Source organism: Paenibacillus sp. USDA918EY (assembly GCF_009870825.1).
GTDB lineage: Bacteria > Bacillota > Bacilli > Paenibacillales > Paenibacillaceae > Paenibacillus_AQ > Paenibacillus_AQ albilobatus.
Genome location: NZ_WTWY01000002.1, coordinates 460,397 through 691,082 on the forward strand (window position 1 = coordinate 460,397; position 230,686 = coordinate 691,082).

The window sequence follows — 230,686 nt, forward strand, 5'->3', positions numbered from 1 at the left end:
TTCAGGTCGACATTGCTTGCACCGTCGGAAAGCAGGACGACCATCGTCCCGCGGCCCGCATTGCCTTGATCTTCGATATGCTCCATCGCATCGGACAACGCCAGGCCGATATCCGTGCCGCCGTCCGTCGCTTCCAGCGCGTCGATTTCGCCGGTGACTTGGTCTTTGGCAGCCTGGTTCTTCAATTTCGTAAAAGGCTGCAGCAGCGTCGTCTGGTCGTTAAACACCAGTACCGCTACCCTGTTGCTGCCGTCCATCCGGTCGATCATGTTTTTGGCGGCCGTATAACGATCATTATCCGGGTCCGTCTGCGTCATGCTGCCCGAGTTGTCGATGACCAGCGCGATATCCTTCACCGGCTTCATTCCGCCGCCATTGATCTCGTAGACGAACTCAAGCGCCAGCGCCAGAACGAATATCATCACAAGCGTAGCCGGCACCAGCAGCTTCCACGACGTCCCCGCATAACGCTGTCTCCAAGAGGGGCCGTTCAGCCGCGGCGACATGACCTCGGCGATCAGGCAGCCAAGCCCGATAAATAAGGCAAGCAATCCGAAATAGAGACCGATCACCACGATCCGCGGCCAGTTTGCTCCCCACGTATTCAGCATGATCTCCGCGATAATGTAGCCGACGGCGCCGCCAAGCAGGCTGAAAAGCAGCAGGAGCAGATTCAATTTTCGCTGCATATCCATCTTCCTTTCCTATAAAGCCAAACGAAAAGTTCGGCGACCGATTGAAAACGGGGCTATTTGAGCTCCGGCAGCCGCTCGGCTTCGATTCCGTGGAATTCGTAGCCGTTTTGAACGTAGGTTTCGTAATACATTTTGCCGTTGCGGTAATACATCAGATCCTCCAGATGAAAACCGCCCATCAGGTTCAATTTTTCCACGCCGCTGCTGCGTTTCTCGTGCACGACGCCAAGCTTGTAGATGCGGGAGGTTTCGTCGGCCCCGGCCGCATAGCGGATAAACTCGCTTTCCGCATCCCCGAAAAAATACTTCTCCTCGTAGCGGTGCTCCTGCGTGTATTCCAGGAGACGCAAGTTGATGACCGCATGCTCTTCCAGCGTCCGGTACAGCTTTTTGAACAGTTCTTCCTTCGACAGCACCTGGCGATTGCCGTATTCCGTCGTGACATTCGCCCGGTTCAAAAGCTCCTCTTCGAAGGTCTGGTCGAACGCTTCCGATTCCAGCAGCTCTTGCCTGCACACTTCGATCAGCCGCAGAAGCAGCCGCTCCCTGCCTTCATCCAAAAGCTCCGCCAAACTTCCCATGTACCGTTCCCCGAAAAAGACGCCATCGCCGCGCCGCGCTTCCAGCTCGCGCATCAGTTCTTCCGTAACCACGCCGTAATACTCCATGATGTTCTGGCCGATGTAGTCGTCGGCCTCCCGGATGCTTGCGCGGGCCGCATGCAGCAGCATTTCCTGAAGCCCGGAAAGCTCCAGCGCCTTTTGCTTATATTCCGCGTGAATTTGCGCCAATTCCGCCTCGTAACGCCGATACAGCTTCAGTTCGGTTTCAAGTAATAGCAGCTCCAGCTTTCGCCGGTACACCGTTTCGAAGAAAAAACGGATGAAGCTGCGCACGTTATGCTTCTCCATCAGCGGCCGTTTCGGGAACGGCTGGTTTTCGACGCGCTCATCATAATAACTTGCAAGCTCCGCTTTTTCGGCTTCCAGATGCCCCGCCAAATCGCGGATCCGGCTCCGTACCGCCTCCAGCACGCTGCCACCGTTTTTCTCGTCGGTCCATAACGCGATCCCGAACATCCCCACGGCGGACTGCTCGCGCAAACGGCGGCGGATGCGTTCCCGCAGCCCTTCGCCGGTCTGCTGCTCTTTCAGGCGCTGCTCGGTTTCCTGCACGTAATTGCTTTGAAAATACGCCTCGCAGCCGCCGCCGAACAATGCCTCCTCCGCGTCGCGCAGCGTCATGCGCTTTAACGAGCCGTAGCTGACCGGATGCGTCATCATGCCGGTCATCTCGGCGATTTTGTCGCCGTCCGGAACCATTCGTTCCGCTTGCCCGGATATGGCCGCCGGATCGAGGCCGAAAAAGGACATTTTTTCTTTGAGTCCCCACTCCGGCACGTTTTTCATCCGACTGAGCAAACCGCCGTAAAAATGGTACAACACCGCAAGGGCGATCGACTCGTTCGGCCGCTTGACGCGGGAAAAACCTGCCGAAACGTATCCTTGCCGGCCGGATTCGGTCATGACGTTATTTTTGAAGGAGGTGTTGTTATATCCTCCGGCATTCAGGTCGTAATGTCCTTCCTTCTGCTTCCGGTTTTTGAGCAGGCTGACATGGCAAATGATTTCGTAATTATCCTGCATGCCGTGGGCGGCCGTAATGCCGCGCTCGTTTTTGTCGGAAAGCACGTACACAAGATCAAACAGCGGGGCAGGCTGGTGCGTGACCGGGATGGACAACCCGTCCTCCGTGACATGCAATTTGGCCGAAAAACGGTAGTCCGAACCCTGCATCACTTCCAGCTCCCGGAGAAAAGCGACGCCCGCCGAGCTGCCGTATCCGAACGACTCCATCTGGTCCCGCTCGCTGATCAGGGCGTACAAATCCATCTGCACCGATTTGAAGGACTGGGCGAAGATCGACTGCGCCAGCAGCGAAATTTCCGGTATGAACACATTAAGCGGGTCGTCGACCCGCGTAATGACAGAAAGATGAATGCGGTCGAATGACGAATAGAGCCGTCCGTAGTCCGCTATGTTGTAACTGAGCTGCCGCAATGCCCGGTTCAGGCCGTACAGCTGCTCTTCGTTCCGGTAAAAAGAATGGTACAGCGCTTTGCGGAACGTCTTGGGATCATTCCCTGCCGGTCCGGCGTCGATCGTAAATCGGCTGACCCGCAGCAACGCGCTGCCGGAAGCTTCGTCCGCCCCCGGTTCCCGGATCCCCCCCTGCGCGGAAACCGGCTTCCCGGCTTGCCGATTGGCCGGCCCGGGGGTCGTTCCCCCGGGCGCGCTCCCGGTTCCGACATGAAAATACATGACGCCGGCGCTGTTATCCCATTTTTTATGGTTGATTCGCATCATCGGCTCGATCGCCTCGGCCGACTTATCTCCAATGAATAGAAACACGGCCGGGTAGTGGATGCTACTCTGGTCATCCCCTTTGCCCGACAGCTTATCCTGATCGGCGGCATAACCTGCGGCGAACCGCTCCAATACCCGCTCCATCATGATTTCAACCTTCTGCGGATATCGTTTAATTTGGAGGACACCTGCTTGTAGAACTGGTGGCGTTCTTCCCCGTCGGCCAACTCCACCTTTTCGTATTCCAGCGTCTCCCGCGCGTCGAGGAACGCCCCGGCCAGCTCATCCAGCTTGGCAAGCAGCGCCGAAATATCCTCGGATGCCGTCAGCTCTTGATCGCGGCGGGATGATTTGCGCATCAGCGTGCTCCGGCTTCGCTCGTCCAGACCGCGGAAATGCTTGTAGACCTCGTACTCCACATAACGGACGCTTTTCATCAGGTTCGCGAACGGTTCCCACGCCTCTTCCTCCGGATCGCGGTCGTAGACGTACAACGCGCCTTTTTTGCAGATCGTGCCCGTGTACATCGCTTCGATAAACTGGTCGATCCACTTTTCTTCGTCCTGGTTCCGGCTGATGACCTCCTCCAGCTCCTTCAGCTTGGAGTCGATCGCCCGGTATTTCGCCAGCTCGGCGCGCATGGACGCAATTTGCTCCGGCGAGCGGATCAGGTTTTCTTTGGCCATCTCTTCATTGATGCTGCCGAAAATGTCCTTGCTGCCCGTTCGTTCCAGACCGCCTTCAAGCAGGCGCTTCAATTCGGTGACGGCCCGTTTCACTTCGCCGAGATTCGGCTTGGCTGCCTCAAGCTGCATATCGTAAGCGCGGAGCCAATCATTCAGGTCGAACGGCTTCGTATACATCACCGCGTAACGGTTGCTCGTATTCTGATCGATGTCTTTTTCCACGATGACCTTGTACGCCAAGGCCTGGTCGAATTCGGCCCGAACGCGGGCGTTGTAGCTTTGAACCCGCGGGTTGACGTAGGTTTCACCCCATGATTTTTCCGGAATCGGCGACGGCAGGTACGTCCAGTTGGCGCGGTCGGTCTGCACCAAATGGCGTCCGATGCCCTCTTTGTCGAGAATGGTGCGTTCGTAACTTTCCTCGTACACCTTCAGCGGCGTATACACAAACAGCGGCACGCCGTTTTTGGTGTTCAGCCAGAAAATCCGGTTTTTCACTTCGCTTTCCTTAACCGTAAAGTTCGATTTGCCGATCGAATTGTTCTGGTAGTTCCGTATCCCTTTCAGGATGCTCGGCGCCTGCACCGGCACGGACACGAAACCCCAGGAAGGGAAATAGAGATTGCCCGCGCTGTTGCTCAAATGGAAGACCGGCACGGCTTCCTCGTCCAGCTTGCTGGCGATTTTCCGTTCGACGAATTTCTCGATCGACTCCTCCTGCCCGAACTTCATCACGAGGAAATCCTCCATCGATTTCGTGATCAGGTCGCCGAATTTCTCGGTCAGGAAGTCCGAAATGGAGCTGACGATGTCGATCTCCTGTTCCTTGATCCATTGGTCGGAATGGAGCAGGAGCTCTTGAGTAAAGTCGCGAATGAGATCCTCCACGTCCTTCTGCTCCATCATCCGGTTGATGACCTTGGAAATGTCCGGCACGCTGACGATGTTCCAGTAGTACGTTTTGTTGCCTTTATGGTCCTGCTGCTCCTCGCCGTTCAGGAGGATGTCCCCGTTTTTGGCGAAGATGGCGTTCAAAGCGTTCAAAATTTCGGTATATACGTTATAAATGCGGTTGTTTTCCTGATTCAAAAGATCGTACAGATCTTCGTAAAACTCGATCATCTGCTCCGTGCGCTCCACGTCCGCCATCAGCCAATATTCGTTGATTTTCGCTTCGATGTAGACGTTTTTCTTTTTCTCCTTCGAGACAAAAGCGCTTTTCGCGTCGCCCAGACGCTCGTTCGCCTGCTCCCTTGCCGCTTCGATGTCGCGCGGAATGCGGGTCAAATTCTCCCGCAGCGTCTCGATGTAGGACAGCAGCATTTTCAGGAGGCAGAAGCCCTTTTCCGTGTACAGCAGACGGGATACGTAAAACGGACCCTGCTGCGGATGCAGGAAGATGCGGCGCACCTGGTCGCTGAACTGCTCCACGATTTCGCCGGGCAGCTGCTTTTTCGCCTTGATGTATTCTTCACGGGCACGCGCCAGAAACGTCTGCTCCAGCTCCGTGTCCATGTTCACGACCTGGTTTTTCACGACGTTCGTATAGCTCAGGCGTTCGCTGTTCTGGTAACCCGGCAGCGGCTCGGGCACGCGGGATTCGAACGTTTTGACCATCGTGTCGAGGTCGATGCCGAGCTTGCGCGCGAATTTCTCCACGTCCTCCTGGCTTGGCGCCTTTTCGAACATCGTTTCCATTTTGCCGAACAGACGGTACGCCAGGAAGGTCGTCATCTCTTCAATCGGGAGCACCGCGGACGATGCGCCGATGATGTTGTAATCGTAGTTGGCCGGATACATCTTGTTCATCTGCGCGATGTTCGTGCGGATGTTGCTGATGTAGTCATGTATGGCGAATTCTTCGCCGGATTGCTTATCCTCGCTGGCCATAAAGTTCGTAATATTCTCGGCCGTGACGTTCATGCAATAGTCGTACGCGCTTTCCAGCAGTTTGCCTTCCGTATTCGTCGCGGAAATAAGATGGCACAGGTTAAACGGCGGCAGCGGCGAATTGACCGTCAAAATGTTGCCGTACTGCTGCTTGAAACGCTCGCCGCGGGCGTCGACGTTCATCCAGTAGTCGAGCTCCTTCAGGGCGGCATAGCCGTTTTTCTTGATGTATTCGCGCGTATGTTCGCTCAGGCTTTTGTTCGACAAATTCACGTCCGGCGTAAACAGGTAGCCGAGCGTGTTGACGCGGTCGATTCCCGCGGAGCCGTAATCGCGTTCGATGATGCCGCGCACGATATAGGCGATGTCCAGGAAGCAGCCGCTGCCCGTGCCGCCGGAGAGGCCCGTCAGCAGAAACACCATCAGCTTTTTGTTGGTGCCGACGGAGAGCGTTTTGATCTTTTTGTCGATGGCTTGAACGACCTGATTGATTTTCGTGAACAACAGCAGGCGTCCCGCTTGGCGCACCCCGGCCGCGCCGTTCATGCCGTCGGTGATGCTGAGCTCGGGAGACAGCCAATCCGTGATGTAAGGCTCCAAAATGCTGCGGTTCTGCAGCAGCCCGCCGATTTCGGCGTTGGAGAGCAGGACGAATTCGTTGATCGAATCCAGCCCCACGCCCTTATAGCGTTTATTCCGGTCCTGTTCGTTGGTTTCAAACGCCAAAAACTCCACGTTGGCCGGTTTCTCCATTTTTTTCTTGGACAGCGGATCCTCCGGCAGCTTGAAACGGCGGTTGATTTGGTATTTCAGGCGCAAAAGCGCGTCAATCCCCGTGCCTCCAAGGCCGATGATGAGAATCGGATTGTCGATCGTATCGACCCGGATTTTCTCGCTGACGATCCCTCCGCCAAGCGATACGTCAAGCTGCTGGATGTGTTCTCTTACTACCGGTTTCATCGTTTCCCCTCCTGAGTGCTTCTCAAGGTTCGTATATTTACCACGTTTGAATCTTTCAACATCACACCAAATATTCGATCAAAATCGTCTTATCCACCTGCGGCAGCGAGATGCTGAGGCGGTCGCCGCTTTTCAGCTCGGCCCCCTGGGCGGCGTTCACCGCGCGCCCCGATTTCTCGACGGTGCAAGCGGAGTTGTTTTTCAGCACAAGCCGGTCGTTTTTGCCCGGCATAAACATGACTTTATCCGTTTCCTTCAGCTCCGGCGCAAGCTGGAGCAGCTGATGCAGATTGAATTTGCCCTTGAAGGCGGTCAGCTTTTTATATTGCGGATACGTTTTTTCGCCGGTGTTCTCGTCGCGGATTTCCACGACGATCTGCCCGACAAATCCTTTATTCGCTTTGCGGACCGCACCCATGACAAAGTAGGCGGCAGCCGCCAGAGCGGCCAGGACGACAATGCTTATCACTACGGGCCACACATGAAATGGTTTCTTGTCTTCCTTGTCCGCCGCCGGGGCCCCTCCGCTTCCTGCGCCGGCAGCTTTGGCGCTGATCGTCACCGGCTTCGATTCCCGGTAAAAACTTTTGTCTTCGGCCCGAACCTTCAGTTCGTATTGATGTTTCTCCTCGACCTTGTAAGAGCCTTCGAAATGGTCTCCTTTATTGGCAAGCTCCACTTCCTTCGGTTCCCCGGTGTCGAGATCCTTGACGAGAAGTTTGGCGCTCATGTCATTGTAAAGGCCGTTGTTCTGGAGCTTCTGGCCGTTACTGACGAGATAAGCGTTGATGTCGACCGTGTCGCCTTTTTTGACGGCGGTCGATTTTAGCGGCTCCATGGCCAGCTCGAGATCATAGTTGAAAATGAGATTGATATCGATTTTATCTTTGGAAACACCTTTGACCTGCAGCTTCCAATCGCCCTGCTCCGGCTTCAGGAGCTTGATCAGGGAATAGGTTTTCGACGTGGAGCGCTGCACGTTGGCCGACGGAACCGGCACGTTTTTGCCCGACGGATCGGTCAGCTTCACGTCCACCGGCTTGCCGGACATCAGCGAAATGTTGGCTTCCAGCACGTTTGCGTTCGGCACGTTGACGGTGACTTCCTGATAGCTTCCGTTTGCGGTAATCGAGCTGATCGGTACGATTTTCAGCTTCTGGTGGCTGGCGAAAATTTCGCTCAAAATTTGCGGCAGCTCATCCGCCGAACTGGTCGAAAAAGATTTGCCCCCGGTCTGGTCCGAAAGCTTGGAAAGCGCGTCCTTGTTCAGCTTGCCGTCCGCATTGAGCCCGATCGTATAAATCGGAATGCCCCCGGCTTTTGCTTCCTGTACCGATTGGCTGAGCTCCTGATTGGATTCGGCAGCGGTCCGGCCCGATTTTGGATCGAGCTCATTGTTGCCGTCCGCCAGCACGACGATCATCGGCTCATGGCCCGGTTCCGCGCCCTGTTTCAGCACCTTGACCGCTTCCTTCAAGCCGACGGAAATGTCCGTGTAAGCCCCGCGGTCGATTTGGTCGATGAATTGCTTCAGATCGTTTTTGTCCGAGTTCGACTGGATCGTCAGCAGCGCCTTTTCCCGCTGGATTTTGTCGGTATAGGAGACGATCCCTACCTTGTCCCCTCGCGCCTGAAGCATGTCGATGAACATTTTCATCGCTTCGCTGCTGATTCTTTTCGGGTCGCTTGCTTTCATGGAGTTGCTTGCATCGAGAACGAGCACGGCGTCGATATGGGAGGAAGGCTGCGCAGCCGCAGCCGAAACCCCGGGACTTATAACCGGCAAGATCAGCAAACATACCAGCAGGAGACAAAGTGCTATTTTATTTTTATGAAGCATAGACTTTCGATACTCCTTCTCTAGTGAATTGTCAGATTTCCTAAGCCTTCATTCTACTTTAGGAAAAAAGTCTTAAAAAATGCTTAAGAAACGATAAAATTGCGTAAATAACCAATTTGAAAGATTTGCAAATCTAGCAACAGGACCGCCGTAAGACGACTAAAAACTCCCAATACTTTTATATTATGATATAATTAAAGCCGGTAAAGTTCAATGTGAGCGGCCGTCGCGCTGTACATAGGGCATAAGTCCCACCAACGAAAACTCATCGTTTTGAACCCCGAAAGGAGTGCGGATTATGATTGCATACGGATGCCTCGGCATTTTGTTTCTTTTTATCGCCATAAAAATCGCCGTGTACTTCCATCGACAAAAGAAGGCGCCTTCGCCCGAGGATCTCGATGAAACGCTCCTTGAAATCGCCAACCCGCGGGGGGATCGTGCATGATGACCAAGAAAAAGCCGCTGATCCTACGCCCTTATCATAAGACGAGTTATGCCTACGAAAAGTTAAGAATTTGCAAACATTGCCGATTTTTTACGGTGCTGTGGGAAGACAAATGCGCGAATTGCGGCAGACAGGCTTTGATTCCGGTCATGCAGCAGGCCCGTATTCAAGCCAAACATTCCATGCAAAACGAGCGGCTGATCGCCCTGCTCATGACCCTTGCGGCCGTGCTGTTCAGCCAAACTTTCCTGCAGATCATCCTCAGTCTTGCGGGCGGGTTCCTGTTGACGGGGCTGCTCTGGTGGGTTCAACGAAAAACGGTCGAGCCCGAAACCCGAAGGCAGCTGGATAAGCTGCTGCGCAGCAGCGAAAGGCGCATTATCGAAGGCATTTATATGAACCTGACCACCGCTTCGGCCGCCATCAAAGACGATGAGCAGCTCGGCTACGAAATTTTGCGGGAAATGGCGACGATTGTACGTAATGACCGGATCCGCTTGCAGCAGATCATGCTTCTGCAGTCGTTTGCGCTCCGCAAAGACATGGATCTGACGCTCGAGCCGCTGATGATCGAGGATTTTGAGCCGGCCTTGGCCGAATACATCGGCGAGCTGGCCAAAATCAAACGCGAGCTGATCAAACATCAAGCCATCCGTTACGTCCTGCGGTATGAACGGGAAATTCTCGAAATGAAAAACGGCTCCCGGATCCTGGCGCTTGTGGCCGGCGCGGCCGTCCGGATGAAAACGTACGTGGATGCATATCCGGATTTCATTCTCCGCTACGTCCGCCAGATGCCCAAAGACCGCTTCCTTCGTTTGTACCGGCTGGTGCGCCGCCATCCCGACCAACCATGGAACGGACTGCGCAACGAAGTATCGGCTCTCTACAACGAAAAATACCGCTGGGACCCCGAATTTCAAAACTGGGAATAAGGCATGTGTCCAAATTCTATTAGAGGGGCCGTTAATATATGACGATAAAACCGCCCCGAACCCTGCGCAAATTTCGGATTTGTCCGCAAAACGCCGTAAAAAATAAAGAAACGGAAAGCATATGCGGCTTCGCCGGCCTGGACTGGCGGAGATTCCACCTTCGCGAAAATAAAGCCGGGCGATATGCGTGAAACATATAACCCGGCATAAATTTTGAAAAGGCCTGCTCACAAATGGAGCAGGCCTTTTCTAGTTCGATGCTTCTGTCAGGATTTTGCAAAATCCTTATGTATATAAAATATTTACGGGATGAACCAAGCAGTTTGGGGAGTCGGGACTATTCCAGATTTACGATCGGAATCTGCTGCTTTTGCAAATATTCTATCAGTTGCGGGAGCAGACTGACCGTTTTTTCGGATTCATGCAGAAGGATGACCGATCCCCCCGCCTGGGCATGCTCGATGTAATTGAGCACGTGCTGCGGGCTGTTTTTGCTTTTCCAATCTTCCGGATCGCGGTTCCACAACACGATTTTCATGTCGGCGCCTTCCGCCGCTTTTCGGGTATGTCCGTTCATGGAGCCGTAGGGAGGCCTGAACAGCACGACAGGCTTGGAGGTAATGTCCTTTATGAGCTTGTTTGTCTGCAAAATTTCGGCCTGCTGCCGCTCCGCAGTCAGCTTCTGCAAATTGGAATGCGTCATGGAATGGTTGCCGATCGCCAATCCTTGGTCGGAGACGTATTTCACCGCCTCGGGAAACCTTTTGACCTGGGTTCCGACGAAAAAAAACGTCCCCCCGACATGGTAATGCTGCAAAATATCGACGATCTCTTTGGTGTATTTGGAAGGCCCGTCATCAAAGGTGATCGCGACGGACTCCTTCGAAATGCCGAAATTGACCGGCTTATCCAAGCTGACCGCTGCCGGCGCCCGAAATTCCGGCTTGAGGGGGACGGGCGGCCCGGACGCCGCAGGAACGGCGGCGGCAGCCGTTTTTACCCAGGATTCCCTTTCGGTTTGAGCGGTCAAACGTTCCCCCTGCGCGGATTTGCCCTCCGCGGCAACGCCTTCCGCCAGGGCCGCCCCGTCTGTATTGGCCAGCGCCTTTTCATCCATGAGTGAAGATTTGGAAAAAGAGAAATAAAATAAAAGAATAAGGACCAGCAAAGCGGCGCCCACACTTGCCATTTTTTTGGCATTCGCTGCAGCCTTGGCAGGTTTCGGATCGGGCTTGGGCTCGGGTTCGGGTTCGATTCCGCCGCTATGGCTCCCGTCAAGACGTGGAGCGATGAAAGACGCTCCCTCCAATTCGCCGGCATCGCCGATCCGCTTCAGCACGGCAAGCTGTTCCGCAAACGTCTCTGAACAAGCGAATTTGACTTTCCGCACGGCGTTTCTGCCGTACCTGGTAATTTGGCCGTACCGTTGTTGATCCAGAGAACTGCGCTCGCTCGCAAAAGACAGCCTGAATTTTATGTCGGAGTCCTCGGTTTCCGTCAGCGCCCGGCGAATTTGCTGTCCCGTAAACGAGTCCACTTTCCAGACCATCGCGGTCGTTTGACCGCAAACGAAATCCACCTGCATGAAAAAATCCCCGGACTCCAGCTCTTCAATGGACCGGATCTCAAGCCACTTCGTCAAATAGGGTTGCTGCATGGTAAACCTCCCGTTGCCGTTATTCCGTTGGAGGGGTCAGCGAGAAATTCATGCGTGCGGTAAAATCGGAAATGGTCTGCAGCAGATGGTTTTTCTCTTCCAGCACCTTTTGGTATTGGCTTTCCACCTTTTGGTTTTCGCTTTCCAGATCCCGGATTTTTTCGTCAAGCTCTTTCGTTTTTCTCACGCTATCATGCTGATATTGGCTGAACTCCTCGTTGAGTTTGGCGTATTTGTTCCGTTCCTTTTCCAGCTGGTACTTCAAATTTTCCATGCCGGAGCTTGCGGAATTCTGATATTCTTTATAGTCTTCAAGCAGCTGGTCGTAGCTCATTTGCTTTTGCGTCAGCTTGTCCTCGAGACTCCGGAATTCTTTTTCCTTTTCGAGGATCGCGTGTTCCTTTTTGCCCAGCTCGTTTTTCAGACGATTGATGGTATCGTAAGCGTTCTGCAGCTGCTCTTCGTGGTCTTTTAATCTGAACGCGGTCAGCTGGCGGTCATTCAGCATGTTTTCGACGGCAACGATGAGGTCCAAAGCCGCTTTGTCCTGATCCAGCAGCGAAAGTTCCACGTCGGACGAAGCCGGGACGGCAGGTTCAGCCTCGTTTTCGGTTATTGCCTGAATTTCGGCCGCCGCAGTCTCGGATGCGGTTTCAGAGCGGGCGGTCAAAAGATTTTTCAGCCAGCCTCTAGTTTTCATATTCGGGTTCGGTTTGCCGTTCATGATACATATCTCCTCGATATCAAATTAACCTGTCGAAATGCTTGCCATTTGACGTACATTCGAAAAATGCTACATTCTATTTATATCGGAATATGTTTCGGATAATTTTAGAGGGAGCTTGGAGGACCGTCCATATGATGAAAATAAAACAAGTGCTGACCTTGCGGCATGCGCTCATTTTGTTTTGTTTAACCATGCTGGTTCTGATCGCGTTCAAAGGAATGGACATGAAACGCAAAATGGCATGGGTCGACGAGGCGGAGCGGTACTACCGGCAAAACAACCTCATTCAGGCGGAGGAATGGTACCAAAAAGCGGCCAAAAACCAATCCATTCGTTATAAGGAATCGCTGATCCAAAAGCGCCTGAACGAACTTTCGCCGATCACGGAAATGAAAACGGCGTTGTCCCGCCTTGATGAACGCGTGGAGACGGCCGGTTCGCGCCAGGATTTTAACGGCTTCCTTCAGGCCTACGGCGAATTCCAGGACGCGCGGAACAAGTTCATGCATGCGGAAGCGCGGTTTGCGGCCGTTTATCCGAAAATTTCGGCGGGCTACGGCATATCGGACGATATTACGCGTTATTTCCAGCAGTTCAAAAGCTTGTTTTACGGCCAGCTGGAGCAGCAGCTGAATCAAGGGAACGGGGACGAAGCCGGGGCAAAGTGGAATTTGCAGGCGATTCCGGATGCCTTTTACGGCGGAGCGGACGAGAAAACCAAGCAGCTCGGCGCGAAGTTCAAGGACTTTGACGAAAGGCTGATGTCCCGGCTCGCCGGCGCGGGCAAATTCGCCCAGCTGCTGGATATCTCGCAATCGCTGATGGACCAGTACGAAGGCCGGAAACTCAAAGCGCCATGGGTCAAAAGCAAAACGGAGGAACTGGCGCGAACCATTCTAAAAAAGGATATCGAAGGGGATCAACCGGCCAATTACGCGCTCCATGCCAAAACCTACGAGTCCTATGCCAAAAGCGCCGGGATCAAGTCCGGTCTCCTGAAAGACATTGACCGGCAAATCCGGAAATGGCTTGCATCCGCCCAGCGGAAAATCAAAAGCAACGATTACGAAGGAGCCATCGCTCTCTACGAAGCGCTGTCCGCCTACCAGGACACGTCCGAGGAAGTGAAAAAGGCGAAATTGGCCTGGACCGCCCATGACCCGGTCCGGCTGCTGCAGCTTATCGGGCAAACGGCCAACTACAGCCATGTCAGCGGCGGCGGCAGCCGGTTTGGCGGCAGCGCTTATGCGATCGGCTCGGATGAGGCCAACGCGATCTACTTTGCGGTCATGAATGCCGACGAGTCGGTACAGGCGGCCAGCACGACCGAATTTCCCGGGGACGTCGCCATCCGCAGCGTGTCTATCGAGGAATCGCTCAGCACGAAGTCGGCGCCGGTCATTCTCGTCGAAGGGGAATCCGCCTCGCGCAAAGCGCTCTATGCCGCTTATGAGGTGCATGACCGCCGGATGACTCCGCTGTTCTTCTTCGAAGCCGACGGTTACACGGTGCAGCCGGACCGGTCGCTGCTGGTGACGAACCCGGCCGGAGCAAGCGAAGACGGAGGCGGGGCCGCAACCCCAAACGCCATCTACGTCCGGCAGGGGGACGGCTACCAATTCTCCGGCTTCCAAAAGGATTACGCCGATATCGATGGGGCCGATCTGCTTGCCCATCCGAACGAAAAGGTGCGTTTCGCCTGCTACATCGTATACGGCGGTGAAGGCGACGCGCTGGCGCAGGTAGGGACGACTTACATGAAGCTGCATGGCGATTACATGTTTAACGAGGGGGCGAGCATAACCGTTGTCGGAAAGTTCAGTCGATTCGAAGACGTCGTTCCCGGCGGAGATCCGCTCGCGCAGCCGATCAACGTACCGGTGTTGGATGTGGAACGGGTAGAATAAAAGAACGGGCGGCGCAAGATGATTTCTTGCGCCGCCCGTTCTTTTATTGCCGTTTATTTAACGTTTACGACCACCTTCGTCGACTTGCCGCCAAACGAAACGGTAATCGTCGCCTTGCCCTTGCCCGTCGCCTTCACCACGCCGTCCTTGACCGTTGCGGTCAGGATGCGGGAGGATTTCCACAGCGCCGGCTTCGACACGTCTGTCTCGCTTCCGTCGTTGTACGTGGCCGTCGCGATCAGATTGAAGGTTTGGCCGACGCTCATGTTCAGGTTGACTTCGTTCGTTTGCAAATATTTCAGGACGTCCACTTCCACCGGAATGCGGACGGTTTTGTTGGCGTATTTGGCCGTAATCGTCGTTTTGCCGCTGTCCATCGCCGTGATTTTGCCGTTTACGACGGAAGCCACCTTGTAATTGGAGCTTTTCCATTCGGCTTTATCGCTCACGTCTTTCGTAGAGCCGTCGCTGAACGTTACCGTAACGGTCGCGTTTGCGGTTTTGTCCTTCGCGCTGCCGGCCGTTTTCAATAACACGAAATCTACGTTGGCGTCGATCTTCGAAATGACGTCGACTTCGACCTGCACGGTGACTTTTTTGCCGCCGTATTCGGCGGTAATCGTCGTTTTGCCGCTCTTCATGCCCGTTACGACGCCTTCGCCGTCAACGCTGGCTACCGAAGGATTGCCCGATTTCCAGGTTGCCCTTTTGTTCAGACCGTCCGGCGATTCCGGATCGTCCACCGCCGTCAGGTCGATTTTCTTCTTGTCGCCGGTCGACATAATGATCAGGCTTTGCGGAGAGGTCAATTCGCTGACGAGTCCTACCTCAACGGTCAGCGTATACGTTTTTCCTTCGTATTTGGCGGTAATCGTCGCCGTGCCCGTGCCAACGCCCGTCACGACGCCGTTTTCGTCCACCTTGGCGATGTCTTCCTTGCTGGAGCTCCATTCGGCTTTATCCGTTACCTGTTCCGCCGGTTGGCCTGCGCCGTAATCCAGCACGATGCTTGCCTGGTACGTTCCGTTTACCTTCAAGGAAACCTTTTTCGAGGAAAGCTCGGTTTTCAAAGGCATGTCCACCGCAACATGGGTTTTCACGCTCACGCCGCCATAAGTCGCCGTGATGTCCGCTTCGCCTTTTTTATAGGCCGTCAAATACCCGTTCGAGACATAAACGACATCTTCCTTGCTGGATTTCCACTGCGCTTTGTCATGCACCGGTTTGGTCTCGCCGTTGGCGTATGTTGCATTCAGCTCAATCTGATACGTTTTTTTCCCGTTCAAACTCAAAGCAACGTCCTCCACCATGTCGAGATGGCGTGGAACGTCGACGTCGACGTTGATCGTCACGCTTTTATCGCCGTATTTGGCCGTAATGACCGCCGTACCCGGCGAATTGGCCGTCACCGCGCCCTGTTTCACGAATACCACTTGCTCGTTGCTGGAAGTCCACGTTGCATCTTTTGTCACGTCTACCGCGCCTTTGTCCGGATACACGGCCTCCAGCTTAATCGGATTCGGAAGCGAGTCCTTGGCGTGCAGGAAGATGTTCTGCTCGCTGGCCTGCAAACGGATCGCCTTGTCAACGTCCACTTGGATGGTCGCGGTCTGCGTGCCGTATTTTGCCGTAATGGTCGCCGTACCCGGGCCGTAAGCGGTGATTTCGCCTTTAATGACGTCCGCTACTTCCGCGTTGCTGGTGGACCACTCGGCTTGCGCCGACACGTCGTTCTTCACGTTGCCATCGGGATATGTAGCTTTCAGCTTGATTTGAACCGGTTTGTTTTCGCTCAGCAGCATCGATACCTGCGTTGTGCTTGGGTCCAAGCGTTTGACCACTTCGACGCTGACCGGAATGGTCGCCGATTGTCTGCCGTAAGTGGCCGTAATGGTCGCCGTGCCCGGACCGATCGGCGTCACCTTGCCGTTCACGACCGAAACCACGCTGCCGTCGTCCACGGTCCAGTCCGCTTTGTTCGAAGCGTCCTTGTCCTCAGAGTTGTCCGTATAAGTTGCGGTCAGATGGATCGTCGGGCTGTCGCCCATTTTCAGATCAAGCTTCTGCACGTCTTTCGTGAGCGCCTTGACCTTTTTCGTCACGTTGACCTGCACCGATTCGGTTTCATTGCCGTAAACGACCGAAATCGTCGAGGTGCCTTCCCCTACCGCGGTAATCGTGCCGTTATAAACGGTGGCCACCGCGTTGTTTTTACTGCTCCAATTTGCTTTTATCGTCACATTTTCGGTTGAATTGTCCTTATAAACGCCCGTCGCCGTCACAGAAGCCGAATCGCCGATCTCCAGCGTAACCTGGGATTTCGATAGAACCAGCTTGGTCAAATCGGCCACCGTGTTCGCAGCCATGCTGACCCCTGAATATGCCATGCACAATACGAGCACAAGCAGCATGGCAAGCATCTTTTGAAGCTTCTTCTGCAATGTTAATTCCCTCCAATTCCGTTTTGATATAAGCACATCATACCTCACATATCGGCCGCGCGGGCGTCGAATGTTAGGTTTTTTGAATGTTTTTCGGTTTTTTTCAGAATATGGGAGGAATTTGTCGGATTTTCACCTTTTGTGTTTGCAAGATTTTCAAGCGTCAAATGTCCATTTTGCTGGCAACTATCCGGCAAAATCAGCGTCTATATTCATATGGAGGTGCCAACCGATGATCACAACCGACCATCCAATCGCGAGTCTGGCCGAGGAGCTGGTCCGAAAACATTTCGGCCGAAAATCCCCGTTAACCGTCACGATCGGCATTCTGGAACATGGAAACCAATATTGCTTTGGGCAAGGGGGGCCCCATGGCTTCGATTATGCTTCCGCCATATACGAGGCCGCATCCATTACCAAGGCTTTTACGAACACGCTGCTGTTTATTCTCGAACGGCAAGGCAAGCTAAAATTAACGGACACCGTCGGAAAATACATACCTGAATGCGAGCCGAACCCCGAGGTCTGCCGGATTACCCTTGAACAGCTGGGAACACACACTTCCGGGCTCCCCCGGCTGCCCGCGGGCTTAAAGTACGTAAAGACGGACAAACTGAACCCTTACCAGCATTACGACGAAGAGCATCTGCTAAAGGATTTGCTGACCTGCAAACCGCAGGCGCCGGGGCATTTCGAATATTCCAATCTGGGCGCCGGGCTTCTCGGGTACATTTTGGCCCGCTGTACGGGCCGGAGCCTGGAGGAGCTTGTACGCGAGGAAATCTGCGGCCCTCTGTTTATGGAGGATACCGCGTTCCGTCTGCGTCCCGACCAGCAGCAGAGATTCCTGCCCGTTTATACGGCCAACGGCAAGCCCGTCCCCCATTGGGACCACGGCGTGCTGGAGGGAGCCGGCGGGCTGCGGACCACGGCCCGGGATTTGCTGCAGTTCGCCAAGGCCAACGTCGGCATGGGGGCCGCACCCGTCACCGCCGCCATGAAGGAAACCCATCGGCCCAGACATCGTCTCCGCCGCAGCGACGAAGCGGGCATGGGATGGATGATCCGGACCGGCGTCTATCACGACAAGGTGCACTGGCACAACGGCGGGACCTTCGGATCGAGCGGCTTTATCGGTTTTCACAAGGAGAAAAATATGGCGGTGATCGTTCTGGCGAACAACGGCAGCTTTGCGCTCAGGCCTTTTTCCATTCTCCGCCCCCAAAAAAGCCATGTCGAAGACATCGGCTTCGAGCTGCTCAAGGTGATGACCAAGACGATTGATTAAAAGTCTGTTTTGTCGTTTGCATACAAAAAAGGAAGCCCTTCCTGCCGCTTCGCGATGAAGCGCCAGGAAGGAAGCTTCCTTTTTGCCGTTCAAGTCGGTATTACTTTTTGTCCGCCGGCAGCGCGCAGGAACCGTCCTTGCACGCCAGATCGTCCGAACCGCCTACCATTTTCAGCGGGTGGTCTTCTTTCCAAATTTCGTTCAGCGCGTTCGTGAACACTTCCTCCGGCTGGGCGCCGGAAATGCCGTATTTTTGGTTCACGACGAAAAACGGCACGCCGGAGATGCCAAGCTTCGACGCCTGGCCTTCATCCTCGCGGACATCGGCTTGATAGGCGTCGCTTTCGAGCACGTCGGCCGCGGCCTTCGCATCGAGCCCGATTTCCCCGGCCAGGCGCGCCAGAACCGCACGGTCGCCCAAAAGTTCCGAATCCGTGAAATAGGCTTTAAACAGGCGCTCCGTCATCTCGTAACGTTTGCCGAATTCGCCTGCCCAATGCGTCAAGCGGTGCGCGTCCAGCATATTCGTCGGCTTCATCGTATCGAAGCGGTACGTCAGCCCTACCGTTTTCGCCTGCTCGGTCATATTGTCGTTCATCTCTTTGGCGCGTTCATAACTCATGCCGTACTTCGACGCCAAAATCGCGTGCATGTCTTTATCGTTAACACGCGGCGCGTTAGGGTCAAGCTCGAAGCTGCGGAACACCACTTCCACTTCGTCTTTATGCTCAAAACCTTCCAATGCCGCTTCGAAACGCCGTTTCCCGATATAGCAGAACGGGCACGCAAAATCGGACCATACTTCAACTTTCATGTCGTCATCCTCCTCGAAATGGTAAACTTAGATTTGACTATATAGATTGAATTAAAGTAAGTCACATCTTTGAAACGGATATTCCCTGTGGATCAAGAAATGACAAGTAAAAACTTTAATTCATTCTATATAACTGATACTTTTTTATGCACAGTACAACCCAAAAAGAAAGGCGGATTTCCCCGCCGACTAACTGTAACTATTGTATTTACATTATATAATGGCCGACCGGTTTATGCAACTTGGGAACTGCCCACCAGACAGCGCCTTCTTTTCTTATATCGCAATTTATGACGCCACTTATATCGCGGCCTGTTAACCGGTTGTCGCCGCCGCTTCAGGCACCGGTTCCGGCTCCGTAGGCGCAACAAGCGCATGCCGCTCCCAAGCCCGGCTTTTCCAGCGGAAATACATGATGACGGCGCGCGTCCATTCATCCGCCGCGATCGCCAGCCATACGCCGGCCAAACCGAGATGAAGGCGGAACACCAGGAAATACCCGAGCGGCAGCGACATGCAGACCATGGAAATAAGCCCCATGTACACCGGGAAACGGGCATCGCCGGAGGCGCGTAGCGAGTTGATGATGACGATGTTCACCGTCCGCCCCGTTTCCAGCAAGATGCTGAGCAGAATGACCTGCGCTCCCATGCGAATAATCGCCAGGTTGTCGGTAAACAGGCCCATGAGCGGAGTACGGAACGCAATGACGATCAGGTCGATGACGACGGTCGCGGCCAGAGCCCATTTCACGCTTTGAAACACCCGTGTATAGGCGTCCTGGTTGCGGCGCGAGCCGACGTAATGGCCGACGATGATCGCCGTCCCCATGCCGATCGCCATGCTGAACAAATAAATATACATCGAAATATTGTTGGCGTACTGGCGCGTGGCCATCGCTTCGGCGCCCAGATAAGTCGCATACATCGTAAACACGAGCTGGCAGCTCTGATAAACAATGCTTTCAAACGCAGACGGAATGCCGATGCCGAGAATTTTGCGGACGTAGTCCTTGGATAAACGAACGTAAAATCTCCACTCGACCCGCACCTCCATAATCCGGTACAGCAGCCACAAAAACATGCCGAAACAAATGAACCGGCTGAAAACCGTCGATATGGCGGCACCTTCCACGCCCAACGCGGGAAAACCGAAATGTCCGAAAATCAGCACGTAGTTTCCTCCGACATGGATAAGGTTCATCAAAAACGAAACGACCATCGTTTCTTTCGTAAAACCGTGCGTACGAATCGTAGCGGCGAGCGCGTTGATGAGCGCCTGCAGGAATATCCCGCCCCCGACGATTTTCATATACGAGTGCGCATATTCAAAAATATCCCCTTGAACGTGGAGCAGCTTCAGCATGACCCCCCCGAACGCAATAAACACGACGCTCAGGATAAGCCCGACAGCGAGGTTCAACGTCAGCGCGTTACCGGTAACCTGGGCGGCTTCAAGCTTTTTCCTCGACCCCAAATATTGGGCGACGACGATGGAGGCCCCGGTTCCGATGACTTCGAGGACGAGAATGGCGATCGACATGATTTGGTTGGCGGCCCCTACCCCGGATACGGCGTCGTCCGACACCGAACTGAGCATAAACGTATCCACGGTGCCCATCAGCATAAACAGAAACAATTCCAAAAAGATGGGCCAGGTTAAACGCACAAGGCTGAGACGTTTGGATTCTGACGCTTCTGATAATTCCTTCGAATGCGCGGTCATGAGTCAGAAATCACCTTGCTTCCTAATAGTAAAATAAATTAAAACAATGGTATGTTAGCACACTTTTCATAAGATTACATTCCTTTCATGTAAATTTCATTTTAACAATTTTTAAGAAAACGGTTGCCTGGAAAAATCATGAAAACCCGCGCCGCATCGGCCTTTTCCGCATGGTCGGGCAAGGCTTGGCCGCAGACGCCAACGGCAGCGCTTACAAAGGCGGCAAAAAAAGTGTTGATAATTGGAAAATCATCCTCTATGATTATGTCATCAGGCCGGACTCAAAAATTAAAGCACTTTAACTTTTGGATGTCATAACCCTCTAAAAACAAACATAATATAGTGAATTTTATCCCGAAAGTTAAAGCGTTATAATTTTAAGAATAAAAGAAAGGTTGGTGTTTCCGTGACTCACCGCGAAAGCCGGCGGCAGACCTTGTACATGTACCTTTTCATCTCTCCATGGCTGATCGGATTTCTGGTATTCGCCTTGTATCCGATTTTGTCATCGCTTTATTACAGCTTCACGGACTATGACATCATTCACCCGCCGAAATTTGTCGGACTCGCCAATTACGCCGAGATGCTGCATAACGACCTGTTTTGGAAGTCGGTTGTGGTGACGGTGCGGTATACGTTCATCAGCGTGCCGATCCAGCTGCTTTTGGCGCTCGGCTTTGCGCTCCTGCTCAACCAGAAAATACCGTTCCGCGGCTTTTTCCGCACCGCCATGTATTTTCCGAGCATGGTTTCCGGCGTGGCGATGTCGCTCCTGTGGTACTGGATTTTCAATCCTTCGATCGGGCTGTTCAACTACGTGCTGTCCTGGTTCGGCATCAAGGGCCCGGCGTGGCTCATGAGTCCGGACTACGCGCTGTACGCGCTGATGATCATGTCCTTCTGGACGGCGGGCTCCGGCATGATTTTGTTCCTCGCAGGACTGCAGGGCGTGCCCGCAAGCCTGGTCGAAGCCGCCAAGCTTGACGGCGCGGGACGCTTCCGGATTTTCCTGAACGTGACGCTTCCGATGATTTCGCCGGTGCTTCTGTTCCAGCTCATCATGGGGATCATCGACTCCTTCCAGGTGTTTACCCAAGCGTATGTCATGACCCAAGGGGGACCGAACTATTCGACCTGGTTCTATGTGTATAACCTGTACACCAGCGCCTTCAAGGAATACCGGGCCGGATACTCTTCCGCGCTGGCATGGGTGCTGCTGGTCGTCGTCATGGTGTTTACGGCCCTGATCATGAAATTTTCGAACCGATATGTCCACTATGAAGGAGGCGGACGCTAGAATGAGTACGATCCCGGCTGCAGGCCCGCAAAGGGCGTCATCCCGGACCCGAACCCGGCGCAAAATCGACGGGGTCCGCATCGCCAGCTTTATCGCCCTGCTCGTCACCACCTTTCTGATGTTGTTGCCGCTGTTCTTTATGGTCTCCACCTCGCTCAAATCGAAAAAGGAGCTGCTGAAGTTTCCTCCGTCCTTTTTGCCGGAGTCGTGGCAGTGGAGCAACTATAAGGAAATTTTCGAAACGCTGAACTTCGGCCAGATGTACATGAACAGCTTGATCATCGGCGTTTTGACCGTCTTCGGCACGCTGCTTTCGTCGGCTCTGGCGGCGTACGGTTTTTCGAGATACCGGGGCAAAGGCAAAAACCTGTGGTTCATGCTGATGCTCAGCACGATGATGCTCCCTTATCCGGCGATCATGATCCCGCAATTCATTCTCTTTTCCAAGCTGAACTGGCTGGATACGTTTTTGCCGCTCGTCGTGCCCGCGTTTTTCGGATCGGCGTACAACATCTTTTTGCTGAGGCAGTTTTTTTCGACGCTGCCGGAGGAGCTGTTCGACGCGGGGCGCATCGACGGCTGCGGCGAGCTGCGCATGTGGCGGCAAATCGCCCTTCCGCTTTCGGGACCGGCGCTTGCGACCGTCGCCATTTTTGCCTTCATTTACAGCTGGAACGACCTTTTGACGCCCGTGCTCTACTTAAGCTCATCGGATAAATTCACGCTTCCGGTCGGCATGTCTTCCTTTACCTCGTCCCGTTTCCGCATTCCGCCTTGGCATCTGCTGATGGTCGCCTCCGTGCTGGCCATGCTGCCGATCGTCACCCTGTTTGCGGTAGCCCAAAAGCGGTTCGTCGAAGGAATCGTGCTCACAGGCATCAAGTAAAGGCCCCGCCGCCAGGAGGCGGCAACGACTCTTGAATAAGATGGGGGATACCGTTCATGAAAAGGAAAAGGATTAAAAAGACGTTTACGCTGCTGCTGGCGAGCACCACGCTTCTCGCACTCATGTTGTCCGGATGCGGCGGCGGCAAATCGGCGGTCGACGTCGCTCCCGCGGGCGATGGGGATACCGGCAAAAACGCTTCTTCCGGCGAGCAGGTGACCATTACGCATTACACCATCGATTCGGAAGACCGTACATTTATCGAAAAGCTCATTCCGGACTTTGAAGCCAAACATCCGAACATCAAGGTCAGAGTGGAAAAGGCCCCTTACGAGCAGTTCGACAGCAAGCTGCAGACGATGATCGCCGGCGGCAAATCGCCCGACGTGACGAGCCATTACGGCTACGGCGGCTTCGCGGAATATTACAACAAAGACATGCTGCTCGACCTGAACGACATCATCAAAGAAGACGGGTTCAAAGCATCGGACTACAGCATTCCGGAAGACCTCATGAAAATTTATACCATTAAGGACCACGTGTACGGCATTCCGGTCAACATGTACGTCACGCTGATGCTGTACAACAAGGATATGTTCGATGCAGCCAATCTGCCTTATCCGCCAAGCGATTACGAAGACAAAAGCTGGACGTTCGACAAAATGGTCGAAGACGCGAAAAAATTGACCCACGTCTCCGACGATATCGCCAAAACGCAATACGGCGTCGACTTCACCTGGTCCGAACGCGACATGCGCCCGCTGTATTTCGGCGTGGAGCCTTACTCCCAGGATACCTGGACCAACGGCGGCGTGCCGTCCGAAACCCGCTTTGACTCTCCGGATGTCATCGCGGCTTACAAAAAGCTGTACGATTTGATTTTCAAAGACAAGGTTTCCCCGACAACCGAATGGAGCAAAAGCGTAGCCGGCCAAAACGGCGATGCGTTCGTCACCGGCAAGCTTGGAATGAGCATCGGCGGTTCGTGGAACCTGGCAGGCGCAAACGACTTCCCGTTCAAGGTCGGCGTAGCGGCCGTGCCGGCGGGCGGCAACGACAAAGTGCGCAGCGTCCTGTTCGTCGATCCGTTGTTTATTCTGAAAGGGTCCAAACATCCGAAGGAAGCTTTTGAATGGATCAAATATTTGGTCAGCGACGAAGTCCAGGAAAAATCCATCGACCTCAGCGGAGGCAACCCGCCGGTCAATACGAAAGCGGCCGAAACGTATTACAAGCATTTTGACGGCGTCGACCCGGCAGACGTGAAAAAGGTGTACGAAGGCGCGGTGAAATACGGCTTTGAATCCTACAACCATCTGATCACCAACTATTCGCAAATCAACGACATGTTCATCAACGAGATGCAGCCGCTCGACACCGGGCACAAAACCGTGGAAGAAGTCATGCCGACGGTACAGAAAAAAGTGACGGAAATCATCAAACGCAAATAAATAAGGCGTGCCGTCCCGAAACCGGGACGGTGCATCTGTTAATTTCGCTTCGCGGCGGCCTTTCGTCCATGTATACTAATGTTAAGCTGATATAAAATGTACGGAAAATCTGCCGCAAGGAGAATAAAAACGATGAAGGTTAGTATATTTGATGTTGCCAAAAAATCAGGATTGTCGGTTGTGACGGTATCCAGGGTATTAAACGGCGCCGAATCGGTGCGCGAGAAAAACAGGCAAAAGGTGCTTGACGCGATCAAGGAGCTTGACTATCGCCCGAACGCCGCAGCGCGCAGCCTTGCCCGCGGCAAAACGGGCATCGTCGGCCTGATCGTCACCACGCTCCAGGACTCCTTCTTCGACGCCGTCGTCAAGGAGCTGAACGAGGTGCTTGCGCTGCACGGTTATTTCCTTGCGGTGTCGGTCTCAACGGGAATCGACTCCGACGAACATCATTATCTGATTCAGGAGGACCGCGTCGACGGCCTGATCCTGCTGTCGCCGATGGAAGAGGACAACTACATCGTGGAGCTGAAGCGCCGCAACATTCCTTACGTGCTGATCGACAACCAAAAGCCCGAAAACGATGCGTTTTCCGTAACGATCGACAACTATAAAGGCGGATACGACGCTGCCAAACATCTGATCGATCTCGGGCATACCCGGATCGCCCATCTTAGCGGACAAGAGATGTTCCGCAGTACGAAAGAACGCCGGAGCGGTTTCCTGCAGGCGCTTGAAGAGAAAGGGCTCGCCCCGTTCGAGATGGTAACGGGCGAATTCGAAATCGCTTTTGGTTACGAGACGTGCCGCAGATGGATCCGCGAAGGAACGCTTCCTTCCGCCGTTTTTGCCGGCGACGACAATATTGCGCTGGGCGTCGTCAACGCCTTGATGGAGGAAGGCATCCGCGTGCCCGACCAGGTGGCCGTCGTCGGTTATGACGACCAGCAAATCTCCTCGCAGCTTCATCCGCATTTAACGACCGTCCGCCAGCCTGCCGACCGGATCGGCCTGGCCGCCGCGGATATGCTGCTCAAGCGGATGGACGGCACGATGAAACGCGGGTCGAGCGTCAAAATCAATCCCGAACTCATTATCAGGGAATCAACCGCCGCAACGACAAATCAATAGGAGTGACGACCATTGGCTTACTACTTGGGAATCGATGGGGGAGGCACCAAAACATACGCCCTGCTGACCGATGACCGCGGCAACGTGCTGGGCAAAGGCGTCGGCGGCAACGGCAATCATCAGATTGACCGCGGCCTTGCCGCGCAGAGCATCCGCGAAGCCGCCGAAAGCGCGCTCGGCGAAGCCGGCCTGGAGGTGCGGCAGCTGGCTCACGCCTACTTCGGGCTTGCAGGGGCGGACCGCGAACCGGATTACCGGATTTTGCACCCGCTGGTTCAGGAAATCGGCTTTACCCGGAACTATTCCATTAATTGCGATACGATGATCGGCCTCCGGGCCGGCACCAACCGCCCTTACGGCGTTGCGCTGATCTGCGGCACCGGAACCAATGCCGCGGGGCGAAACCCGGCGGGCGAGCATGTCCAAGTCGGAGGCTTCGACTATATGTACGGCGATTTCGGCGGCGGCGGCTCGCTGAACATCGAAGTGTTCCGTTCGGTGATCCGTGCTTGGGACGGCCGCGAGCAGCCGACGAAATTGACCCCGCTGCTGCTGGGCTTCCTGGGATATGACAGCGTCGGCGATATGTTCGATGATTTTCAGGATCACGGGAAACACGTGCCGGTCCATGCAGCCAAGCTGCTGTTCGAAGCCGCGGCGGACAACGACGCCGTGGCCTTGGAGATTTTGTCCCGTCAAGGGATTGAGCTCGGCAAATCCGCCGCGGCGGTGATCCGCAGACTGGGAATGGAAAACGACGTGTTTGACGTCGTTCTGGCCGGAAGTCTGCTAACAAGGGGTGACCGCGGCTGGATAAGAGGCAAAATCGAGCAGGCCGTAGCCGCCGCCGCTCCGAACGCGACGGTCGTCACGTTGTCCACGGAGCCTGTCGTCGGAGCGGTATGGTCGGCCATGGAGGCGGACGGACTGGCGGTTAACCGGGAAGCTTATGAACAAATGCGGACCTTTCGCGATTTTGAGCATATCCCGTTAACGACAAGATCGTCGGATAACCAGACCCGGGCAAAACTATAGATTTGGCGTTCATTTTGTGCCGAACTGCGAATTCAAATCGGCATTTATTTCATTCATAAAAAGGAGCGTGCAGATATGGCCACTGAACAAGGACTGAAAATTGCCGTCATCGGCGGCGGATCTTCTTATACCCCGGAGCTTGTCGAAGGTTTCATCCAGCACTACGACGAGCTTCCCGTACGCGAATTATGGCTCGTGGATATCGAGCCGGGACAGCGGAAGCTGAACATCGTCGGCAACCTGGCGAAACGCATGGTCGAGAAATCCGGCCTTCCGATCGAAGTGCACTTGACGTTGGACCGCCGCGAGGCGATTTCCGGAGCGGACTTCGTCAGCACCCAAATGCGCGTGGGCATGCTCGAGGCGCGCGGCCGCGACGAGTCCATCCCGCTCAAATACGGAGTGATCGGCCAGGAAACGACCGGTCCCGGAGGCATGATGAAGGCGCTGCGGACGATTCCGGTCCTGCTCGACATATGCCGCGACATCGAGGAGCTGGCTCCGAATGCCTGGCTGCTGAACTTTACGAACCCGGCCGGCATGGTGACGGAAGCCATCCTGAAATACACGAACGTGCGCAGCGTCGGTTTGTGCAATGCGCCGATCGGGCTGATCAAGCGGACCGCAGCCAAATACGGCGTCGCAACGGATCGGGTTTATGCCGAATTCGTCGGTCTGAATCATCTTCACTGGGTTTCGCGCGTCGACGTGAACGGCGAAGACAAGCTCGATGAGCTGCTGGCCGATACGGCCGGCTACAGCGCCAATAACGTTCCCGCGAGGGAATGGAATCCCGAATTCCTGCAATCTTTGCGCGCCCTGCCTTCCTATTACTTGAAATATTTCTACATGACCGACGCCATGCTTGAAGAGCAGCTGGAATCCCTTCAAAAAGGCGAAAATCGTGCCGAGGTCGTAAAACGCGTCGAAGAAGAGCTGTTCGAGCTTTACAACGATCCGGAGCTGAAAGAGAAGCCGAAGCAGCTGGAACAGCGCGGCGGGGCGTTTTATTCCGAAGCGGCCGTCAACCTGATGTGCTCGTTATACAACGGCAAAAACGACATCCAAACGCTGAACGTCGCCAATCAAGGCATCATCGGCTTCCTGCCGGACGATGCCAGCATCGAAGTAAACTGCGTCGTTACCAAAAACGGCCCGCTGCCGCTGCCGTTGACCAAAATCCCGCCGATGGCCGTCGGTTTGATCCATGCGGTCAAAACGTACGAACGCCTGGCCATCGACGCGGCCGTAACGGGCGACCGCGGCTTGGCCATCCAGGCGCTGGCCCATCATCCGCTGGTGCCTTCGGTGGAAGTCGCCATCAAGATGCTGGACGAAATGCTGGAAGCGAACAAGGAATATTTGCCGCAGTTTTTCAAAGCCTCGGAGGCTCCTGTTTAAACATCTAAATATCTGATTGCATGAGCACCTCCGGAGTTAAAAGATCGGTCCATTCTTCCATCCGGAGCAACAAAAAGAGACTGCCGCGGCAGTCTCTTTTTGATTACATCCCCTTGTTATGCATGTTCGAAACCTCTGCTGCTTTCGTCCGCTGAATCGAGCCGCGGACAAGCAGCAGGTAACACAAGACGGAACACACATCCGCCCCGGCGATGACGAAGCCCATCGGCAGAGCCGACGCGCTGCCGCCCAGACCGACCAAGGGGCTGACGACCCCTCCGAAAATGTACGACAGAAGCCCTAACAGCGCCGAGGCGCTGCCCGCCGCGTGGCCGTAATCCTGCAAAGCCAGCGACGATCCGGCCGTGCCCACAATGCCGACGCATGAAACGACGATAAATAGCGGCGGCAAAACCGCGGCGATCGGGGCTTTGACGGCCAGCATCATCAACAGGGTCATCCCTCCGATGGTGGCCAGGGTAATCCCGGTCACCAGCAGCTTTTTCTCGCTGATCTTTCCGGCCAATCTTCCCGTAATTTGCCCGGCGATAATGATGCCGACGCCGTTCATGGCAAAAATGAGGCTGAAAACCTGCGGGCTGACCCCGTAAATATTTTGAAGCACAAACGGCGATCCGGAGATATAGGCAAACATGGCGGCCGAAATAAAACCGGAGCTTAATGCAAGCCCCATAAATTTGCGGTCCTTCAGCAGCACGCCAAAGGTTTTAAGCGTATTGACGGTGCCGCCTTTGGACCGTCTGCTAGCGGCAAGCGTCTCCGGCAGCCCGAATAATACCGCGAGCAGCATGACGATGCCGATCGCCGCCAGCACGATAAATACGCCGCGCCAGGAAGTAACCTGAAGCAGCTGGCCTCCCACGATCGGGGACAAAATCGGCGCCGCGCCGTTCACCAGCATCAGCATGGAGAAAAACTTCGTTAATTCGGAGCCGGAATACATGTCCCTCACGATCGCCCGCGAAATGACGATTCCCGCCGACCCGGCGATCCCCTGAATAAAACGCAGTGCAATCAGCATCTCGATGGACGTGCTGAACGCGCATAACAAGGAGGACAAGCCGTACACGACCATCCCGATCAACAGCGGCAGCCGCCGCCCGCGCACGTCGCTCAGCGGCCCGGCGAACAGCTGCCCGACCGACAGCCCGATCAGGCACGACGTCAAGCTGAGCTGCGTCAGCGATGTCGTGGTATGCATCGTATCGGCCAAAAGCGGCAGCGAAGGCAAATACATGTCCAGCGAAAACGGTCCAAAAGCGGATAACGCCCCCAGAACGATTATCATCCAAAGCCTGCTTGCGCCCGGACGGGCAGGCTGCGATTCTCCATGACCGTCTTGGCCCGGGATCGTTGATAATGATTTACTCATAAGATGTTACGGTTTCCCCCTTTACCCCTGATACAGCATAGGACGGTGGCCGGCGCTTTCTCCGTAATGCGGAAGACGAAGCGCCCTCACTCCCATGTTAACGTCATTCTATTGTAGCTCATCCGCCTCCCAAAAAAGAACCCAAAAATTAAATACGGCCGCGGAACTACGTTAACCATCCCGACCGAGCAGACAGCATAACAGACAATTTACTAGGGATGGTCTATGTCGTCTCATCAAAAAATAAAGACGCCGGATCCGATGGATCCGGCGTCTTTATGCCTGCTTAAGGCTTGAGCTGTTTTTTCCCTTGCGTCGCAGCTTTTGAATCGGTTTTCGCGGTCGTGACCGGAATCGGGTCAGACAACACATTCTTCTTTTCTCCTATGCTAAGAATGTAGATATTGTAGGAAGTTTTGTCGCTGATTTTGTTTCCCGCAATATCGTTGTCTTCCGCCTTAAAGGTGACTGCGTAAGCCTCGTCGAGGTTTACGATCTTAACGTTCGAATCGGAGCCGCTCTTGTTTGCAGCGGTTTTCAGGTCAAAACCTTTTGACGCTGCCGGCACAAGCATGACGGCGTATTTTTGAACCTGACTGTCATCGGCCGGCTTCTTAAAAGTCACGTCAATCGAGCCATTGTTCCAGACGGCCGTAATATTCGCCGGAACGGACGTTGTATCCCTCAGCACGACCGCCGCAGGTTCCGACAAGACGCTGTTCCCTGATTTGGCCACGGACAGGACGTATACCTTGTAAGGAGTTTCTTCGGCCAAAGCATTATTGTCCGTATCTTTCGTCGAGCCGCTCATCGCCTTGTTAAAATCACTTCCCACCTGAGCTCTTGTAAATTGATCCGACGCCAACGCGCTTTCAAGGTTGAGGTCTTTCGACCCGGGTACGATGAAAATCCGGTACTCTTTGATATTCGCTTCGTTATCGGCACGGGTAAACGAGATTTTCATATCTTTTCCGTTATGCTCGTCTCCGGCGTCGTTCGCTCTCAGGTCTTTTACCGGTGAAGCCGGAAGCTGCGTATCGAGCGTGACCGCTTCGGAAGCGGTCGACAGCGCGTAGCTGTTGTGATTTCCGACGGAAAGGACATAAATTCTGTAGGAGATTCCGTTACGGATCAAATCGCCGTCGGAATCCCTGGCATTGTCGTCCAAGGCGACCTCGTAACTTCCTTTATTGCTGTTTTCGACAGCTTTGAAATAGCTCAGATTTGCTGCGATTTTTTCGTTAAAGCTGCCCGTCTGCGTGAATTTCACGGCAATGATCCGGTACTGGGCCACGTCATTGTCGTTATCCGGCCGGGTAAAGGTCACCTGCAAATCGCGGCCGTTGCCCGCGTCCCCGATATCTTTTGCGGCCACGTTTTTGGCCGGTCCCACGGTAAAGGTTTGCGACAAGCTGATCGCCTGGGAAGGAGCGGACAATGCATGATTGGCATCCGCCGACCCTACGGACAGGACAAACACTTTGTACTTGGTGCCGCTCTGAATCAACCGGCCGTTGACGTCTTTCGAGTCCGCGGCGAGCGTTCGGGTGATATTGCCGCCGGTTTTGTTGACGGACGTATAATTTGGACCGGATACGGCCAAGGCATCCGTCAGGTTGAAGTAGGCGGCATCCGATTCTTTTACGACCAGGATCCGGTATTCCCTGATGTTTTGTTCTTCATTCGCCCGCGTAAATGAAACCTGCAGATCGCGGCCATCGCCGTAATCGGCCACGTCGCTGACCGTTACGTTGGTCGCCGGCGTTACGCTCGCGTTCCCCGTCAAGGTGATGGCCGGGGAATAAGCGGACAGCGCATTCGTTCCGTAGGCCCCTACCGAGAGCACAAACACGCGGTAGCTGACGCCGGTGCGGATCGTATGTCCGTCCACGTCCCTGGCCCCCGCAGGAAGCGTTTGGGTAATGTTATATCCGGTTCTGTTGACGGACGTGTAATTCGAGCCGGAAACGGAGTTCGCTTTGGACAAATTGAAATTATTGGCGTCCGAAGACTTCACAACCAGGATCCGGTAACCGTTCAAGTTGCCTTCGTCCGCAGCCCGCGTAAACGAAACCTGCAGATCGCGGCCGTCGCCGTAGTCGGCCACGTCGTTGACGGATACATTCGTCGCCGGAGACACGCTCGAATTCCCCGCCAGTGTAATGGCCGGAGAATACGAAGATAATGCATTCGTTCCGTAAGCCCCTACCGAGAGCACGAATACGCGGTAATTGACGCCGTTGCGGATCAACTGCCCATCCACGTCTCTGGCATTTGAATCGAGGGTCTTCGTAATGTTGTAGCCCGTTTTGTTTACGGACGTGTAGTTGGAGCTGGAGACTTTATTCGCGTCCGACAACCCGAAATAATAAGCATCGGCAGCTTTGACGACCATGATCCGGTAGCCGTAAATGCTGCTTTCATCCGAAGCCCGCGTAAACGATACGCGCAAATCGCGGCCGTCGCCGTAATCGGAAACGTCGCTGACGCTGACGTTCGATGGCGCGTAGACGTCGGAACCGCCGCCGTTATTGCCGTACAGCACGACGGCATACGAAGGCGACGAAAGCGCGTAGTTGCCGTAATAGCTGCCGGTTCCCACCGCCATCACAAACACGCGGTAGGCAACGCCGGAGGTGATCAACGATCCGTCTACATCTCTTGCACCATAGGACAAGGTCTTGCTGATGTTATAACCTGTTTTGCCGACTTCCGTATAATAGGAGCTCGACAGATTTTTTGCGTCGGACAGCGAGAAGTTTCCGGCTTTGCTGTCTTTTACGACAAAAATCCGATAACTGCCGACCCGCGCTTCATCGGAAGAACGGTTGAACCGAACCATCAAATCGCGGCCGTCACCGTAATTGCTGACGTCTTCCACGCTGGTGATGACCGGCGCCGAGATCGGGCTTGCGGCCAACGTGAACGACGCGGAACCTGCGGACAGCTGGTTCGTTGCATTGCTGCCGTTTGCTACGGAAAGCACGAAAACGGTATAGGAAACGCCATTTTTAATGTACTCGCCGGAAGTATCCCTGGAGCCCGAACTTAAAGTCGTCGTAATCGTGGCGGCACTTGTTTTGCTGACCGTCGTGTAATTTGCGCTTGCCACGTTATTCGCGGCATTCAGGCTGAAGCTGCTTGCATCCTTGGTCTTTACGACCATGATTCGGTAATTCTGAATGTTGCCGGTATTTGACGGTTGGCTAAAGCTCACCGAGATATCCCGTCCGTCGCCGTAATCGCTGACATCCGACGCTTTGACGCCGGAAACCGCATTTACGGGCGAAGCCGTCGACAAGGTTACGGAAGGGGATACGCCGGACAAGGCGCTGGCGCCTTTTTTGGCTACCGTGAGCACATAGGCGGTGTAAGGCTGGTTGGCCCGCAGCAGCTCGCCGTTGACGTCGCGCGATTGCGCGGACAACGTGATCGCCTGATCGCTTCCGTTCGGCCGCACCGACGAGTAATACCCGTTGGAAAGCGCCTGGGAGAGCGTAAACCCGTATGCGTTGGAGGATTTGACGATGAAGACGCGGTATTCGCTGACGTTCGTCTCGCGCTGCACTTTCGGGAAGCTCACTTCCAAGTCGCGTCCGTCCCCGTTTTTGCCGACCGTGCGCGCAGTCACGTAGGAAACGGGGTTCACCGCCGTTTCGGATGTGATGATGTTGACGGTTTGCGTCTGCTGATTCCAGAGCACCTCCGCGCCAAGCGTCTCGCTGACGAAACGGACCGGCACCATGGTCGTTCCCTTCAAGTTTTGCGCAGGTACGTCCAGTGCCACGGTTTGCTGATTCACCGTAGCTGTTTTCGCGCCGATTTTCAGCACAATCGTGATGTCGTCACGTAAAGCCGTGACCGTGCTTGTTTTTTGATTCCATAAAATTTTGGCGTCAAACGCCTCGAAAATGGCCCGCATCGGCAGCATCGTTCGGCCCTTGATCATCATGGGCGGCTGCAGCGGATTCAATTTCACCCCGTCGACGTATACGCTGATCGGTTTGGCCGCCGCCTGCACCTGTGCAGTCGGCAGGGACAGAGAAACGACCATCAGCACAGCGACGAGCATAACCCAAAGCTTTTTCACGGTTCTCCTCCTCTTGGTTTTGTGTAAAAAACGGCTACACTTATTTGACGGAAAAACGGGTTGAAATGTTTTCCATCGCCGAAAAAAATTTCGGTGTGGCTGTCCGATCCTCTTGCCCGGAAGAAAACAGTAACATAACCCCACAAAGTGGGGCCTCGGCTTCGAAGCTGGTACAGGTACTCTGCGGGGAGCCCCGATATTGATAATAAAGTAGAAAAGCCCTGCGCCAGGGCAGGGCTTTTTGCTTTTACGACTTGTTTTTACGCAGCTTGACCAGCTCGTTGAAAGTCAAAAGGATCGACCAGATGACCAGAATCAATCCGACAAATTGCAGCAGGTAAATGAGATAGGGCTCGATTTTGGTCACAGACCCGAAAATGGATTTGAAAAGGGACAAGGGCTCCTCCGATGACAGCTGCATAAGCATAAATCCGATGATAAAGCTGATCAGAACCGTGACTTTTTTCTCCAAAGCATATGGCCTCCCGTCATGCGCAGAACATAATATATGTTTCAATATAACCCACATGGTATATATTGTCTATTGGTTCATTAACATGAAATCTTCGCCAGTTTTCTGGAAAATGCGCCTCGGAAACGCAAAAAAACCGGCTTTCCCTTATCGGGAACCGCGCCGGCTCTACGATTCTGTCGGATCGGTTATTTTAGTTTTGAAAGCGGTACTTCCGCCAAGGGGAACGAAGTGTTTTTCAGGAATGAAAAACGGCTCCCTCGCCACGATATCGGACGGATTGTAGCCCAAGCAGTCCATTTCGGGCGCGGACAATCCGGTGCTCCACTTGTCCCGGAATTTTTCGGCATTCGCCAAAGAAAAGCGCTTATAATCGAGCCGGTTCGAGGCGAACGTTCCCTGCCCTTCGTGATGGATAAATACATCCTGCGCAACCCACAGCCTTTTCCCGCTTATCCGGGTCCGGATTGAAAAATCGTCGTCTTCGTAATTGCCCGGAAAAAAACGTTCGTCAAAACCGCCGATCCGGTCCAGCAAACTGCGGTGGAAAAGCATGCAAAATCCGATCAGTTTATGCGCGTAAAAACCGGATCCTGCCCATTCCTTTTGCCGTTTCGCTGCATAAGCTTCAAGGTTCTCCGGGGCCGGCCACTCCTCGAAGGGAACCCTCTGGATCGGAGCCACATGATTGGAGACAGGTCCTACGATGCCGATGTTCGGATCACGAAAAAGCGCGGCGTACAAGCTGGAAAGCCAATGCGGCGTAACGACGGTATCGTTGTTCAACAGCAGGATGTAGTCCCCCGAAGCTTCCATCATGCCTTGGTTGGTTCCGGCGGCAAAGCCCCGGTTGTCCTCGTTCGCAATCAGCTTAACGTTATCCATTGAATGCCAGAATTCCAGCGTGCCGTCATCGGAGCCGTTATCCACGGCAATCCATTCGAGCGGTCCTTCGGTATGGCATTTTAGGCTGTCGACGCACCTGCGCGTCAGGTTCAGGCCGTTGCGGGTCAGCATGACGATCGAAGTAAGCGGCATAGGCACCCCCTGTTTTTTTAAAAATAATCAATGCTTACAACCCCGATGTATTCAAAATGAACGGGATCGTGCGGCCAAACGGCGAATCGGTGGGCAGGAGGATGCCGAGGCCGTTGTTCGACCTGAGGGAATGCCAGGACAAATCAAACGTCGTTTCCTTCAAGAAATCCTCGACGGCCGTCAACACCCCGTTTCGCTCGCCATGCTCAAGGACGGCGTTGTGGACCATATGATTAAAGCCTCCCGGCACGAGCAGGGGATTGCCCGGCTCCAAACCTTGCATTGCGTGAGGCTGGCGGTATTCCTGCGGTATGCTTTCGGGAAAATAGTACATGTCCCGCCGCCCGTACGGCCAATCGATGTCATGCAGCATCACGACGGGAAAGGCCCCTGCCGACAGGGCCATGCGTTCCACCTGCTTTAATTCATGGTACACCGTGTACCAGTTGTGATCCCCGTCGATTAAAATCATGTCGTACGGCTCAAGGTCCGGCATCGACTTCAAACTGAGCTCATGAATCATCCGGAAGGCTTCCCCGTAATATGCCGATAGCAGCTCCACGTCGAACTGCGGAGCGGGGTCTATGACCGTGCATCTGCTCCCCATATGATGGCAATAGTCCAAAATTTTGAACGTATTCAGCCCCGTTAGCGACCCGATTTCGACGATATGCGCGGGCCGCGCCGCGATCATGACCGGTTTGATGACCTTTTCCCAGAAACGGTGCATATCTACTCTCCTGACTTATAAATTGTAACCCCCCTCGTTCAAATGTATTAAATTCCAACCCACTTCATGCTTTGCATAACGCCGTTTTTTGACTTCAGCCATCGGTAGTTGATGGTATGACTTGAACGCCGCCGGCAAAAAATCCCCCTTTTGATTGCGGGTCGATCCCATGACCTCAAGCGCAAGCATGCCTATGAGCGGTCTGCTTTCCGACGTTCCGTCATACATATGACTGAACCGGTTTGAAGGTTTTTTCCGCAGCCCCGGAACTGAAATATATTCGATAGTTTTGTGCCATTTGCCAAGTCTCGCGTTGTCCTGCCCTACTGGCGAAATGTGCAGCATCCTGAAAACTTCGCATACAAAGGAGTGGAAACATGATCGGCATCAGCTTGTGTATGATCGTCAAAAACGAGGAGAAAACGCTGGAACGCTGCCTTTCTTCCGTTCAAAAGGCGGTTGACCAGATGATCATCGTCGACACCGGTTCGACCGACCGTACCAAACAAATCGCCCGCAAATTCACCCGCTGCGTTTTCGATTTCGAATGGGTCGACGATTTTGCCGCAGCCCGCAACTTTGCGTTCAGCAAAGCGGAGATGGATTATATTCTATGGCTGGACGCGGACGACGTTTTTAAGGAAGAAGACCTTGAAAAACTGCTTGAGCTGAAAAAAACGTTAAGTTCCGACATCGATTCCGTCACCATGAAATACAACCTCGCATTCGACGAACACGGGAATGTGACATCCAGCCTGCGGCGCAACCGGCTTGTCAAAAGAAGCAGCAACTTCCGCTGGGTCGGATCCGTTCATGAATATCTCGAAGTAGCCGGGCGGATTATCGACAGCGACATTGCCGTCACGCATTGCGGCGACGACCGGGACCGCGACCGAAACCTGAATATTTATATGAAAAGGCAAGCAAACGGCGAGGCGTTTTCGCCGCGGGACGTCTATTATTTCGCCAACGAGCTTAAAGACCACCGGCTTTTCGAACTGGCCGCCGTCTATTACCGAAAATTCCTCGAGGAAGGCAAAGGCTGGGTCGAGGACAATATCGCGGCCTGCGGCAAGCTGGCGGATTGTTATCTCGAGCTGGGCGATACGGGCAAGGCTTTGGCTTATACGCTGAAATCCTTCGAATACGGAGCGCCCCGTCCGGAATTTTGCTGCCGCATGGGTTACCATTTCCTGCAGACGGGAGATTATTCGGCGGCGGTGTATTGGTATAAGCAGGCCATCGAGAATCCGGCTCCCGCCAACAGCTGGGGCATGCAAAACCTAAACTGTTCCACCTGGCTTCCCCATTTGCAGCTCTGCGTTTGCTACGACCGGCTTGGCATGCACCAAATCGCCTATCATCACAACGAAGCTGCCAGGCATTATCGGCCCGACCATCCTTCCGTCATTCAGAACAAGGTGTATCTGGAAAACAAATTGGGGATAAAAGCAGTAGCCGAACCCGCAAAAGAAACGGCCAACCCATGACATCCCTTTTTATATGCGGAAGAAAAACCGTTCCTTTCCGGCCCGTGCCGCACCTGAACGGTTTCTTTCTTTTGCTTTTGCCGGCTCCAAACAAAAAAAGGCCGCCCCAAAGCCGCGCGGCTTTGGGGACAACCCTTGTATTCACTTACGACATACGGGACAAAAACGGCGTCAAATCAACGTTCAGCGCGGCCGCGAGGCGTTTGCCCAGCTCTTCGTCGGCGCGGTAGAAGTTGCAGATGGCAAGCAGCTTGGTCTGTTCCGCTACAGGCGCAAGGTCGGCCGCCAAATTGCCGATCAGCTGTTCCTGAACTTCCGGGGAATATTTGCGGAACACTTGGCCCGCCTGGCCGAAATCGTTCGGCTTGTCGATTTTTTGGCGGGATACGGTACCCTGCAAAGGCTGCGGCGCGTCTTGGTAAGCCGGATCTTCCTTCGGCGTATGCTGGTAGCGGTTCGGCTCGTAATTAATGCGGTCCGATTGCTGTTTGAACGGCATCGCCCCGTCGCGCTGATTGTTGCTTACCTTCGCAAACGGGCAGTTGATCGGAAGCTGGAGATAGTTCGGGCCGATCCGGTAGCGCTGGGTATCCGAATAAGAGAACAGCCGCCCCTGCAGCATCTTATCCTCCGAAGGTTCGATGCCCGGCACGAGCACGCCAGGGTTAAAGCCGACCGACTCCGTTTCCGCAAACACGTTTTCCGGGTTCCGGTTCAGCGTCATCGTCCCTACCAGCTGGTATGGAACGTCCTCCTCGAACCAGTCCTTCGTGGAATCCAAAGGGTTAAAATCAAAGCTGTCCAAATCCGCCGGATCGAGCACCTGCACGTACAAATCCCATTCCGGATAGTCGCCGCGCTCGATCGCTTCATACAAATCGCGGGTGGCATGGTTGAAATCTTTGCCCTGAATTTGCGCCGCTTCCTCGCGGCTCAGGTTTTTCACGCCCTGCTTCGGAACCCAGCGCAGCTTCACGTAAACCGTGTTGCCGTATTCGTTGATCCACTTGAAGGCATGCACGCTCGAGCCGCGCATCTGGCGGTAATTGGCCGGAATCCCCTCGTCCGTGAACAGATGGACCAGCATATTCGTCGACTCGGGCGTCAGCGACATAAAGTCCCAATAACGATCCTCTTCTTGAATGTTCGTGCGAGGGTCGGGTTTCAACGCATGCACCATGTCCGGGAACTTCATCGCATCGCGGATAAAGAAGATCGGCAGGTTGTTGCCGACAAAATCATAATTGCCTTCCTCCGTGTAAAATTTGACCGCGAACCCGCGCGGGTCGCGCAGCGTTTCCGGGGAATGCAAACCGTGGATCACGGTGGAAAAACGGGCGAACACCGGCGTTTCCTGTCCTTCTTTTTGCAAGAACGCGGCTTTCGTGTACCGCTTCATGCTGTTGACGACCTTAAAGACTCCGTGCGCTCCCGCCCCGCGGGCATGAACGACGCGTTCCGGAATGCGCTCCCGGTCGAAATGCGCCAGCTTCTCCAGAAGCTGATAATCCTCCAGCAGTGTAGGTCCATTTTGCCCCGCCGTTCTGGAGTTTTGATTATCACCGATAGGTACACCCTGATTTGTCGTAAGTTTGGCCATGTTGGCATAACCTCCTTGATTTATTTTAAATTAGAATAATTCTAAATAAGCAACTCGACGTCATTTATTGTACCTTCAATGATAATGAAAATCAATATTAAATTAAAATTATTCTAAATTAATATTATGCAGGTCCGCTCCTCGATATGCCGCGATCGTATTCCGGCGTCTATAGTGAAGCCCCGGCAGCGTGTATAATATTGAGGAAGATACTTTCCAATCGCGGGCCGCGAACGGATGAAGGAGCTGTCTCTATGTATAAAATACTGATCGTTGAGGACGACCCGAAAATTGCGGATCTGCTGAAGTCCCATATTGAAAAATACGGGGATACGGCCATCGTTATTCATGAATTCGACCGGGTCCTGGAACAATTTCAACTGCATGCCCCGCACATCGTGCTGCTGGATATAAACCTCCCGAGCTTTGACGGGTATTATTGGTGCCGCCAGATCCGGCAAGTGTCGACTTGCCCGATCATTTTCATATCGGCGCGCGACGGCAAAATGGACCAGGTGATGGCGCTCGAAAACGGCGCCGACGACTTTATTACCAAACCCTTTTATTACGAAATCGTCATGGCCAAAATCCGCAGCCAGCTCCGCCGGGTGTACGGCGACTATGCCGTCAAAGGCGAGGAGCGCACGGTCGAACAAGGCGGCCTCGTTTTATATCCGGAGCGCATGGAGCTGCATTTCGGCAAACGAAGCGTAGCGCTCAGCAAAAAAGAAACGATTTTGATGGAAACGCTGATGGAGCGCAGCCCCCGGGTGGTCAGCCGCGAGGTCATTTTGGAAAAGCTGTGGGACGACGCCTTTGTGGACGACAACACGCTCAGCGTCAATATAACCCGCGTGCGGAAAAGGCTGGCCGAGCTTGGTTTGGAGGAAACGCTCGAAACGGTGCGGGGACTCGGATACAGGCTGAACATGAACGAAAAGGGGCCAAGCTAAATGAAGCTGTTTATCAGGGAGCACCTCCCTTTGCTTTTTTTCACCCTCGTGCAGCTGCTGGCCGTGCTCGCGGTATTTTGGTTCGACGGCTACGATCATCCGCTTACCGCCATGTACGCCTTGTTTTTGGGACTGTTTGTTTTTGCGGGTTACCTCGGGCTTCGTTACGCGACGCATCGCGGCTTTTACGCACGGCTCTCCCGCCCTGTCGCTTCCCTCGCGGAGTCCGTTCACAGGCATGAACCCGCTCCGCTTCCCGCCGCCTTGAGCGAGCTCTTGGAAAACCAATATCGGCAGTACCAAAACATGCTGCAAAGCTGGGAACGGAAAAACGAGCAGTACATAACCTTCCTGAATCAATGGATCCACCAAATGAAAACCCCGCTGTCCGTGATCGAAATGATCACGCAGGATGCAGGGGATGAGCGGATGAGCAGCATTTCGGAGGAGGCCGACCGCTTGAGGAGAGGGCTCGAAATGGCGCTGTACGCGGCGAGGCTGGGCACCTTCGAGCAGGACTTCAGCGTGGATGACGCCGACCTGAAACGGCTTGTCAGCGAAGCGGTGCATGAATACAGACGTTATTTCATCCGCAGCCATGTGTATCCGGAAGTTCGGATCGACGAGGGTATTTCCGTGCGGACGGACGCCAAGTGGATGCGGTTTATTCTGGAGCAGCTGCTGAACAACGCCATCAAATATTCCGCGGGCAGCGGGCAAAAGGTGACCATTACCGCCAAAAAAGAGCAGCGGGACGTCGTTTTGGAAATCAAGGACCGCGGCGTCGGCATTCCGAAGGCGGATCTTCCCCGGGTGTTCCGTCCCTTTTATACCGGCGAAAACGGCCGGCGTTTCAAGGAATCCACGGGTATGGGGCTGTACATCGTCAAGGAAGTGATCGATAAGCTGCAGCACGGCATCGAGCTGGAATCGGCCGAGGGACAGGGCACCTTGGTGCGCATCCGTTTCCGCTGAGTCACGCCACGCGAATCGCCTCCTTGACGGACGCCGTTTCTTACAGCGTTGTAAGCTGCGTGAAAGCTGCGTCGATAGGAGAACTCCCGGCCTAGGCGTATACTGGGGGTACGAAAACCGAAGGACGCGGCAAGAAGTCCGGATAAAGAAAGGAGCAGTTACGGCCATGGAAATTTTATCCGTCCGAAACCTCGGCAAAATATACAAAGGCATGGTTTCGTATGAAGCGCTCTCCAACATCGACCTATCGATCAACCAAGGGGAATTCGTCGGCATTATGGGACCTTCCGGCAGCGGCAAAACGACGCTGCTCAACATGATCTCTACGATCGACAAGCCGACTTCAGGCGAAATTAGGATCGGCGGCGAAGATCCTTACGGTTTGTCGCAAGACAAGCTGGCCATGTTTCGAAGACGGGAGCTCGGGTTTGTGTTCCAGTCTTTTAACCTGCTGAATACGCTCACCATCAAAGAAAATATCCTGCTGCCACTGACGCTGGATGGAGCCCCCTTGGGGGAGATGAACGAAAAGGTGGCAGCCCTGGCGGAGAAACTCGGCATTACGGACATCCTGGACAAACGGACGTATGAAATCTCCGGGGGGCAAGCGCAGCGCACAGCCATTGCCCGGGCTCTGATCCATGATCCCAAGCTGCTGCTTGCCGATGAGCCGACAGGCAACCTGGATTCCAAATCGGCGCGCGAAGTGATGGAGATTTTGGAGAAGCGAAACCGCGAGGATCAGGTAACGATGCTGCTCGTTACGCATGACGCGGTGGCTGCAAGCTACTGCAGCCGGGTCATTTTCATCAAGGATGGACAGCTCTATAACGAAATCTATTGCGGCGAAAGCCGGACGGCCTTCTACCAAAAGATCATCAACGTGTTGTCGCTGCTGGGAGGGAACGGACATGAATTTCCGCCAGTTCGCATTTAACAACGTCTTCCGGAACAAGCGGACCTATGTCGCCCATTTCCTCAGCAGCTCGTTTTCGGTCATGATATTTTTCACGTACGCCATGCTGGCGTTTCATCCCGATCTCAAAGGTCAAATCATGGCCGACAGCACCACGCTAAGTACGCTCGGAACGATGGGGATGCATATTTCGCAAATCGTCGTTTTCGTGTTTTCATTCTTGTTCCTGCTTTATTCCGTCAGCTCATTTGTCAAACTCCGCAAAAAGGAATTCGGCATCCTGCTTCTGCTCGGCATGTCGCGCAAGCAGCTGAACCGGATGCTTTTTATTGAAAATATCGCGATCGGTGTTGCAGCTATTATCACAGGCATTGTCGTCGGCGTCGTGTTTTCCAAGCTGATCCTGCTGATCTGCGCTTCCATGCTGGCGGTTGAGCGCGGGCTCCCGTTTTATTTGCCGGCAAAAGCGGTTGCGCTGACCGCAGGCGGCTATTTGGCGCTGTTTATCATTGTGGCGGCGTTCACCTCGCTCATGACCAAAAAAGGTACGCTGGCGGAGCTCATCAAGTCCGAAGACAAACCGAAACCCGAACCTAAAGCATCCGTGCCGCTGTCCATACTGGCCGTGCTGCTGATCGGTCTGGGCTATGCCTGTGTATTTTTGTTCGCGCTGCGCCGGATCTATTCGTTCAGCCTGTTGTTTGGCGGCGTGGTTTTGGTCGTGATCGGCACCTATTTTCTCTTCACCCAGCTCAGCGTGTACGTCATCCGGGCCTTAAAAAACAGACCCCGTTTCGTGTTCAAGCGAACGAATCTGCTGACGGTTTCCGAGCTGGTTTACCGGATGAAAGATAATGCGGTCATGTTTTTTATGGTGGCGGTCATTTCGGCAACGGCCTTTACCGGCATCGGGACGGCTCTTGCCATCGGCGATCCGGGTCTGGCGGCGATGAAAAACCCGTACGCTTTTACGCACATCTCCTTTCCGGAACCTGGTGATGACCTTTCATTTGAGCAGAAGCATATCCATTTGATCGAGCAAGCGCTGAAAAAAGGAGGTTTTGCCTACCGCAAGGCCTCGTACATTCCAGCATTCTCGGATGACGGGAAAACATTGATCCGGCTAAGCGACTATAACGGGCTTGCCGCAGTTCTCGGCTATCCCCGGGAAACGCTCCGCAGCGGGGAAACGCTGGCGTCTCCGTCGTCGGTTACGCAAAATGACAAGAACAGGCTCGAAGGCCTTCAAACGGATCGGCTTACGATCACAAAAGGCGAACATACCATGACACTGCCCATCGTCAAGGCGCTGCCCCATATTGTCATTCCGGATTACGGCAGTGTTTGGATTATTACAGATTCGGATTACGAGCGGTTGGCGAAGGGCGATGAATATAAGACCCGAGTTGTCGTGTTCGTCGTCCCGGAGTGGCATCATACGCGTGCGGTTGCCGAAGAAATAAGGAAAGCCCTAGATGCGGATTTAACAAACGAGCAACAATACGCCTATAACTTTTCTGCGCTTGTACTGGATTGGATGCATTCGAAGCAGTTAAACGGCTTGCTGCTCATCGTCAGCGGGCTGGTTGGAATCGTCTTTTTCACGTTTGCCGCAAGCTTCGTCTATTTCAGGCTTTATGCCGATTTATCGAGAGACGAGGAGCAGTACCGGATGATTTCAAAAGTGGGGCTGAGCCGCAAAGAGCTGGCAAAAACCGTCACGCGCCAGCTTGTCCTCATGTTTTTCCTGCCGCTTCTGGTCGCTTTCGTTCACAGCGGCGTCGCATTCGTCGCGCTTCAAGGGCTCGTCGAGTTTTCCGTCGTCTCCCATACGCTGGCCGTCTACGCAACGTTCTTTGGGATTCAGGTCGTCTACTTCTTTATTACTCGCTGGCGTTATTTAAGCCATTTAAACCAAAAAATCATGTAAACCTTGCTAGCAAAAAAGACATCTGCCCGTCTTCCGAACGTCGGCTGCAGATGCCTTTTTTTCATTCTACAAATAAATTCTTCATAGATTTTGAAGCTCGCGCCGGATGTCCCTGCGCCGGTTTTCAATGTATGCATGGATGACGTCGGGTTCGTACAGGAACATGCCGAGAGGCCATTTGTATTTCGGATCCCGGTAGACGTCTTCTTCGATCTGATGGAACATTTTCCGGACCACCGGCATCAATCGCTGAGCGGTAAACGAGCCCGCGAGAATCTCCTCGAGAATCCTTTTGTATTGCTGTCGATTCGCGCTGTAGGCCAGCACCTTCCCCGTCAGCTTGTTATGGCCTTTAATGCTCACCAAATTCGAGGCCACTTCCTTCCCGTAACAGTTGCGCCCCCACGTGCCCTCGTAGTCCCATGGCAGAAAACCGTACGCTTTGCGTTTTTGGTATTCGAAAATCGTATAGTTGTGCCGAAACCCGTCGTAATTGCCTGTAAGTACCGCGCCGCTCAGCCATCTCAAATAATTGTCCATATGCAGACGGCCGTTCAAATATTTTTCCAGCGCTTTGCCCCGTTTGGCATGGATGCTTCGAATAAAGCGCGTCAGCCGCAATCGGTCCCCTCCCGTTCCTTTGATTAACCGGTATCCGGAGAACAGGGAAGTTTTCGGCGTATTCGTGCTCACGTTGTTCAAATCGAAGGTGGCATTGTCGTTAACGGCGTAAATGATGCTCCGGACCGGGATTTTGCGCATTCGAAAGAAGGTCCGGTTTACCGCTTCGATCCTCAAATACACGCCTTGGTTCGCTCCGTTCAACTGCAGGACGCAATGCAGCGTGGTCGGACTGGGAACGCCGATCATATTAAAAAAATGAAAGGAAAGCGCATTACGGATCAAGGAGGGGTCGTCATATTCCGCATTAAAATGGTATGTTGCGCGCGACGTGCGGATTTCATAGGATTTTTTGGGATATTCGCGCGTGTGGCCCCCGCGGTACCGAATTTGGATGGGTTGCGACGATCCGTTTCCGCTCGACAACGTCGCCGGAAAAAAACGGTCGGACCATATGTTATTCTCCATCTGCTTCAGATCCTTATCCTTGATTACGATCCGGTATACGGGCAGACCCATACTGCAACCGCCTTTCCAACACGAAGGATAGCCTATTTTAAGGGCTTTTCACCATTCTATGCCGGATCGGCGAATGCCGTCAGGGCGAATGTCTCGGTCGTTTAGGATTATTGCGCTTTCGAGCCGCCCGGTTTCTAGCAAACGGGAAGAGGGATATTCACTCAATTTTGCGAATCTAGTTTATTCGGCTAGTCCCTTCCAACACGAGGACACATATAAATAGAGCATAGATAGACTTGAAGGACGAATCGACGCTCTTCTCGTCTACCTAAACATCTAAGGAAGGGGAATGTGAAATGTCTTTATCCGGTCTCGAATTCATGGGCTTGGTCGGCCAGACCGTAAAAGTCAATCGCGGCGGGCCCGATTCGGTGGAAGGTGTGCTGCTCAGCGCGCAAAACAGCTACCTTGCCGTATGGTCCAAAGACAAAAAGATTGTGTATATCAGCACGCAGCACATCAAAAGCATCACTGCATCGCAGGGCTCCCAAGGCTCCCGGTCCGGAGGTGCCCAATCCGGCTCGAAAGGCTCGCGCTCGGGAGGTGCATCGTATATGGGCCGCCCGATCCATGCCTACAGCTTCGCCGGTCTTCTTCAATCCCTGCAATACCGTCACGTGCAAATCAACCGCGGCGGCCCGGAAAAGCTTGAAGGTGTCATTATCAACACCAATCAAAACTATCTGATGCTGGCCGTTAAGGGAGAAGAGGTCGTGCGCATTCCAATCTTCCACATCAAATCGGTAACGGTGGTCGGCAGCTCCAGCAATAATAACGGCTCCAAAGGCAATAGTTCCAATGGAAGTAAAGGAAACAACCAATCGGGAGGAAACAAATCAGGAGGCAAACAGTCGGGAGGCAACCGTTCAGGAGAAAACCGCACTGGCGGCAATCGCAGCGGCGGCAGCTATGACTGGGGAAGCCAATCCTGGGGCAACCGCAGCAAAAATCGGAGCAAACGCAACAGCAGCGGCCGGCGGAGCGGCGGTCGGCGCACCGCCGGATACCGCAGCGGCGGACGTAACGGCGGTCGCAGCGGTGGTCGCAGCGGCGGCCGCCGGTAATCGGATCAACCACACTTGTCCCCGCGTAACCTAATCCGCATCGCCGGACCGCAAAAAAATATAGACGCTCCCTGCGGAACCTTGAATCGGATGCAAGGCAAAAGAAACGCCGATTCGTGAGCCGCAGGGACCGTCCCTTATTTTTATCGCCCTGCCGCAATGCTTGTCGCTTAAAGGAGTATATGCAGGCTGTATCGATTCTGATCCTGGCGATAAGCCGGGATACAGCTTGTCCGTTTGCTTTATTGCCCCTTGATTGCGCTTGAAAGGAGGTAGACTATGGAGTCTATCCGTTCTCTCCTCGGCAAAAATGTCGAACTCAAACTATCCGGATGCAAAGTTCCCATTACGGGCGAACTCATCGATCTTGGCAGCGATATCATCGTCGTTTTTTCGGACACCCGATATGTATACGCACCGGTCCACCATTTGCAGCATATGAAGCTGTCCGACGACGGTGAGGATTTCACGCCCGCAGACCGGGAACCGCTCGTTGACCATCAGCATATTTCCTATCGGAAAATGCTGATGAATTCCAGAGGCATCTTTACGGAAATCGGCTTGGGAGGCTCCCATCCCGTATACGGTTATGTGACCAGCATCATGAACGATTACTTTATCTTTTATTCTCCCCTCTACCATTCGATCTATATTTCGCTTCAGCATGTAAAATATATCTGCCCGCTGCCGCCAAGCATGACCCCATTCTATCTCAACCAGCATCCTTTCCAGCTCCAACAGCCGGCCATGCCTCTCTCCCGTACATTAGACCAGCAGTTGGAGAAATTTCAAAACGAGCTCGTCATCTTTGATTTGGGAGAATCCCCGTTAAAGGCGGGACTGCTGAAAAAGGTGGACAACCGGATCGTCGAACTGATCGAAGCCGGCGGGAAAACCGTCTTCCTTCATTGCGACCATATCAAATCCATCCATCTGCCTTAAAACGACAAAAACGGCCGCTGTAGATCACCTACATCGGCCGTTTTTTTTTGGAAACCGCGCTGCACGGAGAGCGTCAAGGGAAAGTCAAAAGTAGTTTCCAGCTAAGACGGGGACTTCCCGGGCTCGGGCGCAGACTTTTGACCCGCAGTACGGGCCGCTGCCAAAGGAAGGCTCACGGTCATGCACGTCCCTTCGCCCAGCGCGCTTCTTACCGACACGCTGCCGCCGTGCATCTGCACGATTTTTTGGATGATGGACAAGCCGAGCCCGCTGCCGCCGCCGGAGCGGGTTCTGGATTTGTCCGCTTTGAAGAACCTTTCGAAAACATGCGCCTGGTCCTCCTCGGAAATGCCGATGCCGGTGTCCTCGATGGACACGGTCGCCCCGCGTTCATCCGCTTCAAGCGATACCTGAATCGAACCGTCTTCCGGCGTAAATTTGATCGCGTTGTGGAGCAGGTTTACCCATACCTGACTCAGCAGATCCTCATCCGCTTCGATGGTAACCGGCTTCAGATCCACCGACATCTCCAGGTTTTTCCCCTGCCACTGCGGTTCGCAGGCGAGAATGAGCGTCTGGAGCTGTTTGTCCAGCCTTAGGGGAGCCGCATGGAACGGATGTTTATCCGAATCAAGCGACGCAAGCTTAAGCATGTTTTCGGACAAACGCGACAATCGCTCGCTCTCCTGTTCGATGATGTTTAAATAATGGTCCCGCTGGTTCGAGCTTAAATTCTCTTCGCGGAGGACTCTCGCAAAGCCGCCGATCGACGTGAGCGGGGACTGAATTTCATGGGACACGTTCGAAATGAATTCCTGACGCATATGCTCCATTTTGTCCAGATCGGAGGCCATGTTGTTAATGCTCTGGACGACTTCTCTCCAGGGGTCGTCATCCCTGCCATGCACAGGCAGGCTGACTTTAAAATCCCCTTTCGATATCCGTTTCAGCGCATCGATGATCATCCGCCAATACTCCTTCTGCCTCCCCTTTCCGAACCTGGAAACAATCGAAATGATCATGCCGAAAATAACAAATCCGAGCACCGAGTTCACGAGCTGCCCGACGAGCGGCTTCATGTTCCATCTTAAGGAATGGGAAATATAGTATGCTGCAATCCAGCATATGACAAGTGAACACAAAATGAGCAGCATAAAAAATACGATTCTGACGCGAAGCCAAAAGCTGAAAGCAGGGTCGTCCTTTTTACCGTCCATCTGCCACCACCGCTCCTGGCGCGCTTTCCGTTTCTTTTCCGCCTTTTCGAGCCGTGCCGCCGCGATTTCCTGCCGCTTCATCCGCCGCCAAGCCTTGTTCTGCTCGCGATCCCGCTCCAGCAGCTCACGCCGCCCCTGCCTCCGATCCCGGCTGCTCATGAAGGCACCTCCAGCCGATACCCGAGCCCCCGGATCGTGCGGATGTAAAATTGGTCCTGCTGTTCCGCAAACCGTTCCCGCAGCCGTTTGATATGCACGTCGACGGTACGTTCGTCGCCTTCGTAATCATACCCCCAAATATGCTCGATAATTTGGTCGCGGGAAAACGTTTTGCCCGGGTAGCTGCCGAGCAGGAACAACAGCTCAAATTCCTTCAATGGCAAGGTGAGGGCAACCGGTCCAAGATAACATTCATACGTTTTCCGGTTCAGCCGTAAATCGCCGAACTGAATTTCCTGGGAAGCCGATATCCGGTACCGCTTCAGCAGCGCTTTGACCCGGACGATGAGCTCCAGCGGATCAAACGGTTTGACGAGATAGTCGTCCGTCCCAAGCTCAAAACCTTTCACCTTCTGCGATGTTTCTCCTTTGGCGGTAAGCATGAGGAGCGGAATGTCGTAATCCTTGTCCAGCTCCCGGCACAGCTCCCAGCCGTCCATGCCGGGCATCATGATGTCGAGGATGACCAGATCGGCCCTAAACGACTCCATCGCGCTGAGCGCCTCAAGCCCGTTCGCAGCTTCCGTCACCGTAAAGCCTTCTTTTTTGAGCAGATGACTCACCAGCTCCCGGATATGGGGATCGTCATCGACAACGAGAATATGGGCCATTGCAGCCTCCACTCCTTTCTATATATCAGAACGTTCACTTGCTGCATTTCATCTACCTGCATTTTAACGATTCCGCTCGGATTTCGTAAACATCAAAGTCCCGACAATGCAAATACGAGGAATGCGAAATCGGAATCATGGCGCCGGACAGGAACATTTGCGGCATCACGAGCAGCATGGAGCCGATATCCGCCGTCTTACTGTCATGGACAAACCCGATGAAGAAAATACCCAGCAACCCGCCGACAAGGCAGAACAGCGGTGTAATCAGGAACAAGCGTACGATCGGCCTTGCGACGGTATTAAGAATAACCCCGTTTCATGAACTCAATATGAACTGAGCTTGAACTTAATACGAACCGGGAATTTTGGCGTCCTTTCATTAAGGAAACGGGGGTGCGGGAAAGATTTCATTTTAATCAAACTTTATCTTGAATCGCTTCCAAATTATTGTATGATGGATATTATTTGCGCCTGGTCGTTAGCCGCTTCAGGCATCGATAAGCTCAAATACATACGGTTTCTTCTTTTGGAATTGGGGGTTTTTCATATGTTGCAATCTAAACAGCAATCCATGGCATGGCTGCTCCGGTATCTGCGCCCGGTTTCAGGGCGGCTTGGGATCCTGCTCCTGCTCTTGCTCGCTTCGACCGGCGTGCAGCTGGTCAATCCGCAGATCGTGCAGCGCTTCATCGATACGGCGGCGGGGAGCGGCGTCGTTTCAAGCCTGCTGACGCTGGCCGGCACGTACCTCATCCTGGCCGCCCTGAATCAGCTCTTGACGGTGGCCGTGAGCTATTTGGGCAATGACGTATCCTGGCGTTCGACCAACCTGCTGCGCGGCGATTTGCTGAAGCATTGCCTTCGGCTCGACATGCGTTTTCACAACGTGAAAACGCCGGGAGAGATGATCGAGCGCATCGACGGAGACGTCACTCACATGTCGAACTTTTTTTCCATGTTTATCATCAAGGTCATCGGCAGCTTCGTGCTGCTTGCCGGCATTCTCGGCTTTATGTTTACGATCAATTGGCCGATCGCGGCGGTCATGACGCTCTTCACGTTCGCTTCCATCGGCGCCATGGTGTTCATCCGCGACATGGGCGTCAAATCGTCCAAGGACGAACGCGGAGCGAGCGCGGCGCTGTTCGGTTTTATCGAGGAAAGAATCGCGGGGATCGAAGACGTGCAGGCGAACGGCAACGTGCCGTACGTTATGAACCGGTTTTACCGCGCGATGCGAAACGTCTTTCTGAAAGGGCGAAAAGCGTGGATGCTGCGCGTCGTTCCCTGGAACACGACGGTGGTTCTGTTTGCCGTCGCCGTGACCGCCGTCCTGCTGCTTGGCGTCCATTATTATTTGAACGAAAAAATATCGCTCGGCACGCTTTTTCTTATTTACCAGTACACCCAGATGCTGAACGATCCGATCGAGCAGCTTGGCGATCAGGTGCAGGAATTCCAGAAGGCCAAATCCGGCATCATGCGCTCCCAGGAGCTGCTGGGAAGCCGCAGCGAAATCGCGGAAGGAACCCGAACGGCGCTGCCTGAAGGCCCGCTTGGATTGGAATTCGAGCATGTCCATTTCAGTTACACCCCGGATAAGCCGGTCCTGCACGACATTACGTTTACGGTCCGTCCCGGCGAACGCCTCGGCATCATCGGCCGCACAGGCAGCGGCAAGTCAAGCCTCAGCCGCGTGCTTCTTCGCCTGTACAACATCGGCAGCGGCGCCATCCGGGTCGGGGGCGTGGATATCCGTGAACTGAGCCTTTCGGCGCTGTACCGCCGCGTAGGAATGGTAACGCAGGACGTCCAGCTGTTTGACGGCTCGCTCCGCGACAACCTGACGCTGTTTGACGGCAGCATTTCGGACAGCTACATCCTGGAGACGACGGAACGCCTCGGGCTCAAGCAGTGGATCGATTCGCAGCCGGAAGGGCTCGACACGCATCTGAAAGCCGGCGGTTCATCCTTGTCGGCCGGAGAAGCGCAGCTGCTCGCGCTGACGCGGGTATTCCTGACCCAGCCGAGCCTCGTCATTCTGGATGAGCCGTCCTCGCGCCTCGACGCGGCGACCGAGGCGATGCTGCAAACCGCGGTGGACCAGCTCATGACGCACTGCACGGGCATCGTCATCGCGCATCGGCTCTCCACGCTGGAGCAGGTAGATCATATTATGGTGCTGGGGGATGGGCGCATTCTTGAATTCGGCGAAAGGGAGAAGCTCGCCAAAGACCCCGCCTCCCATTACGCTCAGCTCCTGATTACGGGCCGAGAGGAGGATTTGGCATGACCGTAACCCGTTTTATCCAACGTTTGTTTACCTATAACATCTCGCTTTTTATCGTCAACGGGCTGCTTTGGGGATTGTTCCACTCCATCCCGATATTGATCGGCCTCGGCATGCAGTGGTTTTTCGACCGGGCGACCAGCCAGTCGCATAATTATTTGTGGCTCGCCGTCCCGCTCGTTTTTATCGCGCTCGTCAGGTTTTCGCGGGTAGGCGTCTTTTTCTGGGCGTTCTGGAAATGGGTGACCTACATTTACGACATCCAGGCGATTTTGCGCACCAACATGCTCAAAGGCATTATGCGCTGGCCCGGCCGCAACCTTCCGGCATCCCCGGGGGAAGCGGTCAGCCGGTTCCGGGAGGACGTCGATGAGGTCGTCGAATACGTCGAATCGTGGGTCGACTTCTGGGGAAGGCTGGCTTTCGCGGTCATATCCCTCGTCATTATGGCCCGGATCAACTGGCAGATTACGCTCGTCGCCCTGCTGCCTCTGCTCGCGGTTACGCTGCTGAACAATCTTTCGGGCAACCGGGCGAGACGTTACGGCCAATTGAACCGGGAAGCGACCGGACGCATTACGAGCTTCATCGCCGAATCCTTCGGAGCGGTGCAAGCGCTGAAGCTGGGGCAGGCGGAAGAACATGTGCACCGGCGCTTCGTCCAGCTGAACGAATCCCGCCGGCAAGCGGCGCTGAAAGATAATTTGTTCAAGGAATGGATGCGTTCGCTGAATCAGCATGTGCTTAGCATCAGCACGGGCATCATTCTGCTGATGTGCGCATCGGCTATGAAAGCGGGAAGATTTACCGTAGGGGATTTTGCGCTGTTTACGTCGTACCTGTCGAACATCGCCTTCAGCATCTCGTTGTTCGGGTATATGGTGTTTCAGCATAAGCGGCTGAAAGTGTCTTTGGACCGCATGAGCGTCCTTTTCCGCCCCGGGGAACAAGAGCGCCTTATGGAGTTCAGCAAAACCTATCTGTACGAAGACCCGCCTGAGCTGCCCGCCATCCGCAAAGATCCGAACGAACGGCTGCAGCATCTGGAAGTCAAAGGCTTATCGTACACGTATCCGGGTTCGGAAAACGGCATCCGCGACATCAGCTTCGCAGTGGAACGCGGAAAATTCGTGGTCATTACCGGCCGCATCGGTTCGGGCAAATCCACGCTGGTGCGCGCTTTGCTCGGCCTGCTTCCCAAGTCCGAAGGATCCGTGCTTTGGAACGGCAAGGAAGTCGACCCGCCGAAGTTTCTCATTCCGCCAAGGGCGGCTTATACGCCGCAAGTACCGCGACTGTTCAGCGATTCGCTTCGCGAAAACATCATCCAGGGCAGTCCCGGGGGCGAGGATCGCCTCGCGCAATCGGTTCGGCTGGCAGTCATGGAAAAGGATATCGGCGACCTGGAAAAAGGCCTCGATACCTTCGTCGGCCCGCGCGGCGTCATGCTTTCCGGCGGCCAAATCCAGCGCGCCGCCACCGCGCGGATGATGATGACGGATTCCGACCTGCTCATCTTCGACGACTTGTCCAGCGCGCTTGACGTCGAGACGGAAAAACAGCTGTGGGAACGGCTTTTCAAGGAAGAGGACGCGACCTGCATCGCCGTTTCCCACCGCAAAGCGGCGCTTGCGGAAGCCGACCATATCATCGTCATGAAGGACGGCCGCATCGAGGCGGAGGGCACCTTGTCCGAGCTGCTGGCCACCTGCTCCGAAATGCAGCTGCTGTGGCAGGGCGAAGCTTCCGAAGCTGCTGAAGCGGATGGGAGCCTAGTGGAGGCGACATAGAAAGATAGCGGATCGCTGTGCTGTGCAGAAGGTCCAATGTGCTTCAAAAATAAAGTGCCGGGAAAGCCGATAAAACTTTCCCGGCACTTTTTATTTATTTTCAAACCCCGGGTTTACTTTTTCCGTGCCAGATCGGGATATTTTGTTTTAACGCGCGTCGTTTACATTCGTTGAACAAAAATGAAGAGGACAACAATGCACGTTAACCCATAAAGGGTAATGACTTTTGTTCGAAACCTTTGCGACCCTTTTATACACGCTTTTGCAACGAAGTGAAGCGATACGCCGGAAATAACCAGGAATAAAAAGAACAACATGTAATCGAATAGTGTAGGAAACATCTTTTCCTCCATTCCGATTGAAGACTGCCCGATTCGATGCCGAAGGCTTGATCACGGCCTCCCTATTTTGCTTTCGTGAGGGCTTGAGCCTTCCTTGCGATGTTCATGGTTTGGCCAAACAACATGATGGCAAGGACGGGGTGCAGGGCGGATAAATATCCAACTCCGGACGGTAATTTAGCACAAACCGCTATCAAAACGACAAGAGCAATCAAACCAGCACTATGCAGACAAAGAGAACGCGGCAGCTTGGCGATTAAAGAAACCGCGAAGATCAGGACCGGCAAAATGATCAGCACCCTGGAAAAGCCGATATGACTGGCCCATTGAGCCGAATTCCAAAACAACGCAAGACCGGCAAGAAATATTTGAATCATAATCCCAATCGCAAATAACCATACCATTGCCTTATAGGCCAGACGCATTCCGATTGCGAGCGGGGAGAGATTGGATATTTCCGCCTTGGGATCCCCGCCTTTAGGTTTGTCGCTGTTTAAGGATAAGTTACTCATCTTTGAATCCTCGCTTTCGATAAAATAAGATGGTGTTTCTTGTTTTTTAAATGTTCTTCTCATTCTCCGGGGCTGCTCTCTTTCCACAGCCAGTGTACAAAACAATTATTGAGAACTTGTGCAGATCTTCCTCTTTTTGCATGGACTTCTTCAAGATCCCGTTCAATCGCGGTATAATTTCGGCAAGCGTTATATTTTCGTTGATGGAAGCCAACTAAAACGGAAAGATGTGATGGGATGGAACCGAAGTTGCTGCTTGTGGAAGACGAGACGGGCTTGCTGGAGGAGATGCAAACCTATCTGCAGAATGAGGGGTTTCGGGTATTGACCGCCCGCACCGGCAAGGAAGCGCTCGCGATGGCCCGAGCCGAACGGCCTGCCCTTGTCGTGCTGGATTGGATGCTCCCCGAAAAAAGCGGCATTGACGTATGCCGCGAATTAAGGCTAACGTCGGATTGCGGCATCATTATGGTCACGGCCCGATCGGATGAATCGGATAAAATCGTCGGCCTGGAAATCGGCGCGGACGATTATTTGACGAAGCCGTTCAGCTTGCGGGAGCTTGCTTCGCGCATCCGCGCGTTGCTTCGCCGCATGCGTGGACCCGAAGAAAGGCCAACGTTTATGGAAAGGGACAACCTGACCATATCCGAGGCCAAATGTCAGGTATTCAAAGACGGTCAAGAAATCCAATTGACACCGACCGAATTCAAAATTTTGTACACGCTTGCCGCGCGTCCCGGTATCGTTTTTAGCCGCCTGCAATTGTTAAGGGCCGCACTGGAGGACGAATATGCGGGATATGAACGGACGATGGATTCACATATCCGAAACCTCCGCCGAAAGCTGGAAGACGACGCGGCCAACCCCCGGTATATTCAGACCGTGTACGGTTTTGGATACCGCTTCGGCGAACGATCATGAAGCTGACAAATCATCTGGGGATAGATGGAGAATTGCAAAAGAGCCTTCACCGCAAAGCGGCAAAGGCTCTTAGAAGCGTTATGGACCTGAAATATCAGAGGCGCTATCTAGCTGATGAGGCAAATAACCTCGCTCCTTAAATCACCGAGCTCAGCTTTGCATAGGATAGCGTCTTTTTAATATAACTCGAATCGCTGTAATACTTCGCGCCCGACTCGAAGTTGATGTACAAATTGCCCTTGATGATGGCCAAATCCTCGGACATGTTCGGGATTTTCATCGTTTTCTTCAGCTTGGGCGAGGACGCCTTCGTGTAAATGCGAAGGTATCCCGGGTTGTTCCGGCCGTACGATGTCGAGAAAATCAAATGGCTGCCCGTCACGGCAACGCCCTGCACCTTGGCCGGCGTTTTGTAGGTTACAATCGGGCTCGACGACGGATTCTCCGAACCGTTCAGATCGTACCTGTACAGGGAGGAGTTGTTTTTCTCGTCGAATTTGCCGACGTACAAGTCTCCGTCCGCTACGGTCGCGTAGGAGGATGCCTTCAGCTTGAAGCCTTTGTTCAGCTTCAGATGGCCGTTGTTTTTGGCGGCTGCAAGATCGCTCAGTTTGTAGCGCAGCATGTTGTATTTCGAATCTTTGGCATCCGTGGAGGAAGCGACCCAAAGATACGTTTTGGATACGCCCATGCCGCCCACATGGCCGCTGTGGTATATGCTACCGGATTTTTTCTCGTCGGTCAGGTATACGTTTTTGACGAATTTCCCGGTGCTTGCGTCGACGACGGCGATCAGGCTGTCCTTCACGGCGCTGCTGTTTTTCTTATGGTAATAATACGAAATGAGGATCCAGTTTTTGGCCGGATAATAGGTCATGCCCTGCGGCACGTAATACGTATCGAGATTCGGGATTTTCGGTCCCTTCTTGAACACCTTGTGATAGTCCGGAAACGGATCCGAAGCGGCGGATGCTTGGCCGGGCTGCGCACCAAGCAGCGACGCGCCGGCAATGATGACCGCAGTCATGACGGCAACAAGTTTTCGAAGCAGCGACATAAGCTGCACCTCCTGCTTTTCATAATGGCTAAATGATATTTATTCCGTCCGCCCCGACATAATGCTGCTGCGGATGGCGGCAGGGCAGAACACCCCTTCTTATCATAAGCCGTTATTTCGGCCTGCAGAAGTGAAGCGGTCCCTATTTTTCGGGCAAGCGAAAGTCCCATTTCATCCGTTCCCCCTTAGGAAAAGGGTTATGTCCTGCCCCCTCCAGCGGAAACGCCCGGGACTTTAGCCTCGGACCGGACCGTGGCATACTCGAACAAGCGCAGCCGTTCCTTCCAAACGCCTCTCTTTCAGCGCAGGTTCAAACGCATTACCGGGCGTTTTTCCCCGTCTCCTTCCATCGTGCCAGCAGCTCGGACCGGGCCATTGCTGCGACGTCAAACCGGTAACTGGTCAGCAGTTCTTCGGCTTTGACGCCGGCCAGCAGCGTGTTGGGCTTGATGGCCGGGATCACCGGGAGGGAGTACGCCGCATTCATGTATGCCGTTTGCGCGCTTTTGGAAAGCACGAAATCGGCGAGTTTTTTCGCCGCGGCTTTGTTGTCCCCGCTTTTGAGGATCGATACCGCCCCGATCTCCCACCCCGCCTGCGGCGGAATCGCGGAATGGATTGCATACCCGGAGCTGACGAAACGCAGCTGGTCGCCCAAAAAGCTGACGCCGGCCGCGACGTCTCCGACAGCCAAACGCTGCGCCGAAGAAATGCCCGAAAAGGTGGTCGAGGAGCTCTGCGACTTCAGCGCATGCATCAGCGCAACCGCCTCATCCGTCCCCCGCTGCTGCGCGAGCGAAGCGAGAAGCGTGTAGCCGGTACCGGACGTCTCCGGATCCGGGATTTCGATTTTCCCCTTCAGCTCCGGACGAAGCAAATCTTCGTAACGCTCGGGAAAAGGCAGCGGCGCTAGCCCGGGGTCTTCCTTCCATACCCGTTCATTGACGCCGATGGCGAGCGCCCCCATGTACATGCCGGTCCAATAACCTTCCTTGTCTTTGTAGGCGTCCGGGATCTTGTCGCTCATGCGCGGCGCATACCGCAGCAGCTTGCCGCTGCTTTTCAGCTGCTCGTGCAAATCGGCCGGTCCGCCAAGCACCACGTCGATCCCGGTTTTGTTCATCGTCAGCAGATGATAGCTGGCTTCGCCGCTGGACATCCGGATCACTTCGTAGGCTTGGCCCGTTTCCTTTTTGAATTTTTCGAGCAGCATGCGCCCTTCGTCCTCCTGGAAAATGACGTACACCTTCAGGGGCGGTTTGGCCGTTTTTCCCGGGTACCCCTTATACATCCATCCCGCGGCCAATACGATGATGGCGGCCAGAACCAAAAACATGCTCCCTTTTTTCATCCCTCGACTCTCCCCTCTTGCCTTACGCCTAAAACAACTTGAAACGTGAAATAGCCCCACAAAGTGGTGCTTTGGCTTCGAAGCCGATTCAGGTACTTTGCGGGGACCCCGGAAATTAAAAATTCGATGCTAAAAAGGAAAACGACATTGTTTTCCTTTTCCTTTTTTATCCATGGCAAGATCGAAACGGATCGAATCTGCATGGGGTGCAGGCTAAGCTTGATCCCCATCGTCAGGAATGATATGAATTTTGTCGGCCGCCGCCCCAAAAGCAACTTCGCCGTCGTAGGTCGTTTGCCCAACGTCGTAGGCGTCGACGATCCACTCTTTGCCTTCGTCATCCAAAATGAAATACCGTTCCTTCTCGCCCAGGAACATGGAGGATTTCACCTTGCCTTTCATCTGAAACGGATACCCTTCGGGCGGATTCAGCCGCAAAGACTCCGGCCGGATGCTGAGAACCGCCTTTTGGTTCGCAGTCCACGATTCGTCCGTCTTCAATAGCGCCCGGCGCCCTTTGCCGTAAACGACGGCGGCTTGATCCCCTTCCTGACGTTCGATCGTCGCTTCGATGAAATTGGTGGTGCCGATAAAATCCGCGACGTACCGGGTACGCGGCTTGTAGTATATTTCATGCGGCGTGCCGTATTGATCGATTTTTCCTTTGTTAAACACGACGATGTAATCGGACATCGACAACGCCTCAAGCTGGTCATGCGTCACGTAAATGACGGTCAAGCCAAGCTCCTGCTGAATATTGCGCAGCTCGACGCGAACCTCCTCGCGCAGCTTGGCATCGAGGTTGCTCAGCGGCTCGTCGAGCAGGATGATCGGCGAATTCATGACGAGCGCCCGCGCCATCGCCACGCGCTGCTGCTGGCCGCCCGACATTTCATGCGGATAACGCTGCTCCAGACCCGTCAGCTTCACCTGGGCCAAAGCCGCCTGCACCCGCTGCTGCACCTCCGCCTCCGGGCGTTTTTGCATGTCCAGCCCATACGCGACGTTGTCGAAAACGGTCATATGCGGGAACAGGGCGTATTCCTGAAACACCATCGGCGTTCCCCTTTTGTATGGGGGCAAGTCGTTCACCATGTTGCCGTCGATCCATACTTCCCCCTGGTCAACGGTGTAAAATCCGGCGATCGAACGCAAAAGCGTCGTTTTGCCGCAGCCGCTCGGGCCGAGAAAGGTAATGAATTTGCCGCGTTCGATTTGCAGATTGATATGCTTAAGGACGTGATTTTGCCCGAATACCTTGTTGACGTCTTTCAAATCAAGCAGTACCTGTGGTTCCACTTTTGTCCACTCCCTGTTTTTCCAGTTTTGCCGCGGGGCTCATGCAGCTTAGAAATCGAATATTTTCACCTTCAAGCGGAAAATCAGCTTGATGATGCCCAGCGTGCCAAGTGTCGCGCCCATAAGTCCGACCGCAACGGCCGCCGCCCAGTAGTAGGTTCCCGTCTCCGCATAGTTGAAGATCGACACGGCCGCAACCACCCATTTGGGGGTAATCAGGAAAATGATCGTGCTGAGCGTATTCATGTTTTTCATGAACGCGTACACGAAGTTGGCCACGATCGTTTTTTGCAGCATCGGGAAAATGATCGTTGTCAGCGTCTTGCGGCTGTTCGCCCCGAGATTGGTCGCCGCCTCCTCGATCGATTTGTCCACCTGCTTGAAGGAAGCGGTCAATCCGCGGTAGCCGACGGGCATTTGCTTCAGCAGCATCGCCATGACGATCAGGACGGCAGAACCCTGCAGTACGATCGGGCCTTTGCTGAAGGTGACGATGAGGGCCAGGCCGACGAACGTGCCCGGAAGCGCGATCGGCAGCACCGCGCTGAAATCGAGCAGCTTTTTGCCCGGAAAGGGCTTGCGGACGACGATATAAGCGAGAACAAGCGCAAACGCTACCGCCAAAATCGCGCTCACGAGCGAAAGCACCAAGCTGTTCATGACCGCCGGACTGGAGGAGCTGAACACGACCTTCATCAAATGGTCCAGCGTAAACGTATTGTCGCGCCCGAAGTTTTTCGTGAAAGCAAACAACACCGTAATGGCGAACATCGAAATGATGAAAACCGAAATCAAAGCGTTAAAAATAAACAGCAGCACGTCGGTGCTCCGGGAGGTCGTGATCCGCTTCAGCCCGGAAACCGGCTTGCCGGTCACGGTCGAATAGGAACCCTTGGACAGCACTTTGTTTTGCAGCCAAAACACGAGCAGCGCCGGAACGACGAGAATGATCCCCATCACCGAAGCCAGGCCCGGCTCATTGTTGATGATCTCCCCGTAAATCTCGACCGCAAGCAGCGAATAGTTGCCGCCGATCAGCTTCGGGTTCCCGAAGTCGGCGAAGCAGTTGATCGCCACCAGCAAAAAAGCGTTGATGACGCCCGGCAGCGCCAGCTTGAACGTAATGGTCCGGAACAGCCGGAAACCTCTCGCGCCCAGGTTTTGGGCGGCAATTTCGAGATTCGGCGAGATGGAGCGCAGCACGCCCGTAATCGTCATGTATGCCAGCGGGAAATAGGAAATCGTCTGCACGATCCACAGCCCCGGCAGGCCGTATAAATCAAGCTCCACATGGAATACGGAGTTCATCCATTGCGATATCATGCCCCCGCGGCCGAACAGCAGCAGAAACGCCAGACCGCTCATGACCGACGGCGCCAACAGCGGAATAAACGCGATGATGCGGAAAAACTTTTTGCCCGCGATGTTGCTGTAATGAATGGCATACGCGTAAATAAAGCCGATCACCGTCGCCGTCACCGCGGACAGCGTAGAACTGACGACGGTATTCAGCAGCGCCCGGCCGTAGCGGGGTTTGCTGAAAAACGCGCCCCAGTTGTCGAAACCCGAGGTGAACACGACGACGATCAGCGGATAAATGACGAACAGAATCAATACGATAAAACTGGTCAACACCAAAACCAGGGAGGACGGATCCCTCAGCAGCCGGCTGAGCGACTCCCGGGTGCCTTTTTTCTCTTTCATGGGGTAGGGCTCCCACCTTTCTTCTGTCTATCCATGAAGGGGCAGCAATCACCCATGAAGGTGGTGCATGCCCCCGGCGGCTGTTCGATTATCTCAAGCTTTTTAAGGCGTTTTGCAGATCTTTGCGCTGCTCGGCCGCTTTCCAAAGATCGTATGCCGTATTGTACTTGGTCGTTTTGATGTCGATGCCGCCCTGAGGAATAGGCACGGAAGGTTTCACGGAGACGGCGTACGCGGACTGGGTGTACAACTCGCCCGGCTCGTTCGTGAGCATGAAGTCCATCAGCTTTTTCGCGGCTTTCGTATTCGGTCCGCCTTTCACGATCGACAGGCCGCCTACCTCGTATCCGGCGGCTTCCGGAACGATGCTGTGGATCGGGTTGCCCTGGTTTTTGATTTTGAGCTGGTCGCCCAGGAAAGTAACGCCGATCGTGTACTCTCCTTTGGCTGCCTTCTGGATCGGCTCGATGCCGGATTTCGGTCTTTCCTTCAGATTCGGCAGAAGATCTCGCATGTAGTTCAGCATTTCGTCTTCTCCCCACACCTGCGCAAGCGATGCGACCGCCGTATACGCCGTGCCGGAGGTGGCCGGGTCGGACATGCCGATTTCGCCTTTGAATTTCGGATCGAGCAGATCCTTGAACGTTTCCGGATACGGGTCGCTGCCGTATTTCTCTTTCCAGCGTTCCTCGTTGATGCCGATCGCGACGGGATTCAGATAGAACCCGGTCCAGTAGCCGTCCTTGTCTTTCATGTTGTCCGGCACGTCGGAGGCGTTCGGCGAAACGTAAGCCTCCAGCGCTCCGGCCTTTCGCAGCACCTCATGCGAGTCGGCAGGTCCGCCCATCAGAAAATCCGCCTGCGGGTTCAGCATTTCGTTCTGCACGCGGGAAACCGCTTCGCCGCTTGGAAGTCGCAAAATGTCGTAATCGATGCCCGTTTCTTCCTTGAACTTATCCAAAATCTTTCGCGCTTCTTCCTCCTGGAAGATGGAGTAGACGGTAATTTTCTCTTTGCTTTTGCCGCCGAACACCCCTGCTTTGTATAAGAAAAATCCCCCGACCAAAATGACGATCGCCGCCATCACGATAATAAGCGAGCTATTGCTTTTCCTTCTGGACGCCATACTTCAAACCATCCCTTCACTATGTTCCTGAGGCAACGTTAAGTTTGAAATAGGCTCTTTGGTTCGTCTCATCCAGCAAATCGTATACCACCATGTAAGCGCTGTTAAAGCGGTCGATGTGAAGCCAATGCTTTTTCCCCTGCCCGGAAGCCTGCAGCGAGATGACGAAATGCCTGTCCGGCTGCCTCGTCAGTTCCTCGAAACGGCTGAAGTCGATGACGCGGGCGGCGGTGCGGATCTGCACCGTCAGCGCCGTGCGGTCCGCTTCGGACAGCCGCAGCATGTCGCCGTTTTTCAGGGCGTAGACTTCATTGGCCGGATTTTCGACCGCCATGCCGATCGTGGACGGCGTAAATACCTTGTCGATCAGCATGCTTTGCAGCTTGCGGATGTTTGCGCTTACATTCAGCGAATTGACGGATACGTCCCCGAACCGGAACGCGCTCGTCTGCACCTGAAACGGAACATCCTCCTGATCCAGGTAAACGATGCTGCCGCTAAGCAGCAGGCGCGCATCCTTGACGGTGCGTTCCTCGCGGCCGGCGGTCAACAAAGCCGAAAACGCGGACTTCAGAGACAGCAGTTCCTTCGGATCGTCCAAAACGACCTTGCCGAGGCCCGGATAGTTCAAGTCGATCCGCATCGGGATGCCCGCAAAACGCTCCGATTGTTCCTGCTGGGGCGAAAGCGTGCGGACCTCGTCCAGCGGAATCCGGAAGGTATAGGAGCAAATGCCGATCAGGATGCAGCCGATGACGGCTTGCACCAGAATGAGGCGGAACCATGAAAGCCCTTTCTTTTCCTCTGGCATTCACTTTAACCTCCTTTTTTCTCAGAAAAATTGAAACTTTGTATCAGTTTTGTAACAGCGTCATACCGGGCATCCGTTTGCTGAATGCGAGCTGCACCTCCGTTCCTTTGCCCAGGCGGCTCTTCAGCGCCATTTCCCCGCCCTGAAGCTCCATCAGCTGCTTGCACAGCGGCAAACCAAGCCCATGCGAGTCCCTGGAAACCACGCGGTCCCGTTTTTCCTCCGGAGGAAGAAAAAGCGCCTCCTGATCCTGCTCGGATATCCCTTTGCCGTTGTCGATGATGCTGACGAATCCGCGGTCTCCCTGCTCTTTCAGCTCGATATGCAGATGTTTGCATTCGCTGTGCCGGATGGCGTTGTCGATAATGTTGAACAGCACCTGCTGCGTCCGTTTCGGGTCCAGGAACACCTCGAAATGCGAACCCTTCACCGTCGTCGAAATCATCGATTTTTCCAGCGTCGGCTTCAAAATACGGAGGCTATCCGCGATCAGGGCGCCGAGGTCCGCTTTTTCCGGCCGGATGCGCCATGCTTCGTCGCCCTTCAGCGACGTTTGCAACAGCTCCTCCACCATGTTCAGCAGCTTGGTGCTTTCCTTGCGGATGTACTGGTTGCATTCCTGAATGTCCTCCATCCGCCGCATTTTGGAGATCAGTTCGGAGAATCCGATCACCGAGGTGAGCGGCGTTTTGAATTCATGCGTAATGTTGTCGTAAAAAGCCTTCTGCTTCCCCTGCTCGTAATGCAGCAGCTCGATATGATGCTGAAGCGCATGCGACATTTCGTTAAAGCTTGCAGCCAGCTCGCCGACCTCGTCGCGGGTGTTCGCCTCGATTTTGCTGCTGAAATCCCCGACCGAAACGCGTCTTAAGGCCCGTTGCAGCGCATGCAAAGGTTTCATGAGGAACGAAGCGAAGGAATAGCTTGCAAGCAGCGAGAGCACGAGGCAGCCGGCCGCTGCTCCGATAAACCAGATGCGCATCTGCCGCAGCGTCTCGACGTTTTGGCTTAAATCGAGCAAATAACGGAAGCCGCCCACGATTTTGCCTTCATACCAAAATGGAGCGGAATACACAAGCGTCTGCATCCCTTCCTTTTCCGTAATGACCGTCGCGCTTTGACCCTGCAGCGCTGCCGCGATATCGCCCCGCTTAAGCAGGTTGTCCTTGTCGCTGCTGCTCCCGACGATCGTCTCGTCCGGCGCAAACAGCTGCACCTGAAAATTGCTGTTGGCGGCGAGATGCGAAGCGATAAAAGGCGCATAGGTGCCGGAAAACAGCTGGTCCATGCTTATTTTTTTGTCGCTGACGATTTTGAGCGCCTCGATCCGGTGCAGGGCGAAATATTGGCTCAAGGTTTGCGTATCGCGCTCAATCATGCTTTTGTTCAGCGTGTAATTGACGACAAAATACATCGCCGCCAGCAGCATCACGATCGTGACGGCATGTTGAAGAAACATTTTGTTCCGCAGCCCCATCCCTATACCTCCAGCTTGTAGCCCGTGCCGTGGACGGTTGCCACCAGATGGTCATGCGGTTTCATTTTTTCCCTGAGGCGATTGACCATCATGTCGACGGAACGGGTATGGCCGTAATATTCGTAGCCCCACACGCGATCGAGCAGTTCCTCCCGCGTAAATACCTTTTTCGGATTCGTGCACAGCAGCCAGAGGAAATCGAACTCCTTGCTTGTCGTTTTCAACGGCTTGCCCGCGACCCGGCAGGAGCGCTCCCTCCGGTCGATTTCGATGCAGCCGATCGCGACCGTCTCGGACGGGGGCTGCGACGCCCGCATGCGGCGCATGACGGCTTTGATCCGCTCCACCAGCTCGCGCGTTTCGAACGGCTTCGTCAAATAATCGTCGGCGCCCAGCTGGAACCCGAGGATTTTATCGTTCATTTCGTTTTTGGCCGTCAGCACGATGACGGGAATGCTGCGGTACTGCTGCTGAAGCAGCTGGAGCAATTCAAATCCCGACCGGTCCGGCAGCATCAAATCGAGCAAAACGAGATCCGTCCGCCCCTGCGCAAGAACATCCAAGCCTTCGGCGACGCTGCCGGCAATGGCCGGCCGATACCCCTCCACCTCCAGACTCAGCTTCAGCAGCATCTGGATGCTGGCATCGTCTTCGATGATTAAAATATTCACCGCTATGACCCTCCTCCCGCATACATATGGAGATTTTGCATATTTCGACACCAGATGACTTATTTACAGTTCAACTTAGCTTAAATTGAGCGAGATGTAAATCGGGGTTTTTCGGGGCGTATCGGCATTTGATCTTAAATTACATTGTCACACATAGTAATATGTGATACATTGCAAATATGAGGTGAACGTAAATGGGAGAAAGCAGCATCAGCAGCGATCTGATTCGCGGCAACATCGATACGATCATTCTTCGGGTCTTATGCGAAGGCGACAATTACGGTTACGAAATCATCAAGTCCATATCTAAATACAGCCAAGGGCAATATGAACTTAAAGAACCGTCGCTCTACACCAGCCTGAAGCGGCTGGAGTCCCAAGGGAATATCGCTTCTTATTGGGGCGATGAAAGCCAGGGTGGGCGCCGGAAATACTACACGGTGACGCCGCAGGGGCGAAAGACGTATCACCACAACGTAAACGCATGGAAAATGGGCAAAAAGTTGATCGATCAACTGATCGGATCCGGGGAGGGAGACGAATGAATCCTTTACGCGAGCATGTAGAGAAGTTATTTGCAGGGTATAAGCAGACTCGCCAGGTGCGCGAATTAAAGGAAGAAATTTTGGGCAATTTGGAAGCCAAGGTCGCCGATTTGACGGCGGAAGGAATGGAATACGGCGAGGCCGTAAAAGCAGCCAAAGCAGGCATGGCCAGCGTCGACGGATTGATCGAAGGACAAATGCATTACGATGCGGCAAAATATCGGGAAGAACTGATGCAGACGGCGCTGCTGTACTGCCTGATCGCATGGATCGTCACCATCCCGATGCGCCTCGTCGGCGTCGCCGGTCAGCTCAGTTTGCTGCTGCCGCTGATCGCGCTCCTATTGGGCATCATCTACTTGATCGTCCGCGGATCCGCTACGGGAGAAAACCGCCGGAACGAGACATGGGATCAAGCAGCGGCAGAGCGCAGCCGGAAGCTGGCTTGGATCGTATGGGGCATTTTTGTTCTGGCTATGACGGCGTCCACGACCGCGCTTCATATGGGAAGCAATATTTGGTTCGGCAGACCGCTGCATATTTCGGGCCCGTACCAGTTTGGCGTTCTTGCGGCAAATTACGTCTGGCCTTTGGTCACGGTGATCGTTCCGCTGCTCTTTAACGCTTCGGTCCGGCTTAAATATAAACACGGGGCAGGTGCCGGATATGTGGACTAAAAACAAAACGATCCTTCTGCTAGCTGCAGCAGGCATCCTGCTGTTCGGCACGGTTCAAGGCGTCATCCTGCCGAAATGGGAGCGGGATCGGCAGGCTTACGAAGCCGCTCAGCAAAACCCGCAGACCCATGATCTGCAAAGCATCGCAAAATATGAAAACAAATATATGGGAAACGCCAGCAACCTGTCCAATTTGATGCACTCGCTTCCCTTAAACGAAGTTCGAAGCACGTTTGAGCTGCACCCGGATACGCTGACGGCGGATATCGTCTATCATGCGAAAACGGCTGAAATCAATCAGGAACGCCTTGATCGTTCCCTGATTTACAACGCTACCGCAGCCTTTGCCTTGATCGGCAATCTGAGCGAAATCCGCTTCAAATTCGACGACCGGACGTATACGGCCAAACGGAGCGACCTTGAACATTGGTACGGCAAAAAACTGTCCTCCCTCACCGACTCACCGAAGATTTGGCAGCCTGTGGTCCAACAGCCGCTTGACCATCCCGATTACGTTAAAAAAGGAATCGCCAGCTTGTTTACTATCCTATAGGGATAGGCATGATTCAGCAAGCTGCAGAAGACAATGGAGGAATTGAGCAGCAAGTGAGGCCGAGAAACAGATCGTAGCAGCCAAAGGAACAAAACACCGAAGCCCCTAGAGCTATTACTCGCAACAGTTAGATAGCTCTGGGGGCGTTTTGGCTTAGGAGTCCATTTTCGACACGTTGGACGGGTTGCGATTGACTTTGGCGAAAATGCCGGCCACGCGAACAATAATCATTGCACCAGCCATAAGAATGAAAATGGGTCCAAGCACTTCTAGGTCAAAGTGGTGCTGCATCGAGAAACGGTAGGCCTCTTTCCCATGATGCGTAACGAATTCAATTAAAACGATGCGAAAGATAAATACAAAGGCCAATATTGCAATACTTGCAGGGTTAGTGTAAACATAGGTTTTTCCATTTGTTTGATCATATTCGGCACGGGACAGAAGGACCAGAACTAACCCGATCAGGGCGCCGAGTATGATCGAAGCCGCGAGCAGCAAGCCGTTGTTGCCGCCTGTTGGCACATCTTTCAAATAAGTGGCAGCAAAGTAGCCGAGAATTGCAACGGGCAGCAGCGCGCGGATCCAGTTGAACGGTTTCCGTCCGAACGAGCTGATCACAAGCACGCCGAACATAGCGATTGTGGAAATCCAAAGACTTGTTGTCATAGGTTGCCTCCTGGTTTATTAGGTATGTTTTAATCATACCGCTTGCAGGAAGACTCCCGCGTCCATAAAGGGATTGATTCAAATTACGCCGTTTATCCATCTACAGATGGATAAACGGCGCTTAATAAAGGTACAGCGAAAAAACGGAGAGAAACGGGTCTGATATGAGGGGGCCGACCGGTTCGCAAGGGATTTTTCAAGAATTCCCTAATAAAAGGAATGTTTGTCTTCATGCCCGAATTATTTATATGATAGGGGCACCATATTTTTCAAATAAGGAGTTTGTCCAATGTACGGAATTATGGCTGTTTCCGGCCTGTCCTTTCTGCTGGTGGCGGCGCTGATGCCGCTGTTGATCTGGGCGCTGCGCAGACTGCGGCTGACGCAGCCGATCCGCGCCGAGCTTCCCGCCGACCATCAGGCCAAACGCGGCACGCCGCTGATGGCCGGGCTTATCCTGCTCATCGGGGTAGCGACTTCGCTGCAGTTCCACCCGGTGCCGCTGATGCTGCTGCTGTGCGTGACGTTTTTGCTGTTCAGCTCGGTCGGTTTTCTGGATGATTTCAAAAAGGCCTTCTGGCAGGACCCTTCCGGCATTTCCGGCCGGACGAAGCTGGTGCTTCAATTCCTTTTTACGGGAGTCGTTTTGTATGTGCTGCTCCATTCGTTCGGCTTGACGAGCGACATCGCGTTATTTCAAGGGTACGAGCTTCACCTGCCGGTATACGTGTATGTGGCGGTCATACTGCTGTTTGTGGTCGGTTCCGCGAATGCCATCAATTTTACGGACGGGCTGGATGGGCTGCTGATCAACGTGTCCGTTCCGACGTATTTTTTCTTTTTCATGATTTCGGACAAACCTGAAGTACAGACCTTTTCGCTCGTCATGATCGGCTGTCTGCTCGGACTTTTTCTTTACAACATTTATCCTGCAAGGGCGTTTATGGGCGATACGGGGTCGATGGCGATCGGCGGTTCCCTCTCCGTACTGGCCGTCATCGAGAAGGTCGAAATTTTGATCCCGATTTTGTTTTCCGTCTATTTGGCGGAACAGCTGTCGGTCATTTTGCAGGTGTGGTACTATAAACGGACGAAGCTGCGGCTGTTCCGGATGACCCCGATCCACTTCCATTTCAGCCTGAAATACGGATGGAGCGAAAACAAAATCGTCATGATCTTCGGTTTCATTTCGTGGATATCGGTGCTGGTCTGCTGGCTGATCTGGAAATACCTCATGCATTAAGGCAAAATCTGCGTGCACGGGAAAAGATGGCTTTGAAATAAACACGAGTCTCCACGCGAAGAAAGGCCCGATGAGCTTCAACAGCTGATCGGGCCTTTAAACTATCGTTTCCTCTTCGATAGATTCTTAATACGTCCACCAGTTGCCGGACATCACGATCATCGAAAACAGCTTGATGCTATCTTCGTAGTAGCCTTCGTTCGAACTTCCGGCCGTTTTGGACCATACGGAGTTCAGCCAGCTTTGGTTGGCCGAGGACGTCATGGCGCCGACGCCGAAAGGAGCGTAAAACGCGCCGCTGTTGTAGGAGCCGACGACGCTGCCGTTCAGCTTATAACCGTCTTTGATGCTGCTTGGATTGCTGCTCACTTTGCCTTTGATCCAGGTGTTCATTTGGTTCAGCTGATTCAGCGCGCGGTTATCCCCCGACATCAGGTAGTCGGTCGTAATCCGCCATGGCGTGCGGCAGGAGTTGTATTCATAGTTCCCGTCATTGGCGCCTTCCAGGAAGTCGGCCGGGGCCGGCTTGTACGCTCCTCCGGACAACACCACGAAATCCGGGAGCAGGCCCGTCGACGAGCTGTAGTTGTTGTAAATCGAATTGATGATCGTGTAGGTTTTATCGATGACGTTGCTCCATCTCGAATCCCCGGTTGCGGCCTGGAAAGCCTTCATATGGTTCAGCATGAAATCCGAAGGGCGCGTCGCGTCTTTATATTTGCTGTCCGTCGCCCAATCGCCGAGACGCAAGGTCCATTGGGTTTGGTTGACGTCGCTTTGCATGATGGCGTTGATGATGTCTTTGGCTGCCTGGAGATAGTTGATGCTGCCGCTGCTTCCCCACTGCTTGTCCGCCAGCAGCAGCGAATAAGCGATATCCATGTCGCCGTCGGTGGCCGAATCTGCGCCTTCGATGTTCTGGAAGCTGCTGTTTTGTTTCCAAGCCATCAGATACGGATTGTTGTCGCTCGGATGTTCCTTGTAATATTTATACAGTCCGTCAAAATAGGTCTGCGCATTGCTGTCGTAGCCGGCCATCAACACGGTTGCCAGCATGCCGTAGCCATGGGCTTCGGACACCGTATCCCCGTTCGATTCGTATTTCACGTAATATTTTCCGGTTCCGGCCGGCTTCAAATAAGCGGCTTTCCAGCTGTCCCACTTCGATTTGACGGCGCTGTCCATCGCGCTTTGTGTGACGTTGCTCGGTTTGATCGTACCGGATGTATATGTCGTATGCTGCGGAAACGGCTTGTTAGGAGATGCGAAAGCGAAACTTGCGGGGATCAAGAGAAAAGCGAGACAACTCATCATAACAGCTTTGCCGCGAAGCGAAAACTTTCCGTTTTTTCTCATTTTCCTTACTCTCCTTTAAAGTCGATTTTGGGATCCGTGACATAACCTTTATGCCGGACATCAGGCAGCATCTTGTTGGAAAGTAATAACGGTTAAAACAAAAAAGCCTGTGCAAACACCTCCTTTAAATTAAAGCGCTTTAATTTTAGCGCCTGTTTCCATTTTAGATTCCATGCTAATATTTGTAAATAGTTCCAAATAGATTGAATCGAAAGTCCTGATTCGACATGTTTCTCTTTTCTTTTCCCAAAGATAGAAGCTCCTAAGCGATGATCTCGAACCGCCAAAACGTATAACTTAAAACTAAGAAAATCATCTATCGACATGCTTTCGCGGAAGACAGACCGCGTTTAGCGGAGGTTATTCTTGGGATCATAAATTACGATCATAAAATTGGTCAACTTCGCTGAAAACTTATAAATTCTATGATCTCCCATAAAAAAACCCGGGGCTAACGCCCCGGTCCTCTGCCCTCATGCGAAAAAACGCTTCTTCATCCACCGTCGCTGCTCACGCCCCCTGCGGGTTCTGCCCGCTGGAAAAAAGCCTTGATGCTTTGTTACTCCACCAGCACCTGTTGAATGCCAAGCCGCAGCGGTTCATGCCCGGCGATGATGCCCGAGGTTCCCCATGTAAACGGCTTGCCGTCCACGTCCGACACGCTTCCGCCAGCCTCCTCGATCAGCAAGGCACCGGCCATCCAGTCGTAAATTTCACGCCCGAATTCCCAATAAGCATCCATCCGGCCGCAGGCGACATATGCCATTTGGAGCGCGACGGACCCCAGCATGCGCACGGCCGTCGATTCGGGAAGCAGCTTGCCGAGGCTCCAGGAGGTGAAGCGGACGTTTTCCGGTTCGATGTCGACTTTGTTCGGCGGAGCCGTCAGCAGCAGCGCATCCGACAGGTTCGTTTTCCGCGCCACCCCGATCCGCTCTCCGTTCAGGAAAGCCCCTTGGCCCCGCAGCGCATGAAAAAACTCGTCCTGGTTCGCATCATATACAGCGGCAAAGACGGGAGCGCCGTCTTCGATCAGACATAAAGAGGTCGACCAGAACGCAAATCCTTGGTGCAGATGCACCGCGCCGTCGATCGGATCGAGCACCCAATAGGCCCCGCCGAATTCGGGATCGGCCTGTTTGCCGGCATCCAGCTCGGCTTCCGACCAGCGCACGCCGGGATAACGGGACTCCAAAGCCTTTCGAATCTCCCGTTCGGCCCAGCCGTTCGCTTCCACGAAACGTGCGATCAGAAGCTCCCGGGTTTGCGGCGGCTGCTCGCGGTTGTATTTTTGCAAAAGAAGCTGCCCGGTGCGGGTTAAAACGTCACGAATTTCCTCGACATTCACTTGGATCATCAAAATGCATCTCCTTCATTTTTAATGGTATTTGTAAATACTACTATAAAATCCGCAAAAAAGGCGGAGCCGACCCTAGGTGAGCAGCTCCCGGTAAGAGGCAATGATCTTTTCGTAATCCTTGCCGTAGTTTTCCTTCAATGCAGCGCCAAAGTCCCGTTCGATCCGTTCGCCGATCAAATCATGGTAAAATCCGTTTTTCAAAAGCTCGATGATCGCCGGATGGTCCGTCTCCAGCGCGGACAATTTGACGGTTTTGCCGAAGCTGCCGATCAGCGCTGCCTTGCCGTCGGCTAAAATGGAAAATTTTCTCGATATATGCTCTTCCCAATCCGCACTCCGCAGATGAGTGATGACTTCCTTCAGAGGGGTTTGAACCTCGCCGATCGTAATGACGATCACGCGAACGCCCCGCCCTTCGGCATCCAGCAGCGCTTCTTCCATCGCTTGAAAATCTTCGGACCACACATCCACGATCATGCTGCGCTCGCTGTTGGCGATCATCCTCTCCATAGCCTGCCGCAGCGCTTGCTCTCCCTTCCAGGAATAAAAGGACGCCGCTTTTTTCGGAGGCGCATCCAGCTCCTGCAGCAGCAGCCTGGAGGTTTGGTCGAAACGCGTCTTCATCGTGCGGATCAGCTGGGCGATCGGAACGGCATCGTACAAAACGGGCTCGGCCTCAATCGTGCGGCATACCCCCTTGTCCGTAAGCGCGCGCAAAGCGGCATAAACGTTGGTACGGGATACGGATACCCGTTTAGCGACTTCATATCCGGAAATCTCCGGCTCTTCCAGCAAGGCCAAATAAATTCTCGCCTCCAAATCGGACAAGCCGATGCTTCGCAGTTCCTCGATCATGGACTGATCTCCTTTCTTGGATTTCATAGTATTATTTATAAATACTACTCACGAAGACACAGCCTGTCAACTCGAAAAAAAAAGAAGCAACCCGGACCGGAAAGCCGGCAGCGGGCTGTTCTTCTTATATCAAGGATTTGGCCGCCGGCGTTAACTTCAGTTGACGCGGCTGCATCAAATACGCGCCTTCGATTCGCTCGGCATGCAGCCCGATCCGGTATTCGCCCGCTTCCGGAAAATGAAGGGTTCCAACCTCGTATTCGCGGAAATCATACGGATCTCCGGTCGGCCTGACCTCTTGGCGGAGCGTTTGACCGGAAGGGGAAACCTCTAGCCGGAAAGAACCCCCTCCATCCCCGCCGCATCCGTAAACGAGACTTGCCGTAAACGCGCAGGGACCGGAAGTGCGTATGCTCCAGAACGCAAAATCCGCCGGGTCGGACCAATCCAGCAAGTTATCGCGGTTTTTTTTGCCTGTGTCGTAACGGAGCTTGGCGCCGGATATTTCGCTTTCAAAAACCCCCAGCTCATACAACCGCGGCGCTCCGGCGCCATCCGCCAGCAATCGGATGGGGTTCCCCTGAACCTCCTCCGCGCATAGGGCGGCCAGCACGGTCGGCTTTCCGTCCGCAATCTGCGGCTTATCGTCCAGAAATACGACAATATCCTGTGCGCCCTGGCGCCGGAAAGCCAAATCCGCCCCTCCTGCGAGGGGATAGATCCGTTCAACTTGGCTGAGCAGCCCGGGCACCACCAGCTGCCCGTCCGCCGGCCAATCGTATATGTGCAGGTACAACGTTTGGCCTTTTAAGGTGCATCTTCCCCAAGACGGTTTGGCGGTCGGAGACGCGCCCGCACCGTAAATGCCATCCCCGTTCACCCGCAGCCACTGTCCCACCTCCAGCAGGATGGACTCGGAGACCGGGTCCCACTCGCCCGTGGCCGTTGGTCCGACGTTGATGACGAGGTTGCCGTTTTTGCTGACCACATCGACAATCTGGCGAATGATAACATCCGGCCGCTTCCAATTGGAGTCGGATTTTTTATATCCCCAGGAATCGTTCAGCGTGATGATGTTTTCCCAGTCGCGGCGGATCGTCCGCGTTTCGAGCTGATTGTCGGAGGTGTTGGCGTAATCCCCGAGCGGGCTTTTCCAGACGCGGCTGTTCACCAGGCAGTCCTGCTGCAGGGCGTGAACGGTGGTTAGGAACAATTCCCCCTGCTCCCGAGTCAGTTTGCCGCCGCAGTCGAACCACATCAGCCCGACCTTGCCGTATTCGGTCAGCAGCTCGCGCACCTGCGGCAGCGATTTGCGGTGAAGATATTGGTCGAACCGGGAACGTTTGTCTTCATCGTGAATCCAGCTCTCCACCTCGTCGTAGGCGCCGATGTTGCCGGGATAATCCCAGGTGTTCCCCTGCGAGTCCGGGTCATGCCAATCCATGGCATGCGAATAATAAATGCCGAGAACCAGCCCTTCCTCGCGGCACGCTTCGGCCAATTCCCCCAGCGGGTCCCGCCCGAACGGGGTATGCCTCACGATGGAGTAGTCGGAGATTTTCGAGTCGTACATCGCAAATCCGTCATGATGTTTGGCGGTAAAAATGATATATTTAAGCCCGGCCTGCTTGGCGGTTCGCACCCATCTTCCCGCATCGAAAGCGGTCGGATTAAATTGCTCCGCCATTTCCTCGTAGGCCCGCACCGGAATGCGGGCGCGCAGCATAATATGCTCGCTGTAAGAAGCCTGGACTTCTTCTCCGTTCCACTCCCCGGCAGGCAGCGCATAAGGCCCCCAATGAATGAACAGGCCGAGCCTGGCTTCGCGCCACCAAGCGATTCTTCGCTCATGGGCCTCGTCCCCGGTGTCCGCGCCGTCGTTCACGGCCTGCAGAGGATCATCCAGAAGATTTTCCTCGCGGACGGCCGATGGATCCTCGTGTCCCGTTTTGTTGATGTCCGTCTGATTCCCCATGGTTCTCCAGATCCCCTTTCCATGTCCCGTGTATTCAATAGCCGATTCGGACAACCGTTACCAAAAACCGAGCTTGGAACCGCGCAGCCTGGATACGGCCTCCACGAAGAAATAATCCCCGTAAATAAGCGGCGTATCGATATGCACCCCGCCCGGCAGGTTGGAGGTGCCCGACAAAATCAAACCTTCCTCGTCCTCACGATCCCAAGCGCCGTAATGCTCATCCAAAGCACGGACAAGCCGTCCGGCGGCGTCCAAATACGTCTGGCCTTCCCCGGCGGGGACATGCGCCGCGAGCTCGATCAGCCCGCAGGCGGCGCAGGCGCCGGCCGAGGTGTCACGCGGGGTGTCGTCGTTTCGGGGCGCCCGGAAGTCCCAATGCGGGACGTAATCCTCCGGCAATTGGGCCAAAAAGAAATGCGCGGCCCGCTTGGCGCCGGTCAGAAACGCCTCGTTGCCGGTGTACTTATAAGAAAGCGCCATCCCGTATACCGTCCAGGCGCTGCCTCTCGCCCAGGCCGAGTCCGCGGCATATCCCTGCCCGGCATCCGCGCCCAGCAGCTCCCCGGTTTCGGCGTCGAAGCGCAAAATGTGATAGCTCGATCCGTCCGGGCGCATGAAATGCTCGAGGACCGTTTCCGCATGCGCGGCGGCGATATGGCGAAAGCGCGGATCGCCCGTCGTTTCCGACGCCCAGTACAATAGCGGCAGGTTCATCATCGTGTCGATGATCGACCAGCCTGCGCGGTTGACGTTTTCCGCGTCATGCCAAGCCCGGATATACCGGCCCTTCAGGTTAAAGCGGCTCGCCAGCTGCGATGCCGCCATCAGCCCGCGCTGCCGGGAGCGTTCGTTCCCCGTGATGCGGTAATCGGCCACGGCGGACAGCAGCCAGATAAACCCTGAATCATGGTGCACCGCCAGCGCGTGCAGCGGTTCGTCCAGACGTTCCTCGCACCGCTCCGCGATGTCTCTGAATTCCGGTTGTCCGCCGTCCGCGGACAGCTGCCATAAAATGCCCGGCCAGAAGCCGGCCGTCCACCAGGATACGCGCATATCGTCGTATACGCCGTTTACGGAGGCATGCGGGCAGCTGACGCCGATGCGGCGGCTGGTCCGACCTATTTTTTCCCGAATCCGTTCCCACACGCCGTCCGCCCAGGCGTGGACGGAAGCGGGAATTTCCGCAGGTTGATGCGAATTTGCAGCGTTCTTCTGTAAAGTCTGTTCACTCATCGTGTACTCCTCCTCAAATTGAAGGCTCGGTTGATTCCGGCGGCAGGCAGGTCTGCCCGAACCGCCAGCCCGTTATACGGTAACGGCATCCCTGCCCTCCCGATTCCACGGTACCGGAAAAGCTCCCGTCCGCGGCTTTGGCCACCGTCACCTTCCGCCAGCATCCGCCGGTCCGTTCGTAATCAAAGGTTTCTCCGTCATCGTCGTACAGCAGGCTTTCGCCCGGTGCGGATCCAAAATGGATCAGCTCTACCGGAATGTCCCCTTCAGGCACATGGTCCAGGGCAGGCATCATCGGAATGACCGCACCCTCGCGCACAAAAAGCGGCAGGCGTTCCAGCGGGCACTCCACGCGAATGACGCGCCCGCCTTCGCGGCGCACGCCGGTTTCGGCTTCATACCAAACGCCCTCCGGCAGCAGCACATCCCTTCCGGTTTCGCCCGCAAACATCGGCGCGACAAGCAGATCGCGCCCGATGCAAAACTGGTCATCCCATTCGCGCCCAAGCCGGGTTCCGTAGGCTCCCTCCGAAGTGTCGAGCACACCGAAAGCCCGGCTTGATCCTTTCGGGGAGCCGTCGTTTGCGGCTGCAACGTCCGTCCTTTTTCCGGCGGCGGATGCCGCGCCCTTCTTCGTTCGCTTTTCTTCGTCCAATACGAGCGGCATGGCCGGAAACGGCGGGATTCCCTTCGCCTCGTATTCGGCAAACACGGTGTATAGATAGGGCAGCAGGCGCATCCGCAAACGGATATAATGGCGGATCGTCGCCTCCGCCTCGGGATCGCTCCACGGCTTCACGCCGTCTCCCCAGGCGTTCAGCATCGCCAAAGGCGAGAAACAAACCGTCTGCATCCGCCGCACCCAATCTTCGGTGCTTTCGGTTCGGCGCACCTCCGGACTCCATAGCAGCCCGCAAAACGATGCATTGCACAGCGCTCTGACGAACTGCCTGTGATCGTACAAATCCGAATACAGCACGTACGGAAGCGGGGACGCGCCCGCGTTGGAGGCCCGCGCCAGCCCGTAGGTGCGCCGGTTATTTCTGCGGAAAATGCCGCTTGTCATGTCCTGCAGCAGCAACCCGTACAGCTGCCGCATCTGCTCCCCGTCATGTCCGGACGGAAAGGCGGCATGCGCCGGAAACATCCATGAATTGCGGGTCAGTTCGCTGCCGTCGCATTCGTCCAGCTTGTAGCCGGATATGCCGAGGCTGACATGCTCCCGTTCATGCTGGGCGGCGTACAGCTCCCGCGCCTTTTCCAGCGTATAGTCTGGGGCGAGGCCGCCCCAGACGGAATAATCGCCGGACAGCGCCTTCAGCCAGCCGTACAATCCCGATCGCGGCGATACGTAGGGATGCTCCCACAGATTGAGCCGGAACCCGGCCTGCCGCATGCGGGAAACGAATCCGGCCGGGTCGGGAAAACGGCCCGCATCCCATTCATACGTGACCGGGTAGCTTGCCGAATGCCAGCCCGGCTCCAGCCCGATGACGTCGCAAGGAATGTCCCTTGCGCGAAATTCCATCGCCTCCCGCTCGACCTCTTCATCCCGGTACAACGTCGGGACGCGGTGCCAGAAGCCCAGCCCCCAGCGCGGGGGCAGCACGCCGCCGCCGCAGAACAGGTTGTAGCGCCGCACCGCATCCATCATGCCGGGACCGGCAAACAGATATACCGCCGCCCCTTCCGGCGGGAGCCGGATTTCCAGCCGGTCCGATACCGGCGTCGCTTTCCAGCCGCGATCCGTATTGCGGTCGCGGGCTTCGGACGCGGCGCTTTCGCGCTGCCGCAGCGTCGACCCGCAATACAAGGTGACGGCGCGCGCGGTGTCCACCAGCACGCCGTACCCCCGCCCGCTCACCAGGAAAGGAACGGGCGCATGCGTCTCCCCCGTATCCTGCCGGGGATCGCTGTTCACCCGCAGGTACCGGGTACGGCCGCGCTGATTCATCCGCATGAACTGCAGGCCGGCGCCGTACAGCTCCTCGTTCCGGTCGAGCGGAAACGACAGCAGGCTCCCGCCTGCTTTCAGCCCGGTGAATGCGATTTCCTCCCAATCTAGCGGAAGCGGAACATCCGGCATCTCGGTCATCGCTTCCGTTTTCGGCTTCCGGTTCATGCAGGTGAGCGGCGTCAGTCCCTCCGGACTGCCGATGGTCGTCTTCCATACGCCCGGCGCCGCCTGAATCCATTCCGTATGCTGCATCAGCTGTCCCTCCTACAGACCGCCCGGCGGATCTGCCGCAAGCGGTATCACCATATTCCATGTCTGCCGCGCATGACGGAAACCTCCCGGCCCGTCGGCGGTCGCCGCAAACAAATGCGTCGGCCTGCCGTCCTGAAAGAGCAGGAACGGCCGCTCGAAGCTGCCCATCACCCGCTTCCGTCCGTCATCCCATAAGATTTCCCGCGAATAAGCTTTAGGAGCATCGGCTAGCCGCCAATCCGTCCCGTTGTCCGACACGGCCAAAATGCCGCCGTGCTTTTCGCCGCAAAGATGGCCCTCCATGTCTTTGGCGATCATGGCATACCCGCTTTCGGTCCGCCACGCGAACGGGTCTTCCACATGCACTTCAGGCGGAAACAACGGCTCCTCGCGGATGACGCGGTAAGGTCCCTCCGGCCCATCCGCCACCGCCGCGCCAAGCGTCATATTGCCGTACGTATGCCCTTCGTATTTCCGCGCTTTATAAATCAGGAGCACCGATCCGTCCTCTCTGATGCAAGGAGCCGGATTCGAAGTCAGGTAGCTGTCGAACTTGCCGGGGCGCACAGGCAAAATCGGAGCGTCGAGCCGTTTCCAAGGTCCGAACACGCTGTCCGATACGGCCAGGCCCACCCGTTTGTTCGCTCTCGCCGCGATCGCGCGGCAGTCGTCCAGTCCAACCGGTTCTTCGGGCGTCACTTCCGCAAACGGATGCGTGGACCCCATGTAGTAGAGGAAATACTTGCCGCCATGCCGGATGATATGAGGATTATGCGTGCTGCGCCCGTCCCAATACTCCGCGCCCCTGGCGGGAAGCACCGTTTCGGCATAAAGATAAGGTCCCTCCGGCGTATCCGATACGGCTCTGACGACCTCCGAGCGGAGCAGCCAGCCCGGATGCATCGGCAGCCAGCCGGGCCATCGGGAAGCAAACATATGATAGCGCCCGTCCTCGCCGCGTACGACCGATCCGCACCATACCCACCAGCCGTCCATCCGAAAGCCGCCGTTAAGCGGCGCGGGAAGCATCCGATCCATCAGCGAAAAATCCATCATGCTCCCTCCCGCCCCTTCAGTCCGTAACGCCTGGCCGCGCTCCCATACAACCATTCCGCCGCGCAGTAAAGCGCAAATTCGCGGTCCATCCATCCCTTGGCTACCTGTTCATCCAAAAATCCCGCCAGCAGCCGCTTCACGGCATGAATCTTTCCGTACGTCCATTCGATGCAGCGGGCATCGGATACGATCAGCGAGCTTTTGGCGGGAGCCAGCGCTTCGAGCCGATACTGCATGCTTTGCGTATAAGTGCTTGCCCGAAAGTTGTACCACCACATCCCGCCGACGTGAACATTCGGGAAATTCCATGCCGCCTGCACGACGTCCAGGTTGCTCAGCTCCGCGGCGGTGACCAGTTCAAACGGTATGGAGTATTTTTCAAAAAATCCGTACAACCGGACGACGCGGAGCGGATCATTGACCGGAGCCGCGGAAGTGCTGCCCCATCTGCGCTCCACGCCGAGAAACAGCTGCAAAAACATGCCGCGGCGCTCAAGCTCTGCGCACATTTCGTGCAAAAGCATAAACAGCACCTCGTCGGACCGGCTGTCTTCGCTGATTCGGTACGATTCATGCGCCGCCGCCTCAAATTCCGGGAGCGTGGTCATGATGCCGGGACAGCCCATCTCCTGATATTCGCCCAACTGTTTGCGAACCTGTTCCTTCGCCAGCTCAAACGCTTCTTCCCGCCGATCCGACTGCAATATTTGTCCGACCCGCTTTGGCAGCCAGCCGTCGATCCGCGGAAACAGCAGCGCATCCTGCTCCATTCCTTCAAAGGAGGCATGCTGCGGATGATTGACGGCAAAACGGCGCACATGCAGCCGATCCGCCACGTTTTGCGCCCAGCCGGGACCTTTACGGTTTGCCTTGATCCGCGCATCCGCTTCCCGGACCGATGCCTCGCCCGTCAGCTCCACCTCGTACAAGTCCTTCAAAATCGTGGTGAACGCGATGTTCATCAGCGTGTTGCGCGAAGCATGGTAGGCCTTCAGGAAAGCCTCAATCCGCTTTCCCTCCGGCAAAGCTCCCGCCCCGGGCGGATAACCTGCGGTCTGAAGCTCGCGGTTCAGCCAGAAATAGTCGGCGATTTCCCAAAAATCCTCCGCGCATAAACGGTCTCCCACCAGATGGGTATGCGTATCGATGACGCCCATCGCCATGATGTCGTCCAGCAAAGATGCCTCTTTCATCCGGAACCCTCCTTTGGTTGCCTGCTTGCTTTATCTTTTCGTCCTTAACGTCCTTCCACGATGGATTGCGGCAGCCGCGGCCGCTACCGGTGGCGCACTCCGTCCGGCACCCGCGACGCCCTTGCCTTAGACCGGCAAATGAATGCAATTCGGCCCGTTTCAACCGACAGGCGTCCTAAATGCGGCTGTAAGGATTACCGCCTTGCCGGCTTTAAGCAGCGACCGAACCTCCGGTTTCTGCTTCGGGCCCGAAGGAGCCTCCATTTTCACCGATTCCTGCCGTATCGTATCGTCCTCCGCTGCCTCACTTCCCTCGGGCAAATCTATCGTCACGTGTTGATCGTCCTTTGCCGATAGCAGCTTTACCACCAGCATCTTTCGCTCCAGGTCCCAATCGATATCGACCTCAATTCCTCCGCAGGCCAGCAGCCCCTGCACGCGTCCCTTTCGCCATTTTGAAGGCAGCGCCGGAAGAACCTTCAGCCGCCCGGGCTCGGAATACAGCAGCATTTCCTGCACCGCCGCCGTCCAGCCCATATTGGCGTCCAGCTGCACCGGAGCCCAATCCATGGAGAGCCCGATCCCCATATGCCGCCAGTCGTTATGAAGCGTGAAAAAGTTGTTGATCACCGACGAGCGGCTCAGCAAATTCAGGCATTCCAGCGCCAAATCCCCCTCGCCCAAACGGGCGTACAAATTCGCCATATGGGCAAGCGACCAGCCGGTCTGCTCTTTGATCCCGACGACCAGCCTTTTCCGGACAGCCGTCCAAAACGCCTCAAACAAAGCGGGGGCGTTCTCCTTCGTAACCTCCTTGCCCGGAAACACCGGGTAAAGATGCGACTGATGGCGGTGATGGTATTCGTCGTCGTATGCAGGATGCATCCATTCCCGGATCGCGCCGTCTTCATTCACCTGGTAATCCGGAATCCGCCGCAGCAGTTCTTTCCACGCCGCAATTTCCCCCGGGTACAGCCCTTCGCTTTCGGCCCCGGCCACCAAACGGCCCAGCACCTCTTTGGCGATGGCAAAATCCATCGTTGCGTTCACCGTCGTCCCTTTCGGACCGCCGGCCCCGTTGCCGGGTTTGTTCTCCGGCGAATTGGACGGGCAGCTTAGCAGCCTGCCGTCCTCCCCGACCACAAAAAAGTCTTCATAAAACAAAGCGACTTCCCTTAAAAACGGCAGCGCCCGATTTCTAAGAAACTCCCGATCCCCCGTATAAAGATAATAATCGTAATAATGCTGGGCGACCCAGCCCGCCGCACCCGTCCAATGAACGATATGCGGCGCGAGCGTTTTGATGAGCCCCGAATCCGGGGCCGTCGGCGCCGGGATAAAAATCCCCCTGCAGCCAAAGAGACGTTGAGCGTTCAAACGGAAGTCGTCCAGCAGCCGCTCCATGTAATCGAACACCGGCAGCAGCAGCTCCGGCATCCGGCCGCTCAGCGCCTGCCAATACATCATCTGCAAATTTTCATTGGCCATGTTGAACGCCCAAAAGCCCCGGTACTCGCCGCACCACAAGCCGTAGAGATGGCAAGGGCTGCCGCCTTCGCGGGAGCTCGAAATGAGCAGGTACCTGCCGTAAGCCCACATTTTTTCCAGCAAAGCCAAAGGCGCTTCGCCTTGATAGGCTTCAAGCAGCAGTTCTTCATTGGAACGATCTCGGCCTGCCGCATGCAAATCAAGCGTCATCCGGCCGAACAGCTCGCGATGTTCGCGGACATGCGCGGCCAGCAGCTCCCGGTAGCCTCTTTGCTCCGCCGCTAGCTCAGCTTTCAGCCTTGCCCATTCCGCCTCCCGGCTGCCGGAAACGAACATGCGCAGCAAAACAAGCACCTTCCCGGCGCCATCGACCACCGCTTCCGCCCGGCCGGCAGCCAAGCCGCCGGCCGCCGGAACGATGCGGGCCACGGCCCCGAAATCGCTGCCGTCATCGCTGCGGGCCGCGTACCATACATAAGCGCCGTCCGCCCCCGACTCCGCGTCCGCCGGCAGCGGCGCTTCGGGCCGGCCCGGCGGACGTTTAACATCGGCTGGATCATGCAGTCCGAGCGATAAGCCGACCTTTACGGCCGAAGGCTCTTCCGCCCGCAGCTCCATCACGACCATGTCATCGGAGCGGGATACGAACAGGGCCCGCTCGAAAGCGGCCCCCCTGTCCTGCCAGCGAACGGTGATTTCGCCGGTCTGCATATCCAGCTCGCGGGAATAATGTTTGAACCCTTCGCCGACTTCATAACGGACCGTCAGATCCCCCAGCGGAAGCGGAACGGCCATCACCGGATCGTATCCCAGGTCTTGAAGCTCCTCAATCAGCATCGGCTCGGCCTCCGCCTCCCGGCCCGCCAGCATCAGCCGGCGCATTTCCGCAAGCCTGCCGCTGACGTCGGGCAGCTCCGGCGTGCGGCTCTGCCACCATAAGTCGCCATGCGTCAGCATGATGGTCTCTTGATGAACGCCTCCGTATACCGCCGCGCCGAGACGGCCGTTTCCGGCCGGAAGCGCTTCTCGCCATTTCGCCCCCCACCAGGAAGACGGGGTAAGGAGCTTCAACCTCCATGCTTCCGCGGAACCCCTATCCATGCTGCACACCTCTTTCCCCGCTTGCCGCGTTTGTTATTGGTTGCGGCTGGCTTGATTCAAAATGCCGTCATTGTTTTTGAAGCGTTCGGTCGCTTCCTTAATGATTTCATTGCCGCCTTTTTGCTTATATTCCTCGATGACCTTCGGCCAATCGGAGATCGGCTCCTTGCCGTAAATCATTTTCACCATGTGGTCGATGATCAGCTTCGGCGCCTGGTCGGGGCGTTTGGACGCCAAATCCGGATATTGGCTGAAGGTTTCCAGGTCCGGAACGAAGCCGATGCCGCCGATGCCTTCGTGGGCCAGCGTTTCGTCCAGCGCCTTCAGCACGTCCGTTCCGCCCGGAAGCAGCTCGGTGCGCTCGCGGTTAATCGTTCCGTCGCCTACCCATCTGAGCATGGAACGGAAGCCTTGTTCGTCATTGCCTTGTTTATCCGTCGGCATCTTATAATCGATCTTGCCGTCTTTTTCGGTGTAGTTTTCCCCCTCGATGCCGAAGCTGAAAAATTTCACGGCCTCCGGCGTCTGCATCCAGTCGAACAGCTTGATGATGCGGATCGCTTTTTCCTTGCTGACCTTGCTGTTGATATACAGGGAGGTGTTGACCGAGCTGTACAGGCCGTAGCCTTTCAAGCCGTTGTCTCCTTCAGGAGACGGGATGATATCGACCTTCGCGTCCGGAACAACCTCCTGGATTTTGGTTCTGAAATCGAGCAATCCGGCCGCATTCGCCGTCCAAATGCCCGCATTTCCCGCCTGGATGTTCTCGGTGTACTGCGGCGGCTGAATCGTGGCAAAATCTTTCTGGATCAAGCCTTCGTCATACATCGTTTTATAAAAGTTGAGCGCTTTTTCCATGTTCTCGGCATTAAAGAACTTCGGAACGACCTCGCCGTCCTTCTCCATGAACTGGTAACCAAGCGCGTCGTAAGCTCCGAAGCCGATATCCGCGTATTTAAAGTTCTCGCGGGCTTGATACGGCGCAGGCACGCCCAGTTTTTTGAATGCGCGCAGAACGTTCAAAAGATCATCCATCGTTTTGGGAACCGGAAGCCCCGTCTTTTCGAGCAGGTCGGTCCGAATAAACGTCGCGCGGCGGGAAGGGTTGCTCAGCCACGTCGGTACCCCGTAGATTTTTCCTTTATAGCTGACCTCGTCCCAAGCTTCCTTCGGAACCGCTTTCATAATATTCGGCGCGTATTCCTTCAGCAGATCGTCGAGAGGCATAAACACCCCGGCTTCAATGGAACCGGACATCGATTTGTCCGTCGCGCCGCCGACGTTTTGCACCACGTCAGGGATATCTCCGCCCGCAAACATGATCGACATCTTCGAGTCGAAATCCTTGAGCGGGATCATCTGGATGTCTACGTCGATGTTGGCCCTCTTTTCAAATTCCTTAACCCATTTGTCGTTGTTGATATCCTTTGAGCTTTCTGCATAACTGTTTCCACTTGTTGTCAGGGAGATCGAAAATTTGAGCGGCTTGGACTCGTCGGAAGCGTCTGCGGCGTTCGAGCCGCTATTTTTGCCGCAACCTGCGACGCCAACCGTCAGAAGCGCCGATGCCAAAACCAGGCTGATCCATTTCTTCATTAGACTTTTCCCCTTTCCGTTACTGTAGAGACATGCATTCTTTTCCTTGCTTATCCCATGATAAAACGAAAGCAGGGGCGCACCCATGGGGCGGATTATGCTGGTGGTGTGTTTTTTTAGGGTGAGTGTGACCGGCGAAGCATTGAACATTTCCATGCAAAAAAACAGCCGGTCTCCCGGCTGTCCATTTCTTTCGTTCATTCCATCATCCCACCCGCCATGCGTTCCCATCAGACCGGTTTGGAGGCAGCAAAGCTTCCTCTCCGGCAGCAGCGTCCCTTTCCTGGGCGGCCGCCGCCGTACGCGGCATGCGCATGATCATCTTCGTGCCGCGCCCCAGGCTGCTTTCCACGCTCAACCCGTATTCCTCGCCGAATACAAGCTGGATGCGCCGGTGCACGTTGGCAACGCCGATGTTGCCGTGGATTTGCCCTTCCCCGCCGCCGTCGGCCAGCCGGTTTTCGCGCAGCTTGGCGCGCAGCTCCTCAAGACGTTCCGGCGCCATGCCGCAGCCGTTGTCCTCGACGCTGACCCAAAAGCAGTCCTCCTCCTCGCCCGCATCGATCGCAATCGTATGATGGTCTTCGATCCCGCCGCGGAACGCATGCTGAAACACGTTTTCGACCAGCGGCTGCAGCGTTAAACGGACCATTTTCCTCAGCAAAAGATCGGGCGCGACCCGCAAGTCGATTTCGAACGCCCGCCCGATGCGGTGGTTGATGATCACCATAAAAAACATAACGTGCTTCAGCTCGTTGGCGACCGTAATTTCCTCCAGATGGGTCCTTACCGAATAATGCAGCATATAGGAAAGCGCCCCGACGATTTCGGAAATTTCCTCCGAGTCCTGAATGACGGCGTAACAGACGACCGTTTCCAGCGTGTTGTACAAAAAATGCGGATTGATCTGCAGCTGCAGCGACTGGAATTCCGCCTTTTGCCGTTCGGCCTGCATCTCCTTGTTTTTCAGCTCGGACTGATACACGATGTCCACCAGCTCCGACAGCCGGTTGACCATCAGATTGTACCGGATGATCAGCTCCGTAATTTCGTCATGCCTTTTCGGAAGGGGAATGAATTCCCAATTCCCTTTTTCGGTTTGGCTCATCCCTTTCATCAGCCGGCGGATCGGATTCGTGATCGACGCTCCAAAGCGATTCGCCAAAAACAGCGCGCACAGGAACGTGATTCCCGCCACGATGAAGATGAGCGTACGCGTCGTTTCGAGCGGTTTTACCAGTTGACTGTCGGGGATGGACACGACCAGATTCCAGTCGGAATAATCGGCCTTGCGGCTGATATAAGCCCGCTTCTCGCCTTCCGCCGAGCTGTGGAACATCGCAACCCCCGCTTGGGAGATTTGGTCCTGCAAACCTGCGGGAAGCGCCTTTCCGGTTTTCTTCGGATCGGCATGGTATTGAATCCGGCCCCCGTTATCGACGATAAAAAAATAACTGTCCGTCCCGAGGTCGATCCCTTTCCAAAGCGTCGACAGCTCTTCGGACTTGACCTCGATGCCGACGAACCCTTTCATCTCGGGGGAGCGGAGCCCGCGGATGCGGCGGACCAACGTCAGCATCGGCGCCCCCTCGCCCTGAATGCTGTGATTGAGGATCGTCAGCCGCCCGGAAGGGTCCGTATGCTTTTTGAAAAAATCGATTTGCTTTGCCGTTTCTTCGGGCCCGAGGGACGGTTCCGTGCCGCCGTTGAAATAATACAGCGCATTGCCGTTGTACCCGATGATATACAGCGCGCTGATTTCCGGGTTGCGGATCCAGACCGGATCCACGATGGAATCGCGGATGTCGGTCAGGTAGCGGTAATTTTCGTATTCCTCGCGGTCCGAGGGCAAATCGATATATTTTTTGACGCTCACGTTGGAAAGCAGGGCTACCATCGAGCGCTGGTAGGAAGACAAATACAGGTTGGTATGATGGACGGCGTTGTTGACGATTTGCGTCATCTGATTTTCCGCGCTTTGGGACAGCTGCCTCGCCGATATCGTATAGAAGGCAATGCCAACGGTCGAAAGCGACAGCAAAATGACGACCAAAAAACCGATCAGCAGCCTGACTCGCAAGCGAATTTTCATCATGCGCATCACTCAATGCCAAAAGACGACCGGTATTCCGAAGGCGACATGCCGACGAAATTTTTGAACGTCTTCGTAAAATGGGGATAATCCTCGTAACCGACCTGAACCGCGATGTCCGTGATGGTCAGCGTCGGGACGGCTAGCAGCTTGCGCGCTTCCTCGATCCGTTTCTTGATGCGGTAATGCACGAAGGTTTCGCCGGTCATTTTTTTAAAAAGCGCGCTGAAATAGGTCCGGGTCAATCCAACCCGCTTGGCGACTTCCTCCAGCGTCACCTCCTCCGACAGATGCAGGTCGATAAACGCCTTCGCCTCCTCGATCGGATCTTTGAACTTTCCTTTGCGCGTCAGTTGCAGCTGGGTATACATTTGGTCAAGCGCCGCTCCGAAAGCTTCGAACGCTTCCTTTTTGCTGATGTCCGTGCCTTTTATGTCCAAGCCGATTTGCGGCTTCCAGCCCCGCTGGGACAGCTTTGCCGCGATCATGCGCAGGCAGTCTTCCAGCACCGATTTCATGCCGAGCGCATGCAGTCCGGCAAACAAACCTTCCTGCCCGCTTTCCGCGAGCAGCCGGTCCATGTCGCCTTTTTGCAGCATCCAAATGCTTTGCTCCAGCTTTTCCGACCACTCCACGTACTTTTGCAGCGGAACGATGTTTTCGTTCATGCCGGCGATGATTTCGCGCAGCGCGTTGTGCACGTCCTGCTGGGTCACCGGCTTGAGCAGATACCGTTTGACGCCGTATTCGATCGCCCGCTGGGCGTACCCGAAATCGTTGTAGCCGGAAATGACCGCGACCTGCACATGCGCATATTCCCGGTGAATCCGCTCGCACAGCTCCAGGCCGTCCATCCGCTTCATCCTCAGATCGGTCAGCACCAGATGGGGCTCCACGCTTTGGATCATTTCCAGGGCGGACGCCCCGTCGTCTGCCGTATAAATCGCCGAAAACGACGCGGGATACCGCTGCACCATTTTAACAAGCCCTTTCTGAATGACAGGTTCATCTTCCACAATCAGCACACGCATGGATCCAAAACCCCTTTTCTTTGCCGGATTTGAAAAGTAAGCTGCGGCGCTATGCGCCTGTCCGTTAAAACGACCTTTAGCGGGTGGGCAGCACCAAGACGCCCTCATGCGCTTTATAGCGCTGCGTCGCCTCGCGGATAATCGCGTCCCCGCCGCGATCCCTGTACTCCCGAATCACCTTGGGCCAATCGGATATCGGCTCTTTGCCGTAAATCATCCGCACCATATGGTCGACGATCAGCGGCGGCGGCTGGTTCGGATTGTTCGGCGCCAGCTCGGGATAGACGCTGAACGCTTCCAGGTCGGGCACAAAAACGATATTGCCAAGCCCTTCGTCCGTAAGCGTACGATCGATCGCTTGAAGCACGTCGCCGCCCCCGGGAAGCAGCTTGGTCCGCTGGCGGTTGATCGTCAAATCATGGGTCAGCCACAGCAGTTCGCGGAAGCCTTGCTCATCCTGCTCATCCCGGTTTTGCGGAAACCGGTATTTGATGCTGCCGTTTTCGATGGTGTACGTGTCGCCGGGAATGCCGAAGGAAAAAAAGCGCTCGGCCTCGTCGCTCAGCATCCAGTCGAAAAACCGCACGATGCCGATGGCCTTTTCCTTCGATACATTTTTATTGATGTAATAGGAGTTGATGACCGAGCTGTAAAGCCCGTAGCCTTTTGAGCCGCCGGGACCCTCGGGAGAAGGAATGATGTCCACTTCGGCCTCTGGCACCGATTCCTTTACTTTCGTCCGGAACTCGAGCAGTCCTGCGGCATTCGCCGTCCAGACCCCCGCTTGGCCGCTATGGATGTTGCGGCTGTATTCGCTGATGCTGACGGTAGCGAAATTTTTCGCAATCAGGCCTTCGTCAAGCATCGTCTTATAAACGGAGAGCGCCTGCATCATGCGTTTTTCGTCGAAAAACTTCGGCACGACCTCGCCGTTTTTAAGCTCGAACTGGTATCCCAGCACGTCATACGCGCCGAAAATGACATCCGCGTACTTGAAGTTCTCCCGCATTTGGTACGGATTGTCCACGCCCAGCTTTTTGAAGGCGCGCAGCACGTTCAGAAACTCGTCCACCGTTTTCGGCGCCGGAAGCCCCGTTTTTTTCAGCAAGTCGGTACGGATGTACGTGCCTCGCCTCGACGGATTGTCGAGCCAGGCCGGAATGCCGTAGATTTTTCCCTGGTAGCTCGTTTCCTGCCACGCTTCCTTCGGAATCCGGGCGAGCAGGCGTGGCGCGTACTCACGGAGCAAATCGTCCAAAGGCATAAACAAGCCGGCCTCGACGGTTCCGGCCATGGCCGCGGAGCTTGCTCCTCCGACGGTCTGGACGACATCCGGAAAATCGTCGCCGGTCAGCAGCACCGGCAGGCGTTTGTCGACGTCCTTCAACGGAATCATGGTCATGCGGAGATCGGTGTTTGTCAGCGCTTCCAATTGTTTGACCCATTTATCCTGCTGAATGTCGGGCGATTGGGCCGCATAAGGATTAGACCCGGTGGAAAGAACGATGGAAAACGATAAAGCCCCCGGAGACGCGCCGCTGCCGGCCGCCTGCCCAGGGGAGGATCCGGAGGTGCCCGGAGAATGGGTCATTCCCGGAAAAGAACAGCCTGCAAGCGTCACGATCATGGTCAGGATCAAATACAACCATTTTTTCATGGCCTCCCCCTCTTTCTCATCCGGAGTATCGCTACAGGACGTGATGTCGATTTTCGCGTTGGTGTAGAGCACCTCTATATTATCATATTTCGTATATATGAAATCGCATTCATTCACAAGAAAAGTAGGGAGACTTGCGCGGCTGACAAGGATTCCTCGCCCCGCTTTATAAGCATAGGCCTCCAATGACGGTCCTCAAGGTAAATCACGCCGCATTCGGCCTTGAAATCCTAGGTTTTGATCGACCCGATCAGCATCCCTTTAATGAAGTACTTTTGCAGGAACGGGTAGACGATGACGATCGGCAGCACCGAAACGATGATGACCGCCATTTGCACGCCCGCGGGCGACACCTCGTTGAAGCCTTCCAGCAGGCTGCCGGCCTGGCCGAGGTCGTTGCTCAGCACGATTTCGCGCAGCCGCATCTGCAGCGGATACAAGGCGCGGTTGTTGATGTAATACAGGGCCGTGGAATACGAGTTCCAGTGCGATACGGCGTAAAACAATCCCATCGTCGCCATCACCGGCTTGGACAGGGGCAAAATGACGCTCCACATCGTCCGCAGCTCGCCGGCTCCGTCGATTCTGGCGCTGTCGATCAGCTCGGGCGGGAGCCCCACGAAAAAGGATCTCATAATAAACAGGTTGTACGCGCTGATCGCCGAAGGAATAATAAGCGCCCATAACGTGTTCAGCAAATGCAAATTTTTGATGATCAAATAGTTCGGGATCAGCGGGGCCTGGAAAATCATCGTGATCAGGATGAAGATCAGCACCACTTTTCGCATCGTGTACTCCGGACGGGAAAGCGGGTAAGCCAGCGATGCCGTCAGGATCAGGTTGATGGCCGTGCCCCCTACCGTAATGATGACGCTGACCAGAAACGCCCTCCAGATCGAGCTGTCGGACAAGATGACCTGATAGTTGACCAAAGTCCAATCCACCGGAAACAGCTTTACGAGGCCGGCGTTGATCGCTTTGCTGCTGCTGAACGACTTGGCAAGCACATGAAGCAGCGGAAAAACCATGAGGCAGCCGACGAGCGCCAAAAATATCGAGTTGAACCAGTCGAACCAGCGTCCTTTGATGTTCATTGTCGCCATGCTCCTTTCCCTAGTAAAGTCCTTCTCCGCTTGCTTTCCTGCTGAGGGCGTTGCCGATCATGATCAGCATCAGGCCGACCACGGACTTGAACAGGCCGATCGCCGTCGTGTAGCTGTACTGCTGGTCGATCAGGCCGACCCGGTAAATGTACGTATCGAGAATGTCGCCCTTTTGCTCGTTCAGCGAATTGACGAAAACGAAAACCCGTTCGAAGCCGAAATCCAGGAAGTTGCCGATATGCAGCAGGAACATGATCGTCACCGTCGGCAAAATCGCCGGGATGGTGATGGACAACGTCTGCCTCCAGCGGTTCGCCCCGTCCATCCGCGCCGCCTCGTACAGCTCGGGGTTCACGCTGGCAAGCGCAGCCAAATATACGATCGTTCCCCAGCCGCTGTCCTTCCAAATCCCCGTGCCGACCAGAATGCTGCGGATATAGGAATCCTCCCCGAGAAAATAAACCGACTGAAAGCCGAAAAAGTTCAGCACCTGATTTACGATCCCCGTCGTCGGCGACAAAATCCCGATCATAATCCCGCCGATGATGACCCAGGACAGGAAATGGGGCAAATAAACGACCGTCTGCAAAATGCGCTTGTACAGCACCTTTCGCAGCTCGTTAAGCAGCAGCGCAAGAATGATCGGCACCGGAAACGCAAATATGATGTCGTACAAGCCGATCAGCACCGTATTTTCCAAAATGCGCAGAAATTCCGTGTAGGTGAACATCCGCTTGAACTGATCCAGCCCGACCCACGGGCTGCCGGTAAACCCTTTGAATATGTTGTAATTTTGAAAAGCCATGACCGAGCCCATCAGCGGCAAATATTTAAACACGATAAAATAAAGAATGCCCGGAATCGTTATCAAATAGAGCGCTTTGTATTTGCGGAAATTGCTCATTTGCCTGGCGAACCGGCTGCGTGTTTTGATGCCCGCCCGGCTGGCTGTTGGCGCCTGTCCTGACATGTCCATCGCTCCTTTTTCGCTTTTGAACCGGTTAGGAAAGCCGGGTTGCCCGCTTAAGTGTGGCCGGTTCACGGATTTGTTCTGGAAAAGAAAGCGTTATCCAAACCGATCGGCCGAAACTTGCCTGCTCTCCCGTTCGATCGGTTCGGTCGGGCCGGCCCATATTGAGAACGGCCCCTTGCCTTCGTGATTATCTTAACGTTCGCGGTCCTTGCGCCGGAATGGGGATTTGTCGGCTGGCTTGTGTTTTATTATTTTCTTTCGGCCGCTGCATGAATTTACCGCCGGTTCTGCTTGGAGACGAGGATGACGCTTTTTCCTTCGGCAGCCGCAAGGAGATAGCGGTATCCCGGCGTTTCTCCATCGCCGCTCTCTTCGCGCCATTCGGTATGCGGGTCCTGCACATGGAGCGGCACGGAGGACCAGACCCGGCAGGTTCCGCCGCGCTGCGGATGGAGGATGGCCTCCACGAGCGCTCCATCCCTCCAGTTCAGGTCGACGCTCCAGCCGCCTCTGGCACGCAATCCGCGCACATGTCCCGCGGGCCACTGCGGCGGCAGCGCCGGCAGCAGCCGCAGCTCCCCGGTATGGGATTGCAGCAGCATTTCGGCCACCCCGGCAGCGCCGCCGAAATTGCCGTCAATTTGAAACGGCGGATGGCAGTCCAGCATGTTGGGGTACGTGGAATGCGACAGCAGCTTCTCCAAATGGCCGTGCGCTTCGCCGCCCATCATCAGCCGCGCATAAAAGTTGACGATCCAGGCGCGGCTCCAGCCCGTATGCCCGCCTCCGGACGCCAGCCTGCGGGCCAGCGTCGCCCGGGCCGCTTCCGCCAGCTCCGGTGTTTCCAATGCATCGATCAGCTTGCCCGGATGAAGCGCAAACAGCTGCGAGATATGGCGGTGCCCGGGATCGGCCTCTTCGTAATCGGTCCGCCACTCCATAATCTGCCCGTAACGCCCGACTGACGGTTTCGGCATTCGCTTGATGGCCCGCTCCAGTTCCGCGAGGAAATCGGCTTCCCCTTCCGTCTTGCCGCTGACCCGCATCCCTGCATCGGAAGACGGCTGATCGGTCTGGCCGATGATGTCCGCCGCCTCCCGGCAAGCTTCAAACAAGGTCAGCGCGATTTGCGAATCCATGGACGGCCCCATGCACAGGCTGCCGCTTTGACCGTTCGGAAGCAAGAAGCGGTTCTCCGGCGATACCGACGGGCCGGTCACGAGCATGCCCTCCTCGTCTTCCGTCATGTAATCGAGCAAGAAAAGAGCCGCCTCCTTCATGATGGGAAAGGCGCGCTTTTTCAGGAACGATACGTCCATCCCGTAGCGGTAATGCTCCCACAGATGGAGGCTGAGCCAAGCGGCGCCCATCGGCCAAACGGTGCAGGACATGAGAATGCCCTCGGGCCGGGTTTCCGCCCACAGGTTGGTGTTGTGATGGGCGACGAACCCGCGGCACCCGTACATGTCGCGGGCCGTGGCTTTCCCGTTGGGCAGCATCCGCTCAAGCAGGTCGAACAGCGGCTCATGGCATTCCTCAAGGTTTAAGCTTTCGGCGGGCCAATAATTCATCTGTGTATTGATGTTGATCGTATATTTCGACTCCCAGGGCGGAGTAAAGCTGTCGTTCCAAATGCCCTGCAAGTTTGCGGCCAAAGAACCCGGGCGCGAGCAGGATAACAGCAGGTAACGGCCGTACTGCACGTAGAGGGCCATGAGGCCGGGATCGGCGGATGCTTTCGCTTGTTCCGGCGGCTCGCTGCCGGAGGCCTTCTCCGCCTCTTTCAGCCGAAGCAGCCGCTGATCGGTCGGGAGCCGTTCCATAGGATCGCCGCCCGGCGTCAGCGACAGCTCCAACCGGTCGAACCTTTGCCGGTATTCCGTTACATGGCGCTGGAACAGCTCGTCGAAAGGACGTTCCGACGCCCGCTGAAGCTGCTCAAGGCAGACTGCCTCCGGATCGTCCACGCGGAAGGACGTCTGCGCGGCCAGCAGCAGCGTCACCGAGGACGCGCCTTCCACGGATAAAAAATCTCCGATGTTCCGCACCGTCCCCCCTTCATGGACAGCGCGAAATGCGGCGCTGAAACGAACGCCGTCCGCCCCGCATTCCCCGCTCATGACGACCGTGCCGTCTGGGAGCGCCCGGCAGCCGCCGTCGAAGGGGCGGCGCATCAAATTCACGGCAAAGGTCAGCGCGCCGGGACGGTCGGCGGTCAGACGGATGACCAGTACCCCGTCCGGTTCGCTGACGAAATACTGCCGGCGGTAATTGACGCCGTCCGCATGATAGGTTACGTTGACGACGGCACGCTCCAGATCCAGTTCCCGCTCATAGTCTTCAACCTGAGCGGCGCCATTCAAGGGCTTCAGCATCAGATCGCCAAGCGGCTGATAAGGCTGCTCGTATTTGGGAGAGGCGGTCATCGCCATGCGGGCGAGATGCTCCGCCTCCGCCTGCCTGCCGTCCCGCAGCAGGCCGCGGATTTCGTTCAGATACGGCCGGGCATCCGGGTTAACCGCCCGCCCGGGCCCGCCGTACCACAGCGAATCCTCATTTAAGCGGATCGTGTCCAGACCCGTCGAGCCGTACACCATCGCGCCGAGCCGTCCGTTGCCGATCGGCAGCGCTTCTTCCCATCGGGCCGCCGGCGCGGCATACCACAGCCGGAGCGGGCGGCCGTGCCGCCCGGCTCCGCCTTTTGCTCCGCTGCCTCCGGCAAGCTCCGCCCGGCCTTCCTCCCTTGCCGCCGCTTGCCGCCCCTTCCAATCCCGTTCGTTTGTCCAGCTCACCTCTTGAATCCCCCTTCTTCTGCTTAAGCACCGACGCGGCTTCAATGATCAGGCTTTGCCGACTTCGAACACGATCGCCCGGATCGGCTCGCTGCCGTCATTGAGCAGGCCGTGCTTCCACCAAGGCTTGTTGACGACGATATCCCCCGGACCTACCCGGGTTTCGACGCCGTTAATCGTCATGAGACCGGCGCCTTCCAACAGGATATAAATCTCCTCATCCTCGCGATGGCCATGATACCCGATCGATGTGCCCGGAGGCAGCACCGAATAATACAAAAATTTGAGCGGCGTCTCGAAGTCCCCTTGACCGAACAGCCTTACGCCTTCCACCATCCCGATGCCTCCATGGCTTTGGGACGGCTTCCGCTCGGCCCGCAAAAAATTGCGGATGTCCGCCGGACCGTATCCCCAGCTTGCCGACGTATCCACCTGCCGCCCCTGCTGAAGAGACAAGCGGGTGTAGTGGGCAAGCGCCTGGTTTTTCAAATATTCCTTCGCATCGGTTTCGCCGCGCCGGTTTTCCGCCAGCGCCGCCAGAAATTCCTGCAGGGCGGTCGGGGCCGGGACATCGCCGAATTCGGTCCAGCGCTGCATGCCCTCCGGCGTCGTCAGTTCAATCTCGCCGTCCTTAAAGGTCAGGCTGCCTTTCGCCCCTTCGATCCGCCAATCGCCCGGCCACTGCGTTTCGCGTCCCGCGCTGTGCAGCGAACAACGGAAGGATGCCTGAATGCCTGCCTGCAAATCCATCACGATATGAAACACATGGCGTTTGACCGCAAACAGCTTGCCGACCTCCCGCCCCGACAAATGGCGCAGCAGATCAAAATGGTGGATGATCACTTCCTCCAGCTCGTCGTTCGGCTCGAGCGCCACCTTTTGGCGCTTCCGGAAAAACTCGCATTCCAGCGATTGCAGCTCCCCGACCGCGCCTGCCTCGATGAGCTGCTTCAGCTTGCGCAAGGGCGCGAAGGTGCGGTAATTTTCCGCGATCATGAACGGAATCCGTTCCTCCTCCGCTCTTTTTACGATTTCGAGGGCTTTTTCGTAGTTTTCGGCAATCGGCTTTTCGCACAGCACCGGCAGCTTATAATCGAAAGCCAAATGGTTGATGGCCGTATGCACACGGCGCGGCGTCACGTTGATGACAAAATCAGGTTTCTCCCGTTCGATCGCTTCCTTGGCATCCGTATAAAAAGGAACCCCGTCCGCCAGCAGCCGCTCCCGCCTGCTTTCGTCCGGGTCCGAAACGGCCAGCTCCAGTTCGCTGTGCATGCTCCGAACTCTGCGATACCAGCCGCTTCCGGCTTCGCCCATCCCCACTAAGAGCGCTTTCAAAATACATCCTCCCCTTTCCCGCGATCCGTCTTTCCTCCATGCTACTACCGGCAGCACCTCTCCTCCATGGCGAGGGTTGCGTACGGCTTGTGTTTTTTTATGAAACGCAAATTAGCCCGGCACCTTGCCGGGCTATTCGAATATGTATTCAAGCCAAGCGATATAAGCCCCCCGCTTAACCTTGCATTATGTTATTCAAGCTTACCGTTTTGAATGCTTTCATACTCAACTGCTTCTTGTTTGATCGGATCATACTTTATAAGCACAGGACAAAAACGGGGCGAGACGATAAATGAATAGTTTTCTCCGAGCTTGTTCTCATAGGTAACAAAATAATCTCCGAATTGCGGCACATACTCTATTTTCTTAAAGAATAATTTGTCATGCCCATAGGTGAAATAAACATAAACCCGAGAAACGTTTGCAGCCGTAAAACGCTGCACGCCCGGCATCGGTAATGATGGTTTCGAAGTCCCCTGCTTTTTCGCCAAATAAAAAAGCCCCTTGAAATCAAGGGGCAAAACATGTGGGCACGATCGACCGGCCTCGCGAATGGTCGGCCGTTCCTTATTTAAACTCCGGCAGCCAGCTGCCGTGAGCTTCGATCAAATCGTCGCACAACGCCACGATATCGTCCAGCGACAGCTCGGCGGAGGTATGCGGATCAAGCATCGCGGCATGGTAGATATGCTCTTTTTTTCCGGTTTTGGCCGCTTCGATCGTGAGCAGCTGCGTATTGATGTTGGTACGGTTCAGCGCGGCCAGCTGCGGCGGCAAATCGCCGACGTACGTCGGAGTGATGCCGGAACGGTCGACAAGGCACGGCACCTCGACGCAGGCTTCCTTCGGCAGGTTCGTGATGAGCCCGGTGTTCATGACGTTGCCGCCGATTTTGAACGGCACGTCGGTTTCGATCGCTTCCATGATGTAGGATGCGTACTCCCCTGAACGTTTGTGCTCGATGTTTTCGCTGGCGAAAATTTTCTCGCGCATCTCTTTCCAGCCGTTGATCTGGTTGACGCAGCGGCGCGGGTATTCGTCGAGCGGAATGTTGTATTTTTCGATCAACTCAGGGTATGTCTTCTTGATGAAATACGGATGGTATTCGGCGTTATGCTCGGAGGATTCCGTCACGTAATAGCCGAAACGGTTCATGAGTTCGAAGCGCACCATGTCGTGGTGTTTTTCCTTTTGCTTCTCGGCGGCGCGGCGTTTGATTTCAGGATACAGATCAACCCCGTCCTTGGACACTTCGAGCAGCCAAGCCATATGGTTGATGCCGGCGATTTTCGCTTTCACCCCGGCCGGGTCCATGCCAAGCGATTCGAACAAATGAGGCACGCACACCTGCACGCTGTGGCAGAGGCCGACGGTTTGGATGCCGCCGATCGTGTTCATGACGTTGGTGAGCACCGCCATCGGGTTCGTATAGTTCAGGAACAGCGCGTCCGGGCACACTTCCTGCATGTCCTTCGCAAAATCGAGCATGACCGGAATCGTGCGCAGGTTACGGAAAATGCCGCCGATCCCGACCGTGTCGGCAATCGTTTGGCGCAAACCGTATTTTTTCGGAATTTCAAAATCCGTGATCGTGCAAGGGTCATACCCGCCGACTTGGATGGCGTTGATGACGTATTTGGCGCCCTTAAGCGCTTCTTTGCGGTCGGAGTAGGCTTTAATGACGCAGGTGCTGCCAAGCGTGGTTTTGATGCTGTTCAACAGACGCTCGGAGTCCTGCAGACGTTCCGGATCGATGTCGAACAAGGCGAGCTCGAACCCCTGCAGCGCAGGCGTCGTCATGACGTCGCCGAGCACGTTTTTGACGAAAACGGTGCTTCCCGCACCGATGAACGTAATTTTGGACATGAATGATTCCTCCCTTTTGCATTCGCTTCTGCTTGGTTCTAACTATACCCTTCCGCCTGCGGAAGGAACATGGAGCAAACGAAGCAAAACATGTCATGATCCCATTTCTGTATCCGTTTACAACAGAAAAATACGATGATTAACCTGTTATAATGTAAAGTAAACCAATGCCTTATGAAAAAGGAGTTGCCGCGTCATGGCCCGTATTAACGACAACTGTACCGTCCCCGCGATCCAAGGGCAGATGGACTTGAACATGCAATTTTTCGGCTTGGAGGAATGTTTGCCTGGGCATACATGGGGTCCGGGGCTCCGCGATTCGTATATTTTGCATTACGTCCACTGCGGCTGCGGCGTCTTCCGCACGGCCGAGAAGACATACGAGCTGCAGTCTGGACAGGGGTTCGTCATTTTCCCGGAAACGCTTGTCCATTACAGCGCGGACGAAACGGATCCGTGGACCTACTCCTGGATCGGCTTCACGGGAATGAACGCAAAATCGCTCCTGCAGAGAGCCCAAATTCACGCCGGGAATCCGGTATTTACCGAGCTTTCCGAAAATGGCCTCGGCAGCTTCTATCGCGACTTGAAGGCGGCGGAAGGCCAGCGGGACAGCGACATCATCAGCCACAGCATCCTGTACCGGGTGTTCGCCGATCTGATCCGCTGCTCTCCCGAACCGGCCGACGGGCAGAAGCCGCGGCATTCCCGCGAAGGCTACATCCGCAAAGCGATCGAATATATCGAAAGCGGCTACAGCCAAAAAATATCCGTGCTGGACATCGCCCGTTCGGTCGGCCTCGACCGCACGTACCTGTCCGGCCTGTTCAAGGAGCAGTACGGCATGTCGCTGCAGTCCTTCCTGCTGGAATACCGGATGAACCGGGCAGCCGACCTGCTGCGCAATCCCGAATTGTCCGTCAGCGACGTGTCGCGTTCCGTCGGGTATATCGATCCGTTTTTGTTTTCCAAAATGTTCAAGAAGGTCACCGGGTCCTCCCCGCGGCAGTACCGGGAAACGCGATTGTAGTCCGGCTGTCGCCATACTTTTTGCCAAAATCACGATTTTGCAAAATTCGGTTCCTGCCTTTCCCGTGTACAATACATAGACGGACTGAACCGTTACGCTCTATCTATTGCTGATTGAAAGTCGCTTTTTGGGTTTTTGCAAAATCTTCAAATAAAAAGAGCCTTACCGGCCCGAATTCGATTTCGCTAATTTCCCCATAAACGCGGAGCGTTTAATGGATTGCGGCAGCGCGTAGCTCTGGTTTGCCGCCGTGTATGCGGAAAGCTTCACTTTCTTGTCCTGCATCTTGCTTTTTTCCTGGATGCCTTTGATTTCCGGTTTATTTTGCTCGAGCTTGCTGACGTAACGAAGACGGCCTTTTTCAAGGATCTGTTCTGCCTGCTTCGTATAAAGCGACACTTCCAGCCTTGTTCTGGCATCTCTAATTTTTTGCTTCAGCCTGTTGTATTCGTTGATTTCGTCGTTCGTTAACGTGATCTTACCAAGGGTCATGTAAGCTTCTCTCCTTTACGGTCTGGGATAGCAAGTTCAAACGTCACCTCATCGGGACTATCCGTATCAGGAGCACTGGACGCAATGATCGTCGGCAGCTTATCCTGAGAGGATATTTTTTCTTCCGCCGTCAATTTGGCTTGTTTGGCGATAAAGCTGCCGCCGCCGAAGCCTGCGATCATCGCCACGTAAATATATTTCGGGAACTCAAGTCCAAGCGGTAGTGCGGAAATCAGGCCTGCGCCAGCCCCCAAAATGATATCCGAAAGAAAGCCGATGTGATAATTTTTCCTTCTGGATCCGTCGCTAAGTTCCAGTTCAATAATTTTGGGCAGTATAAGGGATCCGTCGTGGATATACAAACTAGACAAAAGACCGCCGAATGAACCTGACGCTATGATCACTGCGAAATCAGTCCAATGCATGATTGGATTCCCCCATATACCTTTCTAATATGTAATGAGAAGCCGATTTGTGATAACGACAAGTGAAAGTTGGGTGACATATCAGAAGGCGTCCTTAGTTCTGCTATTTTATGCACGCTTTTGCTTCAACTTGCAAGTTTTTTAGGTTTGTACCCATTTTTTTGGATTGTTTTACTAAAATGTTTAGAGCTTTCTCTACACCTAATAAGGTAAAGGTCCTACTTATCATGCATAAAAATGCAAAATAACCCCGTCAAAAACGGGGTCTTGGCTTCGAGACCGGATCAGGTGCTTTACGGGGGACTCCCGGCGATTTCATGCTTATAAATAAAAAAAGGCGGCTGCCATCCGCAGCCACCCTTGTCCTGGCGTATTCGTTTTTACCAGCCGAAGTCGAGCGTGTTTCCGGTTTCCGCCACCGTCTTGATGTTGCTCAGAATCATCCACCAATGGCCTTCGGCGTTTTGATAGGATGGATGGTTGTCCGACCACTGGTCGTTCACCAGCGTCAGCTTGGTGCATTGGCCTACCGTATCCAGCGTAAACGTCACCCGGGAGGTCAATTCCTCATGATTAGCATGATAAGACGGCCCCGGATGCTCGATATAACTCAGCGTTTTGTTCGGTTCATAAGCCAAAATATTTCCATACACATGCACCGTTTCAGGCCCGTCATTGCCCGGCCCGACGTAAGCGAACGGTTCTCCGGCTATGAAGCTCGACTGAAGCACGCAGTTGAAAAAGGTTTTTTTCGTGCCTTCCGGCGCCACGAGCAGACTCCATACTTTTTCCGGCTCGGCCCCGATGTAGAATTCATATTTCAGGCTGTTCATATGTTCACGCTCCCTTTGGATTCCTATGGTTTGGTCGGTTGCCGCAAAATTCCCCTATCGGAAATTGTATGCTAAACTCATGATACCTTTTGATGGATTGCGATGTATTGTAAAAACGCGACAGGAACGCCTGTTCCGTTAAAAAATTTTTAGATGGATGAGGAGCTGATCGAAATGTCCGCCGGTGCAACCAAACCAAGCATGGGGATTCTGAACCTGAAGGGCGGCGAAAAAAGGTTCGCGCTTTCCCGCCACGACGCTTCGGAAGCGCTGAGCTTCTTCGTTAAGCATTACTGGATCATACGCTGGGATTGCCGGGAGGAAGAGCCGTATATGCAGCACGTCGTCCCGAATCCTTGCGTCAATCTGGTCGTCGAGCCTGGAAAAACGCTGGTTTATGCACCTTCTCCCGGGAAGTTCTCCTATCCGATTTACGGAAAAGGTATGGTTTTCGGCGTCAAATTCAAACCCGGCGGTTTTTATCCGTTTCTGCGGCGGCCTGTGTCCAGCCTGCTGGATCATCCGCTTGAGGTAAGCGGCCTTCTGGATGTGGACGGGTCCGAACTCGAAAAAACGATCCTTACCCTGAACGTCGAACAAGACATGGTCCAAGCCATGGAAAAGCTGCTGCTGTCCAAGCTTCCCCCACAGGACGAAGAGGTGCTGCGAGTCAACCGCATCATTGACTTTATCGCAGGCAAACGGGAAGTCTCCAAGGTCGATCAGGTGTGCGAGCATTTCCAGATGCATATCCGCAAGCTGCAGCGGCTGTTCGACCAATACGTCGGCATCAGCCCGAAGTGGGTCATCCGCCTCTATCGCCTGCAAAACGCCGCCGAGACGATGGACCGCCGCCTTCCCGTCGATTTATCCCGGCTCGCCGCCGAGCTCGGATACCACGACCAGCCTCATTTTATTAAGGATTTTAAAGCCGTCGTCGGCTATACGCCCGATGAATACCGAAGATGGTTAGAAGAAAAGTAACCCTTGTTGGTCCTGAGCTGCGCCTGCCGCAGCCTATTCTGCAAATCGGTCATGCCACTCCACCTGCGCATCTTGTTCTGCATTATGGAGCAAACGGAATCCAGCCCGTCATAAAGCCGATGAAAATCGCCAGCTTGTAAAGAAACGGAGTAAACGATAATACAAGCGCCAGCCAAAGCAGGGCCTTCTTTTCCGACCGCCGAAACAATCCGGCTGCAGATAAGATAAACCCGGCCAAAGAGGAGATCCCTAGAATGAGGCCACCGTAAAAGGTTCCGCGAAAAACATGCATCCATTCGCCGAACACGCTGCTGAAACAGATGACTCCGAGCGCTAAAGCGATCCAACTGACGAGGCTGTAGCGCCGGACTTGTACTTCACGTATCAATGCCCGCACATCCTTTTATCGTTTTTAGTAGGCCGATGCCATATCTTCCATTCTAACCCGTTTTTGAAGATCCGAGTTCCTTTTCTCATCATTGGAAAAAGACTGTCCTCCCAGGCGGTATACGCCGCCAGAACAGCCTTCCGTTTTTTTGCGCTGCCTGCCACCCGCCGATTTATGGGTTAGACGCCGGCAAATAAATATCCACGGTCGTCCCTCTTCCCGGTTCGCTGGCGATTTCCAACCGGCCGTGATGGGCGTCGATAATTTTTTTGACGATCATCATGCCAAGGCCGTTTCCTTCCGGTTTGGTCGTATGGAAAGGCTCGCCGATCCGCTGCAGCACCTGTTCGTTCATGCCGACGCCGTCATCTGCAATGCGAATGAGCTGGAAAGTCCCCCGGGCTTCGAGCAGAATACGGATATTTCCGGCATGGGGCAAAGCTTCGATCGCGTTTTTGACGATATTCATAAACACTTGTTTAATCTGGTTCCGGTCGCATCGGACGGGAAGATCCGCATCGACGTCGCAATTGATGTTGATGAAGTTCAACGCCGCCTGAATTTCAAACAGGTTCAGCACTTCCTGAAGAATCGGGAAACAGCGTTCCTCCCGGAACTGCACCGCCTGCGGTTTGCCCAGAATCAAAAACTCGCCCACGATCATGTTCATCCGCTCCAGCTCCGACATGATCAGGTTATAATGGCGCAGGCAGTTGTCTTTGCCGAGAAGCTGAAGCATGCCTTTGACCGTGGTCAACGGATTGCGGATTTCATGGGCGATGCCGACCGCGAGCTGCCCGGCGAACACAAGCTTCTCGGTGTTGCGGAGGATTTCCTCCGTCTTTTTCATTTCGGTAATGTCCCGGATGGTGCCGACCACGCGCACGATCGAGCGGTCGTTATCGTAAACCGGAAGCACGTCCAGCATATAACAGTGCTCCTCGTCCTTCACGGCCAGATTGAGCTCCACGCCGATGCTTTCCTCATGCCGTTTGATGGCCCGTTTAAAATACGAGCCGATCAAGTCGATGTTGAAGACCGACGTCCCCGCATAATCGGTTTGACCGTCCAAATGCAGCATCGAGCGGCAGCGTTCGTTCATTTCAAGGATATTGCCCAAGCCGTTCGTGATGACAACCCCGTAAAAATTCGTGTCCAGCAAAAATTGGTTCAACATTTGAAGCTGGGTGTTTTGCCTTCGCAGCAGCAGCTCGCGCTCCACGGAGTCGGCCATCGTGCAGAGAAGCGCAAGCAAATGCGGGTGGGCAAAATCCAGTTCCGTCATGAGTGAGATCGTGCCCATGACGCGGCCGTCTTCGCTGCGGAAGCAGGTCGAATAACATGCCAGCCGGTGCAAAATGGTGTGGTAATGTTCCGTTCCTATAAGCTGAAACGGCCGGCCGTAGGTCAGGCACAGGTCGATGGAGTTGGTGCCCGCATCCTTGTTGAACCGAACGCCTTCTTCGATCCCTAATTGTTTCACCGTCTTGATGATCGTCGGATCGCCGGCAAACTCCAGCATATACCCCTGGTCGTCGGTTACCGTAATCGTGATGGGACTGCCTGAAATGGAGGACAAAAATTTGCCGATGAAAAAATGAATGACTTCGATATACTCCCCGTACTTCACCAGCTTGGCCGCAAGTTCCGCAGGGCAATATTTCTGATTAAACCTCGGAGGCTCATCCGGATCAATCCCCGTTTGTCTGCAATACTGTTTGGACACCTCGATGGCGTGTGCATCATTCAATTTATACAAGGGTTCGCCCATGCAGCACACCTCATTTTTGTTATATACTTTACCTAACGTTTCATGCGCTTGGAAGCGCAGCATTTTATATAGTAAGAATTGTCTGGGTCTCCCCTTATCATACCATTCAAATAGGATTCCTTCACTATCCGTTTTTGGCATTTGGAAGCAAATAATAAAATTAATAAAACGGGAACAAAACGCGCCGGCCAGGCCGGCCGAAAGGAGAAACGATGCAGCCATTTACCCGAGCCGTGATCGAACAAATCAAATCCATACCTCCCGGAAAAGTCATGACATACGGCGGAGTCGCCGCCGCAGCCGGTAGCCCGCGCGCCGCGCGGCAGGTCGTCCGCATCCTGCATTCCATGAGCGCCAAATACGAGCTTCCTTGGCACAGGGTCGTCAACGCCAAAGGCGAAATCGCCCTTCACGATGACGAATCCCGTTTCCTGCAGCAGTCCCTGCTGGAGGATGAAGGGGTTGAAATCGGTATCGGCGGCCGGATCGACCTGGCCGTGTATGGAATATAGAATCAGCGGCAGTTTCCATCCGGCAATGAAATATAAAAAACCCCCGCGAAGCGGACGTTTTGCTACGCCCACTTGAGACGCCTCACGGGGGAATCTTCAATAAGTTCTTTTTTATATAGAATGAACTAAAGAAACGAAGGTTATAGGGCCGCATCGGGCCCTTTTAACAGGAAGTTCGATGCAAACTTTAGTTCAATCTATATCGCTTGCAAAAATGTCAGGTTTGCCGCATGGATGCGACCCTACTCGACAGGAATGCCTTTGAGGCCATTCGAAAGGGCCGCGAGCAGGCTTCCCGACTCATCCTGGCTGTATTCCCAGAACATCACTCCCGCCAGCCCGTGATCAAGAACGTATTTCGCTTTGGCCGCTACCGATCGGGGATCGTCATAGGAAATAAAGGTGCTGCCGTTAAACAAGTAGGGCGCTTGAGCCGGATCATCCCAATAACGGACATATCCGTTTTCCTCCGTGTCATTCGCCAAAATATCCGTATAGGTCGGCGTATCGGAAGAACCCTTCGCCTTTTGCCCCAGGCCGCCGTTGTCGGCGTTTTCCACGTCCGTCCACAAATGGCCGTAAAATGCGGCCGCGATCACCAGCTTCTCTGCGGGCACGCCGCTGTTCAAGTACAGCCGGATGGACGCGTCTACGCTGAAGTTTCCGCCGTACAGGTTCGTATGATGCTCCGTCGTACCGCTCCAGCCTCCGGCGAAGTCGAACGTCATCACGTTAATGTTGTCGACGTATTTGACGACTTCCCCGATTTCGACGCCGTTTAAGTAGGACTGGAACGCCCCTGCGGCAATCGTCAGTTCATAATATTTTCCGGTTTCGGCACCCAGCCGGTCCAGCTTTTCCCGCAGCAGCTTGAGCATCAGCGTGAAGTTTTGTTTATCCTCAGGCCTGGCTTTCATCACGCCGTCCGCGCTTTGGGTCGGATATTCCCAGTCAAGGTCGATGCCGTCCAGGTCGTACCGCTTCATATAGTCGATGATGCTGGAAGCGAAGGTCTCGCGGCTTTCTTCCGTCAATACGGCATCCGAAAAGCCGTCCGCCCCCCAGCCGCCGACCGAGTTCAAAATTTTCAGATTCGGGTTTTGAGCTTTCAAGCTTTGCAGGTAAGCGTAATTCGCGTCATCGCCTTGACCTTCCATCGGAACGATTTTATTGTCCTGGATATGTGTGAAAGCGTAATTGATATGCGTAAGCTTGCCCGCATCGATTGGCTTGGCCCCGGACCAGGCTACCCAGCCCGGCACGTAAGCGATCACCTTCGGTCCGGCAGGCGGCATCTCTTTGTTCTTGACGGTAAAATGAACCGTCGTCTTCGCCGTTTTTAAGCTTTTGCCATGGGCTGCGATGACCGTCAGCGTGTAGCTTCCCGCCCCCGTAATCGGGGTGCCTTGTTCATAGACGTTCCCGTTCAGGAACGCCGCGCTGGCCGTTTCGGGCTCATCGGTCCAACTCGGCGCGATTCCCGGATCGTATTCGCCGCCTTCCGCTACCTGGCCGATAACCGGCGCATTTGGAACGGAGGACGTATCCTTTTCAAAAGGTTTGCCTTTCAGTCCGTCCGCCAGCGCCGCAAGCAGAACGCCGGTCGTATCCTGGCTGTATTCCCAGAACATCGCTCCCCTAAGCCCGCGGTCCAGCACATATTTCGCTTTTTCCGCGAGGGATTCCGGATCGTCGTAGGACAGGAACGTGCTGCCGTCGAACAGGTACGGCGCTTTGGCGTCCTCGTCCCAGTAACGGGTAAAGCCGGTTTCTTCGTTGTAGGTTGCGATCGTCGCGCTGTAGGACGGCGTGTCGCCGCTGCCTTTGGCGCTGCGTCCCACGATCGGTCCTTCGCCGGTCACATCCGTCCATTTATGGCTGTAGAAGCCTGCGCCAAGGACGATTTTATGGGCGGGAACGCCGTTTTTCAGCAGGACGTCGACGCTTAAATCCCCGCTGATGTTTTTGCCGTACAGATGCGTATGATGAGCTGTATTCGGGACCCAGCCTCCGGCGAAATCATACGTCATGATGTTGATGTTATCCAGAAGCGGAGTGATCTTATCGATTTCCACGCCGTTCAAATATCCCCCGCCGGCTCCGGCCGCAATGGTCAGCTCATAATATTTGTTTTTCTCCAGCCCAAGGGCGTTTAGCTTCTCGCGAATGAGCTTCAGCACCAAGGTGAAGTTTTCTTTGTCTTCCGGTCTTGCTTTCACGATTCCGCCGGCATCCTGGGTCGGGTATTCCCAATCGAGGTCGATGCCGTCCAGATCGTACTTTTTCACGTAATCGATAATGCTGTCCGCAAAAGCTTTCCGCGAAGCTTCGGTCAGCGCCGCATCCGAAAATCCGTCCGCGGCCCAGCCGCCGACCGAATTCAAAATTTTCAGGTTCGGGTTTTGGGCTTTCAGGCTTTGCAGGTAAGCATAATTCGCGTCATCGTTCTGATTTTTGATCGGAACGATTTTATTGTCCTGGATATGCGTGAAGGCATAATTGATATGGGTCAGCTTGGCCGCATCCACCGGGCGCTCGGCGGACCAGTCCTTCCAGCCTGCCACATAGCCGATCAGCTTGGTCTCCGGCTTCATGGCGAAATGGACCGTCGTGCTTGCCGTTTTGCCGCTTTTTTTATGGACGGCGGTGACGACAAGCGTATATTGGCCGGCCTCGATAATGCCGCTGCCTTTCACGTAAGCGGCCCCGTTCAACGTGGCGCTGCTGGTCGTGTCGGCGGCATCGCTCCAGTTCGGAAGCACGCCGGAAGCATACACCGCGCCTTCGGCGACCCCCGTTACGGTCGGCGCCTGCGGAACGGTCGAATCGCCGTCCCCGCCTCCGCTGCCGCCGGAGCCCGAACCTCCGCCGGAACCTCCGGAACCTCCTCCGGAGCTGCTGCCTGAGCCGGTGCTGCCGCTGCCGGATGCCCCTGCCGAAACCGATCCGGCTTGCGGTCCGTCGACGCTAAGCGGAGCGGTTTGGAACGAGGAGCCTTTTGCTCCGTCATTGATGGTGGCCTTTTGGATTTTTCCGGTGCCAACGACCTTCGTCGCCGCATTCAGCACCAAATGGGAGATGCCGGCATCGCTGCCGAGCTGCAGCGTATTGCCCTGTCCGTCAATGACGACGGAACCAAGCTGGCTTCCTTGGATCATAAGCTCCGCGCCCGAAGCGCGAACGATCAGTTTCCCTTCCACTTTCACGTTTTTCAACGTCACGCTGCCGGAACGGATCGCCTTTTCGACGATCAGATCTCCGCGGATGGTCACGTTCTGCAGGATCACGCCGGAAGCCGTTATAGCAGCGTCCCCGCTAACGGTTTCGGTTCCCGCCGCAGGTCCGTAGGTTCCGGCTTTGTCATAAACCTGGAGCGTCCCGGGCGACGCGTTGACGGGAAGGCGGCTGATCATAACCGTTCCCTCGGCCCGGGTCAGCTTGGATTTGGGGCGAAGGGTGCCATCCTGATATCCGCCCAGTTTGCCTTCGTGAACCAGAAACGCAAGCGCCTGCCGGCTCCAGGAAGATACGTCCGCATAGTCCTTGAACGCCTTGAGCACGCCCGGGTCGTTGTCCGTTCCCGCTTTCAGGACCTTGGCCAGCATCACGGCGGCTTCTTCGCGGGTTACGGGCTGATCCGGATGGATGGAGCCGTCGGCGTAACCTGTAACGTAACCCGCCTGCATCGCTTTGGCGGCTTCCGCATATTGCCACTGCCCGATTTTCAGATCGGGGAAGGCGGCCGCCTTTTCGTCGGTAAATTGAAAATACCTGTTGATCATGGCCATCAGCTCGATCCGGGTCAGCGCCCGGTCCGGTTTCATGGAACCGTCGGGGTATCCTTTAAGCAGGCCTTGATTTTCCCAACCGGCGAGAAGCTCCTCCGCCCAATGCCCTTGAAGATCGGAGGAGCCTGCCAAAGCCCGTCCCGCAAAAGCGTATGATGATACGACGATGGCTGCGCAAACGAAGCAAATAAACCACTTCCATCCCTTCCTTTTGTGAAGCGCTTTCATATTACACCTCTATCCGGAGATTTTTTGGCCATGCGCCCATCATCCTTCGGCAGCGGCGATTTCACCTCCCTTTGCCCCGGATGCGGCCTATGCGCATGGTTGTTATTAAACCCGGCCGTAAAAAGCCGGACTTAATAGCTCATGATTCGGTCAATCGGACGAATGAAAAAGATGGATGTCTGCGACATGCAGTCAGGATGAAGAAGCTTAATCATGAGGTATCTTGCATTCGGATCCATGCCATGTCGGGAAAATGATCCGTTTCGGAGAAAGGGTTCTCGGGTCAAGCCGTTGAAGGGCGATAATCCGATCGTTAACGTTAAGCTGTTCCATGAGGCGCCGGCGGGCAACGCCGGCTGCAGCTTCCATCATATCACCCCTTTTTCCGCGCGGAAATCGGTTTTAAGATAAGTATCTTATTTCGTTGATTTGTATCTTTTTCCCGTAAAACAGCCCCCGGCGCACAAAGCCGGAGGCTGAGAACGGATGATTTTATGGCAATGTGGCCAGAAAAGGCTTCACCGTGCCCGCAAAGTTGTAGTTGCTCGTTTTATCCCAGTTGATGGACCAAGTCATGGCGCCGCGGATATCGGGATATTTCGCGACAGGCTTGTAGCTTCCGCAGCCGGTGCCGTTGGCAAGACAGCTTAAAGCGTTGTTTACGACGCTCGGCGATACGTACCCGCCTCCTGCGGCTGCCGGAACGGCAGGCACGCCGATGCCCAGCTGCGACGGCGACACCCACTGCAGGGACAGATCGGACAATGCCGTCAGGAAATCGACGGTGCCTTGCGAATAGCATTTGCCGTCGCGGCCCAGCATGCAGCCCGAGTTGTAATATTGAACGTTAATGACGGTCGTGATGTCTTTCAGGTTGTTGTACAGCTGCATGTAGGTCGTGCTTGCGCTCTGCATATCGATCGTTTGCGGGGCCATCGTCAAAATGAAACCGGAGCCGACCCGCTGCTGCAGCTGCTTGACGGCTGTAGTCAGGTTCGCCACGTTCATGCCGTTCTCGAGGTCGATATCGATGCCGTCAAGGCCATACGTCGTCATAATGTTGTACATGCTGTCGACAAAGTTGGCGACGTTCGGCGACGCGCTGCCAAGGTTCACGTTCCCCTTTTCCCCGCCGATCGAGAGGATGACTTTTTTGCCTTTCGCATGTTTGGCTTGAATGTCGCTGATCAGGTTCGCGTTGGTATATCCCCCGAGGGCGTTCGACAGCGAGGAATCGACGTTAAACGTCACGCCGCCGGGCTTCGAAGGATCCATATCGGCAAAAGCCAGCGCGATGATATCGTATTGGTCCGGCACATCGCTCAGCTTCAAATTGGCGGAGCCGTTGATGAAGTTATGCCAATAGCCCGTCAGCACATGCTTCGGAAGCTGGCCGCCGCCACCGCCTCCTCCGCCGCCGCTGCTTTGCGTTGTGGCCGTTACGGCCGCGCTTTGCGGAGATACGTTCCCGGCGGCGTCTTTCGCCGCGACCTTGAACGTGTAGGCCGTGCTTGCGGACAATCCGGCAACCGTCGCCGTCGTTCCCGTCACCGTCATGGCCAGCGTCGTTCCCTGATAGACGTTGTAACCCGTCACGCCGACATTGTCGGTCGAAGCCGTCCAAGATAAGGACACGCTTGAGGACGTCACGCCGGTGACGGTGAGATTCGTCGGCATCGTCGGCGCCTGCGTATCGGTGCCGCCGCCGCCTCCAGTGACAAGCTGCCACAGCGCCGGCACGTTCGGCGGCTCCCATCCGACCTGGGAAGTATGCGGTTGAATCGCTTTGTACGTGCTTCCGCCGTACGTTACCGTATCATTGACGGCATATGCGACATTCGGAGCCCATGCTCCGCGGTCTGCCGCAGCGGCCATCGAGGGCACCAATCCCACCATAAGCACAACGATGATGAATAGCGGCAGAAATTTCCGAATCAGCTTGCTTTTTGGAGAAAAAGCTTTTCCCATCGATATCTCCTCCTTCATTTTTTTCATTGCCCATGCTTCTGTTTGACCGGCTTGATCCCGCCGCGCCACCTCCCTTTACTTAAATTTTGAAATTTTATGTGGAATTGCTGTAAGTAGCTGTATTGGGCATGACAAACAGACTGGAAAGTGAAATGAAACGAAACGAGCGTGGCCCAAAGCGGGTAACCCAGCGGAATATTGCGGATGTCGAACGCGATGACTCGAAAGCCCGGGAAGAGATAGAGATAGCTTGTCTCACGCTACTGATAGCGCTTTCAACAAACCGGGGAACATCATCGCTGCGGGTGCCGTACAGATAACGAAAGTGGGTGTGGATATTTTGCAAGCAGACATGCCGGATCAGGAGCAAAAACAGTATCGTCGAGCCGATCGGCTCTGGAGGGAATTTACAATTTATGGATAAAAAAGTTACATATTCATCATAACACTCCGACTCGCATCTGAAAATCGGTATCCGAGATATGTATCATATTTCGTTGAATTGTATCACCTTCAGTTGGGCGATCGCATACACTACGCTAATTACGAAAGACGGAGGTTATGTTCATGAGCCTTTCCCCGTATTCATCCGGCATGCCGGCGCAGCCCGTGCTCTATCAGGCCGAACCTCATGTTGCGCAAACGGTCAAATCCATCCGCGACCGGGTGAGTCAAATATGCAGGCATTACCGGAACCAGGCGGTCCGGGTCCAAACGCTGGACGGCCAGGTCTATGAAGGCGTTCTGACGCATTGCGAGAAAGGAATGCTGTACATCAGCATCCCTTATCCTTCCGGGCAACAGGGCCAGGCTAGGGGCCTCTACTACAACAACGTCATTTTGCCGCTTGTCCTTTATGAATTGCTGGCGATAACGCTGCTCTATACTTAAGGCCAACCAAAAGGGTCCTTTCGCCAACCGCGATCAGGACCTCTTTTTTTGCAAGCGCGGCATGTCTACAAAGACTGCACAAACCGCCAAACAAACATGCCCCCGAAATATATCAACGCCAGACCCGCGCATACCGAAATCCGCTTCATCCACCTTCCGTTCATTAGCTTTCTCATGTACGTCACCAGCAGCATCAAGACGATATCATGAATCAAAATGCCGCAAATGACGCCGGCAGCCATAACGAGAAAGCGGTTCTTTTCCGGGCCTTCCAGCTTGTCCGCCAGCAGCGTGCCGAAAACGCTCAGCCAAAACACGATATTCCCCGGCGACACGGCGACCATAAAACCGTTTGCGTAGGATGAAAGCCACGTTTCAGGGACCGCTCCTTCCTCGACAGCGTGATTGGCCGACGCTTCCTTGATGCTGACGATTCCTACATAAAATAAAAAGGCCGCTCCGACGATCCACATCGCTTGCTGAACGACCGGGGTCATCATAAACGCCGAAGCGCCGAAATAAAGTAGGGCCATCAGAAGCACGTCGACCGTCATCCCTCCGAGACCCACGCTCCAGCCATGCAAAAAACCTCTTTTTAAACCTTGACGTATCATTTCAACCGTGATGGGCCCTACCGGAATCGCTACCGACAGCCCCAAAATGATGCTACTTAACCACAACAGTTCCATACACCCCTCGCTTATGTTTTCATGTATACCCATACCCTATCGGAAATTTGTCATTTTCAGAAGGTATAGTTTATACTTTTCAAAAATGACAGATGGGGTGTCATCCTTCATGCGAGAACTGCTGTTTCATATTGATCCCGAAAGTCCGGTACCCCGATATGTGCAAGTGTACCGGCATCTGAAAAACGAAATCATGCAGGGCAGGCTTCTTCCCGACGCCAAGCTGCCGTCCATCCGGAATTTGGCCGCATCGCTCGATCTGAGCCGGAACACGGCGCAGCTCGCCTACGAGCAATTGCTGGCCGAAGGTTTTATCCGCAGCGTAAACAAAAAGGGCTACTACGTAGAGCCGCTGCCGCTAAACCAAACCCTGCCGCCCAACCTTCATCAAGTTCGTGCCCAGGCGGAGGAGGAAGCTCCGGCCGACTTGATCGATTTTCGTCTGGGGGCCGTCGACCCGGAGCATTTTCCGATCGAAAAATGGCGTCTTTTGTCCAACCGCGCGCTCAAAGATCCTTCGATTTATACCTACGGGGATCGCCAGGGGGATCCGCTGTTGAGACAATCCATCGCAGACTATTTGTTCCAATCCCGGGGCGTTCAGGCGACGTCGGCGCAAATGATCGTGGGCAGCAGCACGCAGCAGCTGATGTATTTGCTCGGGGCGATTTTGGGCGGGGAATTTGATTCGGTCGGCTTTGAAGAACCGGGGTACGCGGGGGCCAAGGACGTTTTCCGCGAGCTTTCCTACCACATCGAGCCGGTTCCCGTCGACCCGAACGGTATGCATCTCCCCAGCCTCCGGCAGATCAAGAGCAGGCTTTTGTACGTCACGCCTTCCCACCAGTTTCCGCTCGGAATGATCATGCCCATTCAACATCGGTTGGCCCTTCTGAATTGGGCGGAAGAACATGACGGTTATATTATCGAGGACGATTACGACAGCGAGTTCCGCTATAAACAAAAGCCGGTTCCGGCCATGTTCAGCTTGAACAACAACGAACGGGTCATTTACGTGGGGACGTTCTCCAAAGCGCTTTTGCCGTCGGTACGCATCGGATATCTGATTTTGCCGCACGCCCTGCTGCCCCGCTACGAGAACAAAAAGCCGCTGTTCGAGCCCTGCGCCTCGGGGATTCATCAGCGGACGCTGCATTATTTTATGGAAGAAGGATATTTCGGAGCCCATATCAAAAAGATGCGCAGCATTTATAAAAACAAAATGGCGGCAATCAAGGAGACGGTGCGCAAGTACGCTCCCCCTTTCGTTCAAGTCAACGACATGACCATGGGGCTGCATGTCATTCTGACGATCCAAACCGACCAAACGGAAGACGAACTCATCAAAAAAGCGGCCCTTCGCCGCTTGAAAGTGTACAAAGCTTCCATGTTCTATGAAACGCCTAAAAACGATGGCTGCGTTCAGCTTCTGCTCGGTTTTGCCGGCTTGGCGGAAGAAGACATCGTGCGGGGATTAAAGATGTTGCTGCAGGAAGTGCTGTAAAAAGCGGCTACCAGCGAATGCTTCGGACGCATGCCATGATGCGTTCCCGTTCCTCCTCCGGCAATGGCCAGCGGTTTATTTCCTCCAGCACGCCCGACCGGTTGGCATATCCCTTGGCCAGGCCGTTCAGCCTTGCCGCCAGCGTGGAGCGGTCCATCTCGGCGATGGAGGGATACAGCGTCAGCAATCGTTCCACGGCATGCGAATGCCGTTTCAAATAATATTTCTGGTGCCTCTCTTCCGCTGCATAAAAAACGGCAAACCGATGGATTTCCGTCGCCGGCTCCCCTTTGCCTGCAGCGCCCCGCTTTTGGAGCACACGGCCGATCATTTCCTTTTGTTCCAGGCTCCGGTACAGCAGCATCGACTGGTATTGCCTTCCTTTATAGCCGTTGATATTTTCCGGGCGGTGATGATCCCAAAATACGTTTAATAGGTCTTCGTACGACAAAACCGCCGGGTCGAAATCAACCTCGACGGTCTCGGTATGGTCGCCCATTCGGCGATAGGTAGGCTCGCTTGACGTTCCCCCGGCATAACCCGTCCTTGTCCGGACGACGCCCGGCAAGGAGCCGAAAAGCGCTTCCGGTCCCCAGAAGCAGCCCATGGCAAGCGTGGCGGTTTCGGTGTGAATTTCGTTCATTGCAGATACCTCCCGGGCTCTTTTAGCCTTTCATTAGGTATCACTATATACCACTCGTGCCGAATCTCCAAACCCGGTCAACCCTTGATCGAACCCGCTACCATGCCTTTCATGATCCGCTCCTGCATCATTAAATAGATCACGATGGTCGGAATGACCGCGATCGCCATCGCGCCCATCGTCAGGCCGTAATCCGTGCCGAAGCCGTCGGAGAACAGGGACAGGCTGAGCGGCAGCGTTTTGAGCGACTGCGAATTGATAAATACGAGCGCGAAGGAAAAATCGTTCCAAAACCTTAAAAAGGCGAGGATGGAGATCGTGGCGACGATCGGCGTGCACAGCGGGAAAATGATCCGCCCGAAAATCCGCCACCAGCCGCTTCCGTCGATCATGGCGGCTTCCTCAATCTCGCGAGGTATGGATGCCATGAACCCGATCGCCAAAAACACCGTAATCGGCAGCTCGAACGCCGTATACGGCAGAATCAAGGCGCCGTAGGTATCCAGCAGGCCGATGTTTTTCATCATGAGAAAAAGCGGGACGAGCGTGCTGTGAATCGGGATAAGCATCCCGATCAGGAATAACCCCATCACCGGCTTCTTGAGCCGGAATTCGAACCGGGACAGCACATACCCCGCCAGTATGCCGAGCAAAAGGGTCAAGATGACGGCACTGACGGTCACGAGCCCCGAATTCATCATCGCCCGTCCCATCTTCCCCAGCTCCCACGCCCGGACCATGTTCTCCTTCATCCACACGTGAGGCAAAGCGTAAGGATGCCTGAAAAAATCCTCGTTTGTCTTGAATGCGCTAATAAACAACCAATACAAAGGGTACAGGGTGAGCGCCGCGTATGCGGTCAAAATCAGCCTGCCGAACCCTGACAAGCCTTTCCTCGCCCATCCGCGTCCCCCTGTTTTCCGGCGCTCTCCGGCTGCCATCTCCATGTCCCCCACTCCTTTCCCTATCCATTTCTGCGTCTTGTCACGCCATAATTGACGGCAATGAGTATGGCGCTGACCAGCATAATGACCGTGGATACGGCCGAACCGTACCCGTACCTGTAGACGTGAAAGGTATTGTTGTACATGTACGTCGCGAGCAGCTCCGTCGAATGCGCAGGCCCGCCGTTGGTCATGACGATGACATGGTCGAAGGCTTTCAGGCTGCCGGAAATGCACAAGACGAGCGTAACGACGACCGTGCTCCAGATCATGGGCAAGGTCACCGAAATGAGCTTGCGCCAGCCTTGGGCCCCGTCGATGGCGGCCGCGTCGCCGATTTCGGAAGGGATATTTTGCAGCGCGGCGATATAGATGACCATATACGGCCCGATGTTGCTCCAGTTGATCGGCACCGTGATCGCCAGCATGTTGATATGCGGCTCGGACAGCCAGGCCCGGGTCCAGGACTCGAGCCCGACCGCCTTCAGGACAAAGTTGGCCAGGCCGAACTGCGGGTGATAGATATAACCCCAAATGAGGCCGACAACGACGGTGGAGAGCACCATCGGCATAAACACCGCGGAACGGATAAACTTCGAAAATAATGTGTTGCGGCGCAGCACGAGCGCCAGCAGCAGCGCAACCGGAATTTGCCCGACGATCGCCGACGCGACCAGCAGCAGGTTGTTCAGCAGCGCGTTCCAGAAAATCCGGTCGTGAATGATTTCGTTGTAATTGCCAAACCCGATGAATTTGGCCGATCCGAGCCCTTTCCATTCGAAAAATCCGTAATAAGCCGACCAGAAAATCGGAACGATGACGAAGATCAAAAACAAGATCAGGGCAGGCAGCAGGGCAAGGGCGATAAAACCTTTGCTTCGAAGCGCGGTTGACATGGCGTTCTCCCTCCTTGTGCTTCGGTCCGTCCTCCCTTTACGGGGTCACCGATCTGGCCTGCGCCTCCTGCAGCTTTTTGGCGATGTTTTCCGGCGAAGCGCCCGTCATGATTTCCTGCAGCCCGTTGTTGATGACCTCGGCGGCATCCGCCGATAAATACGCGTCATATACCGGCGTGATCGCCGTTTTTTTCACCAGGTTAAACGCTTTGTAATACAGGGAGCTGACCTTGGACTGGTCGATATCCGTGTCGTACATGACCATGGAGTTGCTCTCCGCGATGGCTTTTTGGGCTTCCGGACCGCTGATGGCGTAAATGAGCTTGAGTGCCGCCTCTTTGGCCGCCCCTTCCGTCCGTTTGCTTAACGCCATGCCGCCGCCCGCACCGCCAGAGATGGTCTTCGCTTCGCCTTTTCCGCCCGGAATCGCCGGCATGACGGTCACGTCAATGGCCTTCAGCTGCTCTTCGCTGGCGGAGGCCGCAAGATTGGTGAGCGTCCAGGCACCGCTGATCATCATCGCTGCATTGCCCTGGACGAAATATTGCTCCGCTTGCGTATTGTCAATGCTGTTCGCTCCATCCTGGAAAGCTTTGCTGTCGACCAGCTGCTTGAAGTAGCCGAGGGCCTTCACGAACTCCGGATCGGTAAACTTGGCGCCTTTTTGGGCGGCCGCGTTTTTGAACCATTCCGTGCCGGTCACATGGTCCGCCAAAGTGCCCAAAATCGTCGACTGCGCGACCCATGGGGCTTTATTGCCCAGCGCGATCGGGGTGATCTTGTTTTCGTTGAACACTTTCACCGCCGTCATCAGCTCGTCCCAGGTTTCCGGCACCTTCACGTTGTATTTTTGAAAGAGAGTGGTGTTATAGTACAAAATCGAAGTCGCGGACATGCCGATCGGGGCGCTGTAAATCTGGTTCGGCTCGAATTGGTAGGGTTCAAAAGCGCCGGGCAGAAACTTTTCCTTCCAGTCCTTATGCTGGTCCGCGATTTCTGTAATCGGTTGCAAAAGTCCGGCTCTGAACAGCTCCGCCGATTGGCTTCCGGCATAAACGAAAAAGATGTCCGGCAGCTCGTTGCCGGCGGCCACGGTGCTCAGACGCTGGCGGTAGCCGTCCGGCGGGATGGCCTGGGCATCCAGCTCCACGTTCGGGTTGTCCTTGGCAAACTGGTCGATGATGCCTCGGACCGTTTTGGCGCGAAGGTCGTCGCCGGAAAAATTATGCCAGATGCTGAGCTTGACCTTCTCGCCCGAGCCTTTGCCGCCTTCGGACGGGCTTGCCTTCTGGCCGCCGCTTTCTCCGCATGCCGCCAACATCAATGTCATCAGCAGCAAAACAATGCTTAATTTCCGTACTGGTTTCATCGGTCGATCCTCCTTTGGTTTGCGGCATAAGGCGGACTAGACGGAGCCCCGAACCTTTGCCGCAGCGTCGATTACCATCAGTATAAGAGGAAGGCATGACCGGACACAGGGGACAGAATTCAGCCGATACGGGGAATATTTTCAGCTGTTGTCCCGATATTCCGAAGGCGTCTGGCCCGTAAACCGCTTAAACAAACGGTTGAAATATTTAATGTCCTCGTACCCGATCCGCTTGGCCACCTCGCTGATTTTGGCAGGGGTTTCCCGAAGGAGCTCCATCGCCTTTTGCAGCCTTGCCTCCGTCACGAATTCGATGTAATTTCGCCCCGTTTCCCGTTTGAACACTTCGCTGAAATAATTCGGATTCATATGCACATGCCTGGCGACCTGCGCCAAAGAGAGGTTTTCTTCCAAATGCTCCCGGATATACGTCGCCGCACGTTCTGCGGGAGTCGTATCCGAAACAAGCAGCCTGTACTCATCCATGATCGATTTCAAGCGGCGGAACAGCTCCGGCTGCGGATCGGCGGCAAGCGTCATTCGGCTGCTGCCTTCCATGTCGGTCAACTGGCCGGCGTACCCGATCGAAGCCGCGGCCCGCTCCAGCCAGCGATGCCCCGCAAGAAGCAGGGATTGCAGATACGCCGCCGCCGTGGCGGGCGTGGCCTCCCCGTTGCGCCGAAGCTCCTCCATCCGCTGCATGATCCAGTCGTTTAAGGCAGACTCGTCCCCGGATTTCAGCAACGATGCAAGCTCCGCTTCCTCCCCTTGGGTGCAAATGCCGCGGCAGCCTTTGCGGGCATGAATGTCCTCATGCCGGATGATCCGCCGGTCTTGAAGCAGCCAGGCATAGGATCGGGCCGTTTCCGCCGTTTCCAGCGCTTCCCGCAGAAAATGCGCGCCGCCTACCGCCTGTCCGCAGGCGGCAAACAACGTGCAGCCGAGTTCGGTTTCCGCATTTCGCAGCAGCGCCTCCATCGGCCTTTTGCCTGGAGAATCAACCCGAATAAGAACGAGCAGCAGCAAAGAGCTGTTCCAAGGCAGCCATTCGCAAGGCAGCTTTTGCATGAGCCAATCGCCCAGCGCAGCGTACAGCGCATCCCGGGGATGGGGATTCCCGGAACCGGGGACGCCGTCCGCAGCCGAAACCAGCCATATTTGCAGCCGTTGAACGTCGGCAGGCCGCAGCCGCGGGTATCGTTCGTACAGCTCGCGGACCTCCCCTTCATCCGGCCCGGAGGATGCCGCAAGCACCCGCCCCAGAAAGCTCCGGTTCAAAAGGCGGTCCGTTTCCCTGCCAAGCTCTTCCCTTTTCCTCCGTTCCGCAAGCCTCTCCTTCGCCCGCAGCGCTGCCCGTACGATTTCGTCCGGCCGGCTCGTTTTCAGCAAATATTCGCTGACCCCTTCCCGGATCGCCTGCTGGGCGTAGGAAAACTCATCATAACCGGAAATGACGATCCATTCGGTATCCGGGCAATCGGTTTTGGTTTCGCGGATCAGATCCAGACCGCTTTTGCCGGTCATGCGGATATCCGTGAAGACAATCTCCGGGCGCTCCGCCGGGATTCGCCGCATCGCTTCCTCGGCCGATGACGCCGGTTCCAAAATGGTAAAGCCGTTTTGCTCCCAATCGATCACCCTGCAAAGACCCGTGCGGATAATAACTTCATCGTCTACGATGAGCACTTTCATGCGCTTCTCCCCTTTCCGTCATGTGAATCTGGCTTCACCGTAAAACTTGCAGGCTCCAAGCAAATTGAATCTTCCACGTACGGAATGGCGAACGTTATCGTCGTGCCGGCGCCTTCGAGGCTTTCAATATGCAGCCCCGCCTCCTTCCCGTAATGCAGCACCAGCCGGTGTTGAACGTTGCGAAGCCCGTAGCCTCCTTTGCGGACAGGCTGCGGGTTCTCCCCGGGCGCTTCCATTAGCTGACGGCGCAGCTGCTCCAGCCTTTCGGGCGGAATGCCCAGCCCGTTATCCGATACGGAAAAATGCATGCCCTGCGGCCCGTTTACGATGCGAACGGATATTTCCCCCGGGCCTTCCCGCTTCAAAATGCCGTGCAGCATTGCGTTTTCGACGAGCGGCTGCAGCAGGAGCTTCAGGATCAGCTTTTCCTGGACCTGTCCGTCCACATGGGCATAAAAAACGAATTTCTCCGGGTAACGGATGGACTGGATGTTGGCGTAATGGCGGACATGCATCATTTCCTGCCCGACCTGACAGTATTCCTGGCCGTTGTTCAGGCTGAACCGGAGAAAATCGCTGAGCGAACCGACCATGTCGGCGATTTTGGCGTCCCCGTTCATCAAGGCGAGCCAGTGGATGGAAGAAAGCGTATTGTAGAGGAAATGCGGATTGATCTGCAGCTGCAGCGCCTGCATATCCGCTTCCTTTTTCAGCGATTCATTGCGTTTGACCTCATCGGTCAGCTTTACGATCCGGGAGCTGAGCCTGTTGTAGCTGACGATCAGCTGCCCCACCTCATCGATTGATTTCACGGGGATGGCAGGCAGGGGCTCCTCCGGGCTGGCACTTTTCAAAAAGGCGGTCAGCGCGGACAGCGGCTTCGTAATCTTTTGGATCAAAAACACGACAAAAAAGATGACAAACAACATCGCGACGCTGACGGCAACGGCCGTTAAAATCAGGAAGTAATGGTTCTGCGACCGGTAGGCCTCCGTCGGGATGATGCCGACCAGTTTCCAGTTTACGCTGGACAAGGTGTTATAAAGCACCGTCTTCTTCCCGGCGCCCGACCCGTAATCCAAAAAGCCGCTTTCTCCTTGGAAAGCGCCCATATTCGGGTAGTAGACGGACAGCGGTACATTCGTCTCCATCTCATCCGGGCCAGCGATAATCCGGTTCTTGTCATCCAGCAGCAGGACGAACCCGCCCTCTTCCAGCGCCGCCTGCCTGATCTGCCGGGTTATGACCCCCTGATCCAAATTGATCTGGACCTTGCCGATCAGCTTGTATTTATCCGTGCTGCGAATCGGCCTTGCGAGCGTGATCACTTTGCGCGCCCCTTCAAACGTCCACTGCCGGTGGACGCCGGACCACCACTTCGGATGCTGCTCGTAATAATCGGGGATCGTCGCCGTAATGTCCGTAAAGTCCGAACCTGCGATCGATTTGTGGGAAATCGGGGGTTTGGTTCCCAGCGGCTCGATGATGATATTCGCAACGTAATCTTTGGAGAAAGCCAAATTCGTAAGAAAATTGATAATCGTGGTTTGCTGCAGCAAATCGCTTTCCGGCGTTTTTAAGTAGTTTTGCACTCCGTTATGGCCGATCAGGAACAACGACATGTTTTCCACGTCCTTCACCATCGTGCTGAGGTATACTTCCACCTGCCGGAGCGTGTTCATCCCCGAGCTCTTGGCTTTTTCCTCGGTTAACCCTTCCGCCGTCTTGTACGAAAACAAACCGAGAAACAGCAGCGGAACGAGCGTCGTCATGATGATCAGCAGCGAAAGCTTATGTTTCAGCGATTTCCCCAGCCATTGTTTCACAGGATCACCCCGCTTTAAGCGTTTTAATTTTCATCGAAAAAGAGGATGGAATATTTCGACATTTGTTTGATATATTACTTGACATTCGACAACATGTAAACGCTATCAAGAAATGGCACCTTGGAAAATGCAAAGAAACCCGCGTCCAAAGGACGGGGTTTCCGCTATTTTACTTCCGTTCGGTGAAGCCAAATGTCTTCCATTGCATCCAGGTTGTGCTGCTTCAGAAAATCAAGTGTGCCCGTTTCGATCCGGTCAAGCGTTGTCAGCCAGGATGGATCGGAAAGACGAAAGGATGCTCCCTTGGAGGGAGCCGCGGAAAGCCATACCGCATTCAGCGCTTGCAGCTGCTCGATAATCGGTTTATTTTCTGAACCCAGCGGAGTGTCTTCAAGATCCCAATCATAAAACAGATGCGCAATTTGAATGGCGGTTAATGAGCTTTTGTCATTCGTGTAGTCTTCATGCCTAAATTTAAAACGGACCGCGAGTTCCCGGCAATCCCGGATAATCTGGTTTATTTTTTCATGATTTGCCAAAAGAGCGCGGACCTGGTCTCTCGTCATCGTTCCATTTTTTAAAAACTCCCGGTACAATGCGTCATCGCCTTGAATCGTCGTCGCAAGCAACTGCGTATCCGACTGTAACTCGGCGGAAATATGTTGTTCATACATGGACTTGGCCTTGTACTGCGTGATGGCGAAAATGGACAGGATGACAATCACCGTCAACATAACGATGTGCGGAGCATAACGCCGGAGCGTCCTGTATGTGAGTTTCATTCCATTCACCTCCAGACGATTGGAGCGCTATATACCCGTTAGGTGAGCAACCCCGGCCATCAATGGCCAAGGCAGCACAAAGTTGAAAGTCTGTTATTTCATCGCTTCTTCCATCAGCTCTCCCAACAACCGGAAGGCTTCCTCGATTTTTTCCTTCGGCACGTTCGCATACCGATCCCCGATGCTGATCTCAAAGAAACACGCTCCTTCTTCCGTTTCACGCAGCCAGGCGGATAACCCGACACCCGTAGTCTCGGCAACATGTGCGAGAATCGAGGCAGCCTTTTCCTCCGGCAGCTTGAAATGCACATGGAACATATTCGACACCGGCACTTCCGGCCGGGTAGACACGCCCCCACAAGCATTGTACAGGGCGGCAAGCTCCTTCGCTTCCTCGTAATACCGCTTCATGCTGCCGATCCGCCGGTCGAAATAATATTCCGAGCTGACGATATACGGATACAAGCTGATCAGATCGCCGCCGTGGCGTCTTTTCCAAATTTTCGATTGCTCCGTAAACGAGGCGTCACCCGCCAAAACCGCTCCCGCGATGCCGCCGATCCCTTTATAAAAGGAAACGTACACGCTGTCGAACAACCCACAAATTTCCGCGGCCGATTTGTTGTAATACGGCGTAATCTCGAACAGTCTTGCACCGTCCAAATGCAGTCTGATCCCCTTTTCCCGGCAATAGGCCGAGATCGCCTCCAGTTCCTCGTACGGCGGCAGTTGGCCGCCGATTTCGCGCTGCGGCAGCTCCAGAAGCAGGCAGGAAATTTCACCTTCCAGCTGCCGCACGTCGTCCAGCGTAATCAACCGTTCTTTGTCCGCGAGCAGAACCGCTTCAATATGATGAAGCTCCTTCATCCCGTCCTGTTCATGGATTTCCAAATGGCATAGCGGATGGTAGGCCACGCGCTTCAGCCCTTTCCCGTCGCACCATATGCGGAGCGCGATTTGCTGGGCCATCGTCCCGCTCGGAAAAAATACCGCAGCCTCCTTGCCCAGATAGGACGCCATCTTGCTCTGAAAATCCTCAATCGCTTTCCCCTTGCCATACATATCGCTGCTCATGGAGCCCGGAACTTCTTCAAAAGCTTGCCGGAGCACCTCAACATCGCGCGGTCCGTGGCCACCCAGCGGGTAGGCCGCCTTCTCGAATGCTTCAGTCAGTGTTTTGCTGCCGCTCATTTATTTTTCCTCCTTGGATCAACCTCGTTCTTTTAGCATACTCGATCCGCATCGTTATGAAAAACCAAATTTATGACAGCCGGATAAAAGCGCAAAAACCCCTGCTGCGCCGTGAAGGCCCAGCCAGGGGTTTTTTTGCGATCTCCTTGATTATGTTACAACATGTATTATCTATTATTTCACAGAGTCTTACTTCGCCGCCGCTTCCTGCTCCGCGATCGCCTGCTTGAACTGCTTCAGCAGGTCGGCAAGCGCTGCCCGGATGGCGTCGGCATCTTTGGATTCCTCGGCTTTGGCCAAAGCGTCCCAGGCTTTCGGGAAAGCGGGGGCGGCTTCTTTGGCCTCCGCGGCTACCATCGTAACGGCCAGGGTGCCGAACTCCGCATTTTCCTTTGAAACTGCCTTCGGATCTACTGACGATTCGTTCAGCTTGACGGTAGGAATGACCGCCCCAAAAGCGACATTTCCACCTTCAACCTCTTTGATGGCGATGGTGAGCTTTTCCATTGGAACCGCCGCTTGAAGCGAAGCCGGCTTTTCTCCCGCGCCTTCCTTTTTGAATACTTCAATCGCTTTTATCACCGGCTTGCCCGGTTCGAATTCCCCTGCCGTTTCCCCGGATTCATCCGCTGCGGACAGCTTTTCGATTTTGATTGCTTGGATGTCTGCCGGAACAAGGGCTTGTTGGAGCTGCTCCAGCGTCTTTTTCCAGTCTTCCACCGTTTCGGGCGCATATTGCTTGGCAAGCTCTAACGGATCGGTCATTTTGGAAATGGCGATTTTTTGCGATTGGACACCGCCGTCTAACGTAACCGCTGCGGCTTGAACTTTTATGGCGGGCGTTTCCGTTTTCGGCGCGCTGTCCGCATGGGTGATCGCCGGTGCGGCAACCGCGGACAACATAACGGCGGACATGGTCGTTTTCTTAAGTATGTTTTGCATTTTCATCGTTCATTCTCTCCCTCATATTGGTTTGCAAGGTCCCGGGCAGTTGCGGAATATCCGGCAAGCCGAATCTTTTGAGACGAAACGCGATCACGGGCTACTCACCAAGCCGCTTCCATATCACGTCATAGGCCAGCATCGCGGCTTCCGAGCAGGCGAAAAACACGCACCAGCACAGCAGCATCAGACCGGTCATCCGGCATGTCTTTTTGAGAGCCGCACCTATTTTCCGATCCGGATTCCATGCATCTTTTGCCACCGTGTTTCCTCCTTCGCTTGAGACCGATCTTCCGCTTGTCTTTCATGCCCACGGATGCTTGCAGATCCCAGTGTAAAAGGCGCGTGTGTCAAGCCGTTGGTGGATTTGTGGAAAAACGATGGCATTTTCCATCGGAGGTCTGCGCGTTGGTATACTGGATGAAGAGAAACGGGAGGATCTGAACATGAATAACCAATATACCATCGCCGTCGTGGATGACGATACGAATATACGCCTTTTGGTGGAGGCTTTTTTGCAAAAGGAAAACTACCGCACCGTCGGGCTGGGCAGCGCCGAAGAGGCATGGGAGCTGTGGCAGAGCAGTCCGCCCGATCTGTGGGTGCTCGATATCATGCTGCCGGGCATGGACGGATATGAGTTTTGCAGACGCATCCGCAGTGAAGCGGAAGTGCCGATCATCATGATTTCCGCAAGGGACAATGAAGTCGATAAAATTCTGGGCCTCGAGCTCGGCAGCGACGACTATATGGTCAAGCCGTTCAGCCCGCGCGAACTGGTCGCCCGCATCAAAAGACAGCTGCAGCGCTGGTACAAGCTGAACGGTCCGGAAGGGCAGCCGTCATCTTCTCCCGTCCGGATCGAGCTGGGAAACTTGCAGCTGCTGCCGGAGGAGCGACGCGCTTTTTGGGCTGGCGAAGAAGTGGATCTGACCAGCAAAGAGTTTGCCATGCTGCAGGTTTTCGCCGAAAACCCGAACCGCGCCTTTACGAGAGACGATTTGCTCAACTTTGTATGGGGCGAGGATTATTTCGGCAGCGACCGCGCCGTAGACCATTTGATCAAGCGGGTGCGCAAAAAAATCGGCCGACTTCCCATCGAAGCGGTGTGGGGCCACGGCTACCGAATGAGATATGAAGGAGGCGATCCATCCCAATGAAACTCGTTCACCAAATCAATCTTGCTTTCGGCATCGCGCTGGCGCTGGTGCTTACCGTTGCCGGATTCGTCCTTCATTATGTGCTGCTGGACCATCTGATCGGCGCGCAAAAGGATGATTTGCAGGCGATGAGCGTGGAAATGACCGATACTTTGAGGCAGGAAGCGATCCCTATGACCAAAAACATATCCGCCGCCTTGCCGATTTCGGCTTCAACAGCAGGCATCAGCGCCATCCTTACAGACGATACGGGCAGCATCATCGCGATGTCTCCTTCCTCCGATGACATCAAAAACATGAAACCGCTGGCGGCGGCGGTGACGAACGCGGAAGCTGTCAGCGTGCAGAAAATCAGCGACGGCAGCGACAAAAACTACATTACGGTGGATCAACTGACGCCCCAAGGCAAACTGACGCTGTATACGCCGATGAGCAAAATCCGCACGATCGAACAGGCGCTGCTCAAGCGGCTGCTGATCATTTTTGGCGCGGCGGGGCTCGCCATGCTTATCTTCAGCCTCTTTATTACGAAAAAGTTCATCAAGCCGCTGATCCGGCTTCGCGATGAGCTGGCCAAGGTCAAGGAACGCCGCTTCGCGGACGTGACCTTCATCAAGGCCGGAGGGGAGATCGGCTCGGTCGCCAAATCGGTCTGCGACATGGCCAAGGAGCTGAACCGTTTTAACCAAGTGCAGAAGCAGTTTTTCCAAAACGCTTCCCATGAATTAAAAACGCCGCTGATGTCTATTTCCGGTTATGCCGAGGGTATCCGCGACGGCGTGTTTGAAGGGGAAAACGTGCGCAAAGGGCTGGATATTATTTTGAATGAAAGCGCCCGACTCAAAAAGCTCGTGACCGAAATGACGCTGCTGGCCAAGCTGGACAGCGAAGAGGATGTGTTCAAAGAAGAGGAAATTTGCGTACGGGAGCTGCTGACGGAGACGGTGGAGCGGATGAACCCGCTGCTTGTCAAAAAGGGCGTCACCCTGCATATGGAGTATGGGGAGCTGAAAATCACAGCATTACGGGCAGACCGCGACAAGCTGCTGCAGGCCATGCTGAACGTCGTCTCCAATGCGGCGCGTTATGCGCGGCAGAATATTAATATTCATGCCGAGACACGCGAGGGACAAATCGTGATCCGCGTCAGCGATGACGGGCCGGGCATCCCGGAAGACCTGCTGCCCTATCTGTTTCATCGTTTCGTGAAAGGCAAAGACGGCGAATCCGGCCTGGGCCTTGCCATCTCCCGCGCGATCGTCGAGCGGTGCGGCGGCCTGATCCGGGCGGACAACGCCCGCAGGGGCGGCGCGGTGATTTCGCTGCGGTTTCCGGGCGCTTTGTAGCTGGAAGGAGGATGCGCCGGCATCCTCCTTTGTTTTTGCACCCAAAGAAACCCGCCTCAGCGGCGGGCTGTCATTTCGCCTTATATCGTGCATCGTGCCATGACCCAATCGGCCAAAATCCCGAATAACAACCACGACACAAAATGGATTCCATATAGGACAAACCAGTATCGCCCGCCCGCTTCATCGCAGCAGCCTTACAAGCTTCAACCCGGAACGGAGGCGCGGGCGTTTCAAATGCTCCTGAACGTACCGGTAATCGGTTAACTCGACATCGGCATCGCGCAGGGCATAAGCAAAGTCGTCGTCGAAAGGCAGGCGGTATTCCCACACTCTTTTTTCGTAATTCGGAATATGTTCCTGCATCCAGGGATCGGGAACGCCGGGGTGAATGTACGTTTCGCACACGCCTTCCGGCAGCCGGTACAGCTTGGCGATCATCGATTGCTTAAAGCTGTCGTACGTTTCACCGTCCTCGACTCCGAAAGGATGCGACAGCAAGTAGTCGGGAATCGGCACGCCAAAAGTGTCGGCCAAGGCGACGACCTGAGCTACCGGCCGTTCGATGTCTTTCAGGGAACCGAGCAGCGGGTCTTCCTTGTCGATATGGCGAAAAAAACGCATCGGCAGCTTCCAGCGCGATACCTTCCACAATGTCTGCGGGAGCAGGCTGCGGCCGGTCTCCATGCCGTACAGGCTCCCCATGTGATTGTCGGCATGGCTGACCACAATGCCGGCCTTCCGCGCCAGCTCGTACTGCGCGTCGATTTCTTTCATGACCGCCCTCGTGGCCGCGCCCTGCTCGAACTCCTTCACGGTGCGGTATTGGTATCCGCTGTCGTCATGCAGCGACGGGTCGCCCGTCAGGCTGCGCCAGCGCAGCGCCTCGAATTCGCTTGTCATCGTCAGGTGCAGCCCCACGTTGGACTGACGCCGCTTGGCGGTCCAGGCAGCCGCTTCTTCAAAGCCGGGAGCGACCGTCATGATCGTCGCGGAAGACACCTTCTTCTCTTCGAGCAAGGCCATAATCGCCCGGTTCAGGGCAGGGCTTTGCCCGAAATCGTCACAGTTGAGGATGAGTTTTTTCCCCATGCGTTACATCCCCTCTCCGATGCGTCGTAAATTCAAACCGGGTCAGCAGCGATATCAAAATCGAGATCAGCAGCAGGCAAAACGGCACCGCGCTGATCAGCACGCGGAACGTCATTTCCGGATTCGGCCCCGGTTTATCGCCGCTTTCATAGCCGAAAAACAGTCCCACGACCAAAAATGCCAGCGCCGAGATCAATCCGCTGGACCGGGTAATAAACCCGGCAACGGCGGTGTAAATCCCTTCCCTGCGCAGCCCCGTTTTTGCCGCGTCTTCGTCGATGATCCGCCCGGTAACCATGGCAGGCGTGACCAAAAAGCCCGCCAGACCGAAACCGACGGCAATGCCCGCTAACACCCCGCTGATCAGGTTGAACCCGAACCAAAGCGGCAGTACGGAAACGGCATATACGGCCAGCGATAACCTCCACACCTTCACCCCGTCCAGTTTGCGGCAAATCCAGTACCATACGAATACGAGCGGAACGACGGATACGAACACGGCAGCCATCAGGAGCGTCACTTGTTCGTCGCCGATTTTCAGGACATATTTTGCGTAAAACGGAATGATCGAGCTGATCAAGCCGTTGACCGTCTGGGCAAACGAGTTCGAGATGTTAAAAAGCCAAAACTTTTTGTTGCCGAGCGTCTCACGAAACGCCGCCACCAGCTTTAGCGGTTCGCCGGCGCTGTAATCCTCGCGCTCTTTAATTCCCAGCATGCAAATCAGCATGGCGATGCCGAACACAAAGGCGTAGATGATCGACATATTGGAAAAATTGAGCGCGTTAAAGATGGTTGGCGTCAGCGCCGAGCCGATCAGCAGCGCAACGACCTGATAGCTTTGCTGGATGGCGGAAGCTTTGGCGCGCAAACGGTCGCCGTGATACAGCTCGGGGAACAGCGCCCCGTAATTGACCCACAGCACCGTCGAAACCGCTTCAAACAGGACCAGGGCCGTCAAAAACCAGGTAAACAAGCCGTTCTGCGACAGCCCTCCCGGCGGAGAAAACACCATAATAAACGTCAGCATGAACAGCGGCATGGCGCCGAAGATCCATGGACGCCGCCTGCCGAGCCGGGTATGGGTGCGGTCCGACCAATGCCCGAACAGCGGGTTGTTGACGGCATCCCAAACGAGAAAAATGGTGCGGGCCAGCGTTGCCAGTCCGATGCCGAGACCAAGCTTCTCCACATAAAAAAAGCTGTAATACGAGCTGAACGCCTGGCTAGGCACCATCATGGCGAACATGCCGAGGGCAAAGGTGTACGGCGAATTGACCCATTTGCGCTGCATGCGCGACTCCCCCCATACCGTAAAATAACTTGTTTTATCTTATTCAACGGCTGGGGGATTTTACCTCCCTTGCTTAAAACTCTTTATGTGCCACAAGGCTTGGTGTCATGCATTCCGGAGCAAAACGGAATCTCCTTATCAAATTTTCATAAAAACGAAAAAAATGGGCGAATGTCATCAACTGTATATTGCTGGTTAAATCAACCGCGTTATATCATAAAAGTGGATTTATCATCCAGTTTTTTCATCATGAAAAATCATTCCCTGCAAGTTTTGCTGTGTATGGCTTTTCCATCAAACAAAACCATTATGGAGGGACAAATGAAGAAAACCAAAATGAAAGCCCTTTCAACGCTGCTGGCCGCCGCCGTCCTGCTGGTGCCTGCCGTTCAACCGGCAGCCGCGCTCGCGAAGCCCGAAGCTCAGAACATGATGATGATTTCCGCTATGGGGTCAAAGGACCTCCCGTCCCAAGCCGGGGAAGAAAATGGCCAAAAGCCTCCAAGCGTCACCGATGCCGTGTATGGCCAGGATTCAGGAGCGCCCCCAAACGGACCACTGGATGATGAAGCCGGCCTCAACGCGGCATCCGCATTCAGCGGAACCAATTTGGCGCTTCACAAACCCGTTTTCGCTTCCGGCAACGAAGTCGATTATCTGAATCCGGAGCTGGCCGTGGACGGAAAAGGAAACACCAGATGGTCATCCGCCTTACAGGATGATCAATGGTTTTACGTCGATCTCGGCGAACCCCAGGAAATCGACCGCGTCGTGATCCGTTGGCAAACCCCTGCCGACTCTTATAAAATCCTCGTATCGGTCGACGGCGAAAGCTGGGAGAACGTCAAGGAAAATGACGGTATCATCACATGCAAAGGCGGTGTCGAAACGATCGACTTCTCTGTACGCCAAGCCAGGTACGTGAAGTTCCAAGGGGTCAAGCGGGCTCCCGTCGAAGGCACGCTGTACGGATATTCCTTTTATGAGTTCGAGGTTTACCAATTACATGATTTGCAAACGATTATCGACAATGTCTCTGCGGCATTAACGGTCCAGCCCGGACAAACGAAGCTCGACTGGTCGGCGGCGGGTGTGCCCAAGGGTTATCAAGTCAGTCTGTATGGAAGCGACCGCCAACCTGTCATCGACCTGGACGGCCAAATCCGCACGCCGCTGGTGGATGCCAAAGTCAATCTCATCGTACAGGTGGAAGATGAGAAAGATCCGAACCGGAGCCTGCTGTCGGGGAGCATTCCGGTTGTTGTGCCGGGACTGCATAAGCAGACTCCGGACCGGAACGCCGAACCGGACGTCATTCCGTCCCTGCAGGAATGGTACGGGGACACCGGACGGTTTACGCTAAAGAAGTCTTCGCGTATCGTCGTGAATCCGCAGGATGAATCCGCTTTGCGGAATGCCGCCGAGCTGACCCGCGAGGATTTGCTCGATGTGACCGGATACGATCTCAAAGTCGTGACCGGCAAACCGAAGGCCGGCGATTTGTATTTGTCCATCGATCCATCCCTGACGCGGCTCGGCGAAGAAGGCAATCGGTTTAAGGTCGGAGATTACGTCTCGATCGCTTCCATGTCCGCCAAAGGAACGTTTTACGGCACAAGAACCGCGCTGCAAATTATCAAGCAGCATCCTGACCGGACGATTCCGAAAGGCGAAGCCATGGATTATCCGAAGTACGCGCAGCGCGGACTGATGATCGACGTCGCGCGCAAGTTTTATACGATCGATTTTCTCCGCAGTTACGTAAAATTGTTGTCCTGGTACAAAATGAACACGTTCCAAATCCATCTGAACGATGATGTCGGCACGCCGTTCGCGGACGGCACGACGGCCGCTTTCCGGCTCGAAAGCACTACTTATCCGGGGCTGGCGAGTCCAAACGGCCATTATACGAAGCAGGAATTCAAGGATCTGCAGCTGCTGGGCATGGAATACGGCGTCAACGTCATTCCGGAGATCGATACGCCGGGACATTCCCGAGCATTCACTTCCTATAATCCGGCGCTTGGAAATGACCGGGGACTCGATATTACCAAACCGGAAACCGTTCAGTTCGTTAAATCTTTATGGGATGAATATTTGGACGGGAATGACCGGACGTTTATCGGTCCGGACGTCAACATCGGCACGGACGAATACGGCGGGAATACCGAAGTGTTCCGCGGATATATGGATACGCTGATCAAGCATATCAACAGCAAAGGCAAACATCCGCAATTATGGGGGGAACTTACGCAACATAACGGCACGACGCCGATCAGCACCGACGCCACCATGACTATATGGCATGAACCGTACGGTTCTCCGCAGCAGGCGGTGGATCTCGGCTACGACGTTATCAACGCCCAAAACGTATACATGTATATCGTCCCTACCCTATACGGCGACTATTTGAATTCCCAGTTCATCTACAATGAGTGGGAGCCGATCAAGTGGGAAACGACGACGCTTCCTTACGGCCATCCGCGCGTCAAAGGCGGCATGTTCTGCTTATGGAACGACGTGTCCGAGGCCAACGGCCTGTCGATGGACGATTCGCATGAACGTTTGCTTCCGGGCATTCAAGCGGTCTCGGAAAAAATGTGGACCGGAACGCGGGACGACCGCTCCTTCCAAAAATTCGAGCAGCGGGCGAAGGCGATAGCCGATGCGCCAAACGCCGACATGTCCCATAAAATCACCGTAAGCAACGATGAGAACAAAGTCATTTCGTATCTTTTCGAAAACAAATTCAAGGACGAATCCGGCAACCGCTTTGACGGCAAAGGCGTCAACGTCGATATGACCGACGGAAAATACGGCAAAGGCGTGCGGCTGAACGGCGGGAAAAGCTACATCCAAACGCCGATTGAGTCCTTAGGTTTCGGCTGGACGGTTTCAATGTGGATCAAACCCGACAAAGACAACCCCGATAACGCTGTATTGATGGAGTCTCCGGCCGGAACGCTGAAATTGAAGCAGGGCAGCAGCGGCAAGCTTGGATTCACGAAAGAGCATTACGACAGCACGTTTAACTACGCGGTTCCGGAAGGCAAGTGGACGCATATCACGCTGAAGGGCGACAAAAAAGGCGTGACATTATTCGTGAATTTGGACGAATACGTGGAAAGGCTGGAGGAACAAGCGCCGAAACTAAACACCCTCGTCCTGCCGACGCTCCGGATCGGAAGCGAAACAAATGCGTTTAAGGGCGTACTGGATAACGTCATGATCTACAACACGCCGATCGAGCTGATGAGCGGCGAAAATTTGGCGCTTCATCAAGCCACGGAGTCGTCCGAAACCGAATTTCCATATTACTCTTCCGACAAAGCGGTTGACGGGGATACGTCTCCACTCTCCAGATGGTCCAGCGCATATGTTGATGACGCTTGGTTTTTGGTCGATCTTGGAGACACCAAAGATATCAGCAAAGTGATCATCAAATGGCAAGGCGCCTATGCGGAGAAATACCAGCTGCTCGTATCCACGGACAAAACGAACTGGACCCATGTGTCCGGCGGTGACGGAACGATCACTTCCAAGGGCACGCTGGATACGATTACCTTCGGTCCCCGGCAGGCAAAGTACGTGAAATTCCAGGGCATCAAGCGCGCCACCGTATTCGGCAACTCCTTCTTTGAATTCGAGGTGTACGGCCCCGATCGTATTCAGGAGTATAAACAGCTGATTGCGCAGATGGAAGAACTTTTGCCGAAAACGGACAACAACGGAAAGCTGCATAAACTGCTGCTGCAGGTGCTGAATCGTTATCCGTACGATGCGACGCGCGATTTGGGGCCGATGCGGGATTTGATTGCTCAGGCGAAATAACAAGAAGGGGCTGTCCCGAAATCATCCAACAGATGTGAACTGCACCACGTCAAGTAGACAATTTAAAAGCTGTGAAACGGCCTTTGTCCTGATTTTCATTGGACTAAGGCCTTTTAATTTTCCCTGCAGCCTTTCGTAATTGTAAAAGTGAATGTAGTCATCAATAGCCCTTAGCTTGTAATTAATTTCAATGCTTGCTGTAAATCTATATCTTCTTCAATATGTTTAGGCGTCCATTTTATATATATATGGGGCTGAATTCCTTTTCCGTGTATCGGGTCTATTTCCGTTTTCTGTTCAAGTCTTGACATTGGATAACATAGAGAAAATCGGTTGTCCCAATTGAGACAAACGATGTCGCTATAATCATTTATTCCCATGGTGGCACGTCCTACTATTGTTACTTTGGATGATTCCTTGCTCATCTCCACAAATTCCTCTCCGGCACTTGCACAATAACAGTCAGATAATATAATTACATTCTCCGGGTTGTTTTCTCCCTCAAAATTGTTTTCTAATTCTGAAATAAATTCCGAAAAGTCAAAAGCCACAAACCCTTGATTTCGATAGTTTTTAAATTGATGTTCAGCAAACTCCACCATTTTAAGCGTTTCTTCATGATCTGTTGAACTTCGAACTTTCTCAGCCTGTTCTAAAAATAGTTCCACATTACGGTCGGAACAATTAAATTCTCGTACTTTAGGTTCAGAACTTGGTTTTTCTCCTTTTTTAAAGATATATCTCATTAATGAAGAAAAAGCATGAGAGTTCCCTCCGTTATTACGCCGGACATCAACAATTACATTTTTACTTTCAAGCAGGTCATCCTTATGTTTTTCAATTAAATTCACTATGCTATTGGTATCTCCAAAATCAGAAAAGGTTAATAATAAAGTGTTTTCATTGATAAAATCAATAGCATAAGTTGACTTTTTAGGAGTTCGTCTGTATAACCTCAAGTCCAGTTTTACCAAATCCTCATTCTCGTTCATAAGCTCAAAAGACGTAGCTTTGCTTAGGATTTCATCCCATTCTTCTCTCTCAGGATGAGATTCTCTAAGCATTTCACGGTGCAGTGTTCTTATCGAAGAAATGGATTGTCCGTCGATGGAAACAATTTTTGCCCCTTTTCCAAATCTGTTCTCTTCAGAAACCTCTGTTACGTATAAGGTGTCTTCGTAATTCCTTACGGAAAAACCACAAGTTTTAGCTTCTACCTTTTCTGAATGATGTAAGTGAAAATACAAATGGCGATCTTGGAAACTAATAAGATATTCATTCACAATTTCAGTAAACAGTTGCGGCGTCATTAATTCATTGGTTTCAAGGTACTCTATTTTTTGGGTAAAATAATCAGGATGATCCCAGCCTTTTTTCTCCTCATATCCTGCATAATCCTGATGCATAATAGAAACTATCTCAGCAAATATATTTACGTATTCCAAAATATATTTTCCCTCCGAATCTTTATTAGCTTTAACTGAACAGTTTAGTTGCGCCCGAAGTATTTTTCCTGAAAATGACCAAAGGGACCTGATCTTACCCAGCGAACAAACATGTGAAAGTCCCAATGATCTGTGGGGATTATTATTTTGTGGAGGCACTTGTCAAAGTACGCGGTCATATAGGATTGTTCTAAGCGCCGGGATATGAAAAATCCTCTTCGTTCAACGAGGTTAAGCCGATTTTAACGGTGTCTTAGTTCTCTTGTTTACTAAAAGAGGATGATTCCAGGGTTCCGTCCTTATTGAATCTTAGAGGTCTTTCATGAATTGAATGATCTTATCATTCAGCCCCGGCAGCCCCTCATGTCCAAAGTCCGGAAAAATCTCCAGTTGAACGGGCCCGGTTATTTTGTTGATGGCGGCAAACTGCGTGGAAGGCGGGCAAATGGTATCCATCAGCCCAACACCGACGAGGCAATCGGCCTTGATGCGCGGAGCCAGGTTTTGGATATCGATATATCCCAGCTTCGTAAAAATTTCGTCCTCGCGCTGATGCTGCGGATCGAACATGCGGAAATATTTCCCCAGCTCTTCATAAGCGTGTTTGCACAAGTCCATTTCCCAGGTTCTGCGGTAGTCGCTCAGGAACGGATAAACCGGCGCCGCTTTTTTGATCCGCGGTTCAAGCGCCGCGCAAGCGATTGTAAGCGCCCCGCCCTGGGACCAGCCCGTAGCGCCCACGCGATCCGCATCGACCTCCGGCATGTTCATGACGATCGAAGCCAGCTGCGCCGTATCCAGGAAGACGTCCCGGAACAGCAACCGATGCGGGTCCTCGTTGTCCAGCCCGCGGATAATGTGGCCGTGATGCGTGTTTCCGGACACACCGCCGGTATCCTCGGAGAGGCCTCCTTGCCCGCGAACATCCAGCGACGCGATCGAGAACCCGAGCGCAGGATAGACCATTTTGTCCATCCAATCGCCGCTATGTCCGGTGTACCCGTGAAAATGCAGCACGGCCGGATGAGGTTCGGCAGTTCCTTTGGGTCTTACATATTTCGCGTGCACTCTGGCACCGCTTACACCCGTGAAATACAAATGGAAGCATTCCGCGAACGGAAGCTGGAATTCAGCCGGGACCAGCTCGACCTGCGGGTCTACGGAGCGCATCTCCTCGAGCGCTTTTTCCCAATAAGCATCGAAGTCATGCGGTTTGGGATTGATTCCTTGATACTTTTTCAGCTCCGATAGGGGCATATCCACTAGCGGCATTCGTCATCACCCTTTTTTACTTGATTTAAGCAGATTCCGGCTCTCGTTGACAACCCTTTTTTTCCAGCGCCGACGATTGCGTCGGTATTCATCGACCCCTATTTTTTATGGAAGGCGTTTCTTCCGCAAGCAAAAGCATAATAGATGTGTCATTTCTCGCCCGAATGAATAGGCTATATCATCAAATTAGATCTGGAGGTTCTGTTACATGACGACTAGCAGCTATCCCTTCGGGCCCGGCTTCCAGCATATATATCCGGTTCCTTTCCCCTATTATCCGATGGCCTATACATTCCGCGGCCCCTATGCGCCTTCGCCTTATTTCTGGCCGCTGCCGGAACGGGTAGTTCCTTATACGGGTGGATTCCCCGGGTATCCGGGGTATCCGGGGTATTCGGAGTATCCAGCCTATCCGGCTTACGCGCCGTTCCCGGCAGCTCCATACCCCGGCATCGCTTATGACGCGCCTTATTCGGCGATGGACCCCACCCGGGTCGAACCGACGCCCAAAGGCTTTCAAATTAAGCTCCAGCCGACGCAGGAAAAGAAATTCGATCACGTCCATGCCGAGAGCGTCAATGTCGAAAACATCAAGGTTGAAAACGTCAAAGCCGAGAACGTCAAAGCCGAGAACGTCAAAGCCGAAAAAAGCCAGCCGGGCGTGAAAATGAACACCGCCATCGAGGTTGGAGGCAAACACGGCGCCGGTTTTCAGGCAGAGACACAGGTAGACAAACACGGAGTAAGCAACCAGGTTGCCAGCCATGTCGGCGCGGAGCAATACGGCTTGAACGTGCAGGGCGGCGCTAGCCTCGACGGCAAAACAAAAGGGTTCCAGTTTGAAACCGAAAGCAAGCTCGGCGGCAAATACGGCATCCAGGTGCATGCCGAAGGCCATGCGGGGCTGCAGCAAGGCATTGGGCTGAACACCGAAGCTCAAGTTTTGGGCGATCACGGCATCGGCGCCCATGTGAAAGGCCAGCTCGGCGGCGGCCAAGGCGCCGCCTTCAGCACGGGAGCGCAAATCGGCGGCGATCATGGCCTTGGCGCTCATGCCGGCGCCCAAGTAGGCGGCGGTCAAGGCGTCAGCTTCAATGTCGGCGGCAACGTCGGCAGCCATGACGGCCAGGTCGGATTCCAGCTCGGAGGCAAAGAGAAGAAAAAGGCCGAGGAGTAAAAGCCGAATCCGCTGCTTCCCTCCCGCCTAACACGGTTTGCCGCCCCGATGCTCAATTAAGGAAGCAAAAAAGGTCACCGGCGTCATCCCTGAAGATGACCCGATGACCTTTTTTCGGCATAACCCGCGTCAGGCGTGCTGCAGCTCCTCTACTGTGACCTTGGGAAGCGCGGCGATGCCTGCCGTATTCAAAAAGTTCCAAGGCTTGTTGAAATGAGGCTGGAAGAAGAAATCGACAAAGGCCAGCTCGTCGATCGTCATCCCGTTCTGAATGCATACCGACAAGGTGTTCATCGCTTGGGTGAGATCGACCTTGGACATAATTTGCGCACCCAGCAAGCGGCGGGTTTCTTTGTCAAATACGACCTTCAGCATGACCGTTTCGGCCGTAGGCATGAACTCCGGACGATAAGCGTCGGTGACCGCAACCGCCTCTGCATTCATTTTCTCGTCGGCAGCCGCTCCCTCGGTTAGTCCCGTCGAAGCCAGGTTGAGGTCATAGATTTTGAGGCCCGACGTTCCCTGCGTGCCCATATATTTCGTCGTTTGGCGCATCAGGTTGCGCGCGACCAGCAACCCCATCCGCACCGCATTGGTAGCAAGCGGAATGTAAGCCGCCTTGCCGGTCGGATTGTAGCGAACCGCGCAGCTGTCGCCGGCCGCAAACACGTCCTTTTTGCTTGTTTGCATATATTGATCCACGATGATCGCGCCATTCGGCAGCATATCCACCTGGCCTTTAAGCAGTCCGGTGTTCGGGCGGAATCCGATGCAAAGAATAACCAGGTCGGTTTCGATTTCGCCCTTGTCGGTGATGACGCGGGTGACGGCTCCCTCCTTGCCTTCAAAAGCCTTCACCGTCTGTCCGAGCGCCAGTTCGATGCCTTTGCCGCGGAACGCCGCCTCGATCTGTCCGCTGAACTCGGCATCCAAATACCGGTTCAAAATCCGGTCCGCGCTGTCAATGAGCGTCACGCGTTTCCCGCTTTGCTCAAACGCCTCTACAAGCTCTACGCCGATGTAGCCCGCGCCGACGACCGTGATATGGTTCGCCTGTTTGGCTTTTTCGATAATCGTGTTCGAATGCTCATAGTTTTTGCATAGCAGAATGTTGCCCAGCTCCATGCCCGGAAGCTTCGGAACGACCGGCCAAGAACCTGTCGTAACAATCAATTTATCATAGCAATCCTTGAATTCCTCTCCGGTCAGCAGGTTGCGCACCTGCATCGTTTTCGCGTCGGTATCGACCGACAGAACCTCATGGCGCATGCGGGTCACGACGCCCAAATCGGCCAGCTGCTGCGGCGACGAATAAAAGAGGCCTTCCGGTTCCTTCACGACGCCGCCTACATACAACGCGATGCCGCAAGATAAAAACGAGATGTTGTCGTTGCGTTCATAAACGGTAATTCTGGCATCGGGGTAAAGCTTGGCGGCGTTAACCACCGCGGCCGTTCCGGCATGGGTACATCCAATCACTGCAATTCTCATCGTATATTCCTCCTTGGAATGTATTCGGGAAAAACCAAATGGTTTAAAGATTTAAAGAAGTTGTTCACGTTAAGGGATACTTTCATTTCAACCTTTGGATGATCATCCTTGTTTTTTTGTGATTTATTTCACATTTACAGTATACTGTGATTTTTTTTCACAAATCAATAGGTAAGGGCATGAAGTTCATAATTTGTTCATTTTTTCACAATAGTGTTGCGACGACATATTCAACTTCTCCAAAAGCAAGAACGCCTTTTGACAGCAAAACATCGGATATTGAGGGGGCGCTACAAAACTAACCTTGACCCTAACCTATAGTAGAGGGTTTAGAATGGCACCAAGGAGGGAATTTCGTATGAGATCATTAAAAAAATCAAATACCGGCATAAGATCAAAAACATGGATGGCGGCAGTCATCCTGGGATGGCTGGCCCTGACAGTCGGCTTATATGCGGCAACGGCGGCTGGCCGCCTGCTTGAGGCAGCAGGCACTCATGAAACCGTCGTCCAATTATGTAAAGGGGGAATCATAAGCTCCATTAGTCTTGCAGCCGTCTACTGCATTCAAACAAAGCTGCTTCGAGGAACTTGGAGGGATATCTTTGCCAATTCCCTGCGAAAAGGAATCATCCATTTTTTAACCGGAGCGGGTCTTGCCATCGGTCTTGCGAGCTTCGGATTTATCATTGCGTGTTGGCAAGGCTGGATCAGCATAACGCAATGGCATGTCTCTCCCCAATTCACAGGAAACCTTGCGGCCAATATCATTTTTGCATTTTTTTACGAGGCGCTGCCGGAGGAAACCGTGTTAAGAGGATTTGTGTACGGTACGCTAAAATCAAAACTCCACGCCGCCTTGGCTTTCCTGTGCCAACTGGGAATGTTCCTGCTCGTTCCAATTTCGGTAGCGTGCCTGCAGCTGCTTAGCGGCTTAGAAACGGGCAACCTGATAAACGCCGAATATGTCATACTCCTGTTATGTTTCGGAACAACGCTGCAGCTTCTAAGAAACGTTACGCGCAGCCTTTGGGCCCCCATCGGATTCCATCTTGCTTATCTTGAAATTTCGAGGTTCGCCGTGCTGCAGAGGGAACAAAGATTATTTACGTATCATGAACCAATTCCCGGCACAGGTGAATTGTTCGTACTATTTTTTATGACGATCGTTGTTGCTGCCATAATCCTTGCATGCCTGCTTACCGTACGCCGATTTCGTGCGAACAAGCGCAGCCGGCTGCGCCTTCTTTGACAAGCGGAGTTTCAACGATAAAATATAAACCAAACGATCGGCGTGAAACTCCTATAAGGCAACATGAATGACATCTTGCAGCATCCTGATTTTAAGGAGTGAACGAAACTTGTATACAGTCGGGCAACTGTCCAAAAAAACCGGGATTTCCATTCGGACGCTCCATTATTATGAGAAGCTGAATCTTTTGAAGCCGCAACGTTCCCCGGACAATCAGTATCGGCTTTACGGACCGGGGGACGTCCTACGTTTGCAGCAAATTACGCTTCTTAAGCGAATGCGGTTTCGACTTCGCGAGATCAAGGATTTTTTTGATCAATATTTGGAGCGGCTTGCGAAAGACGATTACGAAATATGGGTCCGCGTGATAGAGCGCCAGATTGCGGAACTTCAAAGAGAAAAGGAGGACATGCAAAAAGTCGAGAAACTGCTCCAATCATCGCTTTATGCCATGAGGGCGACAAAGGAAGTCCGGATTGAAGAGATGCTCGGTTTTATCCGCGAAATCGAAAGCCAGCCGGACAGAAAGCGGCAATTTCGCAGGCTCGTCTTTACGGAAGAGGAGATAGACAGGCTGCCGTCCGATGACCCTGCCAATCCGTTGATCATGGAATGGGCCGATATACTTAACGAGGTACAGGCACAACGAAACGATTCTCCCGCTTCCGAGCGCTCCCAACGGTTAGCCGCCCGTATAGCGGCATACGCCGAACAATTATTTAAAGACGATGATGATTTGCTTCTAAAATATTGGGATTTCATCAAACCGGAACCTGGTGGATCCGCGAAAATCTACGGCATGAACAGAGAGGCCATGGACTACATTGAACAGATCCTGGAGCAATACTACACAGGAAAAAGCACAAGCTGAGGCATTACATCCTGCGCGAATGATGGACCAACTCTCCTTACGCTCAAGGATCTTCTCGCTTGTCATATCTTTGGTCGGACACCAGATGGAGAGAAACCTATGACGAACGTAACCTTTTATAGAAACGAACATTTGCCCTTCCTGGAGGCCAAACGATGCGCGCGAAGCGATCTGGCCTATCAGAAGCATTTTCATGAAGAGTATTCGATCGGCTTGATCGACGAAGGCGAAACGGAAGCCTGGTGCGACGGACACGCGTATCGGGTAGAGACAGGCAGAGCGATCAGTTTTCCGCCAGGCATGCTGCATGCCTGCCGCCCCGCCTCCCTCGAGTCATGGAAATATAAAATGTTGTTCATTAAGCCGGAATGGCTGGACCAACTGGAGCCGGCCATGGCGGAACCGCTACGCATCCCGTTTTTATTGGAAGGACGCAAAAATCAATACTGCCGGCGCTTGATCAACCGAGTGGTCGACGCTCTCGCCGGGACGGACGAACCGTTGGCCGCCGAATCCGCTGCCGTTGAACTGATTTATGCGCTCTCCAGCCGAAATACGTTCGATCTGGAGCATCCATCAGGATCCGGGTACGAACAGCCGCACATCCGCCGAATTCAGGAATACCTTCATGCCCATTATCATGAGCGGATTACGCTCCAAAGGCTGGAGGAAGCGGTGGGGGTCAGCAAATTCCATCTCATACGCCTTTTCAAGAAAGGCACGCACATGCCGCCTCACGCCTACCAAAACCTGCTGAGGATCAACCATGCGAAGGCCGAACTTTTGAAAAGGCGGCCGATCGCGGATATTGCTGCTGAGACCGGGTATTACGACCAGAGCCATTTTTCGAAGGCTTTTTTCAAAATCGTCGGCGTGACGCCCCAGCGGTACGTCTCCACCCGGATGCCATAGAGCAATAATTTACAATACGAGCCTCCCGAGCCTTTGTATACTTTAAAGGCATAAAGAAAAGGAGGCTTGCGATATGAACCATGAACCCGACTGGGAGCGGCGTCTGGCGGACGCCTTAAAATCGGTGGCAAGACGCTCGGACGTGAAATCATTTGTGGAGCAAACGCCTTGGCTCTATCAGCTTCTGCGGCGCGCAGCGAGGCAGTACGTCGCCGGCGAGGAACGCCGGGACGGCCTGGATGCCGCCGGCAAACTTGCGGACATGGGGTACAGGACTTCCCTGGAATACATCGGCGAAAATACGATGGATCGGGCGGTATGCCAGGCGGCTGCCGAAGAGTTGAAAACGATCATCCGGGAGTTGAACGGAGCGGGCGATCGGGTTTGCTTCGACCTGTCCCATATCGGTCTGTCGGTGGATACGGATCTGGCTTATCGTCTGTTGACCGAATTGGCCGAAGAAGCCATGAGGGTCGAGGCGGAGCTGTTGATCAGCATGGAGGAGTCTGCCAAAACGGATCGCATTTTGGACGTCTACCGGCAGGCCGCCTCCCGCTACCCGAACATCGGCATCACGCTGCAAGCGCATTTGCACCGCACCCGGCAGGACTTGGCGGACCTAAGCCATTCGCCTCGCCGCATACGGATCGTCAAGGGGGCCTTCCGGGAGCCGGAAGGACAAGCTCTGCCCCGCTCGGCTGCACTGAACGATCGTTATCTGGAGCTGGTTCACGACGCGATCCGACAAGGCCATCACGTATCCATTGCGACGCATGACGAGCAAATCATCAACGAGGCGATCCGCCGTGGATGGCTCGACGCCGGAAACGCCGAATTCGATATGCTTTACGGCTTCCGCCCGGGTCTGGCCGCGAAGCTGAGGGCGGCCGGCTTCCCCGTGCGCATCTACATCACCTATGGACAAGAGTGGTTTTTGTACCTCTGTCACCGGATCGCCGAATATCCGCCGCATTTATACCGGGCCGTCGCGGACATGGCCGGCGGGGAAGCGGCCGACCCTTGCCTTGCTTACGAGCTTCAAACCCAATGACGGATACAGGAACTTGCGCGGCTTAACCCTAAATCCCGATGCGGTAAATCCGGCCGCCAAAAACGTTACCGCGAGTTGAAGGCTGCGCAACAAACGCGAAAAGCACCGCTTAAGCCCCAATAATCGGCTTAAAGCGGTGCGTTCTTTTCCAAAACCTGAATCAGGCTGCGATTTTTTAATCGGAAGTTCCCATGCTGCGCATTAAGAAATGACCGCGCGGTTGCCGATATGCTCCTTCACCTTTTCATTCATCCACTCGCGCTTGGACAAAATCCATTCGGCGTCCTTCGGATAGCTGCTGAAGGTCATCGGTTCCTCCAGGCCCTCTTCCAGCGCGGCAAGAACGGCATCGCGGCCCAGCCATTCCTCCAGCTGGCGCAGCAGGCGCAGGTCCTGCAGCGCTTCCTGCATGACCTCCATGCGGATGGACTCGATCGGCCCTTGCTCACCCGGATATACGAGGAAAGCATCGCCCGAAGGGAAGCCGCCGCCGGCATCGGTTACGCGGAACGGGTCGATGACTTTTTTGGAATATTGCGTGTACCAGAAATTATATCCCCACTGCAAAAATCCGGCGTTGTCAAATTTGTACAATTGGTAGCCAAGGATCCGGTTGCGCGCCGAAGGCATGCAGAAAAACCGGTTGGCCACGTTTTTGTACTGCGAACAACAATAGTATGTCCATAGCGGGGTAACGTTATTTTCAAGGAAAGGTTCGATATGGTTGCTGGCCGGGATCGGCGTCTGCACCAAACCTTTTTCGTAAAAATCATAGTCCGACAGCGCATCGATCACCGGGAAACCCGACAGCAGCTCGTTGACCATCTGTTTGGCGCTGGCATAATATTCGATATGCTCCAAGCTCGGCTCGTCGGAAATATGGAAATAGCTGCGGTTTTCAATGCCGTTTTCGTGGATCCAGTCTTTCAGCTGCGGCAGCAGCTGCTTCAGGAACGTATGGTACTCTTCGCCGGAAGCATCGGTTTCCCAGCCGAAAATGCGTTTCAACTCACCGTTCACGACAGCCATGATTTTCGGGGCATGTTTGGCCCCCCATTGCGTGAACAGATGCGAAAATTCGAAGTATTCGATGCCGCATTTTTGGCACAGATCCACCCAGCGTTTCAGCCGGTCAAAACCGAAGCGGTATTGGCCTTCGCCCGTCACCTCGACGTCCACCAGCTGCACCGTCGGGCGCTCCCCTCCCACCTCGGTATCGAGCGGCGGGGTAAAAATCGGGGTCAGCAGCATGTTGATGCCGTGATCGGCCGCGGTTTGTATGTACTGCTCCAGCAGTTCCCAATGCCTTTCGCTGAATACTTCCACGCCATATTGGGTCGCCAAGCAATCGGCATGGAACCACTGCGTATGCAAAAGCTGTTGCTTCGGCAGCTCGGCCCCGATAATCTCCAGCTCGAAGCGTTCTTCCCCCAGCGTCTCTCCCGTTTCCGTTGCAAAACGAACCGTGATCGGATATACGCCCGGTTTGGCCATGCCTTTCGGATCGACCGTAACCCACACGGAACGCCATTGCCCGGGATAAGCTCTCAGCTCGCCGTCTGTAAGCGGTAACAAAGGATCGGGATATAAGCCCGGCGTCGAGCGCAGCACATCGTCATCGTGGTCGGAGTAGATAGGCAGCTCGGATGGCACCAAGCCGACGCTCCGGAGGGTTACCAGATCTCCAAGCTCCGATTCGGCCTTGACCTTCACGGCAGGGATCAGATGTTGCGAGCGATAGGCTACCTGATACGAAAACACTTCGTTCAGGAGCGCAGCGCCTTTGGCTTTGCCGGGTGCAGCCTGCAGCTCCTCGTCGGGAAATACTTTTTCTAAAGAATGGAGAATCCGGGTTTCAAACTTTTGCGTCATACAATCCTTCCTCCCTTAAATTTCTAGGATTTTGCAGATCAGGTTGTTGGAGTCTCTTAGGGGAACCATGCAAAATCCGCGCTCTAATGACTTTCAGTTTACCCGATGGCAGAGGACATTCAAGCCCTAATTTGAAAAAGACTGTCTGTACGTGGTTATTGTCCTGCTCCCCCTTCTTTTTCCAGATAAAAGAACCATGGTCTCGCTTAATCCAAAGGCTATAAGGAACGCTATTCTACCTCAAAAAGAAACCCGATCTGACTTTCGTATTTTGTGCTGTAGGCACTCGGAAGAAATACCTTGCACCTGCTGCTTGATGATCGACTTCAATGACTTTCATCTATGGGCGTCTGAACAACAAGGGGGGGACAACCCCCTCACACTTGATCGGATCGGACAGATTGAATTTGCATAATATCTAAAGTAGCTGATTTTTTGTACTTCCAAGCTAAACCTCGACGGTTTCCTAAAAAACAAACTTTTTCCCTTTTTAGTTGTTATACATTTTGATGTAATAATAATCCAAAATAGGGAGGAATAAAATTAGAAAAGAGTCCGTTCATTTCTTATCGCGTTACTTCTTTGCTTTACTGGTTCCGCAGTGGCAGTCGCTGAAGATGGGAAAAACCACACAGTGAGTAATCAAGATCTCTTGAAAAAGTTGGATTACTCAAGAAATCCTATTCAAGGTGTAGGTCCTTGGAATTTTGAACGTGTTACATCCAGTTCTCTTTGGAGTGCAAACGATAAAACAGGCGGAATCGGTTTTGAGCTTCAGCTTAGAGAAGATACTGGAATGGTAAACTCCACCGGCAAGCAATACAAAGAAGAAAATCATAGAGGTTCGGTATTATATAGAGCTATAAGAAATAATAGCACATTTACTTACGGTGATTTATCAGGACACTACATTCACACTGAAACAAAATATTCTGGTTCTCTTGGTGTAGATGCAAAGGGAACAGGAAGTTTTTCAATCACTGCAAACGTCAAACAAGACCCAGCAATACAGACCGGAATTTCTTGGCAATATTGACACCAGGGAGATGAATGATTATTGCTAATTCTAATCATATTTTTATTGATCATTGCCATAATACTGCTTATTAATATTAACAATAAGATCCCCCCGCGCCCACCACGTGATTACGTAGCTGAGGCAATGGAGCGGGATAAAAAGAATAAAGAGCACAAAGAGAATCAAGAGAAGAAGAGCTGACCTTACACGTTTGCTCTGATTGAATTTTAAAATGGGCTATCCTATAAAAACATGGGGGTGTTCCAAGTCTCTTTAGACTTTTGGGACACCCCCTATTTCTGCTCTCACCTAAGTCAAGCGTAGCAACCATGGAATCGGCTTAAAAGCCTTAGCTCCCATTTCTTGTGCACTAATTATGCCGTTGAGCCAAAAGGTCATCGCATCTACACCACCGACTCCACGGGAATTCCCGTTTTCGGCTTTGCCATATTGCGCTGCGCGGTGATCAGATTATAATAAATTCCTTTCCGCTCCATAAGCTCGGTATGGGTGCCGATTTCGGCGATTTTGCCTTTGTCGAGCACGATGAGCCTGTCGGCGTGGCGCAAGGTCGACAGCCGGTGCGCAATCGCCAACGTGGTCCGGTTGCGGGTTACGCGCTGCAAGGCTTCCTGGATCGCCGTCTCCGTATCGATGTCGAGCGAAGCGGTCGCTTCGTCCAAAATGAGAATCCGCGGATCGTTCAGCACCGCCCGGGCGATGGCCAGACGCTGCCGTTCGCCGCCGGAGAGGTTGCTGCCGTTCTCCTCCAGCCGCGTATCGTATCCATCCGGCAAACGAAGGATAAAATCATGCGCATTGGCGATTTTCGCCGCCTCCAGCACCTCTTCGTACGTGGCGTCCGGCTTGGAATAACGGATATTATCCAGAATCGTGCCGCCGAACAGGAACGTCTCCTGCAAAACGACGCCGATTTGCGAACGCAGGTGGACTTGCTCGATCCGGCGGATGTTCACGCCGTCGATCAGAATTTCCCCTTCGTTCACGTCGTAAAAACGGGAGACCAGGTTGATCAGCGTCGATTTGCCCGAACCCGAATGCCCGACAAGGCCGATCATTTCCCCGGGTTTCACCTCGAAGTTCACGTCCTTCAATACCGGCTCATACGATTTGTACCCGAAATAAACGCCGCGGAACGTAATCGTCCCCCGGATCGAATGTTTGACGGAGCTCTCCGAATCGATCACCTCCGGCTGTTCGTCGATGACCGAAAAAATCCGGTCAATGGAAATGATGGCGTTCGATACCCATCTCGGCATAAACATGAGCCACGAGATCGGGCCGTATATCATGGCGGCATAACCGCTGAACTGCACAAGCTCGCCCAGCGTCATGTCTTTGTTCAAAATCATGCCGCAGCCGATGAGGAGCACGAGATACTGCCCCATCTGGATCAAGTAGTTCGAGATCGGCGCCAGAATGCTGAACACCTTCTCGCTCTGGACCGTCGCCGCGGCAAACTCGCCGTTGTACTCCCTGAACCGTTTGACCTCCCGCTCTTCCTTGCCGAAAGCCTTCACGACGCGGATGCCGCTCAGCACATCATGCAGGAAGGAGTTGGCCTTATCGTACACCCGCCACTGCTTGCGGAACAGCTTCCACAGCACGCCCTTCCATATGTACCGCTGCAAATAAGCGACAAGCGGTGCCGGCAGCAGCACCACAAAAGCAAGCCGCCAATCGGCGGAAAACAGCAGCACGCTGGCGGAGACGAGGATGATCAGCTGAAATATCGCCGTCGTCGCCAGCTCCTGAACGAGATTGCGGATCCGTTCCGTATCCGACGTAATCCGGTTCATAATATCCCCGGCCCGCTGCGACGTCAAAAACCCGAGCGACAAGCTTTGAATCCGCTCGTACACCAGCTTGCGCAGATCCGCAGCGATTTCCGAGCTGACCCGCGCCATGATCCGGCCTTTGATGATGCCGAGCCCTTCGCCGCCGACCAGCACGAGCAAAAGTCCCGCGATGCCCAGAAGGAACATCGGAACGCTGGGCGACTGACCCGCCGGCGGCTGCAGCGCAGAATTGACCAGCAGCTTTTGAAAATAAGGCCCGGCCATCGATATCGCCGAAGCCGCGACAATGACCGCCAGCCCGATCGCGAACGTTTTGGAATGGGCCAGCGAAACCGACAGCAGCCGTTTGAGGGCGGCGGTTTTGTTCATGCATTTCGGGCACACCCTCGTCCCGGGAACAAGCGACCCGCCGCAGGTGGCGCAGACCGGCTCTTCCTCGTCGTTGTATATCCGGACTTTGCGTTTGCGGGACATGTCATTCAAAATTTGCGCGATATATCCGTATCTGGCCGCATGTTTCATCGACAGCCGGGTCAGGATAAACTTGGTTCCCGCCTCGTCCCCTTCCAAAACGGCGCTGCCGATCAGCGGAACCACCTTATACTCTTCGGCGTCGGATATCGCCCGGCTTTCGACGACAACCCCGTTTTCCAGCAGCGCCCACCGGTGTTCGCCAATGACAAAGTAATTTTCCGTCCGCCTTCCGCCAAACGTCAGATCGGCGGGGACGCAATAAAGGATGGACTCCCCGACGGCCTGCTTTGCGGCAAACAGCTCCTGCTCGGGCAGCGTAAAATTAAGATTCATGGATACCTCCGTCCTCTTGTCGGTTGTGCCGGGCCTTCCAGGCCTACATGCACACTTCGATCATCCGGTATTCCTTATCGCTCAAACGGTCCAGCTCGGGGACGATAAACCGGTTGCCGTCCACGTCGACGACCAGCAGCCGGTTTGGCGTCATCAGCTTGATGTTTCCCCCGCCTCCCCGGACCGTAAACCGGCATAGTCCCGACGTGGTTTCCGTCTCCCAATAGGAATAGCCGAATTCCTCCTTCACCGACAGCACCTTCGTGATTTCCGGGGCGAAATACCGCAGCTGAATCTGTTCCTCCAGCAGTTTTTGCGTTTCGTCCGGAAATTCGTCCAGCGAGCGGATCATGCCGATCTCTTCATTTTCTGCGGTCCGGACCGATAAGTAGATCCGTTTGTTCGTATGGGGAAAAGAGCATTGAATGTATACCCCGCTGTGCACCTGGCCCCCTATGTTGACGTTCAGCATATGGCCTTCCGTCCGGGTAAACGCTGCGTCTGCCGGGGACAGGTAGCGGATTTGGGCCGCATCGGCCAGTCCGGCGCCGCTTTTTTCCCGATTCAGCACCGCTCCCGTATCATTTCGGGTCATGCCGTAATCACCTCTTTCATTTTCAGCGCTTCGTCATGTTTTTGCACCAGTCCGTAATACGCCCCTTCTTTCTGCATCAGCTGCTCATGGGTTCCTTCCTCCACGATGCTCCCCTGCTCAAGCACGACCAAATAATCGGCGTTTCGCAGCGTCGACAGGCGGTGCGCGATCGCAATCGTCGTCCGGCCCTGAATGAGGGTGTCCAGCGCCTCCTGGATTTGCAGCTCCGTTTTCGTATCCAGGGAAGCGGTCGCTTCATCCAGGATCAAAATTTTCGGATTATGCAAAATCGCCCGCGCAATGCTGAGCCGCTGCTTTTCGCCGCCCGACAGGTTGTGCCCGCCCGTGCCGACGATCGTGTCGTAGCCTTCCGGAAGCTTTTCGATGAAATCATGCGCTCCGGCGATTTTGGCGGCATGGATCAAGTCCTCCAGCGTACAGTCCGGATCGGCGTAAGCGATGTTTTCGGCGATGCTTCCCGACATGACGTACACATCCTGGGATACGATTCCGATATGCTTGCGCAGCGAAGACATCGACAGATCCTTGATGCGGATGCCGTCGATCCGGATTTCGCCTTCATTCACGTCGTAAAGCCTTGGAATCAGGTTGACGAGCGTCGATTTGCCCGCCCCCGAATGCCCGACGACACCGATCATTTGGCCTGGACGCGCATGCAGGGACACTCCCTTCAAAATCGCCTTGTTCGGCTCATAACCGAAGGTGACGTTTTTGATCTCGATTTCGCCCCTCATCTCCGCAAGCTGGATGGCATCCGGCTTTTCGGCGACATCGGGAACCGCGTCGTGGATTTCAAATATCCGCTGCGCGGCCGACATGCAATACGACCACCAGTTGACGATGTTGTTCATAAACTGGATCGGACCGTATAAAAGCAGCATGTAGTTGATAAAGGTCATCACTTTGCCGAACGTAAACTCGCCCTGCATCACCTTCCAGCCGCCAAAGGCCCAAATCATGATGCCGCCGACCTGGGTTAATATGTTTAATACCGGAAACAACGTGACGCCCATTTTGTTGAACGACTGTTCCGCTTCGGAAAAAGCGCCGCTCGCCCGCCCGAAACGGGCATTCTCCATCTGTTCCTTTCCGAATGCCTTGACGACGCGCGTTCCGCGGACCGTATCGCTGATGATGGCGTTCATCGCAGCGACCCGCTTATGTCTTCGTATGGAGAGGCGCCACAGCTTGGGAAACGCTTTCCGAACAAGCCAAAACACAAGCGGAAGCGGAAGCAGGCACAGCACCGTCAGCTTCCAATCCATGACGAGCAGCACCGTCACGATGCCCACGATGTTCATCGCATTCACGACGAAATAGGATATGCCGTCCACGAAAAAATATTGCAGTTCGGTCGCGTCATTGTTGACCCGCGTCATGAGCTGCCCGGTCTGTTTTTTCTCGAAAAAGCTCAAGGAAAGCCGTTGCATCGCTTGAAACACGCTCGATTTCAGGTCAAAGGCGATGTTCGCGGCCATCTTCGCGTTAATGACCCCGTAAAGCACCCCGAACAGCAGCGACAACGTCCGAAAAACGACGATCAGTAAAATGACGAGCCCGATTTTGCCTGCAAAAGGCCCTTCTCCGCCGAGCGCCTGGTCAAACAGCAGCGTCCCCTGCAAATAAGGAATGACGAGCCCCGTGCCGGAACCGAGCAGCATAAAAAACACGATCCAGAACATGGAGGCCTTGTATCTGCCCGCAAAAGACAGCAGCCTTCCGAATACCGCATGCTTTTTCATGCATTTGGGGCATACCTTGCGCCCTTCCTCGGGGTAAATCATGCCGCATTTCGGGCAAGCGGCGCGCTCGTCGCCGTCGTCCGGCTCCTGCTCTTCCGGTTCCTCGTGGTTCTTCAGCTTGGCGAACATCCCCGCGAGCCGGGCGGCCCCTTTCATGTGGCCGTTCGTAAAAGCGGCGATTGCCCGCTCTTCCGGCGACTTTATGACCACCATCCCGGATGCGACCAGATTGACGACCGTTAACGACTCCGCCTCCCCGATCGGCACTTGTTCGAACCCCCACCTTCGCTCCCGCGAGGCTGGAGGCCGTTTCGCTCGCGTACCCGCGGCATAACCGCCGTACGTCTTTTCCTGTAAAGGTTCTTCCAAGCTGGTCAGCACCAATACATGCTCACGGGTAAGCAGCACATACGTATCCGAAAATCCTCCGTCAAGCGTTCGGTCGCACAGCATCCAGCACAGCACGCTGTCCGGATCGACATCATGCCGCTGCAGAACCTTTCCGATTTCATCTGGAAGCTTTTCCATTTGTCCTCCGTTTTTTTGGATTAATGTGGATTTCATTTGTTTTAGGTACGAAATATGATACACTCTTTGCCGATTCCAAGAAAGGGAAAATTTGCTTTAAACGAAAATTATTTAGGCAGCCGGCCAAAAGCCCAAAAAAAAAGCCTCCCTCAAGCCGATGCCATTCGACTCGAGGGAAGCCTTTTATTTTAGGATTCGCGAAATCCTTACTTATAATATAGCCAGCTTATTTCGTTGCGTTTTTCCAGTCGGCGGCAAACTTCTCGATGCCTTGGTCCGTCAGAGGGTGCTTCGCAAGCTGTGCGATTACGCTGAATGGAACGGTCGCGATATGCGCACCGGCCATCGCTACGCGGGTTACATGGTCCGGATGGCGAACCGATGCGGCGATGATTTGAGAATCCAGGTTGTGAATGCGGAACAGCTCGGCGATTTTCGTTACGAGCAGCACGCCGTCTTCGGAGATGTCGTCGAGGCGGCCCAAGAACGGCGAAACGTAAGTCGCGCCTGCACGTGCAGCAAGAAGGGCTTGGTTCACGGTGAAGATCAGCGTAACGTTCGTTTTCACGCCCTTTTTGGTCAGGTAACGGCAAGCTTCAAGACCGGCCAGCGTCATTGGAAGCTTGATCGTGATATTTTTGTCTCCGCCGTTGATCTTGATCAGCTCTTCGGCTTGGGCGATCATGTCTTCCGCAGTTTCCGCATCCGGCGTTACTTCCGCCGATACGGATTCCACTTCAGGAACGGCCTTCAAAATTTCTTCGATGCGGTCTTCGAACTTCACGCCTTCTTTGGCTACCAGGGAAGGGTTGGTCGTTACACCGGAAAGAACGCCGATTTTGTAAGCTTTTTTGATGTCCTCAAGATTGGCAGTATCGATAAAAAATTTCATGATGCATAACCTCCATATATTGTTGTTTTTTGCCCAAATTGGATTAGTTCTTCACAACAGCATGGCCGCCGAATTCGTTACGCAGGGCAGCAACGACTTTACCCGTAAACGTGTCGTTCTCCAGGGAACGGTAACGCATCAGCAAGGACATCGCGATGACCGGAGTAGCAGCCTGCAGATCCAGAGCTGTTTCCACCGTCCATTTACCTTCGCCGGAAGATTGCATAATTCCTTTAATTTCATCCAATTTTGCGTCTTTAGCGAATGCTTTTTCCGTCAATTCCATCAGCCAGGAACGGATAACGGAACCGTTGTTCCATACGCGGGCTACTTTTTCGTAGTCAAAATCGAAATCGCTCTTCTCAAGCACTTCGAAACCTTCCCCGATGGCAGCCATAAAGCCGTATTCCACGCCGTTGTGGACCATTTTCAGGAAGTGGCCGCTGCCGGCTTTGCCTGCATACAGGTATCCATTTTCAACAGCCGTGTCTTTGAAGATCGGTTCAACATGGTTCCAAGCTTCTTCGTCGCCGCCGATCATGTAGCAAGCGCCGTTGCGTGCGCCTTCCATACCGCCGGAAGTGCCCACATCAAGGAAGCTCACGCCGAATTCCTTGAGCTTGTTGTATCTTGCGATCGATTCTTTATAATGGGAGTTTCCTGCTTCGATCACGATGTCGCCTTTAGCCAGCAACGGAGTCAGTTCGTCGATGACGGAATCCACGACGGAGTGCGGCACCATGATCCACAGAATTCTTGGCGTTTCCAGAGCTTCAACAAGCTCTTTCAGGCTGGACGCGCCTTTTGCGCCTTTGCTTTCCAAATCTTTAACCGCAGCGGTATTCAAGTCGAAAGCCACGACGCTGTGATTGTGATCCATCAAGTTTTGTCCCAAGTTCAAACCCATTTTTCCTAATCCGATTAATCCGACTTTCATTTTGTATTCCCTCCACACCAAGTTTTGTCTATTTGTTTGAGCTCATGATGAAACCAGCCCATTCTTGAGCCATTTGTTTTTGAATCTTTACAGTATGATTTCTGAAAAATTAGCGCTGAATCGCCAGTTCTTTTTCCTTCTCTTCGGCTTTTTCGCCTTCGACCGGTTTATCCAGCCACCATTTGAAGCCGTCCGCCGCAACCAGCTGATCGGATGCTTCCGGTCCGTTGGAACCGGCAGGGTAATAGGACAGAGGAATCAAATCTTGTTCGAATGCGTCCAAAATCGGCTGCACATACTGCCAGGAAAGCTCAACCTCGTCCCAATGCGCAAAGAATGTGGAATCCCCGCGAACCGCATCGTGAATCAAGTTTTCGTAAGCTTCCGGCAAATCGGTGCCGCATTCGTAGAAGTTGATCCGCATCGGTTCCAGCTTTTCATTGTTCAGCGGATCTTTTTTGTTCAATTGAATAAAGATGCCTTCGTTCGGATTAATTTCGATGACCAGCAGATTAGGATCATTGTTGGTATTTTGTCCTTTTAACGGCTCTTTAAATTCAATGACGATGCGCGTAGATTTTTCCTTCATGCGTTTGCCGGTACGGATGTAGAACGGCACTTCGCTCCAGAAGTAGTTGTCGATCCACAGGCGAAGCGCGATGAACGTATCGTTTTTCGATCCGGCCGGAACGCCGGGCTCGTCGATATATGCCGGAACCCGTTTTCCGTTCATTTCGCCTGCAGCGTATTGGCCGCGCACGACGTTTTGGGCGATGGTGTCCATTTGAAGCGGACGCAGCGATTCCATGACGTTTCTCTTTTTCATGCGGACTTCGCTTGCATCCCCTTTGCGCGGAAGACGCATACTAATCATCATCAGGAGCTGAAGCATATGGTTTTGAACCATGTCGCGGATGGCACCGGAATGATCGTAATAACCCGCTCTTTCTTCAACGCCGACCGTTTCGCTCGCGGTGATCTGGACGTTTGCGATATGGTGGTTGGACCAAAGTGCCTTCAAAATCGGGTTTGAAGATTCGAGGATTTCAAGATTTTGTACCATCGGTTTGCCGAGGTAGTGGTCGATGCGGTAAATTTCGCTTTCGTCGAAAGCTTTGCCGAGCTGCTCGTTCAAATGGCGCGCCGATTGCAGGTCCCGTCCGAACGGTTTCTCGATGACCAGGCGCTTCCAGCCTTGCGTGGAGCCCAGGCCGCTGTCTTTAATGTTGAATGCGATCGTTTCGAAAAATTCCGGTGCTACCGAAAGGTAGAACAAACGGTTGTCCGGAATGTTCAGTTCCTGTTCGCGCTGCTCCACCAGCGTCCGCAGTTTGTTGAAATCCTCCAGATTGCCGGCATCCAGCGCCGCGTAACGGATCGTTTCAAGAAAAGCGTTCAGAACCGCTTGATCGTTCGCCTTTCTTCTCGAAAAAGTTTCCAGCGATTTGGCTACGACTTGCTGAAACTCCGCATGGGATGTCTCTTTTCTTCCCAAGGCGATAATCGAGAACGTTTCAGGCATTTTTTTATCTATATACAAATTAAATAAGGCCGGATAGATTTTGCGCTTCGCCAAATCTCCCGTCCCGCCAAACAAGACAAATGTCATGTTGTCCATATTCGATTCCTCCATTCCACCCAAATCTTTGCTACCAGCAGCTCTCTCTAATTTTCTCCGTGCACAGTACAGTATGGTTACTTTTAATAACCCGTTTACTTAACATGGCCCATATTAAACCTATTTTGTCGAACTGTCAAACTTTTTTTGTCCAAATTATGAACGGCCCTCTTCCCCCTTTAATGACAGCGCTTTCCGTGATATGATGGTGTTAATTGTCAAGTCGCCACCATGTTTTCGGCTGTCTGTACGATTTGTCACAGCACTGTGAAATGTGTAACCTGATAATGTTTAGTAACCATGTGTGGATCTAAGGGGTGAAGGAGTGAGCGGACAAATGAACGATGAAAAATACGAAACTTTATGCCAAAAAATCGAAATGGCACACCAAATTACGGGGAAAAAGTGGGTTAATCTTATTGTTCATACGTTAATGGAAGAGCCCAAGCGTTTCAGCGAAATTCACGCCTATATTCCGGACCTCAGCAAACGCATGCTTAACGAACGAATCAAGGAGCTGGAGGATAACGGGATCGTCATTCGCAACGTTATATCGGACCGGCCCGTGCGAATCGAATATTCCTTGACGAGAAAAGGAACCGAGCTCGGGAGAGCGCTGCAGGCGGTGGAAAAGTGGGCGGAAAAGTGGCTGTAGCGCCTCGACCATTGCAGCGGCGATTGGCAGCGGTTACATCACGCAGATATCATTCCCCGGTTGCCCTCAGAACGTTCCATCCGCGCACAAAAAACAAGCTCTGCACGCCAAGGTGCAGAGCTTTTGCTTGCTCAAGCCAATGTCATCACTTCGTAGGTTTCCGCCAGCTCCATAAAATGCCCCATGCTCGAGATCTCCCCTGCCGCCAGACGCTCCCGCACGCCGTAATAATCGACGCATGTCGCGCAGGCAAGCACCCGGACCCCCCGGTCCGCCAGTTCCTTCAAATGAACGGAAACCAGCGACTGATCGGTTAAGGCAAGCACGCCCCGGTTTGCGCAAAAGATCGCAGCCGGCAGCTGCTCCCGCTGCTTTAGCAGCGTGAAGAAAGTCTCCAAAATTTGCGTGCCAAGCTCTTTTTCCCCGTTTCCAAGGCTGTCGGTCGTCAGAAAAATCACTTTATTTTTCATGCGAATTCCATCCCTTCCGTACCTGAAATGTCGTTTGTATCTCAACGATAGCTTACGGGCATCAAAAGAGCAACTTTCCGGGCGGGATCAAGGAATTTATCCTGCCGGACACTTGCGTTTTCCGGGATCGGAGAGGCCTTCCGAAGCCGCGGCCCGACCTGACGAGACCGGCCCCGGCTTATTGACCAGATAAATGCCGATTCCCGTGCACAATGCCCCGGCCAGTACATACGCATGAAGGGGTTCGCCGAGAATGATCCATCCGGACGATAATCCGAACAGCGGAATCAGAAACAGATATACATTCGCTTTCCCGGGGTCGCTGTTCATCAGCACGTAATACCAGGAAATGAACTGGGCGATCGAGCTCATCAGAATCATCCATCCGAAAACGAACAGTTCTTTGCCAAGATGATCCGGATCCCATAGGAAATGCGGCTGCTCCACGAACGGACTGGTTGCCAGCAAAAACACGCCACCAATCAGCATCTGGTAAGCGGCCATTACCCAGGTGTCGTAAGCCTTACCCCAGCGGGAAATAAGCAGCGTCGCCAATCCCCAAGCCATGCCGGCCCCGATCGCGTACCAGAAGCCGCTTTCCAGCTGAACGTGAAAGCCCTGCGCCACGGCCACGCCGAAGAAACCGATCAGCACGCCTGCCCATTGAACGATCCGATACCGGACGCGGTACAACAGGAAGCTGAATATAATAAACCAAATCGGATTCGTGGAAGATAAAATCGAGGAGCTGCCCGAGGGGATGGTCTTCATGCTCAAATAGACGCCGGCCATCACAAGAGCCGACTGCAGCAAGCCGGTGACGGCGATTTTGGCCCACTCGGCGGCTTTACGGGGATGCGGACGCTTCAAAATGAAGGGCAGCATCAGCAGACCGGCGGCAATGAACCGGATCGATAGCAACAAAAAAGGAGAACCGAACTCCAAAGCCATTTTGCCTATCGGAAAATTAAGGCCGGAAACCAGCATCGTAAACAGCGTAAGCAACATGATGCGCGGATTTCGCATCCGTACAACACCTTCTTTTCTTAAGGATTATGTACAGTGTATGGCAGTCATGGTATCATGTAAAATGATTAAAAAAGATATAAAACATCAGAAAAAATGATTTCATGATATTTATACGTCCATGCCGCAAAAAAACAGTCCGAAGAAAGGAAGAGGCCTCATGGAAAGCGGGGATTTGAAAATATTCCAAGCGGTTGCAAGGGAAGGCAGCATCACCAAAGCCGCGTTGCGGCTCGGGTACGTGCAGTCCAACGTTACGGCCCGCATCAGGCAGCTTGAAGCGGAGCTGAACACTTCACTGCTGCATCGGCAAAGCCGGGGCGTCTCCCTGACGCCGGCCGGAGAAAATTTGCTGAAGTATGCCGACAAAATCGTTTATCTGCTGGATGAGGCGTTCAAGTCCACCCGGAACTCGGAAACGCCAAGCGGCTCGCTGCGCATCGGCTCCCTTGAAACGACGGCAGCGGTCCAGCTTCCCGGCATGATGCTGGAATATCACCGGAGCTACCCCGAAGTGAAACTGTCGTTGTCTACCGGCCATACGTCGGATCTCGTCAGAAAGGTGCTTGATTACGAGCTTGACGCTGCTTTCGTCAACGGGCCCCAGAATCACCCCGATTTGGAGGAGCTGTTTTCGTTCGAGGAAGAAATGGTTCTGATCGCGGAGCCGGGCGAGGCTTCGCTGCAGACGGCGCTGACGAAACCGCAGCTGTTTATCGGCAAAGGCTGCTTTCACCGCAAAAAATTGGAACACTGGCTGGAGGAGCATCAGCAGACGCTGAACAGCATGGAATTCGGCACGCTGGAGGCGATTTTGGGGGGCGTATCGGCCGGGCTCGGCGTATCGCTGGTCACCCGCTCCTCCGTAAAAACCTGGGAAGAGGCCGGCAAAATCCGCGTCTTCTCCATTCCGGAAAAATATCGGCGCTCCGTGGTCAAATTCGTGTTCCGGCGCGATCTGTTCCGGACCAGCGCGTTCGAAAAGTTCGTGGAGCAAATCCGACATTTTTCGGAACGGAACGAAACGAGTAAGGCTTTGGGGTGAAAAATGGGCCGGGCTATGCTACAATACTGGCTGGCAAATCGATCAGGGGGGTTTATATTCAAGCCATGCTCATTATAGGTATCGCCGGCGGAACAGGGTCCGGCAAAACGACGGTAGCCCGCTCCGTCATTGACCGTCTGGGTTCGGGCAAAGTCACGTTCATATCCCAGGATAATTATTATAAAGACCACAAGCATCTCACGCTCGAGGAACGGGCGCATATCAATTATGACCACCCGTTCGCCTTCGACAACGAGCTTTTGATAGAACATCTTGCCCTTCTCCGCGACAGCCAGACGGCGTATGCCCCGGTATACGACTTCACCGTCCACGCCCGCTCGGAGACGGAAACGATGGAACTCAAACCGAACAACATCGTCATCATCGAAGGTCTTCATGTGTTGTCCGACGAAAAGCTTCGCGAAATGCTGGATATCAAGGTGTTCGTCGATACCGATCCGGACGTCCGCATTTTGCGCCGCGTCGTGCGCGACATCGAGGAGCGCGGCCGCTCCATCCAGTCGGTTCACCAGCAGTACCTGACAACGGTGAAGCCGATGCACGAGGCCTTTATCGAGCCTTCCAAAAAATACGCCGACCTGATCATCCCCGAAGGCGGGCAAAACGAAGTCGGGATCCAGCTTCTATCGATCCTGACGGAAAAATTCCTGTCGGGTGACAGGGATTGGTCCGATTATTGAACCAATGTCTGCAAGTTCCCATAGACTTGTGAGCGACAACAGCCCCCGTGCGCTTCCTGAACGCGCCGGGGGCTGTTTGCGTGAGTTGATATCATCTCAATCTAATCATCCGCTGCCCTTAAGCAGGCTGAGGCCAACCACTTCGCCCCACGTTTCTTCCGGCGCACCTGGACGGGCCAAGGCCGCGAACGGGCGCAACTGATTTAGTTGTAATCTGTTATCATTTTGTTAGTTAAAATTGCTTTACAGTTATTTCATTTTGCATAAAAACAGACAATAAATAACAAACGAGTACATTTCAAATCCAGTGAACAAACGTTAAAATAGGCTTGTAAACGCTATCAAATATTGAAACGGGGAGAAAAGGATGAAGAAACGGTCTTATTTTTTGTTAGCTTTTGTTATTGTCCTATCGACGATTCTATCGGCCTGCGGTTCAAGCGGCGACAGCAAGACAGCCGAAAACGGAAACGGAGCCTCCTCCTCTACAGAAGGAGCTAAAACGGGTGAGGGGACAAACGCCGGAACCGGAGCCGATATCAGCGGAAAAATCACTTTCCTGACCAACCGTACCGACATGATCGGCAAAGAGTATGACGAGTATTTGAAACGCTTCAACGAAAAATATCCGAACATCAAAGTCGAATTTGAAGCCTCCCAGACGGACTACAATCAACAAGCCAAAGTCCGCATGGCCGGCGATGAGCTGCCCGATGTGATGTTTATCCCTAACATTCCGAATTCCGATCTGCCGAAATATTTTTTGCCGCTCGACGACTTGGGTTTGAACGACAACATGACGTTTAAGGACTTCAAAGCGTTCGAAGGAAAGGTGTACGGCCTCTCCAGCGGAAACTCCACTTCGGGAATCGTGTACAACAAAAAGGCTTTTGCCGATGCGGGGATCACCGAAATTCCAAATACTTGGGACGAATTCCTGGCCGCTTGCGAGAAGCTGAAGCAAAAAGGCATCGTGCCGCTCGCTTCGAACTTTAAAGACAAATGGCCTTTGAACAACTGGGTCTACGACCTGCCTCGCGTCATCGAAAACAATCCGGATTTCCCGAACGAAAAGCTGAACACCGATACGCCGTTTACGATGGACAACGGTTACGGCAAAGCGCTCAGCTTGATCCGGGAGCTGAATGAAAAAGGTTATCTTGAGAAAGACATCAACTCCACCAACTGGGAACAGTCCAAGAAAGATATCGCTTCAGGCAAGTTCGCGATGTATTTCCTCGGTAACTGGGTCATCAATCAGGTGATCGGAGCGGGAACGACCTCCGACAACGTCGGGTTTTTCCCTCTCCCTTACGATAATTCCGGAACGGTAAGAGCCGCTCTGAGCCCGGACTTCTTCTATGCGGTCTCCAAAAACAGCAAGTCCCCGGAAGCGGCCAAAGCTTTCGTAAAATGGATGATTGAAGAGTCCGGATACGAGGATTTTGCCGGTTTTATTCCGCCGCTGAAGGATAAGGAATCCAAGCTCGCCCAATTGAAAGAATTTAAGGCGACCGGCGTCGAGCTTCAAGAAGGCACTCCGGACGACATGGACGTCGCCAACATTTCAAACAAGGCCCAAATCGATTTGCCGGCCATCGCCCAGGAATTCGTGCTTGCCAAAGATCCGCAAAGCGTGCTCGACAAATGGAACAAAGCATGGGCCAAAGCCAAAAAAGACCTCGGCAAATAAGCATTCGCCAATATCAACCCTGCCCGCTTTAAATAACGGTTCGAAGCAAAATGGATTATCCGTCACGGCGATAATCCATTTTGTTTCCCGTCATTCCGGCGCGGCCGGCGTACAGCAAAAGCTTTTGCGGAAAGAAGGTATGCAAGATGTTTTCATCGCTTTCGTACAACAAACAAAAAACGATCGTGATCGTCTCTTTTCTGCTGATCCCGTTGATCCTCCTGGCGACGTTCACGTATTATCCGGCAATCAAGCTCATTTACTACAGCTTCACCAATTGGGACGGCTACAGCCCGGAAAAACCTTGGGTCGGACTGGACAATTATAAAGAGGTATTTTCCAATCCCGATATTTTCAAAGTTTTTGAACATAATTTCGCTTATTTTGCCATGGGGATCGTGCAAAACGTTATCGCCATTTATTTTGCCGTGATCTTGAACAGCAAGCTCCGCGGGCGCAACCTGTTCCGGATCCTCCTGTTCCTGCCTTATATCATGAACGGCGTTGCCGTCGCCTTTATGTTCGGTTACGTGTTCGACACGACCAACGGTTCGCTGAACCTGTTCCTGAACGGCCTCGGGCTGAACCGTCTCGGGGAGACGAGCTGGCTCGGCACCGAAGGGCTGGTCAACTACGCGCTGGCTTCGACGGGACTATGGCGTTTTATGGGTTATAACATGGTCATCTATATCGCTTCGCTGCAGGCCATCCCGAAGGATCTGTACGAGGCGGCGAAAATCGACGGGGCCAACTCCTGGCAGACGCTCTGGAAAATTACGCTCCCGAACATGAAACCCGTGATCCAGCTGAATTTGTTCCTTACCGTCACGGGGGCGCTGGAAGTGTTCGACCTTCCGTTCGTGCTCACCAAAGGCGGTCCGGCCGGCGCCAGCCAAACCTACGTGCAGCGGGTCGTCGATACGGCCTTCGCCTACAACAATTACGGGCTTGCATCGGCCATGAGCATCATCCTGCTTGGGTTTGTGGTGGTCGTGCTAGCGGTACAGCAGTTTGTTCTCAGCAGAGGAGGCAATAAGTCATGAAGCGTTCCCCATTTCGCTTGCAGAACCTGTTCAAATACGTCACGCTTCTCATCGGCGTTTTTGTCGTGTTATTTCCGCCGTATGTCGTCATCGTGAATGCATTCAAATCGAAGGATGAGTTCAACGCCAGCAGTTCCATCTCCCTGCCCCACAGCTTTTTCAATTTCGAAAATTTCAACATCGTGTTTGAACGCGGCGGACTGCTCAGCGGCTTCGGCAACATCCTATTGATCATCATCGTTTCCCTTGCCCTGAATATTTTGTTCGGCACCATGGTCGCCTACGCACTCGGCCGCTTCTCCTTCAAGCTGAAGCCCGTCGTGTTCGGCGCCTACCTGATCGCTACCATCATACCGAGCATTACGACCCAGGTCGCCACCTTCGGCATCATCAAAGGCCTGGGACTGTACAATACGCTGGCCGCGCCCATTGTGCTGTACATCGGAGCAGACGTGATCCAGATCATTTTGTACCTGCAGTTTATCCGAAACATCCCGTACGATTTGGACGAAAGCGCCATGGTGGAAGGAGCCTCCCTGTTCAAAATCTATCGGTCCATCATTTTTCCGCTCCTGACGCCGGCAACCGCCACGCTGGTCATTCTGAAAACGATCAGCATCTATAACGATATGTACATTCCGTATCTCTACATGCCGAAGCAAAGCTTGGGCGTCGTAACGACCGTCCTGATGCGGTTTCAGGGGGTCAACACGGCGGACTGGAACTTGATCTGCGCAGCCATTTTGCTTATTTTGCTGCCGACGGTCATATTGTACATTTTCCTTCAGCGGTATATCTTTGAAGGAGTCACCAGCGGCGCGGTGAAATAAACCAAAACATCAGGGGGAGAACTCGCATGACACGTTGGATCGGCCGGACGATGCGCAAGGGATGGGTTTTTCTTGCCAATCTTTCTTTGGAGAAAAAACTGATTCTTATTTTCGTTTTTCTGCTGTCGCTGCCCATCACCTACGTGAGCTATCTTTCGGCGCGTTCCACCTTCGATTCGGTTCTGCAAAACGCCACGAACAACGCGATCCAGATGGCCGGCAACGCGTCGAACACGACCGACAGGTACGTGGCCGACCTGAAGCGTTCGACCGCCCTTCCCCTCTACAATTCGGACGTCCAATATTATTTGGAGCAGGAGACGACCGATTGGGGAAAAAACGTCGCCATGGGGATGTTCCTCAGCTATTTGAGCCACACCAAAAAAGAGATCGCCGCCGTCTATCTGGTCGACCGGTATGATCATATCTTTTTCGACAAAAGGCCGGATATCACGGAACTGTCCACGACGGATCAGCTGGGCACTTGGAAAAGGCTCGTCGGCCAACAGTCGGGGGCGCATCCCATTCTCATGGGAAGACATTCGATCCAGGTGAACGGCAACAAGCAAAAGGCCGTATTCAGCGTGCTGCGCACGGTCAAATCGGCGAGCACGCTTCAGGACATCGGGATCATCGTGTTCGACATCGACATCGAGCTCTTCAAAGACATCGCGGAGCCGATGGACCGGGTCACCCAAGGCTCCTCCTTAATCCTCGACGATCAGGGAAAGCTGGTGTATGCCAGCGGAGATCCCGGGACCGTCAGCGCGCGGCAATCGGATCTGATGTCGCTGAGGAAAGGACGGCACACCGGATATTTCGAATCGGAGATCGATGGAAAGCGCTATTTGACCGTTTTTGTGGTGTCGGAACAGACGGGATGGACCACTTCGGTTTCGATTCCCCTGGCCAAAATTTTGTACAAGGTCAAGCAAAACAGCACCACGCTGATCGTCACCACGCTGCTGCTGCTTTGCATCGCCCTGATTGCCGCCACCTTTTTCTCGCATGCGCTGACCAAGCCGCTAAAATCGATGGTCCGTTATATGAGACAGGTGCAGCACGGGAATTTGAACGTTTGGATCACCACCCGGTACGAGGACGAGATCGGCATGCTCGGAAGCCATTTTAACCGGATGATTGTGCGGGTCAAAGAATTGCTGAACGAAATCAAAGCCACGGAAAAACGGAAGCAACTGGCCGACATGCGGGCGCTGCAAAGCCAGATCAACCCTCATTTCATTTACAATACGTTGGAGTCGATCCGCATGCTGGCGGAAATCAACGATGATCCGCAGGTGGCCAAGCTTACTTATCTGCTCGGCATCCAGCTGCGTTACAGCATCGTCCGGAGCGAAGAAACGGTGACCATAGCCCAGGAGCTTGAGCATGTCCAACATTATTTCGACCTGCTGGCCATTCGGTTCCCGGGCAAATTCAAGCTTACGATCGATGTTCCCGAAGCGTTTCGCGGTCTTCCGGTATTGAAGCTGATCTTTCAGCCCATCGTCGAAAACGCCGTGTTCCACGGGCTGGAGCGCAAGCCGGGGACGGGCACGGTCGCCATTGACGCATGGAAGGAACACGAGCACGTCATATTCCGGGTCCAGGACGACGGCGTCGGAATGGACGGACAAAAATTGCTGGCGCTGAATGCCAGCTTGAGAGAGACGGATGGCGGCGGGACGTTCGGAATCGGCATCCATAACGTCAACGAGCGAATCCGGCTGCATTACGGCCACGGATGCGGCCTGCAGGTTTACAGCGAACCGGGGTCCGGAACCAGCGTCTTGATCAGGATCAAGGAAAACCTGCCCGATGACAGGGAATGATCAACCGTTTTCGAGAAGAAAGGAGGGCGAAGCCGCTTGCTTAACATCATGATCGTGGACGATGAAATGCTCATTCGCGAAGGCCTGGCCAAAATCATCGGCAAGGAAAGTCCTTGCTTTCGGGTGGTCGGCCAATTCCCGGACGGAGAAGATGCGCTTCGGCATCTTCCGGAACTCGAGGTCGATGTGGTCATTACGGACATCCGGATGCCTGTCATTGACGGCCTTGAGCTGATCAAAAGCTTGCGGGCGACCCATCCCCATATTCGTTCCATCCTGATGAGCGGATTTACGGAATTCGAATATGCCCGGGAAGCCATTCGGGTCTCCGCCGTCGATTATCTGCTCAAGCCGATCAACAAGGAGCAGCTGTTTGAACTGCTTTACCGGCTGCACGACGAACAGGAAACGTCCAGGGAAAAAGAGGCGCTTCACCGTCAAAGGCTGATCCACACCTGTCTTCATAGCGAAGCCGTCGCGGAATATGTGTGGGAGGAGCTCTCGCTTCCCCGGCCTTATTTTGTGGCGTTCGTCCAGAGAGCTGGCACGGAGGAATCGGAGCACACGCAGGAATGCGGCCGAAGTTTGGACAACTTTGACCCGGAATGGTTATTCGATCGGCTTGCCGTTCAACACCGGCTGCAGGTCTTTATTTTTTATTTCGCCGAAGCTCCCGGAGCGGAAGCCGTCCATCGGATCGGCAAGCTTCTGACGGGCGATGCGTTCCATGGCGGGACCGATGGCCGGGTACTTGCGGGTTCCAGCAACGTCTACAATGACGCCAAAAAACTCAAGGCAGCTTATCTGGAGGCCAAGCTCGCCTGTGATTCGGGCATTTATGGGCATGCTCTCCGCTATTACGCACCCTACGGCGCAATCGGCGACCGAACATCGCCGCCGCAAGTGCAGGAAATTACCGCCGCGGAATGGGAGTTTGTTACCGAGCAGCTCCACCTCCTTCACTTGGCACCCCTTCAGGAATGGATTCAGCGGCGTTTTGAGCGGCTCAGGTCGGAAGCGGCCTCCCCCGAAGCCATCGCGGAGACTTGCACCCTGATCGAAGAGGCGGCCGCTGCGGAAATTCGCGAGCTGAAGGGCATCTTCGAATCGCCGGCCTACGCCGGGCGGAAGGAGCGGCTGCTTGCCTGCCTGTCCTTTTCGGAAATGAAGCAGCTGTTTTTGTCTTGTTTCATGGGCGCATTGTCGGAATTGCAGGAGGCCCGCAAGGAAATGGGCAGCAAAGCCGTCGAGACGGTCAAGCGTTGGATAGCCGAAAACTACAGCCGGCATGTCGAGCTGAATACGCTGGCCAATCTGGTTTTCCTGACCCCGAGTTATTTAAGCAAGTTATTCAAACATGAGACGGGTCTTACGCTGACGGAGTACATTGCCGAGATCAGGCTGAAAAACGCCAAACGGCTCCTTCGAACCGAACCGCGCATGAAGGTGCACCAAATCGGAGCCGAGGTGGGCTATCCGGATCCCGCCTATTTCAATAAATTGTTCAAAAAAATGGTCGGCGTAACGCCCAATGAATATAAAAAAATGTTGTAATACTGCGGAATGCCGCTTATCCGAGAGCCAAGCCTCTTGAATAAGCGGCTTTTTGTTTTCGCAAAACAACTATATTCGCGTTTTTCTCATATTTCCGTCGCGCTCTTTTGCTTATTAGGTATTGTATTGGCAGCGGTTCCGGTATATATTTAGCATGTGGTATTTATTTTGTTATTATTTTTGATAACAAATGATAACAAAACATATGATTCGAACGATCAAGTCTGTTATTTATACGACATGAGGTGAATAAAGTGAAACTAACAGAACCATTTATCGCAGGAATGACATGGGGATTCATGGGGGTCAGGGGAACGTGGGCTACCGAAAACGCCTCCGCCTCGATGGAAGCCATGTCCGAAACGACCGGCATCAATTGGACCGCCATCGCCTTTTCGGCGTATCAAGCGACTCCCTTCTCGACGGACATCCCTTATTGGGAAGATCCGACGGTAACGGATGCCGAAGTAAAATGGGCCATTGCCAAAGCCAAGTCGTTGGGGCTCAAGGTGTGCCTGAAGCCGATCGTGAACTGCACGGACGGGACGTGGCGGGCCCACATCAACTTTTTCGACAAAGACGTGCCGTGCGAACCGAAGTGGAGCGACTGGTTTGCTTCCTATAACCGCTATATTTTGCATTTTGCGAAAATCGCCGAGGAAACCGGGTGCGAGATGTTCTGCATCGGCTGCGAAATGGTCCAAACCGATCGCCGGGAACGGGAATGGCGCGAGCTGATCTCGCAGGTCAGAGGCGTTTACAGCGGAATCGTCACATATAATTGCGATAAATATCAAGAGGATAACGTGGCCTGGTGGGACGGCCTGGACGTGATCAGTTCCAGCGGATACTATCCGATTCACGATTGGGACAACCAATTGGACCGTATTGAAGCCGTCGTCCGGAAGTTCGACAAGCCGTTTATTTTTATGGAGGCCGGTTGTCCGAGCCGAACGGGCTCGGCGTCGATCCCCAATGATTGGACGCTTCAAGGCGCAGTCAATGAAACCGAACAGGCCGATTTTTACCGTACCATGTTCGGCAAGTGCAGCGGCCGGGACTGGGTGCAAGGGTTTATGTTGTGGGACTGGCCGGCCGAGCTGTACCGCCGGGACGAAGCGTCCGCGGATGACGGTTATTGCGTGTACGGCAAAGAGGCCGAAGCCGTCATTCGCGAGCATTATGCCGATCGTTTGAAAAACGAGGCGATCGCCCGTCAAGGAGGATGCTGACATGCTGGATGCCTTGCCATGGATGCGGGAGCTGGATGAAGAGCTGAAAAACAATATTTTGCGATTTTGGGCCGAAAAAAGCGTGGATACCGCGCGCGGCGGCTTTTACGGGGAGATCGATGGGCAGCTGCGCGTGAATGAACGCGCCGACAAAGGGCTGGTGCTGAATGCCCGCATCTTGTGGACGTTTTCCGCTGCCTATCGCCATTACAAGGACGAACAATACCTGGAGATCGCCGGCAGAGCCTACGACTACCTGATCGGACACTTTCTCGATAGGGATCACGGAGGATTGTATTGGATGGTGGATGCCGACGGCCATCCTTCCCAGGATAAGAAGCAAATCTACGGACAAGCCTTTGCGATTTACGCTTTGTCCGAATTTTACCTTGCCGATGGGCGGCAGGAAGCCTTGGATGCCTCCATCGAGCTGTACCAGCTGATTGAGCGGCATAGCCACGATCCGATCCATCGAGGGTATATCGAAGCTCTGGGACGCGATTGGACGTATACGAGCAGCTTCAGCCTCAGCAACAAGGACCTGAATGAGAAAAAATCGATGAACACCCATCTTCACGTGCTGGAGGCTTATACGAACCTGTACCGGGCATGGAAGTCGCCGACGCTGGCTTCAAGTCTGACCCGATTAATCGAGGTGACGCTTGAAAAGATCGTTGACCGGGCCACCGGGCATTTCCGGTTGTTTTTCGACGAGGAATGGAACGCCAAAGGCTCGCATATTTCCTACGGGCACGATATTGAAGGCAGCTGGCTGCTGATGGAAGCCGCCGAAGTTCTTCAGGATCAAACGCTGCTGGAACGCGTGAGAGCCGTTGCCATCCGGATGGCGGAAGCCGTTCTCGCTAAAGGGGTTGACCATGACGGCGGGATCTGGAACGAAGCGGACCCTGACGGAGTCACCGATGCTAATAAGGACTGGTGGCCGCAGGCCGAAGCCATGGTCGGCTTTTACAATGCTTACGAACTCACCGGGGAATCCAAATTCAGGGCTGCCGCCATTCACTCCTGGAAGTTCATTCAAACGTACATCGTAGACCGCGAGCATGGGGAGTGGCATTGGGGAGTCGATCCGAACGGTTCGCCGCTGCCTGGCGGCACGAAAATCAGCGCATGGAAATGCCCGTACCATAACGGCAGGGCTTGCCTGGAAATGCTGTCCCGTCTTCAAAAAGAAACGAACCTGCAAGAAGTCGATTCACTATGATCGGAGGGGAAACAATGAGCTTGTTTGAACAACGAAAACGGCAGTTGACGGAAAATTACGAATCGCTGATCCACCGAAAAAACGAAAAAATGCCGCCGGGCAACGGCGTTTACGACCGCTACCGCTATCCGGTGCTGACGGCGGACCATGCGCCTCTCATCTGGAGGTACGATTTTAATCCCGAGACGAATCCTTATTTTTCGGAACGGCTTGGCGTGAACGGCGTTTTTAATCCCGGAGCCATTCATTTGAACGGCAAATTTTATTTGGTCGCCCGCGTCGAAGGCGTAGACCGCAAGTCTTTTTTCGCGGTCGCCGAAAGCGACAACGGGATCGACGGCTTCCGCTTTTGGGATCATCCAATCGTCATGCCCGAAACCGATGTTCCGGATACAAACGTCTATGACATGCGGCTGGTGCAGCATGAGGACGGCTGGATTTACGGCTTGTTCTGCACCGAGAGGAAGGATCCGAACGCTCCCCTAGGCGATTTGTCGAGCGCGATCGCTCAATGCGGAATCGCCCGCACCAAAGACCTTGTGGCTTGGGAGCGGCTTGATGACCTGAAAACGGGGTCGCCGCAGCAGCGGAACGTCGTATTGCACCCTGAATTCGTCGACGGCAAATATGCCTTCTACACCCGCCCGCAGGACGGGTTCATTGATGCCGGTTCCGGCGGAGGGATCGGATGGGGATTGTCCGACTCCATCGAACATGCCGTCATCGATCGGGAAATCGTCATCGACGAACGCCATTACCACACCATCAAAGAAGTCAAGAACGGGCAGGGGCCCGCGCCGATCAAAACGGACCGCGGCTGGCTCCACATCGCGCACGGCGTCCGCAATACGGCTGCCGGTTTAAGGTACGTCCTGTATGCTTTCCTTTCCGACCTGGACCGTCCCGATCGGGTTACGCATCGTCCAGGAGGGCATTTTATCGCGCCGGAGGGCGAAGAACGGGTGGGCGACGTATCCAATGTCGTGTTCTGCAACGGGGTCATCGCCACCGACGACGGAAACGTATATATTTATTACGCCTCCTCCGATACCCGGGTGCATGTTGCCACCACCACGGTAGACCAACTGCTGGATTACGTGCTGCACACGCCGGAAGACGGCTTGCGCTCCTACGCCTGCGTAGAACAACGGATTCAGCTGATTGACCGCAATCTGGAATTGCATAAGGCACGCATTTAAATAAGGATTTGGCAAAATCCTGAAATATCAAAAGGGGACCGTCTGCCGTAAACCGGCTGATCGCTCCCCTTTTTTGCTATAGTGCAGGTTGTGGCTGTCGGCAGGAACGGCAGCGGTCTTCGGCGAGCGGCCGCCCCCCGGTTCGTTTTCGCCGCTCGGCTCCTCTACTGTTTCCTTGGCCCTGACGTAGAGTCCCGGTACACGATGTCCGCAGAGACAAGGATTTTCTCGACGGTAAGCTCCGGATGCTGGATCCTTTCAAGCAGCTTCTTGACCGAGCGCTCGCCCATGGCCTCCTTCGGCACATGGACGGTCGTCAATGCAGGCTGGGACCGATCGGCGTCATCGATGTTGTCAAAGCCGGTAACGGAGATATCTTCCGGAACCCGAATGCCGTGTTTTTGCAGCGTGGACATAACCCCGAACGCGATCGAATCGTTGGCGCAAACGAGCGCCGTCGGCAGCTGCCCTTTTTCTTTCATTTTTGCGAGCCATTTTTCGAATTCACCGGCAAACTCGCCGCTGTCCACCCCATCCAGCGTGATCATCGGATCGATGGGCTTCAGCGCCTCCAGGCCGTTCTGTTCCAGCGCTTTGCGAAAACCGATCCACCGGTCCTGAAAGCTTCGGGAAAAACGAACGTCTCCGACAAATTGAAGACGCGTATGGCCCAGACCGATCAAATGGTTGCAAAGCCGGGCGATCGCGTCCGTATTGTTCACGAAAACCGTATCCGTCGGAATAAGGTCGTCTTCATGATCCACCAGGACCATGGGAATCCCCAGGCGGTGCGTCTCCAGCAGCAGCTCGGAATCGATTTGGCCGACCCCGATCATGCCGAAAATCCCGCTCGGATTCAGCACATGGACAAACGAATCGACCCGGGATTCCGTGACAATGACCATGCCGAGCCCTTTTTGTTCCAGCTCCCGCGAAATGCCCTCCATAATTTTGCCCCAATACAGAGAGTCCTTGGTCTGAAAGCGGATGTTAGGCATCAAAACGATGACAGATTGCATGCCGGACGTACCGACGACGTTTGGCTCCCCTTCGTTATTTTTGATATAGGCATTCTTCTGGGCAAAATATCCGAGCTGGGAAGCGGCCTGAATGACCCGTGATTTCGTATGTTCATTGACGCCGCCCTTCCCCGAGAGCGCCTTGGATACCACAAACTTCGATACGCCCAGATGATCGGCAATCTGCTGCATCGTAACCCTTTTCAACGTAAAACTCCTCCCGCTAGCAAAAACTGTTTGCGTTTTTCATTCATTTTATTATAACAAAGGAACGCAAAGGGATAAACTGAATCGGTGAATCGGGTTACGAACCTGAAATTCGATCAAGCACGGCTTGGTTCCGGTGCCCATCCTCGATCGAACCTCCATCTCCGGATGAAGCCGAATCAACGGCGCTTGAACCCTTAAACCAAAACCGCCTCCGATGATGCCAACCCGCATAGGACACCTCCAAAATTGTTTTTACGCCTTTTTCTGATCCTGAAGCGTTGGATTAAACTGGTCCCGGTATTGTCCCGGCGTCATTCCCTCCAGTTTCTTGAACATCCGGTTGAAGTATGGAGGCTGGTACCCGACCGCCCGGGCAACATCGCTGATTTTCATGTCGGTCGAAACGAGCAGCTTTTTGCAGTGGCTCATTTTGATCGTGGTCAAATAATCGATGTAGTTCGATCCGGTCATTTGCCGGAATGCCTTGCTCAGTTGGGACACGCTGACCCCGGCTTCCATGGCGAACGTCTCCAGCGAAAGGTCGGCCATGTAATTTTCATGGATCGTCTCCATAATTTGATCCACGATGCCTTTCATCGACGGATGGTAGCTCCGGTTCAGCACCTCGATGTACGGCCGGATCACGTTCGCGCGGAACCACTGGATGCACGCATTGGCGTCCCGGAGCGCCTCCAGCTCCTCCTGCAGCTTGATCCCGTCATAGATGGCGTAAGGGTTATGGTTCGATTGAAGCATGGAACGGAACAGGCTGTTTTTAAGCCGCATCAAGCCTTGATGCACGACCCACTCCGGCGCCCCGTCCTTCTGCAGCGCTTCAACGAACCGGATTAAAATATCCTCGGCTTCTTTTTCCAGCCCCAGGTTGAGCGTATGCGTAAATTCCTGCTCCAGCTCGAAAGGAAATTCCACCTCGACCTTCGCTTTTTCCATCACCGCTTCGGCTTCAAGCAGCTGGCTGTCGGACGTAAAGGACCGGTAGCTTAACGATCTTTTGGCCTGCTCCAGCAAATAAGGAACATCGCGCCAAGCCCCGGCGGGGCCGCTCACGGCAATCGTGGCCGGCATGCCCAGCACGTCCCGCAAGGTGTTCAGCATGTCGCCGCCCAGCTGCATCAGCGGCCGTTTCAGGTTATCCCCGGACGCCGCGGAAGCGGCAGGCACGCACACGATGACGGCAAACGAGCCGTCCATAAAATCGATGGTGTGCACGTAGGAGCCGATCCGCTCGGACATTTCATGCAGCAAATTGACGGCGGCGTAAGTGAGCAGCTGCACGTCTTTGGCCGTAAGCTGTCCGCGGTTCAGCGTCAGGGAATGAAGGCGGCATACCACGATAAAAAACCGATGCTCCGCCAAATCGAGCTGCAGCGCCTGCAGCTTTTCGATGATTTCGGCTTCCGTCAAATGGGCCGCCTGCCCCGTCACGAACTGGTTGATGAGCGCTTCCCGCACCTTCGGGATGGACTGGTTCAAGCTGCTTTGCAGCGTCTCGTTGACGGACCGGTACTGCTTCCATTTCTCCTCGATATATTTCAGCTCGTTGTTTTCGGGAGCCGGCTCCGGTTTGCCTTCCTTGAACAAATCGACGATTTTGCGGATCGGCCGGTACATCCGGTTGGAGGCGAACCAGCTGAGGGCCAGCGCCACGCACAGGGAACCGATCCAGTAAACGATCACGACATGCCGGTACGGTCCCGTAGGCGCCGTAATGGCCGACGACGGCGTCCCCGAGACAAAGGTCCAAATGCCGCCCATTTTCTCGAAGGATAACGCGCTGACCAGCAGCTTGTCGTTTTTCAGCGGCAGCTGGAAATGAAGCTGTGTATCGTAAGAACGCGTGGTTTCCGTAAGCTTCTCCAAAATGGAGGGCATGACCTCCGGATATTGTTTGCTCGCGTCGGATTGGCCGACCAGCGTGTCTTCCCCGTCCAGCACAAAGGCCACCTGCTCGGAATTGGCGCTCAGGTTCACCTTGGCCGGATTGACGTACAGCACCAGCGCCCCGTAAGATTGCTGGCTGTTGAATGGCAGCTTCATGACGATGGCATGGGTCGACTTCCCCTTATTGAAAGGGCGGGGCAGCCCGTTCGTCCAGAAGATGCTTTGGTCGGACGACATGATCTTGCTCCAGGCGGCGGCATCCGCCGGATCATCCAAGGTCCGCAAGCCGAGCATGGGCTGCATGATTTTGTTCTGCTTGGCCACATACAGGTAGGCCTGGTCGACCAGCGGATCCCCGTTTTCGATAAAATAAAGCGTATCGCTTAATTCCTGCGTTTTCTCGAATTGGTCCACAAAATTGGTGTCCGCCAGGGAGGGCTTCAGGACCGGGTTGGACATCATGTGCGAGGCATACTGGACAAGCTGGGAAAACTGCTCATCGACTCGCCTTGCCGTATCCTTCAGCAGCTGCTCGTTATTCTGTTGGTACTGCCGGATCAGGTACTGATTGCCGACATGCCAGTTGATAAAACTCACGATCGAAATGGGAACGCATGTGAGCATGATGACCAGCGCGATGGTTTTCCAGTACATGATTCCTTTTGAAGCCAATTTCCTCGTCCATTCCTTACCCAAATCCCTCACTCCTGACGGTATCTGTTCGAATCGATCTTCACCCGTGCGTTGGTGTTGTACCATTCATCATAACGAAACGAACCCCATATGAAAAGGCTTTCAATGCGAAAAATCATCCCATTTTATTGGGAAACGGCCGCAAATCCCTTTGAGTAAAAAAAGTGCAATGCCGTGAAATAAGCATCAGGAAAAGCCCCGCCAAAACAAAGCGGATTTTCCCTTTTCGGCCATCGTGAGGAATGGCTACTCCAAACTGACCCAAGATGATAATTAGTATTGGACTACAAGCAACAGCAGCGGAGGGGACGGAATCGATCTGAAGAAGCGAAGCGTTCGCCTTTGGCTCCGAATTTCTTCCTTTTTGGAAAACAAAATAAAAGAAATTTGGAGACAACAGCGATCGGAAGAACGATCCGTAACCGCAGCGGCCACCTAGCACAAGGTTATTGGCGGCGCCACGTTTGCAGGCTCAAAGCAATGGCTCAAACGCCAAATTTTCAGGGCAAAAAAGATATGCCGTGTACCGCCGAAAATAAAATCAAATTGCCGGAAATGCCGCGAGCCACTACATTGGGTTATGACAAGCGCGATGCCAAGGTCGCGGGCTAAAGGTTTGAGAGTGAAGATCCATGTTTGTGAAACGAAATTTTCCATAGACAAAAGAAAGCGAGGTAAACAGATGCGGAAACGATCATCCCAATCCGGTGCCGCAAGGCTGCGGGAATCCAAAAGGCCGCTGTGGCCCGATCTGAAACGGGATCGGTATTTGTACGTGCTGGCGCTGCCGGGCATTTTGTTTTTCATTATTTTCAAATATATTCCGATCACCAACCTGGTCATCGGTTTTCAGGACTACTCCCCTTATTTGGGGATTGCCGGAAGCCCATGGGTCGGATTTGAGCATTTTGCCCGGTTTTTCTCGAACCCCGACTTCTGGATGCTGCTGCGCAACACGCTCGGGATCAGCTTGATGAATCTGGTTTTCTTTTTCCCGGCGCCGATCATCCTCGCCTTGATGCTCAACGAAGTCCGCCATCAGCTGATGAAACGCACCGTACAATCGCTGATTTATATCCCCCACTTTTTGTCGTGGGTGCTCATTTACGGCTTGACCTACCTGATGTTCTCCCAATCCGAAGGGTTGTTCAACAAGCTGCTGACGGCGCTGGACAAAAATACGGTCGACATTTTATCGAACCCGAAGCTGTTTTGGGGCATGCTGACGGCGCAGTCCATCTGGAAAGAAGTCGGCTGGGGCACGATCATCTTCCTCGCCGCCATCGCCGGCGTCGATCCGCAGCAATACGAAGCGGCCGTCATCGACGGAGCCGGTCGTTTCCGGCGGATGTGGCATATCACGCTGCCCGCGATGCGGAACGTCATCATGATTCTGCTCATTTTGCGGCTCGGAACGATCATGGACACGGGCTTCGAGCAGGTCTACCTGATGATGAACGCCGCCGTGACCGAGGTCGCCGAAGTGTTCGATACGTACGTTTACCGCGTCGGCATCCGGCAAGGGGAATTCAGCTACAGCACCGCCATCGGCCTCTTCAAATCGATCGTGGGCGTCATTCTGGTCGTCGGCGCGAACAGGGCCGCCAAACGTTTCGGCCAGGAAAGCCTGTATTAACGCAAAAGCCCCCACCGAAAGGAGAGACACCCGATGATTATGGAAGTCAATACGTCCTGGAAAGACCGGCTGTTTACGTACGCCAACGGCGGCCTCCTGGTTTTGTTCAGCCTGGCCATGGTTTTCCCGATCTATTACACGATCGTGCTATCCTTTACCGATTCGACGGAGTATTACACCCGGGATTTGATCCTGTGGCCGCATCAATGGTCGCTGGACGCCTACAAATATTTGCTCGGCAACGGCTTGTTCGTCAATTCCTTGATGGTCAGCGTGTTTCTGGCCACGGTCGGCACCGCTTTAAGCCTGATTGTGACGGGAGGACTCGCTTACGCCATCTCCTGCCGGCGGCTGCGGTTCCGCAAAACGATGATGTTTATGATCCTGCTGACCTTTTTGTTCACGCCCGGGCTTGTCCCGGTCTACTTGATCGTACGGAATCTGGGCTTGATCGACAGCGTCTGGTCCTTGATTTTGCCTTCGCTTACCAGCGGATGGTACGTGCTGCTCATGAAGGGCTTTTTCGACGGCATCCCGGACAGTCTGGACGAAGCCGCCCGGATCGACGGCTGCACCGAAATCAGCGTCTTTTGGCGGATCATCATCCCGCTGTCGCTGCCCGCGATCGTCGCTTTCGGCCTGTTTTTCGCCGTCGGCTATTGGAACACGTATTTTAACGGCATCATGTTCATCAACCAGCAGGCGAAATGGCCGCTGCAGGTGCTGCTGCAAAACATGCTCGTCGACCCGACCACCATGGGCGGCGGCGAACAAAACGTCTCCCTGCAGATGAACCGGCAGCTGCCGACGGAAACGCTCAAAATGGCTGCGGTCGTCATCGCCACCATCCCCATCATGCTCGTGTATCCGTTCCTTCAGAAGCATTTTGCGACAGGGGCCATGGTCGGCTCCGTGAAGGAATGAGCCATACAGGTTTGCCAAATCGAAGGAGGTTATGTAATGAGTCCATCCGGAACAAAGGTACAGAAAAAGATGCTGATGAAATCCATGCTGGTCGTCCTGGGAGCGAGCGTGCTGCTGACGGCCTGCGGCGGCTCCAAAGGGGCATCGAAAGAAGGGGACGGCCCGACGCCGATCCAAATGCAAACGCTGAATTACGCCACCGAATTTATCGACAATACCAACCCGATCTGGAAGGAGTTCGAGAAGCGCACCAGCACCAAGCTCGACATCACCTGGCTGTCCCCGTCCACGTCGGAGGAAAAAATCAACGTCATGCTCGCCTCCGGCGACCTGCCCGAGGTGACGTTCGTAGAGTCGCTGATCAACCCGCAGCTGCAGAAAATGATCAAGCAAGGGGTCTTCTGGGATTTGACGCCTTACATCAAGGATTATCCGAACCTGAGCGCTTCCAACCTAGCCGAGATGTGGACCGCATCCAAGGTGGACGGCAAAAACTACGTCATTCCGCGCTACTACCCGAGCTATGGCGGGGGTGCCTTCCCGATTCTTCGCAAGGACTGGATGGATAAGCTCGGGCTGCAAACGCCGACGAACATGGACCAGTTGTTCGAGGTGCTGAAGGCATTCAAGGAAAAGGATCCGAACGGCAACGGACAGGCGGACGAAGTGCCGTATGCGGCGAACCCGGACACGATGGGCTTCGTGTACGGCGTGTTCAACGGAACGCAAGGGCAATGGAAGCTGAAAGACGACAAACTCGTTCCCGTCATCACCGAGGACGCCTCCCGCGATGCCGTGCTGTGGCTGAAAAAGGCCTTTGATGCGGGTCTGTTCCCGAAAGATTTTGCCATCATGAAATATTCCCAGACGGTGGACCTGATCCGCGGCGGCAATGCAGGGGGCACTTCCCAATCGATGAACCATGCGTGGGTGACGGGCTCCAAAATCCGCGAAGTCGTGCCGACGGCCGACTATATGCCGATCACATACCTGGAAAACGCCGGCGGGGACAAATATACGCCGTCCGGCACGCCGTATTACGGGGTGTACCTGATTCCGAAAAAGGTGCCTGAAGCGAAAGTGAAAAAAATTCTCGGGTTTTTCGACTATGCTTACGGCAAAGAAGGCAACGAGCTGGCGACCTACGGCATCGAAGGCGTGCATTACACGGTGCAGAACGGCCGGAAAATTCCGACGCCGCAAAGCGAAAAAGACCATCTGGGCGACGGCAACATGAACAACCTGATCCACCTGATCAGCGACGACATGTCCATCGGCGCGGTCGGCATGCCGGACGATGTGTACAACCGGAACGTCGAGATCGTTAATGAACGCAAAAAGATCAAAACGCCGAACCCCGGCAGCGAGCTGTACTCCGAGGCTTACAACAAATACTATCCGGAAATTTCGAAAAAAGTGAGCGACATGCGCACCAAGGTCATCATCGGCAAAGACACCATCGAAAACTACGACAAATTCATCGAGCAGCTGCGCAACGACCCGACCTTGAAGCAGGTGGCGGATGAAATGACGGAAGCGTATCATAAAAAGATGAGCAGCCAGTAAGCCGGAAAATCGTTGGGGCGGCCCATCGGCCTGCCGGAGCCGTACACAAAACAAGGGGGATGTTTCCAAGGTCGGCCGACCTTGAAGCATCCCCCTTACGTTTTGGGCTTTCCACTATGTATCCATGCTAATATCGTCCCATGCTTCGTCCCGGTAACCGATCATCCAGAACAGCGCCCGGCGGCGCTCCATCACGACGCTTTCGTTCAGGCCGGCCGCAGGCTCCCTGCCACGAATCCGGTCATTGACGCAGGCCCAATGCAAGCGGTAGATTTTGTCCGCTTCGTCCAACATGTCTTCCGCGCGCCGAAGCGCCGTCCGCTCCAAAAACTCGTCGAAACCGCTGCAGCTCGATACCGCCTCAATCGCCGCTTTGGAGTCGCATGGATGATCCGGAAAATCAAGCGAATCCACCACCCCAAGCGCCCAGAGCAGCGCCCAATAAGCCTCGTATTGCCAGACCAGATTGACCGCATCCTGATATTCGGGCTCCGCCTGCTCCAGCAAATCTTTTTCGGCTTCGGTCAATGCATCCTTGACCCCGAATCGATCGAGCAGACCGGTCACAAAAGCTTTCGATTCCGCCAAATCCCCCTCCTGCGCGACGTCGCACGCGTATTGGATGACGATCAGCAGCGCCGCGGCCCGGCGGGCGATCTCCTCTCTTGATCTGACCTTCAGCTCGCTAAGCGGAGGCAGTTCAGGCAGGTGCTCCACGTACGGAACTTGCTTTTCCTTCAGATAGGCCAAACTTCTTTGCTTTCGCTCCGCGCCCTCCGGCGTCGTACGGTCCTCGCCCCGGATTTTTCTCGTGCATGCCCGCGGACTGAAATCGGCAGCATCGGAGCTTCCGTCGGGATACACGATGACCCGCCCATCCCGGTCCAGCAGCGTGCCGTCGGGAATAAACCCGATGCCGTCCACTTTTGCGGCAAGCTTGATAAAGCGTTCCAAGTCGTCTTTGCCGTATTCTTTTTCCGTTTCGATCGCCAGCATCGTATTGATCACGGAAATCTGTATCATGACGCGGCGTTTTAAATCCTCGTCAGCAAACGGAATGCGGTCGTAAAACCCCGTCATCCCTGGAATATTGTTCGCGAAATAATCCGGATCGGTATCTTCCGAGGCGACGCGAATCGTTATTTTGTTGTTTTTAAACCAGCCTTTCGGATGAACCGTCATCTCCTTTTCTCCCGGAGCCCCGCCCGTTACTTTAAAGCCGTCGGCAAAAACCTCATGAACCAGCCCGCCGATATCCTTAATATCGTTTCGGGATGCAAATATCGTAAAATAAGCCAAAAACGTTCCCCCTCCTGTCAGCGACGGTTCGTCCATCCCTTAACCGTTTACGCCGTAAAAATTAAACTCCCGACTAGTTGGCGGCACCCTTTTTGCGGTTTTGCGCCTAACCATCCTCGAAGCCCAACCTCTCCTATCTTAACAAAACCTTCTATTTCCTGGAAGAGTCCGCGCCGGCTGGTTAATCAGATGCCATCCCAAATGCCGCTTGGGGCGATGCGATGTGTCCGTTCTCCGCCCGATATTCTCCCGGCGCTTTTCCCGTCCATTTTTTGAAAGCCGCGTGAAACGAACTCGGTTCGGAAAAATGCAGCAAATAGGCAATTTCCGTTACCGTGTGTTCCGGCCGCGCCAAATAGCGGATCGCCAATTCCCTTCGCACTTCGTTTGCGAGCCGGTTATACGTCGTCCCTTCCTCCTTCAGCCGGGCCTGGAGCGTTCTTGCGCTCATCCGCATTTCCTTGGCTGCGTCCTGGAGAGTCGGGAAAAAGAATGGCATAGACGACAAAATCCATTCCCGCAAACGCGATGACAGCACCAAACCTTGGACCAGCGTCTTCCGCACGTCCTCCACCACGCCCTCAAAAACCGCAAACAGCCGGGAATCCGCGCCTAATACGGGGTAGTCCAGCACTTCCTTGCGGAATGCAAGCGCGTTATGTTCCTGCCCAAAAAGAGGGATTACACCGCCAAACGCTGCGGCATAAGCCTCGGCAGGCGCCTGGCGGGCATGCGAGAAGCTTGCTTCGGTAAGATTAACCGGTTTGCCGCTCAGCTGAAGGATGATTTGGACAAGGGAAGCCGCCATGTCTTCGATGCAGTGCCGGCTGAAACCGCGCCCGGACTGCCGAGGGACCATACGGACAACCGCCTCATCCCCCGCAATTTCAATCTCGGCGTTATATTGGCCGCAGACGACGTCATTGTATTTTTGATAAGCCGCCAATGCATCGCCGATCGTCTTGGAATGCAGCATCGCGTATCCAAGCACCCCGAGATCGGTCAGGTGCATGGCTTGTCCTTGGTGAAGGCCGAACGCCGGGTCTTTCGTATAATCGGCCGCTGACTGCATGATCCGTTCGAGTTCTTCCGTTTCGATTCTCGCGTCGGTGCGTCCCGGCAGCCCGACGTCGATACCGGCATAAGCGCAAAACGCTTCCCAGTCGAGCCCTTTCGCGGCCATCGATTTGCGGATCGGCCACAGCAGCGTGACCGGTACATCCATTGTCTTCAATCCGTTTCCTCCCAACCAGCGCAAATGATCAAGTTTTTCGCGCGTTTCCTCATGTCGCTTGCCACTTGGTTCCCGTTATGATGGGTTCAGTTCTATTTTACACGACGCCGTTTCGATAAGGGGGAACAAACTATGCACAAAAATATGACGGTCATCGTCGGCCATCCCGATCCCGAAAGCTACTGCCACGCCCTTGCGCAAGCCTACATCAGGGGGGCGAAGGCTGCCGGCGCTGACGTGAAGCTCCTGGACCTCGCCGCCATGAGGTTCGATCCGATTCTGCAATACGGCTATCGGAAGCGGACGGAGCTCGAACCCGACCTTATTCAGGCGCGGGAGGCCATTTTGCAGGCGGACCATCTGGTGTGGGTTTACCCGACCTGGTGGGGGACGATGCCTGCTCTCCTGAAAGGTTTTATCGACCGCGTATTCCTGCCGGGATTTGCGTTTGCGTCCGCTCCGGATTCGCTGGCGGTCAACAAGCTCCTCAAAGGAAAAACGGCCCGGCTGCTCGTCACGATGGACTCCCCATCCTGGTATTACCGCCTCGCGCTCAGGCGGGCGGGGCATGTCATCATGAAACGCGGCATTTTGCAGTTCAGCGGCATTCGGCCGGTGCGGATTACCGAAATCAACAAGGTGAAAATGTTGTCCGCCGAAAAGCGCAAACACTGGCTGGAAAAGGCGGAGGCGCTTGGGGCGAAGCTGGCTTAGCAGGAATCGGGCCACCCTTCTCCAGCGCAAATCGGATGTTTCAGATCCCGATGCACGGGTAAGTAAAGAGTGCACACGCAATACTCAATACCCTAAAAGGAGTGATTCGAAATGGCAAACAATAAGGATGACCGTAAGATGACACTCGAAGAAGCCGGACGCAAGGGTGGCGAGACAACCGCCAAAACGCATGACCGTGATTTTTATCAGGAAATCGGCCGTAAAGGCGGAGAGGCAACGTCGGAATCCCATGGCCGTGAATTCTATCAGGAAATCGGCCGCAAAGGCGGCGAGGCGACAGCGGATTCCCATGATCGTGACTTTTATCAGGAAATCGGCCGTAAGGGCGGCGAAGCGACGTCGGATTCCCATGACCGTGATTTTTATCAGAAAATCGGCCGTAAGGGCGGCGAAGCGACGTCGGATTCCCATGACCGCGATTTCTACCAGGAAATCGGCCGCAAGGGCGGCGAAGCGAGAAGCGATAACGACGGAGGCGGCGATGGCAAAATGAGCCGCGAGGAAGCGGGCCGCAAAGGCGGGGAAGCCCGGGCCCGACAAAGAGACGACTCCTAATGTAGATGAATAAAAGTGTAGATGAATAAAAGAAATGCCGGCAAAGGAAGCTCCGCAAAAAGAGAGCCTTCCTGCCGGCAACCTTCGAAACTTGAAAAGGACAGCACGCCGCTGTCCTTTTTACATTTCGGGACTGGCTATCATCGCGTGAAGCAAGCGCGGCCATCGGCATTGGCCCGGAACCGAACAACGGTCCGTAACCGCAGGCCGTCCCCCCGCTTCATGCCTTAATCCGGATGTTCATTGCTCATCCATTGATCGACGTGAAGCGGCTCAGCGTAATCCTCTCTGGCGGATAATTTGCGGAGCAGCTCCTCGGCTTCGCCGCGGGAAGCAAAACCGCCCATGACAACGGCAAATTTGCCGTTTTTTGTTTTGATGACGCTGCTGCCGTCTCCGGCATACTGCTCCTCAAGGATCGCCAGCGCTTCTCCCTGCTCCAGTTCCTGGCTGCGGACAAAATAAACCTCATGCGCTTTTTCCTGTTTCGCTGCGCCAAACAGCTTCAGCTGAATATAGCCCGGCTGCCGGTATTCCGACACGGAATAATCGATGTTGTCGCCCAGCTCGACGACAAACCGGACCGCGGAGTCGTCCAAAATCACGTTGCTGTAAACGTCCTTTACATTGGAGAGCCCGCGAATGTCCCGCTCCAGCTTTTCCATATCCAGGTTCCGGACGCCGTTAAAGGTAAATATCAGGCGGTTTGGCGCTTCCTTGCGTTCGACCGTATAAGCCGGCGCGCTCGCCGTCCGTTCGCCATCGATCGTGAAATGGATGTTCAGCGAATTTTCCTCCGCCGTCGTGGTCACGGACACCCCGTCGGTGCGTTCGCCGCCGCTTCCCACCTGCAGCACTTTGACGATCGACCCGATGACCGGGACATCCGACAACGCCATGGCCACGCCGGGCACGTTCACCGTGATGATGAAAGCGGCGCAGGCCGCCACGAGAGCGGACGAGCCGCGGATCCATGCCATGTTCCGATTATGGGCGCGTCCCCGCTTCATGGCGTCCTGAATGACCCCGGAAAGACGGGATGGGATCTCGATGTCGTCATAGCGTTCTTTCCCCGTCATTGTACATCCACCTCTTCCTTGATCAAATGTTTTTTGAGTTTGCCCAAAATCCGGTACAGCTTCGTTTTGACGGTGTTTTCCGGCAGGGACAGCACTTCCGCCATATCCTTGAACCGTTTATCCTCAAAATATTTCAATATGATAAAAGCCTTGTCTTCCGGCTTCAGCTGATCCAGCGCGTCATACAGATCCCATTTCTCCTCCAACGAAACCGGGTCTTCTTTCGCCGCAAATTCCGCCGTGCCGTCTTCCGTATACGTATATTTTTTCTTTCTTTTCATATGGTCGAGCGCGCAGTGGATGACGATCCGGCTGATCCAGGTTTCAAAATATTCCGGGTTTTTCAATTTCCCGAACGATAGATATGCTTTGTACGTTGCTTCGGAGACGATTTCCAAAGCCTCCTGTTCGTTTTTCACGTAGCAGTACGCAAAGCGGTAGAGCTTTTCCTTGCAGGCTTCGATCCGCTCGCCAAACTGCCGCTCCGTGATTGCTCCCTTTTTGCTGTTCAGTTGATTCACCCCCTGACGACTTCAAAGGCGCGTTTCGCCCCGCGGTTCTCATCCCGGGCCCGGGTCTTTGAGTGCCGCTTATGCCCGTTTGACTGGGGAAACACCAAAAAAGTTTCAAATACATCATTGCGAATAAAAGGAAACCATCGAAAACGGATCGGAATCAGGCCGCAGCTCCGTCGATTTCGGTCGTAACTTTGGAGACCTATTTTATGTTATATACAATAAACGAATCCCTGAGCCAAGAGGGAAAAGGACGGGGTGACTCATGACGGAGGAAGTTAAGGAAAACAAGCGGCTGGAGGAGCTGCGGAAAAAACATGCGGAGCTATGGCAGGCATTGTCGGCGCTCCGGGAGGATCAAGCGGAACGTTTGGTGGACAGCTTCTCGAAGCAGATTCGAAAAGCCGAAGCCGACGGCAACCGGCAGGTCCGCAACGAAGCGAATGGCGAACCAAGCATCGGGCATGCGCTGCGCTCCCCGTGGTTTTACGTGTCGCTGTTCATCGGACTAAGCCTGCCGGTCGCTGCCTATATTGCATTCATTTATATGTCATTGTCGCTGGAGTAACTTATGATTTGGCAAATGCCTGTACCTTCGGCCTTCCGGACGCATACCTTAATCCAGAAGGGAGATGAAGGCCATGACCGTCCAGAACCATACGTTGGCCGCGGGCACTTCCCATGCCACACCTTATTACATCGTTCCGGGAGGGCGAAACGGTCCCGTCATGATGATTGTTGCGGGAATCCACGGCAATGAAACGGCAAGCATCCATTCCGCGCGCCAGCTGGTGGGACAGCTTCGGAATCGGCGGCTCCGCATTGCCCGAGGCAAGCTGATCATCGTGCCCATCGCCAATCCCCAAGCCTACCGCAAACGAATCCGCGGCGTTCCCGACCTGAACCGGACTTTTCCGAAAGGGCCGAAACGTCCGGCCACCCATCCGATGTCCCAAGCGATCGTTCAGCTAATGAAAACCTACAAACCTTCCTGGTATTTGGACCTCCATGAAGCCAACGGGCTGTCGAAGCACGACGCCAAGGTGCTTGGGCAGACGCTCGTCACCGACGCCGTCAATCCGGTCGTCCCCGCCGCCCGGCGTGTCATCCAACGGGTGAACTCTGCCCTGCAATCCCCTTCCCATCAATTCCACCTGCGCCTGCATCCGTTGTCGGGCTCGTCCCGAACGGCGGCGGCCCGCCTGATTCATGCCAAAACCGTTACCGTCGAAACGTGCTGGAGCCTTCCATTTCATGTCCGCAAATCTTACCAGATTCGGATTATCAAACATTTTCTCAGGGAGGCTGAAATGGTTTGATCCCGAATCGAAACCCAAGAAGACCCCTGACAAGTCAAGTCAGGGGTCTTTATACATGCTTATTTTCCTGTTAACAAACGGTAAATGACCTGGGCGCTTTCTGCGCGGGTTGTCGTTCCTTGCGGAAGGAGCAGACCGTTTCCGCTGCCTGTCAACAATCCCAGCTTGACTGCCGTTTGCACGGCTTCGCGCGCCCATGGGCTGATCCGGTCGGCGTCCATAAATACGGCATCTACGCCGGTCACGCCGGAATTTGCCGGGTGCTTCGCATGGTATGCTCTGACAAGCATCACGGCCATTTCCTCGCGGGTGATCACCGCGTTTGGTTCAAAGACGGCTTCGGAACGTCCTTGCACGATGCCCGCTTCATGCACGGCGGCAACGGACGCCGCATACCAAGCATCTTCAGGCACGTCGGCAAATGCCGCCGCCTGCTTCGCTTCAAGCCCCAAAGCGCGCGCGATCAGGGCGGCGAATTCCGCACGCGTCACGCTGCGCTGCGGCTCGAACCGGTCTGAGCTTGTTCCCGTTGCGATTTGGCGCAAAGCGAGGTAGGAAACGGCGTCAGACGCCCAGTGGCCTGCAGGCAGATCGGCAAATCCCTTCCTCCATTCCAAAGCCGCATACGTGCCAGGCTTCCGAATGTCTGCCGTTAGGGCTCCCCCGGCGTTCGAAGCGTCGCCGACCCATTCAACGGCGCCGTCGTCCGACACCCGATACATCGCCGTCATGTTCCGTTTTGCCTGGTCTTGAGTTTTGAGGCTCAGGCGCAAAGCCGGATGAAACGACGACAGCTCCTTCATCGTTTTTCCGCTTCCATCGATCAGCAGCAGCTTCAGATCATACCACTCCGATTGCTTCGCGAGCTGCGCCCCGGACTTCGCGCCCGCCTTCGACAGAAGCTGCTGCACCGCCGAAGCGTCGACGGCTGCAAGCTGCAGACAAATTTGCCAGCCTGGCGCTGCACCGTCGGCAGCGGCCCCAAGCTGCTCCAAAACGGCGGCCGGAACGGTTACCGTATCGGCACCGCGATTCACTTGGAGCGCCACGCCTTGCAGCAGGCTTCCCGTTTGAACCGGGAGCAGCACGCGATCGGCGCTTCCCGCATCAATTCCGGCAGTGCTGCCATTGCCGTGGTGGCTCGCTGCCGCTTTGATCTGTTCGACGGTGAACACGGCGGTTTTAGCATCCTTTTCGCTAGGGCTGCCGCCCGCGCTTGACGGAGTGCCGGAAGAGCTGGCCGGCGCACTGCCGCCTGCTCCGCCCGAACCTCCGCCTTCTTGGCCGCCGTTGCCGCCGTCCCCGCCTTTGTTGGACACGGTGACGGTGCTTTGTGCCTGATAACCGCCGTCGCGGGTCGTGACGGTTATCGTTGCGGTACCTGCTTTCAGCGGCGTTACGGTGCCGTCGGCATCGACTTTGGCGACCGTTTCGTCGCTCGAAGCGAACGACACCGCCTTGTCGGCCGCATCCTCCGGTTGAACGCGGGCGGTCAACGTTCCGACGGAGCCGCCTTCCGTCAAATGCAGCTCGTTCGGAGCAATCGTCACGCCGGTCACGCGAACCGGATTCGGTTCGCCTTCCTTCTCTTTGCGCGTAATGGCGAGCTCAATCGTTTTGGTTGCCTTTGCGGCCCGCCCTTTATCCTCGTACCACGGCAAGTTCAACGTTTCCGCGCTTGGCTCGGTATGGACGGAGAAGCGGTTCATGCCCGGAAGCAACGGAATGTCCCGGACCTCCACGTTCCCTTTGGCATCCAGCGCATCCGCCGGAATCGGCTGCCCGTTGATGGTCACGGCCGAACCGTATGGAACGTTGGCTTTTAACGTAAAGCGGTCCTCGGTCGTTTCGTAGGCGATCGCCTCCCCGTAGGAAGTCCGCGGAAGCATAACGATCATCGGCATATCCACCCAGCGCAGGACGTAATCGTTGACGGTCATCTTGTTGCCGCCCTCGTTTTTGACGGTCAGCTTCATGTTCGTATTTTCGGAGGAATACGCATAGTTGCTCATGTCGGAAGGATCGTCGGCCACGCGGGAATGGGAGGTCAGCGCTTCGGTATCCCAGGTTCCCCGCGTATATTTGTATTCGATCTGTTTTCCTGCCATCATTTTGAAATCGTATTCCACGATGTCCCGGGTGGTCGCCCCGCTTGGCACGTTCAGCTTCCCTCCGGCCTGGTTCCAGCCGTTGATCGTCCCCGCGATGTAAATATCATCCTCTACCGGCGTGTAGCTCGGCAAATGCAAGCGGAGCTTGACGTCGACCATGACGAGCTTCGGCGTCACCGTCTGCTCATTCGAGAAAGCCCGATTATAAAACGCATCGATCGCTGCGACCCGGTACGTGTACGTCGTGTCGTTGGTTACCGTAAAATCCGTGTAGCCCTGCGCCGAAGCATCGAGAACGGCCAGCTTTTTGAAATTCCCCCCGTCCTGCTTGCGGTAAACCTCGAATTTGAACGCGCCGCCCGCGTGGGTCCACGCCAACTGCGCGCGGCTCGATTCGGTGCCAATCGAAGCCAGGACCGGTGCTTCCGGCGGCGTCGTATTCACCGGGTCGGCATAGACATCGACATTTGCGGGGGCAGATTCCGAATATGTCTGTCCGTTGTCGGTGGACACCTTGGCGAAATAATGGAAAGTCCCGGCTTCCGTCGGTTCAAACGCAGCCCAGTACACCTTCCGCCCGTCCGGCGTATCTTCCAAATAACGCAGCTTGGTTTCGCCCGCATCCTCCTTGTTATCGCCTTCCTTGTAAAAAGCCAGCTTGGCGGCAGCCCCCGGCATTTCCTTTCCGGCGTAAGCAGGATGATCCGATAATCCCGGAATGTGGATCGTGACTTGGATTTGCGAAGTCGTATGCCCCGCCCCCAAGGTCACGGGCGTCGAGGTGCCTGTGATTTCCACCGATTGCACCGGATAAAAAGGCGTAGCGGATGCGTAATCGCTCAAACCGCTCTCCCCATCCGGCGTGACCGCCGTCACGGCATAATAATATTTCGTTCCGTTCAGTACGTTCGTATCCGTCCAGTCCGTTCCGTTCACCGTTGCGGCTTGCTCGAGCGCCCCGCCCTCGATCGGCGCGCGGTAAATGCGGTAAGACGCCGCTTCCGGAACGGCATTCCACGACAGCGCGACGGAGCCGTTGCCTCCGATGGCCTGCAGTCCGCTCACTTTAGGCACGGCCTTCAGGCTTGCATCCGAAGTCATCATCATGCCGCTCATCGCCTTGACTGTCAAACCGGCTTTTCCGTCCTTGAATTGAACCGTCGTGCCGCTTCCCAGCCGGTCGGTGAGGCTGATATCGGATGGCAGAAAACCGGCGGTGTCGAGGCTGATCGTCGCGTCGCTGCCGCCGCGGTTGACGATGACGAGACCCGCCTGGGCATCGGTTTTGCGCGCATAAGCGATGACGTCGCCTTCGTCATAGGCCACCTTCAGATCGCCCGTACGGAATACCTCGTTGTCGTTTCGGATTTCAGCCGCCTTTTGGTAGGTGGCCAGCAGATCCGCGTATTTCCCCGTTCCCGCATAACCTCCCCCGGTTTCGCTTACCCGTTCCCACGGGAACGTCCGGCGGGAGTCCGGATCTTTTGTGCCTTCCAAGCCTACCTCATCCCCATAGTAGATCGTGGGCGCTCCCGGGTAGCCCATCTGGAAAACGGCCGTCAGCGCCTGCATGCCAAGCGCCCGGTCCGACGGGCTTGGAGCGATCTGCAAATGCTCTTCTTCCCAGGACGGTTTGTCGTATTTGGTGATCGAGCGGATGGTGTCGTGCGAATCCACCAAATTCAGCATGACTTCCCACGCCTCTTGCGGATAATCCTCGCGGATCGATTCCAGCGATTCATGGAACTGGGCGGCGTTCCCGTTGAGGACAAACGTTTGCAAAGCGCTGCGGAAGCGGTAGTTCATCACCGAATCGAACTGGTCGCCAAGCAAAAACCTCGTCGCCACGCCCCACTCTTCGCCCAAAATGATCGGGTCGTCGATGGGCTCGCCGTTGGCGTCGGTCCGTCCCTCCGTCGATTTGACGGCTTTGCGGAACTGCTGCCACGTGCCCGAGGACACGTCAGGCGCAACATCCAGCCGCCAGCCGCGGGCGCCGAGCCATTCCCAGCGCTGGGAGTTGGCCTCCTGCATCCGCTGCGCCGCCTGGTCATCCGATAGGCCCGTCAAGTCATGGCCGATCACCTGATCCCGGTACCCTTGAACGTTCCATTCGTGGTTGCCGGACAGACCGTCCGCATCGCCGGCAGCCGGTTCGGGCGCGTCAATGACGGGCAGGGAGTCGAAACCCCACCAGCCTTCGTATTTGTAATGGCCGTCGACCTTTTCGTTCGATACCTTGAACCACGTCGTAAAGTCAAAGTCTTCCGGATAGGCGTAATGCTTGCCCGTCGCCGGATTGATTTGGGACGTAAACGAATCAACCACCTGCTGCTTGGCCTTCTCCAACGTCAGGCTTGAATCCGCATTCATTTTGTCGTAAACCTTCGACCAAAATTCGTAAGCCCCGATCTCCGGATATTTCTCATAACGGTCAAAATAAATGGAATCGTCGCCGACATGGTTAAACACGCCGTCCACGATCAGCCGGATGCCTTTGGCGCGAGCCTGTTTGGCAAACTCGGCAAAGACGCGGTCGGATGCGGTCCTCGTCGCTTCATAGTTCAAACCGGAAGTCGGGTCGCCCGGCTTGTTATACACCGGCTCGCCGAACATCGGATCCAGATGCTTGTAGTCGGTGGCGTCGTACTTATGGTTGGAAGCCGCCCAAGCGACCGGATTGAAATAAATGACGGTAACGCCAAGCGATTTCAAATAATCCAGCTTTTTCGCCACGCCTTGGATATCCCCGCCGTAAAATTCGTTCGTCCACACGCCGTCGGACTTGGCATCCGGGAAATAAGGCTTGTTTTGCGGGAGCACGCGGTCCGGGTTTTCCGGCACGTCGCTCCACGAGCCTGCAACATCCTCCGGCACGGGGTCGCCCGGGACGCCGCCATCGAAAAATTGGAGCTTATGCCCGTTTTTCGCCGTCATCGTTTCGCCCGGCATGGCGCCGCCGCGGTAACCGTCCACGATTTTCGCCCGGTTGTTGTCCGGGTTGCCGTCGAGGAACCGGTCCGGGAAAATCTGATACACGACCGCGTTTTTCATCCAGTCCGGCGTTTTAAAATCCTTTTTGTACACGGTCAGCTCGTACGGAAGCACCCCGTCGTCAGCCGCCGTGCCTGCTCCGCCGCGGTTGTTGTCGTCCCCGTACTCCACTTTGGCCATCCCGTCGACGAGAATGAATTTATAATTCCATACGCCGATGCCTTGAAAAGCCGTTTTCGGAATCGTGGCCTCCCAATAGTCCAGCCCGCCAAAAGAAGTCGCCACATGCATATCGTAAGCGGAAGACATCCCCTCGGGATTCGTCAGCTCCACGCGCGCGACCTGGACGTCCCCCGCCTCGGCGGCGATCCGCAGCGTAACGTCTTCCGTTTGCTCCTTGACGGCTCCGAAAGGCTTTTTATAAGTCATCTGACGCGAATCGAAATACAGCTTGCCCTTGTTGATTTTGCCGTCGTAGGCGGCGTCGGAAGGCATGTAGTTGGTCGTCAGCACCGGTTTCGGCTGGCTGAGATCAATGGAAAATATGACGTCGGACGGATCCAGAACGTTCAAAAGGAAATTGTTGCCGTTGTCGTCCCCGTAATTCGGGGTTCCATCCCACCGGTCCCCCAGCACCACCTTCATCTCGTATTTGCCTGCAGGCACCGGGCGCTGCAGTTCATACACCGAACCGTCAAACCGGGTATCGACGAACATCTGCTTCGCTTCGCCCGGAGCCCACTCGTTTTCGCCGAACAGCTTTTGGATATTGCCCACCAGCCTCGGCCATTCGGCTTCGGTCAGCTTGGGCGCATATTGCGGCAGGCCCTGCACGTTCGGCAGATTGATGCGCGCCCGGCCAAGCTTTTCGTTGACGTAAATATTCACCTTTGCGGGCGCATCCAAATCGAACGCAAAATTGTTGCCATTGTTCGAAAACCCGTCCCAAGTGCCGCTTTTGACGATTTTGAACTCATGGTGGCCCGCATCGAGGACCGTCGAATATTGATAAAAATCCCCCGTCAAATGCTTCATTCGCGTCTCTTCGGAGCTGTTGTTCCAGCCCTGGAAGCTGCCGGCGATCACCCATTTGGACGCGCCTCCCGGTTGATCAACCAGCGGGTCGGGCGTCAGCCCGGAGAGACCGGCCTTCGCCGCAGGTTCTGCGGACGGCTGTGCCGAAGCTGCGGCCTCTACCGTTATTTTGCTGTCAGGGCCGTCCGCCGGAGGGTTGCCCGGGTCGGAAAAGCGGATGTCTCCCGTCCCTTCGGAAGAAGCGACAAACGCATACGTATATTCCCCAACCGGAAGCGTCTCCGTCGCATAGCGATACGTGCCGCTTTCGAGCGCAAGCGGGTGTTGGTCCGCTCCCCCGGAAGCGTCAAAGCTTCCCGTCGCCTTCAACACAGGGGTATAAGACAGGCGCAAAATGCCTTGATCATCGGAGGTAGCCGTCAGGGGCGAACCGCTTTGCTGCACGCCGTTGACGGCAATCGCGTAGGCGTATTGCTCTCCGGCTTGCAGCCCGGGGACTTCAGCCGTGTATGTACCGTCGTTGTCCGGATCGGTTAATTCCGCCGTCTCATTCCATCCTGCGGATGCGCCTGAAGCCGTGACCTGAATCAGCGTTTGCGGCAGCCGGAAATAAATTTTTCCTTCCTCCGCGTACGTGCTTTTCGGCCCCGCCTCCGCCGCCTCGGCCAAAACCGGGCGGAAAACGCCGGCCATCAGTTCGATTGTCATCATGACCGCCAATAGCAAAGACAGCGCGCGGATTGGTTTTTTTCTGCGATAGCTCATATAAGGCCTCCTTGATAAAAATGATGATCAAAATCTGCTTCATTCATTGAGCAAACGTTTGCACAAACGCAAATAAACCTCCTTTATTCATTTTGTATGTCAAACCCTGATGCTTGAAATCAAAACTGATTTCATCTTATTATGAAAACGCTTACCCGTCAATCGGCGCCAAGTTTTTTTCTTCCGGCATTTTATCGGCATTTCGCCATCCTTTTTTGCATCTTTCGGGCAATTGGTATTTTCGGGGAATTCCCATATAATAGCGTAAGTATTCATTTGGATCGCAAGTTGGATTCGAAAAGGGGGACCCTGTTTGAAGAACCGGACCGCATTTACGATTTTGCTTATTTTAAATATTTTATACGGACTCACGCTGCTGCTTTACCCCTTCATGCTGATCATCGTCGCCTTTTCGTTCGACGACCCCGCCGGGGCCCACAATGGGTTTGTCTACACTTACGTTGCGATCCTGTTGAGTTATCCGCTGGGCCCTCTGCTTTCGTTTATATGCTGGTTTTTTTACCATCGTTTTGCCTTCAAACGGGCTTATGCGACGGCGAATCTGACCCTGCTGTGGGTCATTGCGTTCTGTCTGTGTTTGCCGTTTTTCGATTAACAAAACATGCCGCAACATCACTCCGCAAGGTGGGGCTTTGGCTTCGAAGGCAGATTGAGATACGCTTTCGGGACCGCGGAAACATTATACATTCTTACAGATCAAAAAAAGCTTCCGAAAGAACCGGCCGCCGCCGACTTTCTGGAAGCTTTTGATCTATGGGTAACCCCGTTCTTTCTACTCTTGCTGCGATTTCGTATACTCCTTTTTCGCTTTATACGCAAAAGCGGCATACACGAGAATCATGATCGGAATGACCGCCCAGCTAAACCCTCTCATAACGGCGAACGGCGTTTCAAACAGGAAGGACCTCCAAAATTGCGACCCGCTCATCTCCCATAACCCCGGTGTATAGTACAGCAGCTTGGGCTTCACAATAGCGGTCACTTGAATCGCGCCCGTCGAAATCAAAACCGCAAAAAGCGGAATGAAGCTGCAAGCCAGCGACAGCCACATATCCGAGATGCGTTTGTACCTCGCCGCTTTCGAATTGACGTCGGAAAAAATGTCTTCGTCTCCCCAGTCGCCCGTTTGCTTAAAATATTGGGCTCCGGATTTTTTCGTCCCGGCAACGTGGGTCCAGCCGCAGTCCTCGAACAATGCCTTGTAGTCCTCAAAATCCCGACGGGTTTTAAAGGTCCGGTAATCGATGCGGTAATTGGCCTCCTCCGGTTTTGCAGTCTCAAATTCATAAGTCATCGATTTATTGACCAATCGGTATCCCTGACGGGCCATCTCGTTTAACCACTGTTCCTCACGGTCGAAATTCGTAAAAAATTTCATCTTTTTCATGGCGGTTCCTCCTTTCTTACGATCCCATGATCGCGTTTGTCACTTCAATCATATGTTTCATCCGTTCAAAGTCCTGGCGCAAAATGGCAAGCCCCTGGTCGGTAATGGCGTATACCTTGCGGCGGCTGTCCTCGCTTTGGACCGGCTGGATCCATTTCTGCTTCAGCAGGTTTTCCACCGCCCCGTACAACGTTCCGGCAGCCATCCGCACCTGACCGGCGCTCATCTCCTCCACCTTTTGCATGATCAAATACCCGTGTGCCGGTTCGCGCAAAGCGAGCAATATATAATAAACCGTTTCCGTCAGCGGCAAATGTTTGTCTCTGCTCAACAAAAGTCCCCCTTTTATTCAGTTCCTCTTTATATCGTATAACTGTATAGTTACACTATATATAGTTCGACTGTATATTGCAACTGTTTTTTATCGGGAAAACAACTCATTCGAAGGAAAGGGGTAAAAGTATTTCATGCCCGAAAAAAAAGCGTGCAGGGAAGCGTAACACGCGTAGCCCTCGTAGAGCCGGAATGCCCAATGGGAACGACGTAAGCGGTACATGCTCACGGCATGTGCAGGCGACGATATTTTGCAACGGCTCAAGCCTCAGCTTTCTTCCTTCGGGAAAGGGGCTGAGGCTGCTTAACGTGCCGCCGCTTCTTCTAACATAAGCTCGTAGATTTGATCGATTGCATATTTGATAGTATATTTTAAAGTGTTGAATCTCGTTTATTTCGGTAGAATTTGCGACTTTATGCCGATTTCAAGGCGAAAATTAATGAACATGAACTGGAGGAATTATGGCCCGTCCCAAGAAACAAAAAAGCGTTTACCGTAAAATCGTGCTTAGCCTGATCGGCGTCATCGGAGTCTGTCTTTTGATCGCAGGATCCTACGCCGGATATTTACATCAAAAAGCCATGTCAGCCCTACATAAAATTTCGGCCGCCGAATACCAGGCCCCGCAGCGGCAGGAAACGGAACATCAGGTGCCCAAAGAAGAGTTCGAAATCGAAAACATCAGCGAAAAAGATTTAAAGCCGGTGACGTTTTTGTTTGCCGGCGTCGATAACCGCGAGGGAAGCGGCGGAACGATGAATACCGACGTCATGATGATCGCGACGCTGAACCCGAAGACCAAATCGGCAAGCTTGCTGTCCATTCCCCGCGATCTTAAAATTACGCCGGCCGGCCAATCAAGCCATAAGGCAAATTATTTCTATGCGCATAACTACATCCAAAACAAGGCGACGGCAATGGCCGAAACCAAGCAATTGTTCGGGGACTTGTTTCACATCCCGATCGATTACATGGTTCTCATCAATTTTGACGGCTTCCGCCAGGCGGTAGACGCCGTAGGCGGACTCGACATCGATGTCGACATGGACATGCGGTACAACGATACGGCGGACGGGACCCATATTAACCTGAACAAAGGACCGCAGCATCTCGACGGCAAACAAACGCTCGACTTCGTCAGGTACCGCAAATCGAACGACGGAACCGGACCGTCTTCCGATTTCGACCGCAACAAACGCCAACAGCAGGTGCTGAGCCAAATGCTCGACAAGCTCACTTCCCTGAACGGCATCGGCCAATGGGGAGACATGCTGGACATTATCGGCGACAACGTTAAAACGGATATTCCGGAGGACCAGCTAAAACGCTGGCTGCTCAATTTCAAACAAATGAAGCCCGACGCGACCAACATGCTGACCGTGGAGGGCGACTGGAAAAGTCCGTTCGTGTATTGGAACAAGGAAGAGTTGACGCAGGCGATGGACGCCCTGTATTCCAATTTGAATTTGAAGCCCAAACATAAAATCGATCTGGGCAAACATTTAGGACTGTATACGAAACCGTCGAACTGACCTATCGGCAGGCATACGCGACAATCCACAACCGCACCCGGTTGTGGATTATTCGTATGGGCCGGATGAAACGGACGATTCGGGCATCCGCCGGGTTCGCCCGCCGCTGAACCAGCCCGGCCGTCACGCATCTCGGAACCAAACCGGCTCGATCCGTTTACATCCCCTCAATCACTTCCTTAAGAATGACGGCCTGGTTCATCTTTTCATCCTTTGCGCCGTACACCAGCGTTACGGCATCGGTTTCGGACCATTCCTTGATTTGGTCCAGGAGCTTCCGGGCTTCTGCGTGCTGAAGCTCTTGTAAATAATTTTGTTTGAATGTTTCATAATTCTCGGGCTTATGGGCGAACCATTTGCGCAGCTCATGGCTGGGCGCGATCTCTTTCATCCAAATGAAGATCGATGCCTGTTCCTTCGTAAGTCCCCTCGGCCAAATCCGGTCGACCAAGATTCGTTTGCCGTCGGACTTGCCGGGAGGTTCGTAGACGCGTTTGATTTGAATGGACATGATGACACCCTTTCTCGTTCAGCCTTATGTGTAAAATTATAGACCTTCGTAAGGGGGTTATACACTTCAGCTGCCGGTTCCCTACTTCGGCCGTCGATGACAAAATGAAAAAATGGGTATCCCAAGCCAAAGGCCTTAGGGATACCCTCATTTTTTTCAACGTTATTAGACCCTGGATCCGATCCTGCCGAATTACATGCAGTCGGCTTACCGGACAAAGCCTGGTCTTTTCCCTTCCGCAAGAAGCCCGTTAATGCGTTCGATCAATGCCGGAAGCTCGGCCATCGTGCTGATCGTAAAATCGGCTCCGTGCTCCATAAATACCTGCTTCGTTCGGGCGATCGCCGCTTCTTTTTCCGACGCGGACAAGCCATGGAACTCCTCTTCGCCCAGTCCCATTTCGGAACTTCCGACCGCGACGCCTACCGACCATACGCCGGCTTGCACGCCCTCCTTTATATCCGAAGTGGTGTCGCCTACCTTGACGACTTTCCAAGCCGCGGACAATTTGAGATGTTCCATATTGCGGTAGATCATGTAAGGGTAGGGTCTTCCGTACGACCCGGTATCGTCAGGCGTCACGACATGATCCGGAGCGTATCCTTTTTCCTTGGCGCCCGCTACGACCACCTCCATCATGGAGCTTGTGTAGCCGGTCGTCGAACCGATTTTCAAGCCTTGGGAACGCAGCGCCTCCACCGTGTCGATGACGCCCGGGATCGGATTCGTGTATTCGGATAAGGAAACCATCAGTGCCGGTTCGAATTCGGCGTACAGACGCTGGACGTCTTCCTCGTTAAAAGCTCTGCCGTAAGCTTCTTTCCACAGCGCCGATACTCTCGGCATGGACAGCATGGCGCGGATGTGGTCGATTTTCAGCATCCCCATCGGTCCCCGTGCTTCTTCCATCGTTACTTCAATGCCTGCATGCTTAAAAATGTCCACGAATACGTTCACCGGCGCGAAACAGCCGAAATCCACCGCCGTTCCGGCCCAGTCCAAAATAACGCCTTCGATGTTGCTCATCGTCCCGTTCCCCCCATGTATTCTTGAATGATGCCGCATAAGCGCTCGATGTCTTCCGGATAAATCTCGCCGATATTTCCGATCCGGAACGTATCGACGTCCGTCAGTTTGCCCGGGTAAATGACGTATCCCCGTTCTTTTACGAAACCATAAAAGTCTCCAAAGTCAAAGTTTTCGTTCGGGAACAAAAAGGTCGTGATGATCGGCGACTGCTTCTCTTCCGAAATATAGGCATGAATGCCGATCTCCGCAAGCTTCTGGCGGAGCAGGCGGTTATTTTCGCGATAACGCGCATGCCGTGCAGGTACCCCGCCCTCCTCGAACAGCTCATCCAACGCTTTCGCAAAAGCCGCCACGACGTGGGTCGGAGAAGTGAACCGCCATTTGCCGTCCTTGTCCATCCCCTTCCACTGGTCGTACAAATCCAGGGACAAGCTGCGGGCGACGCCTTGGCGGGTGTTCAGTTTTTCCAGCTTGGCGATTACGAATCCGAAACCCGGAACGCCCTGAATGCATTTGTTGGCGCTGCTGATCAGATAGTCGATGCCCAGTCCCGCCACGTCGATGCCGATGCCGCCGAAGCTGCTCATCGCGTCGATGATGAGGGTTTTCCCGTATTCCCTGGACAGCCTCGCTACCATCTCCAGCGGATTCAAAATGCCTGTCGTCGTCTCGCAGTGAACCATCGCGATATGCGTAATTTCCGGATCGGCCGCCAGGAAGGCTTTAAGCTCCGCTTCCTCCGGCTGCTCGTTGTAACTCACCCGGTATTCTACATGGTTCAAGCCGATATATTCCGCCATCCGGACGATTCGTTGGCCGTAAGCCCCGTTCGTTACGATCAATATCTTGTCGTCATCCGAAACGGCCGAGGTCATTACCGATTCCACCGCAAACGTTCCGCTGCCCTGCATCAGCACGGCGGTATATTCATCCGAACCGGCGCCGGCAAGCGCCAGCAGCTGCGATCGGATTTTTTGCGTAATCGATTTATAGTCGTCGTCCCACGTGCACCGGTCAAACAGCATTTCTTCCTTCACCGCGGCGGTCGTGGTAAGAGGTCCCGGGGTTAACAGCTTGTAGTCGTTCATTTTTCTTGGCTCCCTTGTTCTGGTTTATTTCTTCGGCAAAATCGTTATTGGGCTGCTTTGAAAAATTCCTGGTGTTTCTTCAACAATTCGACGGTCAACGGTTCGACGAATTTCATCGGATGCGCAGGCTGATTGGCGTTTTCCACCGTCTCGCCTTTGTACAGCGCCACCGGATAATTGGTGATCAGATCCTTCCGCGCGTCTTTGATGATCGTTTCCGCCATTTTCATCGCCAGGTCGGTCACGGCATTTTTCTTGTCCACTACCGCCACGGATTCGGTGAGCGAAAAGTTGCCTTCAGCAGGGTCCACGTAGTCGATCGGCGCGCCGGACGCTTTCGCTTTGACGGCCTGATGGCGCAAACCGAAGCCTGCCGCGACCTCGCCCGCCTGCACCTTTTTGATCGGGCCGGAGCCGGAGCTTTCCAGATGCGGGCCGACGTTGGCGATCAGGTCATGAAGAACCGTTTTCCCTTCTTCCTGGCCGTATTGGCTAATGATGGCTTGGACGAGCAGCCAGCCTGTCGAGGAATCCATAATGTTCGGGATTGAAACCAGGCCTTTGAATTCGGGTTTGGTCAGGTCCTTGATCGACGTCGGCATCGGCAGGCCTTTTTGCTTCAGCACTTCGGTATTGACGAAAATCGAACCGGTGTTGGCCAAAATCGGCGTAGAATAGGACGGGTAGGATTCCAGCGCATCCGTTGTAAACGACAGGTCCTTGTACATGGAATACTGGCTTTGCGAGCTTTCGATAAAATAAGAGCTCATCGTGATGAGATCGGCTTCGATCTTGCCGCCTTCGGCCATCAGCTTGCCGCCGAGCTCCGAGGTGCCCAGCGATTGCAGCACGTATTTGCCGTCATATCCGGCGTTTTTGAGCGCGGCTTCCATGGAGGCGACGGCCTCTTCGTCCGCGTTCGTGTAAATGACCACTTTTTTCGATTCTTCCGCTTTTCCGCTGCCGCAGGCTGTCATGGCAAGCACGAAGCCGATGGCGAATAGCGTAAGCAGCATACTTTTGATCGTTTTGGACATCGTAAATCCCTCGCTTTTAATGGTGGAATAGTTGCGGGAAAGACCGCTGCGGGTATGGATCGCGCTCTCGATCGCTGCCCGATTTTGGACTAAATTAGTTTGCTGACTTTTTGCGAAGTGGCCGCTGCGGGTACGGATCGTTCTTCCGATCGCTGTTGCCTTTGGATTTTTCCTGACTGGAACTTTATTGGTAAAATCCAACGACAAAGCGTATGCTTCCGATGCTAGCTTTCTTTCAGAAAGCTTTTAGGCGACCGCTGACGCTTCTTCAGATCGATTCCGTCCCCTCCGCTGGTCTTTCCGCATGTGCGGAAAAGTATTAGCGCACCGCCCTCCTCCTCTGCATCCAATCGCACGCGACCTTAACCACCAGATTGGTGAAAAAGATCAGCAGCGACAGCACGAAAATTTCGTTGAACTTGGCGAAATGCTGCAGCTCCTTGATTTTGCTCGCCACAACCGAGGTTTGCGCCGACACCAGGAAAATGATCCCGCTGATCGTCACCATCGAATTGACGAAGTAATAACCGAACATTTCGATGACCGCGGACGCCGAGTTCGGCAGCACCACCCGGTACACCGTCTTGAACCAGCTGTCCCCGAGCAGTTCGCCCGTCGTCTCCCAGGACGGATTCATCTTGGAGAGAGCGTTTTTGGCCATCATGTACGGCGTCGTAAACAGGTGCACGATGTTGCACAGCACCAGGATGGTGAACGTGCCCTTCAGGCTGCTCCCGTTAAACAAAAGCAGGTACGAAATCCCGAGCACCATTCCCGGCACCGTATTGGTGACCATCGACACGATGTCGGTGGCGGCTTTCGCTTTAAGCCGGGTGCGCACGTTTAGCAGCGCGGCTCCGTATGCGGCCAGTGTCCCCAGCAGCGCAGTCAGCAGCGCGACCCAGAGCGAATTTTTGTACACGCCCGTCAAATCGCCGGATGCGAATACATCGGAAAAATGTTTGAACGTAAAAGCTGTATCGTAAGGGAAGCCGTTCATGAACGGCGCCACGAACATCACCGCAAAAACAGAAAGTATACCGACCACGATGGCGGACGAAAGAATGCCCAATCCCGCATCACGAACCCGATGTTTCGGCAGCTCGATGGCATCGATTTTGTCATAATGGAAATTCAGCTTGTCCAAGTACCGCAGCAGCCAAATCCCGAACGCGGCCGGAATCAGCATCACGACCGCGATGACCGCCCCCTGGTTGAAATCCGGAATGGAACCAAGCATCACCTGGTAAAGCTGGGCCGCAATGACCGGATACGTTCCGCCTACCGAAGCGGGGATGCCGAAATCGGTGAAGCTGAGGATAAAAGCGAGCACGAATGCTCCGCCCAACGCGCCCACGAGCGGCCGCAAAACCGTATTAAAAAAGCTCCTTGCCATCCCGTCGCCCATCAGCTTGGACACGATGATGAATTTTTTGTCGACATAGCCGAAAGCATTATGGATCAGCAGAAAAGCAGGCGGCAGCGTGTAAATGATGTATCCCGTCAATAGGCCGTTAAAGCCGTATATTTCAAACAGATTGCGCCCGATCAGCTTCGTGATCAGCCCTTGATTTCCAAACGAATACATGATGGCAAACCCGTAAGTGATCGTCGGCAGCAGCATCGGCACGAGGATGGCGGTTTTGAGAACGCCTTTGATCGGGCGGAAGATCCGGGTACAGTGAATGGCATAAGCCAAAATGAATGCAAGCGTCGTTGCGATCACAGCCGAAACCGCCGATACTTTGACGCTGTTCAGGGCCGCTCCGACCATGTCCCGCCCTTTCCACACCGCCGCATAGTTTGCAAGCGAAAAACCCTCGCCCGTTTCAAAGGAACGGATCAGCAGAACGAGCAGAGGCAAGAACAAAAACCCGGCGAAAAAGAGCAGCAGCAGAGCGAATGCGACACGCATTTCGGTTTTGACTTTATGCATACATCTCACCGAACAGGTTAAAAATGTTTTGCCGTTTGATCCTCAGCTGCTTAATGATGAACTGCTCGACGAATTCGTTGGCCGGTCTGCCGATGATGTCCTGCGGTGCGCCGAACTGGGCGATCCGGCCCTGATTGATGATCAGGATTTTGTCGGACATCGTTAAGGCCTCCTCGGGATCATGCGTTACGATCAGCGTCGTCAACTTGAATTCCCTCGCGATCGATTGAATCCGCTGCTTGATCGACTCCTTGATGACCCCGTCGAGCGCGCTGAGCGGCTCGTCGAGCAACAGCAGCTTCGGTTTCGCGACGAGCGTTCTCGCCAGCGCCACCCGCTGCTTTTGTCCGCCGGACAGCTCGCCGATTTTTTTGTTCAAATGCGGAGTCAGCTCCAAAAAATCGATATATTCCTGAACCTCCTTGGGGCTCACCAGACCTTTTTTATTTCGCAGCCCATATACGACGTTCTCGTAGGCGTTCAGGTTCGGAAACAGGGCGAAATCCTGAAACACGATGTTGAAGCCGCGCTTTTTCATCGGGACGCGGGTCAGGTCTTCATCGCCGAAAACGATGCTTCCGCGGTCGGCCCCGGTCAAGCCCAAAATCAGGTGAAGCAGCGTCGTCTTCCCGCTTCCGCTCGGACCGAGGAGCGACATAATTTCCCCCGTGCCGATCTCGAAGCTGATGTCGTCCAGGACGGTTTTACCGTCGAATTGTTTGCCAATATGCTGCAGCTTCAGCAAGCCGCCCACCTCCTTACACACAACCCCAGTATAAAAACCGTATGTCAACCCGAATACGCGAGTGTGTAAATTTTGCGTAAATTATGCATAACTTCTTCATAACTTTTGACTAACTTAATCCGTGATCGAACGGTAAAACATAACGATCTATGTAAAATCTATTGAATCCCCGGAAGGCTGAAAGTACACTGGAATTGTTTCGGTTCGAAACGTCAACGTCATATATTAGCGGGTGAAAGCGATGCTGCCACTGGAGAGGCAAAAGAAAATTCTCGACCTATTAACCGTCAAAAAAGTGCTTAAAATAACGGAGCTGACCGAGGAACTCGGCATTTCCGTCGATACGCTCCGCCGGGACATTAACCTGCTCGCCAGCGCGGGGAAAATCGAAAAAATCTACGGGGGCATCAAGCTCGCGGACCGGTTCGGGGAATCCTCGATGGACGAGCGGATGGTCAACCATTTGGAGGAAAAGGAGCGGATCGCCCGCAAATGCAGCGAATGGATCCAGGACGGCGACTGCATCTATATCGACAGCGGGTCGACGACTTACCAGATTGCCAAATACATCAAGGATAAAAAGAACCTGACCGTGATCACGTGCTCCGTTCCGGTCATCCAGGAGCTGATGGACACCGATGCCGAGCTGATTATCATCGGGGGCAAAATCCGGAAGGAAGAGCAGTCCGTCGTTGCGTTCGATTATATTTTCAATTTTCACGAGCTGAACGTCCGGAAAGCTTTTATCTGCTGCAGCGGCATCACGGTCGAAAGAGGGATTTCGGATTATAATCTGGAGGAAGCCGTCACGCGCAAAAAAATGATCGAGCTCTCCAAAGAGGTCATCGTCGCGGCCGACAGCACCAAATTCGGCAAAGACGTCACGGTTGCCATCGCGCCCCTGGAGCGGATCGACACGATCGTGACGGATGCCCATGTAGACCGCAGCTTCCTGACCAAATTCAAAAAAACGGGGACGAATCTTGTCATCGCGGACTGAACATAAAGCCTGCTGTTCGAGGTATGGAACTCATATAGCGGGGCCTTCACTGCCCGTTCATGCCGACATCAAGCGATGCAAAGCTGCCTTCCAAAGAAGCGTCCAACGAAAAAGCAAAATCCGATTCCGCGTTAAGTCAACGAATGAATCGGATTTTTGTTTTACTTATAGGGATTATGGGCTCCGGAAAAAACGCTGGATCATAAATGGGATCCGCCCGTAGCATCGATCATCTGCCCCGTAACCCATCGCCCGTCGAAAGACGCGAGGAACGCAACGATGTCGGCAATATCCGACGGTTCCCCAATTCGACCCAGTGCGGATATTTCCGTAGCATACCGTTGTCCTTCGGGAGTATACAGCCAGGATGCGTTAACATCCGTATCGACGATACCGGGAAGAACCGCATTTACTGTTATGCCTCGCGGACCAAGCTGCTTTGCAAGTTGAAAGGTGAACGTATTGATCGCTCCTTTGGTAAGGTTATAAGCCATCAATTCCGGCATGGCAATTTTAGTCACTCCAGAGGATATATTAATGATCCGTCCTTCATCACGCAGACGGGACAACGATTTCTGCACGAGAAAAAACGGGGCTTTGACGTTAACGGCAAATACTTCGTCAAAAGATTCTTCTGTTGTTTCTTCAAGATTTTTTGAGGTACCGATTCCGGCATTGTTGACCAAAATATCAAAATGATGGCTGCCGGTTCGCTCTACAAGCTGACCGTCTAACGATTGAAGCAATTCTTCAACACCTGCCACGGAGTTCAGGTTTGCGCCCAGAGCAAATGCTTGCCCCCCGTTTGCTTCAATGGCGCTAACCACTTCCTCCGCCGCAGCAAAACGATTGCCGTAATGGACCGCAACCAAAGCCCCTTCTTCTGCCAGCCGCAGCGCGATTCCCCGGCCAATGCCCCGACTTCCTCCGGTTACCAATGCCACTTTTCCTTCCAAACGATTCATTTGTACCACTCCTTATAGTTTGATTAATGACACTCTATACCCTCCACCATAGGGGAGAGTCAACACGTCCAAAAAAAATCTTCCATCATTCCTTTCGCACGGAACAATGAAAGACTCGGCTTTTTATATTTTTTCAATCGGAATGAGCAATTCAGCCCTCCGGAGCTTCCCATACAGATCTTGATCTGCCGTCAAATAAATTTCCCGGATCGGTTCGGCTTCGTTTGGCCGATATCCGTTTGACGATATCCATGTTGCAAGTTCAGTTAAACCCGAGCAGGAAGAATGATACGGGTCACACCAGTGAACCAGCGAGGCAGCTTGTTTTAATTCCGGCCAAAAGTGGACGTTCACTCTGTCACTGCCCGGAATATGCTTTGCAACGGGTAAAGCGACCTCTACATCGATCAAATCCTCTTCGAAATCGTTGCTGTGCCATTGAACGGTTAAAGAGCGGTTGTCATCCTCCCGATGCTCACGCACATATTGTTTAATTTCATCCAATAGGAGACATAAGTGCGAGCGCGGAATCGTATCACGAATGGATGCGACAAGCTGGGATTTTACGTTTCGAATGACGATCGGGACTGTTGATGGTTGTTCGTCTAAGTCTTTCATACGCTCTAGCCCCAAATTGATCTCCTTCAACCGGCTTTGTGCTTCCTCGATGAATTGCTGCAGTTCCAGCTTCTTGGCAATCAAAGATTTTTTTACTTCGGCCGGCGATACATCTTCAACCAATAACGACTTAATCTCTTCCAGAGTAAAACCCCGGTTCTTTAGATCGATGATTCGTTGTATGACTAACAGTTGTTCCGCTGAATAATATCGATAGCCGGAATCTTCATCGATCGTGTCCGGTGTTAACAAGCCCCGCTGATCGTAATATCGTAATGTTTTGACAGAAACCCGGCTTAATTTAGAAAATGTACCGATCTTAAAAATCTTAAACTCTCCCCTTTCTTAGGTCGTTTACTTCACTAAAATTTTTATTTCCTGAAAGTGGAATGAGGTGGCCGCTTGTATTCAAGTTATGTTCATTACTTCGATCTTTGGTTCAGCAAAACCTCTAACCAATCATTCGTCCCCTTTCGCAGAGCAACGTTTCTAACCTGATCGAATCCAATGCTCCTGTCATTGGAAATAAAGGTAGACAAAAGGGTTGAAAACAATTAAGTTAATACTTATTAAAAATATTATAAAAAGTCGGATCGGGGTGATTTCTCTAACTCATGAGTCCTATTCCCAACAATACGACGCGAGTCAAAAAAATGAACCGGGAGCTGGTACGCCAGGCTCTTAAAACGATGAAACGGGGCACGAAAGCCATGGTGGCACAGGCTACGGGTTTAAGCGTCGCCACCTGCGGCAGCATTCTGAATGAGCTTTTGGACGCCGGGGAACTGCTGGAGCTGGATATGGAGGAATCAAGCGGCGGCCGTCCGGCCAGGGTATACCGGTATAATATGAACTTCTCTTATATTGCCTGCATCATCATCAAAGCCGGAGTAAACACGCACTCGCTTACGTTTACGGTCGCCAACCTGGCCGGGGAACCCGTGGAAGAAGGATACCGCGAATCCAGACGGGTGGACGCTGCAGTGATCGAACGGCTGATTGATCAGCTCATCTCTAAATATCCGCACATCCGGGCGGTTGGCATCGGCGTACCGGGTGCCGTACATAAGGGAGTCATCAATCTCGGCGATATTCCGGAGCTCGTTCAGGTCCCGCTGGAGGCCCTCATTCGCGAGAAACATGGGGTCGAGGTCATCGTCGAGAACGACATGAATTCAACCATGTACGGATTTTATCAAAAGCAGGAATACGATGAAGAAAAGTCCGTTGCCGTTGCCACTTTTATCGAAGGTTATTTTCCGGGGGCCGGCTTGATGGTGGACGGGCAAATTCACCGGGGGAACACCCGGTTCGCGGGGGAGATCTCCTTTTTGCCGTTTGGCTTCACCCGCGAGGAGCAGCTGCGGCGGCTGCACGACCGCAAGACATTTCATCCGCTGGCAGCACATACCGTTTCGAGTCTGGTCGCAGTGATGAACCCGGCGACGGTAGCTTTAACGGGGAGCCTGGTACAGCCCGCCGATTTGGAGCCGATCCGGCAGGAATGTTTGAAATATATCCCGGAAATGCATATGCCTCAGCTGACGCTGCTGGAGCATCCGGACGAAGACTACATGTATGGGTTAATCACCATGACGTTGGAAAGCCTCTCCTATTCGTTAAAGCTGGTGGAGAAACGGAGGTAGGGCGGAGTCGGAGCCGTGGCCAAATATTTCGCATCATGACAAGAGAGGAATGGATGGATAACATGAAGACGGAAAAACAAAAGATGTTGGACGGCGAACTGTACATCGCTGCAGACCCCGAATTGACGCGCGACCGGGAATATGCCAGAAAAATGGCACGATTGTATAACCAGACGACGGAAACGGAAACGGAACGGCGAGTACAAATCCTTAAGGAGCTGCTCGGATCGACGGGGGAAAACCTGAGCATGGAACCGAACATCCGATTTGACTACGGGTACAATATTCATGTCGGAGAAAACTTCTATGCAAACTTTGACTGTACCATCCTGGATGTATGCGAGGTGCGCATCGGGGACAATTGCATGTTCGGACCCGGCGTTCACGTCTATACCGCTACGCATCCGGTGGATCCTTATGAAAGAATCAAAGGGCCCGAGTACGGCAAACCGGTCACGATTGGAAACAATGTATGGATCGGCGGAAGAGCCGTCATTAATCCGGGCGTAACGATCGGCAATAACGTCGTCGTGGCTTCCGGAGCCGTGGTCACGAAAGATGTTCCGGACAACACGGTCGTCGGCGGCAACCCGGCAAAAGCGATTAAAAAAATCCATGCCACAGACGTGGATTCGTTAACACCTTAATCCATAGCCGGAAAATATACAGACATGCAAACAAAACGGACCTTTCCCCAAGCCGCATGCGGCAAGGAAAGATCCGTTTTGTTCATAGCGAACCCTAAATGAATCAATATTTGGTGCATTCAATCGTATCTATATACCCTTTCGATTCTGCTGCCCAGGCGGCTTAAAATCTCGTTCGCCACCGTGCCGCACCGCGCGGCGATTTGGCCGGCCGTGATCTTCTCCGCCCCGTCTTGTCCGATCAGCGTGACCGCATCCCCTTGCCGGACCCCCTCGATGGAGGTGACGTTCACCGTCAGCTGGTCCATGCAAATGCTGCCGACGATGCGCGCCCGCTGCCCTCGTATAAGCACATAACCGCCATGTTCGGAGAGCGATCTCGGAATCCCGTCGGCGTAGCCGATGGACACGGTGGCGATCCGGATGTCCTGGGAAGGGATGAAGTTCCGCCCGTATCCGACAGGATCGCCGGCTTTCACCTCTTTCACCTGCGTTACGACGGCTTTCAAGGAAAGGACGGGCCGCAAATCGGCCTTCGTCCGCACCTCGTCCCCCTCGCGGCTTAGCAGTCCGTACAACGCGATGCCGGGACGAACCAGATCGCAGCACACCTCCGGGTAATTCAAGATGCCGTAGCTGCTCTGGATATGCACAAGACCCGGATCGATTCCCGCCTCCCTCAGCTGTCCGATCACCAGTTCAAAGCGGCTCAGCTGCTGCTGCGTAAAACGGGTCTCGGCCTGCCCCAAGCTGTCCGACATGGATAAATGGCTGAACGTGCCCGTTACGTGCAGGTGCGAAAACCGGTAACATGCCATCATCGAATCCAGCTCCGGAAAAGGCACGCCCAAACGGTTCATGCCGGTATCGATTTTGACGTGCACGTTCAGCTTTGCTCCATACGCATTCAGCGCCTCGCCGTATTCCCTGCTGACCACGGTTTGGGTCAGGCGGTAGCGGGCAAGCTCGGGGGCGCGCTCCGGAGACGTATAACCCAAAATGAGAATGTCGCCGCGTATCCCGTGCTTGCGCAAGGCGATCCCCTCCCCGATCTCGGCGACGGCAAAATGGGCAACGCCTGCCCCGCTCAGCTCCCGCGCGGATTCAATGCTTCCGTGGCCGTAAGCATTTGCCTTGACGACGGCCATGATCCGGGATTTGGAGGGAAGCACCCGCTGCAATTCAGCCGCGTTATGACTTAGATTGGACAGATTAACCTCCGCCCAAGCCCGATCCCCTAACCTTGCAGCTTCCTTTTTTCTCGCCATCGGCAAGAGCAGCATGAGCAACCGGTCCATGTAAGCCGAGGTCTTCATCGGATGGCCTGCTCCATCCCGGAAACGAGGCTTGTTTCATGTCCCGCTTCGGATGCGCCGCTTGAACCCTGGCATCCATGATAAATCGTGACGACGCATCCGTTGACGTTGTTGCCTGAGATCTCCACCCGGACGCCCGGCTCCGTGCGGATGGCGATCTCTTTTTCTTCCTCCCCGATCTCCACAACATACATTTCGATCAGATGATTTTTGTATTTCTTGAACAAATGCGGCCCTTCGGGCGTAAACTGCCGCATGTATTCGGTATACTCCTCAAGGCACATGCCGTATTGCTCCATGATGACCGCATGCGGTACGCCGACATAACGGAAATGCCAAGGCTCGCAGGCGATGTGGGTCAAGTGTTCTTTTCCTTCCTGGTAGCGCTGGATGAAGCCATGCTCCGCCGCCCTCCGGCGGAACTCCTTATAGACGCCGTGGTCCGGAAACGACGGACAGATGTAGTCCACTCCCGCGTTCAGCTCTCCGACATCGACAGCCAGACCCGTCTGATGTTCGCTTTCCCCCGGCCGCGCAACATAACTGGCCGTGAAAATCGGCCCGTTTTCGACGTAAGACCGGTCATAAATGCGCTGCTGCTCCATGCGCGTCCGATAACCGCTGACGATGCCGATCCGCTCTTTGCCTCCGCATGCCGCGAGCAAGGCATCCAGCTGCCGCAGGCATGTCCGTTCGAGCCGCATCTGCTTTTCTTCCGTGCTGGCCAGCGGTATATCCTGAACCGGCTCCAAATAACCGGAATGGATCGGCTGCCGCAGCGGATGCTCCCTGTTTACCAGCGCCAAAGGCCCGCGGCGGACCATTTTCGGTTGCAGACGAATCAATTGCTTCACCATCATGCTCTTGCCTCCTTGGATAACGCAAGCTGAATCAGCCGGTCCATCAGCTCCGGATATGCGATATGGCTTGCGCGCATCATATTCGGGTATCGGCTGGCCGCCGTAAATCCCGGCATGGTGTTGACCTCGTTAAACACGATGCGGCCGTCGGGGCAGACAAACATGTCCACCCGGGCCAGTCCTGTACAGCCCAATGTGCGGTAAATGAGCTTGGCCGCCTCCCTGATTCTTGCCGCCGTATCCCCTGAAATTCTCGCAGGGAGATGGATCGTGGAGGTGGCGAGGGAATATTTTTCGTCATAATCGAAAAACTCGCCCTGAAGCTCGATTTCGTCGATTTCGGCAATCATCGGATCCGTGTTCCCGAGAACGGCGCAGCCGACCTCGAAACCGGAAACGTTTTGTTCGACGACGACCTTGTTGTCATGCAAAAAGGCTGACCGGATGCCTTCCATCAGCTCCAGCTTGTCGTAAGCTTTGACGATGCCGAAGGACGAGCCGGAACGTGCAGGCTTTACGTATAGCGGAAATCCGAGCTCCTCGGCTTCCTTAACCGCGCTGTATAGATCATCTTCGGCGTAGACGACGATCGATGGGGCCGTATTCACCCCCGCCATCCTCACGAGCTTGCTTGCGATCGACTTGTCCATACATACCGCGGAGGACAACGCATCGCAGCCGACAAACGGAATGCCGGACAGTTCAAGCAGCCCCTGTACCGTGCCGTCTTCGCCGTTTTTGCCATGCAGCACCGGAAACACGACATCGACCGGCGTCACGCGGTATTCCGTGCCGACCAGCTCCACCAGCCCGGCAAGGTCCCGGCTCGGCGGCAGAAATGCCGGAAGGCAGCTGGGATGCTCCTGCCAGCGATCCTCACGGATGCCGTCCGTGCCGCCGCCATAGCGGAACCAAGCCCCTTCTCTCGTTATTCCTACCAAAACCAAATCGTATTGATCCTTGTCCAAATGATCGATCACCGAAGCCGCAGACTGCAGCGATACGCCGTATTCCGTGGAACAGCCGCCAAACAGCACCGCGACCGTCGTTTTCTGCGTCAATTGCATCATGTTCTCCCCCGTTCATTCATCCTGGACATCAGGCCGTACGCCCTTCGCCCGTTTATGATGTTTTTATTGTAGGGGGACGAAATTAAGCGTTTCGAAACGAAAAATAAACGTTGGTAAAGGAAAGCTTAAGAAATATAAAGAAAGGGAGCCGGCTCGAATCACCCGCTCCCGTAAGCTTATTTCTCCCAATAAAAAGGCCCTTTGTTTCTAAGGCGCGCCAGCCCCTCCACGTAAAAATAATCGCCGTAGATCAGCGGCACGCCGACGTTCTGTCCCTGCGGCAGGTTGCCCGTGCCGTGTAAAATCATTCCTTCTTCCTCCGGGTCATCCCACGTTCCGTAGTTCCGGAAGAGGGACTCCAACATCCGGACGGCCGGCTTTCGGTACACAGGCGCCTCCGTTCCGCCCGACAGATCAGCCAGCAGCAGCATTCCGCTGGCCGCGCAGGCACCGGCGGAAGAATCCCTCGGCACATCCTCGCCCGCAGGAGCGCGGAAATCCCAATGCGGCACGCCGTCCTCCGGCAGCCTGGCAAGAAAAAACTGCGCGGCCTTCTGTGCCGCGTGCAGGTAAGCCGCTTTGCCGGTATGATGGTAAGCAAGCGCCAAACCGTAAATCGCCCAGGCGTTGCCGCGGGACCAGGCTGAATTGGCATCGTATCCCTGCCCGCCGATCCCCTCTATAAACGCGCCCGTATCCGGATCGAACCGCACGATATGGTAAATGGAACCGTCCGGGCGGATAAAATGCTCCAGCACCGTGTCCATATGCGCTTCAGCGATATGGCGGTAACGCGGGTCTCCCGTCGCGTTGGAAGCCCAGAACAGCAGCGGCACGTTCATCGCGCAGTCGATGATCGCATATCCGCGGTTATCCTCGCCTTCAAACCACGGATTCCATGCCCGAATGAAGCGGCCTTTCAGGTTGAAGCGCGCCGCCAGGTAGTTCGCCGCTTTCAGCGCACGGATTTTGGAGACGTCCTTGCCCGTCAGCTTATGCGAAGCGACGCTGGTCAGCGTCCACATAAAGCCGAGGTCGTGGTCCAGCCGCGTGAATCCGTCCAGCACTTCGTCAAGCCGATCCTCGCATGCTTCGGCAATCTCCTTGAATTGATCGTCTCCGCCGCCGTTGTACAGGAGCCAAAGCAGCCCCGGCCAGAAGCCGGCCGTCCACCAATAGGGCTGCTCCCGGGTATATTGGCCGCGATGGCTTGCATGCGGAAATGCCGCCCCGATCCGGCCTGCGTTCAACCGGGTTTTGTCCAGCGCCTTCGCCCACGCTTCCTCCAGCCAATCCGGCGTTTTCTCCACTCCCATGTTCATCCCCCAATCCGTTTTGGTTTTACAGAATGACGCCCCCAAAAACTCATCTAAACTGAAAAACAAACGCAAGCCGCTGGTTCCGTTCCGGCTGCAGCACATGAAAATCGATGCCGTACCACGTCTCATATCCCCCAAAATGGTTTGCGAAGCTGCGCTCGGCGACCTCCACCCGGTATAAACCGTGATCAAAGCCGATCCTTAACGAGCGCTTGCCCGCTCCCTTCAGCGTCACGCTGCCGTCCTCGTGAACGTGCGGCTTGATCTGCGTCACGAAGCGTTCCGTAATCGATTCCGGCGGAACCGTAAAACGGAATTCGTCCACCAGCTTCAAGCAGGGCAGATCTCCTTTATCCCACGCCAAATGGCGTTCGAGCGACGCAAGGCCCTGATCCGGGTAAGCCCGGGAAATGTCCATACACAGCCGGTCCTGATCCGGGTTCGCCGCTGCTTCCAGAACAACCGCAACTCTTTCCGCGCCCGGCGCCTGGTAGCTTCCGTTAACAATGGGAACCGAGTGCCCCTGCGAACCGTTGCAATCATACGTATATCGCTCATCCCCGAAATAACCCTTGCGGTATTCCCCTGCGCCAAGATCGCATAAAAAGGCCGTCTCCTCCGCGACCAGCATAAAATGCCCGAGATCGTTATGATTATGCGGTTCGTCGTTGCTCCCGCCTTTGGCGGCAAAGCCGAAGGCGCCGCTGCCGCTCCGATGCCTCGCCACAAGCCACTTCGCATCAGGCAAAAAGAAGCTGCCGCCCTCCCAATCGCCTGCGCCGATCCCGCCCCGTGTCCACAGCAGATTGCGCAGCGCCGGAGCCAAGCGGCTGCAGTGGTCTTCCGTATACGGCGCACGGAGCTTCGCCGGCGGCGGCGTCACGCCGGGAAACCGCTCCGCCAGTTTGTGCGACAGCCCCATATGTACGTAGCTTTGCGCATGGGAATCGGAAAAGTTCGCGACCCGGTCTCCGCACAGGAAGCATTTTTGCTGGAACTCGGCGATTCGCTCCACCTTCTCGAGGGAGAACCAGTTCATCCTTCCACGGCTTCTTGTCAGCAGCAAATCCGCATAATACACGAAATAACCAAATCCGTATTTCCAATACCCGATCCCTTCCAGGCATGCCCCGTCCTCGCCAAAGCCGGACAAATAATGCTCCATGCTTTGCTCCGTCCGGGCCAAAATATCCGCGAGCCTTCGGGCATCCTCCTCCAGCAGTAGCGCAGCCGCCCCTACCGAACCGGCGCAGACCGCCGACCAGTTATGGGTGGCCGTTTCCCAAGCGTACGGACCGTGCTCGAGAAAAGGCGTCAGCACCCGCCCCTCCACCTCGCGCCGGATTCGATCCTGCACGAGCTGCGGTAGCTGCTGTCGCAATAGAACGAAAATTTCGGATAGCGCAAACCCGGTTTCCGCCGCAAACAGGTCGATGTCGTTGTCTGCCAGACGGCCGGGCAGGTGAGCCGGAATACACCAGGTGTACTCATCGCATATGGCCCACAGAATATCCAAGAGGGGGGCTACATATGTCTCCGGGGACCGGAGTGACAGAAGCGCGAACGTGTTCAGCCTCCGGCGCCGTTCGAAATAAGCCCGCTCATACTCCAGCCGCGAGCCCGTCTTCGCGTACAAATCGAACAGCGCATAGGTCAGCTCCGGCGTTCGGGCCTGCAGCAGACGCACCCCTTCCGCCTCGATCTCATCCCATTGTTCCCGCAGCCAATTCGCTCCGGAAAGATAACTCCGCACATCGGCGGCGTTCGGAATTTGGACGTACAGCCGCTCATCGACAGGCGCCATGTTTTCTACGATTCCCCGTAAATCCGTCACTTTCGTGCCCCCTTATTCATCCGCGGTATCCGATCGGCGTCTGCCCCGTATGCAATTTGAACGTTTTGATAAAATAGCTTTGATTGTCATACCCCAGCTGCTCGCAGATATCGCCGACGGTGAAACGGGTTCCGTCCAGCAGCTCTTTCGCCCGTTCCATCTTTTGTTTCGTTACGTATTCGATAAACGTAAGCCCGGTTTCTTTCTTGAACAACCGGCTGAAATAGCTCGGATTCAGGTGCAGATGCTCCGCCACTTCATCCAAGGTGATCCTGCTGCCGAGCCTCAGCGCCACGTATTTGCAGGCCTCGGTCACTTCCGGCCGTACGGATCCGGCCTGGGCACCGGCAAGGGATTCCAAATGCCCGATCAACCAGCCGCGAAGATCATGAAGGGAATCAAGGTCGGCTGCTTCTTTATGCAGCATGTCCGCGGTGTTGGACGGCGTCAGATGGGGAATCGCATGCAGCTTCAGCTTCACGTCGAGCAGGAGCTTCAGCGTCCAGTCTTTGACGGTCTCGGCAGGATATTTCTCCCGGCGGATCCGTTCCATCCACCCGTCGACCAGCTTGCGGAACTGCTCCGAATTTTTTCGCAAAAGCGCGTCCCGAAACCCGGAACAGGCCTCATCATAATAAGCGAACAAATGGTTGTCATGGGGTTTCTCCGCTGTCCGGGCTTTCTTCGCGATTTCGCCCCGTTCCAGGTAAAAACGCTGTTCCCGGCCTTCCAGCAGTTCGTTCAGCTCCTGCTTCAGTTCTGCGGGACCGGGGCTGCAGCCGCCGCAAATAAAAGACATCGAAATCTTCAAGACGCGCATGACAGTCTCCCGAATCATCCGCAGGCAAGCCGCAGCTTCATCATGAATATTCACCTTCAAACCAGGCCGGTACGAAAACAGCAGCAGCGAAGTGCGCACGTCATAGCTTACATGCAGGCCGGAAAGCGGACCGTCCCGCAGCATTTCGTTCATGACGTTGCCGATCGCAAATTGCAGCGTCTGGTCCGAGGCAAACCGGTATTTCACCTGACGGTAATCCTCCACGAAGCCGATGACGGGCAAACACGACTCCCCTTGCTTGAACAAGCCGTATTCCTCCGTTTCCCGCCGCCATTTTTCCGGAGCAAGCAGCGGCTGATGAATGAGATTTTTGAAACATCGCTCCTTGCGCAGTTCCCGGGTTTCGTCCATGAGATGCTTCAGCCGCGAATGCTCCCAGCCCGCCCGGCGTTCGCCGTCCATCATCTGCTTGAAGCGGTTCATCAGCCGGTTTAGCTCCTGCGGATCCAATACGTCTTTGATCAAATAATCCTGCACGTTCAGGCGCACCGCTTGCTGCGCATATTGGAACTCGCTGTGGCAGGACAAAATGACGACCTTCAGTTCCGGTTTGATTTCCTTGATTCTGGCGATGAGCTCCAGTCCGTTCATGCGGGGCATGCCGATGTCGGTAATCAGCACGTCCGGAGGCTGCTTCCGCGCTACCTCCCATGCCTCTTCCCCGTTCTCATAGGCTCCCGACAGCGTAAAACCGTGTCCATCCCAATCAATCGTCTCGGACAGCAGCTCGATGACGGGGTAATCGTCATCCACCAGCATCGCTTGATACATCCCGGAATCCCTCCCTAAACGGTATATGCATTTCTATGACCGTGCCTCTGCCAAGGCTGCTGAACACGTCGGCCCGAAAAGCTTCCCCGAAAAGCAGCCGCATCCGTTCCGCCACGTTTTCGAGGCCGATCCCGGAAAAATTGCCGCTGGTTTCCCGATCCGGCGCCGTCTCCCGGTTCCGCAGCTTGCCCTGGAGGCGGATGCGCTCGGCTTCCGTCATGCCTTGGCCGTTATCCTCGATCGACAGCTTGACGAATCCCGCTTCGGCCTTGGCCCGGACGGCAATTTCTCCGTTTTTCTGCATCAGCCCGTGAATGATCGCATTTTCCACGATCGGCTGCAGCACGAAACGCGGGACTTTGATTAGAAAAGCTTCGGGGTCCATGTCCGTCACAAGCTTGACTTCCGCCTTTTGCCTCATGTTCATTAGTGCCACATAATGAGAGACGAGATCGATTTCTTCATGCAGGGAGATTTCGTCCTCATGGCGGCTGATCGTCATCCGCAGCAGGATGGACAACGATCCGATCATTTTGGCGCTTTCCGGGTCGCCGCGCCGCATGACGTTCATCCGGATCGAATTAAGCACGTTAAACAGAAAATGCGGATTGATTTGGGCTTGGAGCATTTTTAGCTCGGCCTTTCTTTTTCGTGCCTGCGTCTCCGATATTTCGTTGATCATGTCCTTGACGCGGTCCAGCATTTGGTCGAACAGAAGCCCAAGGCGCCCGATTTCGTCATTGCCGCGCACGCCGGAACGCACGAGCAGATTGCCCCGCTGTACCGCCGAGGTCACCTTCCCGAGCCGGACGAGCGGTTTCGTAAACGCCCGGATCAGCGCAACGAACAGCAATGTGAATGCCACAAATGAAATCAACTGAAAGAGAAATACTCTGTTAAAAATCGAACTAATGTCGACGATGGCGTCCTGATAAGGCTGAACAAGCACCAGCCTCCAGCCCGTAAACAGCACGTTCCGCTGGGAGACAAGATGCTTTTGCCCGCCGATCGTCCGGATCGACGTCGATTTCCGGCTGCCGTCCCCATCGGCATACGGGAACACGGTTCCCACCTGTTTGGGATCGGTGCTGGAGATAATGACGCCATTCCCATCCAGAAGCAGCACTCTCTGATCGGCGGACAAGTCGCCATAGATTTGATGCAGCTGGTCTTCCATCATCGTCACCACGACGTATCCGTAAATCTCCGTGCCGTCAAGGCGCAGCGTCCGGGCCACGGAAATTTGGTACGGATGGTCGAATTTGTCGTAGTTGTACGCGGTTGGCTCCGGGCCGATCCAATAGGATTCCACGCCGTTCAGTTCCTTCAAGCGCTCAAACCAGGGCGCTTTTAATATGTTCAAGGGATTGTAATCGCTTACGGAATAATTCATGAAATAGGACCCGTTCGACAGAAGGACCGTCACATAGCTTTTTTCCCCGGCAGCCGTCAAGCTGTCGAGCTGTTCCAGCACCCGGTTCCATTCCGTAAACTTCTCGTATTCGGTGCCTTCGTCGTTTCCGGAAGCGACCAGCTTGAAATACGATTTGAGCCCGGAATTGATTTGAATGTAGTTGGCGATGTTCAGCATGCTCTTCAGGCGGTTGCTCACGGAGCCGTGTACCAGCATCAGCGAATCCTCCACGTTGGCGATGGCCTGCTTTTTGACGGCTTGCTGCGTCAGCGAGTTGTAGATCAAAAGCGTCAGCGATGCCGGAACGAGGACGCAAACGACCATCGCCAATATCAGCTTGCGGCGGATCGACACCGGCGCCAGTCCCCGGATGAGTTTCATCAAGGCGCTCCCCCCAAATATGCAAAAGCGGGGGCGGGAAAGCGCCCCCTTTTCGGGTTATTATATCTTATTTTTTGTTGGAGTCGATGATTTTTTGGACCCGTTCCTGCGCGCTTTTCACGGTCGCGTCGATGTCCTGCTTGCCGAGGATCAGCTTTTCGTATTCTTCGTTGATCGCCTTGTACACTTCGCTTTGATAGGTTGCCGGAGGAATGATGGCCGAAGCTTTGGACGCGATCAGCGTATCTACCAGTGCTTTTTTGTCGACCTTCTCCGGATTTTTCGTGCCGGACAGAATCGTGTCGATGATGCCCGCCACTTGGTCATTGGTCACCTTGCTCCATGCCGGAATGTTTTTCCCCTGCACGACTTGTCCGTCCGTCGTATACCAGCGGACGAATTTGTAGGCTTCCTCTTTATGCTTCGATTTGGCCGCCACCGCAACATAGTCCGTCGTCACGGGTGTCAGACCCTTTTCGTCCCCGGGGTTGTTTTTCGGAAAAGGCGCCACGGTGACGTTGAAGTTGAGCGGTACCTTTTCGGTGCCGCCAAGCTCCGTGTTCATCCAGCTGCCGATCAGCAGCATGCTTGCCGATTGATTAAAAAACTGCGTCCGGTAAGCCAGCTTCTGCGAAATCATGTCGGTGTAAGGCACCGAGGACTGGTCTTCTTTTTCCATTTTCATGCGCAGCTCCAGCGTTGCCTTGAAGTTGGGATCGTCCAAATTGGAGGTGCCGTCGGCCTTCAAAAATTCGGAGTTTTGCGGCTGGTTCTCCATTTTCAGCTTCAAAAATTCCATCCAGCCTCCGCCCTGAGGGCCGTGGAAGTAAGTGCCGTAACGTTTTTGGGCCCCTTCGCCTTTGGTCAGCTTTTTGGCGTAGTCCGCAAAATCGTCCCAAGTCCAATCGGTCGGAACGGCAAGTCCGGCTTCATCCAAATGGTCTTTGTTCAGGATGACGTACCATGGGTTGAATTTACCGGGCAAAGCGTATACTTTGTCGCCCAAGTGAGTGTCGACCTTATAGTCCTCTTCCACCTTGAATCCGTCTTTGGCAATGTAGTCGTCGAGCGGTTCCGCCATGCCGAGGGCGACGCGCTGGGCGTAACCGGCCGCGTCGCTGAACATGAGGATGTCCATCTGGGCCGAAGAGGCGGCTTCCAGATCCAGCTTTTTCATCGCCTCCTGCGTATCGCCTTTTTCGCTCAGCTGCACCAACTCGATCTTCACGCCCGGGTTCTTTTCTTCGTAAGCCTGCAGCGTTTTGTTCCAGTTATACGCTTCTTCCGTGCCGTACGTATAGAGACGGAGATTCACCTTGTCGGTCCCTTCCGTCTTCTCTCCCGCCGCCTTTTGATCCGGTTCGGTCCCGGTTTCCGCCGTGTTCGAACCGCCTCCCCCGCAGCCTGCAAGCAGTCCAAGCAGCAGCATGCCGGAAACGGCTCCGGCCCACACTTTTTTTCTCATGCCAGATAACCCTCCTTTATGGTCAGGATGTTGCAAAACTCCACCTGGTCGTCCCGGGGTGCAATCAAACTCGGTCTCAACCGACTCGGATCCGCTGTGATCTTGCCCCAAGCCGCTTCGTGAGTTTTTGCAAACCCTTTGGTGCAGCGCTTTCATATACCTTTATTATAAATTCGGCTTTTTTCCGGCAATGGAACTATATTGACCGGTTTTTCAACTATTTTGACTTTTTGGCCCTATCCTTTGACCCCGCCCAGAGCGATGCCCGCAATGACGTTTTTCTGGCCGATGATAAACACGATCAGCAAAGGCAAAATCGCCGAAACGGCCGCCGCCATGATCAAGGAGTAAAATTCTCCGCTCAAGGACGTAAATTTTTGCATCGCCAGCGGCAAAGTGAACAGCTTGTCGGTCCGGAGGAAAATAAGCGGATTCTGATAGTCGTTCCACGTCCAGATGAACCGCAAGATCGCGTAGGTCGCCACTGCCGGCTTCACGAGCGGAAGGGCGATCGACCGGAAAATGCGCGCATGCCCGGCGCCGTCCATTTTGGCCGACTCGATGTAGTCCTGATGCAGTCCCATAAAAAACTGCCGCAGCATAAAAGTGCCGAGCACGCTGAAGCTGCCGAGGATGATCATCCCGATATGGCTGTCGAACAGCCCGATATTGCGGTACAAAATAAACTGCGGAATGAGAATCGCCTGACCCGGGATCATGTAGGTCACAAGCACGATCATAAACAACCAGGAGCTTGCCGCAAATTGGATTTTGGAAAAACCGTAAGCGGCCAATGCTGAGACCGTACATGAGGTGAGCGTGGTGAGCACGCTGATTTTGATGGAATTCCAGTAATACAGGTAAAACGGATAATCGCCGAACCAGACCTCCTTGTAATTGGCGACGGCATTCCATTGCCTCGGAAACCACTGGATCGGATAAGTGAAAACGTCCGTCTCCATTTTGAAGGAAGTGACAAGCATCCAGACGAAAGGCAGAAGAAACAGGATGCTTCCCGCAAACATAAGCACGGTGACGACGGCTCGGCTCCACGAAAACTCGCGAGATGTTGGCATAACCTTTCTCCTTCCCTAGTAATTGACCCATTTTTTCTGGACGGCCCATTGGCCGAGCGTAATCAGCAGCACGAAAGCGAACAACACGCCGGCGATGGATGAGGCATAGCCGACCTTCAAATTAATAAAAGCCGTGTCGTACAAATACCACACCATCATCGTCGTCGACCCGATCGGACCGCCTTGCGTCATCACCGCGATAATGTCGAACACTTTGAACGTCGAGATGATGCCCGTCACCAGCAAAAAAAACGAGGTCGAAGAAAGGAGCGGAAACGTGATCCTACGGAACTTCGTCCAGCCGTTCGCGCCGTCGATATCCGCGGCTTCGTACAAATCCTTCGGGATCGACTGCAGCCCGGCGATGTAAATGATCATGTTAAATCCGATCGAAATCCACACCGAAATCATCATGATCGAAATGAGGGCGTAGTTCGGGTCGGCGATCCACTGGGGCGGATTCGCGATGCCGATCGATTTCAGCAGCTCATTGATCGGCCCGTAGGAAGGCTGGAACAGCACCTGCCATACGACTGCGACCGCAACGGTCATCGAAATGTAGGGAACAAAATAAGCAACCTTAAAATATCCCTTAAAATACACGTAGCGGTCGATGAGTATGGCCAAAACCATGGAAATCAGCATATAAACGGGCACCGTCAGCAGAAAAACGACGTTGTTCAGCACCGACTTTTTGAACATATCGTCCTGCAGCAGGCTTTTGAAATTATCCAGACCAACCCACCGAATCCCGTCCCAGCCCTGCACGAAATTCCAATCGGCAAATCCGAGGACCAACGTCGCGATGATCGGGATCAGCACCATAACGGTGACGCCGATCAGCATCGGGCTGACGAATAAAAAACCGGAAATCGTTTCACTGCGCCGCAGCGTGCGGAATTTGCGTCCCCGGACGGGAAGAGGCCTTGGGTCCGCAAGCATTTCCCTCGTTTGATCCAATGCTTTACACCTCGCATTCCTGATAGATTCAACTTTTTCCTTGTACATTAAGTATAAAAAAACACCGCCCTTCACTTTGACGGTATTTTGATCAGATTCGCTCCGATTTTGACTTTTCTTAAATGAGGATTTTGCAAAAATCCAAGGACGACTATCAATCAGCAATATATAGAGCGAAACGGTTTAATTCGTCTATAAATTGTACCCGAGAGCGGCCGGAATCGAATTGTGCAAATCCTGAAATGAAAAAGGGATGACCCCGGCAACACGAAGCGAAGAAGAATGTTCACACAACCTCCCGATGCTCCATAATAAGCGCTAAGCCGCCATATTTCGCCACGCAAGCCTGGGAAAAAGGGGCTAATCGCTCTTATGATCCATAGTTCTAGCGAATTAGACTTTTTTCTTGACTATTAAATCAGGCGGATTTAATATATTGGTAGATTATAGATTTATGAACCATCCAAAAAAAATGATAAAGGCAAACCCATTGAAAAATGGGGACGCAAAGCTACAGGGGCTAACGCGATTCTTCGCCATGCCAGCCAGTTACCGACATAAGACAGCGTCATTTACGGTGCACTCAGCCCTTCTTATTTCGGTAAGAAGGGCTTTTTGGCGCTTGATGACGCCCAGGCAGATACATATGTTCAACTCCGTATTGAAAAAAGGCAAACCCATTGAAAAATGGGGGCGCAAAGCTTTAGGAGCTAACGCGATTTACCGTCGCCATGCTAGCCAGCTACCAATATCTAGCCTCGTATCCTCGCGGATCGCAGGCTATGGAGGAATGTTCGGGATGAAATGGACAAAGCAAATACTCGCTCTGCTTATTATTTTCACATTGGCGGGCGCGTTCCTAAAAACCGAGGCCGCCTATGCGCAAGAATCGGTCGTAAACCAGCTGGTCGTCCTTCCGACGGGCAATTATAATTCGAAAGAAGCCAAGGCCATGATGGGCCGTCTGGAGAGAATTCCCGCATCCGTTCTCAAAGCATTAAACGATAAAGGGGTCAAAATCATTCTGACGAACGACGCCATCACGAACGTACCCGAGCTCAGCTATTTGAAAGGGAAAACCCCAAGAGGCTGGGAAGGAACGGGGTTAACCTGGGATGACGTGCCTGGCGTCAGCGAGAAAAACGTCGTCGTCCGGATCGGTTACAGCAAAAAAGGCGAAGGACATAACTCGTTTAATCTCGAAATCCATGAAACGATGCATGCCGTGGACCGTTTCGTTTTTGGCAACGCCAGCCAAAGCCAGGAATTTAAAAATATCTTTAATCAAGAAGCCGCTGCCGAATACGGCAACGACGGCTACTTTTCGGCTTATTCCGAAGAATACTTTGCGGAAGCGGCCAGCATGTATGTATATAACGAAACCATGCGCAGCGAGCTGAAAGCAAACGCGCCGTTAACCTATCAATATTTGGACAAGCTGTTTAATCAATAAAGCAAAAGACCCCTCAGGCGAGGGGTCTTTCTGATGAATATAGCTTAAGGATAAACGCGATCCGGCTTGACTTGTTCCCAAGTTTCAGCACCATCGGCATTTCTGCTGTAATCATGATTGTTGGTCGCTTCGAGCACGTCCGCGTAATACCACTTGTTCGGCGTATTATCCGGCCACGCTTTTGCAGCCTTATGAATGCCTTCGGCTTTGACCTTGCGGTTCAATACACTGTTGATGAAAGCCATCGCTTCCGCACGAGTGATGTATTGATCCGGTTTAAACGTGCCGTCCGGGTAACCTTTGATCCAGCCTTTGTTGGCGGCAGATACGATGTACTTTTCAGCCCAATGGCCTTTAATATCCGAGAACGTCGCATTTTCCTGCTGATCCAAATCGTCAAATCTGGAAGCAATCGCCGCAAACTCCGCTCTAGTGATCGAACGGCCCGGTTTGAAGGTTCCGTCCGGATAGCCGGTGATGATGCCCGCATTTTCCATCGTTGCGATGTTTTTGCTGGACCAACGCGTAGCAGCCACATCTTTGTAAGAGCTGGTGCTCTTCATGTAATCGCTGCGCGTTGCGTCATCCATCAATCGGTAGAAGATGGCCGCAACCTCTTCGCGGCTAATGTTGTTTTCCGGTTTAACCATGCCGTCGGGATACCCGTTGATGTAGTTGAAATGGTTGGCCGTATCCAGCTTCGGAGGCGCAGGCGGCAATGGCGGCACAACAGGCGGTGCCGGTGGCAGCGGCGTTACGCTGCCGGAATTGCCCGAGGACGATCCCGGATTGCTCGGGCTCGGATCGACAGGCGGCGTTACCGGACTGTTTTTCGTATAGTAGAAAACGAATTCCTGGCCGTCTTTATCTTCAAACTGATATACGACGGAAGACTGCACTGGCGTATAACCGGATACAGGGACAGCCGTCAATGTTACGGTGCTGCCGGCTTTTCCTTTCAGAACGGTCGAAGCTGCCAGTTCGGCGCCTGTTCCTTGTTCCAGATACTTCACGGTGACCGCTTGGTCTTTTTCAACCGGAGCGGTATCCGGGATGAAATAAACGATCAATTCCTGGAGCGCTTCTCCGGTGAATCGGTACGGATACTCGGCTTGCTCCGGTTTGTAAACCGCTCCGCTGACAGTGATCGGATCCGGTTTGATCGTGATGGCTTCATCAGGTTTTCCTGAATACGTCTTTTGCCCCAATTCCTCATTCGTTAACTTGTTCAGGAATCTGACCAGAAGCTGCACAATCGTCTCGTCTTGGCCCTTTTTGTAATATACGGTATATTCCTGCTCCGGAGCGTCGGTAATGAGATACTCATGGTTGATTTCCAAAGGCGAATATACGGCGTCGACAACAGTGATCGGTTCTTCGCTCCACCGCAGCGTTTCTCCAACTTTGCCGGTCAGCGTCGTTGTTTCTGCGATCCGATCGTTCGTCTCTTGATCGACATGGTGGATAGATACGGTGCGTTCCTCGGGTTCAGAAACTTGTTTCTTGTAATAGAACACATATTCCTGGTTGTTCTGGGACGACACCGGATATGAAACCTCAGGTTTTTCCGTTACGTAACCCTCGATGTTCGGAGCTTTAAGCAGCACTTCCTTGCCTACCTCGCCTTGCAAAGTGGCAGGTTCCTGCAGCTGCCGATTCGTTCCTTCTTCAAGGTATTTCACGGTAATCGTGCGCATTTCAGGTGCCGGTTTGTCTGCTGTGTAGTAGATGACCACTTCTTGTTTTTCGTCAGCAGTGAATTTGTACGCAACTTCCGGTTTCACTGGCGTATAGCCTGTGATCGAAGGCGATGTCAGCGTAATTTCCTGATCCGTCACGCCTTCTTGCGTTGTTGCATCTTTAATATCCTTGTTCGTATCCTGGTCTACGTAACGGATGGTTACCGTCTGCTTATCGGCCGTGTAGTACACGGTGTGCGATTGGTCTTTATCCGCCGTGAAGGTATACGTTTCGGTTCCTTCTACTGGCGTGTAGCCTTCAATCTCTTTAGCCACGTTGACTTTTTCGCCTTGATGGCCTTTGTGAGTTGTCGGGTCTGCGAGTTCTTTCTCCGTGCCTTGTACCAGATGTTTCACCGTTACCTGCTGCTCAATTGCTTTATAGTAGATGGTGACTACTTGTTTTTCGTCAGCAGTAAATTTGTACTCGACTTCCGGATCTACTGGCGTATAGCCCGTGATAGCAGGCGCTTCGATCGTGATAGACTGATCCGTCACGCCTTCCTGCTTTGTTGGCTCTGAAATTTCCTGATTCGTATCTTGGTCTACATAGCGGATCGTTACCGTTTGTTTATCCGGCGTATAGTACACGGTATGGGATTGCTTTTCATCCCCGTTGAACGTATACGTCTCGGTTCCTTTGACCGGCGTGTAGCCTGGAATCTCCAGAGCAACGTTGACTTCCTCGCCAGTAGGGCCGCCTTTGATCGTTGGCTGAACCAATTCATTGTTCGTGCCTTCTACCAAATGCTGCACCGTGACCTGTTGTTCGGTGGCATTATAGTGAAGGACGACTTCCTGGTTTTTCTCAGCCGTAAATTTGTACGTCCGGCTTGGCTGTTCCGGGGCATAACCCGGAATGGCAGGAGCAACGATCGTGATGGTTTTGTCGGTCGCGCCTTCCTCGGTTGCGGGAGCTTTAAGTTCCTTGTCCGTGCCTCTTTCCAGATATTTGACGGTTACCGTCTGCTTATCGGCCGTGTAATAGAATGTGTACTCTTGGCCTTCTTTGCCCGTAAAGGTATACTTGTCGCTTGCCTTTTCAGGGGTATACCCAAGCACTTTCTTCGCTTCAAGCTCAATCTGCTTGCCTTTGAGTCCCGTCACGTCGGTTGGCTCAGCCAGCGCTTTATTCGTCTCTTTGTCCAAATACTTGACCGTTACGTGCTGCGCTACCGCCTCCATGAATCCGAACCATACCGTCGGGGTGGGCTCTTTCATGGTCAGTTTCACGCTGGTAGGGTTGTCACCTGCTTCGAGCTGGTAACCTTCAATAGTCGGTGCATCCACAGAATACGTATTGCCGATGTCCAGCGCTTCTTTGCCATCCTGCGCAAAAGCACCGCTATAAAGCTGCTGTGCAAGCTCCGGTCTTTCGACCACCGCGCCCTCGGCATTAACCGGCTGACCGTCCGCATTTACCCGGTAACCTTTGACGGTGATCGAGCCCTTGCCGTAGCTTACTTGGGGAACCGCGAAGTTCTTCTTCACGTTGTTCCCATGGATGTCGGTATAGTCAATCGTTGTTGTTCCATTCGTTGGATACAGTGCATTTGGATCTGGATGTTTCGATTGATCCATTTTGACCCTGTAGGTCAGCGTAGCCGGAGAGCCTTCAATGATGTTTCCGGCGTCCCATTTAAAGGTTTCGGTCTTGTCGTCCCATGTAATGGTTCCTTGCGAAACCGTCGGTTTGCCGACCAAGTCGAACATGTCGCCCATAGGGTCGGTAACGATTGCTTTCTGGGCAGCGTAAGCGATCTGTCCGGACAGCTCGGAGAACACCTTGCCCAAATCCGCGCTGTTGGATGAATAATAGCCTTTATTTTGAACATTATTCAGCACGTATTTGGCATCTGGATCATTCCCGACTTCAAGGCCGATCGAATAAATGCCGATGCCGCCGTCCCAAGCGAGTTTTGCTTCGGATAAAGCGGCGATGCCGTTGTCTTCCACTTTCTTGCCGTCGACGGTATAAGCCTGAGTCCATCCTAAGTCATAGCTCGACCCGCTTCCAAGCACCTTACCGTTATAGTTGAAATCATACAAAGTAAAGTTGTACTTCTTTTCCGGCCAATTGTATGCTGCGGCATGCGATGCCTTATAGCTGTAAGTCGGAGCGCCGTCGCTCAACAACACGATGACTTTGTTTTGCGCCTGACTTCCGGCCAACATCCCGCGCGCTTTATTTAAACCCGCCTGGATGTTGGTGCCTTCATTGCTGACTGTGATTGCATCGATCACTTTCTTTAAGCTGTCTTTCTGGCCATATCCTGCGAAAGAGGATTTCTCGCTGGCCGTCTTATCGAAAGTCACAACCGCGATTCTCGTCGTCGAATCTTTAATCAGCAGATTGTCGACGAACTTGTTCGCCGCAGTCTTTGCATTGGTCATCCGCTTTGATTGATCCATACTTCCGGAACGGTCGATGACCAGCACGACATCCGAAGTCGTTTTGATGTTCTTCCCTTCGACGGTCAGCGTAATGTCCCACTGACCTTGCCCTGCTGGATCAGCCTTCTTAGTCAAATTGACTGCTCCGGGGTTGGGCCATATGAGATCGTTCGCTGCTGCGTATGTGGAGTTCAGGAATAGATTGCCCGGCAGGAATCCCAGGAACATCGACAATATGCACAGCCACGATACTACGAGTTTTAAGCCCCGCTTCATTTTCTCCTCCTTGGCTCTATTTGGATTGGTTCCCCGGAACACGAAAAAGCCCGGCTGCATCAACGAATGTGAAATGCAACCGGACGATCATAAGTCACGTGGACTGTTAGACTCCAAGGCTTTGCGACCTAATCTTTCGATTAGTGTGCCAAAGATATAAAATTGTCGTCATTGCAGATATACATAACGAACGGCGCCCATGTCCTTGGATTTGCCAAAAGTTAGTATATTAGAACTATTGACCAATATATACCTAACGAAATTACGTTGTCAATTACTTGGATGTGCACTTTCAAAAAATATTTTTTCAGGCCCCCTTCGCGTTCATTGATTCGGCACTCAAAGCGAGTCTAACTTCCGGGTATCGAAATTCGGGCATAAAAACCAGCATCGACTCGTTCATTGTAGCATGGACTTCTTTCGTCCCCGTCTCAAATCCGTCTCATTTTTTTCAAACGACAAGTTTTGCCTTTTTGCGCATCTTACCCCGGCTCCGGACCTCCGTTCCGAAGCTGTGCCGCCAGCACGCGCGCAAAATTGGCAACGGCTTTTTTCAGATGGCGGTAAAAGGTGGCCCGGCTCATGCTGCATTCGAACGCCGCGGCTTCCGGATTGCCGGCATGCTGCCAATAAGCGGCGTACAAAAGGAAGACGTACTCCTTGGTCGGCCCGTATTCGTCGGGCGTTTTCAAGAACCGGAGCATCCATCGCTGGAGCTCGACTCCGCTATCCACGCCGGGAAACATGCCGATATAATTCTCCAGTTCGACCGGATCATGAAGCGACAGAAGGATTTTTCGCAATTGCCTTTCTTGGTCCTCCGGGTTTAATGCGTGAAATACTTCCGCAAAAAGGGGCTCTCTTTCCGCGCTCCCTTTAAAAAACGAAAGCACCCAATTCCCGAAATTATCCGCGCGAAAGTCAAGCTCCAATATATGCGCCTCCGCCCAGGAAACGTCGCAATTCCGGGTTGCCGTCGGCCGCATGCGGAACCCGATGCCGCGCAGCTGCTGTTTCAGAACATCGTTGGTGGCTATAAGAACGGCGCGGCTGCCGTCGCCAAGCAGGGACAAATGGCCGAGCATAAGAAGCCCGATAATCTCTTCCCGAGAATACCCCGGTACGGCATTCGTGGCAGCCGCCAGCACAGGGTAATACGTATCCGCTTTGTCAGGCTCGCAGTTCCATTCCTCTTCCGGAAAGCATTCCGACAATTCGTGGGGAAAATAACGCTGGAGAAGCGTCCCCGTTTCATCATAAACGAGCATGATGATAAACATGCCCGCAGGCTTTCCCCGGTCGTCGCGCACGATCGCGATGCTCTCGGGAAAACGGACGGCCAGCTCGTCCAAAAACTCGTGATAGGTTCTGTGCATCGGCGGATCGATGCTGTAGGCGCACCATTCTTCCAGCATCTTGTGGAGATCAGGCAGGTCGGAGGCCGCAGGCTGCTCAAGAGGGGGGATCGAATCGCCCGAAAAATCGGCGTACCCCCTATCGGGCGACAACAAATCTTTGCTCAGCAGAAGCATTTGCGACGCAATGCCGCGGCGCTGCTTGCGGTCCGCCTGCTGAAGCCTCCGATGCAGCAGCTGCGCCGCGGAGCATTGCAGCTCCCGCAGCCGCTCCGGTTCACGTTGGCGAAAATCCCTTAGCAGATGCATTCTCGCCACATCGTGCAGCCCGAGTCCCCCTGTCCCGGAACGGATGAAGGATAACCCCGCGAGCTCGCGGAACTGCTGCAAAGTAACTTCCCTGCCCGTCAAACGGGACAGCATTTCCTGGTTGGCTTCGGGCAGAACCGTTAGGACGTCCACCATCGGCTGCAGCTTCTCCGAAGCCAGCTCGCGAAGCACGCGGGCGCTGATGGACTGCGATATGATTTGCTTCTCGGGACCGAAGGCATGATCTTTGATGGCCGCTTCCACGGACAAAGCCAAAGCCAGCGGATGGCCGTCGCTAATCCTTGCCAGCCTCCCGATGGCTTCATCCGGAAAAGTCCCGAAAGATTGGATATAGTCGATCATTTCCTCGTTCGTAAAATGCGAAAGCCGGAACTCCGTCAGTCTCGGCCCCCATACGGGATGGGTAATCCATGACAAAGGCAAGCGCGGCCGCGACGCGAGCAGAACCGCCACGCCCGCCGAAGGCAGTTTGGGCAAAAAAGCCTCCAGCAGCCAGCCTTCCAGCAGCGAAAGCTCCTCGAAGTTGTCTATAAACAACATAACCCGGCTGAGGACTCCGGATTTCGACAATATTTGCAGAGGGTTGGAACCGGCCGGCTCCAGCTGTTCCAGCGAGACGGCGGCCGACAAATTTTCCAAAAAAGACGCCGGCGTAGGCGTAAACGAGCGGCCATCCAACCACAGGCATGTACAACCTGCATCCTTGCCGAGCCCGGATAACCGGGACATTAAGGAGGATTTCCCGATCCCTCCCATGCCCGTTATGGAAAACATCCGGGTCGCCGCCGCTTCATCCTGAAGCCATAACGACAACCGCGACAGCTCCTCCGCCCTTCCTACAAAGCGTCCACCATCATCCGTCACCATTTGACGCGTTTTTCGCTCCATGATTTCCTCCGCAGTTCCGATCTTATTTTGTTTTTATTATATCGATGGGAGAAAATCCGGAATAGCCCATTTCATCAAAAAAGGAAAATAATTCATTGGGGAATTGGTATTTATATTTTTGGGGCAGCCGAAGAGTAGAACCGTTAAAACCTGATCCAGATCCCCGTTTTATCGTCCGATCGCTTAAAACGAGGGTAACGGATGCACTCCGGATCGTCTTGTTCCAAATCCAGCAGCCACTTTGCATAACCCTCCAAGCCTTCCGCAACGACGCGCCGCAGCAACCTTTCTTCCGGACTTCCGGTCTCGTCCTCCTGTACCGGCCACGGCTGCGGATAAAACAATCCGTCCGTCGCAAGCAGCAGACCCGCAAGTCCAATCCGGTTGATTTTGCCGTATTCCAAATAGTTATCCGCATCCGGTAAACCGTTAATCACGGAATATCCCTCGGGGGTGTTCATTTTCTCCTTGTTTTGAAGCAGCCGGGATTTGACCGTCTCCCAAAGCTCCTCCTTCGTATGTATGCCCTGCTCGATCCCTTGCTTCCAAATCGCCAGCGATTCCTCTCCGATATAGGCAACCTGGTCCCGCGTAAGGGTCCGGACGGCGCCGTCCCGGTACATGGCGATCACCATGCAGTCTCCCGCCTGAACGTATTCGATATGATGCTCCTGAATACGGATCGCCGCCAGCGCGGCGGTCCACAGCTCGCTTTTGCGGTCCGTCCGGATGCCGCATTCCCGCATTTCCTCGCCCAGCTTGGCGTTCGCCTTTTTCGCATGAGTCTCGAGGTCATGGCCATCTCCTACCCCCAGTTGATCAAAATACTTCTTGATCAGCTGCGAGGCAAGCCTGCCGCCGGTTTCGCCGTTTGCGCCCCGGTAAGGAATGAGCGACGTCGCCCCGTCGACAACCCCGTATATTTGCAAGTCTTGACGAAAAATGACGGCGTCTTCGTTCCACTCCCCCACGCCTTGAATCGAAATATGCCGAATGTCCATGAGAATTTCCCCCTCCACCCTCGTTGTTTATTGACCGGGTTGCTGCAGCGACTCGAACAACCTTTTCGTCTGCTGCGGATCTTTTTCGTTATAGTAAATCGTAACATCTTCAAGCTGGATTCGGATAGACGGCGGATTATTTTTGTAAACGTTTTGCCCACTTTTTTCAGCCGGAAATGCCCCTGGCATATTGATTCGTCGCTTCGCCGTTCGTTTTCGTCCCTCGGGAATCGCGTCCATCAGTTAAATCCTTGATATCCTCAAGATTAAAGTCAAAAGAGTACATCGGGCATCGAATATCCACCTTGCGCTCCTGCGATACGGTTAACGTCGGGGGAAGTCAGCTCCGAAAATACTTACCGTCGAGGTTGAGGTCGTTTGCTTAAGCGGGATTACGAAATATTCAGAAAACATTCAGAAGCATCATTTACATTTAGGGTTATGCAATAAATCTTCGAGAAAAAGGATCATTGCGTTCATAGAATGATAATTCCAATAACCCGCCAGAGACCGAAAAAGACTGTGCCGCAATGACCGGACCCGAAGGCACAAAAAAAAATCATAAGGAGGAAAGAGAACACCATGTTTCAGGCAGTCAAAATAAGGCCGCTTTTTCTCGTCATCTGCATGCTGGTTGCGACGCTGCAGCCGATGACGGCGGCGGTTCACGCCAGCCCCGTCGACAAATGGGTCACCTATAAGTTCGACGATTTCGGCAATGCAAAACAGGTCGGTTTATTTGAATTGAACGGGAAAGCGCAAATTACGAAAGACTCGAAAAACCGGCAAATACTTCGCCTAACTGAGGCTAAAAGCAACCAATTCGGCACCGCCTTCAACAAAAACCTCATTGCGGCAGGCAATCATTATTCCTTCAGCACGTTCTTCAAGTTCCGCTTAAACGGAGACGATCACAAAACTTCACCGGCAGACGGCATTACGTTTACGGTTCAAGCCCAATCGAACAAAGCAGGCGCAGTCGGCCAAGGCATCGGTTACGGTGGAATTGAGCCAAGCTTCGCCATCAAATACGACACCTACCAAAATGGCGGCAAACCAACTTACGATCCTTCCGACAACTACATCGGCCTTGCCGTAAACGGCAGCGTGAACAACACCAACCCCAAATGGTATACAACCCAGCTGAACAACATCAAACTCTCGGGCGGTCAGGATTTGTATTCCTGGATCGACTACGACGGCGCGAACAAGGTCGTCAAGGTCTACCTCAGCCAAGGAGAAACGCGGCCTTCGACTCCTGTCCTCGAGACGCATGATATTGACCTCGATGACATTTTCAAGGGATACCCCGGCGTATATGCCGGATTCACGTCGGCGACGGGCGGATCCATGGAAACCCATGATATCATTTCCTGGTATTTCACCAACTCGCTCGACCCGGTCGACGTAGGAAATACCGATTATGTGTACAAGCAGGCGCCTACGGACGTCAAAATTCAGTTGATCCCTACAGGCGATCCCGGAAAATATGTGGTCATCGGAACAGCGCTCGACGTCAACGGCGATCCGGTCGAAGGAGCTCCGATGCAATTCTATTCCGAAGAGGGCGTTCTGGCCTCGCCTTCCCAGTCGACCGACGCGTCCGGACAAGGCAGGACGATTTTGGACTTCGGCACCGCCGTTCCAGGCGGGGAAATCAAGGTCACCACGGTCGGAGGAGCTTATGCCTCCATTCCGAAACCTCCTGTTCTGGAAGCAGGAAAATCTCCGGATACGGCTACGACCTTAACATGGAACACCGTCACGGGCGCCACCTACTACAACGTGTATAAAGACGGCATCCTGCTCAGTTCAAACATCAAAGCTCCAACCTACACCCTGACCGGTACGGATTTGGACGATAAATCCACCTATACGGTTTCCGCCGTTTTCCAGAACAGCAATGGACAATATACCGAAACCCTTCCGTCCAATCCGGTCGTCATCGGCCTGTATTTGGATCAAAAAAATTATGAGCTGAACACCAATCCCGCCAAACCGAATTACCAGCAGCAGACGGTAGTCACCTCGGTGTATTCGGGCGGTACATTGGACGTGACGTTGGACGGAACGACTTTTAAAATCAAGGATTCTTCCATAGCGTCCGTTGATAACGAAGGCAAGATCACGGCCGTCGGTGCAGGAACAACGGTCATCGAAGCCACGTATAAGGACAAAACCGTGCAAGCCGTCATCAACGTCATGATCGACGCCCCGGTCATGAAAGCCGAAAACGTCACTTCCACGGGCGCCGAGCTCATCTGGAATGAGGTTCCGGGCGCACAATGCTACAATATCTATGACGACAGCGGCAAACTTGTAGCCAAGGACATTAAAGGCAACCATCACGCTTTGACGGGATTGCAGCCGGGAACGACGCAATCTTATACCGTTAAAGCGGTCAGCAACGGAATCGAATCCGCCCCGTCGAATCCCGTAACCGTCAACACGTTGGCTTCGGGTCTGCGCGACCTGCTGATCGATCCGGCAATCGTCATCCTGCAACCCGGAGATAAACACACGCCAAAAGTAACGGCGATTGCCTCGAGCGACGAAAGCATTCACGATGTCACCGGAAAAGCGATCTACGTTTCTTCCGACGAGAAGGTTGCAACCGTCGACGCAAACGGCGTCGTTACGGCGGTCGCACCTGGAACGGCTGTCATCACGGCAACCTATGACGGTAAAAGCGTCACCGAAACCGTCTATGTTCAAAACGAAAAACCGGCTTATACGCTGGATCTCGGCGTGTCTCCGGACCATGTGCTGGCAGACGGGAAAACATCCGTGACCGTGTCGGCCAAAGTGACGGATTCCGAGGGCAAGCCTGCCGCCAATGTGCCGGTTGAAATTACCCTTGAATCCGGAAAAACCGATACAGTGATAACGAACGACGAAGGCATTGCCGTTTGGAAGTATACTCCGGGTCCATTAACCGGTACTACGCCTAAACACGACACGATCACTGCGAAAATTTCGGATAACGGCAAAGATATTCAAAAAAGCGCAGGCATCGATTATTTCCCTGCCGCGATTGACGGGTTCATTACCGATCAGGTAACCGGCAAACCGATAGCAGGGGCGACGATCGTCGTCAAAGCCGATTTCAACCAAGACGGCGTGATCGATTTTGTGACCGAAGCGAAGACGGACGACGATGGATGGTACCAAATTGCCGTACCGCGCGGAAATTATCCGTATACGCTGGAGATCAAAACGCCGGTTCAGGTTGGTAACCAGCAAGTCGCGTTGACTCAGACAAAAACGGTTGATGTGGGCCCGATTCAGCCGGGGCAAATCGTTAAGCCGGACAACGCGCTGAACGGACAGCTGTTTGTCGCTCAGGCAGCCAACGCCTCTTCGGCTCCGACCCTTGGCACTCTTCTCGGAGACGGCGAAGGCTACGCGATCGTGAAAAGCTTGGACGGCAGCGGTAACGAGCAAAAAGTCCGCATCAACGAAGACGGAACATTCTCTCTGAACCATGTGGGGCCGGGCAAATACGAAGTGTCCTATCAGCTGAAGCTTGCGGACGGCACCATACTCGCCGGTCCTTCCGCCATTGTGAACGTGGATATGACCAAAGAAGGGCAAACAGGCATCGTGTACTCCCTGATCGACCCGTACGGCGTCGTTACCGATGCCTCGACAGGCAAAGTGCTGGGCGGCGTGGAGGTACAGTTGTACTGGGCGGATACGCCTGCCAATCAACGTAAGGGGCGGGTGCCGAATACGCCTGTATCCCTTCCGGCATTGGCGGGATTAACCCCGAACCAAAACGCCAACCCGCAGTCTACCGACAGCGCAGGCCAATATGCCTGGATGGTATATCCGGAAGGCGATTATTACATCGTTGCAAAAAAACCGGGCTACTACACGTACGATTCCAGACAGGCCAAACCTAACGTGCCTGCGAACGGATCGGACAGCTACATTCAGGACGGCATTATTTACGTAGGCCAAAGCATCGTCGCTTTCGATTTTGCCATGCAGCCGCTGCCTTCAACCGGAACAAACTCCGGATCGGGATCGGGTTCCGGTTCGGGTACAAGCACGCAAAACCCAAGCCCTTCGCAGGGCGAAGTATCCCTGAACTTGTCCGTTGACCAACAACAGGTTAAAGAAGGCGGCCAATCGACCATTACCGTTGACTATAACAACTCGACGGCATCTGCCGTTAACGGGGCGGTCATTCAGGTGACTATTCCCGAGGGAGCCGAGCTTGTCGACGCGGGCGGCGGAAAGGTTGACGGCAAAACCGTAACCTGGAACCTTGCCAGCTTACCGGCCGGCGGCAAGGGAAGCTTCAAAATTGCAGTTAAATGGGGAACGATCAGCTCCGAGCAGGCGCAATATGAAATTGCCGGCCAGCTCGTGTTCGGCGGCAACAGCAAAAAAGCTTCAGCTCAAGTCCAAGTGTTTTCGGACCGGTTCGGGCAGCTGAAGCATCAACGCTACATTCTCGGTTATCCGGACGGCAAATTCCATCCTGCCGGCTCCCTGAGCAGAGCGGAGCTTGCAGCGATCGTCGCCCGGCTGTCGGATCAAACGACAGGCAGCCCGGCAACGTTCAAGGATATCCGAAAAGGACACTGGGCGACAAACTACATTCAGATTGCCGTATCCCAAGGCTACTTCAAAGGGTACGCGGACAACACGTTCCGGCCGGATGCCCCTGTGACGCGCGGCGAACTTGCTTCCGTGCTGGCGCGTTTACTGAAGCTTGACCAAGCGGCTGCCGTCAACCGCCACTTCTCGGATCTTGACGGCAGCTGGGCCGCTTCGTCCATCGAAGCGCTGTACCGGAACAATTTGCTCTCCGGTTACCCGGACGGCACGTTCCGGCCGAACCAAAAGATTACGCGGGCAGAAGCCGTAACCTTGATCAACAAAGCATTGTATCGCGGACCGCTCACAGGCCTTGATCCGGTATTCCCTGACGTAAGCCAAAGCTTCTGGGGCTTCGGGGATGTGCAGGAAGCGACCGTATCCCATGAATCCGTCCGTGACGAGCATGGCGCGGAGATTTGGAAAAAAACCCTTACGGATAACGTGAAATAAAGGATTTGCGAGCAGTCCGATCTCACGGCTCAAGGAGGCGGCATTGCGCCAGCTCCGCGTAGCCGTCAAATTACACACAACAAGCCCTCCCGCTTCCGGTAAAGGAAATCGGGAGGGCTTGTCTATGTTCAAAAGCACCCCGTGTCAGTGCCTTGGCAACGCTTCTTCGGCCGCCCTCGGGATCATATTTTTCCGCCGGAAGACCGACAGCAGCAGCCCAACGGCTGCAAAATCAAAGACTTGCATCATATTGCTGTATCCCATAAAGGGCAGCACTTCACCGACAATAGGGACGATGCCAAAGGACATGAGGATCGGCCACAACATCCGGATGGCGAAAAGGCTCGTGAACCCGACCAGAATTCTCTTCGCATATTCGTCTTGGATGAGGGCGTTCATTTTCCAGAACCGGGCGATAAACCAAACGACCAGTCCCGCGATGAGTATGCCGAATCCCCAGCCGAAGCAATAAATCAGATACGGGAACAAGGAGTCGCCGTACGCATAAGGGAGCGTGTCAAGCCGCGCGGCAAAACCATGTCCGAACCAGCCTGCGGAATGAATCGCCGCTTTGGTTTGTATCAATTGATAGCTGTCTTCCCCCACCGGATATAGGTAGGCGTGAAGACGATGATATAATTGCCCGACTTGGGTAAGGGCAAATATGTATAAGGACAACAGCGGAAGGGCCAGCAATAAAAACTGGACACCGTTCCTTTTGGTCATCCAAGTCAGCACGAAAAAGGACGCCAGATAGATGCACCCATAAAACCAGGAAGCC

The 230,686-nt window shown here is 54.1% G+C and carries 177 protein-coding genes, 1 pseudogene and 3 riboswitches (2 of these 181 cut by a window edge); of the genes and pseudogenes, 66 read left to right on the forward strand and 112 right to left on the reverse strand.

All coding sequences use genetic code 11. The features are described 5' to 3' along the window. The 4 genes from GQY55_RS06330 to GQY55_RS06345 form a co-directional block, all read right to left on the reverse strand. Nucleotides 1-689: the 5' portion of a vWA domain-containing protein gene (locus tag GQY55_RS06330; protein ID WP_160039299.1), read on the reverse strand. Its footprint begins 592 nt before the window's first position; the window shows 689 of its 1,281 coding nt (coding positions 1-689); its start codon is at nt 687-689; its stop codon lies beyond the left edge, outside the window. Nucleotides 690-748: 59 nt separating this feature from the next. After that, nucleotides 749-3,205, reverse strand: coding sequence for a transcription initiation factor TFIID (locus GQY55_RS06335; RefSeq protein ID WP_160039833.1), 2,457 nt, complete (start codon nt 3,203-3,205; stop codon nt 749-751). Continuing rightward, a complete protein-coding gene (locus GQY55_RS06340; protein ID WP_160039301.1) occupies nt 3,205-6,597 on the reverse strand; it encodes a tubulin-like doman-containing protein in 3,393 nt (1,130 codons plus the stop codon). The genes GQY55_RS06335 and GQY55_RS06340 overlap by 1 nt, the downstream gene beginning before the upstream one ends. A gap of 61 nt (nt 6,598-6,658) precedes the next feature. After that, a complete protein-coding gene (locus tag GQY55_RS06345; RefSeq protein WP_160039303.1) occupies nt 6,659-8,437 on the reverse strand; it encodes a vWA domain-containing protein in 1,779 nt (592 codons plus the stop codon). 298 nt (nt 8,438-8,735) lie between these two features. Between GQY55_RS06345 and GQY55_RS30980 the strand changes: the two genes are divergently transcribed. Both GQY55_RS30980 and GQY55_RS06350 read left to right on the forward strand, forming a co-directional pair. After that, nucleotides 8,736-8,885 carry a hypothetical protein gene (locus GQY55_RS30980; protein WP_201452102.1) on the forward strand — a complete coding sequence of 50 codons (150 nt, stop codon included), beginning with the start codon at nt 8,736-8,738 and terminating at the stop codon, nt 8,883-8,885. Continuing rightward, nucleotides 8,882-9,820, forward strand: coding sequence for a hypothetical protein (locus GQY55_RS06350; RefSeq protein WP_236575451.1), 939 nt, complete (start codon nt 8,882-8,884; stop codon nt 9,818-9,820). Before GQY55_RS30980 ends, GQY55_RS06350 begins: the two co-directional genes overlap by 4 nt. 337 nt (nt 9,821-10,157) lie before the next feature. On the opposite strand, the gene GQY55_RS06355 is transcribed toward GQY55_RS06350, so the two are convergent. Beyond that, nucleotides 10,158-11,477 (reverse strand): polysaccharide deacetylase family protein, encoded by a 1,320-nt coding sequence (locus GQY55_RS06355; protein WP_160039305.1) that lies wholly within the window; start codon nt 11,475-11,477, stop codon nt 10,158-10,160. Between the two features lie 19 nt (nt 11,478-11,496). Next, nucleotides 11,497-12,201 (reverse strand): hypothetical protein, encoded by a 705-nt coding sequence (locus GQY55_RS06360; protein ID WP_160039307.1) that lies wholly within the window; start codon nt 12,199-12,201, stop codon nt 11,497-11,499. Nucleotides 12,202-12,335: 134 nt separating this feature from the next. Here GQY55_RS06360 and GQY55_RS06365 point away from each other — a divergent pair, with 134 nt between their 5' ends. Then, nucleotides 12,336-14,111, forward strand: coding sequence for a hypothetical protein (locus GQY55_RS06365; protein ID WP_160039309.1), 1,776 nt, complete (start codon nt 12,336-12,338; stop codon nt 14,109-14,111). A 53-nt stretch (nt 14,112-14,164) separates the two neighbouring features. Here GQY55_RS06365 and GQY55_RS06370 read toward each other — a convergent pair whose 3' ends face one another. Then, entirely contained in the window at nt 14,165-16,552 is a 2,388-nt protein-coding gene (locus GQY55_RS06370; protein ID WP_236575452.1) for an Ig-like domain-containing protein, read from the reverse strand. A 232-nt stretch (nt 16,553-16,784) separates the two neighbouring features. On the opposite strand from GQY55_RS06370, the gene GQY55_RS06375 reads away from it, so the two are divergent. Beyond that, a complete protein-coding gene (locus GQY55_RS06375; protein ID WP_160039311.1) occupies nt 16,785-17,840 on the forward strand; it encodes a serine hydrolase domain-containing protein in 1,056 nt (351 codons plus the stop codon). A gap of 100 nt (nt 17,841-17,940) precedes the next feature. On the opposite strand, the gene GQY55_RS06380 is transcribed toward GQY55_RS06375, so the two are convergent. Then, a complete protein-coding gene (locus tag GQY55_RS06380; protein WP_160039313.1) occupies nt 17,941-18,654 on the reverse strand; it encodes a DsbA family oxidoreductase in 714 nt (237 codons plus the stop codon). Nucleotides 18,655-18,969: 315 nt separating this feature from the next. Then, nucleotides 18,970-20,379 (reverse strand): MATE family efflux transporter, encoded by a 1,410-nt coding sequence (locus GQY55_RS06385; RefSeq protein ID WP_160039315.1) that lies wholly within the window; start codon nt 20,377-20,379, stop codon nt 18,970-18,972. Nucleotides 20,380-20,549: 170 nt separating this feature from the next. On the opposite strand from GQY55_RS06385, the gene GQY55_RS31775 reads away from it, so the two are divergent. The 7 genes from GQY55_RS31775 to GQY55_RS06415 all read left to right on the forward strand — a co-directional run bounded on the left by GQY55_RS31775 (nt 20,550) and on the right by GQY55_RS06415 (nt 27,580). After that, the gene (locus GQY55_RS31775) at nt 20,550-20,681 is read left to right on the forward strand and encodes a hypothetical protein (RefSeq protein WP_268894993.1); all 132 of its coding nucleotides are present in this window, start codon (nt 20,550-20,552) and stop codon (nt 20,679-20,681) included. A gap of 140 nt (nt 20,682-20,821) precedes the next feature. Then, the gene (locus GQY55_RS06390; RefSeq protein ID WP_160039839.1) at nt 20,822-21,676 is read left to right on the forward strand and encodes a carbohydrate ABC transporter permease; all 855 of its coding nucleotides are present in this window, start codon (nt 20,822-20,824) and stop codon (nt 21,674-21,676) included. Nucleotide 21,677: 1 nt separating this feature from the next. Beyond that, nucleotides 21,678-22,562, forward strand: coding sequence for a carbohydrate ABC transporter permease (locus tag GQY55_RS06395; protein WP_236575454.1), 885 nt, complete (start codon nt 21,678-21,680; stop codon nt 22,560-22,562). A 56-nt stretch (nt 22,563-22,618) separates the two neighbouring features. Next, nucleotides 22,619-24,013 (forward strand): ABC transporter substrate-binding protein, encoded by a 1,395-nt coding sequence (locus GQY55_RS06400; RefSeq protein WP_160039319.1) that lies wholly within the window; start codon nt 22,619-22,621, stop codon nt 24,011-24,013. Between the two features lie 132 nt (nt 24,014-24,145). Further along, on the forward strand, nt 24,146-25,144 hold the full coding sequence (locus GQY55_RS06405; protein WP_160039321.1) for a LacI family DNA-binding transcriptional regulator: 999 nt from the start codon (nt 24,146-24,148) through the stop codon (nt 25,142-25,144). 12 nt (nt 25,145-25,156) lie between these two features. After that, nucleotides 25,157-26,179, forward strand: coding sequence for an N-acetylglucosamine kinase (locus GQY55_RS06410; protein WP_160039323.1), 1,023 nt, complete (start codon nt 25,157-25,159; stop codon nt 26,177-26,179). Between the two features lie 75 nt (nt 26,180-26,254). Then, complete coding sequence (locus GQY55_RS06415) at nt 26,255-27,580, forward strand: 6-phospho-beta-glucosidase (protein ID WP_160039325.1); 1,326 nt, start codon at nt 26,255-26,257, stop codon at nt 27,578-27,580. 103 nt (nt 27,581-27,683) lie between these two features. On the opposite strand, the gene GQY55_RS06420 is transcribed toward GQY55_RS06415, so the two are convergent. From GQY55_RS06420 to GQY55_RS06440, 5 genes are all read right to left on the reverse strand, one after another. Beyond that, nucleotides 27,684-28,889 carry a multidrug effflux MFS transporter gene (locus tag GQY55_RS06420; protein ID WP_236575475.1) on the reverse strand — a complete coding sequence of 402 codons (1,206 nt, stop codon included), beginning with the start codon at nt 28,887-28,889 and terminating at the stop codon, nt 27,684-27,686. 370 nt (nt 28,890-29,259) lie between these two features. Next, entirely contained in the window at nt 29,260-33,063 is a 3,804-nt protein-coding gene (locus GQY55_RS06425) for a copper amine oxidase N-terminal domain-containing protein (protein WP_236575455.1), read from the reverse strand. Between the two features lie 247 nt (nt 33,064-33,310). After that, entirely contained in the window at nt 33,311-33,535 is a 225-nt protein-coding gene (locus GQY55_RS06430) for a hypothetical protein (RefSeq protein ID WP_160039329.1), read from the reverse strand. A 168-nt stretch (nt 33,536-33,703) separates the two neighbouring features. Continuing rightward, the gene (locus GQY55_RS06435; RefSeq protein ID WP_160039331.1) at nt 33,704-34,573 is read right to left on the reverse strand and encodes a glycosyltransferase family 2 protein; all 870 of its coding nucleotides are present in this window, start codon (nt 34,571-34,573) and stop codon (nt 33,704-33,706) included. A gap of 34 nt (nt 34,574-34,607) precedes the next feature. Further along, nucleotides 34,608-35,303 carry a class I SAM-dependent methyltransferase gene (locus GQY55_RS06440; RefSeq protein ID WP_160039333.1) on the reverse strand — a complete coding sequence of 232 codons (696 nt, stop codon included), beginning with the start codon at nt 35,301-35,303 and terminating at the stop codon, nt 34,608-34,610. A 377-nt stretch (nt 35,304-35,680) separates the two neighbouring features. Here GQY55_RS06440 and GQY55_RS06445 point away from each other — a divergent pair, with 377 nt between their 5' ends. After that, nucleotides 35,681-36,793 carry a tetratricopeptide repeat-containing glycosyltransferase family 2 protein gene (locus GQY55_RS06445; protein WP_160039335.1) on the forward strand — a complete coding sequence of 371 codons (1,113 nt, stop codon included), beginning with the start codon at nt 35,681-35,683 and terminating at the stop codon, nt 36,791-36,793. Nucleotides 36,794-36,938: 145 nt separating this feature from the next. Here GQY55_RS06445 and GQY55_RS06450 read toward each other — a convergent pair whose 3' ends face one another. Next, a complete protein-coding gene (locus GQY55_RS06450; RefSeq protein WP_160039337.1) occupies nt 36,939-38,393 on the reverse strand; it encodes a catalase in 1,455 nt (484 codons plus the stop codon). Nucleotides 38,394-38,647: 254 nt separating this feature from the next. Here GQY55_RS06450 and GQY55_RS06455 point away from each other — a divergent pair, with 254 nt between their 5' ends. The 4 genes from GQY55_RS06455 (at nt 38,648) to GQY55_RS06470 (ending at nt 43,167) form a co-directional block, all read left to right on the forward strand. Then, complete coding sequence (locus GQY55_RS06455) at nt 38,648-39,346, forward strand: response regulator transcription factor (protein WP_160039339.1); 699 nt, start codon at nt 38,648-38,650, stop codon at nt 39,344-39,346. Then, on the forward strand, nt 39,347-40,321 hold the full coding sequence (locus GQY55_RS06460; protein ID WP_160039342.1) for a sensor histidine kinase: 975 nt from the start codon (nt 39,347-39,349) through the stop codon (nt 40,319-40,321). A gap of 166 nt (nt 40,322-40,487) precedes the next feature. Continuing rightward, complete coding sequence (locus GQY55_RS06465) at nt 40,488-41,258, forward strand: ABC transporter ATP-binding protein (protein ID WP_160039352.1); 771 nt, start codon at nt 40,488-40,490, stop codon at nt 41,256-41,258. Then, a complete protein-coding gene (locus GQY55_RS06470; protein ID WP_160039354.1) occupies nt 41,233-43,167 on the forward strand; it encodes an ABC transporter permease in 1,935 nt (644 codons plus the stop codon). The genes GQY55_RS06465 and GQY55_RS06470 overlap by 26 nt, the downstream gene beginning before the upstream one ends. An 81-nt stretch (nt 43,168-43,248) precedes the next feature. Here the strand turns inward: GQY55_RS06470 and GQY55_RS06475 are convergent, their stop codons facing one another. Next, on the reverse strand, nt 43,249-44,307 hold the full coding sequence (locus GQY55_RS06475) for a CotH kinase family protein (protein WP_160039356.1): 1,059 nt from the start codon (nt 44,305-44,307) through the stop codon (nt 43,249-43,251). Between the two features lie 296 nt (nt 44,308-44,603). Here GQY55_RS06475 and GQY55_RS06480 point away from each other — a divergent pair, with 296 nt between their 5' ends. Both GQY55_RS06480 and GQY55_RS06485 read left to right on the forward strand, forming a co-directional pair. Next, nucleotides 44,604-45,371 (forward strand): hypothetical protein, encoded by a 768-nt coding sequence (locus GQY55_RS06480; RefSeq protein ID WP_160039358.1) that lies wholly within the window; start codon nt 44,604-44,606, stop codon nt 45,369-45,371. A gap of 279 nt (nt 45,372-45,650) precedes the next feature. Beyond that, a complete protein-coding gene (locus tag GQY55_RS06485; protein WP_160039360.1) occupies nt 45,651-46,313 on the forward strand; it encodes a DUF2642 domain-containing protein in 663 nt (220 codons plus the stop codon). Between the two features lie 101 nt (nt 46,314-46,414). On the opposite strand, the gene GQY55_RS06490 is transcribed toward GQY55_RS06485, so the two are convergent. From GQY55_RS06490 to GQY55_RS06500, 3 genes are read right to left on the reverse strand one after another with little or no spacing between them, the layout of a single operon-like run. Continuing rightward, nucleotides 46,415-47,689 carry a sensor histidine kinase gene (locus GQY55_RS06490; RefSeq protein WP_373309246.1) on the reverse strand — a complete coding sequence of 425 codons (1,275 nt, stop codon included), beginning with the start codon at nt 47,687-47,689 and terminating at the stop codon, nt 46,415-46,417. After that, complete coding sequence (locus GQY55_RS06495) at nt 47,686-48,360, reverse strand: response regulator transcription factor (protein WP_160039362.1); 675 nt, start codon at nt 48,358-48,360, stop codon at nt 47,686-47,688. The genes GQY55_RS06490 and GQY55_RS06495 overlap by 4 nt, the downstream gene beginning before the upstream one ends. A gap of 52 nt (nt 48,361-48,412) precedes the next feature. Further along, nucleotides 48,413-48,637 (reverse strand): hypothetical protein, encoded by a 225-nt coding sequence (locus tag GQY55_RS06500; protein ID WP_201452103.1) that lies wholly within the window; start codon nt 48,635-48,637, stop codon nt 48,413-48,415. A 273-nt stretch (nt 48,638-48,910) separates the two neighbouring features. Here GQY55_RS06500 and GQY55_RS06505 point away from each other — a divergent pair, with 273 nt between their 5' ends. Together GQY55_RS06505 and GQY55_RS06510 are read left to right on the forward strand one after the other, a co-directional pair. Beyond that, nucleotides 48,911-50,656: an ABC transporter ATP-binding protein gene (locus tag GQY55_RS06505; RefSeq protein ID WP_160039364.1), complete on the forward strand. Its 1,746-nt coding sequence runs from the start codon at nt 48,911-48,913 to the stop codon at nt 50,654-50,656. Next, nucleotides 50,653-52,443: an ABC transporter ATP-binding protein gene (locus tag GQY55_RS06510; protein ID WP_160039366.1), complete on the forward strand. Its 1,791-nt coding sequence runs from the start codon at nt 50,653-50,655 to the stop codon at nt 52,441-52,443. The genes GQY55_RS06505 and GQY55_RS06510 overlap by 4 nt, the downstream gene beginning before the upstream one ends. 403 nt (nt 52,444-52,846) lie before the next feature. Here GQY55_RS06510 and GQY55_RS06515 read toward each other — a convergent pair whose 3' ends face one another. Then, on the reverse strand, nt 52,847-53,359 hold the full coding sequence (locus GQY55_RS06515; RefSeq protein WP_160039368.1) for a DUF6220 domain-containing protein: 513 nt from the start codon (nt 53,357-53,359) through the stop codon (nt 52,847-52,849). Nucleotides 53,360-53,533: 174 nt separating this feature from the next. Here GQY55_RS06515 and GQY55_RS06520 point away from each other — a divergent pair, with 174 nt between their 5' ends. Further along, nucleotides 53,534-54,220 (forward strand): response regulator transcription factor, encoded by a 687-nt coding sequence (locus GQY55_RS06520; protein ID WP_160039370.1) that lies wholly within the window; start codon nt 53,534-53,536, stop codon nt 54,218-54,220. Continuing rightward, complete coding sequence (locus tag GQY55_RS31255) at nt 54,217-54,360, forward strand: hypothetical protein (RefSeq protein WP_236575456.1); 144 nt, start codon at nt 54,217-54,219, stop codon at nt 54,358-54,360. The genes GQY55_RS06520 and GQY55_RS31255 overlap by 4 nt, the downstream gene beginning before the upstream one ends. Here GQY55_RS31255 and GQY55_RS06525 read toward each other — a convergent pair. The 8 genes from GQY55_RS06525 to GQY55_RS06560 all read right to left on the reverse strand — a co-directional run bounded on the left by GQY55_RS06525 (nt 54,357) and on the right by GQY55_RS06560 (nt 63,716). After that, nucleotides 54,357-55,277 carry a hypothetical protein gene (locus tag GQY55_RS06525; RefSeq protein WP_160039372.1) on the reverse strand — a complete coding sequence of 307 codons (921 nt, stop codon included), beginning with the start codon at nt 55,275-55,277 and terminating at the stop codon, nt 54,357-54,359. The two genes, GQY55_RS31255 and GQY55_RS06525, sit on opposite strands and share 4 nt — an antisense overlap. A 319-nt stretch (nt 55,278-55,596) precedes the next feature. After that, nucleotides 55,597-56,628, reverse strand: coding sequence for an extracellular solute-binding protein (locus GQY55_RS06530; protein ID WP_160039374.1), 1,032 nt, complete (start codon nt 56,626-56,628; stop codon nt 55,597-55,599). A gap of 213 nt (nt 56,629-56,841) precedes the next feature. Continuing rightward, nucleotides 56,842-57,927 (reverse strand): ABC transporter ATP-binding protein, encoded by a 1,086-nt coding sequence (locus tag GQY55_RS06535; protein WP_160039376.1) that lies wholly within the window; start codon nt 57,925-57,927, stop codon nt 56,842-56,844. Nucleotides 57,928-57,975: 48 nt separating this feature from the next. Continuing rightward, nucleotides 57,976-59,631, reverse strand: a complete 1,656-nt coding sequence (locus tag GQY55_RS06540; RefSeq protein ID WP_160039378.1) for an ABC transporter permease — start codon at nt 59,629-59,631, stop codon at nt 57,976-57,978. Between the two features lie 88 nt (nt 59,632-59,719). Then, the gene (locus tag GQY55_RS06545) at nt 59,720-60,757 is read right to left on the reverse strand and encodes an ABC transporter substrate-binding protein (protein WP_160039380.1); all 1,038 of its coding nucleotides are present in this window, start codon (nt 60,755-60,757) and stop codon (nt 59,720-59,722) included. A 19-nt stretch (nt 60,758-60,776) separates the two neighbouring features. After that, complete coding sequence (locus tag GQY55_RS06550; RefSeq protein ID WP_160039382.1) at nt 60,777-61,568, reverse strand: DUF3919 family protein; 792 nt, start codon at nt 61,566-61,568, stop codon at nt 60,777-60,779. Nucleotides 61,569-61,611: 43 nt separating this feature from the next. Next, a complete protein-coding gene (locus GQY55_RS06555; RefSeq protein WP_160039384.1) occupies nt 61,612-63,045 on the reverse strand; it encodes a HAMP domain-containing sensor histidine kinase in 1,434 nt (477 codons plus the stop codon). 2 nt (nt 63,046-63,047) lie between these two features. Next, the gene (locus GQY55_RS06560; protein ID WP_160039386.1) at nt 63,048-63,716 is read right to left on the reverse strand and encodes a response regulator transcription factor; all 669 of its coding nucleotides are present in this window, start codon (nt 63,714-63,716) and stop codon (nt 63,048-63,050) included. Nucleotides 63,717-63,910: 194 nt separating this feature from the next. Here GQY55_RS06560 and GQY55_RS06565 point away from each other — a divergent pair, with 194 nt between their 5' ends. The 3 genes from GQY55_RS06565 to GQY55_RS06575 are packed head-to-tail and all read left to right on the forward strand — an operon-like array spanning nt 63,911 to nt 65,491. Then, nucleotides 63,911-64,261, forward strand: a complete 351-nt coding sequence (locus tag GQY55_RS06565) for a PadR family transcriptional regulator (protein ID WP_160039388.1) — start codon at nt 63,911-63,913, stop codon at nt 64,259-64,261. Then, nucleotides 64,258-64,938: a permease prefix domain 1-containing protein gene (locus GQY55_RS06570; protein ID WP_160039390.1), complete on the forward strand. Its 681-nt coding sequence runs from the start codon at nt 64,258-64,260 to the stop codon at nt 64,936-64,938. Before GQY55_RS06565 ends, GQY55_RS06570 begins: the two co-directional genes overlap by 4 nt. Next, nucleotides 64,928-65,491, forward strand: coding sequence for a DUF4825 domain-containing protein (locus GQY55_RS06575; protein WP_160039392.1), 564 nt, complete (start codon nt 64,928-64,930; stop codon nt 65,489-65,491). The genes GQY55_RS06570 and GQY55_RS06575 overlap by 11 nt, the downstream gene beginning before the upstream one ends. A 153-nt stretch (nt 65,492-65,644) precedes the next feature. Here GQY55_RS06575 and GQY55_RS06580 read toward each other — a convergent pair whose 3' ends face one another. Continuing rightward, nucleotides 65,645-66,157, reverse strand: a complete 513-nt coding sequence (locus tag GQY55_RS06580) for a CcdC protein domain-containing protein (protein WP_160039394.1) — start codon at nt 66,155-66,157, stop codon at nt 65,645-65,647. 289 nt (nt 66,158-66,446) lie between these two features. On the opposite strand from GQY55_RS06580, the gene mraY reads away from it, so the two are divergent. After that, nucleotides 66,447-67,400: a phospho-N-acetylmuramoyl-pentapeptide-transferase gene (mraY, locus tag GQY55_RS06585; RefSeq protein ID WP_160039396.1), complete on the forward strand. Its 954-nt coding sequence runs from the start codon at nt 66,447-66,449 to the stop codon at nt 67,398-67,400. Nucleotides 67,401-67,526: 126 nt separating this feature from the next. Here mraY and GQY55_RS06590 read toward each other — a convergent pair whose 3' ends face one another. From GQY55_RS06590 to GQY55_RS06680, 19 genes are all read right to left on the reverse strand, one after another. Next, nucleotides 67,527-68,714, reverse strand: coding sequence for a glycosyl hydrolase family 8 (locus tag GQY55_RS06590; protein ID WP_160039845.1), 1,188 nt, complete (start codon nt 68,712-68,714; stop codon nt 67,527-67,529). 601 nt (nt 68,715-69,315) lie between these two features. Beyond that, nucleotides 69,316-70,113 (reverse strand): inositol monophosphatase family protein, encoded by a 798-nt coding sequence (locus tag GQY55_RS06595; RefSeq protein ID WP_160039398.1) that lies wholly within the window; start codon nt 70,111-70,113, stop codon nt 69,316-69,318. A gap of 75 nt (nt 70,114-70,188) precedes the next feature. Further along, entirely contained in the window at nt 70,189-70,971 is a 783-nt protein-coding gene (locus GQY55_RS06600) for a TrmB family transcriptional regulator (RefSeq protein ID WP_160039400.1), read from the reverse strand. A 124-nt stretch (nt 70,972-71,095) separates the two neighbouring features. Further along, the gene (locus tag GQY55_RS06605) at nt 71,096-72,946 is read right to left on the reverse strand and encodes an alpha-L-fucosidase (protein WP_160039402.1); all 1,851 of its coding nucleotides are present in this window, start codon (nt 72,944-72,946) and stop codon (nt 71,096-71,098) included. A 57-nt stretch (nt 72,947-73,003) separates the two neighbouring features. Further along, a complete protein-coding gene (locus GQY55_RS06610) occupies nt 73,004-74,182 on the reverse strand; it encodes a glycoside hydrolase family 88 protein (protein WP_160039404.1) in 1,179 nt (392 codons plus the stop codon). Between the two features lie 13 nt (nt 74,183-74,195). Continuing rightward, complete coding sequence (locus GQY55_RS06615) at nt 74,196-76,391, reverse strand: glycoside hydrolase family 31 protein (RefSeq protein WP_160039406.1); 2,196 nt, start codon at nt 76,389-76,391, stop codon at nt 74,196-74,198. A gap of 12 nt (nt 76,392-76,403) precedes the next feature. After that, nucleotides 76,404-77,444, reverse strand: a complete 1,041-nt coding sequence (locus GQY55_RS06620) for a glycoside hydrolase family protein (RefSeq protein ID WP_201452118.1) — start codon at nt 77,442-77,444, stop codon at nt 76,404-76,406. Continuing rightward, complete coding sequence (locus tag GQY55_RS06625) at nt 77,444-78,640, reverse strand: glucuronate isomerase (RefSeq protein ID WP_160039408.1); 1,197 nt, start codon at nt 78,638-78,640, stop codon at nt 77,444-77,446. The genes GQY55_RS06620 and GQY55_RS06625 overlap by 1 nt, the downstream gene beginning before the upstream one ends. A 159-nt stretch (nt 78,641-78,799) precedes the next feature. Next, the gene (locus GQY55_RS06630) at nt 78,800-81,229 is read right to left on the reverse strand and encodes a glycosyl hydrolase family 95 catalytic domain-containing protein (protein ID WP_160039410.1); all 2,430 of its coding nucleotides are present in this window, start codon (nt 81,227-81,229) and stop codon (nt 78,800-78,802) included. 33 nt (nt 81,230-81,262) lie between these two features. Further along, nucleotides 81,263-82,825, reverse strand: coding sequence for an extracellular solute-binding protein (locus GQY55_RS06635; RefSeq protein ID WP_160039412.1), 1,563 nt, complete (start codon nt 82,823-82,825; stop codon nt 81,263-81,265). Between the two features lie 205 nt (nt 82,826-83,030). After that, nucleotides 83,031-84,920: a cache domain-containing sensor histidine kinase gene (locus tag GQY55_RS06640; RefSeq protein WP_160039414.1), complete on the reverse strand. Its 1,890-nt coding sequence runs from the start codon at nt 84,918-84,920 to the stop codon at nt 83,031-83,033. Between the two features lie 5 nt (nt 84,921-84,925). Continuing rightward, nucleotides 84,926-85,948 (reverse strand): response regulator transcription factor, encoded by a 1,023-nt coding sequence (locus tag GQY55_RS06645; RefSeq protein WP_160039416.1) that lies wholly within the window; start codon nt 85,946-85,948, stop codon nt 84,926-84,928. Nucleotides 85,949-86,024: 76 nt separating this feature from the next. Then, nucleotides 86,025-87,605 (reverse strand): extracellular solute-binding protein, encoded by a 1,581-nt coding sequence (locus tag GQY55_RS06650; protein ID WP_160039418.1) that lies wholly within the window; start codon nt 87,603-87,605, stop codon nt 86,025-86,027. 230 nt (nt 87,606-87,835) lie between these two features. Further along, complete coding sequence (locus GQY55_RS06655) at nt 87,836-88,699, reverse strand: carbohydrate ABC transporter permease (RefSeq protein ID WP_160039420.1); 864 nt, start codon at nt 88,697-88,699, stop codon at nt 87,836-87,838. Nucleotides 88,700-88,718: 19 nt separating this feature from the next. After that, entirely contained in the window at nt 88,719-89,612 is an 894-nt protein-coding gene (locus GQY55_RS06660) for an ABC transporter permease (protein ID WP_236575477.1), read from the reverse strand. A 344-nt stretch (nt 89,613-89,956) separates the two neighbouring features. Beyond that, nucleotides 89,957-92,473 (reverse strand): glycoside hydrolase family 95 protein, encoded by a 2,517-nt coding sequence (locus GQY55_RS06665; protein WP_160039424.1) that lies wholly within the window; start codon nt 92,471-92,473, stop codon nt 89,957-89,959. 48 nt (nt 92,474-92,521) lie between these two features. Then, a complete protein-coding gene (locus GQY55_RS06670; RefSeq protein WP_160039426.1) occupies nt 92,522-93,811 on the reverse strand; it encodes a cupin domain-containing protein in 1,290 nt (429 codons plus the stop codon). Between the two features lie 191 nt (nt 93,812-94,002). Beyond that, complete coding sequence (locus GQY55_RS06675) at nt 94,003-94,302, reverse strand: hypothetical protein (protein ID WP_160039428.1); 300 nt, start codon at nt 94,300-94,302, stop codon at nt 94,003-94,005. A 76-nt stretch (nt 94,303-94,378) separates the two neighbouring features. After that, nucleotides 94,379-95,677, reverse strand: a complete 1,299-nt coding sequence (locus GQY55_RS06680; protein WP_160039430.1) for an alpha-glucosidase/alpha-galactosidase — start codon at nt 95,675-95,677, stop codon at nt 94,379-94,381. Nucleotides 95,678-95,873: 196 nt separating this feature from the next. On the opposite strand from GQY55_RS06680, the gene GQY55_RS06685 reads away from it, so the two are divergent. Then, the gene (locus tag GQY55_RS06685; RefSeq protein WP_160039432.1) at nt 95,874-96,707 is read left to right on the forward strand and encodes an AraC family transcriptional regulator; all 834 of its coding nucleotides are present in this window, start codon (nt 95,874-95,876) and stop codon (nt 96,705-96,707) included. A gap of 162 nt (nt 96,708-96,869) precedes the next feature. Here GQY55_RS06685 and GQY55_RS06690 read toward each other — a convergent pair whose 3' ends face one another. The 3 genes from GQY55_RS06690 to GQY55_RS06700 form a co-directional block, all read right to left on the reverse strand. Continuing rightward, the gene (locus GQY55_RS06690; protein WP_160039434.1) at nt 96,870-97,199 is read right to left on the reverse strand and encodes a hypothetical protein; all 330 of its coding nucleotides are present in this window, start codon (nt 97,197-97,199) and stop codon (nt 96,870-96,872) included. Next, nucleotides 97,196-97,624 carry a hypothetical protein gene (locus GQY55_RS06695; protein ID WP_160039436.1) on the reverse strand — a complete coding sequence of 143 codons (429 nt, stop codon included), beginning with the start codon at nt 97,622-97,624 and terminating at the stop codon, nt 97,196-97,198. Before GQY55_RS06695 ends, GQY55_RS06690 begins: the two co-directional genes overlap by 4 nt. 380 nt (nt 97,625-98,004) lie before the next feature. After that, entirely contained in the window at nt 98,005-98,457 is a 453-nt protein-coding gene (locus GQY55_RS06700; RefSeq protein WP_160039438.1) for an SRPBCC domain-containing protein, read from the reverse strand. Between the two features lie 153 nt (nt 98,458-98,610). Between GQY55_RS06700 and GQY55_RS06705 the strand changes: the two genes are divergently transcribed. Then, on the forward strand, nt 98,611-99,441 hold the full coding sequence (locus tag GQY55_RS06705; protein WP_236575457.1) for an AraC family transcriptional regulator: 831 nt from the start codon (nt 98,611-98,613) through the stop codon (nt 99,439-99,441). A gap of 82 nt (nt 99,442-99,523) precedes the next feature. Here GQY55_RS06705 and GQY55_RS06710 read toward each other — a convergent pair whose 3' ends face one another. Further along, a complete protein-coding gene (locus GQY55_RS06710) occupies nt 99,524-99,829 on the reverse strand; it encodes a hypothetical protein (protein ID WP_160039442.1) in 306 nt (101 codons plus the stop codon). A 172-nt stretch (nt 99,830-100,001) separates the two neighbouring features. After that, nucleotides 100,002-101,600 carry an ATP-binding protein gene (locus tag GQY55_RS06715; protein WP_160039444.1) on the reverse strand — a complete coding sequence of 533 codons (1,599 nt, stop codon included), beginning with the start codon at nt 101,598-101,600 and terminating at the stop codon, nt 100,002-100,004. A gap of 212 nt (nt 101,601-101,812) precedes the next feature. On the opposite strand from GQY55_RS06715, the gene GQY55_RS06720 reads away from it, so the two are divergent. Continuing rightward, nucleotides 101,813-102,112 carry an MGMT family protein gene (locus tag GQY55_RS06720; protein ID WP_160039446.1) on the forward strand — a complete coding sequence of 100 codons (300 nt, stop codon included), beginning with the start codon at nt 101,813-101,815 and terminating at the stop codon, nt 102,110-102,112. Between the two features lie 242 nt (nt 102,113-102,354). Here the strand turns inward: GQY55_RS06720 and GQY55_RS06725 are convergent, their stop codons facing one another. Further along, nucleotides 102,355-106,128 carry a glycosyl hydrolase family 18 protein gene (locus tag GQY55_RS06725; RefSeq protein WP_160039448.1) on the reverse strand — a complete coding sequence of 1,258 codons (3,774 nt, stop codon included), beginning with the start codon at nt 106,126-106,128 and terminating at the stop codon, nt 102,355-102,357. Between the two features lie 492 nt (nt 106,129-106,620). Further along, nucleotides 106,621-108,096: a chitinase gene (locus GQY55_RS06730; protein ID WP_160039450.1), complete on the reverse strand. Its 1,476-nt coding sequence runs from the start codon at nt 108,094-108,096 to the stop codon at nt 106,621-106,623. 567 nt (nt 108,097-108,663) lie between these two features. On the opposite strand from GQY55_RS06730, the gene GQY55_RS06735 reads away from it, so the two are divergent. Beyond that, nucleotides 108,664-108,987: a hypothetical protein gene (locus GQY55_RS06735; protein ID WP_236575458.1), complete on the forward strand. Its 324-nt coding sequence runs from the start codon at nt 108,664-108,666 to the stop codon at nt 108,985-108,987. A gap of 65 nt (nt 108,988-109,052) precedes the next feature. On the opposite strand, the gene GQY55_RS06740 is transcribed toward GQY55_RS06735, so the two are convergent. Further along, complete coding sequence (locus tag GQY55_RS06740) at nt 109,053-109,676, reverse strand: LysE family translocator (RefSeq protein WP_160039452.1); 624 nt, start codon at nt 109,674-109,676, stop codon at nt 109,053-109,055. A gap of 109 nt (nt 109,677-109,785) precedes the next feature. Here GQY55_RS06740 and pdxR point away from each other — a divergent pair, with 109 nt between their 5' ends. Next, the gene (gene pdxR, locus GQY55_RS06745) at nt 109,786-111,180 is read left to right on the forward strand and encodes a MocR-like pyridoxine biosynthesis transcription factor PdxR (RefSeq protein ID WP_160039454.1); all 1,395 of its coding nucleotides are present in this window, start codon (nt 109,786-109,788) and stop codon (nt 111,178-111,180) included. A 7-nt stretch (nt 111,181-111,187) separates the two neighbouring features. Here pdxR and msrA read toward each other — a convergent pair whose 3' ends face one another. The 10 genes from msrA to GQY55_RS06795 all read right to left on the reverse strand — a co-directional run bounded on the left by msrA (nt 111,188) and on the right by GQY55_RS06795 (nt 121,727). Next, entirely contained in the window at nt 111,188-111,823 is a 636-nt protein-coding gene (gene msrA / locus GQY55_RS06750; protein ID WP_160039456.1) for a peptide-methionine (S)-S-oxide reductase MsrA, read from the reverse strand. A gap of 77 nt (nt 111,824-111,900) precedes the next feature. Then, a complete protein-coding gene (locus tag GQY55_RS06755) occupies nt 111,901-112,770 on the reverse strand; it encodes a carbohydrate ABC transporter permease (protein WP_160039458.1) in 870 nt (289 codons plus the stop codon). Nucleotides 112,771-112,787: 17 nt separating this feature from the next. Beyond that, nucleotides 112,788-113,663 carry a carbohydrate ABC transporter permease gene (locus GQY55_RS06760; protein WP_160039460.1) on the reverse strand — a complete coding sequence of 292 codons (876 nt, stop codon included), beginning with the start codon at nt 113,661-113,663 and terminating at the stop codon, nt 112,788-112,790. A gap of 37 nt (nt 113,664-113,700) precedes the next feature. Continuing rightward, complete coding sequence (locus tag GQY55_RS06765; RefSeq protein ID WP_160039462.1) at nt 113,701-115,032, reverse strand: extracellular solute-binding protein; 1,332 nt, start codon at nt 115,030-115,032, stop codon at nt 113,701-113,703. Between the two features lie 141 nt (nt 115,033-115,173). Continuing rightward, on the reverse strand, nt 115,174-116,724 hold the full coding sequence (locus tag GQY55_RS06770) for a response regulator transcription factor (protein ID WP_160039464.1): 1,551 nt from the start codon (nt 116,722-116,724) through the stop codon (nt 115,174-115,176). Continuing rightward, nucleotides 116,721-118,550, reverse strand: a complete 1,830-nt coding sequence (locus GQY55_RS06775; RefSeq protein ID WP_160039466.1) for a cache domain-containing sensor histidine kinase — start codon at nt 118,548-118,550, stop codon at nt 116,721-116,723. The genes GQY55_RS06770 and GQY55_RS06775 overlap by 4 nt, the downstream gene beginning before the upstream one ends. A 164-nt stretch (nt 118,551-118,714) precedes the next feature. Then, on the reverse strand, nt 118,715-119,332 hold the full coding sequence (locus GQY55_RS06780) for a hypothetical protein (protein WP_160039468.1): 618 nt from the start codon (nt 119,330-119,332) through the stop codon (nt 118,715-118,717). A gap of 93 nt (nt 119,333-119,425) precedes the next feature. Continuing rightward, nucleotides 119,426-120,523 (reverse strand): threonine aldolase family protein, encoded by a 1,098-nt coding sequence (locus GQY55_RS06785; RefSeq protein WP_160039470.1) that lies wholly within the window; start codon nt 120,521-120,523, stop codon nt 119,426-119,428. Nucleotides 120,524-120,712: 189 nt separating this feature from the next. Beyond that, on the reverse strand, nt 120,713-121,471 hold the full coding sequence (locus tag GQY55_RS06790) for a hypothetical protein (protein WP_160039472.1): 759 nt from the start codon (nt 121,469-121,471) through the stop codon (nt 120,713-120,715). A gap of 94 nt (nt 121,472-121,565) precedes the next feature. Beyond that, a complete protein-coding gene (locus GQY55_RS06795; RefSeq protein ID WP_160039474.1) occupies nt 121,566-121,727 on the reverse strand; it encodes a hypothetical protein in 162 nt (53 codons plus the stop codon). A gap of 184 nt (nt 121,728-121,911) precedes the next feature. Between GQY55_RS06795 and GQY55_RS06800 the strand changes: the two genes are divergently transcribed. Together GQY55_RS06800 and GQY55_RS06805 are read left to right on the forward strand one after the other, a co-directional pair. Further along, complete coding sequence (locus GQY55_RS06800) at nt 121,912-122,625, forward strand: response regulator transcription factor (protein ID WP_160039476.1); 714 nt, start codon at nt 121,912-121,914, stop codon at nt 122,623-122,625. Continuing rightward, nucleotides 122,622-123,971 (forward strand): sensor histidine kinase, encoded by a 1,350-nt coding sequence (locus GQY55_RS06805; protein ID WP_160039478.1) that lies wholly within the window; start codon nt 122,622-122,624, stop codon nt 123,969-123,971. The genes GQY55_RS06800 and GQY55_RS06805 overlap by 4 nt, the downstream gene beginning before the upstream one ends. Nucleotides 123,972-124,154: 183 nt before the next feature. Here GQY55_RS06805 and GQY55_RS06810 read toward each other — a convergent pair whose 3' ends face one another. Both GQY55_RS06810 and GQY55_RS06815 read right to left on the reverse strand, forming a co-directional pair. Then, nucleotides 124,155-125,063, reverse strand: a complete 909-nt coding sequence (locus tag GQY55_RS06810) for a polysaccharide deacetylase family protein (protein ID WP_160039480.1) — start codon at nt 125,061-125,063, stop codon at nt 124,155-124,157. After that, the gene (locus GQY55_RS06815; RefSeq protein WP_160039482.1) at nt 125,035-126,357 is read right to left on the reverse strand and encodes an MFS transporter; all 1,323 of its coding nucleotides are present in this window, start codon (nt 126,355-126,357) and stop codon (nt 125,035-125,037) included. Before GQY55_RS06815 ends, GQY55_RS06810 begins: the two co-directional genes overlap by 29 nt. A 321-nt stretch (nt 126,358-126,678) precedes the next feature. On the opposite strand from GQY55_RS06815, the gene GQY55_RS06820 reads away from it, so the two are divergent. Next, nucleotides 126,679-130,188 carry a galactose-binding domain-containing protein gene (locus tag GQY55_RS06820; RefSeq protein ID WP_160039484.1) on the forward strand — a complete coding sequence of 1,170 codons (3,510 nt, stop codon included), beginning with the start codon at nt 126,679-126,681 and terminating at the stop codon, nt 130,186-130,188. 21 nt (nt 130,189-130,209) lie between these two features. Here the strand turns inward: GQY55_RS06820 and GQY55_RS06825 are convergent. The 3 genes and pseudogenes from GQY55_RS06825 to GQY55_RS06835 all read right to left on the reverse strand — a co-directional run. Further along, a pseudogene (locus tag GQY55_RS06825) lies at nt 130,210-130,356 on the reverse strand (IS3 family transposase); the annotation flags it as partial. Nucleotides 130,357-130,358: 2 nt separating this feature from the next. After that, nucleotides 130,359-131,633: a S41 family peptidase gene (locus GQY55_RS06830; protein ID WP_160039486.1), complete on the reverse strand. Its 1,275-nt coding sequence runs from the start codon at nt 131,631-131,633 to the stop codon at nt 130,359-130,361. A gap of 309 nt (nt 131,634-131,942) precedes the next feature. Beyond that, nucleotides 131,943-132,905: an acetylxylan esterase gene (locus GQY55_RS06835; RefSeq protein WP_160039488.1), complete on the reverse strand. Its 963-nt coding sequence runs from the start codon at nt 132,903-132,905 to the stop codon at nt 131,943-131,945. Between the two features lie 208 nt (nt 132,906-133,113). Between GQY55_RS06835 and GQY55_RS06840 the strand changes: the two genes are divergently transcribed. Beyond that, nucleotides 133,114-134,082 (forward strand): hypothetical protein, encoded by a 969-nt coding sequence (locus GQY55_RS06840; RefSeq protein WP_160039490.1) that lies wholly within the window; start codon nt 133,114-133,116, stop codon nt 134,080-134,082. 129 nt (nt 134,083-134,211) lie between these two features. Here GQY55_RS06840 and GQY55_RS06845 read toward each other — a convergent pair whose 3' ends face one another. Next, nucleotides 134,212-135,573, reverse strand: coding sequence for an FAD-dependent oxidoreductase (locus tag GQY55_RS06845; protein WP_160039492.1), 1,362 nt, complete (start codon nt 135,571-135,573; stop codon nt 134,212-134,214). A 358-nt stretch (nt 135,574-135,931) separates the two neighbouring features. Between GQY55_RS06845 and GQY55_RS06850 the strand changes: the two genes are divergently transcribed. From GQY55_RS06850 to GQY55_RS06865, 4 genes are all read left to right on the forward strand, one after another. Next, nucleotides 135,932-136,825 (forward strand): CPBP family glutamic-type intramembrane protease, encoded by an 894-nt coding sequence (locus GQY55_RS06850; RefSeq protein ID WP_160039494.1) that lies wholly within the window; start codon nt 135,932-135,934, stop codon nt 136,823-136,825. 109 nt (nt 136,826-136,934) lie between these two features. Continuing rightward, a complete protein-coding gene (locus GQY55_RS06855; protein WP_160039496.1) occupies nt 136,935-137,696 on the forward strand; it encodes a MerR family transcriptional regulator in 762 nt (253 codons plus the stop codon). 99 nt (nt 137,697-137,795) lie between these two features. Continuing rightward, complete coding sequence (locus GQY55_RS06860; protein ID WP_160039498.1) at nt 137,796-138,608, forward strand: AraC family transcriptional regulator; 813 nt, start codon at nt 137,796-137,798, stop codon at nt 138,606-138,608. Nucleotides 138,609-138,681: 73 nt separating this feature from the next. Further along, on the forward strand, nt 138,682-139,659 hold the full coding sequence (locus GQY55_RS06865; protein WP_160039500.1) for a proline dehydrogenase family protein: 978 nt from the start codon (nt 138,682-138,684) through the stop codon (nt 139,657-139,659). A 201-nt stretch (nt 139,660-139,860) separates the two neighbouring features. On the opposite strand, the gene GQY55_RS06870 is transcribed toward GQY55_RS06865, so the two are convergent. Further along, the gene (locus tag GQY55_RS06870; RefSeq protein WP_160039502.1) at nt 139,861-141,531 is read right to left on the reverse strand and encodes a DUF4091 domain-containing protein; all 1,671 of its coding nucleotides are present in this window, start codon (nt 141,529-141,531) and stop codon (nt 139,861-139,863) included. 601 nt (nt 141,532-142,132) lie between these two features. Here GQY55_RS06870 and GQY55_RS06875 point away from each other — a divergent pair. Further along, the gene (locus GQY55_RS06875) at nt 142,133-142,567 is read left to right on the forward strand and encodes a hypothetical protein (protein ID WP_236575459.1); all 435 of its coding nucleotides are present in this window, start codon (nt 142,133-142,135) and stop codon (nt 142,565-142,567) included. A gap of 386 nt (nt 142,568-142,953) precedes the next feature. Here GQY55_RS06875 and GQY55_RS06880 read toward each other — a convergent pair whose 3' ends face one another. The 6 genes from GQY55_RS06880 to zwf all read right to left on the reverse strand — a co-directional run bounded on the left by GQY55_RS06880 (nt 142,954) and on the right by zwf (nt 151,509). Continuing rightward, on the reverse strand, nt 142,954-145,176 hold the full coding sequence (locus GQY55_RS06880; RefSeq protein WP_160039506.1) for an ABC transporter ATP-binding protein: 2,223 nt from the start codon (nt 145,174-145,176) through the stop codon (nt 142,954-142,956). 43 nt (nt 145,177-145,219) lie between these two features. Further along, nucleotides 145,220-145,771 (reverse strand): DUF1854 domain-containing protein, encoded by a 552-nt coding sequence (locus GQY55_RS06885; RefSeq protein WP_160039508.1) that lies wholly within the window; start codon nt 145,769-145,771, stop codon nt 145,220-145,222. Continuing rightward, nucleotides 145,768-148,098 carry an ABC transporter ATP-binding protein gene (locus GQY55_RS06890; protein WP_236575460.1) on the reverse strand — a complete coding sequence of 777 codons (2,331 nt, stop codon included), beginning with the start codon at nt 148,096-148,098 and terminating at the stop codon, nt 145,768-145,770. The genes GQY55_RS06885 and GQY55_RS06890 overlap by 4 nt, the downstream gene beginning before the upstream one ends. A 190-nt stretch (nt 148,099-148,288) precedes the next feature. Further along, complete coding sequence (gene fsa / locus GQY55_RS06895) at nt 148,289-148,954, reverse strand: fructose-6-phosphate aldolase (RefSeq protein ID WP_160039512.1); 666 nt, start codon at nt 148,952-148,954, stop codon at nt 148,289-148,291. 43 nt (nt 148,955-148,997) lie between these two features. Next, nucleotides 148,998-149,891: a phosphogluconate dehydrogenase (NAD(+)-dependent, decarboxylating) gene (gnd, locus tag GQY55_RS06900; protein WP_160039514.1), complete on the reverse strand. Its 894-nt coding sequence runs from the start codon at nt 149,889-149,891 to the stop codon at nt 148,998-149,000. 109 nt (nt 149,892-150,000) lie between these two features. After that, entirely contained in the window at nt 150,001-151,509 is a 1,509-nt protein-coding gene (zwf, locus tag GQY55_RS06905; protein ID WP_160039516.1) for a glucose-6-phosphate dehydrogenase, read from the reverse strand. 337 nt (nt 151,510-151,846) lie between these two features. Here zwf and GQY55_RS06910 point away from each other — a divergent pair, with 337 nt between their 5' ends. Next, the gene (locus GQY55_RS06910; protein WP_036713341.1) at nt 151,847-152,164 is read left to right on the forward strand and encodes a winged helix-turn-helix transcriptional regulator; all 318 of its coding nucleotides are present in this window, start codon (nt 151,847-151,849) and stop codon (nt 152,162-152,164) included. A gap of 131 nt (nt 152,165-152,295) precedes the next feature. On the opposite strand, the gene GQY55_RS06915 is transcribed toward GQY55_RS06910, so the two are convergent. Further along, nucleotides 152,296-152,634 carry a DsrE family protein gene (locus GQY55_RS06915; RefSeq protein ID WP_160039518.1) on the reverse strand — a complete coding sequence of 113 codons (339 nt, stop codon included), beginning with the start codon at nt 152,632-152,634 and terminating at the stop codon, nt 152,296-152,298. 96 nt (nt 152,635-152,730) lie between these two features. Continuing rightward, a complete protein-coding gene (locus tag GQY55_RS06920) occupies nt 152,731-153,642 on the reverse strand; it encodes a DMT family transporter (protein ID WP_236575461.1) in 912 nt (303 codons plus the stop codon). Nucleotides 153,643-153,820: 178 nt separating this feature from the next. On the opposite strand from GQY55_RS06920, the gene GQY55_RS06925 reads away from it, so the two are divergent. The 10 genes from GQY55_RS06925 (at nt 153,821) to GQY55_RS06970 (ending at nt 166,014) form a co-directional block, all read left to right on the forward strand. After that, complete coding sequence (locus tag GQY55_RS06925) at nt 153,821-154,705, forward strand: LysR family transcriptional regulator (protein ID WP_160039522.1); 885 nt, start codon at nt 153,821-153,823, stop codon at nt 154,703-154,705. A gap of 65 nt (nt 154,706-154,770) precedes the next feature. Then, nucleotides 154,771-155,406, forward strand: coding sequence for a uridine kinase (udk, locus tag GQY55_RS06930; protein WP_160039524.1), 636 nt, complete (start codon nt 154,771-154,773; stop codon nt 155,404-155,406). A gap of 367 nt (nt 155,407-155,773) precedes the next feature. Next, a complete protein-coding gene (locus GQY55_RS06935; protein WP_160039526.1) occupies nt 155,774-157,099 on the forward strand; it encodes an ABC transporter substrate-binding protein in 1,326 nt (441 codons plus the stop codon). 146 nt (nt 157,100-157,245) lie between these two features. Further along, a complete protein-coding gene (locus tag GQY55_RS06940; RefSeq protein ID WP_160039528.1) occupies nt 157,246-158,142 on the forward strand; it encodes a carbohydrate ABC transporter permease in 897 nt (298 codons plus the stop codon). After that, complete coding sequence (locus GQY55_RS06945; RefSeq protein ID WP_160039530.1) at nt 158,139-158,972, forward strand: carbohydrate ABC transporter permease; 834 nt, start codon at nt 158,139-158,141, stop codon at nt 158,970-158,972. Before GQY55_RS06940 ends, GQY55_RS06945 begins: the two co-directional genes overlap by 4 nt. A gap of 26 nt (nt 158,973-158,998) precedes the next feature. Further along, nucleotides 158,999-160,804, forward strand: a complete 1,806-nt coding sequence (locus tag GQY55_RS06950) for a cache domain-containing sensor histidine kinase (protein ID WP_236575462.1) — start codon at nt 158,999-159,001, stop codon at nt 160,802-160,804. Between the two features lie 36 nt (nt 160,805-160,840). Beyond that, nucleotides 160,841-162,358: a response regulator gene (locus GQY55_RS06955; protein ID WP_160039532.1), complete on the forward strand. Its 1,518-nt coding sequence runs from the start codon at nt 160,841-160,843 to the stop codon at nt 162,356-162,358. A gap of 284 nt (nt 162,359-162,642) precedes the next feature. Next, the gene (locus GQY55_RS06960) at nt 162,643-163,590 is read left to right on the forward strand and encodes a glycoside hydrolase family 113 (protein ID WP_160039855.1); all 948 of its coding nucleotides are present in this window, start codon (nt 162,643-162,645) and stop codon (nt 163,588-163,590) included. 1 nt (nt 163,591) lies between these two features. After that, a complete protein-coding gene (locus GQY55_RS06965) occupies nt 163,592-164,815 on the forward strand; it encodes an AGE family epimerase/isomerase (protein ID WP_160039534.1) in 1,224 nt (407 codons plus the stop codon). 14 nt (nt 164,816-164,829) lie between these two features. Next, nucleotides 164,830-166,014 carry a glycoside hydrolase family 130 protein gene (locus GQY55_RS06970; RefSeq protein ID WP_160039536.1) on the forward strand — a complete coding sequence of 395 codons (1,185 nt, stop codon included), beginning with the start codon at nt 164,830-164,832 and terminating at the stop codon, nt 166,012-166,014. Between the two features lie 164 nt (nt 166,015-166,178). On the opposite strand, the gene GQY55_RS06975 is transcribed toward GQY55_RS06970, so the two are convergent. Next, nucleotides 166,179-167,240 (reverse strand): LacI family DNA-binding transcriptional regulator, encoded by a 1,062-nt coding sequence (locus tag GQY55_RS06975; RefSeq protein ID WP_236575463.1) that lies wholly within the window; start codon nt 167,238-167,240, stop codon nt 166,179-166,181. Nucleotides 167,241-167,495: 255 nt separating this feature from the next. Next, nucleotides 167,496-169,799, reverse strand: coding sequence for a helix-turn-helix domain-containing protein (locus GQY55_RS06980; protein WP_236575464.1), 2,304 nt, complete (start codon nt 169,797-169,799; stop codon nt 167,496-167,498). 318 nt (nt 169,800-170,117) lie between these two features. Here GQY55_RS06980 and GQY55_RS06985 point away from each other — a divergent pair, with 318 nt between their 5' ends. The 4 genes from GQY55_RS06985 to GQY55_RS07000 all read left to right on the forward strand — a co-directional run bounded on the left by GQY55_RS06985 (nt 170,118) and on the right by GQY55_RS07000 (nt 173,964). Next, nucleotides 170,118-170,450, forward strand: coding sequence for a hypothetical protein (locus tag GQY55_RS06985; protein ID WP_160039540.1), 333 nt, complete (start codon nt 170,118-170,120; stop codon nt 170,448-170,450). 70 nt (nt 170,451-170,520) lie between these two features. Beyond that, the gene (locus GQY55_RS06990; RefSeq protein ID WP_160039542.1) at nt 170,521-171,474 is read left to right on the forward strand and encodes an ABC transporter permease; all 954 of its coding nucleotides are present in this window, start codon (nt 170,521-170,523) and stop codon (nt 171,472-171,474) included. A 33-nt stretch (nt 171,475-171,507) separates the two neighbouring features. After that, the gene (locus tag GQY55_RS06995) at nt 171,508-172,398 is read left to right on the forward strand and encodes a carbohydrate ABC transporter permease (RefSeq protein ID WP_373309249.1); all 891 of its coding nucleotides are present in this window, start codon (nt 171,508-171,510) and stop codon (nt 172,396-172,398) included. A gap of 36 nt (nt 172,399-172,434) precedes the next feature. Further along, nucleotides 172,435-173,964, forward strand: coding sequence for an extracellular solute-binding protein (locus GQY55_RS07000; protein WP_160039544.1), 1,530 nt, complete (start codon nt 172,435-172,437; stop codon nt 173,962-173,964). 114 nt (nt 173,965-174,078) lie between these two features. Here the strand turns inward: GQY55_RS07000 and GQY55_RS07005 are convergent, their stop codons facing one another. Next, a complete protein-coding gene (locus GQY55_RS07005; protein WP_160039546.1) occupies nt 174,079-175,263 on the reverse strand; it encodes a DUF4272 domain-containing protein in 1,185 nt (394 codons plus the stop codon). Nucleotides 175,264-175,444: 181 nt separating this feature from the next. Beyond that, the gene (locus GQY55_RS07010; RefSeq protein WP_236575479.1) at nt 175,445-176,488 is read right to left on the reverse strand and encodes an AraC family transcriptional regulator; all 1,044 of its coding nucleotides are present in this window, start codon (nt 176,486-176,488) and stop codon (nt 175,445-175,447) included. A 141-nt stretch (nt 176,489-176,629) separates the two neighbouring features. On the opposite strand from GQY55_RS07010, the gene GQY55_RS07015 reads away from it, so the two are divergent. Further along, a complete protein-coding gene (locus tag GQY55_RS07015; protein WP_160039550.1) occupies nt 176,630-177,211 on the forward strand; it encodes an NAD(P)H-dependent oxidoreductase in 582 nt (193 codons plus the stop codon). 111 nt (nt 177,212-177,322) lie between these two features. Then, nucleotides 177,323-177,787, forward strand: a complete 465-nt coding sequence (locus tag GQY55_RS07020; RefSeq protein ID WP_160039552.1) for a general stress protein — start codon at nt 177,323-177,325, stop codon at nt 177,785-177,787. A 227-nt stretch (nt 177,788-178,014) separates the two neighbouring features. Here GQY55_RS07020 and GQY55_RS07025 read toward each other — a convergent pair whose 3' ends face one another. Beyond that, nucleotides 178,015-178,866 carry a hypothetical protein gene (locus GQY55_RS07025; protein ID WP_160039554.1) on the reverse strand — a complete coding sequence of 284 codons (852 nt, stop codon included), beginning with the start codon at nt 178,864-178,866 and terminating at the stop codon, nt 178,015-178,017. Continuing rightward, nucleotides 178,863-179,387: a sigma-70 family RNA polymerase sigma factor gene (locus GQY55_RS07030; RefSeq protein WP_160039556.1), complete on the reverse strand. Its 525-nt coding sequence runs from the start codon at nt 179,385-179,387 to the stop codon at nt 178,863-178,865. Before GQY55_RS07030 ends, GQY55_RS07025 begins: the two co-directional genes overlap by 4 nt. A gap of 259 nt (nt 179,388-179,646) precedes the next feature. Between GQY55_RS07030 and GQY55_RS07035 the strand changes: the two genes are divergently transcribed. Together GQY55_RS07035 and GQY55_RS07040 are read left to right on the forward strand one after the other, a co-directional pair. Then, on the forward strand, nt 179,647-179,949 hold the full coding sequence (locus GQY55_RS07035) for a hypothetical protein (protein WP_160039558.1): 303 nt from the start codon (nt 179,647-179,649) through the stop codon (nt 179,947-179,949). 64 nt (nt 179,950-180,013) lie between these two features. Beyond that, on the forward strand, nt 180,014-180,700 hold the full coding sequence (locus tag GQY55_RS07040) for a succinylglutamate desuccinylase/aspartoacylase domain-containing protein (protein WP_268894994.1): 687 nt from the start codon (nt 180,014-180,016) through the stop codon (nt 180,698-180,700). Between the two features lie 59 nt (nt 180,701-180,759). Here the strand turns inward: GQY55_RS07040 and GQY55_RS07045 are convergent, their stop codons facing one another. Beyond that, a complete protein-coding gene (locus GQY55_RS07045) occupies nt 180,760-187,605 on the reverse strand; it encodes an alpha-amylase family glycosyl hydrolase (RefSeq protein ID WP_160039562.1) in 6,846 nt (2,281 codons plus the stop codon). 313 nt (nt 187,606-187,918) lie between these two features. Between GQY55_RS07045 and GQY55_RS07050 the strand changes: the two genes are divergently transcribed. Further along, nucleotides 187,919-188,221, forward strand: a complete 303-nt coding sequence (locus GQY55_RS07050; RefSeq protein ID WP_160039564.1) for a hypothetical protein — start codon at nt 187,919-187,921, stop codon at nt 188,219-188,221. Nucleotides 188,222-188,398: 177 nt separating this feature from the next. Here GQY55_RS07050 and GQY55_RS07055 read toward each other — a convergent pair whose 3' ends face one another. Both GQY55_RS07055 and GQY55_RS07060 read right to left on the reverse strand, forming a co-directional pair. Then, complete coding sequence (locus GQY55_RS07055; RefSeq protein WP_160039566.1) at nt 188,399-189,013, reverse strand: DUF2812 domain-containing protein; 615 nt, start codon at nt 189,011-189,013, stop codon at nt 188,399-188,401. A gap of 16 nt (nt 189,014-189,029) precedes the next feature. Continuing rightward, entirely contained in the window at nt 189,030-189,344 is a 315-nt protein-coding gene (locus GQY55_RS07060) for a PadR family transcriptional regulator (protein ID WP_160039568.1), read from the reverse strand. Nucleotides 189,345-189,808: 464 nt separating this feature from the next. Here GQY55_RS07060 and GQY55_RS07065 point away from each other — a divergent pair, with 464 nt between their 5' ends. Beyond that, nucleotides 189,809-190,879: an LCP family protein gene (locus GQY55_RS07065; protein ID WP_160039570.1), complete on the forward strand. Its 1,071-nt coding sequence runs from the start codon at nt 189,809-189,811 to the stop codon at nt 190,877-190,879. Nucleotides 190,880-191,036: 157 nt separating this feature from the next. On the opposite strand, the gene GQY55_RS07070 is transcribed toward GQY55_RS07065, so the two are convergent. From GQY55_RS07070 to GQY55_RS07095, 6 genes are all read right to left on the reverse strand, one after another. Then, nucleotides 191,037-191,390 (reverse strand): DUF488 domain-containing protein, encoded by a 354-nt coding sequence (locus GQY55_RS07070; protein ID WP_160039572.1) that lies wholly within the window; start codon nt 191,388-191,390, stop codon nt 191,037-191,039. A 207-nt stretch (nt 191,391-191,597) separates the two neighbouring features. Further along, on the reverse strand, nt 191,598-192,416 hold the full coding sequence (phnX, locus tag GQY55_RS07075) for a phosphonoacetaldehyde hydrolase (protein ID WP_160039574.1): 819 nt from the start codon (nt 192,414-192,416) through the stop codon (nt 191,598-191,600). Next, nucleotides 192,413-193,507 (reverse strand): 2-aminoethylphosphonate--pyruvate transaminase, encoded by a 1,095-nt coding sequence (gene phnW / locus GQY55_RS07080; RefSeq protein ID WP_160039576.1) that lies wholly within the window; start codon nt 193,505-193,507, stop codon nt 192,413-192,415. The genes phnX and phnW overlap by 4 nt, the downstream gene beginning before the upstream one ends. Before the next feature lie 44 nt (nt 193,508-193,551). Then, entirely contained in the window at nt 193,552-194,544 is a 993-nt protein-coding gene (locus GQY55_RS07085; RefSeq protein ID WP_160039578.1) for an extracellular solute-binding protein, read from the reverse strand. Nucleotides 194,545-194,863: 319 nt separating this feature from the next. After that, nucleotides 194,864-196,480, reverse strand: coding sequence for an ABC transporter permease subunit (locus tag GQY55_RS07090; protein WP_160039580.1), 1,617 nt, complete (start codon nt 196,478-196,480; stop codon nt 194,864-194,866). Continuing rightward, nucleotides 196,473-197,225, reverse strand: a complete 753-nt coding sequence (locus tag GQY55_RS07095) for an ABC transporter ATP-binding protein (protein ID WP_160039582.1) — start codon at nt 197,223-197,225, stop codon at nt 196,473-196,475. The genes GQY55_RS07090 and GQY55_RS07095 overlap by 8 nt, the downstream gene beginning before the upstream one ends. A 241-nt stretch (nt 197,226-197,466) precedes the next feature. On the opposite strand from GQY55_RS07095, the gene GQY55_RS07100 reads away from it, so the two are divergent. Then, nucleotides 197,467-198,225, forward strand: coding sequence for a DeoR/GlpR family DNA-binding transcription regulator (locus tag GQY55_RS07100; protein ID WP_160039584.1), 759 nt, complete (start codon nt 197,467-197,469; stop codon nt 198,223-198,225). Nucleotides 198,226-198,425: 200 nt separating this feature from the next. On the opposite strand, the gene GQY55_RS07105 is transcribed toward GQY55_RS07100, so the two are convergent. Both GQY55_RS07105 and GQY55_RS07110 read right to left on the reverse strand, forming a co-directional pair. Then, complete coding sequence (locus tag GQY55_RS07105; protein ID WP_160039586.1) at nt 198,426-199,190, reverse strand: SDR family oxidoreductase; 765 nt, start codon at nt 199,188-199,190, stop codon at nt 198,426-198,428. 123 nt (nt 199,191-199,313) lie between these two features. After that, entirely contained in the window at nt 199,314-200,135 is an 822-nt protein-coding gene (locus GQY55_RS07110; RefSeq protein WP_160039860.1) for a MerR family transcriptional regulator, read from the reverse strand. 287 nt (nt 200,136-200,422) lie between these two features. Here GQY55_RS07110 and GQY55_RS07115 point away from each other — a divergent pair, with 287 nt between their 5' ends. Together GQY55_RS07115 and GQY55_RS07120 are read left to right on the forward strand one after the other, a co-directional pair. Next, the gene (locus GQY55_RS07115; protein ID WP_160039588.1) at nt 200,423-201,454 is read left to right on the forward strand and encodes an ROK family protein; all 1,032 of its coding nucleotides are present in this window, start codon (nt 200,423-200,425) and stop codon (nt 201,452-201,454) included. Between the two features lie 62 nt (nt 201,455-201,516). Further along, a complete protein-coding gene (locus tag GQY55_RS07120) occupies nt 201,517-202,101 on the forward strand; it encodes a sugar O-acetyltransferase (RefSeq protein ID WP_160039590.1) in 585 nt (194 codons plus the stop codon). A gap of 119 nt (nt 202,102-202,220) precedes the next feature. On the opposite strand, the gene vanT is transcribed toward GQY55_RS07120, so the two are convergent. The 10 genes from vanT to GQY55_RS07170 all read right to left on the reverse strand — a co-directional run bounded on the left by vanT (nt 202,221) and on the right by GQY55_RS07170 (nt 215,390). Then, nucleotides 202,221-203,417, reverse strand: a complete 1,197-nt coding sequence (gene vanT, locus GQY55_RS07125) for a serine racemase VanT catalytic subunit (RefSeq protein ID WP_160039592.1) — start codon at nt 203,415-203,417, stop codon at nt 202,221-202,223. Continuing rightward, nucleotides 203,414-204,277 (reverse strand): D-alanyl-D-alanine carboxypeptidase family protein, encoded by an 864-nt coding sequence (locus GQY55_RS07130; protein ID WP_236575465.1) that lies wholly within the window; start codon nt 204,275-204,277, stop codon nt 203,414-203,416. Before GQY55_RS07130 ends, vanT begins: the two co-directional genes overlap by 4 nt. Continuing rightward, nucleotides 204,274-205,344 (reverse strand): D-alanine--D-serine ligase VanG, encoded by a 1,071-nt coding sequence (gene vanG / locus GQY55_RS07135; RefSeq protein ID WP_160039864.1) that lies wholly within the window; start codon nt 205,342-205,344, stop codon nt 204,274-204,276. Before vanG ends, GQY55_RS07130 begins: the two co-directional genes overlap by 4 nt. 179 nt (nt 205,345-205,523) lie before the next feature. Continuing rightward, nucleotides 205,524-206,663 carry a glycoside hydrolase family 88 protein gene (locus GQY55_RS07140; protein ID WP_201452105.1) on the reverse strand — a complete coding sequence of 380 codons (1,140 nt, stop codon included), beginning with the start codon at nt 206,661-206,663 and terminating at the stop codon, nt 205,524-205,526. A gap of 49 nt (nt 206,664-206,712) precedes the next feature. Then, the gene (locus tag GQY55_RS07145; RefSeq protein WP_236575466.1) at nt 206,713-208,500 is read right to left on the reverse strand and encodes a heparinase II/III family protein; all 1,788 of its coding nucleotides are present in this window, start codon (nt 208,498-208,500) and stop codon (nt 206,713-206,715) included. 16 nt (nt 208,501-208,516) lie between these two features. Next, on the reverse strand, nt 208,517-210,112 hold the full coding sequence (locus GQY55_RS07150; protein ID WP_160039596.1) for an AraC family transcriptional regulator: 1,596 nt from the start codon (nt 210,110-210,112) through the stop codon (nt 208,517-208,519). Continuing rightward, nucleotides 210,087-211,907 carry a cache domain-containing sensor histidine kinase gene (locus tag GQY55_RS07155; protein WP_160039598.1) on the reverse strand — a complete coding sequence of 607 codons (1,821 nt, stop codon included), beginning with the start codon at nt 211,905-211,907 and terminating at the stop codon, nt 210,087-210,089. The genes GQY55_RS07150 and GQY55_RS07155 overlap by 26 nt, the downstream gene beginning before the upstream one ends. A gap of 67 nt (nt 211,908-211,974) precedes the next feature. Next, entirely contained in the window at nt 211,975-213,372 is a 1,398-nt protein-coding gene (locus GQY55_RS07160; RefSeq protein ID WP_160039600.1) for an ABC transporter substrate-binding protein, read from the reverse strand. 236 nt (nt 213,373-213,608) lie between these two features. Further along, nucleotides 213,609-214,448, reverse strand: coding sequence for a carbohydrate ABC transporter permease (locus GQY55_RS07165; protein WP_160039602.1), 840 nt, complete (start codon nt 214,446-214,448; stop codon nt 213,609-213,611). 15 nt (nt 214,449-214,463) lie between these two features. Further along, nucleotides 214,464-215,390 carry a carbohydrate ABC transporter permease gene (locus GQY55_RS07170; RefSeq protein ID WP_160039868.1) on the reverse strand — a complete coding sequence of 309 codons (927 nt, stop codon included), beginning with the start codon at nt 215,388-215,390 and terminating at the stop codon, nt 214,464-214,466. A gap of 488 nt (nt 215,391-215,878) precedes the next feature. Further along, a riboswitch (cyclic di-GMP riboswitch) is annotated at nt 215,879-215,965 on the forward strand. A gap of 103 nt (nt 215,966-216,068) precedes the next feature. Beyond that, nucleotides 216,069-216,158, forward strand: a riboswitch (cyclic di-GMP riboswitch). A 49-nt stretch (nt 216,159-216,207) separates the two neighbouring features. On the opposite strand from GQY55_RS07170, the gene GQY55_RS07175 reads away from it, so the two are divergent. Next, nucleotides 216,208-216,861: an anthrax toxin lethal factor-related metalloendopeptidase gene (locus GQY55_RS07175; protein ID WP_160039604.1), complete on the forward strand. Its 654-nt coding sequence runs from the start codon at nt 216,208-216,210 to the stop codon at nt 216,859-216,861. 44 nt (nt 216,862-216,905) lie between these two features. On the opposite strand, the gene GQY55_RS07180 is transcribed toward GQY55_RS07175, so the two are convergent. The 3 genes from GQY55_RS07180 to GQY55_RS07190 form a co-directional block, all read right to left on the reverse strand. Then, a complete protein-coding gene (locus GQY55_RS07180) occupies nt 216,906-221,270 on the reverse strand; it encodes a MucBP domain-containing protein (RefSeq protein WP_160039606.1) in 4,365 nt (1,454 codons plus the stop codon). Between the two features lie 71 nt (nt 221,271-221,341). Beyond that, nucleotides 221,342-221,430, reverse strand: a riboswitch (cyclic di-GMP riboswitch). Nucleotides 221,431-221,752: 322 nt separating this feature from the next. Beyond that, complete coding sequence (locus GQY55_RS07185) at nt 221,753-223,843, reverse strand: hypothetical protein (protein WP_160039608.1); 2,091 nt, start codon at nt 223,841-223,843, stop codon at nt 221,753-221,755. Between the two features lie 143 nt (nt 223,844-223,986). Further along, complete coding sequence (locus tag GQY55_RS07190) at nt 223,987-224,844, reverse strand: protein phosphatase 2C domain-containing protein (RefSeq protein WP_160039610.1); 858 nt, start codon at nt 224,842-224,844, stop codon at nt 223,987-223,989. Nucleotides 224,845-225,426: 582 nt separating this feature from the next. Here GQY55_RS07190 and GQY55_RS07195 point away from each other — a divergent pair. Beyond that, nucleotides 225,427-229,905, forward strand: a complete 4,479-nt coding sequence (locus GQY55_RS07195) for an S-layer homology domain-containing protein (protein ID WP_160039612.1) — start codon at nt 225,427-225,429, stop codon at nt 229,903-229,905. A 144-nt stretch (nt 229,906-230,049) separates the two neighbouring features. Here GQY55_RS07195 and GQY55_RS07200 read toward each other — a convergent pair whose 3' ends face one another. After that, nucleotides 230,050-230,686: the end of an FtsW/RodA/SpoVE family cell cycle protein gene (locus tag GQY55_RS07200; protein WP_160039614.1), read on the reverse strand. Its footprint extends 680 nt past the window's final position; 637 of the gene's 1,317 nt are visible here — the last part of the coding sequence; its start codon lies off the right edge, out of view — the gene reads right to left on this strand; the stop codon is at nt 230,050-230,052.

What these genes read in the sequence shown, in the direction of transcription:
- GQY55_RS06335 (WP_160039833.1), bottom strand. Translation starts at nt 3,205, where the DNA reads ATGGAGCGGGTATTGGAGCGGTTCGCCGCAGGTTATGCCGCCGATCAG.
- GQY55_RS06340 (WP_160039301.1), bottom strand. Translation starts at nt 6,597, where the DNA reads ATGAAACCGGTAGTAAGAGAACACATCCAGCAGCTTGACGTATCGCTT.
- GQY55_RS06345 (WP_160039303.1), bottom strand. Translation starts at nt 8,437, where the DNA reads ATGCTTCATAAAAATAAAATAGCACTTTGTCTCCTGCTGGTATGTTTG.
- GQY55_RS30980 (WP_201452102.1), top strand. Translation starts at nt 8,736, where the DNA reads ATGATTGCATACGGATGCCTCGGCATTTTGTTTCTTTTTATCGCCATA.
- GQY55_RS06350 (WP_236575451.1), top strand. Translation starts at nt 8,882, where the DNA reads ATGATGACCAAGAAAAAGCCGCTGATCCTACGCCCTTATCATAAGACG.
- GQY55_RS06355 (WP_160039305.1), bottom strand. Translation starts at nt 11,477, where the DNA reads ATGCAGCAACCCTATTTGACGAAGTGGCTTGAGATCCGGTCCATTGAA.
- GQY55_RS06360 (WP_160039307.1), bottom strand. Translation starts at nt 12,201, where the DNA reads ATGAACGGCAAACCGAACCCGAATATGAAAACTAGAGGCTGGCTGAAA.
- GQY55_RS06365 (WP_160039309.1), top strand. Translation starts at nt 12,336, where the DNA reads ATGATGAAAATAAAACAAGTGCTGACCTTGCGGCATGCGCTCATTTTG.
- GQY55_RS06375 (WP_160039311.1), top strand. Translation starts at nt 16,785, where the DNA reads ATGATCACAACCGACCATCCAATCGCGAGTCTGGCCGAGGAGCTGGTC.
- GQY55_RS06380 (WP_160039313.1), bottom strand. Translation starts at nt 18,654, where the DNA reads ATGAAAGTTGAAGTATGGTCCGATTTTGCGTGCCCGTTCTGCTATATC.
- GQY55_RS06385 (WP_160039315.1), bottom strand. Translation starts at nt 20,379, where the DNA reads ATGACCGCGCATTCGAAGGAATTATCAGAAGCGTCAGAATCCAAACGT.
- GQY55_RS31775 (WP_268894993.1), top strand. Translation starts at nt 20,550, where the DNA reads ATGGTCGGGCAAGGCTTGGCCGCAGACGCCAACGGCAGCGCTTACAAA.
- GQY55_RS06390 (WP_160039839.1), top strand. Translation starts at nt 20,822, where the DNA reads ATGTACCTTTTCATCTCTCCATGGCTGATCGGATTTCTGGTATTCGCC.
- GQY55_RS06395 (WP_236575454.1), top strand. Translation starts at nt 21,678, where the DNA reads ATGAGTACGATCCCGGCTGCAGGCCCGCAAAGGGCGTCATCCCGGACC.
- GQY55_RS06400 (WP_160039319.1), top strand. Translation starts at nt 22,619, where the DNA reads ATGAAAAGGAAAAGGATTAAAAAGACGTTTACGCTGCTGCTGGCGAGC.
- GQY55_RS06405 (WP_160039321.1), top strand. Translation starts at nt 24,146, where the DNA reads ATGAAGGTTAGTATATTTGATGTTGCCAAAAAATCAGGATTGTCGGTT.
- GQY55_RS06415 (WP_160039325.1), top strand. Translation starts at nt 26,255, where the DNA reads ATGGCCACTGAACAAGGACTGAAAATTGCCGTCATCGGCGGCGGATCT.
- GQY55_RS06420 (WP_236575475.1), bottom strand. Translation starts at nt 28,889, where the DNA reads ATGATAATCGTTCTGGGGGCGTTATCCGCTTTTGGACCGTTTTCGCTG.
- GQY55_RS06435 (WP_160039331.1), bottom strand. Translation starts at nt 34,573, where the DNA reads ATGCCGCTTACTTCGATCGTCATGCTGACCCGCAACGGCCTGAACCTG.
- GQY55_RS06440 (WP_160039333.1), bottom strand. Translation starts at nt 35,303, where the DNA reads ATGCACCGTTTCTGGGAAAAGGTCATCAAACCGGTCATGATCGCGGCG.
- GQY55_RS06445 (WP_160039335.1), top strand. Translation starts at nt 35,681, where the DNA reads ATGATCGGCATCAGCTTGTGTATGATCGTCAAAAACGAGGAGAAAACG.
- GQY55_RS06450 (WP_160039337.1), bottom strand. Translation starts at nt 38,393, where the DNA reads ATGGCCAAACTTACGACAAATCAGGGTGTACCTATCGGTGATAATCAA.
- GQY55_RS06455 (WP_160039339.1), top strand. Translation starts at nt 38,648, where the DNA reads ATGTATAAAATACTGATCGTTGAGGACGACCCGAAAATTGCGGATCTG.
- GQY55_RS06460 (WP_160039342.1), top strand. Translation starts at nt 39,347, where the DNA reads ATGAAGCTGTTTATCAGGGAGCACCTCCCTTTGCTTTTTTTCACCCTC.
- GQY55_RS06465 (WP_160039352.1), top strand. Translation starts at nt 40,488, where the DNA reads ATGGAAATTTTATCCGTCCGAAACCTCGGCAAAATATACAAAGGCATG.
- GQY55_RS06470 (WP_160039354.1), top strand. Translation starts at nt 41,233, where the DNA reads ATGAATTTCCGCCAGTTCGCATTTAACAACGTCTTCCGGAACAAGCGG.
- GQY55_RS06475 (WP_160039356.1), bottom strand. Translation starts at nt 44,307, where the DNA reads ATGGGTCTGCCCGTATACCGGATCGTAATCAAGGATAAGGATCTGAAG.
- GQY55_RS06480 (WP_160039358.1), top strand. Translation starts at nt 44,604, where the DNA reads ATGTCTTTATCCGGTCTCGAATTCATGGGCTTGGTCGGCCAGACCGTA.
- GQY55_RS06485 (WP_160039360.1), top strand. Translation starts at nt 45,651, where the DNA reads ATGGAGTCTATCCGTTCTCTCCTCGGCAAAAATGTCGAACTCAAACTA.
- GQY55_RS06490 (WP_373309246.1), bottom strand. Translation starts at nt 47,689, where the DNA reads ATGAGCAGCCGGGATCGGAGGCAGGGGCGGCGTGAGCTGCTGGAGCGG.
- GQY55_RS06495 (WP_160039362.1), bottom strand. Translation starts at nt 48,360, where the DNA reads ATGGCCCATATTCTCGTTGTCGATGACGATCCCCATATCCGGGAGCTG.
- GQY55_RS06505 (WP_160039364.1), top strand. Translation starts at nt 48,911, where the DNA reads ATGTTGCAATCTAAACAGCAATCCATGGCATGGCTGCTCCGGTATCTG.
- GQY55_RS06510 (WP_160039366.1), top strand. Translation starts at nt 50,653, where the DNA reads ATGACCGTAACCCGTTTTATCCAACGTTTGTTTACCTATAACATCTCG.
- GQY55_RS06515 (WP_160039368.1), bottom strand. Translation starts at nt 53,359, where the DNA reads ATGAGAAGAACATTTAAAAAACAAGAAACACCATCTTATTTTATCGAA.
- GQY55_RS06520 (WP_160039370.1), top strand. Translation starts at nt 53,534, where the DNA reads ATGGAACCGAAGTTGCTGCTTGTGGAAGACGAGACGGGCTTGCTGGAG.
- GQY55_RS31255 (WP_236575456.1), top strand. Translation starts at nt 54,217, where the DNA reads ATGAAGCTGACAAATCATCTGGGGATAGATGGAGAATTGCAAAAGAGC.
- GQY55_RS06525 (WP_160039372.1), bottom strand. Translation starts at nt 55,277, where the DNA reads ATGTCGCTGCTTCGAAAACTTGTTGCCGTCATGACTGCGGTCATCATT.
- GQY55_RS06530 (WP_160039374.1), bottom strand. Translation starts at nt 56,628, where the DNA reads ATGAAAAAAGGGAGCATGTTTTTGGTTCTGGCCGCCATCATCGTATTG.
- GQY55_RS06540 (WP_160039378.1), bottom strand. Translation starts at nt 59,631, where the DNA reads ATGAAAGAGAAAAAAGGCACCCGGGAGTCGCTCAGCCGGCTGCTGAGG.
- GQY55_RS06545 (WP_160039380.1), bottom strand. Translation starts at nt 60,757, where the DNA reads ATGGCGTCCAGAAGGAAAAGCAATAGCTCGCTTATTATCGTGATGGCG.
- GQY55_RS06550 (WP_160039382.1), bottom strand. Translation starts at nt 61,568, where the DNA reads ATGCCAGAGGAAAAGAAAGGGCTTTCATGGTTCCGCCTCATTCTGGTG.
- GQY55_RS06555 (WP_160039384.1), bottom strand. Translation starts at nt 63,045, where the DNA reads ATGGGGCTGCGGAACAAAATGTTTCTTCAACATGCCGTCACGATCGTG.
- GQY55_RS06565 (WP_160039388.1), top strand. Translation starts at nt 63,911, where the DNA reads ATGGGAGAAAGCAGCATCAGCAGCGATCTGATTCGCGGCAACATCGAT.
- GQY55_RS06570 (WP_160039390.1), top strand. Translation starts at nt 64,258, where the DNA reads ATGAATCCTTTACGCGAGCATGTAGAGAAGTTATTTGCAGGGTATAAG.
- GQY55_RS06575 (WP_160039392.1), top strand. Translation starts at nt 64,928, where the DNA reads ATGTGGACTAAAAACAAAACGATCCTTCTGCTAGCTGCAGCAGGCATC.
- GQY55_RS06580 (WP_160039394.1), bottom strand. Translation starts at nt 66,157, where the DNA reads ATGACAACAAGTCTTTGGATTTCCACAATCGCTATGTTCGGCGTGCTT.
- mraY (WP_160039396.1), top strand. Translation starts at nt 66,447, where the DNA reads ATGTACGGAATTATGGCTGTTTCCGGCCTGTCCTTTCTGCTGGTGGCG.
- GQY55_RS06590 (WP_160039845.1), bottom strand. Translation starts at nt 68,714, where the DNA reads ATGATGAGTTGTCTCGCTTTTCTCTTGATCCCCGCAAGTTTCGCTTTC.
- GQY55_RS06595 (WP_160039398.1), bottom strand. Translation starts at nt 70,113, where the DNA reads ATGATCCAAGTGAATGTCGAGGAAATTCGTGACGTTTTAACCCGCACC.
- GQY55_RS06600 (WP_160039400.1), bottom strand. Translation starts at nt 70,971, where the DNA reads ATGATCGAGGAACTGCGAAGCATCGGCTTGTCCGATTTGGAGGCGAGA.
- GQY55_RS06605 (WP_160039402.1), bottom strand. Translation starts at nt 72,946, where the DNA reads ATGGGGAATCAGACGGACATCAACAAAACGGGACACGAGGATCCATCG.
- GQY55_RS06610 (WP_160039404.1), bottom strand. Translation starts at nt 74,182, where the DNA reads ATGAGTGAACAGACTTTACAGAAGAACGCTGCAAATTCGCATCAACCT.
- GQY55_RS06615 (WP_160039406.1), bottom strand. Translation starts at nt 76,391, where the DNA reads ATGCAGCATACGGAATGGATTCAGGCGGCGCCGGGCGTATGGAAGACG.
- GQY55_RS06620 (WP_201452118.1), bottom strand. Translation starts at nt 77,444, where the DNA reads ATGGATTTTTCGCTGATGGATCGGATGCTTCCCGCGCCGCTTAACGGC.
- GQY55_RS06625 (WP_160039408.1), bottom strand. Translation starts at nt 78,640, where the DNA reads ATGAAAGAGGCATCTTTGCTGGACGACATCATGGCGATGGGCGTCATC.
- GQY55_RS06630 (WP_160039410.1), bottom strand. Translation starts at nt 81,229, where the DNA reads ATGGATAGGGGTTCCGCGGAAGCATGGAGGTTGAAGCTCCTTACCCCG.
- GQY55_RS06635 (WP_160039412.1), bottom strand. Translation starts at nt 82,825, where the DNA reads ATGAAGAAATGGATCAGCCTGGTTTTGGCATCGGCGCTTCTGACGGTT.
- GQY55_RS06640 (WP_160039414.1), bottom strand. Translation starts at nt 84,920, where the DNA reads ATGATGAAAATTCGCTTGCGAGTCAGGCTGCTGATCGGTTTTTTGGTC.
- GQY55_RS06645 (WP_160039416.1), bottom strand. Translation starts at nt 85,948, where the DNA reads ATGCGTGTGCTGATTGTGGAAGATGAACCTGTCATTCAGAAAGGGCTT.
- GQY55_RS06650 (WP_160039418.1), bottom strand. Translation starts at nt 87,605, where the DNA reads ATGAAAAAATGGTTGTATTTGATCCTGACCATGATCGTGACGCTTGCA.
- GQY55_RS06655 (WP_160039420.1), bottom strand. Translation starts at nt 88,699, where the DNA reads ATGAACATCAAAGGACGCTGGTTCGACTGGTTCAACTCGATATTTTTG.
- GQY55_RS06660 (WP_236575477.1), bottom strand. Translation starts at nt 89,612, where the DNA reads ATGAGCAATTTCCGCAAATACAAAGCGCTCTATTTGATAACGATTCCG.
- GQY55_RS06680 (WP_160039430.1), bottom strand. Translation starts at nt 95,677, where the DNA reads ATGTCCAAAATTACGTTCATCGGTGCGGGAAGCACCGTTTTCGTCAAA.
- GQY55_RS06685 (WP_160039432.1), top strand. Translation starts at nt 95,874, where the DNA reads ATGGCCCGTATTAACGACAACTGTACCGTCCCCGCGATCCAAGGGCAG.
- GQY55_RS06690 (WP_160039434.1), bottom strand. Translation starts at nt 97,199, where the DNA reads ATGACCCTTGGTAAGATCACGTTAACGAACGACGAAATCAACGAATAC.
- GQY55_RS06695 (WP_160039436.1), bottom strand. Translation starts at nt 97,624, where the DNA reads ATGCATTGGACTGATTTCGCAGTGATCATAGCGTCAGGTTCATTCGGC.
- GQY55_RS06700 (WP_160039438.1), bottom strand. Translation starts at nt 98,457, where the DNA reads ATGAACAGCCTGAAATATGAATTCTACATCGGGGCCGAGCCGGAAAAA.
- GQY55_RS06705 (WP_236575457.1), top strand. Translation starts at nt 98,611, where the DNA reads ATGGATGAGGAGCTGATCGAAATGTCCGCCGGTGCAACCAAACCAAGC.
- GQY55_RS06715 (WP_160039444.1), bottom strand. Translation starts at nt 101,600, where the DNA reads ATGGGCGAACCCTTGTATAAATTGAATGATGCACACGCCATCGAGGTG.
- GQY55_RS06720 (WP_160039446.1), top strand. Translation starts at nt 101,813, where the DNA reads ATGCAGCCATTTACCCGAGCCGTGATCGAACAAATCAAATCCATACCT.
- GQY55_RS06725 (WP_160039448.1), bottom strand. Translation starts at nt 106,128, where the DNA reads ATGAAAGCGCTTCACAAAAGGAAGGGATGGAAGTGGTTTATTTGCTTC.
- GQY55_RS06730 (WP_160039450.1), bottom strand. Translation starts at nt 108,096, where the DNA reads ATGGGAAAAGCTTTTTCTCCAAAAAGCAAGCTGATTCGGAAATTTCTG.
- GQY55_RS06735 (WP_236575458.1), top strand. Translation starts at nt 108,664, where the DNA reads ATGAGCCTTTCCCCGTATTCATCCGGCATGCCGGCGCAGCCCGTGCTC.
- GQY55_RS06740 (WP_160039452.1), bottom strand. Translation starts at nt 109,676, where the DNA reads ATGGAACTGTTGTGGTTAAGTAGCATCATTTTGGGGCTGTCGGTAGCG.
- pdxR (WP_160039454.1), top strand. Translation starts at nt 109,786, where the DNA reads ATGCGAGAACTGCTGTTTCATATTGATCCCGAAAGTCCGGTACCCCGA.
- msrA (WP_160039456.1), bottom strand. Translation starts at nt 111,823, where the DNA reads ATGAACGAAATTCACACCGAAACCGCCACGCTTGCCATGGGCTGCTTC.
- GQY55_RS06755 (WP_160039458.1), bottom strand. Translation starts at nt 112,770, where the DNA reads ATGGAGATGGCAGCCGGAGAGCGCCGGAAAACAGGGGGACGCGGATGG.
- GQY55_RS06760 (WP_160039460.1), bottom strand. Translation starts at nt 113,663, where the DNA reads ATGTCAACCGCGCTTCGAAGCAAAGGTTTTATCGCCCTTGCCCTGCTG.
- GQY55_RS06765 (WP_160039462.1), bottom strand. Translation starts at nt 115,032, where the DNA reads ATGAAACCAGTACGGAAATTAAGCATTGTTTTGCTGCTGATGACATTG.
- GQY55_RS06770 (WP_160039464.1), bottom strand. Translation starts at nt 116,724, where the DNA reads ATGAAAGTGCTCATCGTAGACGATGAAGTTATTATCCGCACGGGTCTT.
- GQY55_RS06780 (WP_160039468.1), bottom strand. Translation starts at nt 119,332, where the DNA reads ATGAAACTCACATACAGGACGCTCCGGCGTTATGCTCCGCACATCGTT.
- GQY55_RS06785 (WP_160039470.1), bottom strand. Translation starts at nt 120,523, where the DNA reads ATGAGCGGCAGCAAAACACTGACTGAAGCATTCGAGAAGGCGGCCTAC.
- GQY55_RS06790 (WP_160039472.1), bottom strand. Translation starts at nt 121,471, where the DNA reads ATGAAAATGCAAAACATACTTAAGAAAACGACCATGTCCGCCGTTATG.
- GQY55_RS06800 (WP_160039476.1), top strand. Translation starts at nt 121,912, where the DNA reads ATGAATAACCAATATACCATCGCCGTCGTGGATGACGATACGAATATA.
- GQY55_RS06805 (WP_160039478.1), top strand. Translation starts at nt 122,622, where the DNA reads ATGAAACTCGTTCACCAAATCAATCTTGCTTTCGGCATCGCGCTGGCG.
- GQY55_RS06810 (WP_160039480.1), bottom strand. Translation starts at nt 125,063, where the DNA reads ATGGGGAAAAAACTCATCCTCAACTGTGACGATTTCGGGCAAAGCCCT.
- GQY55_RS06815 (WP_160039482.1), bottom strand. Translation starts at nt 126,357, where the DNA reads ATGCAGCGCAAATGGGTCAATTCGCCGTACACCTTTGCCCTCGGCATG.
- GQY55_RS06820 (WP_160039484.1), top strand. Translation starts at nt 126,679, where the DNA reads ATGAAGAAAACCAAAATGAAAGCCCTTTCAACGCTGCTGGCCGCCGCC.
- GQY55_RS06835 (WP_160039488.1), bottom strand. Translation starts at nt 132,905, where the DNA reads ATGCCGCTAGTGGATATGCCCCTATCGGAGCTGAAAAAGTATCAAGGA.
- GQY55_RS06840 (WP_160039490.1), top strand. Translation starts at nt 133,114, where the DNA reads ATGACGACTAGCAGCTATCCCTTCGGGCCCGGCTTCCAGCATATATAT.
- GQY55_RS06845 (WP_160039492.1), bottom strand. Translation starts at nt 135,573, where the DNA reads ATGAGAATTGCAGTGATTGGATGTACCCATGCCGGAACGGCCGCGGTG.
- GQY55_RS06850 (WP_160039494.1), top strand. Translation starts at nt 135,932, where the DNA reads ATGAGATCATTAAAAAAATCAAATACCGGCATAAGATCAAAAACATGG.
- GQY55_RS06860 (WP_160039498.1), top strand. Translation starts at nt 137,796, where the DNA reads ATGACGAACGTAACCTTTTATAGAAACGAACATTTGCCCTTCCTGGAG.
- GQY55_RS06865 (WP_160039500.1), top strand. Translation starts at nt 138,682, where the DNA reads ATGAACCATGAACCCGACTGGGAGCGGCGTCTGGCGGACGCCTTAAAA.
- GQY55_RS06870 (WP_160039502.1), bottom strand. Translation starts at nt 141,531, where the DNA reads ATGACGCAAAAGTTTGAAACCCGGATTCTCCATTCTTTAGAAAAAGTA.
- GQY55_RS06880 (WP_160039506.1), bottom strand. Translation starts at nt 145,176, where the DNA reads ATGAATCTTAATTTTACGCTGCCCGAGCAGGAGCTGTTTGCCGCAAAG.
- GQY55_RS06885 (WP_160039508.1), bottom strand. Translation starts at nt 145,771, where the DNA reads ATGACCCGAAATGATACGGGAGCGGTGCTGAATCGGGAAAAAAGCGGC.
- GQY55_RS06890 (WP_236575460.1), bottom strand. Translation starts at nt 148,098, where the DNA reads ATGAAATCCACATTAATCCAAAAAAACGGAGGACAAATGGAAAAGCTT.
- fsa (WP_160039512.1), bottom strand. Translation starts at nt 148,954, where the DNA reads ATGAAATTTTTTATCGATACTGCCAATCTTGAGGACATCAAAAAAGCT.
- gnd (WP_160039514.1), bottom strand. Translation starts at nt 149,891, where the DNA reads ATGAAAGTCGGATTAATCGGATTAGGAAAAATGGGTTTGAACTTGGGA.
- zwf (WP_160039516.1), bottom strand. Translation starts at nt 151,509, where the DNA reads ATGGACAACATGACATTTGTCTTGTTTGGCGGGACGGGAGATTTGGCG.
- GQY55_RS06910 (WP_036713341.1), top strand. Translation starts at nt 151,847, where the DNA reads ATGAACGATGAAAAATACGAAACTTTATGCCAAAAAATCGAAATGGCA.
- GQY55_RS06915 (WP_160039518.1), bottom strand. Translation starts at nt 152,634, where the DNA reads ATGAAAAATAAAGTGATTTTTCTGACGACCGACAGCCTTGGAAACGGG.
- GQY55_RS06920 (WP_236575461.1), bottom strand. Translation starts at nt 153,642, where the DNA reads ATGTTGCTTACGCTGTTTACGATGCTGGTTTCCGGCCTTAATTTTCCG.
- GQY55_RS06925 (WP_160039522.1), top strand. Translation starts at nt 153,821, where the DNA reads ATGGAAAGCGGGGATTTGAAAATATTCCAAGCGGTTGCAAGGGAAGGC.
- udk (WP_160039524.1), top strand. Translation starts at nt 154,771, where the DNA reads ATGCTCATTATAGGTATCGCCGGCGGAACAGGGTCCGGCAAAACGACG.
- GQY55_RS06935 (WP_160039526.1), top strand. Translation starts at nt 155,774, where the DNA reads ATGAAGAAACGGTCTTATTTTTTGTTAGCTTTTGTTATTGTCCTATCG.
- GQY55_RS06940 (WP_160039528.1), top strand. Translation starts at nt 157,246, where the DNA reads ATGTTTTCATCGCTTTCGTACAACAAACAAAAAACGATCGTGATCGTC.
- GQY55_RS06945 (WP_160039530.1), top strand. Translation starts at nt 158,139, where the DNA reads ATGAAGCGTTCCCCATTTCGCTTGCAGAACCTGTTCAAATACGTCACG.
- GQY55_RS06950 (WP_236575462.1), top strand. Translation starts at nt 158,999, where the DNA reads ATGACACGTTGGATCGGCCGGACGATGCGCAAGGGATGGGTTTTTCTT.
- GQY55_RS06960 (WP_160039855.1), top strand. Translation starts at nt 162,643, where the DNA reads ATGACATGGGGATTCATGGGGGTCAGGGGAACGTGGGCTACCGAAAAC.
- GQY55_RS06965 (WP_160039534.1), top strand. Translation starts at nt 163,592, where the DNA reads ATGCTGGATGCCTTGCCATGGATGCGGGAGCTGGATGAAGAGCTGAAA.
- GQY55_RS06970 (WP_160039536.1), top strand. Translation starts at nt 164,830, where the DNA reads ATGAGCTTGTTTGAACAACGAAAACGGCAGTTGACGGAAAATTACGAA.
- GQY55_RS06980 (WP_236575464.1), bottom strand. Translation starts at nt 169,799, where the DNA reads ATGTACTGGAAAACCATCGCGCTGGTCATCATGCTCACATGCGTTCCC.
- GQY55_RS06990 (WP_160039542.1), top strand. Translation starts at nt 170,521, where the DNA reads ATGCGGAAACGATCATCCCAATCCGGTGCCGCAAGGCTGCGGGAATCC.
- GQY55_RS06995 (WP_373309249.1), top strand. Translation starts at nt 171,508, where the DNA reads ATGATTATGGAAGTCAATACGTCCTGGAAAGACCGGCTGTTTACGTAC.
- GQY55_RS07000 (WP_160039544.1), top strand. Translation starts at nt 172,435, where the DNA reads ATGAGTCCATCCGGAACAAAGGTACAGAAAAAGATGCTGATGAAATCC.
- GQY55_RS07010 (WP_236575479.1), bottom strand. Translation starts at nt 176,488, where the DNA reads ATGGATGTACCGGTCACGCTGCTGTGGCCGATCCGCAAATCGATGGCC.
- GQY55_RS07015 (WP_160039550.1), top strand. Translation starts at nt 176,630, where the DNA reads ATGCACAAAAATATGACGGTCATCGTCGGCCATCCCGATCCCGAAAGC.
- GQY55_RS07020 (WP_160039552.1), top strand. Translation starts at nt 177,323, where the DNA reads ATGGCAAACAATAAGGATGACCGTAAGATGACACTCGAAGAAGCCGGA.
- GQY55_RS07025 (WP_160039554.1), bottom strand. Translation starts at nt 178,866, where the DNA reads ATGACGGGGAAAGAACGCTATGACGACATCGAGATCCCATCCCGTCTT.
- GQY55_RS07035 (WP_160039558.1), top strand. Translation starts at nt 179,647, where the DNA reads ATGACGGAGGAAGTTAAGGAAAACAAGCGGCTGGAGGAGCTGCGGAAA.
- GQY55_RS07040 (WP_268894994.1), top strand. Translation starts at nt 180,014, where the DNA reads ATGAAGGCCATGACCGTCCAGAACCATACGTTGGCCGCGGGCACTTCC.
- GQY55_RS07045 (WP_160039562.1), bottom strand. Translation starts at nt 187,605, where the DNA reads ATGAGCTATCGCAGAAAAAAACCAATCCGCGCGCTGTCTTTGCTATTG.
- GQY55_RS07055 (WP_160039566.1), bottom strand. Translation starts at nt 189,013, where the DNA reads ATGAAAAAGATGAAATTTTTTACGAATTTCGACCGTGAGGAACAGTGG.
- GQY55_RS07065 (WP_160039570.1), top strand. Translation starts at nt 189,809, where the DNA reads ATGGCCCGTCCCAAGAAACAAAAAAGCGTTTACCGTAAAATCGTGCTT.
- GQY55_RS07070 (WP_160039572.1), bottom strand. Translation starts at nt 191,390, where the DNA reads ATGTCCATTCAAATCAAACGCGTCTACGAACCTCCCGGCAAGTCCGAC.
- phnX (WP_160039574.1), bottom strand. Translation starts at nt 192,416, where the DNA reads ATGAGCAACATCGAAGGCGTTATTTTGGACTGGGCCGGAACGGCGGTG.
- phnW (WP_160039576.1), bottom strand. Translation starts at nt 193,507, where the DNA reads ATGAACGACTACAAGCTGTTAACCCCGGGACCTCTTACCACGACCGCC.
- GQY55_RS07085 (WP_160039578.1), bottom strand. Translation starts at nt 194,544, where the DNA reads ATGTCCAAAACGATCAAAAGTATGCTGCTTACGCTATTCGCCATCGGC.
- GQY55_RS07090 (WP_160039580.1), bottom strand. Translation starts at nt 196,480, where the DNA reads ATGCATAAAGTCAAAACCGAAATGCGTGTCGCATTCGCTCTGCTGCTG.
- GQY55_RS07100 (WP_160039584.1), top strand. Translation starts at nt 197,467, where the DNA reads ATGCTGCCACTGGAGAGGCAAAAGAAAATTCTCGACCTATTAACCGTC.
- GQY55_RS07105 (WP_160039586.1), bottom strand. Translation starts at nt 199,190, where the DNA reads ATGAATCGTTTGGAAGGAAAAGTGGCATTGGTAACCGGAGGAAGTCGG.
- GQY55_RS07115 (WP_160039588.1), top strand. Translation starts at nt 200,423, where the DNA reads ATGAGTCCTATTCCCAACAATACGACGCGAGTCAAAAAAATGAACCGG.
- GQY55_RS07120 (WP_160039590.1), top strand. Translation starts at nt 201,517, where the DNA reads ATGAAGACGGAAAAACAAAAGATGTTGGACGGCGAACTGTACATCGCT.
- vanT (WP_160039592.1), bottom strand. Translation starts at nt 203,417, where the DNA reads ATGAAGACCTCGGCTTACATGGACCGGTTGCTCATGCTGCTCTTGCCG.
- GQY55_RS07130 (WP_236575465.1), bottom strand. Translation starts at nt 204,277, where the DNA reads ATGATGGTGAAGCAATTGATTCGTCTGCAACCGAAAATGGTCCGCCGC.
- vanG (WP_160039864.1), bottom strand. Translation starts at nt 205,344, where the DNA reads ATGCAATTGACGCAGAAAACGACGGTCGCGGTGCTGTTTGGCGGCTGT.
- GQY55_RS07140 (WP_201452105.1), bottom strand. Translation starts at nt 206,663, where the DNA reads ATGGGAGTGGAGAAAACGCCGGATTGGCTGGAGGAAGCGTGGGCGAAG.
- GQY55_RS07150 (WP_160039596.1), bottom strand. Translation starts at nt 210,112, where the DNA reads ATGTATCAAGCGATGCTGGTGGATGACGATTACCCCGTCATCGAGCTG.
- GQY55_RS07155 (WP_160039598.1), bottom strand. Translation starts at nt 211,907, where the DNA reads ATGAAACTCATCCGGGGACTGGCGCCGGTGTCGATCCGCCGCAAGCTG.
- GQY55_RS07160 (WP_160039600.1), bottom strand. Translation starts at nt 213,372, where the DNA reads ATGAGAAAAAAAGTGTGGGCCGGAGCCGTTTCCGGCATGCTGCTGCTT.
- GQY55_RS07165 (WP_160039602.1), bottom strand. Translation starts at nt 214,448, where the DNA reads ATGCCAACATCTCGCGAGTTTTCGTGGAGCCGAGCCGTCGTCACCGTG.
- GQY55_RS07170 (WP_160039868.1), bottom strand. Translation starts at nt 215,390, where the DNA reads ATGCTTGCGGACCCAAGGCCTCTTCCCGTCCGGGGACGCAAATTCCGC.
- GQY55_RS07175 (WP_160039604.1), top strand. Translation starts at nt 216,208, where the DNA reads ATGAAATGGACAAAGCAAATACTCGCTCTGCTTATTATTTTCACATTG.
- GQY55_RS07180 (WP_160039606.1), bottom strand. Translation starts at nt 221,270, where the DNA reads ATGAAGCGGGGCTTAAAACTCGTAGTATCGTGGCTGTGCATATTGTCG.
- GQY55_RS07185 (WP_160039608.1), bottom strand. Translation starts at nt 223,843, where the DNA reads ATGGAGCGAAAAACGCGTCAAATGGTGACGGATGATGGTGGACGCTTT.
- GQY55_RS07190 (WP_160039610.1), bottom strand. Translation starts at nt 224,844, where the DNA reads ATGGACATTCGGCATATTTCGATTCAAGGCGTGGGGGAGTGGAACGAA.
- GQY55_RS07195 (WP_160039612.1), top strand. Translation starts at nt 225,427, where the DNA reads ATGTTTCAGGCAGTCAAAATAAGGCCGCTTTTTCTCGTCATCTGCATG.